Below are 224,714 nucleotides of genomic sequence, written 5' to 3' on the forward strand. Positions count from 1 at the left end.
GTCGGCAAGAAAGAGCAGAAGATCAAGGACGAAGAACTGGTTGAAGCCTTTGCTGCCCTGCAAAAGCGCGCTGAAGAGCGCCTGGCCAAGATGAGCGAAGAGTCGGCTGCCGCCGGCAAGAAGTTCCTAGAAGAAAACGGCAAGAAAGCCGGTGTCGTTACCACCGCTTCCGGTCTGCAGTATGAAGTGATCAAGAAGGCCGATGGCGCTCAGCCAAAGCCGACTGACGTGGTCACCGTTCACTACGAAGGCAAGCTGATCGATGGCAAGGTCTTCGACAGCTCGGTTGAGCGTGGCAGCCCGATCGACCTGCCGGTCAGCGGCGTGATTCCAGGTTGGGTTGAAGGCCTGCAACTGATGCACGTTGGCGAGAAGTACAAGCTGTTCATCCCGTCTGACCTGGCGTACGGCGCTCAAAGCCCAAGCCCGATGATTCCGGCCAACTCGGTCCTGGTTTTCGAACTGGAACTGCTGGGTATCAAGGATCAGGGCAAGCCTGAAGCCGATAGCGCTGCCGAGTAATCTGCGCGCTGTTCAGACAACGCCCCGTCTCGACGGGGCGTTGTCGTTTCTGTAACCGCCTCGAACCCATGGGGGCAACAGCGGTCAGAACTGCTGCAAGTGCCACGGAAAAGGTGCAGGATGGGTAAAACGTTTGCGCCATTGAAACAGGTGTGTAAAAAACGCCCGATTTAAGCCCAGCCCTTGCCCGGCGGGCGCCCTGAGCTGCAAAAGTGGCTCTGTTCACAAGGTTATCCACAAATAATGTGGATAACATTTCCCCCGTGTCGGCCCAGGAGGCTGTATGAAAGCACCGTGGAACTTCGCCCGTTTTCTACCGCTGGCTGAGCGACTGCTTAGCCGGGGTCGTCTGCCGGCACTGATTTTTGCCGTGGCGCGTAAAGGGCCCCGGCTCGGCAAGCTGCGTGAAGACGTGCGTCTGATGCAGGCGCTGTGCCTGGCTTGGTGGCGCGGCGAGTACCGCACCATCAGCCCCAAAGCATTGGTCACCGTGGTCGCCGGGCTGCTGTATTTTGTCAGCCCGATCGATGCCATCCCAGACTGGTTGCTGGGTGTCGGCCTTCTCGATGACATCGCGGTACTGGCCTGGGTCCTCAAGGCCGTGTCTGATGAATTGGCCGCTTTCAGCGCCTGGCGCAATCGTCAGGCGCCAGAAAAACTGCGGGTGGTTGAACGCCTGCCCGCCACCCCGGAAGCCCTGCGTCTGGAGCAGCCAAAAGGCTAATTACATCAGGCCCCTGCACACCTCTGTTGGCTGGTAATATAATTGGCATAAGGATTATGCCTACAGATTACATCCAGTAATCCTACAAGAGGGGTTGTAATGGGTATTCAGGTCATCAGCCGGGACGGTCAACCCGAGTATGCGGTTGTACCCTGGGAGCAGTATCAGGCATTACTGAAAGCCGCTGGCCAGCTTGAGCCAGCGGTTGTTGCACAGACACCGCCAGCCCCTCCAGAAAGCGCCAGCTTGCCGAACTTCAGCGAGCTGGCGCGTTTGCGTGAGGGCAAAGGGCTGAGCGCCGAGCAACTGGCGCGCAGCGTCGGTATCAGCCCGGTGTATCTGGCCCTGATCGAAAGCGGCGAGCGTCAGCCGGATGCCGCGATTCGCCGCAGCCTGGCCTGGGAGCTAGGCGTCGTCGGCTGGAGTGAGCCATCGTGAGTAGCGTACGGATCAGCCGCCAGCACTGGGAGGGCTTGCTGGGCGAACTGGACCTGGCCCGTCGCCAACGCCATCTTCTTACCTACCGCGCCCTGCTCGAGCGCCTGCAGTTGCCCAGCCCCGCCATGCAGACGCTCACCGCCGCGCTGGAGCATCTGGCGGCGCTGGATGCCCGTGCCGAGCAACCGCTGCGCAGCTCGTTGGTTATCAGCCAGGGGGCCAGCCGTTTGCCGCGCACCGGCTTCTTCGAGTGCGTTGAGCGCCTCGGACGTTTTTCCGGGCCCTCGGATGGTATGGCGGCGGCTTCCTGGCACGCTTCGGAAGTGGTCAGGGTGTTCGAGTACAGCTACCCGGAAAAAGAAGAGGCCTGAGCGGTTGCTGCGGTATCGATCAGGTACAGGCTGAAACCGGCATGGTCTTTGGCGTGGTGCTTGGCCTTTGACGCCAGTTCCGCCAGATGCCCGGCATCGAGGCTGGCGCAGGCTTCTGCGCGCAATTTCACGACACCAATCGACAGCGACAGCAGGGCGAACTCCTGACGCTGCCCTTGGCGGTTGAGCGCAACAAAACAGCCCGCCTGCACATGCTCGGGGCGGTAGAAGCGTCGGCACTGCTTCTGAAAGTCTTCCAGTAGCATTTGCAACCTGAGCTCCCAGTCCGCAGAGCTGAGCACCAGCATGAAGTCGTCGCCACCGATATGACCGACAAAGTCATGATTGGGGTCGACCCGTTCGTTCAAGCACTGGGCCAGGCACAGCAAGACCTCATCGCCGCGGGCGTAGCCGTAGATGTCATTGAAGGGCTTGAAGCTGTCGATATCCACATAGCAGATGGCGGCCTCGCGTTGCTGTTGCAGCAAACGGCTCAGGCATTGCTGGATCGGCACGTTGCCAGGCAGCAAGGTAAGCGGGTTGGCGTAGCGTGCTTGCTGGATCTTCTGTTCGGTAATCAGCTTGAGCACATCGATGACCCGGCCCAGGCCCAGGTAGCGACCGTTGTGGATGATGATGAAATCTTCTTCGATGCGCTGGCGTGCGCGGCTGGTGAGCAGGCGGCTGACCTGTTGCAGCGACTGCGTCAGCTCCACGGCGAGAAAGTCGTCGCTCATCAGCCGACTGATCGGCTTGCGGGCGAACAAGTCGGTAGCGAACGGCTTGAGCAGGGCATCAGACAGCGAGTGGCGATGGACGATGCCGCAGGGTTGGCGGCGTTCGTTGAGCACCGCCATGGAGTTGAGGTTGGCCTGGCGTCGAAACAGCTCCAGCACCTGTGCCGTCGGGGTGTCCTGAGTGACAGCAGGTTGTTCGTTGAGCAGCGCCGCGAGGTTGCCGGTGTCCTCGTTGAGCACCTGAACGCCACGGTCCGGGGTGCCGAGCATCTGCTGGATATCCCGCGAGGGATGCTCTTGCGGGCGACCCAGCAAGTAGCCTTGAACCAGGTCGACGCCCATCTCGGTCAGCACCTTGAGCTCTTCGGCCAGCTCGATGCCCTCGGCGATTACCTGGGCCCGTGAGGCACGGGCTATTTGCAAAATAGAGCCGACGAACTCGCGCTTGACCGCATCCAGGTGAATACCGTCGATGAAGTGGCGATCGATCTTGACGTAGTCCGGGCGCAGCTCCGACCACAAACGCAGGCTTGAATAGCCAGCACCCAGGTCATCCAGGGCAATGGAAAAACCCATGTCTCGGTAGTGGTGCAGGGCATTGAACAGTAGCTGGAAATCGTCGGTGGGGGTTTGCTCGGTCAGCTCAATGACCACCCGGCTGGGTGGCAGGCCCATGTCGTGGAGCATTTTCAGGGTGCGCCCGGATTGGTACTGGGGTTCGAGCAGCGATTCTGGCGAGACGTTGAGAAACAGCTTGCCCTCCAGCTGTTGCTGGCTGAAGCGGCGGCAGGCGCTTTCCCGGCAGGCCACTTCCAGGTCGGTCAGGCGCCCGGCCTGGCGGGCCACCGCAAACAGATTGATCGGTGAGTGCAGCGGGCTGTTGGACGGGCCGCGGCTCAAGGCTTCGTAACCGAGGATGCGCCGCTCAGACAAGCATACGATCGGCTGGAACAGGCTATGCACGCTGCTTTGAGCAAGAATGGTGCTCAACGCGCTGAGCTGTTCGGTCACGGTCATGGCGGCACTACCTTGAAAAAAAGGGACTGAGGCCAGCGGCGCTCAGTCCCTTATTTCACGACAGAATCGTGACTGTTTAATGACGCAATAGAGGCACAGTCACATTATTTTGCCATCACCTGTTTACGGGTTGTTCTTTGCTACTGCCGCGTTCAGCCCCAGGTAGTCGAGCAAGATCCGCCCCGACTCCGCCAGGTAGGCGTCGTCTTCCGGTTTGGTATCGTCCGGCTCGGCGGGCAGCGCGTCTTCGTCTTCCTTCTTCAGTTCCTTGAGCGGCTCTTCGCCCTTGGCCTTACGGCGGGTGTTTTCCAGGGCCAGTTGCTTGCTTTCGATATCCGCGTGCTGGGCACGGCGCTCGACTTCATTGAGGCTGACGGTTTTTTCATTCATCAGCTTCTGGGTCAGCGCCAGGCGATCGCGGATGTAGACGAACTCCGGATCTTTTGCGGTGCGGCTGTCATGCCGTGCCTTGAGCTGGGCCAGGAACGGCTTGAATGGATCGACCGCAGGTTTGATCGCCGGGCGGATGGTGTCCCATGGCATGGCTTCAGGCAGGGCGCTTTCGCCAATTTCCTTGGTGTCGATGATCGACGGGTAGTCGATGTCTGGCAACACGCCCTGGTGCTGGGTGCTCTGCCCGGAAACCCGGTAGAACTTGGCCAGGGTCAGCTTCAGCTCACCATGGTTGAGTGGCTGAATGGTTTGCACCGTGCCCTTGCCGAAGGTCTGGCCGCCGAGGATCAAGGCGCGATGGTAGTCCTGCATGGCACCGGCGAAAATTTCCGACGCCGAGGCCGACAGGCGGTTGACCACCAAGGCCAGCGGGCCTTTGTAGAACGCGCCAGGGTTTTCGTCTTCCAGCACGTCGACGCGGCCATCGCTGTTGCGTACCAGTACGGTTGGGCCTTTGTCGATGAACAGGCTGGTCAGTTCGGTAGCCTCCTGCAGGGAGCCGCCGCCGTTGTTGCGCAGGTCAATGACCACGCCGTCGACTTTTTCTTTCTGCAGCTCGGTAAGCAGCTTCTTCACGTCACGGGTGGTGCTCTTGTACTCAGGATCGCCGGCACGGAACGCTTTGAAGTCGAGGTAGAAGGCCGGGATCTCGATGATACCCAGCTTGTACTCGCGGCCATCCTGCTTGAGTTTCAGCACGGATTTTTTCGCCGCTTGTTCTTCCAGCTTCACCGCCTCGCGGGTGATTGGCACGATCTTGCTGGTCTGGTCGTTCGGGGCGTTGCTGGCCGGGATCACTTCCAGGCGTACCACCGACCCTTTCGGCCCGCGGATCAGCTTGACCACTTCATCCAGGCGCCAGCCAATCACGTCGACCATTTCTTTGTCGCCCTGGGCAACGCCGATGATCTTGTCAGCCGGGGCCACTTGCTTGGTCTTGGCGGCAGGGCCAGCCGGCACCAGGCGGACGATCTTGACCTGATCGTTGTCGCTTTGCAGCACGGCGCCGATACCTTCGAGCGACAAGCTCATGTTGATATCGAAGTTTTCCGCGCTGTCGGGCGACAGGTAGTTGGTGTGCGGGTCGTAAGACTGGGCAAAGGTGTTGATGTAGGTCTGGAAGATGTCTTCAGCGCGGGTCTGATCCAGGCGCGTCAGCTGGTTCTTGTAGCGCTTGGTCAGCAGTTCCTGGATCGCCTTGGGCTCTTTGCCGGCGATCTTCAGGCGCAGTACTTCGTCTTTGACACGTTTGCGCCACAGGTCGTCGAGTTCGGCCTGGGTTTTGATCCACGGCGCGTCTTTGCGGTCGACCAGCAGTGTTTCTTTGGTGGTGAAGTCGAAGTTATCGACACCTTTGTTCAGCTCGGCCAGGGCGAAGTCCAGACGCGATTTGACCCGGTCCAGGTAGCGCTTGTAGATGGTGAATCCGGGGTCGAGATTGCCGCTTTTGAGGAAATCGTCGAACTGGGTTTTCCACTTGTCGAACTCGGCGATGTCACTGGCCAGGAAGTAGCTGCGGGCCGGGTCGAGCAGCTTGATGTAGCTGTCGTAGATGATCACCGAGCGCGCATCGTTGAGCGGCGGCTTGCTGTAGTGGTGGCGCTTGAGCAGCTCAACGACGTTGAGGCTGGCGACGACTTCGTCGCGATCGGGCTGGAGTTTATCCCAGCTGTTGCTGGCCCATGCAGTGCCTGCCAATGGCAGGGTGCCCAGTCCGATCAACAGTGCGAGGGTGGTGCTTGGCAAAAAATGCTTCATGCTGATTCGACGTAGGGACAATTGATCACGCATATTAGGCCGTCTTTGAATTCGCCAGTTCCAGAAGAACTGGACGCATAATGCAAAAAGCCCGGGGCTACAGCTTCGGGCTCAGTCATGACTCAACTATGGAGGCACTGTGAAGGCATTGCAAGGCGTTGACGGACATGTGGAGTGGGTTGCGACGACAAGTCCAGCTTGCGATATCGGTCAAGTACGAATTCGAGTGGCTGCCGCAGGCCTCAATCGTGCCGATCTGCTGCAGCGGGCCGGGCTCTATCCACCACCGCCAGGGGCCAGCGAGTTTCTTGGCCTGGAGTGTTCCGGGGTGATCACCGAAGTCGGGGCGGGTTCGTCCTGGCAGGTGGGTGATCGGGTCTGTGCGCTGCTGGCGGGTGGCGGCATGGCTGAAGAAGTGGTGGTGGATGGCCGTCATGTGCTGCCGGTGCCTGAAGGCCTGAGCCTGCAGGAAGCGGCGGCGATCCCGGAGGTGTACGCCACGGCCTGGCTCAATGTGTTCCAGCTGGCCGCGCTGAAGCCTGGCGAGAAAGTGTTGCTGCATGCCGGTGCCAGTGGCGTAGGGTCGGCGGCGATCCAGCTGTGCAAGGCCTTTGGCAGCCCGTGCTGGGTCAGTGTCGGCTCGGCTGAGCGCTTGGCCTACTGCGAAGGGTTGGGCGCCACTGCTGGCGTGGTGCGGGGTGAAGACCTGAACAGCCTGAGCGATTTCGGGCCATTCGATGTCATTCTCGACCCGGTCGGTGCCAACTACGCCGAGCTCAACCTCAAACTGCTGGCGCGCGATGGCCGTTGGGTGATCATTGGTCTGATGGGCGGGCGCAAGGCTGAACTGGACCTGGCGCAACTGCTGAGCAAGCGCGTGCAGGTGGTGGGCTCGACGCTGCGTACTCGTGATGATCAGTTCAAGGCTGACTTGCTCAGCGACCTGGGTCAGCAGGTGTGGCCGTTGTTCGCTGAAGGCCGGCTCAAGCCGCAACTGGCCAAAGCGTTCCCGATCAAGGATGCCGAAGCGGCGTTTGCCGAGCTTGCGAGCAATCAGGTGTCGGGCAAGCTGGTGTTGGTGATCGACGACAGCCTGGTGTAGTTGGTAGGAGCGGGCTTGCCCCGCGATTGCGGTGTGTCAGGTATACCGCAATCGCGGGGCAAGCCCGCACAACAAGCCCGCTCTGTAATGCTGTTCACTTAGGTGGAACAACTGTACGGGTGGCCTATTGTTGTGTGGGCTTATCCATTGGTACCACTGGCCCTTCCGCCTTTACGGCGGGTCCCTTTTGTCTTGGCAAAAGGAACCAAAACCGCCGGCTCCTGCATCCGGCCCTACGCTTCGCTCCGGGTCCCCTCGGCTCCGGTGCCTTCCAGGCCCGCGCGGCCTACGACTTGCTTCGCAAGTCTACATCTCGCGCCTTCGGCTAAGCCGAAGGGTGCTGCGCACCTGGCCCTCCAGTCACCTCCACCCGGCCTCCTGAAGTCGCTAAGTTACGGGCGGCGCCTGGGTTGACGTTAGCTTCGCTAGTGACGGCTGGGGGACTTGTAGGTTTGTCGCTTGTCGCTTTGCTTTTGCTTTGCGTGCGCGTTAGTTCAGGCGCCGCGATTTGCGACTTCAGGAGGCTGAGTGGAGGTATTGCGTAGTGAGGTGACGGGCAGGAACCCGTCAAGCGCTTCGGGCCATGGATGGCCCGTTAGCGCGGTCCTCACGGGAGCAATGCCGGAGCGAAGGAACCCGAAGCGCAGCGTAGGGCCGGATGCAGGAGCGAGCGGTTTTGCCTCCTTTTTCCAAGAAAAAAGGAGGTCGCCGTAAAGGCGGAAGGGGCCAGCACAGTCACCACAGCAAATGGATAAGCTCAAAGATCCAGCACCAACCTCGGCCGTAAATGCTTAAGTGAACAGCATTAAGCTCCCATCGGGAGGCAATCAGCTCCAGTTATGGATCGGCCAGCCATTTTTCTCGGCTTCTTCGCGCAATGCCGGGTCCGGGTTGACCACATGCGGGAAGTCCACCTTACGCAACAGCGGCAGGTCGTTGCGTGAGTCCGAATAGAAACTCGCGCCTTCGAGGTTCTCTTCTTCCTGATCCAGCCATTCCAACAAGCGCGTGATCTTGCCTTCACGGTAGGTCAGTACGCCCTCGGTCTTGCCGGTGTAAACGCCGCCCTCAACCTGCAATTCGATGCCAAGGATTTCATCGATGCCCAGACGCGCGGCAATCGGCCGTACCAGGTGTGTGCCGGATGCCGAAATCACCAGAATGCGATCACCGTCATGGCGGTGCTTGGCGATGGCTTGGGTCGCGTCACTGAAGATGATCGGTTCGATGAAGTCTTCCACCCACGGTTCTACCAGGTGTTCAACTTCTTCCGGGGTACGCCCGATCAGGGGTTCCAGGCTGAAGGTCATATAGTCCTCCATGGCCAGCAGCCCTTTGCTGTAGGCGTCCATCAGCTCTTTGTCTTGGCGCAGGAACGCTTCGCCATCGACCCAGCCCAGGCGGGCCATCTGCGCGCTCCATAGCGAAGCGCAGTCACCGTGAATCAGCGTTTCATCCAGATCGAAAATCGCGAGTGCCATGTTCTGAAAAACTCCTGTGCAACCCTCAGGCGACTTCGCGGAGGGCGGTGGGATCGATCGACAAGGATACCCGCTGGCCGTCCGGGTGCAGATCGGCGGACGAGCGGTTGAGTACATCGACCAACAATTCTACGCCACGGGCTTCGACCCGGTAGCGGATGACGTTGCCAAGCAGGCTGTGGCTGCGCACCAGGCCGTCCAGCTCGCCGCTGAGGCTCAGGGCGATAGCTTCCGGACGAATCGCCAGGCGGCCGCTTACCGGGCGTTGCAGCAAGCGGCTGGCGCTGTCGGCATCGAGCAGGTTGTAGTTGCCGATAAAGCCGGCGGCGAACGCGTCTACCGGTGCGGTGTAGAGGGTTTCGGCATCGCCGCTCTGGACGATGCGGCCCTGGTTCATCAGGAAAATGCGGTCTGACAGGGTCAGCGCTTCTTCCTGGTCATGGGTCACGAAGATGGTGGTCAGGCCCAGCTCACGCTGGATCTGGCGGATCTGATCGCGCAGGTGCTTGCGAATCCTCGCATCCAGTGCCGACAGCGGCTCGTCGAGCAGCAGCAGGCGTGGCCGGGTCACCAGTGAGCGGGCCAGGGCCACGCGCTGGCATTGGCCGCCGGACAACTGATGCGGGTAGCGGCTGGCGAAGTCTTGCAGTTCCACCATGTGCAAGGCTTCGCGCACACGGCTGCGGCTGTCATCGGCGTTGACCTTCTGCATGCGCAGGCCAAAGGCGACGTTCTGTTCCACGGTCATGTTGGGGAACAGGGCATAGCTCTGGAACACCATGCCGATCCCGCGTTTTTGCGGGCTCAGTGGCACCAGGTCGTTGCCGTCGAGGAGGATCTTGCCGCTGTCGACCGATGTCAGGCCGGCGATGCAGCGTAGCAGGGTGGACTTGCCGCAACCGGAAGGGCCGAGCAGGGTGACGAACTCGCCGCGCTGGATCTGGCAGTTGATGTCGTTGAACACCGGGCTGCCGCCATAGCTTTTCTGCAGATTCTGTACGCTGACAAAACTCATATCAGGACTTGTCCTTGTTCAGGCGGTTGGCGGCCCAGGTCAGCACCAGCACAAAAAGGAAATAGGAAATCACCAGGGCGCTGTTGAAGTGGCCGCTGCTGTTGCGCATGTTGTTCAGGTACACCTGCAGGGTTTCGTAGCGGGTGCCGACCAGCAGGTTGGCGAACACGAACTCGCCGAACAGGAACGAGAACGACAACAGCAAGGCGACCAGCAGGCCCTTGCGCAGGTTGGGCAGCACCACCAGGAACGCCGCCTGGAAGGTGCTGGCGCCGAGGAGCTGGGCGGCGTCCATCAGGTCGCGCAGGTTGATCGCTTGCAGGTTGTTGGTAATGGCGCGGTACATGAACGGCAGGGCGACGGTGAAGTAGCAGCCGATCAGGATCCACGGCGTGCCGACCATGGCCATCGGGCCAGAGCCATACAGCTGCAGCAGGCCCACCGAAGACACCACCGGCGGCACCGCAAAGGGCAGCAGGATGAGGATGTTCATCAGCGCATCCAGGCGCGGGAAGTGGTAATGCACCACGAACAGCAGCGGCAGGATCAGTACAACCGACAGTACCAAGGCGCCAACGCAGACCAGCAGCGATTGACCGAAGGCGGCCAGAAAGCGCGGATCACTCCACAGCGCCAGGTACCATTTGAAGGTCAGGCCACTGGGTAACAGGCTCGCCGACCAACTGGTGGCCAATGAATACAGAAGGGTGCCAGCCAGCGGTAACAACAGGATGATGAACAGCAGGTACACCACCAGGTGATGGTAGAGGCGGCTGCTGCCGGGTTCAGCGCGCGACATGGTAGCTCCTCTTCAACAGCCATTGATGGACGACGGTCACCAGGGTCATCAAGCCCACCAGAATCATCGCCAGGGCGCTGGCCAGGTTAGGGTCCAGGGAAATATCGCCGGCCACCAGCGCGGCAATGCGGATCGGCAGCACGTTGAAGTTGCCGGTGGTCAAGGCGTATACCGTGGCGTAGGCGCCCAGGGCATTGGCCAACAGGATCACGAAGGTACCCAGTAGAGCGGGTGTCAGCACCGGCAGGCCGATGTGCCGCCAGTATTCCCAGGCGTTGGCGCCGAGCAGTGCGGCCGACTCGCGCCAGTCTTCGCGCAAGGCGTCAAATGCCGGGTAGAGCAGCAGTACGCCGAGCGGAATCTGGAAGTAGGTATAGAGAATGATCAGCCCGGTTTTCGAATAGAGGTTGAAGTCCTCGATGATGCCGGCCTGCTTCAGCAGCAGGGTCAAGGCGCCGTTGAAACCAAGCAGGATGATGAAGGCAAAGGCCAGCGGCACTCCGGAAAAGTTGCTGGTCATGTTGGCAAAGGCGTTGACGAAATCACGCAGGCGCGAATCGACCTTGCGCAACGAATAGCTGCCGAGAATGGCGATGAGGATGCCGAACAGGCTCGACCAGAAGCTGATCTCCAGGCTGTGCTGGATGGCCTGGCGATAGAACCTGGATTCGAACACCTTGGTGAAGTTGGCCAAGCCCCAGCCACTCTCAGCCTGCAGGCTGTGGATCGCCACCCAGGCCAGTGGCGCGATCTGGAAAATGATGAAGAACAGCGCAAACGGCAGCAGGCACAGCGCCGCCAGCCACTTGGCGCGTTTGATTGAATTCACTTGAGCAGCTCCCGGCACACCGGTTTGTCGTGGGGCACACCGAGCAGTTCGCAGACGGTGCCGCACAGTTCGGTTTGCAGCGGTTTGGCCGCAGGGTCCAGGCTGAAGGCATCACCGAAGACGAACAGCGGAACCTCGCGCTCTTCGGCCAGCAGGCCGTTGTGCGAGCGGTCGTTGTTCATGCCGTGGTCGGCGGTGACCAGTACTTGATAGCCGTCTTGCAACCAGGTGTGCAGGTAGTCGGCCAGAAGAATGTCGGCGCTGCGCGCGCTGTTACGGTACTGGCTGCTGTCCAGACCGTGGCGGTGACCGGCGTCGTCAATGTTCATCGGGTGCACCAGCAGGAAATTCGGCGCATGACGACGGCGCAGGTATTCGGCATCGGCGAACAAGTGCGAGTCCGGGTAATGGTCGGCGTAGTAGAACAGGCCGTGCTGGATCGGCAACTTGGGTGCATGGGTGTGGCGGTCGCGCACGGGGTCGAAGGGCGAGCGGTTGTACAGCTCGCTCATCCAGTGATAGGCCGCCGCCGCAGTGCCCAGCCCCGCTTCACGGGCGTAGTGGAAGATGCTGCGCTGGTTGGACAGGCGGTTGACGTTGTTATGCACGATGCCGCTGTCGATAGGCGTTACGCCCGTGAGGATGCATTCGTACAGCGGGCGCGACAGTGCCGGTAGTTCGCATTCCAGGCGGTACAAGGCCGCACGGTCGGCCTCGACATAGGCGTGCAGATGACCCATGGCGTGGTGGGCGACCTGATGGTTGAGACCATCGAGCAGGACCAGGATGACGTTGTGGTTCATGGCTTCTCCGCAATGCTGTGGTGGCCTTGTCGCGGGGCAAGCCCGCTCCCACATATCTTCTCGAGTGGGAGCGGGCTTGCCCCGCGATCAAGAATCACTCCATCTCGATAATCACTTGCTCCTGCCACATTTGTGGCAGCTTCTTGGAGGTCGCTTCCCAGGCCGCGGCGTCTTTGATCGGCTGCACTGCTTTGTATTGCTCATTCGGCAGCAGTTTGGCCTGTACATCGGCTGGCAGGGTCAGGTGCTCGGCGCGTATTGGGCGGGCATGCCCCTTGGCCAGGTTGATTTGCCCGGCATCGCTGAAGATGTACTCGCGGGTCAGTTTGGCGGCGTTCGGGTGCTTGGCGTATTTGTTGATGATGGTGGTGTAGCCGGAAATCACCGAGCCGTCAGAGGGGATCAGCACCTCAAAGCGCTTGGGGTCGATCTGCTGGCGATAGCTCAGACCGTTGAAGTCCCAGACCACACCCACTTCGATTTCACCCTTTTCCAGGGTCTGGATGGTCGGGTTGGCCAGCGACAGGCGCTTTTGTTGCGCCAATTTGGTGAACAACTGCAAGCCCGGCTCGATGTTCTTTTCGTCGCCCTTGTAGGCAATGGCCGCTGCCAGCACGCCGTTGGCTGCCTGGGCGGCGGTGCTGACGTCACCAATGGCGACCTTGTATTTGCCTTTCTCCAGGTCGTGCCAGGTTTTAGGCATGTCGGCTTCCTTCACCAACTGCTTGTTGATGATGAAAGCGATGGAACCGGTATAGGCCAGGGCCCAGTGACCGTCTTTATCCTTGGCCCACTCCGGGATCTGCTCCCAGGTGCTGGGTTTGTACGCCTGGGTCACGCCTTTGGCCACGGCAATCGGCCCGAAGGCGGCGCCGACGTCACCGATGTCGGCGCTGGCGTTGTCTTTTTCAGCATCGAACTTGGCCACTTCCTGGGCCGAGCTCATGTCGGTGTCCATGTGCTTGAGGCCGTACTTTTTCGCCAGGTCTTCCCAAGTGCCTTTCCAGTTGGCCCAGGCATCGGGCATGCCCACGCTGTTGACGGTGCCTTCTTTACGGGCGGCGTCTTCCAGGGCTTTGAGGTCGGTGTCGGCGGCCATGGCCGAAGTGCACAGGGCGATGGTTGAACCTAACAGTGATGCCAGAAAAAGCTGTTTCATCCGAAGCTCCTTGGTGGGTGCCTTGCAAAACGCGAATGGTTGTTGGACGTCGTTGCGATTCGGTTGGTCTAGGTCAGCAATACCCGAGCCAAGGTAGGCGTGTTGCATGACAGTTTGATGTCGAAGGTTCGTTTTCAGGCTCGTCTGTCAACCCTGGAAATAGAGCTTAGACCAGTTTCAAGTGCTTGATCCGCAAGGTCTTGGCATGCTTGTTGTAAGAAATTTCATCACTGATATCAGCGGTCCTGTCATCGGACGTTCATCTGCGCAACCTAGGCTTGCACTATTCTCAGAGCCCTGGTGTCGCGCGTTTGTGCGCTTTGTTGGGGCTGGACTAGTCCAGATAGGTAACCTTTGATGCAATCACTGCCACCGCGAGCAGTAACAGCTATCTGCCATGCCCTGCAGGAACAGATTGAGCATGGCCTGTTGGCGCCTGGCTGCAAGTTGCCTGCTGAGCGCAAATTGAGCGAGGTGTTCGACACCACGCGCATCACCCTGCGCGAGGCCTTGGTGCAACTGGAGGCGCGTGGCTTGATTTACCGCGAAGAGCGGCGCGGCTGGTTCGTGGCCCCCGAGCGATTGACCTACGATTTGATTGAGCGCAGTCATTTTCATGCCATGGTGCGCGCCCAGGGCCGAGAGGCGGCGACCGAACTGCTGTCGGCTCGCCTGCAACCGGCGACTGCAGCGGTGTGCGCGCGCTTGCAGTTGCCGCCGTTGTCCAGCGTGATCCAGATTTGCCGCTTGCGGCGCATAGACGGGCGGGCCGTGTTGTATGCCGAGCATTACCTGAACCCTGAGTTTTTCCCCGGGATTCTGGCGTGTGATCTGAGCCAGTCACTGACCGAACTGTATGAGCGGCACTACGCGATTCGCTATGGCCAGGTGCGCTTCGAAATCCTGCCCACCGCGTTGCCGGTGGCTGCGGCCCAGGCTTTGAAGGTATCAGCGGGTAGTCCGGGGTTGCACATCACCCGGGTCAACAGCGACCAGCATGGGCGCCTGATCGACTGTGACCTGGAGTATTGGCGCCACGACGCCATTCGCATCCGCGCCGAGGCGGGCTGACATCTCAGTGGGAGCGAGCTTGCCCCGCGATTGTGGTTTGCCTAACACATTGCATCGCGGGGCAAGCTCGCTCCTACCCGGCCGCATCCCCCGTGCTTCCTCCGCCCGCCGTAATCACTTGCACCGACAACCGCGGCGTCGCCAGATCCAGCCCGGCCTCATCAAGCTGGCGCTTGAGCGCCAGGTTGAACGCCCGTGACACCTCCCACTGCTTGATCGGCGCAGTCTTGAAGCGCGCCCGCAGAATCGCCGACCCGGATTCGAAGCTTTCCACCCCTTGCAGCTCCAGCGGCGACCAGATGTTGCGGCGCATCAACGGATCGTTGCGCAGCTTCTGACCAACATCGCGAATCAGGCTGATGGCCTGGTCGATGTTCATGCTGTGCGGGATCGCCACGCGGAAGATCGCGTAGCCGAACTCGCGGGAGTAGTTCTTGATGCTTTTGATTTCGCTGAACGGGATGGTGTGGACGATGCCGTCAATATCGCGCAGGCGCACGGTACGGATGGTCAGGCCCTCGACCGTGCCGAGGTGGCCGCCGACATCGACATAGTCGTCAATGGCCAGGGAGTCTTCGATGATGATGAAAAGGCCGGTGATCAGGTCGGCGACCAGCGATTGGGCGCCGAAGCCGATGGCCAGACCGATCACGCCGGCACCGGCCAGCAGCGGGGTGACGTTCATGCCCATGTTGGCCAGGGCAACGATCACCGCAATGATGAAGATGGCCACGAACAGCACGTTGCGGATCAGCGGCATCATGGTTTGCGCGCGGGTATTGGCCAGGCCTTTGCGCGAGCGGGTCAAGGCATGGTGAACGGCGGTGTCGGCGAGAATCCACACCAACCAGGCGGCGATCAGGGTGCCGGCCAGACCGAGCAGGCGGACGGCGACTTCATGGCCTTCGCCTTCGGTGAAGCCGATCAGAGAGAAGCCCCAAACGCGCAGGCCCAGCTCGATGAACACCAGCCAGATGGCCATGTGCACCAGGGTATAGCCGAAGTTGCGCAGGCGTTCGCCATACACTGCATGGCGGCGGTTGGCGCGCTGTGGTTTGAGCCCATGGCGGCGCACCAGGCCGTTGATGACCATGCACAGAATCAGCAACACGGTGCACATCAGCGACTGGCGCAGCGCGGTGCTGGTATCACCTGCGGAGATGAAGGTGGCAAACAGCGAGATCGCTACCAGCACCAGGGCCGGCAGGTACCAGAAGGTGCCGAGGATTTCGATGGTATCGCTCAGGGCGCGCCGGGTCAGGCGCCGGGACAGTGGCTGATTGCGGATCAGGTGGGCAATGGGGCGGCGGAAACGCAGGATGAACAGCCCGGTAGACAGCGCGGCGAGGATATTGGCCAGCGTTGCCAGGGTATGTGCCAGGTGATCGCCCAGCGCGCCAGCCATGCGTGGATCATTCATCGCTTCGCCAAAGGCGGCGAAGCTGCCGATCAGCCACAGCGGGCGGAAGGCCTGATGGCGGAGGATATGCAAGGCGCGATGGCGATGCGGGCCATCGAGTAATGAAAAGGCGATCACGCAGATGGCTGAGAAGCATGTACCCACGACCAGGGCGTAGGCCAGCACCATGGCCATTGACTTACCCAGCGAGGAGGGCAGGGCGAAGCTCAGGTATACGGTGATGACCAGGGCGACCAGCCAGGGCCCGAGTTTACGCAAGGCAAAGCGCACCAGGTCCCAGGTACTGGGGTGTTGCGGCAATTCTTCGGTCAGGCCAAAACGCAGGCGTACCTGATGGCCGATCCAGTTCAAGGCATAGGCCAGCAGGCTCCACAGGGCAATGATTGCCGCAAAGCCGAACAGGATCGGCGGTAACTCCTTGATCGGTACCAGGCGTGCGTCGAATTCGATCTTGGCCAGTTCAAGTTCCCGGCCCCAGCGGGTGAGCGGGCTGGCGTCGCCACTGAATTGTTTTTCCAGCTCAGAGAAGGTGGTGCCGATCAGCCCCAGCACACCTTGTTCGGCAGCCGGCTGCGCCTGTTTGGTGCTGTCGCGCAGCTTTTTCAGGTCGGCCAGCAGCTTGCTGCGTTGCTGGTCGTTCTCCAGGTTCTTGATGACTTCGTCCAGCGACTGGGCCAGAGGCTCAGTCGCTTCGGGCTGAGTTTTACTCCCGCCGAGCAGGCTCGGCAGGCCTGCGGCGTGGGCCGGGGCCAGGATCAATAACGCCAGGCAAACAGTCAGAACACGGAAAAAAGCGGACACCGGACAATCAACCTCACAACGATCAATCGCCCGAGTGTAGTGTATTTGTCAGTTGAGTTTCTCGAGGATCTTCCAGCACATGATGCCAATCATGCCAAGGGTACCGATCCACATCATGAACACGCCGATGTTGCGGTCGCGCATGCTGAAACCAACGGTCAGCAGAATCAGGCCGGCGATGACCGGAAGGAACAGGGATTGAAAAGCTGACATGCGGCAAGGTCCTTGGGTACGGATTTATGCTGCAAGCATAGCGGGTATCGGTGTGGGGGAGGCTGACTGAGGTCAGTAGAGGTCTCTATCGCGGGGCAAGCCCGCTCCTACATTGCGGTAGGAGCGGGCTTGCCCCGCGATAACTTCAAGGCAAATCGCGACTACGGTAGAACGCCGTCAACACCTTGACCAGGTGCGCCAGGTCATGGCTGCCGCACAGCTCGCGGATCGAGTGCATGGCGAAGGTCGGCAGGCCGATATCCACAGTACGCACACCCAGGTGGCTGGCGGTGATCGGGCCGATGGTCGAGCCGCAACCCATGTCGCTGCGCACCACGAAACTCTGTACTGGCACTTCTTCGGCCATGCACAGATGACGGAAGAAGCCCGCCGTCTCGCTGTTGGTGGCGTAGCGCTGGTTGTTGTTGACCTTGATCACCGGCCCGGCATTGAGCTTGGGCCCATGGTTGCCGTCGTGCTTGTCGGCATAGTTGGGGTGCACGCCGTGGGCGTTGTCGGCCGAAACCAGCAGCGAGCGCTGGATGGCGCGGACGAAGTCGTCACCATCGGGCATCAGGCGGCGCAGGGTTTGCTCCAGCATCGGGCCATCGGCGCCACAGGCAGAGCAGGAACCGACTTCTTCGTGGTCGTTGCACACCAGTACGCAGGTTTCGTCGCTGTCGGCGTTGAGCAGGGCCTGCAGGCCGGCGTAGCACGACAGCAGGTTATCGAGACGGGCGCCAGCGATGAACTCACCGTTCAGGCCGATCACGGCGGCGCTTTGGGTGTCGTAGAAGCTCAGCTCGTAGTCCAGCACCACGTCGGCGTTCAGATCATGCTCGCGCGCCAGTTGGTCGGTCAGCAGAGCACGGAAGTCGACGCGCTCGTCACCGGCAACCTGGGCCAGGATTGGCGGCAGCTCGGTCTGCGGATTGATCGGCCAGCCTTCGTTGGCGGTGCGGTTGAGGTGAATCGCCAGGTTGGGGATCACCGCAATCGGTAGTTTGAAGTCGACCAGCTGGCTTTCAACCTTACCGTCGCGGCGGAAGGTAACGCGCCCGGCCAGCGACAGGTCGCGGTCGAACCACGGCGCCAGCAAGGCACCGCCGTAGACTTCCACGCCCAGCTGCCAGAAACCCTGGCGCTGCAGCTCTGGCTGCGGCTTGACCCGCAGGCACGGGCTGTCGGTGTGGGCACCAACCAGACGAATACCATCGAGCAGCGGCGAATGGCGACCGAGCTTGAAGGCGATGATCGATGAGTCGTTGCGGGTCAGGTAATAACGACCGCCGGCCACCGTGGCCCAGCTGTCGCGCTCGTCCAGGCGCTGGTAACCGGCGGCTTCCAGGCGCTGGGCCAGGGCCGCGGTGGCATGAAACGGCGTAGGGGAGGCTTTGAGAAAGTCGATCAGGCCTTGGTTCAGTGCATCACGCATAGGTCACTCCAGACAGCAGTGGCGCGAGTTTAACGTACTTGGGCGCTCTGCCGGTAGGAGCGGGCTTGCCCCGCGATTGCGGTCTGTCTGTCGCAGCGCATCGCGGGGCAAGCCCGCTTCCACCGGGTTGTGAATCAGAACGGCGCCGGGCACTCGAAGCGCAGGCGCTCACCGGACACCGGGTGGGTGAAGCTGAGCATGCTTGCATGCAAGCACAAGCGCTCATGGGCGGCGAGGGCTTCGGGGTATGCGTACAGCCGGTCGCCAAGCAGCGGGTGACCAATCGAAAGCATGTGCACGCGCAACTGGTGCGAGCGGCCGGTGATCGGCGTCAGTTCGACGCGGCAGTGATCGCCGCAGCGTTCGACGATGCGCCAGAAGGTCAGGGCATGCTTGCCGTGTTCATGGTCGACCACATGGCGGGGTTTGGTCGGCGGATCGTAGCGCAAGGGCAGGTCGATGCTGCCGCTGTCGAGCGACGGCTGGCCCCAGCACAAAGCGGTATAGGCCTTCTCGGTTTCGCGGTCATGGAACTGTCGTGACAGTTCACGGTGACTGTCAGCGTTGCGAGCGAGCAGGATGATCCCTGAGGTTTCCCAGTCCAGGCGATGGACGATCAGGGCATCGGGATAGCCGTTTTCCTGCAGGCGAGTGATCAGGCAATCCTTGTTGTCTTCGGCCCGCCCGGGCACCGACAACAGCAGGGTCGGTTTATTGATCACCAGGATGGCGTCATCCTCATAGAGGACGTGAACATTGGACAGCGGCATTGCGAGTTCTCTGCAAACGCCAACGGCGACGGATGACACCAATGTGGGAGCGGGCTTGCCCCGCGATGACGATTGTTCAAAGACATCGTCATCGCGGGGCAAGCCCGCTCCTACACCAGCCCCAACCGTCGCCGTGGCAGGTTACCCGTGTGCGCCGATCAACGATCGGGCAGGGTGATGTTGAGTTCCAGGATCGAGCAGCTGCCCTGGTTTTCCAGAGCGACCTGCACATCATCGGAGCCGATGTTGACGTACTTGCGGATTACCTCCACCAGTTCCTTCTGCAGGGCTGGCAGGTAGTCCGGAGTACTGCGCTGACCGCGCTCATGCGCCACGATGATCTGTAGACGCTCTTTCGCGACCGAGGCGGTGCTTACTTTTTTGCTGGCACGAAAGAAGTCAAAAAGGTTCATTGGTTAGTTGCCTCCAAACAGGCGCTCGAAGAATCCCTTCTTCTTCACATCAAGGAACCGATGTTCCACATTTTTGCCCAGCAGGCGATCTACGGTGTCGCTGTAGGCCTGGCCGGCGTCGCTCTGATCGTCGAGGATCACCGGCACACCCTGGTTGGATGCCTTGAGCACCGCCTGGGATTCCGGAATCACACCCAGCAGGGCAACCGAGAGGATTTCCTTGACGTCTTCGACGCCCAGCATTTCGCCCTGGCTGACGCGCTCTGGATGGTAGCGGGTAATCAGCAGGTGTTCTTTGATCGGGTCTTCGTTGCGTTCGGCGCGGCGCGATTTGCTCGCCAGCAGGCCGAGCATGCGGTCCGAGTCACGTACCGAGGAGACTTCCGGGTTGGTCACGACAATCGCTTCGTCAGCGAAGTACATGGCCAGGTGAGCACCTTTCTCGATACCGGCCGGGGAGTCGCAGACCACGTATTCGAATTGCTCCTTGAGCTCCATCAGGACTTTTTCCACGCCTTCCTGGGTCAGCGCGTCTTTGTCACGGGTCTGGCTGGCGGCCAGCACGTAGAGGTTCTCAAGGCGCTTGTCCTTGATCAGGGCCTGCTGCAGGTTGGCTTCGCCGTTGACCACGTTGACGAAGTCGTACACCACGCGGCGTTCGCAGCCCATGATCAGGTCGAGGTTACGCAGGCCGACGTCGAAGTCGACGATGACTGTCTTGTGACCGCGCAGCGCGAGGCCGGTACCAATAGCGGCGCTGGTGGTGGTCTTACCCACACCACCCTTGCCGGATGTAACCACGAGAATCTTGGCCAAGGTGTTTCACCCCTAATGAAAAAGGACGTCGAGTCCCAAAAAATACAAAAAACGGCAACATATAGAAAAGTTGCGCTAAAAATGGTGGCAAGTATCCGTTAAAGACGAGTGATGTTCAACACGTCACCAGACAGGCTGATCTGCACACCCATCCCCCACAAAGGATCACGGCGCAGGTCTTCGGAGACCTTGTATTGCCCGGCGATCGAGACCATCTCGGCAGTCAGCTGCTGGCAGAAGATCCGTGCCCGGGTATTGCCCTTGATGCCGGCCAGCGCTCGTCCACGCATTGCACCGTACACATGGATGTTGCCATCGGCGAGAAGTTCCGCGCCCGGGCTGACCGACGACACCACCACCAGGTCGCCACCTTGGGCATAGATCTGCTGGCCGCCGCGCACTGGCGTGGTAATGATTTTGGTCGGTTTGATCGCAGGTTCCGGTGCGGGTGCAGGCACTGGCGCCGGTGCCGGTTCGACCTTCTTGACCTCGGGCTCAGGCTCGACCGGCCGCTCGCGCGCACCCGACGGTGGCAGTACGGGCAGGTCGATGGCGATCGCCGCGGCAATGTCTTCGATGCGGCTGGCGCGAATGGCCAAGGTGCGCAGGCCATGATGGCGGCAGACGCGCATCAGCCCTGGCAGGTCAATCGGGCCTTCGCCTGCGGGAAGCTTGTCGAGGGCCAGCACCAGCGGTGTGTTGCTGAAGAAATTCGGCGCCTGGGCAACTTTGGCCGCCAACTGCCGGTCGAGGCCTTCAAGGTTGTTCCGGGCAAGCTCGAGCACGGTAATGGCGAGCATGCTGCCCTTGAGCTGGAACACGGGGTCTTGGTCTGGCGTTTGGGTTTGGCTCATGGTCTGCATAGGGCGACTTGTTGCGAAAAAGTGCACAGACTTATAACGAGAACGCCGGTTAGCCGCAACCCGTGCCGAACCGTTGTAGAATGCCCGGCCAATGTCTTTCCGGAATCTTTAATGGATCGCCCGCGTTTTCGTCTCTATTTTCTGCACCCACGCTTCTGGCCGCTGTGGCTGGGCCTTGGGCTGCTGTGGCTGATCGTACAGCTGCCGTACCGGGTATTGCTGGTGATCGGCCGCATCCTCGGTGCTTTGATGTACCGGGTTGCCGGGGAGCGCCGCTATATTGCGGGGCGCAACCTGGAACTGTGCTTCCCGCAGCTACCGTCCGTCGAACGTAAGCGTTTGCTGAAAGAAAATTTCGCTTCCACCGGCATCGCCTTCTTCGAAATGGCCATGAGTTGGTGGTGGCCAAAGGCCCGCTTGGCGCGCCTGGCGCACATCGAAGGCCTGGAGCACCTGCAGGCTGCCCAGCGCGATGGCCAAGGGGCGATTCTCATGGCCCTGCACTTCACCACCCTGGAAATCGGTGCGGCCCTGCTTGGCCAGGAGCACACCATCGACGGCATGTACCGTGAGCACGGTAACCCGCTGTTCGACTACGTCCAGCGCCGTGGGCGTGAGCGGCATAACCTCGATTCGCTGGCTGTCGAGCGTGAGGACGTGCGCGGCATGCTCAAATTACTGCGCGCCGGGCGAGCGATCTGGTACGCACCAGACCAGGACTACGGCGCCAAGCAAAGCCTGTTCGTGCCGTTGTTCGGCATCCAGGCGGCCACGGTTACCGCCACCACCAAGTTTGCCCGCCTGGGCAAGGCGCGGGTGATTCCCTTCACCCAGCAGCGCCTGGCCGATGGCAGCGGTTACAAGCTGGTGATTCATCCGCCGCTGGCCGATTTCCCCGGTGAGACCGAAGAAGCAGACTGCCTGCGCATCAACCAATGGATTGAACAGGCCTTGCGCGAGTGCCCCGAGCAGTACCTGTGGGCGCACCGGCGCTTCAAATCGCGTCCGCCGGGAGAGCCCAAGCTCTACGAAAAGCGGCGTTGAGCCCATCGTGGGGCAGTGAGAGCGGGCTTGCCCCGCGATCCATTCACCACACATGTCCAGGATGATTTGATGTCAGCACCGATCACAGGATTGATCCTCTCCGGCGGTGGCGCTCGCGCCGCCTACCAGGTCGGCGTGCTGGCGGGTATTGCCGACCTGCTGCCACCCGGTGCGGCCAATCCTTTTCCGGTGATCGTTGGTACTTCGGCCGGGGCGATCAACGCCGTGACTCTGGCCAGTGGCGCGATGCACTTTGCCGATGCCGTCCGCCGCCTGACCGCCTTCTGGCAAGGTTTTCGCAGCCATCAGGTGTTGCGCAGCGACTGGCCCGGGGTGATTCGCCAGGCCAGTCGCTTTGTCGGTCATAGCTTGCTCGGCCTGGGGGCACCGGTGCCGGTAGCGCTGCTCGACAGTTCACCACTGCGCCACCTGCTCAATATGCATCTGGACCTAAATGGCATAGCCTGTGCGCTGGAACAGCAGCACCTGCATGCCGTGGCGGTGACGGCGTTCGGTTACGAGTCCGGTCAGGCGGTGACCTTCTATCAAGGCAGGGGGGCGATCGATCCCTGGCTGCGTCACCGGCGAATCGGCCTGCCGACCCGTTTGAGTGTCGAGCACTTGCTGGCCAGCTCGGCAATTCCGCTGTTGTTTGCGCCGGTCAAACTGGGCGAGGAGTACTTTGGCGATGGCGCGGTGCGCCAGTCGGCGCCGATTAGCCCGGCCCTGCACCTGGGGGCCAGTCGCGTGCTGGTGGTCGGGGTCAGCGGCAACCCGCAGCGCCCGGTCGAAGGCGAGCCACGGGCGCGGATCTTCAGTGGCCAGCAGCCGAGCCTGGCGCAAATCGGTGGGCACATGCTCAACAGCACGTTCATTGACAGCCTGGAAGACGACATCGAGCTGTTGCAGCGCCTCAACCACCTCAGCCACCTGATGCCCGAGCACCTGGAACGGCGGCGCCTGGGACTGGCGCCGGTGGAGGTATTGGTGGTTGCGCCGAGCCAGCCCTTGGATGAGATCGCCGCACGTCACCGTCGCGAACTGCCTGCCGCCTTGCGCTTGTTCTTGCGCGGCCCGGGCGCGACCAAAACCAGCGGTGCCGGGGTGCTCAGCTATTTGCTGTTCGAGGCCGGCTACTGCAGTGAACTGATCGAACTGGGGCGGCGCGACGCCCTGGCCAAACGCCGCGAGCTGTGCAACTTCCTCGGCCTGTAGGAGCGGGCTTGCCCCGCGATTGCAATCCATCTGACAAATCGCTATCGCGGGGCAAGCCCGCTCCTACAGGGATTACTCGGCTATCTGCAGTTTGCGCGCTTCGGTGTAGACGTAGCGGACTTTCTCGTACTCGAACGGTGAGTTCAGCTGGCCGTAGCGGAAGCGGGTGGTGTAGCGCTTGTCCACCGCCCGCAGTACCACCACTTCCGGGTGATTGCTGCTGACTTCGGCAACATTGAGGAAGTTGATCGCGTTTTCGGCGCTGAAGTCCACCGCCAGTCCGCCGGTATCGCGGATGTTCGACGGGCCGAGGATCGGCAGCATCAGGTAAGGGCCGTCGGGTACGCCATAAAAGCCCAAGGTCTGGCCGAAGTCTTCACTCTGGTGGGGCAAGCCCATTTTGCTCGCCGGGTCCCAGAGGCCGGCAACGCCAATGGTGGTGTTGAGGATCAGGCGCGCGGTGATCTCCATCGAGCGCTTGCCTTTGAACTGCAGCAGACTGTTGAGCAGGTTGGGCACATCGCCCAGGTTGCTGAAAAAGTTGCTCACACCGCTGCGAACAAAGCCTGGCGTGATGTAGCGGTAGCCATCGACCACCGGCAGGAACACCCATTGGTCGAAGCGGTAGTTGAAGTGGTAGATCCGCCGGTTCATTGATTCCCAGGGGTCGTAGACGTTCAGTGCCGCTAAGGTCGAGCGTTCGAACTCACGCTGGTCCAGGCCCGGGTTGAACTTCAGCTCGTTGAGTGGCTCGGTGAAACCATCGGCGTCAACCACGCTGGCACGCGGAGCGGTTTCTTCAGCCTGGGCCAGTCCGCTGGCCAGTAATGCAGTGACAATCAATAGGCGTTTAACCACGGAAAAACTCCAGCATGGCGTCGCTGTTGACGCGATAGTTGATGTTGCCGCAATGGCCGCCATGGGGGTAAAGGGTCAAGCGATCACCAAAGGTCTTGCGCAGAAAACCAATATCGCCAGGGCCGAGGATGACGTCGTCGGCGTTGTGCATCACGGCAATCTTGCTGCTTTGCTTCAGGTAATCCTGCAGGGCGTAGAGGCTGACCTGATCGATCAACTGCAGCAGGCTGCCGCCATCGGTGCGGGCGCGCCACATCGGGATGACCTGTTCGGTCATGTAGCAATCGAAGTCGCACTGCAAGGCCCGTTTGAAGAACGGGGTCAGGCTGCTGCTTTCAGTGATCGGGTATTTGGGCGGGATGATCAGCCCGCGACGGTTGATCAAGTCGGAGGTGAAGGCGATGTCGGCTGCCGAGAAGCGGAACGAGGTGCCGATGATCATGGCCATCTGTTCATTGGACAGGTGCTGACGTGACTGCTGGAAGTCGTAGAGCAGGGCGTCGTTGAGGTCGATGTAACCTTTTTGCTGGAAGTAGCGGGTCAGCTTGTTCAGCACCAGTTCGTAAAAGGTCGTGCTGCTGGTGACGCCTTTGACTTCGGTCTGCACCAGTTTGTCGAGGTTGGTGACCGAGGTGTAGAGGTTGACCGGTGGGTTGAGCAACAGCACCCGCTTGAAGTTGAAACTGCGCCGGGTTTCGTCCAGATGGCTGACAAACGCTGCATCCAGGGCGCCCAGGCTGTAACCGCTGAGGTAATACTCAGTGACCGGCAAGCGCGGGTGTTGGGCACGCACCGCTTGCATCACCCGGTACAGGTCTTCGGCGTCGTCACGGGTAACCCCGGGGGTGGCATAGCGCGAGGCGGAAGTGATGAAGTCGAAGCTGGTCGGTGAAGACAGCTGCACAACGTGGTAGCCGGCCTTGTAGAACAACTTCTTGAGGTATTCGTTGAGGCTACTGGTATAGGGCGCTCCGGTGCCGGCGATGAGGAAGATCAGCGGTGCCGGATGGTCTTGGCGGGCAATCCGGTATTTGAGTTTTTTCACCGCCCAGAAATTGTCGGGCAGGGTGAAGGCGCGCTCCGGGCGCATGTTCAGGCTGTAGTCGGACTGGTTGATCTCATCGTCGCTGGGCAACTGCGGGCGCAAGTCGGGCGGCGTGGAGGCGATCGTCGCCTCGAAAGGGTTGGTCAGCGGGTAGCCGTAACTGGCGGCATCGATATCTTGTGCCCAAGTGCACGCACTCAGGATGAGGCCGCCAGACAAGGCGGCTAGGCGTAGTAATCGAAGCATGACGGGTCCCCAAAAAAAGCAGCAGCAAAGTGCGTTACGCAGGCTAGGACCATAGTGTCCCTGGCAAAGTTGCCTGGCGCTCCAGCATTTATGACCCAAGATGTTGCCGTTTCCCCACATATCACAGCAACAATTGGTTCCATTTATCTTCTGTTCAAAGTAGCCGAGACTGGCGCTTTTGCCTTGCATAGACGGCCCGGCGCATTATGCTGGGCGCCGATTTCGAAGATTCCGGAGCCTTGCATGTCTCGCCGTTTGCCGCTGATCACTTTGTTGCTGTTTTTGCCGTTGTGGCTGGCGGCCAGTTACGGGGTGCGTTATGGCCTGATGGAAGACGCGCAGTGGGTTGGCATTTGTGCTGAGCAGGCGCAGGTGTGGCAATGCCAGGCGCGTTCGACCCTGGGTTTGCTCATTCATTTTCGGGTAATTGCCTGGACGGCGTTGGGCCTGGCATTGCTGGCCCAAGTGATTCCTGCACGGGCCGGTTGGCGTCTGGCGGTGCTGGCGCTGGTATTCGGGATTCCAGCGTTGGTGCTGTACAGCGCCAGCATCGCGGTGTTTGTCGTGGTGCTGGCGGGGTTGCGGCTGGTCCGGCGTTAACGTCTCTGCCGTCAGTGGGAGCGGGCTTGCCCCGCGATCGCGATATACCTGATACACCGCTATCGCGGGGCAAGCCCGCTCCTACCTGGTCATTCAGCGCAGGCGCAGGCTGCGCCACAGCGCACCGACCATCAGCACACTGACCGCGGCCCAGACCAGCGCCTGCTGGTTGCTCAGACCTTCACGGTACAGTTGCGGGGCGATGCCGGCGCCAACGATGAAGGCCAGCAGGCCAATTTCGGCGCGCCGTCCACGTACCGGACGCAATAGGTAAACCACCGCCGGCAACACCAGGGCAGCGCTCGGGAAACTGCGGTAGCGCGGGTCGAATACCAGCGCCAGCATGCTCACTGCTGCGGCAAAACCTGCTGCCAGCAACCACCAGCCCGCCCGTGCTTCAAGCCAGGCGAAGGCCCGCTCGCGCCAGCCTTGGCGTTGCGCCAGGGCCAAGGCCGCGTGGGCCAATACGATGAAGTTCAACGCCGCCAGCAGGCCTGCCCAGATCCACTCACCGGCAAAGCGGCTGTTGATGCGCACCAGCTCACCCCACAACCCCAGGCTAGTGGCGCCCAGAGCAGCCAGCAGCGGCAACAGCAGGGCTGCACGCGTACCTTGAACGCGACCGGCCAGCAGCAAGGTTGCACCGAACAGCACGCTGCAGGCGATCAACCACTGTGGCCAGAACACCAGGTTGCTCACCGGTCCTTCGAGAATGCCCTTGTCCTGGCGGTCGGCGTCGTACAAGCCCCAATAGCCACCCACCGCACCTTCACTGGCACGCTTCCATGGCTGGTCAAAGGCTTCAATCAGGTTGTAGTGCCAGCCGTGTTGTTCAGCCATGGTCACAAAGCCACGAATGAAGCGCGCTTCGTTGACCCGGCTGGGCAGGGCGGTTTCGCGCTGGCGGCCTTCACTGGGCCAGCCCGTTTCGCCAATGACAATGTCTTTGGGCGCAAAGCGGTTGCCGAACACCTGTCGAATCTCGCCGACATGCACCAGGGCGTCGTCGATGCCTCGTGGATCATCTTCCCAGTAAGGCAGCAGGTGAATGGTCAGGAAGTCCACCGCCGGGGCGATTTCCGGGTGCTGCAGCCAGAACTCCCAGACATCGGCGTAGGTGACCGGCACGCTGACCTGGCTCTTCACCTGATTGATCAAGGCTGCCAGTTGCGGGCCGGTGACTTCTTTGCGCAGCAGGGTTTCATTACCGACAATCACCGCCTTGACCACATCCGGGTTGGCGTTGGCCGACGCGATCAGCGCCTTGACCTCTTTCTGGGTGTCCACCGGGTTGGCGTTGATCCAGGCACCGAGCATGACCTTCAAGCCGTGTTTGCGCGCCAGTTCCGGGATGGCTTCAAGCCCGGTCATCGAGTAGGTACGGATACATTCGAAGCGCTGGGCGAGCAGTTCCAGGTCGGCATCCATGCGTGCCGGGCGCAATTGAAAGGGCTGGTCGAAGGGCGACTGGTCTTTGTCGAATGGCGTGTAGGACGCGCACTGCAGCTTGTGCGAGGCACTGGCGGCATCAGGCAGCACGACTGGCTTGCCCAGCCCATACCAGAGCCCCCCCAGCGCAAACAGGCCAAGCAGGCAGGCAAATAGATAAGGCAGCAGGGGGAAGCGGGCAGTCGGGTGCATGGATCAGACCGTCAGGGAGCAAAGCCGCCAATAGTACCTGCAAATGGCACGGTCTAAAGCCTTGGCTGGTAAAGTTAGCGGCGGTGGATGTTGCTTGATGTAACGGCACAGGTGGCTGGCGATGTGATGTCGCTTCTCGCGTTGCTGGAGGTCGCTGTCAGAGCAGGTCAGGGCGGGGCAGCGGTTAATGATGCAGCTTCCGTGACGTGACGAGGGGAAGCTTTGATGAAAATGCGACGACTCCTGGGGGTAGGCACCGCGCTGGCGTTGGCCGTGGCTGCTGCGCAAGCGACGGCCAAGGAAGTGAGCATCGGCTATGTCGATGGCTGGTCCGACAGTGTGGCGACCACCCATGTGGCTGCTGAAGTGATCAAGCAAAAGCTCGGCTACGACGTCAAACTGATGCCGGTGGCCACCGGCATCATGTGGCAGGGCGTGGCGACCGGCAAGCTGGATGCCATGCTGTCGGCCTGGTTGCCAGTGACCCACGGTGACTACTGGGCCAAGAACAAGGACAACGTGGTCGATTATGGCCCGAATTTCAAAGACGCCAGAATCGGCTTGATTGTCCCCGAGTACGTCAAGGCGCAATCGCTGGCTGATCTGAAGACAGACGACAGCTTCAAGAAAAAAATCGTCGGGATCGATGCCGGTTCCGGGGTAATGCTCAAAACCGATCAGGTCATCAAAGACTACGACCTCAGTGGTTACAAGCTGCAAGCCAGCTCTGGCGCAGCCATGACCTCGGAGCTCGGCCGCGCCTATGCCAAGCATCAATCGATTGCCGTTACCGGCTGGGTGCCGCACTGGATGTTCGCCAAGTGGAAGCTCAAATTCCTTGAAGACCCTAAAGGCGTGTACGGCGCTGCAGAAACCGTCAACAGCATCGGCAGCAAGGAACTGGCGAGCAAGGCGCCCGAGGTGGCGGGCTTCCTGAAAAAATTCAACTGGCAGTCCAAGGACGAGATCGGTGAGGTCATGTTGGCCATTCAAGAGGGCGCAAAACCCGAAGCTGCGGCCAAGGACTGGGTCGCCAAACACCCCGAGCGTGTCGCCGAATGGACTGCTCAATAAACGCTTGAAGCTTCTAGCGCGCGTCTTTCAGGGCCATCGCTCCGAGCAGGGGGCGATGGCCCTGTGTTTTTTGGCTGTTACCGAATCGGTAAAACAGTTTTGCATCTAAGACTAAGGTCGTCTGGAGTGCGTCCAAAGGCAGCATAAAGTGGAGCGGGTACTACCTAATCTGTGCTGCGAGGACAAAAACAATGAACGACAGCATTTATCTCTCGATACAAAACAGCTCGCGGTTCAAAGAGCTGGTGTCAAAACGTGAACGTTTCGCCTGGATTCTCTCGGCGATCATGCTCGGCCTCTACTCCGCTTTCATTTTGTTGATCGCCTATGGCCCGCAGGTATTGGGTGCCAAGCTTAGCCCTGAGTCTTCGGTTACCTGGGGGATTCCTCTGGGGGTTGGCTTGATTCTCTCGGCATTCGTACTGACCGGCATTTATGTGCGTCGCGCCAACGGTGAGTTCGATGAGATGAACAAAGCGATCCTCAAGGAGGTTCAGCAATGATCCGGCGTCTACTGGCAACTCTGGCCTTCGGCATTTTCGCACCCGCCGTGTGGGCCGCCGACGCCCTCACCGGCGAGGTGCATAAACAACCCTTGAACCTGTCGGCGATCCTCATGTTCGTCGCCTTCGTCGGTGGCACGCTGTGCATCACCTATTGGGCTTCCAAGCGCAATAACTCGGCATCCGACTACTATGCTGCTGGCGGCAAAATCACCGGTTTCCAGAATGGCCTGGCGATCGCCGGTGACTACATGTCGGCGGCCTCGTTCCTGGGTATTTCCGCGCTGGTGTTCACTTCCGGCTACGACGGCCTGATCTACTCGATCGGCTTTCTGGTGGGCTGGCCAATCATCCTGTTCCTGATCGCTGAGCGCCTGCGTAACCTCGGTAAATACACCTTTGCCGACGTTGCCTCGTATCGCCTGGGGCAGAAGGAAATCCGCACCCTGTCGGCCTCTGGCTCGCTGGTGGTGGTGGCGTTCTACCTGATTGCGCAGATGGTCGGTGCGGGCAAGCTGATTCAGCTTCTGTTCGGCCTGGACTATCAGGTTGCAGTCATCCTGGTGGGTATCCTGATGTGCCTGTACGTGCTGTTCGGCGGCATGCTGGCTACCACCTGGGTACAGATCATCAAGGCAGTGCTGCTGCTCTCCGGTGCCAGCTTCATGGCGCTGATGGTGATGAAACACGTCAACTTCGACTTCAACGCGCTGTTCTCCGAGGCCATCAAGGTTCACCCCAAAGGTGAGGCGATCATGAGCCCTGGCGGTCTGGTCAAAGACCCGATCTCGGCCTTCTCCCTGGGCCTGGCGCTGATGTTCGGTACCGCTGGCCTGCCGCACATCCTGATGCGCTTCTTCACCGTTAGCGATGCTAAAGAAGCACGTAAGAGCGTGTTCTATGCAACCGGCTTCATTGGTTACTTCTACATCCTGACCTTCATCATTGGCTTCGGCGCAATCCTGCTGGTCAGCACCAACCCCGATTTCAAAGACGCCGCTGGCGCTCTGATCGGTGGTAACAACATGGCAGCGGTACACCTGGCCAACGCCGTTGGCGGCAGTGTGTTCCTCGGCTTCATCTCGGCAGTAGCGTTCGCGACTATCCTGGCGGTGGTGGCCGGCCTGACCCTGGCCGGTGCTTCGGCGGTATCGCATGACCTGTACGCCAGTGTGATCAAGAAAGGTAAAGCCAACGAGAAGGACGAGATTCGCGTCTCGAAAATCACCACCATCGCTTTGGCTGTGCTGGCTATCGCACTGGGTATTCTGTTTGAAAGCCAGAACATTGCCTTCATGGTTGGCCTGGCGTTCTCGATTGCTGCCAGCTGCAACTTCCCGGTTCTGCTGCTCTCGATGTACTGGAAGAAACTCACCACCCGTGGCGCCATGATCGGCGGCTGGATGGGGCTGGTCAGTGCGGTGGCGTTGATGGTTCTCGGCCCAACCATCTGGGTACAGATCCTTGGCCACGAGAAAGCGATCTACCCGTACGAGTACCCGGCGCTGTTCTCGATGCTCATCGCGTTTGCAGGGATCTGGTTCTTCTCGATCACTGACAAGTCCAAGGCGGCTGATGAAGAACGTGCGCTGTTCTTCCCGCAGTTCGTTCGCTCGCAAACTGGCCTGGGTGCCAGCGGGGCGGTGTCGCACTAAGGCGCAAGGCAGCCTTTGGCTGCCTTGCTAGCGGCAAGCTTTAAGCTCAAAGCCGCAAGTTGGAGCAGTATGCGTACTGCTTTGGCTTGCGGCTTTTTGCTGCTTCTAGATTTTTCCCAGTAACAACAAGATCAACAGGATGATCAGCACGGTACCGATAATGCCGGAGGGGCCATAACCCCAACTTCTGGAGTGTGGGAACACAGGTAAGCCACCGATCAACAGCAGTATCAGAATGATGATGAGAATGGTGCCCATGGCAGTATCCTTGTTTGACTTGGGGGAGTAGGCCGGTCAGTACGATCCTGTTGTCCGGTCATGCTTTTCACGACCGCCTGTTAATTCCGACTGCTGCCCGCAGCGAAAAGTTTAATCCCCGTTTCACCAGCGTTTGCCCGAGCCATTCAGCATCCTGATACAGCGTGGGTGGCCGGCTTGGCTTCGCTACACTGGCGATACCTTGGAAAACGGATAAGGCATCGGTCTATGCAAAATCGCATGATGATTACTGGCGCAGGCTCGGGGCTGGGCCGTGAGATGGCGCTGCGCTGGGCCCGTGAGGGGTGGCAACTGGCGTTGGCGGATGTCAATGAAGTGGGCCTGAAGGAAACCCTGGCGCTGGTCCGGGAAGCCGGTGGTCAGGGCTTTGTGCAACGCTGTGATGTACGTGACTACAGCCAGTTGACCGCCTTGGCCCAAGCCTGTGAAGAGAAGTTCGGCGGCATCGATGTGATCGTCAACAACGCCGGGGTCGCTGCTGGCGGCTTCTTCGCCGAGCTGTCGCTGGAAGACTGGGAGTGGCAGCTGTCGATCAACCTGATGGGCGTGGTCAAAGGGTGTAAGGCCTTCCTGCCGCTGCTTGAACGCAGCAAGGGCCGGATCATCAACATCGCTTCGATGGCCGCCTTGATGCAGGGGCCGGCGATGAGCAACTACAACGTGGCCAAAGCTGGTGTGCTGGCACTGTCCGAGAGTCTGCTGATCGAGCTGCGACAGCAGCAGGTGGCGGTGCATGTGGTGTGCCCCTCGTTCTTCCAGACCAACCTGCTCGACTCGTTCCGCGGGCCGACGCCAGCGATGAAAGCGCAAGTGGGCAAGCTCCTGGAAAACTCGCCAATCAGCGCTGCCGATATCGCCGACTATATCTACCGGCAGGTTGCCGATGAGCAGTTCCTGATTCTGCCCCATGAGCTGGGACGCGAAGCCTGGCAGGTCAAGCAGCGTGACCCGCAGCGGATCTACGATGAGATGGCCAGCATGGCCGAGAAAATGCGCGCCAAGGCAAAGCCCGCGTCGTAAACACTTTCTGGTGGGAGCCTTGCACCACCTGTAGGAGCGGGCTTGCCCCGCGATTGTGATTTGCCTGGCACACCACAATCGCGGGGCAAGCCCGCTCCTACCGAGCTATCCTAGGCGCCTTTTTTGCGGACCTGGATGCCTGGCGTGATCAATTACTTGTGGTTCTTCCTCGCGGCGGTCTTCGAGATCGCCGGCTGTTACGCCTTTTACATGTGGTTGCGCTTGGGCAAGAGCGGCTGGTGGATTGCCCCAGCGTTGCTGAGCCTGACCCTGTTCGCCCTGATCCTCACCCGCGTCGAGGCCGCCTACGCCGGGCGTGCGTATGCCGCTTACGGTGGCATCTATATCGTTACTTCGTTGCTCTGGCTGGCACTGGTCGAACGGGTGCGGCCGCTGGGCAGTGACTGGATCGGTGCGCTGCTGTGTGTGCTGGGGGCCAGCATCATTGTGTTCGGGCCGCGCCTTCAGAGTGCTTGAACGAGCGGAGGTGGCGAAAAGCTGTAGGCAAATTCGTCAGCTTTAGTAGGACTGGTCTATTTGAAAGGCCGCGCATTGAAGCCGCCTGACACCGCGTGCAGTCTCTAAGTCCTCAGCAGAGCGGAGGATTTGAACATGCTGGTTATAGGACGCGAAGTCGGCGAAGTCATCGCCATCGATGAGCACATCAAGATCAAGGTGATTTCGGTGGAGGGCAACGTGGTGCGTTTCGGCATCAGCGCACCCCGTGAAGTTGAAGTGCACCGCGCCGAAATCTACCGGCGTATTACCGAGCAGGCCGCCAAGGATCTGAGCTGATCAGTCGAACAGTTCCTTGGGGATATCGTGCTTGGCCAGTAGTTGGCACTGCTGGCTTTCCAGGTCGAACAGAATGAACGCCTGCTTTTTCGCCAGGGCCTGGCGCACACGCAGCACACGGGTTTCCAGTGGCGTATCGTCGCCGTTGTCGGTGCCGTCGCGGGTGACGAAATCCTCGATCAGGCGGGTGAGGGTTTCGGCTTCCAGTTGGTCGTAGGGAATCAGCATAAACAGGACAGGTTTGGCGAAGTGTGTCGCTATGCTACGCGAAACCTGTCCAGGCTGTGTAGGCGCTAGTGCTTGTTACCGACCAGGCTGTCCACTGCGGGCACCCGCGTGTCGCTGGCCATTTGTGTTTCATGTTCCAGTTGATGGCTGAAGCTTTCCAACGAGCTGCCAGTGGCCTGCGAGTCGCTGGCAAACACCGGCGGGCTGAGCAGGTAGGCGGTCAGCAGGCGGCTCAACGCTGCCAGGCTGTCGATGTGGGTGCGTTCGTAGCCGTGGGTGGCGTCGCAACCAAAGGCCAGCAGGGCGGTGCGAATGTCATGGCCGGCAGTGATGGCTGAGTGAGCATCGCTGAAGTAATAGCGAAACACATCGCGCCGTGCTGGCAGTTCATGCTCGCGGGCCAGTTTGAGCAAATGCCGCGTCAGGTGATAGTCGTAGGGTCCGGCCGAGTCCTGCATGGCCACGCTGACGGCATGCTCGCTGGAATGCTGGCCAGGGGCGACCGGGGCAATATCAATACCGACAAATTCGCTGACATCCCACGGCAAGGCGGCGGCTGCGCCCGAGCCGGTCTCTTCGGTGATGGTGAACAGCGGGTGACAGTCGATCAAGGGCTGCGCGCCACTGTCGATTACCGCTTTGAGTGAGGCCAGTAGTGCGGCAACCCCGGCTTTGTCATCCAGGTGACGCGCACTGATATGGCCGCTCTCGGTGAACTCCGGCAGCGGATCGAAGGCGACGAAGTCACCGATATCCACGCCCAAAGTCTGGCAGTCGGCGCGGGTGGCGCAGTAGGCGTCCAGGCGCAACTCGATGTGCTCCCAACTGACCGGCATCTGATCGATGGCGGTGTTGAACGCATGCCCGCTGGCCATCAGCGGCAAGACGCTGCCGCGCAGCACACCGCTATCGGTAAACACGCTGACCCGGCTGCCCTCGGCAAAGCGGCTGGACCAACAGCCCACCGGCGCCAGCGACAACCGGCCATTGTCCTGAATAGCGCGGACACTGGCGCCGATGGTATCCAGATGCGCTGAAACGGCGCGGTCAGGCGAGCTTTTGCGGCCTTTGAGGGTGGCGCGGATGGTGCCACGACGGGTCAGCTCAAAGGGGATGCCGAGCTCTTCCAGGCGTTCGGCAACATAGCGCACGATGGTGTCGGTAAAGCCGGTAGGGCTGGGGATGGCGAGCATCTCCAGCAAGACTTTCTGCAGGTAGTTGAGGTCTGGCTCCGGGAGTTGTTCAGTCATGCGGCCTCCTGTGTTCAGGCGAGCGACCGGCTGTGTGGAAACAGCAGGTCGACAAAGCGTTCGGCGGTGGGCTGTGGGTCGTGGTTGGCCAGGCCGACGCGTTCATTGGCTTCGATAAACACGTGTTCTGGTTGGTCGGCGGCGGTCACTATCAGGTCCAGGCCGACCACCGGGATATCCAGCGCGCGGGCGGCGCGAATGGCCGCCTCGGCCAGGGCCGGATGCAAACGCGCGGTGACATCTTCCAGGCAACCGCCGGTGTGCAGGTTGGCGGTACGGCGCACGGCCAGGCGCTGGCTGGCAGGCAGGACGCTGTCGTAATCGACGCCAGCCGCGTGCAGGGTGCGTTGGGTTTCGTCATCCAGCGGAATACGGCTCTCGCCGCCGGTGGCCGCCTGACGCCGGCGGCTATGGGCTTCGATCAGGGCGCCGATGCTGTGCTGGCCGTCACCGACAATCTCGGCCGGGTGGCGGATGGCGGCGGCCACTACTTCAAAGCCGATGACCACGATGCGCAGGTCAAGGCCCTGGTGGTAGCTCTCCAGCAACACGCGGCTGTCAACACGGCGGGCGCTGTCGATGGCCCGATTGATGTCTTCAAGGCTGGTGAGGTTCACCGCCACGCCCTGACCTTGCTCACCGTCCAGCGGTTTGACCACCACGGCACCGTGGTCTTCCAGAAAGGCCAGGTTGTCATCGGCATTGCCTGCCAGTTGCTGGGCTGGCAGTTGCAGGCCGGCGCTTTTCAAGACCTTGTGGGTCAGGCTTTTGTCCTGGCACAGGGTCATGCTCACAGCGCTGGTGAGGTCGCTCAATGACTCGCGACAGCGCACCCGCCGCCCGCCGAAACTGAGGCTGAACAGCCCGGCTTCAGCGTCATCGACCTGGACCTCGATGCCCCGCCGATAGGCTTCGTCGACGATGATCCGGGCATAGGGATTAAGCCCGGTTTTGGGGCTGGGTCCGAGGAACAGCGGTTGGTTGATGCCATTTTTGCGTTTGATCGCGAAGGTCGGCAGGGTGCGAAAGCCCAGCTTGGCATACAGGCGCTTGGCCTGACGGTTGTCGTGCAGCACCGAGAGGTCCAGGCAACTCAGGCCACGGCTCTTGAAGTGCTCGATCAGGTGCCGTACCAGTACTTCACCGACACCGGGGCGGGTGCACTGTGGGTCGACTGCCAGGCACCAGAGGCTGCTGCCATGTTCGGGGTCGGCAAAGGCCTTGTGATGGTTCAGGCCCATGACGCTGCCGATCACCGCGCCGCTGTCGTCGTCTTCGGCCAGCCAGTACACCGGGCCGCCGAGGTGGCGTGGCGTCAACAGCGCCGGGTCGACCGGCAGCATGCCGCGGGCCAGGTACAGGGCGTTGATCGCCTGCCAGTCGCTACTGCTCTGCGCGCGACGAATGCGAAAACCGCGAAACACCCGCTGCGCCGGGCGGTAGTCACTGAACCACAAGCGCAGGGTATCGGAAGGGTCGAGGAACAACTGTTGCGGGGCCTGGGCCAGCACCTGCTGCGGTGCGGCAACGTACAAGGCGATGTCACGCTCTCCAGGCTGTTCGTCTTGCAAGGCCGTGGCCAGGCTTGTCGCGTCGGGGTAAGTGTGGCCGATCAGCAGGCGGCCCCAACCGCAGTGCAGTGCGCGCGGTTGGTCGTGGGGGTCGTTGCCATCGCCGGCCAGTTGCGCCTGCAAGCGCTCATAGGACGGCACCTGGCCGCGCAGCAGGCGCTGGCCATAAGGTGAGGTGTGGGCTTTCATCGGTCAGATTCCTTGTTCGCTGAGCCACAGGTTCAAGGCTGCCAGTTGCCACAGCTTTGAACCGCGCAGCGGCGTGAGCTGGCCGTGCGGGTCGCTGAGCAGGCGATCCAGCGCTGCGGGTTCGAACAGGCCGCGGTCCTGGCTCGGGTCCAGCAGCAGTTCACGCACCCAGTCCAGGGTCGCGCCTTGCAGGTGCTTGAGGCCCGGCACCGGGAAGTACCCTTTTTTGCGATCGATCACCTCGGCGGGGATGACCAGGCGCGCCGCCTCCTTGAGCACCTGTTTGCCGCCGTCCGGCAGTTTGAAGCGTGCTGGAATACGCGCCGACAGCTCCACCAGGCGGTAGTCGAGAAACGGCGTGCGGGCTTCCAGGCCCCAGGCCATGGTCATGTTGTCGACGCGTTTGACCGGGTCATCGACCAGCATCACCGTGCTGTCCAGGCGCAGGGCTTTGTCCACCGCCGCAGCGGCGCCGGGTTGGGCGAAATGCGCGCGGACAAAATCGCCCGCAGCGTCATGATTCACCTGCCAGGGGTGCTGGACGGTCGCGCGGTAGTCTTCAACACTGCGATCGAAGAACGCCTCGCGGTAAGCGCCAAACGGGTTTTGCGCGCCTTCAACGTGCGGGTACCAGTGATAACCAGCAAACAGCTCATCGGCGCCCTGGCCGCTTTGCACCACCTTGCAGTGTTTGGCGACCTCGCGCGACAGCAGGTAGAAGGCGATGCAGTCATGGCTGACCATCGGCTCGCTCATGGCGCGGAACGCGGCGGGCAATTGCTCGATGATCTCGCGCTCGTCGATGCGCAACTGATGATGGCGGGTACCGTAGTGGCGGGCGATCAGGTCGGAGTACTGGAACTCGTCACCGCGTTCGCCACCGGCATCTTCGAAGCCGATCGAGAAGGTCGACAGTTCCTCGACACCCACCTCACGCAACAGGCCGACCAGCAAGCTGGAATCGACCCCGCCAGACAACAGCACACCCACATCCACCGCAGCACGTTGACGAATCGCCACCGCTTCCCGGGTACTGTCCAACACCTGGTCGCGCCAGTCTTCCAGGCTCAGGTGCTGCTCGTCGCTGCGCGGGCCGTAGTGCAGTTGCCACCACACCTGCTGCTCAACGCGGCCTTGGGCATCCACGCGCATCCAGGTCGCAGGCGGCAGTTTCTCGATATTGGCCAGCAGGGTGCGTGGCGCTGGCACTACCGCATGAAAGTTGAGGTAGTGGTTCAGCGCGACCGGGTCGAGCACCGGGTTGATGTCGCCGCCTTGCAGCAGCGCCGGCAGGCTCGAGGCGAAGCGCAGGCGCTCGCCGTTGCGCGACAGGTACAGCGGTTTGACGCCCAGACGGTCACGGGCGAGAAACAGCTGTTGGCTGTCGCGTTCCCAGATCGCCAGGGCAAACATGCCATTCAGACGCGGCAACAAGTCGGCGCCCCAGGCGTGGTAGCCCTTGAGCAGCACTTCGGTGTCGCCGCCGGAATAGAAGGCATAGCCCAGGCTTTCCAGCTCACTGCGCAGTTCCGGGAAGTTGTAGATAGCGCCATTGAAGGCCAGCGACAGGCCCAGCTGATTATCGACCATCGGCTGCGCCGAGCCGTCAGACAAGTCCATGATTTTCAGGCGGCGATGGCCCAGGGCAATCGGCCCCTGGCTATGAAAACCCCAAGCGTCGGGGCCGCGAGGTGCCAGGTGGTGGGTTATTCGCTCGACGGCAGCGAGGTCTGCCGGGCGTGGTGGGTGGGCAATCGGGGTGAAACGAAACTCTCCAGCTAATCCGCACATAAGTCCTTACCGGTTTTGCCGTTGGGGAAGGTGCCCGAGTGTGGGCACCTAGGTAGTGACCGGTGCGGTTGGTGAGAGTTTTAGATCGATCAGTTATAAGGGCTTAGCTGCGTTTGCCCTTGCCGCGTATCAGCTCACGCAGCATGAAGCGGTTCGGGTGGCAGGCTTCGGCGACATCGCGCGGCACGGGAAGCGGGGCGTTATCGATCCAGGCGGCAATCAACTCGCCCGCCAACGGCGCCGTGATCAGCCCGCGCGAACCATGACCGCTGTTGATGTACAAGCCTTCAAACCAGGGGCAGGGCGTGTCGGGCAACTGGCGCGCGTCCTTGGCCAACACCGCGTAGTGCTGGTTGAACGTTGCCTGGTCTGCCAAGGGGCCGACGATGGGCAGGTAGTCGGGACTGGTGCAGCGAAACGCTGCCCGCCCTTGCAGGGTGTGTGGGTCAATCTGGTGGGCATCGAGGCGTTCGGCCAGGTCGCTGGAAATTTCTTCCAACAGGCGTAGGTTGCCGATGTGCTCACCGGCAGTGGGGGTAAGGTCGGTGCTATGGAAATCGAAACTGGCGCCCAGGGTGTGTTCGCCAGCGCGTGGAGGCGCCACGTAGCCGTCGGCACACACCACCGCTTTCAGCGTTTGGCTGTCTGCCGTGGCGGGCAGGCGAGTGATCTGCCCGCGTATGCGCTTGAGTGGCAGCGCTGCACAGGGGGCAAAGCGCTGAATCTCGGCAGCGGTGGCCAGCACCACCACAGGCGCACTGGCCAGGCACTTTTCACTTTCCCAGGCTTGCCACAGGCCGTCGACCTTGCGCAGTTCCATCACCTGGTGGTGAGTCAGCACGGTGATGTTCGGGTGCTGCAGTTGTGCCTGGCACAAGGCCGGTGGATGGACCCAGCCCGCCTCGGGATAAAACAGCCCACCGCTGGCCAGCGCCACCCCGGCCACGGATTCGGCCTGCTGACGATCCAGCAGGTGCAGCAGTTGTGGGTCGAAGGCGTTGGCCAGCAGCGCTTGGCGTTGTGCTTCCTTGGCGTCGAAAGCCAGTTGCAGCACGCCGCAGCTGTCCCAGTCCTGTCCGCGCTGCAGGGTTTCGAGCAGGCGTCGGGTGTAGCCGAAGCCACAGAGGATCAAGCGTGACAAGGCCGTGCCGTGGGCCGAGAGCTTCAGGTAAAGCACCCCTTGCGGATTACCCGAGGCTTCGGCCGCCACGCTGGCGTGGCGCTCCAGCACGGTGACCTGCCAGCCTCGGGTCGCCAGGCTCAAGGCGCTGGCGCAACCGGCCAGGCCGGCGCCGATCACCAGTGCCTGGCGCGGGCCGGGCAGGGGCGTGGGGCGGGCGAACCAGGGGGCGACCGCCGGGGCTGCAAGCGCTTCCGGCGGGGTGCCACGGAATATGCCGCGCAACACTTCCCACTTCTTGCCAATACCGGGAATGCGCTTCATCTCAAAGCCCACGGCGATCAGGCCGCGACGCACCCAGCCGGTGCTGGTGAAGGTGCCCAAGGTGGCGTTGGCGGCAGACAGGCGGCCAATCTGGGTGAACAGCTCAGGGGTCCACATTTGCGGGTTTTTCGCCGGGGCAAAACCGTCAAGAAACCAGGCGTCGACCTGTGCATCGAGCTGTGGCAATTGCTCCAGGGCGTCACCGATCATCAAGGTCAGGCGTACTCGGCCCTGATCGAAGACGAAGGTCTGGAAACCGTCATGTACCGCCACGTACTGCTTTAACAGTTGCGTGCTGAAGGGCGCCAGTTCCGGCCACAGCGCCAGGGCGCGGGACAGGTCGGCGTGGCTGAGCGGGTATTTTTCAACGCTGACGAAATGCAGGCGCGCCTGAGCATTGGCGCACTCGTTGAACAGTTGCCAGGCACAGAAGAAGTTCAGCCCGGTGCCGAAACCGGTTTCACCAATCACCAGGCACTGGCCGGACGGCAGCGCGCTCATGCGTTGGCGCAGGTCATTCTGGTCGATGAAGACGTGACGGGTTTCTTCCAGGCTCTGGTCCTTGGAGAAGTAGATGTCATCGAACTGGCGTGAATGGGGGCGGCCCTGGTCGTCCCAGTCGATCTGGGCGTAGCGGGTTTCTTCGGTCATGGTCGGCTCAGGTCAGGCTAGAGCGGCATTTTAGCTTACCCGGACAAACTCTACCCGGATCCGCTAGTCTTGCTTATCCATGTAGGGAGCCTGGTATGTTCGAATCCGCTGAAATTGGTCACGCCATCGACAAAGAAACCTACGATGCTGAAGTTCCGGCATTACGTGAAGCCTTGCTCGAGGCGCAGTTCGAGCTCAAGCAACAGGCGCGTTTTCCGGTCATTGTGCTGATCAACGGCATCGAAGGCGCTGGCAAGGGCGAGACCGTCAAGCTGCTCAACGAATGGATGGACCCGCGCCTGATCGAAGTGCGCACCTTTGACCAGCAGACCGACGAAGAGCTGGCCCGCCCTCCCGCCTGGCGCTATTGGCGCGCATTGCCGGCCAAGGGCCGAATCGGCGTGTTTTTCGGTAACTGGTACAGCCAGATGCTTCAGGGCCGAGTCCACGGCGTGTTCAAGGATGCGGTGCTCGACCAGGCCATTCGCGGTGCTGAGCGTCTGGAAGAGATGCTCTGCGACGAAGGCGCTCTGATTTTCAAATTCTGGTTTCACCTGTCGAAAAAACAGATGAAAGCCCGGCTCAAGGCGCTCAAGGACGACCCGCTGCACAGCTGGCGTATCAGCCCGCTGGACTGGCAGCAATCGGAAACCTACGACCGTTTCGTCCGCTTCGGTGAGCGGGTATTGCGCCAGACCAGCCGTGACTACGCGCCCTGGCATGTAATCGAAGGTGCTGATCCGCACTACCGCAGCCTGGCGGTCGGGCGCATTTTGCTTGAAGGCCTGCAAACCGCGCTCAAAGCGCAGCATGCGCCGATCCATCAGGCCAACATTGCGCCATTGGGGCAGAGTATCGACCAGCGCACCTTGCTCGGCAGCCTGGATTTGACCCTGCGCCTGGACAAGAACGACTACCAGGAGCAATTGATCACCGAACAAGCGCGTCTGGCCGGTTTGTTACGCGACAAGCGTATGCGCCGTCATGCCCTGGTGGCGGTGTTTGAAGGCAACGACGCCGCCGGCAAGGGCGGCGCCATCCGCCGCGTGGCTGCGGCACTCGACCCGCGTCAGTACCGCATCGTGCCGATTGCCGCGCCTACCGAGGAAGAGCGTGCGCAACCCTACCTGTGGCGTTTCTGGCGGCATGTCCCGGCGCGTGGCAAGTTCACCGTGTTCGACCGTTCCTGGTACGGCCGGGTGCTGGTTGAGCGGGTCGAGGGCTTCTGCACCCAGGCCGACTGGATGCGCGCCTATGGCGAGATCAACGACTTCGAAGAGCAACTGACCAACGCCGGTGTGGTGCTGGTCAAGTTCTGGTTGTCGATCGATGAGCAAACTCAGCTGGAGCGTTTCAAAGAGCGAGAGCAAATCCCGTTCAAGCGCTTCAAGATTACCGAGGAAGACTGGCGCAATCGCGACAAGTGGGGGCAGTACGCTGCCGCAGTGGAAGACATGGTCGACCGCACCAGTACCGAGATCGCACCCTGGACGCTGGTGGAAGCCAATGACAAGCGTTGGGCGCGGGTCAAAGTGTTGCGCACCATCAACGATGCGTTGGAAGCTGCATTCAAACGTGACAGCAAGAAGTAGCTGCTGATCGCGGGGCAAGCCCGCTCCTACACCGGTAGGAGCGGGCTTGCCCCGCGATCATCGCTCTACCACAGGACTTCTGGGAATGATGTGCTGAAATCTTTTCCACAATTGTACCTGTCGGCCCCCCGCACCCAACCCGTAGAATTCAGCTTCCCCCCACCACAGGGCTATTGAGGCTGGTATGCACATTTCTTCCGGACGCTGGGTCTATGGCCTTTGCCTTTCGCTATTGACCGCTTTGCTCTGGGGCATCCTGCCGATCAAGCTCAAGCAAGTACTGCAGGTAATGGACCCGATCACCGTTACCTGGTTTCGCCTGTCGGTGTCTGGCGGCCTGCTGCTGGCCTGGCTGGCGGCAAGCAAACAACTGCCGTCGTTCGGCCGCCTCGGGCGCAAGGGCTGGGGGTTGGTGGCGCTGGCCACCGGAGGCCTGGTCGGCAACTACGTGCTGTACCTGATGGGCTTGAACCTGCTCAGCCCCGGCACTGCGCAACTGGTTGTGCAGCTTGGCCCGGTCATGTTGCTGGTAGCCAGTGTGTTCCTGTTCAAGGAGCGCTTCAGCGTCGGTCAGGGAATCGGCCTGGCAATCCTGCTGTTGGGTTTTGGGCTGTTCTTCAATCAGCGTCTGGAAGAACTGCTGACGTCGCTGAGCGTTTACACCACCGGTGTCTTGACCATAATCCTGGCCACCACCATCTGGGTGTTCTATGCCCTGAGCCAGAAGCAGTTGCTGACGGTATGGAATTCGATGCAGGTGATGATGGTGATCTACCTGTGTTGCGCGGTGCTGCTGACGCCCTGGGTGCATCCACTTGAAGCGCTGCAGTTAACCCCTGTGCAAGGCTGGTTGCTGCTGGCGTGCTGCTTGAACACCTTGGTGGCCTATGGTGCATTCGCTGAAGCACTGGCGCACTGGGAGGCGTCGAAAGTCAGTGCGACGCTGGCGCTGACCCCGTTGGTGACTTTCGTTGCCGTTGCGCTGGCGGCCTGGTTCTGGCCTGACTTCGTGCATGCCGAACAGATCAATTCACTGGGCTACCTTGGCGCGATGGTGGTGGTGCTGGGTTCCATCCTGACTGCGTTGGGCCCTTCACTGGTGGCCGGCTGGCGGGCCAGACGCGTGCGCCTGGCCCGTTGATTCAGCCTTTCTTGCCGGGTTCGAGCATGTCTTGCGGGCGCACCCACTGATCGAATTGCTGGTTGGTGAGGTAGCCCAGGGTCAGCGCCGCCTCGCGTAAGGTGGTGCCTTCGCTGTAGGCCTTTTTGGCAATCTCCGCGGCTTTGTCATAGCCGATGTGCGGGTTCAGGGCGGTGACCAGCATCAGCCCGCGCTCCAGGTGCGCGGCCATCTGCTCGGCGTCGGGTTCGATGCCAGCGACGCAATGCTGCTGGAAGTTGCTGCAGCCGTCGGCCAATAGCTCGATCGACTGCAGCAGGTTGTGGATGATCACCGGCTTGAACACGTTCAACTGCAGGTGCCCCTGGCTGGCGGCAAAGCCGATCGCGGTGTCGTTGCCCAGCACCTGGCAGGCCAGCATCGACAGTGCTTCACACTGGGTCGGGTTGACCTTGCCGGGCATGATCGAGCTGCCCGGTTCGTTGGCCGGCAAACGCACTTCAGCCAGGCCAGCACGCGGACCGGAGCCGAGCAGGCGCAGGTCGTTGGCCAGCTTCATCAGCGCCACAGCGAGGGTTTTCAGGCCACCGGCGAGGGTGGTCAGCGGCTCATGCCCGGCGAGGGCGGCGAACTTGTTCGGCGCGGTGACGAACGGCAGCCCGGAGAGTGCCGCCAGCTCAGCGGCAACGGCTTCGGCGAACCCGTGCGGGGCATTGAGCCCGGTACCCACGGCCGTGCCGCCCTGGGCCAGTTCGCACACCGCAGGCAAGGCGGAGCGGATTGCCCGTTGGGCGTAGTCGAGCTGGGCAACATAAGCCGAGAGTTCCTGGCCAAAGGTGATCGGTGTGGCATCCATCATATGGGTGCGACCGGTCTTGACCAGGTGCTGATGACGGGCCGACAGCTCCGCCAGCCCCGCCGACAACTCTGCAATCGCCGGCAGCAAGTGATGCTGCACCGCCTGGGCGGCGGCAATGTGCATGGCGGTGGGGAAGCAATCGTTGGAGCTTTGCGAGCGGTTGACGTGGTCATTGGGGTGTACCGGGACCTTGCCGCCACGGCCCTTGCCGGCCAACTCATTGGCGCGCCCGGCAATCACTTCATTGACGTTCATGTTGCTCTGGGTGCCGCTGCCGGTTTGCCAGACGACGAGTGGAAACTGATCGTCGAGCTGGCCGTCGAGCACTTCGTCGGCAGCCTGTTCAATCAGCCGGGCAATTTCCGCGGGAAGGTCTCCGTTGCGGTTATTGACCCGGGCAGCGGCTTTTTTGATCAGCGCCAGGGCATGCAGGACGGCAAGCGGCATGCGCTCTTTGCCAATGGCGAAGTTGATCAGCGAGCGTTGCGTCTGGGCACCCCAGTAGGCCTGTTCAGGAACTTCGACCGGCCCCAGGCTGTCAGTTTCGATGCGGCTCATGCTGCGCTCACTCCCTTGTGGTCTGAATTCGCAGTTTAGGTCCCTTTTTGTCGCAGCGGTTCCATCGCTCGTCGACCCACTTGAGTGCCGTACCCTGGTCGGCGCAGAATGCTCTACTCTGGGGTACTACCTCCTCTGTCTAATGAAGGAATTACGATGACCCGTCTTCGCGCCCTTTGCACTGCTGTTGCGCTGGTCTGCGCCAGCGGCCAGGTGCTTGCCGATACCGCTAGCCACAATGCCAGTGCCGAAAAATTCCTCATGATGGCGCACGCTGACAAGCTGGGCACCCCTGTGTACATGCAGGTGCAACAGATGTTTGCCCAGCGTTTCGAGCAAACCAAGGCCCCGGCTTCGAAGAAGTCCGTGCTCGACAGCTACCAGGCCAAGGCGAATGCCGCCCTGGACCAGGCGATCGGCTGGAACAAGCTCAAGCCGGACATGGTCAAGCTCTACACCACCACCTTCACCGAGCAAGAACTGAAGGACCTGGTTGCCTTCTATCAATCGCCACTGGGCAAGAAAGTCCTGGAAAAAATGCCGCAGGTGACCCAGCAATCGGCCCAGCTGACTCAGCAGAAGCTGGAAAGCGCCGTGCCTGTGGTCAACAAGCTGTTGGCTGATATGACCAAGGAACTTGACCCTAACGCCGGCAAAGCCGCGCCAGCGAAGAAGTAATCGCGGAGTTGTCCATGTCGATGCAGCAAAAAATTGAACAGAGCCTGGCCGCGCTGGCGCCGCAGCACCTGTCGGTGCTCGACGAAAGCCACATGCACAGCCGTGGGCAAGAGACCCACTACAAGGCGGTGCTGGTCAGTGAGCTGTTCGAGGGCCTCAATAGCGTTAAACGCCATCAGAAGGTCTACGCCACCCTGGGTGACTTGATGGGGCAGTTCCATGCCCTGGCCCTGCACACCTACACCCCCGAAGAATGGCAGAAGATCGGCGCAGCGCCTGCTTCGCCGACCTGTGCCGGTGGTAGCAAACACTGATTTCATCATCAGGTATTTGCTAGAATGTGCAACGCGCCGCTCGTCGGCGCGTTTTTTTTGCTATCCGGTCCGCCCTTTGCGAGGGTGACCACCTGGAGATTTACTGCATGAGTCACCCTATCGTCGTTGCGGCGCTGTACAAATTCGTCACCCTTAAAGATTACGTCGAGCTGCGCGAGCCGCTGCTTGAAACCATGCTGGCCAATGACGTCAAGGGCACCTTGCTGCTTGCCGAAGAAGGCATCAACGGCACCGTTTCCGCCAGCCGTGAAGGCATCGATGGCCTGCTGGCCTGGCTGCGCAGCGATGCCCGCCTGGTGGATATCGACCACAAGGAATCGTACTGCGACGAACAACCGTTCTATCGCACCAAGGTCAAGCTCAAGAAAGAGATCGTTACCCTGGGCGTGCCGGGCGTAGACCCGAACCACACGGTGGGTACCTACGTCGAGCCGCAGGACTGGAACGCGCTGATCAGCGATCCTGAAGTGCTGCTGATCGATACCCGCAATGACTACGAAGTGGCGATTGGTACTTTCGAAGGTGCGATCGACCCGAAAACCACCACGTTCCGTGAGTTCCCCGAGTACATCAAGGCCAACTTCGACCCGGCACGCCACAAAAAGGTGGCGATGTTCTGCACTGGTGGTATTCGCTGCGAGAAAGCTTCCAGCTACATGCTCGGTGAAGGTTTCGAAGAGGTCTATCATCTTAAGGGCGGGATCCTGAAATACCTCGAAGAGGTGCCTCAGGATGAAAGCCGCTGGCAGGGCGACTGCTTCGTGTTCGACAACCGGGTCACCGTGCGTCATGACCTCAGCGAAGGCGACTACGACCAGTGCCATGCCTGCCGTACCCCGATCAGCGTCGAGGAGCGCGCGTCCGAACACTACTCGCCAGGCATCAGTTGCCCACATTGCTGGGACAGCCTGAGCGAAAAGACCCGACGCAGCGCCATCGACCGGCAGAAGCAGATTGAGCTGGCCAAGGCCCGCAACATGCCGCACCCGATCGGCCACAACTACCGCAAAGCAGCCGAGGCCTGATAGATGTCTGCACGCCTGCTCTATGTGATGGACCCGATGTGCTCGTGGTGCTGGGGGTTTGCGCCAGTGGCCCAGGCCTTGATCGCCCAGGCCCGCGACGCCGGGATCGACACCCAGTTGGTGCCCGGCGGCCTGCGCACCGGCAGCAGCGCGCTGGACGCATCGACCCGTGGTTACATCCTTGAGCATTGGCAAGCGGTCAACCAGGCCACTGGCCAGCCTTTCACCCTGGAAGGGGCGATGCCGGACGGTTTTGTCTATGACACTGAACCTGCCTGCCGGGCGCTGGTGGCAGCCCGCGGGCTCGACCGGCAGCGCACTTGGGCGTTGCTGGCGGCGATTCAGCAGGCGTTCTATCAGGGCGGCGAAGACGTCACCCGTGCGCCCGCGTTGGTAGAGCTGGCCGAGCAGGTCGGCTTTGAGCGGGCGCTGTTTGCCGAACGCTTTGCCAGTGCCGAAGTACGTTCGGCCACCGCGTCTGATTTCACTTGGGTTCAGGACCTGGGCATTGCCGGCTTCCCCACCTTGTTGGCCGAGCGTAACGGCCAACTGGCGTTGCTGACCAATGGCTATCAGTCGCTCGACGCCTTGAGTCCGCTGCTCGGCCGTTGGCTGCAGCAGGCTGCCTGTGCTTGATCTTCCCGGGTCACCCGACCCTGTGCCGGGGCCTGCCCCGGTTGCTGCCGATCGGTTGAGCTGGGCGGAAATTCGCCGCTTGGCCCTGCACCATAAAAAAGCCTTGTGGATTGCCAACGGTGTCGCGGTATTGGCGGCGCTGTGCAGTGTGCCGATTCCTTTGCTGCTGCCATTGCTGGTTGATGAAGTCTTGCTCGGGCATGGCGATGCGGCACTCAAATGGATGAATCAGCTGCTGCCCGACAGTTGGCAGGTGGCAGCGGGCTACATCGGTCTGATGCTGGTGGTGACGCTCTGCCTGCGCTGCGCGGCGCTGGCTTTCAACGTGATTCAGGCCAAGCTGTTCGCCGGCCTTGCCAAAGACATTGTCTATCGCCTGCGCATCCGCCTGATCGAACGGCTCAAGCGAATTTCCCTGAAGGAATACGAAAGCCTGGGCAGTGGCACGGTCACCACGCACCTGGTCACCGACCTGGACACGTTGGACAAGTTCGTCGGTGAAACCCTCAGCCGTTTCCTCGTCGCCATGCTGACCCTGACCGGCACAGCGGCCATTCTCATGTGGATGCACTGGAAGCTGGCGCTGTTGATCTTGCTGTTCAACCCCTTGGTGATTTTTGCCACGGTGCAGTTGGGCAAACGGGTCAAACACCTGAAAAAGCTCGAGAACGACAGCACCTCGCGCTTTACCCAGGCGCTGAGCGAAACCCTGGACGCCATTCAGGAAATTCGTGCCAGCAATCGCCAGGGCTATTTCCTCGGGCGCCTGGGCTTGCGCGCGCAGGAAGTGCGTAACTATGCAGTAGCCTCGCAGTGGAAAAGCGATGCCAGTGGCCGGGCCAGCGGCCTGCTGTTCCAGTTCGGCATTGATATCTTCCGCGCCGCAGCGATGTTGACCGTGTTGTTCTCCGACCTGTCGATTGGCCAGATGCTGGCGGTGTTCAGCTACCTGTGGTTCATGATCGGTCCGGTGGAGCAGTTGTTGAACCTGCAATATGCCTACTACGCCGCTGGCGGTGCGCTGACCCGGCTCAATGAGTTGCTGGCGCGTGCCGACGAGCCGCAGTACCCCGGTGGTATCGATCCGTTCAAGGGGCGTGACACCGTCGGTATCGAAGTGCAGGGACTGCGCTTTGCCTATGCCGATGAGCCGGTGCTCGACCAGTTGAACCTGTCTATCGCGCCGGGCGAGAAGGTTGCGATTGTGGGCGCCAGTGGTGGCGGCAAGAGCACCCTGGTGCAATTGCTGCTTGGGCTTTACAGCGCTCAGGCCGGCAGCATCCGCTTCGGTGGCTCGACCTTGCAGGAGATCGGTCTGGAAACCCTGCGTGAACATGTTGCGGTGGTGCTCCAGCACCCGTCGCTGTTCAACGACACCGTGCGCGCCAACCTGACCATGGGCCGTGACTGCAGCGACGAGGCGTGTTGGCAGGCGTTGGGCGTTGCCCAGCTCGAGAGCACCGTCGCGGCCATGCCACGCGGGCTTGATACCGTGGTCGGGCGCTCGGGTGTTCGCTTGTCAGGTGGTCAGCGCCAGCGTCTGGCGATTGCGCGCATGGTGCTGGCGGAGCCGAAAGTGGTGATTCTCGATGAGGCCACCTCAGCGCTCGATGCAGCCACTGAATACAACCTGCATCAGGCCCTGGCGCGCTTCCTCAGTGCACGTACTACGTTGATCATTGCCCACCGCTTGTCTGCCGTTAAGCAGGCCGACCGTGTGCTGGTTTTCGATGGTGGGCATGTGGCCGAGGATGGCGATCATCAGCAGTTGATTGCCGACGGTGGGTTGTACGCCAAACTGTACGGACATTTGCAACAGAGCTGAGAGTAATACACCGGGGAAATGAGAAAAGCGCTCTAGTCGGGCGCAAATAGCCTAGGCTGTGCATTTATAAAATAAAGAATCATTCGGCTCTTTGTGAAAGGGACCTCATGAAGCACACACGGACTTCCGAAGCCCCGAATCTGTTGGGCATCATCTGGCCATTTGTTGCCGTGGTGCTGTTCCAGGCGCTGTTGGGGGGCATTAGCTTGTACGCCTTGTCTGCCGTGCGCGGTTACGTGGCGGGCGAGAGCCTTTGGTCCAAGGGCCAGAAAGACGCCATCTATTACCTCAACCTGTACGCCGACAGCCACGATGAAGCGGTGTTTCGCAAGTATCAAAAGGCCTTCGCGGTGCCGCAGGGTGGGCATGAATTGCGCGCCGCCCTGGATTTGCCTTCACCGGATCTTGAGGCTGCACGCCGCGGTATCCTGCAGGGCGGCAACCACCCTGATGACGTTTCCAGCCTGATCTGGCTCTATCTGAATTTTCGTCACGTCAGCTACATGGGCAAAGCCATTGAGCTGTGGGCCGTGGGCGATAGTTTTCTCGTTCAACTGGACCAGCTTGCCCAGCAGATGCATGAAGGCTTTCGCTCCGGGACGGCAACGGCTCAGAACGTGGCCGAGTGGAAGTCACGCATTGCCACCATCAACGACGGCGTAACGCCCGCCGCCAGGGCTTTCAGTGATGCGTTGGGCGAGGGCTCGCGGGTACTGTTGCGGGTACTGTTGCTGACCAACCTTGCCACAGCCCTGTTCTTGATTGCCCTGGCCTGGAGGCGCTCAAGCAAGTTGCTGGCGCAACGTCAGGCGTTTGCCAATGCGTTGCAGGTAGAAAAAGAACGGGCGCAGATCACCCTTGAGTCGATTGGCGACGGCGTGATCACCACCGACGTCGAAGGCTGCATCGCCTATATGAACCCGGCAGCCGAACAGCTGACCCATTGGCATGCCGCTCAGGCTCAGGGGTTGCCGTTGGCGTCGTTGTTCAGTCTGCTGGATGACAATGCCGAGAAAGACAGCCAGACACTGGTCGAGCGCATCCTCAGTGGCGGTCTCAAGAGCGGCAGCGACCACACCCAATTGATCCAGCGCCTTGATGGCAGCACGGTGTCGGTCACCTTGGTCGGTGCGCCGATCATGGCTGAAGGGCAGATCAGCGGCATCGTGCTGGTGCTCCACGACATGACCCAGGAGCGCCAATACATCGCCAACCTGTCCTGGCAGGCAACGCATGATGCCCTGACCGGGCTGGCCAACCGCCGGGAGTTCGAGTATCGCCTGGAACAGGCCCTCAATGCCCTGGCGCGCAAACCCTCACAACATGCCTTGATGTTTCTCGACCTCGATCAGTTCAAGTTGGTCAACGATACCTGCGGGCATGCGGCCGGTGACGAACTGCTTCGGCACATCTGTGCCGTGCTACAGGCCGGTTTGCGCGACGGCGATACCTTGGCACGGCTCGGTGGCGATGAATTCGGCATCCTGCTGGAGAACTGTCCACAGGAGCAGGCTGAACGCATTGCCGAGGGACTGCGCCAGGCGGTGCAAAGCCTGCACTTCGTCTGGAAGGGAAGGCCGTTCATGACCACGGTGAGCCTCGGCCTGGTACACATTGCGCAGGCACCTACCACCCTGGAAGCCTCCCTGCGGGCGGCTGATATGGCCTGCTACATGGCCAAAGAGAAGGGTCGCAACCGGGTGCAGGTGTACCATACTGACGACAGTGAGTTGTCCATCCGCTTCGGTGAAATGGCCTGGATTCAACGCCTTCACGTGGCGCTGGAAGAAAACCGCTTTTGTCTGTACGCCCAGGAAATCGCCGCCCTGGGCACTGATAACGGGGCTGGGCACATTGAGATCCTGCTGCGTCTGCAAGATGAAAACGGACGCATCATTCTGCCTGACAGTTTCATTCCTGCCGCTGAGCGTTACGGGCTGATGACGGCCCTGGACCGCTGGGTGGTGCGCAGTGTGTTCAAGGTTATCCGTCAATGTCTGGATGAGCGGCACGAGGGGCCGCTGGCGATGTGCGCGATCAACTTGTCCGGCAGCAGTATTGGTGATGACAAGTTCCTGGAGTACCTGAAGCGTCTGTTTGGTGAGTATGCGATCCCACCCCACATGATTTGTTTCGAAATCACCGAAACTAGCGCCATCGCGAACCTGGGGAGTGCGATACGCTTCATCAACGAACTCAAAAGCCTGGGGTGCCGGTTCTCCCTGGATGACTTCTGTGCCGGGATGTCGTCGTTCGCGTATTTGAAGCATTTACCCGTAGACTTCCTGAAAATCGACGGAAGTTTTGTCAAAGACATGCTCGACGACCCGGTTAACCGCGCTATGGTAGAGGTCATCAATCACATTGGTCATGTCATGGGCAAGCGCACCATTGCCGAGTTCGTTGAAACGCCGATGATCGAACAGGCGCTGCAGGACATAGGCGTCGACTACGCCCAGGGGTACCTGATCGAGCGACCGCAGGTGTTTACCTGTGAAAGCCTGCAGCGCCAACGGATTGTTGCGAGACCCTTGCTGTTCAAGGCACCCGGGACCTTTCGCTGAACATCCGCACAATAATCACAAGGAATTAAGGAGCAGACAGTGATTGACGCGTTTATCCGTACGGGCCCGTTGATGGACCCGACCAGCTACCCGCTGTGGGCTCAACAGTTGATCAAGGACTGTTTCGAGAGCAAGCGCCGGGTGGTGGAGCACGAACTCTATCAACGCATGCGCGATGGCCGGCTCAGTGCCCGCACCATGCGCCAGTACCTGGTGGGCGGCTGGCCAGTGGTCGAGCAGTTCTCCTTGTACATGGCCACCAACCTGACCAAAACCCGCTATGCCCGCCACCCCGGCGAAGACATGGCGCGTCGCTGGCTGATGCGCAACATCCGCGTTGAACTCAATCATGCCGACTACTGGCTGTACTGGAGCCAGGCCCATGGTGTGAGCCTGGAAGACCTGCAGGCCCAGGATGTGCCGACCGAGCTCAACGGCCTGAGTGACTGGTGCTGGCATACCTGTGCAGCCGACTCGCTGGTTGTTGCTGTCGCGGCTACTAACTATGCGATTGAAGGGGCGACGGGGGAGTGGTCGGCGGTGGTCTGTTCAACCGGCGTGTATGCCCAGGGCTTTCCGGAGGAAGGGCGCAAGCGTGCGATGAAGTGGCTGAAGATGCATGCCCAGTACGACGATGCCCACCCTTGGGAGGCATTGGAAATTGTCTGCACGCTGGCGGGCAATAACCCGACGCAGGCGCTGCAGGCCGAATTGCGCCGGGCTATTTGCAAGAGCTACGACTACATGTATCTGTTCCTGGAGCGCTGCATGCAGCTGGAACAGCGCCAGCCCACCCGTGCTCAGGCGGAGCTGGTCGAAGGCTGAACTTACTGGGCGTTGAAGGCCTGGCCGTTGACGCCAGTGCTGTCGGGGCCCATCAAGTACAGGTACACCGGCATGATCTGCTCGGGCAGCGGGTTGTTCTCCGGGTTCTCGCCCGGATAGGCCTGCGCACGCATGCTGGTGCGGGTCGCGCCAGGGTTGATGCTGTTGGCACGTACCGGCGCGACACCTTCCAGCTCGTCAGCGAGGGTTTGCATCAGGCCCTCGGTGGCGAATTTGGAGACGCCATAAGCGCCCCAGTAGGCCCGGCCTTTGCGCCCGACGCTGCTGGAGGTGAAGATCACCGACGCATCCTGAGACAGCTTGAGCAGTGGCAGCAGGGTGCTGGTGAGCATGAACATGGCATTCACGTTGATTTGCATGACGCGCATGAAGTTGTCGCCCGACAGCTGCTCCAGCGGCGTACGCGGGCCGATGATCGAGGCGTTGTGCAGCAGGCCGTCGATATGGCCGAACTCGCTTTCGATCATGGCCGCCAGTTCGTCGTACTGATGCGGCAGGGCGGTTTCCAGGTTGAACGGGATGACCGCAGGCTTCGGATGGCCGGCCGCTTCGATCTCGTCGTAGACCTGGCTCAGGTTGGCTTCGGTTTTGCCCAGCAGCAGTACGGTAGCGCCGTGGGCGGCGTAGGCTTTGGCAGCCGCTGCGCCGATTCCGCGACCAGCGCCGGTGACCATGATGGTCCGGCCTTTGAGCAGGTCGGGGCGGGCGGAGTAATCGAACATGGGGTTACCTTGGGGGAATGGGGTGATTTTTATCGCGGGGCAAGCCCGCTCCCACCGTGACCTTGTGGGAGCGGGTTTGCCCCGCGATGCCTGTCAAATCAGCAGCCGCAAAGCGCGCTATCAAGCACCTTGCGCAGCTCCAGCGGATGATCGACCACCACATCCGCACCCCAGTTGTTGGGGTTGTCGTCTGGATGAATATAGCCGTAGCGAACTGCCGCCGTACGGGTGCCGGCATCGCGGCCAGACTCGATATCGCGCAGGTCGTCACCGACGAACAGCACGCTGGCAGGGTCCAGGTTCAGGGTCTTGCAGGCGAGGATCAGCGGCTCGGGATCCGGTTTGCTGTTTTTCACGTGATCCGGGCAAATCAGCAGTGCCGAGCGTTCGGCCAGGCCGAGTTGCTGCATGATTGGCTCAGCGAAGCGCACTGGCTTGTTGGTCACCACGCCCCACAGCAGGTTGCCTTTCTCGATATCGGCCAGCAGTTCGGCCATACCGTCGTAGAGCTTGCTGTGAATCGCGCAGCCTTGCTGGTAGCGCTCAAGGAACTCCAGGCGCAAGGCTTCAAATTCCGCAGCCTCCGGATCGAGGTTGAAGGTGACCGAAACCATCGCTTTGGCGCCCCCGGAAACCACATCGCGAATGCGCTGGTCGTCGATGGCCGGCAAGCCGCGCTCGGCAAGCATCGCCTGGCAAATGGCAATGAAATCCGGCGCCGTGTCGAGCAGGGTGCCGTCCATGTCAAAAAGTACTGCTCTAAGGCGCATGCTTATTCCTCGCGCAAGGTCTGGATCATGTAGTTGACGTCAACGTCGTTGGCCAGCTTGTAGTGCTTGGTCAGCGGGTTGTAGGTCAGGCCGATGATGTCCTTGACGTTCAGACCGGCTTCACGGCTCCAGGCACCCAGCTCGGAAGGGCGGATGAATTTCTTGAAGTCATGGGTGCCGCGCGGCAGCAGCTTCATGATGTATTCGGCGCCGATGATCGCGAACAGGTAGGCCTTGGGATTACGGTTGATGGTCGAGAAAAACACCTGGCCGCCCGGTTTGACCATGCGGTAGCAGGCGCGGATCACCGACGACGGGTCGGGTACGTGCTCAAGCATTTCCAGGCAGGTGACTACGTCGAATTGCTCGGGCATTTCTTCGGCCAGGGCTTCGGCAGTGATCTGCCGGTATTCGACTTGCACGCCGGATTCGAGCTGGTGCAACTGAGCTACCGCCAGTGGCGCTTCGCCCATGTCGATGCCGGTGACCGTGGCGCCGCGCTGGGCCATGGCTTCGCTGAGGATGCCGCCACCGCAGCCAACGTCGAGGACTTTTTTGCCGGCCAGCTTGACCCGCTCATCGATCCAGTTGACCCGCAGCGGGTTGATGTCGTGCAGCGGCTTGAACTCGCTTTCGCGGTCCCACCAGCGGTGGGCCAGGGCTTCGAACTTGGCGATTTCGGCGTGGTCGACGTTGCTCATGGAACGGTCCTCTGAAACTTTGATTAAAGGTGTTACGGGCGGACAGCCAACGCTGCCCGCCGGTTATTCGGTGTGCTCGCCAATGCGCTGGCCCCAGTTGCTGGCAGTGGCGTGCAGTGCCTGTTCGTCCATACGGGTCAGGCGGCGCTCGTCGAGCAATTGCTTGCCTGCGACCCAGACGTGCTTCACGCAGTCGCGGCCGCAGGTGTAAATCAGTTGTGAAACCGGCTCGTAGATCGGTTGCTGAGCCAGGCCGGACAGGTCGAATGCCACCAGGTCGGCGGCCTTGCCTATTTCCAGCGATCCAGTCAGTGCTTCCAGCCCCAGCGCTCGGGCGCCATTGAGCGTCGCCATGCGCAATGCCCGATGGGCATCCAGCGCCGCTGCCGAACCGGCCACGGCCTTGGCCAACAAGGCCGCCGTGCGGGTTTCGCCGAGCAGATCAAGGTCGTTGTTGCTGGCTGCGCCATCGGTGCCGACGGCCACATTGACACCCGCCTGCCACAGGCGTTCGACCGGGCAGAAGCCGCTGGCCAGCTTGAGGTTGGATTCCGGGCAATGCACCACACTGGTGTTGCTTTCTACCAGCAGGGCCAGGTCGTCGTCGCTGACCTGGGTCATGTGTACCGCCTGCAGGCGCGGTCCGAGCAGGCCGAGACGGGCCAGGCGCTCCAGAGGGCGCTCGTTGCGGGTTGCCAGCGATTGCTCAACCTCGTAGGCGGTTTCATGGATGTGCATGTGAATCGGCGCATCCAACTCCTCGGCAATCACCCGGATTTTTTCCAGGTTCTCGTCACTGACGGTATAGGGCGCATGCGGGCCCATGGCGACGGTGATGCGCGGGTGGTGGCGCAAGTCGCCGAACAGCTCGACCGCCTGGTGCAGGCCTTCCTCGGTGCTGCGGGCGCCCGGGATCGGGAAATCCAGTAGCGGCACGGCGATCTGGGCACGGATACCACTGTTGTGCACCCGTTCAGTGGCGATCCTGGGGAAAAAGTACATGTCGGCAAAACAGGTGATACCACCTTTGATTTGCTCGGCAATCGCCAGGTCCGTGCCGTCGCGCACGAAGTCTTCATCGACCCAGCGGCCTTCGGCGGGCCAGATATGTTGCTCAAGCCAGGTCATCAGCGGTAGATCGTCAGCCAGGCCGCGAAATAGTGTCATGGCCGCGTGGCCGTGAGCGTTGATCAGGCCGGGGCTGAGCAGGCAGCCTGGCAGCTCCCGGGTTTCGGCCGCTACGTAGCGTTCGGCTTCGGCCCGAGGGCCGATGAACACAATCTGGCCATCGCGAATGCCCAGGCCATGATCCTTCAATACCACCCCGGCAGGTTCGACAGGCACCAGCCAGCTAGGCAGGAGCAGCAAGTCGAGCGGCGTAGCGGGTTTGGGCATGGCAGGATTTCCCTGGGCACTTGGACTGAGGGCGAAGTATACCCGAGCGTCTGCGCCCGGGGCTCGCTATAATCGTACGCTTTTGATGTCCGGATGATGGAGTGAGGCATGCGCGATCGGTTACTGGCGGCAGACACGGTGAAAGCCATCGATTGGCGCGACGGTGTCCTGTACCTGCTCGACCAGCGCGCGCTGCCGTCGCAACACCTCTGGCACGCCTGCGCCGATGCTGCGCAAGTGGCCCAGGCTATTCGCGCCATGGTGGTGCGCGGGGCGTCCGCCATTGGCATCAGTGCGGCCTACGGCCTGGCCATGGCGGTACGCCAGCGCCTGGCGCAGGGTGACGATTGGGAAATGGCTCTGGAGGAAGATTTTGACCTGCTGGTGCATGCACGCCCCACCGGTGCCAACTTGTTCTGGGCGCTCAACCGCATGCGTGAGCGCTTGCTGCGGGTCAAGGAAGGCGAGGATGTGGCGGCAATCATGCTTGCCGAGGCAGTGGCCATCCACGACAGCGACCGCGAAGCCAATCTGACCATGGCGCAGTTGGGGGTCGAGCTGATGCGCAAGCATCAGGGCAATGAACAGGCGATCCTGACGCACGGCAATACCGGTGCGCTGGCGACCGGGGGCGTGGGGACCGCGCTGGGCGTGATCCGCGCAGCGCACCTGGAGGGCATGGTCGAGCGGGTGTATGTCGATGAAACCCGACCCTGGCTGCAGGGCTCGCGCCTGACGGCCTGGGAATTGGAGGGGGCGGGCATTGCGGTAACGGTCAATGCGGATTCCGCCGCTGCGCACCTGATGAAAACCAAGGGTATTACCTGGGTTATCGTTGGTGCCGACCGCATTACCGCCAATGGCGATGTGGCCAGCAAAATCGGCACTTATCAGTTGGCGGTCAACGCCATGCACCACGGCGTGCGTTTCATGGTCGTGGCCTCCAGTTCCAGCATTGATATGAATCTGGAGAACGGCGAAGACATTTTGCTCGAAGAGCGCAGCGCCAGTGAGTTGCTGGACTTCGGCGACAAGTGCCTGGGGGCAGCAGTCGAAGCCTTTAACCCGGTGTTTGACGTCACGCCGGCTGACCTGATCGATGTCATAGTGACCGAGAAAGGTATCGTCGAGCGGCCCGACACCGTCAAGCTGGCTCAATTGATGTGTCGCAAGCGTTTGCATTGACTGTTTACACCCGTCTGGCGCCTGTTGTGGCGATTAGCGGGCGTTACTGACGAGCAGTAGGGTAGTAGTGCCGCAGGCTACTCCCACCGTCTGGGCGATTGTGGTAACATCCGACGGTTTCCAAGGCAGCCCAAGAAGGCTGTCTTTACTGCGCAGATCCATGGCTTAACTCGTTGATTTGTCGTAAGTCGCTGCAAGGAGTCGCTTTGCAGCGGCGAGCTTCGTTCGTCCCATATGGATGTGACGAGGTTTCACCAGAAAAAGGAATCAGGCTTCTCATGGGCGAACTGGCCAAAGAAATCCTCCCGGTCAATATCGAAGACGAACTGAGACAGTCCTACCTCGACTACGCGATGAGCGTCATTGTCGGGCGTGCACTGCCCGATGCGCGTGATGGCTTGAAGCCCGTGCATCGCCGCGTTCTGTATGCGATGAGCGAACTGGGTAACGACTGGAACAAACCGTACAAGAAATCCGCCCGTGTGGTCGGTGACGTGATCGGTAAGTACCACCCGCATGGTGATATCGCCGTTTACGACACCATCGTACGTATGGCTCAGCCGTTCTCGCTGCGTTACCTGCTGGTCGACGGCCAGGGTAACTTCGGTTCGGTGGATGGCGACAACGCCGCTGCCATGCGATACACCGAAGTGCGCATGACCAAGCTGGCTCATGAACTGCTGGCGGACCTGCACAAAGAAACCGTCGACTGGGTGCCCAACTACGACGGCACCGAGCAGATCCCGGCGGTCATGCCGACCAAGATCCCCAACCTGCTGGTCAACGGTTCCAGCGGTATCGCCGTGGGCATGGCGACCAACATTCCGCCACATAACCTCGGTGAAGTCATCGACGGCTGCCTGGCGCTGATCGATAACGCCGATATCACGGTTGATGAGCTCATGGAGTTCATCCCGGGGCCGGATTTCCCGACGGCTGCCATCATCAACGGCCGCCAGGGCATCATCGAGGCTTACCGTACCGGCCGCGGGCGCATTTACATGCGTGCGCGCTCCACGATCGAAGACATCGACAAGGTTGGTGGCCGCCAGCAGATCGTCGTTACCGAGCTGCCTTACCAGCTGAACAAAGCGCGCCTGATCGAAAAGATCGCCGAGCTGGTCAAGGAAAAGAAACTCGAAGGCATCACTGAACTGCGCGACGAGTCCGACAAAGACGGTATGCGTATCGTCATTGAGCTGCGTCGTGGCGAAGTGCCAGAGGTGATTCTCAACAACCTCTACGCCCAGACTCAGCTGCAGGCAGTGTTCGGCATCAACATCGTTGCGCTGATCGACGGCCGCCCGCGTGTCCTCAACCTCAAGGACCTGCTCGAAGCGTTCGTTCGCCATCGCCGCGAAGTGGTTACCCGTCGTACTGTGTTCGAGCTGCGCAAGGCGCGTGAACGTGGCCATATCCTTGAAGGTCAGGCGGTTGCGCTGTCCAACATCGATCCGGTCATCGCCCTGATCAAGGCCTCGCCGACCCCGTCGGAAGCCAAGGAAGCACTGATCAGCACACCGTGGGAATCCAGCGCAGTGCAGGTCATGGTCGAGCGCGCCGGTGCCGACTCCTGCCGTCCGGAAAACCTCGACGAGCAGTACGGCCTGCGTGATGGCAAGTACTTCCTCTCGCCAGAGCAGGCCCAGGCCATTCTGGACTTGCGCTTGCACCGCCTGACCGGTCTCGAGCACGAGAAGCTGCTGGCCGAATACCAGGAGATTCTCAACCAGATCGGCGAGCTGATCCGCATCCTCAACAGCGCCGAGCGCCTGATGGAAGTGATCCGCGAAGAGCTCGAGCTGATCCGCGCTGAATACGGCGACGTGCGCCGCACCGAAATTCTCGATGCGCGTCTGGACTTGACCCTGGGTGACATGATTCCGGAAGAAGACCGGGTTGTGACCATCTCCCATGGCGGCTACGCCAAGACCCAGCCGCTGGCGGCCTACCAGGCCCAGCGTCGTGGTGGTAAAGGTAAATCGGCTACCGGCGTCAAGGACGAGGACTACATCTCGCACCTGCTGGTCGCCAACAGTCACACCACGCTGCTGCTGTTCTCCAGCAAGGGCAAGGTGTACTGGCTCAAAACCTATGAAATCCCTGAAGCTTCCCGTGCCGCACGTGGTCGACCGCTGGTCAACCTGTTGCCGCTGGACGAAGGTGAGTACATCTCGACCATGTTGCCGGTCGAAGAGTACACCGAAGGTCACTTCATCTTCATGGCCACCGCTAACGGTACTGTGAAGAAGACCCCGCTGGAGTCCTTCAGCCGTCAGCGCAGCGTCGGTCTGATCGCGCTGGAACTGGACGAAGGTGACGTGCTGATTTCCGCCGCCATTACCGATGGTGAGCGCGAGGTCATGCTGTTCTCCGACGCCGGTAAGGTCACTCGCTTCAAAGAGTCCGACGTGCGCGCCATGGGCCGTACCGCTCGCGGTGTCCGCGGTATGCGACTGGGCGAAGGGCAGAAGTTGATCTCGATGATCATTCCGGAGGAGGGCAGCCAGATCCTCACCGCTTCCGAGCGTGGCTATGGCAAGCGTACCGAGATCGGCGAGTTCCCTGAGTACAAGCGTGGCGGCCAAGGTGTAATTGCCATGGTCAGCAACGAGCGTAACGGTCGTCTGGTGGGTGCTGTACAGGTGCAGGATGGCGAAGAAATCATGCTGATTTCCGACCAGGGCACCCTGGTACGTACCCGTGTCGGCGAAGTGTCCAGCCTGGGGCGTAACACCCAGGGCGTGACCCTGATCAAGCTGGCCAGCGACGAAACCCTGGTAGGTCTGGAGCGTGTCCAGGAGCCGTCCGAAGAGGAAGGTGACGAGGACTACGAAGAAGAGGCGGGCGCCATTGATGCACCAGAGGCTCAGGCCGCTGGCGATGAAGAGGCACCGCAGGAATAAACAACGCAGTAGCGTAACCCTGGTGGGGTGGTCGTCGCGGTGCATTGTGCGCCGCCGACCACCGCCACGGACATCAAGAGCAGAGCGAGAGTGGATGTGAGCAAACGAGCCTTTAACTTCTGCGCAGGCCCTGCTGCGCTCCCTGACGCTGTCCTGCAGCGCGCCCAGGCCGAAATGCTGGACTGGAACGGTAAGGGTCTGTCCGTGATGGAAATGAGCCATCGTAGCGACGACTACGTAGCCATTGCCGAGAAGGCCGAGCAAGACCTGCGCGACCTGATGTCCATTCCCGCCAATTACAAAGTGTTGTTCCTGCAGGGCGGTGCGAGCCAGCAATTCGCTGAGATCCCGCTGAACCTGCTGCCTGAAAGCGGCACTGCCGACTACATCGAAACCGGTATCTGGTCGAAGAAGGCCATCGACGAAGCGCGTCGCTATGGCAACATCAATATCGCGGCCAGCGCCAAGCCTTACGACTACCTGAGCATTCCTGGTCAGAACGAGTGGAACCTGACCCCGGGCGCCGCCTACGTGCATTACGCTACCAACGAGACTATCGGAGGTCTGCAATTTGACTGGGTGCCGCAAACCGGTGACGTACCGCTGGTCGCCGACATGTCCTCGGACATTCTGTCTCGTCCGATCGACGTCAGCGACTTTGGCCTGATCTATGCCGGCGCACAAAAGAACATCGGCCCGAGCGGCCTGGTGGTGGCGATCGTGCGTGAAGACCTGCTCGGTCGTGCCCGTAGCAGCTGCCCGACCATGCTTGACTACAAAATCGCGGCCGACAACGGCTCGATGTACAACACTCCAGCGACCTATTCCTGGTACCTCTCCGGCCTGGTGTTCGAGTGGCTGAAGGAGCAGGGTGGGGTGGCGGCCATCGAGCAGCGCAACCGCGCCAAGAAAGACCGTCTGTACGGCTTTATCGACAGCAGCGACTTCTACAGCAACCCGATCAGTGTCAACGCCCGCTCCTGGATGAACGTTCCGTTCCGTCTGGCGGACGAGCGCCTGGACAAAGCCTTCCTCGCCGGCGCTGATGCCCGTGGTCTGCTCAACCTCAAGGGTCACCGTTCGGTAGGCGGCATGCGTGCCTCGATCTACAACGCGCTGGGCCTGGACGCTGTGGAGGCACTGGTGGCCTACATGGCTGAATTCGAGAAGGAGCACGGCTGATGTCGGAGCAGGAACTCAAGGCGCTGCGGGTGCGCATTGACAGTCTCGACGAGAAGATTCTCGAGCTGATCAGTGATCGCGCGCGCTGTGCCCAGGAAGTGGCGCGGGTCAAAATGGCTGCGCTGCCTGCAGGCGAAGAGCCGATTTTCTATCGCCCGGAGCGTGAAGCCCAAGTGCTCAAGCGTGTCATGGAGCGTAACCAGGGGCCGCTCGGCAACGAGGAAATGGCCCGTTTGTTCCGTGAGATCATGTCGTCGTGCCTGGCGCTTGAGCAGCCGCTCAAGGTCGCTTACCTGGGGCCTGAGGGTACCTTTACCCAGGCGGCCGCCATGAAGCACTTCGGTCATGCGGTGATCAGCAAGCCTATGGCCGCCATCGACGAAGTGTTCCGCGAAGTGGCGGCCGGTGCGGTCAACTTTGGCGTGGTACCGGTGGAAAACTCTACCGAAGGTGCGGTCAACCACACCCTCGACAGTTTCCTCGAGCACGACATGGTGATCTGTGGTGAAGTCGAGTTGCGTATTCACCACCACTTGCTGGTGGGCGAAAACACCAAGACCGACAGCATCAGCCGTATCTACTCCCACGCCCAGTCGCTGGCGCAGTGCCGTAAGTGGCTGGATGCCCATTACCCGAACGTTGAGCGTGTTGCTGTATCGAGCAACGCCGAGGCGGCCAAGCGGGTCAAGGGTGAGTGGAACTCGGCAGCTATCGCCGGTGATATGGCCGCAGGCCTTTACGGCCTGACGCGTCTGGCCGAGAAGATCGAAGACCGTCCGGACAACTCTACGCGCTTCCTGATGATCGGTAATCAGGAAGTGCCGCCGACCGGCGACGACAAGACCTCGATCATCGTCTCCATGAGCAACAAGCCGGGCGCCTTGCACGAGTTGCTGGTGCCGTTCCATGAGAACGGTATCGACCTGACCCGTATCGAGACGCGTCCATCGCGCAGTGGCAAGTGGACCTACGTGTTCTTCATCGATTTCATGGGCCATCACCGCGACCCGTTGATCAAGGCTGTTCTGGAGAAAATCAGCCAGGAAGCCGTGGCCCTCAAAGTATTGGGTTCCTATCCCAAAGCGGTGCTGTGAAGCAATGAGTGGCATGCATGCAGATTTGAATAGGGTCCTGCTCCGTGGTTGAAGTCGTGGTGAACAAGGTCGAGCCGCTTATCGGGCGGCTGGTGGTGGTCGGTCTCGGTCTGATTGGCGGTTCGTTCGCCAAAGGCCTGCGAGAAAGCGGCCTGTGCCGTGAAGTGGTCGGTGTCGACCTCGATCCGCAGTCGCGCAAGCTGGCGGTGGAGTTGGGTGTTGTCGATCGCTGCGAAGAAGACCTGGCTGCCGCCTGCGTGGGCGCTGACGTCATTCAGTTGGCCGTGCCCATTCTGGCCATGGAAAAGCTGCTGGCGCGCCTGGCGCAACTGGACCTGGGGCATGCAGTACTGACCGATGTTGGCAGTGCCAAGGGCAATGTAGTGCGCGCGGCCCGCGAGGCGTTTGCCGAGCACCTGCCGTTCTTCGTGCCTGGGCACCCGATTGCCGGCTCCGAGCAGAGCGGGGTGGAGGCGTCCAATGCGGCGCTGTTCCGTCGCCACAAGGTCATCCTCACGCCGCTGGCTGAAACCGATCCGGCGGCGCTGGCCGTGGTTGACCGGCTTTGGCGTGCGCTCGATGCCGATGTCGAGCACATGCAGGTCGAGCGCCATGACGAAGTCCTGGCGGCAACCAGCCACCTGCCGCACCTATTGGCGTTTGGCCTGGTCGACTCGCTGGCCAAGCGCAATGAAAACCTGGATATCTTCCGTTACGCTGCCGGAGGTTTCCGCGATTTCACAAGAATCGCCGGAAGCGACCCGGTCATGTGGCACGACATATTTCTCGCCAACCGCGAAGCTGTTCTGCGCACACTCGATACATATCGCAGCGACCTCGACGCCTTGCGCGACGCGGTCGATGCAGGGGATGGGCACCAGCTGCTGGGTGTATTCACCCGCGCCCGGGTTGCCCGCGAGCATTTCAGTAAAATCCTGGCCCGCCGGGCCTATGTGGACGCTATGAACTCCAACGACCTGATTTTCCTGGCAAATCCTGGTGGCCAACTGTCTGGCCGAATTCGCGTACCAGGCGACAAATCGATTTCCCATCGCTCGATCATGCTGGGCTCCCTGGCTGAAGGCACCACTGAAGTCGAAGGCTTCCTTGAGGGTGAAGACGCGCTGGCAACCTTGCAGGCGTTCCGCGACATGGGCGTGGTCATCGAAGGCCCGCACCATGGTCGGGTGACCATTCACGGCGTGGGCCTCAATGGCCTGAAGCCGCCTCCGGGGCCGATCTACCTGGGTAACTCCGGTACCTCCATGCGCCTGCTGTCCGGTCTGCTGGCGGCACAGCCGTTCGATACCGTGCTGACCGGTGATGCCTCGCTGTCCAAGCGTCCGATGAACCGCGTTGCCAACCCGCTGCGGGAAATGGGCGCAGTCATCGAAACCGCCGCCGAAGGCCGTCCGCCGATGACCATCCGTGGTGGCCACAAGCTCAAGGCGCTGACCTACACCCTGCCAATGGCCAGTGCCCAGGTGAAGTCCTGCCTGCTGCTGGCGGGTCTGTATGCCGAAGGCAAGACGACCGTCACCGAGCCTGCGCCGACCCGTGACCACACCGAGCGTATGCTGCGCGGCTTTGGCTACAGCGTAAACGTTGATGGCCCGACAGCTTCCCTGGAGGCTGGCGGCAAGCTGACTGCGACCCATATCGAAGTGCCTGCGGATATCTCTTCGGCAGCGTTCTTCCTGGTCGCGGCGTCGATTGCCGAGGGTTCCGAGCTGGTGCTCGAGCACGTGGGCATCAACCCGACCCGTACCGGTGTCATCGATATCCTCAACCTGATGGGCGGCAACATCACCCTGGAAAACCAACGTGAAGTGGGCGGCGAGCCGGTTGCCGACCTGCGCGTGCGTGGGGCTAAACTCAAGGGTATCGAGATTCCTGAGCACCTGGTGCCGCTGGCCATCGACGAATTCCCGGTGTTGTTCGTCGCAGCTGCCTGCGCTGAAGGGCGTACCGTACTGCGTGGCGCGGAAGAGCTGCGGGTCAAGGAATCCGACCGCATCCAGGTCATGGCCGACGGCCTGCTGACCCTGGGTGTGAAGTGCGAACCGACTCCGGACGGCATCATCATCGATGGTGGTCCGATCGGTGGTGGCGAAGTTCATGGGCATGGTGATCATCGTATTGCCATGGCATTCAGCGTTGCTTCGTTGCGTGCTTCGGCGCCGATCCGTATCCATGATTGCGCCAACGTCGCGACCTCGTTCCCGAACTTCCTGGCACTGTGCGCCGAAGTCGGTATTCGTGTTGCAGAAGAGGGCAAGTCGTGAGTGTGAACGCGCCAGTCATTACCATCGACGGTCCAAGCGGCTCGGGCAAAGGCACCGTTGCCGGCCTGCTGGCGCGCGAGCTGGGCTGGAAGTTGCTGGATTCGGGTGCGCTGTATCGTTTGCTGGCTTTTGCTGCGGGCAACCATGGCGTCGATCTGACCAACGAAGAACTGCTGGTGAAGCTGGCTGCCCACCTCGACGTGCAGTTCATTGCCGCCGAGCCCGGTAAGCTGCAGCAGATCATTCTCGAGGGTGAGGATGTCAGCAATGTGATCCGCACCGAGACAGTCGGGGCTGGTGCCTCGATGGTCGCCTCACTGCCGGCGGTGCGCGATGCCTTGCTGCAGCGCCAGCGGGCCTTCCAGGAGGCGCCTGGGCTGATTGCCGATGGTCGTGACATGGGCACCGTGGTGTTCCCGGATGCACCCTTGAAGGTTTTTCTGACCGCCAGCGCCGAAGAGCGTGCTCGCCGCCGATACTTGCAGTTGAAGGCGAAAGGCGAAGATGTTAGTCTGTCGAGTCTGCTAGATGAGATTCGTGCGCGTGATGAGCGCGACACCCAGCGCGCGGTGGCCCCGCTTAAACCGGCGGCCGATGCGATACAGCTGGATTCCACGGAGTTGTCCATCGAGCAGGTGTTGGAACGCATCAAGAGCGAGCTCGCCCTGCGCGATATCGCCTGATGACCAGGAAGGCAGGCAGGGGCACCAGTCAACGTCCTGTCGGCTTTCCTTTATATGAACGAAACCCACATTGTCTGGAATGTGGCTGATGGGCGTATGTCTCGCCCTAATCTACAGGAATTAAAATGAGCGAAAGCTTTGCAGAACTCTTTGAAGAAAGCCTGAAAACCCTCAATCTTCAGCCGGGTGCAATCATCACCGGTATCGTTGTCGACATCGACGGCGACTGGGTTACCGTACACGCTGGCCTGAAGTCCGAGGGCGTCATCCCGCTCGAGCAGTTCTACAACGAAGCTGGCGAGCTGACCATCAAGGTCGGTGACGAAGTTCACGTTGCGCTGGACGCGGTCGAAGACGGCTTTGGCGAAACCAAACTGTCCCGTGAAAAAGCCAAGCGCGCCGAGTGCTGGATTGTTCTGGAAGCAGCTTTCGCCGCCGAAGAAGTGGTCAAGGGCGTTATCAACGGTAAGGTTAAAGGCGGCTTCACTGTCGACGTTAACGGTATCCGTGCGTTCCTGCCGGGCTCCCTGGTTGATGTCCGCCCAGTGCGCGACACCACCCACCTGGAAGGCAAAGAGCTGGAATTCAAGGTCATCAAGCTGGACCAGAAGCGCAACAACGTTGTCGTTTCCCGTCGCAGCGTCCTGGAAGCCGAAAACAGCGCCGAGCGCGAAGCTCTGCTGGAATCGCTGCAGGAAGGCCAGCAAGTCAAAGGTATCGTCAAGAACCTCACCGACTACGGCGCATTCGTTGACCTGGGCGGCGTTGATGGCCTGCTGCACATCACCGACATGGCCTGGAAGCGCATCAAGCACCCATCGGAAATCGTCAACGTTGGCGACGAGATCGATGTCAAGGTTCTGAAGTACGATCGCGAGCGTAACCGTGTATCCCTGGGCCTGAAGCAACTGGGTGAAGACCCATGGGTTGCTATCAAAGCTCGTTACCCAGAAAGCACTCGCGTTATGGCGCGCGTCACCAACCTGACCGACTACGGCTGCTTCGCAGAGCTGGAAGAAGGCGTGGAAGGTCTGGTACACGTTTCCGAAATGGACTGGACCAACAAAAACATCCACCCTTCGAAAGTCGTACAAGTCGGCGACGAAGTGGAAGTTATGGTTCTGGACATCGACGAAGAGCGTCGTCGTATCTCCCTGGGCATCAAACAGTGCAAGTCCAACCCATGGGAAGACTTCTCTGGCCAGTTCAACAAGGGCGACAAGATCTCCGGCACCATCAAGTCGATCACCGATTTCGGTATCTTCATTGGTCTGGACGGCGGCATCGACGGTCTGGTTCACCTGTCCGACATCTCCTGGAACGAAGTGGGCGAAGAAGCCGTACGTCGCTTCAAGAAGGGCGACGAGCTGGACACTGTGATCCTGTCCGTAGATCCAGAGCGTGAGCGTATCTCCCTGGGCATCAAGCAACTGGAAGACGATCCGTTCTCCAACTACGTTGCTGTCAACGACAAAGGCGCTATCGTCAAAGGTACCGTTAAAGAAGTTGACGCCAAGGGCGCTATCATCACCCTGGCCGACGACATCGAAGCCACTCTGAAAGCTTCTGAAATCAGCCGTGACCGCGTTGAAGACGCGCGTAACGTCCTGAAAGAAGGCGAAGAGATCGAAGCCAAGATCATCAGCGTTGACCGTAAGAGCCGTGTCATCAGCCTCTCCATCAAGTCGAAAGACGACGCTGAAGAGAAAGAAGCTATCCAGAGCCTGAAAGAAACTGCTCCGGAAGCTGCTGATACCACCATGGCCGCGCTGCTGCGTCAGGCAATGGCCAAACAGAACTAAGTTCTGCTTGGATAAAAAAAAGGGCGACTTCGGTCGCCCTTTTTTGTGCCCGTAAAAACCTCCCTCGAGGTAAAGGCATTGGTCTGTAGGAGCGGGCTTGCCCCGCGATGCAATCTGACAGCCAGACTGCAATCGCGAGGCAAGCCCGCTCCCACCTGGTTCCTCTGGCAGCAGGTCATACAAGATTCTTCGATTAAGTCAATAACCACCCTGTTCAAATCCCTCAGGTCATGCTAAAAACAATGAAGCAATGATCTAGCTGCTTGATAAAGAAGGGAAAAATATGACGAAGTCGGAGCTGATCGAACGTATTGTCACCCATCAAGGGCTGCTCTCATCCAAGGATGTCGAGCTGGCCATCAAGACTATGCTTGAACAGATGTCCCAGTGCCTGGCGACCGGAGATCGCATCGAGATCCGTGGCTTTGGCAGCTTCTCCTTGCACTACCGTGCCCCACGGGTAGGGCGCAATCCCAAGACTGGTCAATCCGTCAGTCTCGACGGCAAATTCGTACCGCACTTCAAGCCAGGCAAAGAACTGCGCGACCGCGTCAATGAAGACGAGCAGCATGAAAGCCAGTAATTCCCAGGGAGTGACTCATGCGTAATCTGAAGCGCGCCTTGGTGCTGCTGTTTGTTCTGGCATTGGCGGCATTGGTACTGTTTTTCGTGCTTGAAAATCAGCAAACCGTTGCCTTGGTCATGTTCGGCTGGTCGGCTCCGGCGATGCCGGTGGCGGTGCCTGTGCTGGTGGCCTTGCTAGTAGGGCTGGCGGTTGGTCCGTTGCTAGGCGCTTATGGTGTGCTGCGCAGTAAGCGTCGGTTGCGGCGCGCACCTTAAAAGAGCTTCTCGTTTCGCAGTGTTGAATTTTCCTACGCGCTGCGGCGGTTTGTCTGGCTTGGGTTCTTTGGGGGGTGTGGGAGCATAGCGCTTCTTTCCTCCAGCTTGGAGCATGCCTCTCATGAGGGGTTATCCTTTTCTGTCCCACCATGGTGCCACCCGAGGTGTCACCGGCTCTTGTCACCAACTTCACCTTGATGCTCACTGTAGCCTTCTTGTCGACTGCGGCCTGGAACAAGGCGCGGATGTTCAGTCACCCATTGATGGGCTGAGTCTGGGTTTTGAGATTCAGGGCATCGAAGCGCTGATCATTACCCATGTTCACCTTGATCACGTCGGCCGAATCCCGGCCCTGCTGGCCGCGGGCTTTCGTGGTCCGATTATTTGCAGTGAGCCTTCCGCTCGCCTGCTACCGCTAGTGCTCGAAGACGCTTACCGATTGAGCGTTACTAGTGAGCCGACAGAAGTGGCTCGCTACGTGGCGTTGCTTGAACGGCTCATCGTCCCGCTAGCCTTTGGTCAGTGGCATTCGCTTGTGCAGCGGGAAGCCGTCCACTGCCGAATTCGATTGCAACGTGCCGGCCACTTGCTGGGTTCTGCCTACGTCGAGTGCGACGTGCAAGATGTTGTTAACTCAAGTGACACGCGCATTGTGTTCTCCGGTGACCTCGGCGCGTCCAGCAACCCCTTATTGCGCGATGTGCAACCGCCCGAGCGCGCCGACATCCTCGTACTGGAAAGCACCTACGGCGATCGCTTGCACGCGGATCGCAGTCAGCGCCAGCAGCGGCTGGAGGCAGTCATTGATCGAGCGCTGAAGGATCAGGGGACGATCATGATCCCCGCGTTCAGCCTGGGTCGCACACAGGAGCTGCTCTACGAGATCGAAGACATCCTCCACCGCAAAGCCCTGTTGCGCCACGAAGAAGATGGCGAGCTCGATAGCGAGCTTGACCCCGTCAATGCCATTGACTGGTCGCAGCTTCCGATCATTCTCGACTCCCCCTTGGTCCAGCGAATTACCCAGGTTTACCGCGACTTGCACGCCTACTGGAACGATGAAGCACGGCAACGCCTGAGTCAGGGGCGCACGCCGCTGGGTTTTCGGCAGCTCATCAGCGTCGATAGCCACGCCAAGCACCAGCAGGTCGTCAACTACCTGAAAAGCACAGGGCGCCCGGCCATTGTCATTGCTGGCAACGGCATGTGCTCCGGCGGTCGTATCGTCAATTACCTCAAAGCCATGCTCGGTGACCCGCGGCATGAGGTGGTATTTGTCGGGCATCAGGTCAAAGGTACGCCGGGCGCCGTTATCCAGGCGAGCGAAGGGGCTGAGGGCTTTGTCATGATCGATCTGGATGCGCAGATGTATGAAGTGCGTGCAAAGGTCATCACCCTGGAAGGCTATTCCGGGCATGCGGATCAGGCGGGGTTGGTCGAATTTGCGATGGGTGTGAATGAGTCGGCCAAAGAGGTGCTGTTGGTGCATGGGGAGCGGAAGGCAAAGCGTCTTTTGGCTGAAGCGTTGCAGCAGCGTTATGCGCAGGCGGGGCAGGAGGTGAGGGTCACCATTCCCGGCCTTGGTTGACCGTTTGGCGGTGAGAAAATCGTTAGTCGGAAGTGATGGAACTTATTGTGTTTTCAGCTGCTCTATTACAAATTATTGTTCCGGGCCCGTGATGCCGGTGAACAGGAAGCGCAGCTCGTGAGCATATTGGCGAAATGCCGCTACGCTTCAGGGTTAAGCGGGTGACATCCGCTGACTCTGGGTGCAGGGAGCGGTCAGGCACGACCATGGCGCACCTTAAGTACGAATACAGTTAGACGGACCCAAGGAAAATTAGAATAAATGCGCAATGAATCTGAGCGCCGTGTTGCTGATGACGAGATTGATCTGTTTGAGTTGCTGGGGGGGTTGTGGAAGCAAAAGCTGCTGATCATTTTGACGACGGTGGTGGTGACGGGTGGTGCGGTGGCGTATGCGCTGCTGGCGACGCCGATCTATGAGGCCAAGGTGGTTGTGCAGCCGCCCTCGCAGAGCAATATTTCGCAGTTGAACTATGGGCGGGGTGGGGACACAGGGTTAGCCATGCTGTCGGTAAGAGACGTCTATGAGGTTTACCTGCGAAACCTTCAGTCTGAATCGTTAAGGCGTGAGTTTTTCCGCAAGGTGTACCTGCCGAGCTTGCCTGAAGAGGCTCGCAAGGGGTCGCAGGATGATTTGTACGGTAGATTCAACAGTGTCTTGACTGTCGCGTTGACCAGTAAAGATTCGCCAAATCGTTACTACGTCATGGCCAGCTTGCCTTTTGCGCAGCAAGCAGCTGATTGGGTGGTGCGCTTTGTGCAAATGGCAGGTGAGCAGACCAAGCGTGAAGTGATAAGGGATGTACGTGGTGATGCAATGATCAAGGCGAATAACCTTGAACAGCAAATCAACGCCGCCCGTGAGAGTGCGCGTAAGCAGCGGGAGGACCAGATCGTACAGTTGACAGAAGCATTGCGTATTGCTGATTCGATCGGTTTGGAAAAGCCTCCCATTATCTCGAATAACCTTTCGAATGAAGTCTCTGCTGGTATGGATGGTTCGCTTACCTACATGCGAGGCAGTAAGGCGTTGCGAGCTGAGATCGAGAACCTACGGAACCGAGTTTCAGATGACCCTTTCATCGTTAATTTGAGGCAGCGCCAAGAAGCGATCGCTTTCTACCGCTCTTTACAGATTGATTCCGAGGTGATCGAGGTGTATCGCCAAGATGGGGCGATCGAGTCGCCGGATAAGCCGGTGAAGCCCAAGAGGCTGATCATTGTAGTGCTGGGGGCTTTTTTGGGGGCGACATTGGGTGTTTTCGTTGCCTTGATTAGGCATGGTTGGGGTAAGCGGCATCGTAAAAGCACCTTTGCATAGTCGGTATGAAACGTTGCTAACGGTGGGGCATGGAGAAAGTTCGCAGTTGATGTCACAATGATGCTTGTTCGTTTCTTTGGACAGGGATGGTTCTGCTGGTTGTTGAGGCTCAGGATGCAGCCGTGATAACGAAGGCGCTGGCCCTGTCAAGAGTATGTTTTCTTCGACAGACAGGCACTGGTGTGACTAGCATTTCTCCTATCCCCCCCGTAGTACCTCATGATGAGATAGATGTTCTGGCGATGCTTCAATCGCTATGGCGGCAAAAGGTGTTGATTTTGGCCTCGGCATTGCTGTTTGCGGTGCTGGCACTGGTCTATGCCTATTCCATCACGCCTGAATATGAAGTCAGTACGATTCTACGACCGGTTGCTCTGAATGACTTGGACGCTTTGAATCGGTCGAAGGTCTATTCGCTTCCACCAAGCAAGGCCCTGGTTCGCGTCGGAGCAGCGCTAGATTCTTACGAGACGCGCTTGGGGTACTTTCGTTCCAACATGGAGTTGCAAGCGGCGTACAGCAAGTCTGGGCGTAGTGCGGAGCAGGCTTTCGAAGCCTTCAATCGCGATGCATTGAAGCTGGTTCAGCCGGACCCCAAAAAAACGGACTTGTTGAGCGCCTTTATTGGCTTGGAAATGCGTTACTCGCAGGGTATCAATGGGAAGGATGCACTCAACGGTTTGGTAAAGTACGCCATCGAAAGTGAGCGACAGAAGATATCTGCAGACCTCAAGGTGATGATTGATAATCGTGTCAAGGAGGTTGATGACAAGTTGGTTGCTCTGCGTGTCAAGTATAACGCGGGGAAAGAGGGGCAAATTGCTAGCTTGTTGGAAGCAGATAATCTCAAACGAGCTCAGCTCAACGACGAACTGAAAGCTTTGCGGGTACAACTCAAGTTGCGTCGTGAGGATCGAGTGGCTCAATTGAATGAGGCGATCTCCATTGCGCGATCTCTCGGTCTGAAAAAGCCTACGACCCCCTCGGCCATGGGGCGCAGCGAGGTTGAGGTCACTGGCAACGTCATTACTGAAGTCAACAATCAGCAATTCCCGCTTTACTTCATGGGGACGGATGCTCTGGAGGCCGAACAACAGGTATTGCGCAAGCGTGCCTCGGACGACTTTGTAGACCCACGGATTGCTCAAATCCGTAAGGAGCTGTTGCTTTTGAGCAACAATCGACAGATTCAGATGTTGAAGCAGCGTGAAAATGAAGACCTGTTTGTTAAGGGGATTGAAGCCCTGAGGGCGCAGCGTACTGAATTGTTGAACATACCTACGGATATGAGCGGCTTGAGCTTAGTCAGCATTGATCGCCTGGCTGTAGAGCCTGTCAGCCCTGTCAAGCCCAGAAAATCGCTTTTTGCCGCGCTGGGCGCGATTTTAGGTGGAGTCATTGGATGTATTATCGTTCTGCTACGTCTCGCATTCAAAAAGCGACGCCGTGAGCAGGCTCGTATCAGCTTATCGTCTGTGCCGAAAAAACTCGAAACCGAATTCACCTCGCCACCTGTCGTGGTGAGGTGAGGTACACATTCGGTATGTCGCTCTCTCGACTTGCGAGCCTGCCCAGAGGTGTTAAGGTCTGTTCAGGTTCAAGCCGTTAGCACACTAGGGTGTTTCGGTATGATCGAGACGACTAGGGAAGGTCGTGCAGCTCATGTAAACTCTAACGATCAGAATTGATTGTTACTGCTCTCGGGAGTCGTAAGCAGAAGGCATGAGGCCTATGGCTATCACTTTTTTAGGCTATGGGAGTCCCCTCAGTCATGCTGCCTTGCATCTCGGTCGGCTCAAGTGAGCTAAATTCAACCGCCCACCGTTCTCAGGTGAGAGGCGAATAGGGCACGTATATGCTGGGTGCAACGTCCATCTGGCCGAAGGGTCGGCCAAACTAGGACCGGGCTATCAACGCACCAGCCCTAAGTTTAAAAATCGTGATTATCTTGGAATGACTCATGCTCTCATTGAAAGACATCAAACTCGCTGTGATTGGTCTTGGCTACGTTGGCTTACCGTTGGCCGTTGAATTTGGTAAACAGCGTAACGTTGTCGGGTTTGACATCAATCAGGCGCGCATCGATGCCTTGAATGAGGGGCACGATGCAACGCTTGAAGTCAGTGATGAAGAACTGCTAGAAGCCAAAGGTCTTCAATACAGTGCAAATCTGGAAGATTTGCGAGGCTGCAATACCTTCATCGTGACCGTGCCAACGCCTATTGATGAGTACAAGCAACCTGATCTTACGCCGTTGATTAAAGCTTCCGAAACGATCGGTAAGGTACTCAAGCAGGGCGACATCGTGATTTATGAGTCGACTGTTTATCCTGGCGCTACAGAAGAGGATTGTGTACCTGTTCTGGAAAGGGTTTCTGGCTTGGCCTTCAATCGTGACTTCTTTGCGGGATACAGCCCGGAGCGCATCAACCCGGGTGACAAGGAGCACCGGGTCACTACGATCAAGAAAGTGACTTCAGGTTCTACTCCAGCGGTAGCCGATCTGGTCGACGATTTGTATCGTGAGATCATTGTTGCTGGTACGCATAAGGCCAGTAGCATCAGGGTGGCTGAAGCGGCCAAAGTGATCGAAAATACCCAGCGTGATCTTAATATTGCATTGATCAATGAGTTGGCAGTTATTTTTAACAAAATGGGTATCGACACCGAAGCAGTGTTGAAAGCTGCAGGAACGAAGTGGAACTTCCTTCCCTTTCGACCGGGCCTTGTTGGCGGACACTGCATAGGTGTCGACCCTTATTACCTGACGCATAAAGCGCAGAGTATCGGCTATCATCCGGAAATTATACTGGCTGGCCGCCGTCTGAATGACAGTATGGGAGCATACGTCGTTTCACAACTTGTCAAAGGTATGGTCAAAAAGCGTATTCATGTCGATGGTGCGCGAGTTCTGATTATGGGGTTGACGTTCAAAGAAAACTGCCCAGATCTGCGCAATACTAAGGTTGTGGATATTGTCAAGGAGCTGCAAGAGTACAATATCCAAGTGGACGTTCATGATCCATGGGTCAGTGTTGAAGAGTCGCAGCACGAGTATGGTATTACTCCGGTTCAGATGCCTCAAACAGGGGCCTATGACGCAGTGATCCTGGCTGTTGCCCATCAGCAGTTTAAAGACTTGGGCGTTGAGAGCATTCGTGCACTAGGAAAGGCTCAGCATGTACTGTACGACTTAAAGTATCTGTTGGCAGCAGAGGATTCTGATCTGCGTCTGTGATCCACACGTGGAGGCGCTACGCGCCTCCAGCCCTATCTTTCCTATGTGGTGTACCTCCATGACTGCTTACCAAGTCCTTGTCGAAGCTTTGCCTCGCGCTCCTCGAACCTGGTTGATCACCGGCGTAGCTGGCTTCATTGGCTCAAACCTGTTGGAAACCTTGTTGAAGCTCGATCAACGGGTGGTTGGGCTGGATAACTTTGCTACTGGGCATCAACGCAATTTGGATGAAGTCCAGAGTCAAGTATCGCCGGAACAATGGTCAGCTTTTAAATTTATTCAGGGTGACATCAGAAAGCTGGAAGACTGCCAGCTTGCATGTGCTGGTGTGGAATATGTTTTGCATCAAGCAGCCTTGGGGTCTGTACCGCGCTCCATTAACGACCCAATCACGACTAATGGGACCAATATTGACGGTTTTTTAAATATGTTGGTCGCTGCCCGAGACGCAGCAGTTACAAGTTTTACTTATGCTGCAAGCAGTTCTACCTACGGGGACCATCCTGGCTTGCCGAAGGTCGAAGACACTATTGGTAAGCCGCTTTCACCTTATGCCGTTACTAAGTATGTAAATGAACTATATGCTGAGGTTTTTGCGCGGACTTATGGGTTCAAAACTATTGGTCTTCGTTATTTCAACGTGTTTGGTAAGCGTCAGGACCCCAACGGAGCTTATGCGGCTGTGATACCCAAGTGGACTGCTGCAATGATCAATGGTGAGGATGTCTTCATCAATGGTGATGGCGAGACCAGTCGCGATTTTTGCTACATAGAGAACACAGTTCAAGCGAATCTGTTGGCAGCGACAACAACCTGCGAAGCAGCACGTGATCAGGTTTACAATGTGGCAGTGAGTGGTCGCACTGATTTGAACCAGCTTTTTACTGCTTTGCGTCAAACATTGAATGAAAATGGCGTCAGCTATGCCAAGGACCCGGTATACCGGGATTTCCGTGCAGGTGATGTGCGTCATTCACAGGCCGACATTGGCAAAATACGTCGATTGCTTGGTTACGACCCACAGTTTGATATCACCAGAGGTATCGTACAAGCGATGCCTTGGTATATTCGGTTTTTGAAATAATAGCCAAATCATCTGAGGGCGCATTGTTTCGATGTCTCTCTGGTTCAGTTCCCGCACTTGCTGTGGGGCTGTTGAGTAAAGTCTGGATTATCTTTAACACATGAAAATACTTGTCACTGGTGGCGCAGGTTTTATCGGATCAGCGGTGATCCGTCATATCATATGCAATACCACTGAGAGCGTAATAAATCTCGATAAGCTGACCTATGCAGGCAATCTTGAGTCATTAGTCGACGTGGCTGATAGCGAACGCTATTGCTTCGAACGGGTAGATATATGTAACCGTTCTGAGCTGGATAGAGTTCTTCAATGTCATCAACCTGATGCGGTGATGCACCTCGCCGCTGAATCTCATGTTGATCGCTCAATCGATGGCCCAGCTGCCTTTATAGAGACGAATATTGTTGGCACCTACACTCTCCTTGAGGCGGTACGAGCGTACTGGCAGAATTTGGATGAAGAGCGCAAGACACACTTTCGTTTTCATCACATATCGACCGATGAAGTGTACGGTGACCTGGAGAAGCCTGATGAGTTCTTCACAGAATCAACTCCTTATGCCCCGAGTTCACCATACTCAGCAAGTAAGGCTAGTTCCGATCACCTCGTCCGTGCTTGGCGTCGTACGTACGGTTTGCCAATACTTATTACTAACTGCTCTAATAACTACGGCCCTTACCATTTTCCAGAAAAACTTATCCCGCTGATGATCCTTAACGCACTTGAGGGTAAGCCGTTACCTGTATATGGCAAAGGAGATCAGGTGCGCGACTGGCTGTTCGTCGAAGATCATGCGCGTGCTTTATATGCAGTGCTGAGCCGTGGTGAAATTGGTGAAACGTATAATATCGGCGGCCACAACGAGCGGCGTAATATCGATGTAGTTTATACCCTATGCGATCTCTTGGATGAGATGTGCCCAACAGCACAAAACCCCTCAACTAAGCACCTGACGAGCTACTCAGCATTAATAACCTACGTGGAGGACCGCCCAGGTCATGATCTACGTTACGCCATCGATGCAAGTAAGGTTGAAAGTGCGTTGGGGTGGGTGCCTGAGGAAACTTTCGAGTCAGGCATCCGCAAGACTGTCCAGTGGTACCTGGACAATTTGACTTGGTGTGGGCGTGTTCAGGATGGCAGCTATCAGCGAGAGCGTCTTGGTGCACAGGCTCAAGGAGCAGTAGTATGAAAGGTATTGTATTAGCCGGAGGCTCTGGCACTCGTTTATACCCTATCACCAAAGGGGTATCGAAACAGCTTTTGCCAATCTATGACAAACCGATGATTTACTATCCTTTGTCTGTACTAATGTTGGCGGGTATTCGAGATATTTTGCTGATTAGTACCCCCGAAGACATGAGCGGCTACAAGCGTCTACTGGGCGACGGTAGCGATTTCGGAATCCGTCTGAGTTACGCATTGCAACCAAGCCCGGACGGACTTGCCCAAGCCTTTATAATAGGTGAGGAGTTTATTGGTCAGGACGCGGTATGTCTGGTCCTAGGGGATAATATTTTCTACGGTCAAGGTTTCACGCCTATGTTGCGTCAAGCCGCTCAGCGCCTTACTGGCGCGACTGTATTTGGCTATCAAGTAAAAGACCCAGAGCGTTTTGGAGTGGTTGAATTTGACGCGCAGAAACGGGTTGTATCCATTGAGGAAAAGCCGTTAAAACCGAAATCACATTTTGCTGTAACAGGACTCTACTTTTACGACAACGATGTAATAAGAATTGCAAAAAATGTCCGCCCTTCCGCTCGAGGCGAACTGGAAATTACCAGCATCAATCAGGCTTATCTCGAACGAGGAACTCTTAATGTGGAGTTACTTGGCCGTGGTTTCGCTTGGTTGGATACAGGGACGCACGAAAGTCTGCTGGAAGCGGGTCACTTTGTTGAAACTATTGAAAAGCGTCAAGGTTATAAAGTTGCTTGCTTGGAAGAAATTGCTTTTAACAATGGTTGGTTACAAGCAGATGACCTTCGACGTGTAGGGGCATCACTTAGCAAAAATAGTTATGGTCAGTACCTGTTGTCGCTGACTGAGGAGTTGACATGAGTGACAAGCCGGTTTTCGTAACGCAGCCATACCTACCGCCATTGGAAGAGTTTATTCCCTATCTGGAGAAGATTTGGGATACAAAGACGCTTACAAATGGAGGGCCGATGCACCAGAAACTGGAGAAAGCACTCTGTGATTACCTTGGCGTTGAACACGTCGCTTTGTTCAATAATGGCACTATTGCGCTCCTGACTGCCTTACAAGCGCTAAGAGTTACAGGGGAGGTGATTACTACACCTTACTCCTTCGTTGCTACTGCGCATTCTTTGTTGTGGAATGGCATTAAGCCAGTTTTTGTAGACATTGATCCGAAAACCTTGAACTTAGACCCGGAAAAAGTAGAGGCAGCAATCACACCTCAGACTACTGCGATCATGCCGGTACATTGCTATGGGAATCCTTGTGATGTACACGCATTGCAGCAAATAGCAGATAACTACCATTTGCGTATTATTTATGATGCCGCTCATGCGTTTGGCGTGAGGGATTCAGGTGGAAGTGTCCTTCGTCATGGTGATCTAGCGGTTCTGAGCTTTCATGCCACAAAAGTTTTTAATACTTTTGAGGGGGGGGCAATTATTTGTCCTGATGCAAAAACGAAGAAGCGGATTGATCAGCTAAAGAACTTCGGGTTTGTGGATGAGGTGACTGTTGTTGCTCCTGGTATCAACGGTAAGATGAGTGAGGTTAATGCGGCTTTTGGGTTGTTGCAACTACAACATATCGATCATGTGATCGCGCGCCGCAGAGAAATTGATCGGCTTTATAGAGAAAAGCTCAGTGCCGTAAAAGGTATTCGCTTGGTTGATCAATTAGACGGGGTTGTAAGTAATTATTCGTATTTCCCGATATTGGTTGAGCCCGGGTACTCCCTGACTAGAGATGAGCTATATGAGAAGCTAAAGTTTAACAATATCTATGCTCGCCGGTATTTTTATCCTTTGATAAGTGAGTTTCCGATGTATCGCGGAATGAAATCCGCAGAGTCTAAGAATCTACCAGTAGCAAGCAGGGTGGCCCAAGAAGTGATTTGTTTGCCCATTTATCCTGATTTGAATGAAAGGGACTTTAACGAAATAATTGAAATTATCACTGCGGGTTGACTTGAATTATGAAATTAGCAGTTATGCAGCCCTATTTGTTTCCCTATGCAGGATATTTTAAGCTGCTTGCGCAGGTGGATAGGTTTGTATTTTTTGATGATGTCAACTATATCAACAGAGGTTGGATTAATCGGAATAGGTTAATTCTCTCTGGGGAAATTCGCTATTTTACTGTTCCATTGTTAAAGGCTAGTCAGAACTTAAAGATCAATCAGATTGCCGTCCAGGATCGGACTTTGTGGGAAAGGAAGATCCTTGAAAGCGTTCGCCAGTCATACGCGAAAGCGCCAAATTTTGCAGATGTATTTGACTTGATGCGTGATGTGTTTTCGTGTGATGCGGAAAGCATTGCAGATTTAGCCAGGGTTAGTATTGAAAAGTCTTGTGAGCGCTTGGGCTTAGGCGTTGAGTTTGTGAAAACATCAGCAGTCTATGCCAACGCAGACCTTAAAGGGGCTGAGCGCATACTCGATATATGTCGAAAAGAAGGCGCTAATGAATATATGAATCTTCCTGGTGGGAGAAGCCTTTATGATGAGCGTCAGTTTTCTGATAATGGTATCCGCTTGGAATTCTGCTCCTCTGATTTGCCAGTGTACACGCAATTTCAGGAAGCGTTTGTACCAGGTCTTTCTGTTATAGATATGATGATGTTTAATGACTTTGATGAATGTGGGAGGCTTTTGATTAAGTCATGATCTGAATTTAACTCTATTGGGCTGGAGGTGGTAATGGAAGATTTGTTTGCAATGATCGAGTCAGAGCAGGCGCGCCAAAGCGATCGATTGATTCAAGGGGTGTCGCTTGAGCAGTACTTTCAAAAGATTGAGTCCAATGCAGAATTCCTAGTTCATAGAATTTCAGGGGAGACTGCGGGGTTTGTTGCGTTTTATTGCAATCAGCCGGATGCGGGCGTTTGTTTTATTACCATGGTGTTAACAGCTCAAGAGTTTAGAGGTAAAAAAGTTGCAGGTGCTCTTTTAGATGGAGTTATTTCGCTTGCTCGTGCAAGAGGGTTTTCCAAGTGCGAGCTAGAGGTTAGGAGAGATAATTACCCAGCGATTGCCCTATATTCAAAGCATGGGTTCACTTTTGTCGATACCGATAGTGATCAAAGGAAGATGATGTTCTTGCTCTAGGTAGCGTCTGTTGGGTTTGGCTGGTTAATAAATTAAGGCGTCTGGCTGTGTCTTTGAAAAAGAATATTCTCGCCAATTACATAAGTCAGCTGTATGTAGCTGTTATTGGCATTGTAGTTCTACCTCTTTATATTAAGTATATGGGGGCAGAGGCTTACGGTCTCGTGGGCTTTTTTACGATGCTACAAGCCTGGTTCGCGTTACTAGACCTGGGGTTGACACCGACGATCGGACGCGAAACGGCGAGGTTGCGAGGGGGGGTAACAACCGCTTTGGCATTTCGTCAATTGCTTCGAGCTTTGAATGTTTTGTTTGTTTCCATGGCTGTAATTGGCGGTGGGATTTTATGGATGCTTTCTCATACTATTGCCAGCAAGTGGCTGCATGTTGGATCACTGGAAGTAGAGGATGTGGTTCAGGCTGTGCATATAATGATATTTTGTATAGCACTGAAGTGGTTGGGGGGGATTTATAGAGGGGTGATCAGTGGTTCTGAACGCCTGGTTTGGCTCAGCAATTTCAATATAGTCATAGCGACCTTTAGATTTGTCGCAGTTTTTGGGACTATGTCAGTTTTCGGTTTTACACCTAAGGTTTTTTTCTATCATCAATTGATTGTGGCAGTTTTTGAGTTGGCTGGATTGTTTGTAATGAGTCGGTATTTACTACCTGCTCTTGATCAGCACAGTCATCCGGTAGGCTGGAGTTTCCGTCCTATTCTACCAGTGCTAAAGTTCTCATTAAGTATTGCATTTACCTCTTCAGTTTGGATACTGGTGACACAGACAGATAAACTTATTCTATCTGGTATTTTGCCTCTAGCAGAGTACGGCTATTTTTCACTAGCTGTTTTGGTGGCTGGAGGAATCATGATTATAAGTGGACCTATCAGCAATGCATTGCTACCACGGATGGCGAGGATGCATGCAGAGGGTTCGAATACTGATTTGATAAATCTTTACCGAAAATCTACCCAACTGGTGGCGGTATTAGCCGGTGCCGCATCTGTCACAATTGCATACTGCGCTGAGCCGCTTTTATTTGTATGGACAGCAGATCAGAAGCTCTCTGAAAGCACGGCTCCGATACTTAGGCTTTATGCAATTGGTAATGGTATTTTAACACTTGGTGCGTTTCCCTATTATCTCCAATATGCAAGGGGAAACCTCAAGTATCACCTGATTGGTAGCGGCTTGATGGTTTCTTTGCTGATTCCAATTATTGTATTGGCGGTTAATAATTTTGGCGCCGTTGGTGCAGGGTATACTTGGCTTGGTTTGAATTTGTTTTTTTTGCTTTTTTGGGTCGGGTATGTGCACCAAAAATTAGAGCCGGGATTGCATTTACAATGGCTTTTTAAAGACTGCTTAGGAATAGTTGTCGGGCCGATACTAATACTTTCCCCATTGATATGGATTAATGTCAGTTTTCAAGAGCGCTGGCAGACATTGATGTTTATTGCTGGCGTCAGTACTGCTGCTCTGTTAGCCGCAGTCGTTTGTTCTGATTGCTATCGCGAAATGCTTCGCAATCGGTTAAGGAGATGGCTCTAATGCCTGGAATAAAAAAAGTTTCCGTGTGCGTGATGACTTACAATCAAGCGCAGTACATAGGGCAATGCTTGCAAAGTCTCGTCGATCAAGAAGTAAATTTTGATTACGAGATCCTTGTGAGCGATGACGCTTCCAGTGACAGCACCCCGGACATCGTTAGAGAGTTTCAGCTAAAATATCCTGAGTTGTTCAGGGTGTTTTTGCATGAAACTAATAAGGGGGTGAGTGATAACTATCATTTTGTTCACCAGCAAGCAACGGGGCAGTATATCGCACATGTGGATGGTGATGATTACTTTCTGCCAAATAAGCTTCAGAAGCAGGCCGACTTTTTAGATGAAAACTCACAGTTTAATATTGTATGGCATCGTATGCTGGTAGAGCTTCCCGATGGGACTTTACGTAAGGAGAGTGACTCCGAAGGTTTAGATAGTATTTACACGGGAAGCTATGGGCGATCAGAAATTATTCAGTTTATCGCAGTGGGTGCAAATAGTTCAAAGATGTATAGAAAGTCTGTCCGAGACTTCGAAGATCCGGGTTTTGATGCTGTAGATTATTATGCAAATGTTGAGCAAGTAGGCGATGGTTATGCTGGGTTCGCATGCACGGAGCCTTTAGGGGTCTATCGTTCAGGTATAGGTATTTCTTCAGTTGGTTCTAAAACGCGGGAAATTCTGTACAAGTGTTTTATATTTTTCTCGAAAAAATATCCTGAATACAGGCTGCAGGTCAATACCGCTGCGTTAACCTACCTAGTAGCTGATATGAAAAACAGGAGAAGTACCTGGCCGATGTTCCTCAAAGCGTACTTTAAGACCTTTCATCCATTATCAGTATTTAACTTTGTTAAGTCTTTACGGTTCATTAGCAAGCTGAAGGTTAGGAAGTAATGATGTTTGATAATATTTCTAGGGATTTGAAGCGTTTTGCTGGTGGTGGGGGTATGGCCAGTATGATTAAAACATGCCTGATAAGCCATAGCTTTCATCTTGTTGCTGTCTATCGCATGGGGGTGGTTCTATCTAAGGTTCCGCTGATAGGTTTGTTGTTTCGAGTGATGATTGAGTACTTTATAAGGGTGGTGTATGCAAGTGATATATCTCTCCGCTCTAAAATTGGGCCTGGCCTTATTATTATGCATCCGCATGATATCGTGATAGGTAGTAGTGTCGTAATTGGTGAGAATTGTAAGATTTTAAATGGTGTTACATTTGGGAATAAAGATACTGAGTCGGATATTAATCAGCAGCCTCTTATTGGAAGTGGGGTTGTCGTGGGTACTGGCGCTAAAATTCTCGGTGGGCTTGTAATTGGTGATAATGTGAGAGTTGGAGCAAATAGCGTCGTGACAAAAGATGTTCCTTCTAATGTTGTCGTTGCAGGGGTTCCGGCCAAAGTCATCCTGAAATAGTGATTTTATGAGGTAGCCGAGGGATCAGAAATTGACAATTTCGCCGTTTTTTTGCTTGTTTTCTTTGTATTTTCTAGCAAATCTAGTGTCAATGGTTTTTGCCGTCAATGATGGAGGTATGGTATTAGAGGGTTATTTTTTTGAACTGGAGTCAGAATCGCTGGTTTATGCTTTCATTTTGCAAATGTCGAGTTTGTTGTTTCTCTATTTGTTCTATAGGGTTTTTTTTAACGGATGTCACAAGGGGGATTTTTTTCTAAAAAATGGTTATGGTTTTTTTCTAGCTGTCGTTCAGGTCGCTTTTTTGATATTTAATATTTCCGCCGGGGTCAACGTGGCTGGCGTGGAGTCAAAAGGCGGACTTGTTAACTATATTTTCATATTGCTGCAGCCTGACTTATTATTTCTACTGATCGGTGTTTGCCTAATCTCAAATAAGCTATTCTGGGTAAACTGTTTAATATTTTTAATTTCGATGTTTTTGCGCGGCTGGATGGGGGGTGTATTCGTTGTTATTATTTTGCTAATGTGCAGAATGCATCCGATGCGGGTTTCCTTGAGAGTTTTTTTTGGAGGCGCATTTGCAAGTGTATTATTTTTCGCATCTATTCCAGTCATTATTGAAGCTAAATGGGCAATGCGAACAGGCATGTCTGTTGTCGATTTTTTTTCCAGTCTGCCAAGTCCAGACTCCGAGAGTTATGAGGCAGCATTGCGTTATTTGTTGAATAGATTTCAACATGTAGGGCATGTGGCATTGATCCTGGAGAACTCTGAGCGATTGCAGTATTCATATCTCAAGGGGAGCTTTATCCCTTATTGGGCAGATGGACTTCCGCAGATGTTTTTTTACAAGATTCTTGGTATTGAATATATAAAATTAAATTCATATATGGTTGGCGATTTGTTTGGATTGCCTGATGTAAGTTGGAATACTAACCCTGGTATCGCCGGTTGGTTTGGTTTGCTTGGTATGTATGGCGTAGGTCTTTTTGTTTACTTATCAGCGCTGTTATTGGTTTCATTCGGTTTCGTAAGACAATATGGAGGGGGGAGAGTTGTGCTGCTAATCTCCTGCTTTTCTCTAGTTTATCTATACCATGGTTGGATAGGAGCATTTTTCAACATGGTATTTTTTGCTATAATTTTTCTGTTTTTTGTTCGTGTCAGACTGTTTAGTGGTCATGCAGGGCATAGGAATAATTTCTGATGTGTGGATTTTCTGGGTATTTTCAGTCTTCACCTATCTCGTACGATCCGGCTGAAGTTCTGCGGAGGATGGGGGACGCTATATACCGTCGTGGTCCAGATGATGGCGGCGAATGGTTTGATATAAATCAGGGTATCGGCTTGTCTCATCGTCGATTGGCGATTGTTGACTTGTCTTCAGCCGGAGCACAACCGATGCTCTCTGCATGCGGACGGTATGTCCTAGTGTTTAACGGAGAGATCTACAACCATTTAGAGTTGCGAAAAGAGTTGCAGAGGCATGGGCAGCACTTTAGTTGGCGTGGTCACTCGGATACCGAAACGCTACTGTCCTGTTTTGTAAATTGGGGAGTAGAGCGGACGTTAAAAAGTGCTGTAGGGATGTTTGCTTTTGCTTTATGGGATCGCCAGGATCGTACCCTCATCCTTGCTCGCGACCGTTTGGGCGAAAAACCTCTCTATTGGGGGTGGCAAGGAAAAACGTTGGTATTCGGTTCTGAACTCAAAGCACTGAAAGCACATCCATCATTTTCTGCCAGCGTGGACCGGGGAGCACTGTCTTTGCTCCTTCGACATAATTATATCCCTGCCCCCTACAGCATCTATAAAGGGATCAAAAAATTACTGCCCGGCCATTTCGTTTCTATTCCTTGCGGAGAGGAAGGCCGCAAAGCTGAGACTCATGCTTACTGGGATATGAACGCTGTAGTTGAGTCTGGGTTACGTACACCCTTTATTGGTACTGATGAAGATGCGGTTCAAACGCTCGAAGGTATATTGAGTAAAAGCATTTCCGAGCAAATGCTGGCTGATGTTCCATTGGGTGCATTTCTTAGTGGTGGCGTTGATAGCAGTTTGATTGTTTCACTTATGCAGAAGCAAAGCGAGCGTCCAATTAAAACCTTTACAATTGGTTTCCGTGAGGAAGGTTTTAATGAGGCTGAGCACGCGTTAGCGGTCGCACAACATTTGCATACAGAACATACCGAACTTTATGTCGGCTCCGCTGAAGCTATGGCAGTCATTCCAAAGTTGGCTGATATTTATTGCGAACCATTTGCGGATAGTTCGCAGATTCCGACATTCCTTGTTAGTCAGATGGCCAGACAACATGTAACCGTGGCATTAAGCGGGGATGCCGGTGATGAGCTTTTTGGTGGCTACAATCCTTATTTGTTCGCACCTAAAGTTTGGAGACACCTGTCGAGAGTTCCCTATGCCTTGCGAAAATTAGCATATCGTTTGGGTGGGCAGGTTAATTTGCCAGGGAAGTTTCAAGTCCTTTCTGAGATCGTTGACTCTCCTACGCGAGAAGTTTTTTATCAGAAACTTTTGAGCCACTGGAAGAAAACAGAAGGTGTTGTAATCAATGGAGAGGTTCCAGATACATTCTTTGATGCTGCTGAACTTTGGCCAGCGACAGATAGTTTTGAAAGCTGGATGATGGCTGTTGATGCCCAGACTTATATGGTGGATGACATACTTGTTAAGGTTGATCGAGCCGCAATGGCGAATAGCCTAGAAACACGTGTGCCATTACTAGATCACCGAGTGGTTGAGTTTGCTTGGAAGCTGCCATTAGATTTGAAAATTCGAGATGGAAAGGGTAAGTGGATCTTGCGTGAGTTGCTCTATCGGCACGTGCCGAAAGAATTGATTGAGCGTCCCAAAAAAGGATTTTCAATTCCTCTTGGAGCATGGTTAAGAGGTCCGCTACGTGAATGGGCGGAGTCGCTCCTTGATCCTGTAGTGCTAGCTCAACAAGGTTACTTTCATCCGCAACCCATCAGACAGCTTTGGCAGCAACACTTGACTGGAAGGGTTGATCGATCCAGACAGCTATGGAGTATCTTGATGTTCCAGGCCTGGTTGCAGGAGCAATGACTTTGAAGGTTTTGCATGTGATTGTGGGCCTTAATGTGGGAGGCGCCGAGCTAATGCTCAAGCGCTTGATTGAATCCCAGCTCAATTGGCCAGAGTACGAACATTCGGTTATTTCGCTTACCGATATCGGGATAATTGGTCCACAGTTGCAGGCGCAAGGAGTTCTTGTCAGCAGCTTAGAAATGCGCAATCTATTGGGCGCTCCTAAAGCCTTGTGCAGCTTGTACGGAAAAATTCGCCAATTACAGCCAGATATTGTGCAGACCTGGATGTATCATGCTGATTTGTTGGGTGGCTTAGCCGCGCGTGCTGCTGGAGTGCGAAATGTAATCTGGGGGGTGCGGACTACCGATCTAAGCAAGGGTGGAAAGCGTTCAACACGGTTAATTCGTAAATTATGCGCTTTCCTTTCAAGATTGCTGCCGTCCAAGATCGTTTGTGCTGCGGAAGCTTCAAGGAATGCTCACGTTAAAATCGGTTATGACAGCAGCCGTATGGAGGTCATCCCCAATGGTTTCGATCTCAGCCGTCTCGTCGCAACTAATACACAACGTGATGCAATACGCAAAAGTTGTTCCATTACCAATGAGCAGATTGTCATTGGCAGTCTTGGACGTTTCAACCCTGTAAAAGATCAAGCGAATTTCGTGGAGGCCACAGGAATTCTTGCAAAGCGTTACCCGTCATTGCGTTTCATGATGGTGGGAAGGGGGCTTGAAAGTTCTAATCAGGTGCTGACAAACCTAATTGAAGCTACAGGTTATCCTGATCGCTATATATTATTGGGTGAGCGGCAAGACGTACCCGCTTGTTTAATATCGATGGATATCTTTTGCCTTCACTCAAAGACAGAAGGCTTTCCCAATGTATTGGGCGAAGCGATGGCTGTTGGAGTGCCTTGTGTCGCCACAGATGTTGGTGATGCTGCTCTGCTGCTTGGCGGAAATGGTATTGTTGTACCACCACAGGATGCTGATTCACTTGCCAATGGCCTAGAGAATATGATCCAGCTTCCTCAAGAGCGCCGCGAACTACTTGCGAATCAGAGCAAGGCTCGAATTTTCAATGAGTTCTCACTGGAGCGCGCTTCTCTACGCTTCCGAGACCTGTACGACTCACTAATTGAAGCTCATGGTAAATAGGTATTTAAGAAGGCCAACGCAATGGAGTGAAATTAGTATAAAGATTATTATGGTTTTGGGGTTGTATATGTTTATGAGTAAAATTCGATGTTCGTTACTTTTCTAAAGTATTCCTAGAGTTTTTGTAACTGGCTATTTAGCGGTTCATGTTTTTTTGGTCGCGCGAGAAATTTTTAGGTTTTTCAGAGGCTAAAATTTTTTAATGTAATAGACTTGCTGTGAACAGCTTCGCTGTAGGATCGCTTCAATCTTTCGTTGAGTGAGGGAGTATGGCCTGGTTTAGCTATTATTAGGGTGCTAAGTGTTCGCCATATTTTCTTTGCTGAACTTAAAGTTGCGTACGTTTTATTGCTGCCGAGTGGCTCGTTTATTTGTTGGCAGGATTAGGTTGTTCGTTGTTGTTATTTTGACTGTTCTATCTCTTGCAGTATTCTCGGCTTGTGCAGTTGGTGTCTTGGGGCGGTGTTAAAATGCGTGGCTGATAGTTTTGTTGTATTTTGGTTCGCGGTCGTTCCTTATGTATTTTAAATACAATATTTAATGCAGAGCTTGTTGTTCAAATTGTTAGCTCTGCCTCTACAGACCACCCTATAAATTTCGTATAGCTAAAGCCTAAACTCTTTGATGCTCTGTTGAGCTGGGTGCTTGTGCAGCTTTGGGACGGCTAACCTTTTTACAATCTCCGTTGGTTTGAGATCTCACAAATATTCGGTTCTTTAATGGTTTGTGTTGGATTGTCGGGATTTCGAACGTAGCTTAGGGATGTTAACCTAGCTTAGGTAAGCCTACACCGGGGAGCCATTGAGCATGGTCAGGAGAAGGCTCAGTCTTTGTGCTGGCAACTCCAGCGCTGCGCCATCCGGTTAAAATAAGGAGATTGGTTGTTGCTCGCATACAGCTGGAGTCGAGCGTTGGTTACAATGGCTGCGATTGTAGCGGTGCTTCCCTCATAAATTCTTGTTAGCCTAGTAGAGTGACAGGATTTGGTTTTTTATGGGAGGCTGTTGGCAGTTTTTGAATTTATCGCCACTGTGGAAGTCGGAAGTATTTTTACGGTGAGAGATGGCGTCCCATAAATGCAAACACCTTGAGATTGGGGCGCAGAAATAGCTTGTTTTTCTCTAATGAAATTTGCACGCAATTGGGTCTGAATTGAGTCCGTGTAGTGGAATTTTCCAGGACAAGAATCAAATTGGATCAAGCACTGACAGGATTAACATGAAACCAGTTCTACTGATAATTGGGAATGATGCCAAATATTTCCTTTCGCATCGTCTACCTATCGCTCTGGCAGCACGAGAAGAAGGGTACGAGGTTCATATTGCCACTCCAGAGGGGCCGTCTGTTAAGGAAATAAAAAGCCTGGGTTTCAGTCATCACGAACTGTTCTTCTCGCGGAGTGGTACTAATCCTTTCGGTGAGTTGAAAGCTTTACTTTCAATTTGTTCGCTTTGCTGGAGTCTTCGCCCCGAAGTTCTTCATTTGGTAACTATAAAGCCTGTTCTATACGGTGGCATCGCAGCGCGATTGTCACCAGTAAAAGGTGTGCTGGCAGCAGTTCCTGGGCTTGGTTTTATATTTATGGCTCGGGGAGTTAAGGCAAACTTGGTGCGGGGAATAATAAGCATCATGTACCGGCTTGCATTGGGTAAGCGGAATCTTTTAGCTGTTTTTCAGAATCCAGATGATCAGAAAGCATTAATGGATATAGGAGCAATTACCCTCCAAAAGAGTATGATCATTCGCGGCTCCGGTGTGAGCCTTTTGCAATATAGTATGTCTCCTGAGGTCGACGGTGTACCGGTCGTTACTTTTGCTGCCCGTCTTTTACGTGATAAGGGTGTTATTGAATTTGTGGAGGCGGTACGAATTCTTAAGTCGAGAGGTTTGAATGCACGTTTTCAATTAGTTGGTAATATTGATCGAGGTAATCCAACTAGTATTTCTGCAGAGAATGTTGACAGCTGGCTGAATGAAGGTGTGGTCCAGTCCCTTGGCTACTGTAGTAACATGGCGGAAGTTTTGAAAAATTCACATGTTGTGGTACTTCCCTCTTATCGGGAAGGGTTACCGAAAGTTTTAATAGAAGCGGCGGCTTGTGGACGTGCGGTGGTTACTACAGATGTTCCGGGCTGTAGAGATGCTATTGATCCTGATGTGTCAGGGTTGCTGGTTCCTGTTCGAAATGCATCTGCGTTGGCTGAGGCGATCCAACGCTTGCTTGAGAATCCAGAGCTCCGCCGGGAAATGGGGCTCGCTGGACGTGCTCTGGCTGAGCGCGCATTTGCTATCGAAAGTGTAGTTTCGAAGCATTTGGAAACTTATAGGCTGCTGGAGCGCAATATTTAAAAAAGCGTGAATGCATCCGGTAATCTTGGTTAAGTTTTATAAACCCTTTGCCTTTCAACCCAAACCTGGCCTGGGGTGTTGATTGACACTCGAAGGCCAGTTCTGGAGTTTTATATTCTGATTACTTTAAAGGTTTACAGTTCCAAGCGTCTCTGTTGATAAACCCAGTCGACAATCTCCCCTTCTGGGGTGTACCCGGTCACTGTCGCCCTCAAGAGCTGCCGAACACGTGTGAAATCCTCTTGAGAAGCGGCGCTCAATAGCTCGGAGAGACGGTTTTTGAGTGTATCCCAAGGAAGGTAATCCTCGTTTGCTCTCATAATCATAGGGTGCTGAGTTGGCGCAACGTTGTCGCCAATCAGTAGTTCCTCATAGAGTTTCTCACCGGGACGCAGTCCCGTAAACTCTATAGCAATATCACCATGTGGATTCTGCTCGGAGCGAACGCTCAATCCGGAAAGATGTATCATTTTTTCGGCTAAATGGGCAATGCGAACAGGGTCGCCCATATCCAGTACGAATACATCCCCCCCTTGCCCCATTGATCCTGCCTGGATCACCAATTGTGCGGCCTCTGGAATCGTCATGAAATACCGGGTGATCTTGGGGTGGGTTACTGTCAGGGGGCCGCCAGCTTTAATTTGTTTATGAAAAAGTGGAATTACTGAGCCTGAAGAGCCCAATACATTTCCAAATCGTACCATTGTGAACCGCGTCTTATTTACGCGCGCAACATTTGCTGAGTCGCCAAATAATACGGGAGCCATTTCCTTGCTCAGTGCTTGTAGTGAAAGCTCGGCCAAGCGTTTGGTGCTACCCATGACGTTTGTCGGACGTACTGCTTTATCGGTAGAAATGAGTACAAAATTTTCAACATTGGCTTGAAGTGCGGCTTGAGCTGTATTCAAAGTGCCAATGACATTGTTGAATACGCCCTCGGCTATATTGTGCTCTACCATCGGAACATGTTTATAGGCTGCCGCGTGATAGACAGTGTTTACATGCCACATGCTCATTGTGTCATACAAGTGCTTCTGGTTGCGTATAGAGCCCAGGAAGGGAAGAACTCGCACGGGGAGCGATTCACGAGTGACACGTTGTTCGAGTTCACCAAGGATGCTGTAAAGATTAAATTCACTATGCTCGAAGAGGATTAGCGCTTTAGGTTCAAGAGAAATAATTTGCCGACAGAGCTCTGAGCCAATGGAGCCTCCGGCACCAGTTACCATTACGGTCTGACCCGTAATGCATTTAGCAAGCAGATCACCCTGAGCAGGCACTGCATCGCGTCCAAGCAAGTCCGCGATATCTACTTCCTGAATGTCATCCACCTTCACGCGTCCGCTTGCAAGGTCCATTACGCTTGGAACGCTACGAACGTGCAACGAAAATTTTTCGAGAAGCCCGAGAATTTCGCTACGCCGTGCGCGTGTTGCTGAGGGTATAGCGAGCAGTACTTCGTCGGCGCCGGTCATATCTATCATTCGTTGGATGTCGGTACCCCTGAATACCTGCAAGCCCGAAATGACGCGATCCGCAATGCTTTCATCGTCATCAATGAATGCTACTGGGCGCATTGCCCGATCCAGGCGCAGTGCTGCCATGAGCTGGTTGCCAGCTGCACCTGCTCCGTAGATTGCTACCTTTGGTAGCCCGTCTTTAAAATTGGTGAAGGGGACGTGTTGCTTAGTAGCGTACCAATCTCCAAGGAAGAACTGGCGCATTACTAGGCGTAAGCCCCCGATCATGACAAGGCTAAGCCACCAGTAGTTGAAAATTATAGAGCGCGGGACAACGGTTGTGTGGTTGCTATACCAATAGACCACAAGAGCTAAGACGAGGGCTGATAGGCTAACTGCCTTGGCAATCATTATTAAGGCATCGTTTCCAAAATAACGCATTACCGCTCTGTACATACCGAAGCGGATAAAGATAGGTATCGCTACCAATGGTGCGGCTATGAATAGCCAAAAATGGCCCTTAAGCGGATTATTCAAATCCTCGAGTCCTAAGCGAACCACAAAAGCCAGCCAAAGCGCGAACCAAACTAACAGCACATCCGTAAAAACTTGTACTATGCGCTTATGCGGTCGTGGCAGCTCTAGCATGCGCTTTCTTAATTTATCCATAACCCCTCTATCTATCCTCAGTTTCTGCATTCATGCTCTGAGTAAAATACCCTTCAGCTAATAGTCGCTAACCATTGAAGCTTCTCTGTCTTCCGGCCCCGAAGCTTGAGTAGGCTACCCTGCCTTTGCTGGGTATCGCTATGCGGCTTGTCGGAAAGGACGCGAGGTAGCGATGCCTTGGCTTGGTCAGATCAGCCTGCAGATTATGACGCTTTCTGTGCGTTCAGGTGTGTTTTATTTGCCCTGTGTGCCACCCCGGGCAGGCAAACCTTATCCTGGCCAAGCGGCAGTTCGAAAATGGTCTCGACCACTACTTTCCTTGGTGGCGCCACGCCAGCCTTGCTGATTTTTGATTCGCCCTTAATTGAGGCGCTGATAGCTCAAATAGTGGAAGGTTTACAGTAAGCACTGCCATCACTTCCGGCGTAAACGGCATCACGGCCTGTACGTGAGTGACATTGCCCCATCGTCGCTCTGTCGCAGAAACCTCAATGCCTTGCCTCTAAGGCTATGTGCCCTTAAAGCAGCGCGGCTAAGCTCTCATCAGTCAATGGGCAAATATTTTGCTCGTATCGTCCTGCCATGGTACGGTCTTGGCCATCATTGAGTTCATGTGACAAGCTATAATTCCAGCCAAGCTTCGGCTTCGACCAAATCTGCGGTTGACTCAGACGACTCGACCTAACGGCTTTTCGAGCGCCCATTGGTCAATCCGTTTGGCCGCAAGCGAAGTATGGTTGTGAGGTTTTTTCCTGATTGGGTATGCGGGAAGAGCGGACGGTTTCGGATATAATGGTGCAGCGTTCTTGAGTCTAGGTACTTGGTCCTCTTCAGTAATAATCAAATACAAAGATCCCTCCTTGGTTCTCAGTCTAGGGTTGGTCTTTGATGGTGATTAATTGTTGTGAGTACAATAGATTTAGTTTAATTGGCGGGCTGATGAGGGAACTAAGTCAGTGAAAATCATGCTAACTGGTGCGACGGGGTTTGTTGGTCGCGCGCTTATAACGCACTTGCATCGTCTTGGCCACGAGTGTGTCGGTGTTTCGCGAGCGAAAGTCGAGATTGTTTCGGGGGTGGTTACACAAGCCGTCGGGGATATTAGCGATGATACCGACTGGAGAGATCTTCTGGCTAGCGTGGAGTGCGTTATCCACTTAGCGGCGAGAGCTCATCTGCTTAATGATCGCGTTATTAACCCACAGTTAGAGTTTGATCGAGTAAACTACCACTCTACTATGAACTTGGTTCGGCAAGCTGCTGAGGCTGGTGTCAAGAGGTTTGTCTATATAAGCAGCATTGGTGTTCACGGGGCTTCATCCGGAGATGTTCCTTTTACAGAAGTTTCAGCGTTAGCGCCTCACTCGTTTTATGCTAAGTCAAAGTTAAAGGCAGAGGAAGGAATTATACGCTACCTGAAAGACAAACCGATGGAATGGGTTGTAGTCCGTCCACCGTTGATTTATGCCGCCGATGCGCCTGGAAATTTCCAACTACTGCTCAAGTTAGTCAGAAAGGGTCTACCACTTCCTTTCGGTAATGTGTGTAACGCCCGCTCCATGGTTGCTCGGGAAAATGTTGTTGATTTTCTCACCTGTTGTGCCTCCCATCCGCGGGCGGCAAGGGAAGTGTTTGTAGTTGCTGATGGTCAAGATTCATCCATTGGTGAAATCGTCGAGTTGATCGGACGAGGAATGGGAGTTCGCACGCGACTTTTTAGCGCGCCAGTCAGCTTTATTAAATTTTGTGCACGTCTGATCGGACGTCAGAATATGTACGTCCAATTATTTGAGTCATTGCAAGTAGATGCTGCCAAGGCAGCAGAACTACTCGAGTGGCGGCCAGTGGTCAGATCAGATGAGGCATTAATCGATAGCGGACGGCTGTTCCAATCTGGCAAGTAAAGTGGTGATTAAATGAGTTTTCTTTTTATTGTAGTTGCGGTTCTATCAGCATGGGGGCTGACTTGGCTATTACGTCGTTATGCGCTGGCACGCAGCATCATAGATGTCCCTAATGCTCGCAGTTCTCATTGTGTACCCACCCCCCGAGGGGGGGGAGTTGCCATCGTCGTATCGTTTTTGGTAGCGCTGGTGTGGATGCGTAGCTCTGGATTGGTGGATGCTGTGACCACTTGGTCCGTGTTTGGCGCCGGTGTCGCTATCGCCATATTGGGTTTTCTAGACGACCATGGACACATCGCTGCGCGGTGGCGGTTACTCGGTCATTTTGGCGCTTCGGCCTGGGCTTTATGGTGGTTAGGCGGACTACCGCCGTTGACACTTTTCGGTAGTGAGTTACAAATGGGGTGGATAGGCCACAGCTTGGCTTTATTCTACTTGGTGTGGTTGCTCAATTTGTACAATTTCATGGACGGGATCGATGGTCTAGCCAGTGTTGAAGCAATTACTACATGTATTAGTGTTTGCCTGTTGTACATATTAGTAGAAGCTCCGGATTTGGTGTCGCTACCACTAATACTAGCCGCAACCGTGGCAGGATTTTTATTCTGGAATTTCCCACCAGCCCGGATTTTTATGGGAGATGCGGGTAGCGGTTTTCTTGGAATTACCTTGGGTATTCTTTCGTTACAGGCGGCCTGGGTTTCATCCGACTTACTCTGTGCGTGGCTAATTCTGCTCGGTGTATTCATTGTTGATGCCACAGTTACTTTACTACGTCGTTTGCTGCGCGGAGACAAGGTTTACGAAGCGCATCGAAGTCATGGATATCAGTATGCTTCTCGTCGGTTCGGTCGGCATTTGCCTGTGACCTTGGCGGTCTTACTGATCAACCTCATCTGGCTATTACCTATGGCTGCCTTGGTAGCACTCAATTACATTGATGCTGCTGTTGGAGTAATAATTGCCTGGTCTCCTCTGGTCGTTCTGGCGTTCTTGTTCAATGCAGGGGAGCTTGAGAAAGTTTAATCGAGCTTTAAGTTTGCAAGGGTTTTGCCGAGAATTACTTCATTTGCGGTGAATCAGACTCTGTACGGAAAAATATAATGCTACCTGTTTTCCGTGCAGAGCTTACATTCGATCGAAGCGTTAGCTGGCGATCAAGTGTGCGTTATGCAGTGTCGCTACACCAAATATGATGATCAATTGAGTGAACTCCGTTACAGGGTCTGATGATACCTTTGCACGCTAATCTATTGGTCTCCGATGGTAAGCTCAATGGTTGTTGTAACTTCGGACGGTCGCTTAGCAGTAACCTCGAGCGGATCAACTGTTGATAGCAAATTTGCTGGTCGACCTCGCTAAAGCAGTATCCACGTATGGATGATGTTAGCGCTGATGCTCTCTCTGATAGAGAGGCTGGAAGTGGTTACTTCGAGCGGCTGTTGTTAATGCGCGACTGGGGGGGGGCGAAGGTTTTTCAGGTAGGGGCATTGTTCGTGCGAAGAAATCTTGGTGGTAAGAGCGATTGTATTCACTTAATAATAAGCGAATACAATCGCTCTTAATTCTGCAGGCTGGCGTAGGCGTGGATAGAAGCTTATGTTTGTTTCATGAAAAGCTATTAATGAAAATCTGAAACTTCTGTAAGTTTATTTGTAATTACCGTAGACGCTTTGGTGGACCCATCAATTGATAGGTGAGTGGCGTCGGAGTAAAGGATTTTCCCACTTTCTATTGTGCTGCACATTCCGTCCGGGCATAGGGCTTCGAAAGAATCAATATAGTATGTGTTTTTGTGATTTCTCGCAAAATTCTTCAGTATCATATTGATTTTGTAAGAGTATGCCTGTTCTGCTCGATAGTGCATGCTTTCTTCGCATCGTTGGTAAACATAGCTTGGGCGCAATAGGCAAGAAGCAGCAGATTTACTTAATGAAAGATACGGTTGACTACCCACAATTATGAACGGACGGTCGCCAATGTCTGAACGAACGCCTGAAAGCAGGTTGGTAATCACTGTGGCGTAGTCTTCGTCACTTGACGAGTTTACTAGAGTCCCGGCAGAGTCCACAATTTTATTTTTGTACCCGTCCCAGCTTTGGGCGAACACGAATGGCAGATTGTTACCATTGAGGCTGGATATTATCTTTGCATAGGAATCGCGGCAGTCTTGTCGAGGTACATTATTAAGCGTTCTGGTATATTCGCCTGATAGTACACAACCGTGCTGGAATATGCCGTCTATGTACAAGCCCTTTCCCTTCAAGAGTTTATCTATGCCGGAGGCATATTGGTGGGCGAAACTATCGCCGCCAATAACTGCTATTTTTTTTCCGGAGGTGTCACCAAGGGGGGTTTCAAGTTTAAATCCAGTTCCGCCATAGTTTGATCTGTGGAATTTGACTGGGTCCGATGCCATGGCTAAATAGCTTGCGGGGACTCGGCTAGGAATTCCTTTGTTGTTCACGATAGAGGTTGAGGCAATAAATACTGCGAAAGACCCTAGCGCAGTTAGTGTGGTTCCAATTATGAGAGTTAATTGTTTTCTAGATATGAAGACTCTTTCAATTGCTTTGTATTGGAGCCATCCAAGGGCGATTGAAACGATCAGAAGTGCTAGTTTGTCTGGAGTCTCAAGCTCGCGAAATACGTAATATTTGTATAGTACCAGCAGTGGCCAGTGAACCAAATATACAGAGTAGGATATAAGGCCAATGGATACTGCAGGTTTAATTCTTAGTATCGCTCCGGCAGAAGAGTAGCCGTAAGCAATACATAGAGCCGTTCCTATGACCGGGATCACTGCATGAAGCCCAGGGAAGGGGTCAGCTGAATTAAGAAGAAATGCTGATGCAATTATAGAAACTGCGCCGATGGTGAAAAGTGATGAGCTGATTTTATCACTTACTTGTGACTGGCTTAGAAAGGCAAGTAGGCCTCCAGACGACAGTTCAAAAATTCTAAATGGAGTAAGGAAATATGCCGCGGAAGAATCAATGGATAACATGAGTTCTGACGCGATGAGAGAAGCGATAGTTATTGATAATAATGTTAGGGTTGATAGGTTTTTTGGGAGTTTTACAATGGCCCACATGATGAACGGCCAGACTAAATAGAATTGCCATTCAGCAGCAAGGGACCATGTGTGTAGCAGCGCTTGAGTCTGTGCTGATGCGTCAAAATAATCCTGATGTTGCCAAAAATATATATTTGAAATAGAAAGTATGGCGTGTTTTGCTGACTCTGCGAGAGATGAAAATGAGGCAGGGTCAAAAATTACGTAGGCTGCTGCAAGGGTAGTAGCAACTGTTGATATCAGTGCAGGGTGCAGCCGAAGCAGACGGCGAATATAAAAATCTACAAAAGAGAAAGATCCCTTTTGCATTGATCCTCGAATTATCCCAGTTATTAAAAAGCCAGAGATCACAAAGAATACATCTACGCCTATAAAACCACCGGGCACACCAAGTTCGAAGTGGAATAGTAGTACCAGGATAACTGCAATAGCCCTGAGGCCGTCTATGTCTGGCCTATAGACCAACTGTTTGCCTTGCATTTCGTAGATTTCCCTTCTGGGGCCGCTTTCGGGTCGCAGATGATACCGTTTTGCCCGCTATACGGGGCTTTTTTATGCCGAATGAAGGACCTTAACCCCTAGCAGGGCTTGTCCCAGTCCGATTTAGAAACGATTCCCTTGTCGCTCCCAATTTGACTCCCCCCCATCCCGTTCTACGGTTCAAAGGCAGCCAAGGAAAAGCTGCCTTCGAAATCACCCTAGGAGTCAAACCCCATGCGCAACACCGTCCTGACCTACCTGCTGCTCCCCCTGTTCGCCAGCGCTTCCCTTGCCCTCAACGCAGCCCCAGCCACTGAGCCCGTGACAAGCCCAGTGCCTGTCGTCGCTACACAACAAACCACCCCGCAGCTAGACCTCAACACGGCCGACGCACTCACCCTCCAAACAACCCTCAGTGGCATCGGCAAAACCAAAGCCGAAGCAATCGTCGCCTACCGTCAGGAGCACGGCGCCTTTGCTTCAGTGGACGAGTTGTTGGAAATCAAAGGCATCGGCAAAGCCTTGCTAGACCGCAACCGAGACAAGCTCACCGTCAACTAGCCTTCGTGCAAAGGCCGGTCAGTTGACCGGCCTTTTTGTTTGGAGGCGCCTTTGGTCGGGGGGGTATTGTGAAAATATTACGCTGGTAATATTTTGCTCGGGCAAAGCGAACCAATCACGGCGACCCCTCGGAGATCACCGCTATGTCAGGCTTCTCGCAATCCTTTACCGCGCTCGTCACGGGCGCTTCTTCTGGAATTGGTGCGGTCTATGCCGAGCGCCTCGCTGCCCGAGGCCACGATTTGTTGTTGGTTGCTCGAGATCGTCAGCGTCTTGAAGCCCTGGCCGCCGATCTTCAGGCCCGTCATGGCATCAATGTCGAGGTGCTACCCGCAGACCTTGCGCAATCGGCTGATGTGGCACGCGTTGAGCAGCGCCTTCGCGACGATCAGCGCATCAGCGTGCTGGTTAACAATGCTGGAATCGCCATGCATGGCACCTTGGCGCAGGCTACGGCCGAGCAGATCGACGCTTTGGTGGCGCTCAATATTGTCGCGTTGACGCGCTTGGCATCTGCGGCGGCCACGCAGTTCGGCAATGCCGGGCGCGGTACCATCATCAATCTGGCTTCTGTTGTGGCGTTGGCGCCGGAATTGTTCAATGCGGTGTACAGCGCCAGTAAGGCCTATGTGCTGAGTCTGACCCAAACGCTGCAGGGCGAGTTGAGGGACAAAGGCGTGCAGGTTCAGGCTGTGTTGCCCGGTGTTACGCGCACGGAGATCTGGGAGCGTTCAGGACTGGATGTCGCCCATATCGATCCGCAGATGGTCATGGAAGCAGGGGAGATGGTGGATGCCGCGCTCAGCGGGCTGGAAAGCGGGGAGTTGGTAACCATCCCGTCGCTGCCCGATGCGGCAGATTGGTACGCTTATATCAAGGCGCGCGATGCTTTGGGGCCAAATCTTTCGCGCAGTTCGGCAGCAGCACGTTACAAGTGATGCTGTGACTTAAATCAGGCCGCCGGGCTTAGCGGTCTTGGGCATCCTTGGCATCCATTTCTGCATTGCGTTCATGAATGCGTTTGAGCTGCTCCTCGGTCAGGGGCAGCTTTTTCGCGGTGTCGCGCAGCAGCATCAGGCCACCAACGATGGAGCCTATCGCGAGCACCAGAATCAACCAGGCATACCAGGGCATGGGGACCTCCTTTGCGCGGCGAACGTCGCTGCGTCTATAAATTGGAGCGAATCTGTTATTTGTTGGTTCAATTATAGGGGCGCCTGCTTTGCGGGGCCAATTCGCGATCATCGGCCCCCCACACGCCGCTGCTTCGTTTACAATGCGCGCCGTTCAAGACTTGCCAAGAGACCAGCCCATGTCCGCCTGCCAGACGCCCATCATTGTCGCCCTGGATTTCCCTACCCGTGACGCCGCCCTGAAACTGGCGGATCAACTCGATCCGTCCCTGTGCCGGGTCAAAGTCGGCAAAGAGCTGTTCACCAGCAGCGCGTCGGGCATTGTTGAAACGCTGGTTGGGAAGGGCTTCGAGGTGTTCCTCGATCTGAAATTCCACGATATCCCCAACACCACGGCGATGGCGGTGCAGGCTGCTGCAGAAATGGGTGTGTGGATGGTTAACGTTCACTGCTCCGGCGGTCTGCGCATGATGTCGGCGTGCCGTGAAGTGCTGGCCAAGCGCACGGGGCCGCAGCCACTGCTGATCGGTGTCACCGTGCTTACCAGCATGGAGCGCGAAGACCTTGCCGGTATTGGTTTGGATATCGAGCCGCAGGAGCAGGTGCTGCGCCTGGCAGCCTTGGCCGAGAAGGCCGGGATGGACGGTTTGGTCTGCTCGGCGCTGGAAGCTCCGGCACTGAAGGCTGCGCATCCGTCGCTGCAGTTGGTGACTCCGGGTATTCGCCCAGCCGGTAGTGCGCAGGATGACCAGCGTCGTATCCTCACTCCGCGCCAGGCGCTGGATGCCGGTTCCGATTATCTGGTGATCGGTCGCCCGATCAGCCAGGCTGCTGATCCTGCCCAGGCATTGGCAGCAGTCGTCGCAGAGATTCGCGGCTGATTTGAAATCGGCCAGTAGGGGTGGGCTTGCTCCGCGATTGCGATGTATCTGATACACCGCAATCGCGGGGCAAGCCCGCTCCTACATTGGTTAAATCTTCAGTACTAGCTTGCCGAAGTTTTCTCCGCTGAACAGCTTCAATAGCGTTTCAGGGAAGGTTTCCAGACCTTCGACTACATCTTCTTTGCTCTTCAGCTTGCCGCTCGCCAGCCAGCCGGCAATCTCCTGGGCCGCTGTGCCGTAGTTGGCGGCATGGTCCATCACCACGAAGCCTTCCATACGCGCACGGTTAACCAGCAATGACAGGTAGTTGGCCGGGCCTTTGACTGCTTGTTTGTTGTTGTACTGGCTGATGGCGCCGCAGATCACTACCCGCGCCTTGAAGTTCAGGCGACTCAACACAGCGTCGAGGATGTCCCCGCCGACGTTGTCGAAGTAGACGTCCACGCCTTTCGGGCATTCGCGCTTGAGACCTTCAAGTACGTCTTCGGCTTTGTAGTCAATGACGCCGTCAAAGCCCAGCTCGTCGATCAGGTAGCGGCATTTTTCCGCGCCACCGGCAATCCCGACGACCCGGCAACCTTTGAGTTTGGCGATTTGCCCGGCAATGCTCCCCACAGCGCCGGCGGCACCGGACAGCACAACAGTTTCACCGGCCTTCGGTGCGCCAACCTCCAGCAGGGCGAAATATGCAGTCATGCCGGTCATGCCTAAAGCTGAAAGGTAGCGGGGTAGGGGGGCCAGTTTGGGGTCGATCTTGTAGAAGCCTTGTGGCTCGCCAACAAAGTAGTCCTGCACGCCAAGTGGGCCGTTCACGTAGTCGCCTACAGCGAAAGCAGGGTGTTTCGAGGCAATCACTTCGCCCACACCCAGGGCGCGCATCACCTGGCCGATCCCCACCGGCGGGATGTATGACTTGCCTTCGTTCATCCAGCCGCGCATGGCCGGGTCCAACGACAGGTACAGGTTTTTCACTTGCACCTGACCTTCGGCAGGTTCGCTCAAGGGTGTCTGCTCGAAGTTGAAATCGTCACGGCTGACAGCGCCGATCGGGCGTTTGGCGAGTAGGAAACGGCGGTTGGTCTGTGGGGTCATGACGGCGTCTCGCGTAAAGGTCAAAGCTTGTTGATAGACCCTCATCGGCATTCCGACAAGGTTTACCCGCCTGGCGAATGCATCGTGATCCATGGGGGTGATCCAAGTGAGGTGAGATAATCACTCACAGCGATAGCCTGCCAACGGGCACCTTGATGATGCTGCCCATTGCTGATGATGACTGCATAGACTCCGGGTCGTTGACCTCACTTTGTTGCAGGAGCAAGCGATGACGATGACTTTTTCCGGCCAGGTTGCCCTGGTCACCGGCGGTGCCGCAGGTATCGGCCGCGCAACTGCCCTGGCGTTTGCTGCTGAAGGATTGAAGGTAGTAGTAGCTGATCTGGATGCCGTTGGCGGCGAAGGAACGGTGGAGTTGATCCGTGCCGCAGGCGGCGAGGCGTTGTTCGTTGCCTGCGATGTCACCCGCGAGGCCGACGTTCAGCGCTTGCTGGCCAGCACCGTTGAGGCCTATGGCCGCCTCGACTATGCCTTCAACAATGCTGGCATCGAAATTGAGCAGGGGCGGCTGGCCGAAGGTAGCGAAGCCGAGTTCGACGCGATCATGGGCGTTAACGTCAAAGGTGTGTGGTTGTGCATGAAGCATCAACTGCCGTTACTGGTGGCGCAGGGCGGCGGGGCGATTGTTAACACCGCTTCGGTGGCGGGGCTGGGGGCAGCGCCGAAGATGAGCATTTACAGCGCGTCCAAGCATGCAGTGATCGGTCTGACGAAATCCGCGGCCATCGAGTACGCCAAGAAAAAAATCCGCGTCAATGCGGTGTGTCCGGCGGTGATCGATACCGATATGTTCCGCCGTGCCTATGAAACGGACCCACGCAAGGCCGAGTTTGCTGCTGTCATGCACCCGGTGGGGCGAATTGGCAAGGTGGAGGAAATTGCCAGTGCCGTGCTGTACTTGTGCAGCGATGGTGCGGCGTTCACCACCGGGCAGGCTCTGGCGGTTGACGGCGGGGCTACCGCTATTTGATCGGGGCCAGTGTAACGGGCGCGGCTCTGTTGCGGTGCAGCAGAGCCAGGCTGGTCACCAGGCAACCAGCCAGCAGGGTCAGGCCGAATACCAGCAATGAGGCTGCGGTGCCGATGTTCTCGATCAGCAGGCCGGTGAGAATGACCGGCAGGCTGAAGCCGATATAGGCCAGCAAGAAGAAGCCTGCGCTGGCACGGCTCTTTTGCTCACCGGCCAAGTGAGTCACTGCCGACAAACCACCCAGATAAATAAAGCCATAGCACGCGCTGCTTGCGGCTATCGCCCCGATTAGTACTGCCAGTAGGTGCCCGTTGTCAGCACCCCAGGCCAGCAGTGCATAGCTGCAAGGCAATACCGCAAGGCCGAGGAGGGTGGCTGTGCCAGATGGCATGCGCCGGGCCAACGGTTGAAACAACACACCACAACTGATCACGCAGAACGTTGAAAACCCAGACCAGCGGCTCAAGCCATGTTCCTTGAGAATGGCAGGCAGCAACGCCGACACCAGACCGACACAGGCCCACGCCAAGAGTATCGCCACGCCATACGGCAGACTGCCACTGGGGTAGCAGGGCAGGCGTAACCAAGGGCTGCGGCTGTTTTGGCGCTGATCAGGCAAACGCCAGACCAGTACCAGCGCCAAGCCGGCCAGTACCACCTGAAGATAAAAGCTGTCAGGGGTCAGGGTTGGTGCGTGTAACAGGCACAGACTGGTCATCGCCGCCCCGAGGCCAAAGCCCAGTGATGTGCTGGCGGTGACCCAGTTGGTTGCGCGAGAGGTGTCGGCGTTTTGCATCAGCTCGCCCATATACGCCGTACCGGTTGCTGAGGCCAGCGCCGTGCCGATGCCCAGCAGCAAGCGCGCCAGCCCCAGGGTTTCCAGGCCGGGCGCCGCTAGCATCAGCGAAGTGGCCAGAATCGACAGGCCCAGAGCGACAAGGATTAACGGCCTGCGCCCGACCCGATCTGCCAGACCGCCGAGCAACAGCAGCACCGGTATCACGCCCAGCACATAGGCTGAGAAGGCCACTGCCGTGGCGCTTGCACCTTTGCCGGAAAGCTCGGCGTAGACGGTGTACAGCGGCGCCTGCAGATTGACGGCGAAGGTGATCATGCACAGGGCAAAGGCCAATTGGGCCGGGGCGCGTGGGGCAGGCATTGAGGTCTCCTTGTCGATAGCGCGACTATCCTGCGCCGGCTGGGGGCTCACAAGGCACACTGCCCGAGGATTTGTGATTAACTGTTTGAACAAAATCAGCAAACACTTTGCCTATGAACCTGACACTTGATCGCCAATCGTCCACACCACTGGTTCAGCAACTGGTGGATCAGTTACAGGGCTGGATTTCCAGTCAGCGTTTGCGCCCCGGCAGTCGCTTGCCGTCGATCCGGCAATTGGCGCGCGAGCTGAGCGTCAGCCAATCCTGCGTGATCGAGGCCTATGACCGGTTGGTGGCTACAGGATTGTTGGAGGCACGGCATGGCGCGGGCTTTTTTGTCGCCGAGCAGCGCCTCAGGGTGCCTGTGGTTGATCAGCCGTTTCGCGATGAAACCTTCGATAATCGCTGGCAACAGTTCAGCGACCAACCGGCCGATCTGCTTAATTTGTGTTGTGGGTGGCTACCTGCCAGCTGGCGAGATTGCGAGGCGATTGCCCAGGCGGTACGACAAGTGAGCCGCGGCCCGCTGGAAGATTTGCTCGACTACTGCCCACCCCTGGGCTTGGCCAGTTTGCGCAGCCAGTTGCACAAGCGCCTGGAGCAGATCGGTATCCAGGTCAGCCCGCAGCAGATCCTTACCACCCAAGGCGCCAGTCACGCGCTCGACTTGCTGGTGCGGACCCTGCTCAAGCCCGGTGACAAGGTCGTGGTGGAAAGCCCGGGGTATTACAACCTGTACAACTTGTTGCGCCACCATCAGGTCGACATGCTGTACGTGCCGCGCAACAGCAGCGGCCCCGACCTTCAGGTGCTGGAAAGCTTGCTCAAGCGCCATAAACCTCGGTGTCTGTATATCAACAGCCTTTATCACAATCCCACGGGCAGCAGCCTGACACCGAAGGTAGCTTATCGCCTGCTCGAGCTGGCTCGCGAGCATGACGTGCAGATCATCGAAGACGATATCTACGCCGACTTTCAGGACGGTGCGGTCACGCGTCTGGCGACGCTGGATGCGGAGCAGCGGGTGATCTACCTCGCGAGTTTTTCCAAAACCCTGAGCAGTTCGTTGCGCTCTGGCTATCTGGTGACAGAGCCGGCGCTGGTTGCGCGGCTGGCGGAGCTGAAGATGGTCGCCGGACTGGGTACCAGCCGCTTCACCGAACAGGTGGTGGCACAGATGCTTGCCAATGGCAGTTACCGCAAGAGCGTGGCCCGACTGCGTCCGCGCCTGGCCCAGCACATGGCCAAAGCCCTGAGCCAGTTGGAGGCCAACGGCTGGGAGGTGTTCACCGAGCCCTACGGCGGCATGTTCGTCTGGGCGCGACGTCCAGGTTGGGATTTTGAGGCACTCAACCGGGCGGCACTGGCATGTTCGGTGTTGTTGGCGCCGGGTAGCGCGTTCGATCCGCAGGGCGCAGCCAGTGACTGGTTACGGATCAACGTCGCCTACGTCCAGGACCAGCGCGCCCAAGCGTTCTTGCGCCTCACCCGGTAGGAGCGAGCTTGCCCCGCGATAGCGGTTTGTCAGCCACATCGCATCGCGGGGCAAGCCCGCTCCTACCGAGCAGCATCAAGCGTTCTTGCGCCAATTGAGGATCATCAGCGTCAGCACGCCTGCGACAATCCCCCAAAACGCCGAGCCAATCGAGAACAACGTAAAACCTGAGGCGGTAACCATGAAGGTGATCAACGCTGCTTCGCGCTCTTTGGCTTCATTCATGGCAACGGTCAGGCCATTCATAATCGAGCCGAACAGCGCCAGGGCGGCAATCGACAGCACCAGCTCCTTGGGCAGGGCGGCGAAGAGGGCGGCCAGGGTGGCGCCGAATACGCCAGCGATGCCATAGAAAATCCCGCACCAGACCGCCGCGGTATAGCGCTTGCTCGGGTCTTCATGGGCGTGGGGCCCGGTGCAGATAGCGGCGCTGATGGCGGCCAGGTTGATGCCGTGAGAGCCGAAAGGTGCCAGTAGTAACGAGGCCACACCGGTGACCGAAATCAGCGGCGAGGCCGGCACCTGATAGCCATCGGCACGCAGCACCGCAACACCTGGCATGTTCTGCGAAGTCATGGCGACCACGAACAACGGTATGCCGATGCTGATCGTGGCCGCCAGGGAAAAGCTCGGGGTAGTCCACACCGGGGTTGCCACTTCCAGGCTGAAACCACTGAAGTCCAGCAAACCCATCGCACCCGACAGCGCGGTGCCCACCAGCAAAGCAGCCAGCACGGCATAACGTGGCGACAGGCGCTTGATGATCAAGTAACTGAAGAACATCCCCAGCACCAGCGCAGTACGGTGCTGGGCCGCAATAAAGATTTCGCTGCCGATCTTGAACAGAATGCCGGCCAACAGCGCCGAGGCCAGTGAGGCGGGAATGCGTTTGACCAGGCGTTCGAAGCTGCCGGTCAGGCCGCAGATCACCACCAGCACGGCGCAGGTGATGTAGGCACCAATGGCTTCGCCGTAGCTGACGCCGCCCAGACTGGTAATCAGCAGCGCGGCACCCGGGGTCGACCAGGCGACAGTCACCGGTGTGCGGTAGCGCAGCGACAAGCCGATGCTGCACACCGCCATACCAATCGACAGTGCCCAGATCCAGGAAGAAATTTGCGCGCTGGTCAAACCCGCAGCTTGTCCGGCCTGAAACATCAGCACCAGGGAGCTGGTATAGCCGGTCAGCATGGCGATAAAGCCTGCGACCACGGCTGAAGGGGAGGTGTCAGCCAGCGGGCGCAGTTGTGCGGAAGTGGCATCGGACATGGGGCAATCCTTGTACTAGGTGTAAGCAGATTTTGCAGACTAACGTGCAGTTCGCTGAGCTTTGTCATACAGCAGGCATTGCATTTAGCCGTACAGTCGCCAACTATGGGCGGCGTGCAGGATCAGCTATTGAACAGGGGGAGTGATGTACAAGGTCTACGGTGATTACCAGTCGGGCAATTGCTACAAGGTCAAGCTGATGTTGCATCTGCTTGGTCTGGAGTACGAGTGGCACTCGGTGGATATCCTCAAGGGTGAAACGGAAACCCCGGAGTTTCTGAAGATGAACCCCAACGGCAAAGTGCCAGTGTTGGCGCTTGAAGATGGCACTTACTTGTGGGAATCCAACGCGATCCTCAACTTTCTCGCGCATGACACAGATTTCCTGCCGAGGGATTCGCGCTTGCGAACCCAGGTGCTGCAGTGGCAGTTTTTCGAGCAATACAGCCATGAACCCTATATTGCCGTGGCGCGCTTTATTCAGTTTTACCTTGGCCTGCCGCAAGAGCGCCTTGAAGAATACAAGTCCTTGCACAAAGGTGGTTACAAAGCCTTGCGGGTGATGGAGCAGCAGCTGCAGTTGACCCCGTATCTGGTCGAAGACAGCTACTCGATTGCCGATGTTGCTTTGTATGCCTACACCCATGTCGCCCACCAGGGTGGATTTGATCTGGATGCGTATCCGGCAATTCAGGCTTGGTTAGAGCGTGTGGCCGCCCATCCTCGCCACGTGAAGATGGTCGACTAGGTCGGTCTGGGGCGGTGGGAGCGGGCTTGCCCCGCGATGCGATGTGACTGACGCACCGCAATCGCGGGGCAAGCCCGCTCCTACCAAGGCGTCAGAGCGGTGCGAAGCGCTTGTTGAGATAGTCGATGATCACCTTGGATTCGTACATCCAGGTGGTCTTGCCATCTTCTTCGATGCGCAGGCACGGCACTTTGATTTTGCCGCCTTCCTTGAGCAGCAGCTGGCGTTCCTGCTCGTTATTCTTGGCGTCGCGCAGCGCCACCGGCACGTTCAGACGGTGCAGGGTGCGGCGGGTTTTTACGCAGAATGGGCAGGCGTGGAACTGGTACAGGCTCAAGCCCTTGGCCTGTTGCTCGACCAGCGCCTGGGCTGCCGGGTCGCGCTTGAGCTTGGCCGGACGGCTGATCCAGTCACCGAACACAATCAACTGGCCTAAGCCCACACGCAGTGCTTTGACGATCATGGCAACTCCTGAGAATAAAAAAGCCGACCACGGAGGGCCGGCTTGCAGACGTACCTGATTACTTGATCAGGCTGAGAAACTCGCTGCGAGTCGCGGCATTTTCGCGGAATTCGCCGAGCATCACCGAAGTGATCATGGTCGAGTTCTGCTTTTCCACACCGCGCATCATCATGCACATGTGCTTGGCCTCGATGACCACCGCCACGCCCAGCGCGCCGGTGACCTGCTGGATCGCCTCGGCCACCTGGCGGCTGAGGTTTTCCTGGATCTGCAGGCGACGTGCGTACATGTCGACGATCCGCGCCACCTTGGACAGGCCCAACACCTTGCCATCGGGAATGTAGGCAACGTGAGCCTTGCCGATGAATGGCAGCATGTGGTGTTCGCACAGCGAGTACAGCTCGATGTCCTTGACCAGGACCATTTCGCTGTTATCGGAGCTGAACAAAGCGCCGTTGGTCACTTCTTCCAGGGTTTGTTCATAACCGCGGCAAAGGTACTGCATGGCCTTCGCAGCCCGTTTGGGCGTGTCGAGCAGGCCCTCGCGGGAGACGTCCTCGCCAATCTGGCCGAGGATAGCGGTGTAGTTCTGTTCCAGGGACATGGATCTACCTGTGGGATTTATCGCAAACGCGAAGGGTACGGCGGCTGTGGCGGCGCTGCAAGTACGGCGTTACTCGTCACGGCCTTCGAGCATGGTTCGTTTGAGCATCACGTACACCGCACCGGTGCCGCCGTGACGCGCCTGGCACGAGGTAAAACCCAGTACCTGCGGGTGTTGGCGCAGCCAGGTGTTGACGTGACTTTTGATCATTGGCTTCTTGCCATCCAGGCGTACAGCCTTGCCATGGGTGACGCGTACGCATCGTACCTCGAAGCGGGTGGCTTCGGCGAGAAAGGCCCAGAGGGTTTCACGGGCTTTTTCCACATTCATGCCGTGCAGGTCGAGGCTGCCTTCAAAGGCGATCTGGCCGAGCTTGAGCTTGCGCATCTGGCTTTCCTGAACGCCGTCACGGCGCCAGTGCAGGTCGTCTTCAGGGCCGACGTCGATGACAAACTGGTCTGACAAGCCGTCGACTACGCTCTGGTCGCTCCGCACCGTTGCGGCCTGGCGCAGGCCGGCCAATTGCTTGCGGTCGGCTTTGGGTTTGCCGACTTCAGCGCGATCATGCTTGATCGGTTTGACACCGCGCATCTCGCTCTTGAACAGGGAAAAATCGTCGTCTTGCATGTAAGCCTCCGCCTGGGCGGCGTAGTTTACGCGACTCCCCCTCAGGTTGCAGTCAATCGTGCTTTTTCATCAGGTGCGGTGACAGGTTCAGCTCACGGCTGCGGCGCAGGCGCAAACGACTGCGCCGCCAGAACCAGACGCCCAGGTACAGCAACAACAAGCCACCGGCCAGTACCACGGCGGCACCCGCCCGGTTGGCGTTCAGCTCGGCCAATGCTTCAAGGTTACCAAGCAGGCTGGCGGTGCCGGCCATGGCCAGCAACACGCCCAAGGTAGCCAGCAGCGCTGAAAAAGCGGCAGCCAGGCGAGCCCCCCAATTACGCGGCTCACGCTGGCGCAAGCGCTTGGCATCGAAACCGTCGGACAATTTCATGCCGATTCCCTCTCTGGATATCCGGCGTATGACCGAATTACCGCAAGGTGGTTCCGCGAGCCGTCAGATCGCCGATCAGATCAGGCTGCTGGTTGGAGCCACACAAGCGAAGTTGTCGGCCATGATCGCCAATTCACTTTGCTGGATCTGTGCCGCCGGAATGACACCGCCTTTGTAAGGCAGGTCACGGGTGGCGCAGGCGTCCTCGATCAGGGTGCAACGGTAACCATAGTCCTTGGCCCGGCGTACGGTGGTGCTGACGCTGGAATGGCTCATGAAACCGCAGACAATCAGGTCCAGATGACCATACTTCTGCAGGGTTTCATGCAGGGTGGTGTTCTTGAAGGCGTTGGGCATACGTTTTTCGATGATCACTTCATCACCCTGAGGCTCAAGGCCGGGGATGAATTCGCCACGTGGACCTTGTGGGTCGAACATGCCGCCGACGGTGCCGAGGTGGCGCACGTGAATGATCGGGCGTCCGGCCTTGCGGGCGGCCTCGAGCATTTTAGCGATGTTCATGACAGCTTCGTCCATGCCCGACAGTGCCAGAGGACCGCTGAGGTACTCTTTCTGTGCGTCGATAATGATCAGGCTGGCGTTGTTCAGCTTGGCGGGTGGATAGCCACGGCCGCTGAGGTGGAACATCGTCGTTGGAACAGACATCAAGGGCTCCTTTGGATAGGGCTTTTCACCTATTGTCCCCTGCCTGAGCACTTATGTGAATCGCTTCGCGTACAAGCAGCGTCGTTAGTGGCCTGCAGCCATGTCGGCGAAACACTTACACGGCGTTTTGCCGAACCTTTTCTGTGAGCGGGCTGTTAGAATCGCAGGTCGTCTTTCAAGGAGTCTGTTGTGATCACTTCTCGCCTGCGCACCCTGCGCGATCATATCCGTTGGGCTGTCAGCCGTTTCCATGAGCATGGCCTGTTTTTCGGGCATGGCGCCGATAACGCCTGGGACGAAGCTCGGTTGTTGGTGCTGGGTTCGGTGCATTTGCCTTGGGAAGTTGCCGACAGCTACCTGGACTGCCAGCTGGAAGATGACGAGTTGGTGCATCTGCAGCGTTTGCTCAAGCGCCGTATCGAAGATCGCGTGCCAACCGCTTACCTGTTGGGAGAGGCGTGGTTCTGTGGCCTGTGCTTCATCGTGGATGAGCGCGTGCTGATTCCGCGCTCGCCCATTGGCCAACTGATTGAAAAACGCTTCGAACCGTGGCTGGCCAATGAGCCGGCGCGAATCCTCGACCTGTGTACCGGTTCCGGTTGCATTGGGATCGTCAGTGCCGAAGTGTTCCCGCAAGCCGAAGTGGTGTTGGCCGACCTGTCGTTCGAAGCGCTGGAAGTGGCCAATCAGAACATCGAGCGTCATGGCCTGGAAGAACGTGTCTTTACCGTTCAAGGCGATGGTTTCGACGGATTGCCGGGGCAGCGCTTCGATTTGATCCTGTCCAACCCGCCGTATGTCGATGCCGAAGATTTTGCCGACATGCCGGAAGAATTCCACCACGAGCCGGAGCTGGGCCTGGCCTGTGGCAACGATGGTCTGGACCTGGTGCGGCGGATGCTGGCCGAAGCGGCAGATCATCTGACCGAGAAGGGCTTGTTGATTGTCGAGGTGGGCAATAGCCAGGTGCACGTCGAGGCGCTGTACCCGGAAGTGGACTTTGCCTGGCTTGAGTTCGAGCGCGGTGGGCACGGGGTGTTCATGTTGACGGCGGAGCAGTGCCGACAGCATCAGGCGTTGTTTGCTTCGAAGGTGTAAATCAATCGCGGGGCAAGCCCGCTCCTACGGTAGGAGCGGGCTTGCTCCGCGATGCATTCATTCAGTGAGTCGCAATCCAGATCAGCAACCCCGCTTGGAACACGGCAAAGGCCACCAGGCAGGTAATGGTGAAGCGCAGGCCGCTGTCTTCACGGCGGTACTTGCTGACCCGCTCGTCACGTTCACGCAGTTGTGCTTCTTTTTCCTGCAGGCTTTGTTCAGCCTGCTGGAGCATCTGCGCCGCCTCGAGGATTTCGACGCGCTGCACTTTTTCTGTGTTCCAGCCGCCTTTGAGTTCGCCGACCTGCACATCGACGTAGCGCCCCTTGAGGTGCTGGGCATCGGCGTACTCGACTTCCAGGCCGTGGCTACGCAACAGTTGGTCGCGGCGCAGGCGGGTGTCTTCGTTGAGCGCGTCTTTACTGGCCAGGGCCGCGCCTTCGACCCGGTAATGTGACCATTTGCGCTGCGCCCAGCTAATCGCCTGGGCCAGCAAAAAGCGCCCCAGGCCGCGGTTCAACGGTTCGACTTGCAGGCCACTGTCGGGGCCGATGCGCACGTGTTTTTCCAGGTGATCAACCCAGATGTCCAGATGGTTCTGTTCCTTGCGCACTTTTTGACCCGGCAACTGGATGGTCATGCGCAACAGGCTGAGGTCTTTGCCGTGGCGCTCAGCGAAACCGTACTGGACGAAGCGCAGCGGCCGAGCGCCGCTGTTGCGGTCAGTGGGCAGGGGCGCCAGACGCAGCATCTGGAAATGTTCTGCACTCACCTCGGCCCACGGCAGCGGGGCGGGTTCCGGCGCGTCCTCTTGGATTTCGGGGGCGTCCTGGGGGGCAACTTCAGTCATCACGGCAATCCTCTTGTGCGCAGCAGGCTGGACACAATCACGATGCCAGCACTGGCTTATCGGCAGAATCGTCCGGGACTGGAGGCGAAATATCGGTGAAATGCGTTCAAGCTGCGGGCAGCCTGTGAATGAAGTCGACGATGCGCTCGCCCAGCTCGCTGGCTTGTGGCAATTGCGGGTTCAGATAGCTGTCGCGCTGCTGGCTTGCCGCTTGCGGGGCAATTCTCAGCATGTGGTTCATGCCCTGGATCAACACCAGCTCAGCATCGGGTTTGGCGGCTTTCAGGCGTTGGGCATTGCTGACATCGACCTGAATGTCGTGGGTACCCTGGAGGATCAGCGCAGGCACCTTGACCTTGGCGAAGGCGGCGGCGGGGTCCTGGCGAAACAACGAAATCAGATAAGGCTGCACGCTCGGACGCAACACATTCTGCAAGGGCCGGGGAATATCCGCCGACGTCTGGCCGGCCTTGAGGTTGTCGAGTATTTGCAGGACACGCGCGTTGTAGCGGGGCGGGATCTGCCCGGCCAATTGCGTGCGAAACACGTCATCGATCGGCCTGCCGCTACCGGCCACGCTGATCACAGCGCTGGCGCCTGCAGGCCCGGCTGCCAGGCTGGCAATCAGTGCCCCTTCACTGTGCCCCAGCAGAATCAGGGGGCCGAAACGCGGGTCGGCCTTGAGCGTGCGGCTCCAGGCCACGGCATCGGCAACATAGCCTTCAACGCTCAAGTTGCGCTCATCGGGTGTCGCGGCTTGGCTGGCGGCTACGCCGCGCTTGTCGTAGCGCACACTGGCAATGCGGTTTTTGGCCAGCACCAGCGCCAGTTGCCTGAGGTTGTCGGTGTGGGCGCCGTCCGGGCTGTTGCCGTTGCGGTCAGTGGGCCCCGAGCCCGGGATGATCAACACCACGGGCGGCGGCTGTTCGGTGCGCGGTAACAGCAAGCTGCCGTAGAGCGTGCCGTTCCCGGTATCGAGGCTGATCGGGCGTTGCAACACCGTGGGAGCAGCTGCTTGCACCAGGCTGCTGAAGAGCAGGGCGAGTACCGCAAATACGCGCAACATCATGAGGCCACTATGAAAGAGATGCGACGTTGGACCGGGTCCCGAACAGAAGGTTCGCTGTCAGGGATGAACTGAATGGTTAGCCTGCGTATACTGGCGCCCTTGTTCAAATCAGGCTGATTCGCGGAGCGTCCTGCATGTCCGGCAATACCTACGGCAAGCTGTTCACTGTCACCACCGCTGGCGAAAGCCATGGTCCGGCGTTGGTCGCCATTGTCGATGGCTGTCCGCCAGGTGTGGAAATTTCCCTGGCCGACCTGCAGCACGACCTTGACCGGCGCAAGCCCGGCACCAGCCGGCACACCACCCAGCGTCAGGAAGCCGATGAAGTCGAAATCCTCTCCGGGGTGTTCGAAGGGCGTACCACGGGCTGCTCGATCGGGCTGTTGATTCGCAACACCGACCAGAAGTCCAAGGACTACTCGGCGATCAAAGACCTGTTCCGCCCGGCCCATGCCGATTACACCTATCACCACAAGTACGGTGAGCGCGACTACCGTGGCGGCGGCCGCAGCTCCGCGCGGGAAACCGCCATGCGTGTGGCTGCCGGTGCTATTGCCAAGAAGTATCTGGCCAGCCAGGGCATCCGTATTCGTGGCTACATGAGCCAGTTGGGGCCGATCGAAATTCCCTTCAAAACCTGGGACTCGGTAGAGCAAAATGCCTTTTTCAGCCCCGACCCGGACAAAGTGCCAGAGCTTGAGGCCTACATGGATCAGCTGCGCCGTGACCAGGATTCGGTGGGTGCGAAGATCACCGTGGTTGCCGAAGGTGTCATGCCCGGCCTTGGTGAGCCGATCTTCGACCGCCTGGACGCCGAGCTGGCGCATGCGCTGATGAGCATCAACGCCGTCAAAGGCGTGGAGATCGGCGCCGGTTTCGCCAGCGTGGCGCAACGTGGCACTGAACACCGCGACGAAATGACCCCGGAAGGTTTCCTCAGCAACAATGCTGGCGGCATTCTTGGCGGGATTTCCTCCGGTCAGCCGATTGTCGCGCACCTGGCCTTGAAGCCGACCTCGAGCATCACCACGCCGGGCCGCTCCATCGACATTCATGGCAACCCGGTTGAAGTGATCACCAAAGGCCGTCATGACCCGTGCGTAGGCATTCGCGCTACACCCATCGCCGAAGCGATGATGGCCATCGTATTGATGGACCACCTGTTGCGTCATCGTGGGCAGAATGCCGACGTACGCGTTACCACACCGGTGCTGGGCCAACTGTAATGGCGCTTTCTGGCGCGCGCGCCGCGGCCTGTTGAGCCGTGGCGCCGATTCCTTACTGGCGATTGTCCAGCTTCTACCTGTTCTACTTCGCCTTGCTCGGTTCTACAGCGCCCTTTCTGGCGCTGTACTTCCATCACCTGGGCTTTTCAAGTGCGCGAATCGGCGAGCTGGTCGCCATTCCCATGCTCATGCGTTGCATCGCGCCGAATTTATGGGGCTGGCTGGGTGACCGCAGTGGTCAGCGCCTACTGATCGTGCGCCTCGGTGCGCTGTCGACCCTGGCCAGTTTCTCACTGATCTTCTTTGACAAAAGCTATGCCTGGCTGGCGCTGGTAATGGCCTTGCATGCCTTTTTCTGGCACGCCGTGCTGCCGCAATTCGAAGTCATCACCCTGGCGCACCTGCACGGCCAGACCGCGCGCTACAGTCAGATTCGCCTATGGGGCTCGATCGGCTTCATCCTCACTGTGGTCGGCCTCGGCCGCCTGTTCGATGCGTTGAGCCTGGATGTCTACCCGCTGGCGCTGGTGATCATCATGGCCGGTATCGTCGTTGCCAGTTTGTGGGTGCCTAACGCGCAGCCACCGGGGCAGCAAGAGCGCAGCCCGGGTGGCTTTCTCAAACAGTTGGCGAGCCCGGGCGTTGTTGCTTTCTATGTCTGTGTGGCGCTGATGCAGCTTAGCCACGGCCCTTATTACACCTTTCTTACCCTGCATCTGGAGCAGCTCGGCTATAGCCGGGGTGTGATCGGCATGCTCTGGGCCTTGGGGGTCGTTGCCGAGGTGCTGATGTTCCTGGCCATGAGCAGGATTCTGGCGCGGGTTTCGTTGCGTCGGGTGTTGATGGCGAGTTTCGTCCTGGCAGCCCTGCGTTGGCTGCTGCTGGGTAATTTTGCCGAACACTTGCTGGTGTTGTTGCTGGCCCAGGTGCTGCACGCCGCAACCTTCGGCAGTTTCCACGCCGCCTCCATCGCTTTTGTCCAACGCAGCTTTGCCGCGCGTCAGCAAGGCCAGGGCCAGGCGCTCTACGCAGCCCTGGCTGGCACCGGTGGCGCGTTGGGGGCGTTGTATTCCGGCTACAGCTGGAACCTGCTGGGTGCGGCTACCACCTTTAGTATTGCCAGCGTCGCAGCCCTGGCTGCAGCCGTTATCATTGCCACCCGAATGCATGAAGCCGAGAAATAGGAATCGCCGCTGATGAGCAGCCTGACCGTATACCACCATTCCACCCCGGATATTCCCAACAAGGTATTGACCCACCTGGAGGATATCGCTGCGACCCTGGCCGAGCAGGGCGTACGCTTTGAGCGCTGGCAGGCCAGTGCACCGATCCAGCCAGGTGCTGGTGACCAGGAGGTGATCAGCGCTTACCGGCAGAGCATCGATCAACTGATGGCTGAGCAGGCCTGCACGCAGGTCGATGTGGTGCGCGAGGTTGATCCGCAGTTACGCGATGAACATACCTGTGAAGAAACCCAGTTGCGCTTTTTCGCGGCCGGGCGTGGGCTGTTCAGCTTGCACATTGGCGGCTACATCTACGCGGTGTTGTGTGAGAAGGGTGACTTGATCGGAGTGCCGGCGGGTACCCGGCATTGGGTCGATATGGGCGAGGATCCACGCTTTGTGGTTGTGCGTGTGTATAACGAAGCTGCGGGGCTGGTTGCTCAGTTCAGTGGTGACAAGATCGCTGAGGGGTTCCCGCGGCTTGAGGACTGATCGATCGCGGGGCAAGCCCGCTCCTACGGCCTATAGGAGCGGGCTTGCCCCGCGATGAATTCAACTATAAGTCGGCAACGCAAACCGCTGCTGACTCTGCAGCCGGGAAATCACCGGCAATTCACTGGCCTGCTCCGCCAGGTCACGGCGAATCGCACTGATTGCCCAGGTTAATTGGTCGGCACTATGCAGTTGAGCGTAAGAAATCGAGCGCTTGATCTGTTTGCCATCTGCTGCACGCAACGTCAGCAGAATCCCGCCATCTGGTCGTGCCTGGGTGGTCACGGTGTAGGCGGAGAATACCGAGGCAAACTTTTCCTGGATGAGGTCCATATCAGCTCCTGACTGTGTGTGGCAGACATAGCGTGATAGGTGCAGTGACTGTGCCAGGTTTTATTTTTATAAAATTCTATATAAATCAATAAGTTAAATTGTTTATCAAAAATTGTTGCCATGCATTGTGCAAGGTCGGGCACGCTGCACCGTGCATTTTGCAAGGTGCCTTGGCCAATAGAATTGTTCTGTCGGTGCCATGGGTTATCCACAATGGACCCAATGGCCAGGCTGACCAATACTTGGGCTTTCCCGCATACCAGGAGGTTCCCCATGTCTGATGAACGCAACGCTACGCCGATGACTGATGAGGAAACCGCAGCGTTTGCTGAACAGGTTTTCGACCGGGCGCGCCAAGGCGATGCACAGATGCTGGCGCGTCTGCTGGAGAGCGGCTTGCCCGCCAATCTGCGCAACCATAAAGGTGACAGCTTGTTGATGCTGGCCAGTTACCACGGCCATATCGACGCCGTTAAGGTCTTGTTGCAGCATGGCGCCGATCCGCAGATTGCCAACGACAATGGTCAGCTACCGATGGCGGGGGCCGCGTTCAAGGGCGATCTGGCGATGGTCCAGTTGCTGGTCGAGCAGGGTGTAGCAGTTGACGCTGCATCGCTCGATGGGCGCACCGCACTGATGATGGCTGCCATGTTCAACCGTACGGCGATTGTCGAGTATCTGCTCAGCCAAGGCGCCGATGCCCGCCGCCAGGATGCCAAGGGCCTTACCGCGCTAGGGGCCGCCCAGGCCATGGGCGCCGCAGACACCGCGGCACAATTGCAGGCGCTGATCGGCTAACCCCCAGGGGCCATTTGCGGCTATCCTTGGCGACTTTTTTTCAGTGTCGCAGGGCCCCTTCATGAAACCCCAACTGCTCGAACTCATCGGCAAAATCAGCGCAGGTTGCATGCGCGAAGCAGACATCGAGCGCATCGCCGACGAGGCCGCCCAGGCCTACGCCGACCCGCAAGCCTTCCTGGCTGCCAACCCTGATATCAACTACGACGATAGCTTCCCGATGCCTCTGGGCGAGTGGGTCGTGGTTGGCAGTCTGCCAGATACCGTGTTGTTCCAGGCCGATAGCTATGAGGATCTGTTCGCACAGATCGTCGATTCTTTCGACAAGAGCGTGGCGTTCAACCTCAAGCCCAAGCAGCTGGCCAAGGTCGAGCCGTTGACGGCGCTTAACCGTATTCAGGTACAGATGGGCGCACTGAACAAAGAAGCCGGAGGCTATGTGCTGGTGAATTTCAGCCAGTTGCTCGATGACGAGCTGCAGATGGTCATGGTCGGCAACAACGATCTGCAGCGGGTGTTGGAGCTGAGCGCCGAGGTAGGTATTGCCGCAGCGCCGGCACTGGAGGCGCTGCGGGTAGCGGTGCACGTTTAACCGAGGGCGGTGTCGAGGAACATCATCACCGCAAAACCGCCCATCAGGCCCAGGGTGGCGGAGGTCTGGTGGCCGTTGCGGTGGGTTTCCGGAATCACCTCGTGAGACACTACGAAGATCATCGCACCCGCCGCCAGGCCCATGCTGACCGGGTAGGCGATCGCAAAGCCGGTGGAAATCCCCAGGCCGATCACCGCGCCGATGGGCTCCATCAGGCCAGAGCCGATCGCCACCAGGGCCGCCTTCACGGTTGAAAGCCCGGTAGCGCGCAACGCCAGCGCCACCGCCAGGCCTTCGGGAATGTCCTGAATGGCGATGGCGCTGGTCAGCGGCAGGCCAACATTCAAATCGCCATTGGCAAAGCTGACGCCAATGGCCATGCCTTCTGGCAAGTTGTGCAGGGTGATGGCCAGCACGAACAACCACACGCGATTGATCCGTTCGGACTGTGGCCCGCAGGGGCCGGTGCTTTCGTGTTCGTGTGGGGTGAAGCGGTCCAGGCCGAGCATCAACAACACCCCAAGCCCCATGCCTACCACTACGGTCAGTGCCGCATAAGGACCGTTGCCAGTGATCTCCCGGGCAGCGTCCAGGCCCGGCAGGATCAACGAGAATGAACTGGCGGCGAGCATCATGCCGGCAGCAAAGCCGAGCATGACATCCTGGCTACGCGCGCTGACTTCGCGCAGCACCACCGCCATCACCGCGCCCAGCGCCGTCGCCGCAAATCCGGCCAGGCCGCCAAGCATGGCCATGTGCAGGTTTTCCTGATGGTCGCCGTGCACGGCATTCCAGGCGCTGGCGCACAACAGGCCAAGCACCACCAGCAGGCTCAGGCCCAGCCCCGCGCTCAGCCACGGTGTGGTTTGTGCCTGTTGCATCCAGGCACTCCAGAGTGACGGTTGTGCAGCGCTGCTGGAGCTTTGGGCGGGGGGCATAGGAACCTCACACAATCAGATCGATGCAGCCAGTGTAACCAGTGCGCTAGCGCGCTCGCCAAGCAATAGCCTCTATGGAGGTTATAGCCAGCTATCCTGTGAACAGGCATGTGCAAGGGAGCTACAGCATGGGTTCGACATTCAATGGCTTGGTTGGCCTGATTATCCTCGTCCTGGATATCTGGGCGATTATCAATGTGCTCAAGAGCGGAGCAGGGACGGGCGCCAAAATCCTCTGGATCCTGTTGATTCTGCTGCTACCGGTGCTCGGATTGATCATCTGGGCGATCGCCGGCCCCCGCGGTGGTGGACTCACGCGATAAGTAGGAGCGGGCTTGCCCCGCGAGGCGATGTGACTGAACGCACGCAATCGCGGGGCAAGCCCGCTCCTACAGGAAGACATCAGATCAGCCAGGCGCCTTCAAGCTCCAGTAGCATCTGTTTGCGCTCCACGCCGCCAGCGTAGCCGGTCAAGGTGCCGTTGCTGCCAATCACCCGGTGGCAGGGCACGATGATTGCAATTGGATTGGCGCCGTTGGCGGTACCGACGGCGCGTACCGCGCGCGGGCGGCCGATGTGTTCGGCCAGGTCGCGGTAGCTGCAGGTGGTGCCATAAGGGATGCGCTGCAGCGCTTGCCAGACTTCCTGCTGAAACGGCGTACCCAACGGCGCCAGCCTGACGTCGAACACTTCGCGCTCGCCTGCGAAATACTCCTCCAACTGGCGGGCCACCGCATCTAATTGGTTACCCGCAGGCATCCAGCTTTGCGGCAGCTCCCAAGGCTGTGCGGCGTCCATGTGCAGCAAGTGCAAACCTTGCTGGTCGCCCGCCAGTAGCAGCGGGCCAAGTGGGCTTGGCTGATAGCGGTAATACATGGTGTAGCGCCTGGGCAGTGAACACGCGACTAAGATAGCGCAACCTGTTGCCAAGGATGTTTCTCAACGAAATTTTCACATTCGATTATGGAAAATCCGCGCGCGCAATTATCCGTTCGCCGAATGGCCGTGCATTGCTCTCGGGTTTAGTGCACATTTGCCGACTGCTTTTCGCCTTCTTGAATCTGAATCCTAGGGATCTTCCAATCCATGGCTAACACGGACGCCTTGAGTGATCAGCGGGCTGCGTCGCGCCCGCTGCAACCGACGTTAAAATCGCACCTGGTCTACACCCTGTTGTGTGGCCTGGTGATCATGCTGATGCTCAGCCTGGTTCGCCTGGCACTGCTGATCTACAACAGCGACATGATCGGCGATACGCCGATGTCGACCGTGGCCGAGGGTTTTCTCAATGGCCTGCGCTTCGACTTGCGCGTTGTGGTCTACCTGAGCATCCCACTGCTGCTGGCCACCCTCAGCGCACGCGCCATGGCGGCCCGCGGCCTGTTCCGGGTGTGGTTGACCCTGGCCTCGAGCGTTGTGATGTTCCTCGGCCTGATGGAACTGGACTTCTACCGCGAGTTTCACCAGCGCCTCAACGGCCTGGTGTTCCAGTACGTCAAAGAAGACCCTAAAACTGTTCTGAGCATGCTCTGGTACGGTTTCCCGGTGGTGCGCTACCTGTTGGCGTGGATTGTCGGTACCTGGCTGCTGAGCCTGGTGTTCAAAGGCATCGACCGCCTGACCCGCCCACGCGCAGCCTACCAGAACCAGACCGCCGGTAGCCGTGCGGTGGCGCCGTGGTACGTGCGTGGCGTGGTGTTCTTCATGATTCTGCTGGTGGCCGTCATCGCCGCTCGTGGCACCCTGCGCCAGGGCCCGCCAATGCGTTGGGGTGATGCGTTCACCACTGACTCGAACTTCGTCAACCAGTTGGGCCTCAATGGCACGCTGACCTTGATCGATGCCGCCAAGAGCCGTTTCGGTGAAGACCGCGCCAACGTCTGGAAGTCGACCATCGAGCAGACGCTGGCGACCCAGACCGTGCGTGACATGCTGTTGACCGAAAACGACAAGCTGGTCGATGCCGACACCGCCGCTGTGCGTCGCGACTTTACACCGCCGGCCAACAATACCCTGCCGGTCAAGAACGTTGTCGTGATCCTCATGGAGAGCTTCGCCGGTCACTCGGTAGGTGCACTGGGCAGCCCCAACAACATTACGCCGTACTTCGACAAGCTGGCCAAAGAAGGCCTGCTGTTCGACCGTTTCTTCTCCAACGGTACCCATACCCACCAAGGTATGTTCGCCACCATGGCCTGCTATCCGAACCTGCCAGGTTTCGAATACCTGATGCAGACTCCGGAAGGCGGTCACAAGCTGTCTGGCTTGCCGGCACTGCTCAGTGCTCGTGACTACGACGATGTCTACGTCTATAACGGCGACTTTGCCTGGGACAACCAGTCGGGCTTCTTCGGCAACCAGGGCATGACCACCTTCATTGGCCGTAATGACTTCGTCAATCCGGTGTTCTCCGACCCGACGTGGGGCGTGTCCGACCAGGACATGTTCGACCGTGGCGCTGAGGAACTGGCCAAGAACTACGGCAAAAAGCCGTTCTATGCACTGCTGCAGACCTTGTCCAACCACACGCCGTACGCCCTGCCAGCCCAGTTGCCGGTGGAGCCGGTTACCGGCCAGGGCCGTCTCGATCAGCACCTGACTGCCATGCGTTACTCCGACTGGGCGCTGGGCCAGTTCTTCGAGAAGGCGCGCAAAGAGCCTTACTTCAAGGAAACCCTGTTCGTCATCGTCGGTGACCACGGCTTCGGCAACCACCAGCAGGTGACCGAGCTGGACCTGGGCCGCTTCAACGTTCCGCTGCTGCTGATTGCCCCGGGCATTCAGGAGAAGTTCGGGGCGGTGAACCACACCGTAGGCACTCAGATCGACATCGTGCCGACCATCATGGGTCGTCTGGGCGGTGAAACCCGTCATCAGTGCTGGGGCCGCGACCTGCTCAACCTGCCGGCGGGCGATCCTGGCTTCGGCATGATCAAACCGTCGGGTAGCGAGCAGATTGTGGGCCTGGTGAAGGGTGATCGCATCCTGATCGAGTCCAAAGACATGTCGCCGCGCATGTACCGCTACGAGCTCGGTGCCAACTTCAAGGCCGAGTTGATCGAAAGCCCGGACCAGCAAGAGCTGACCCACAAGCTTGAGTCGTTCATTCAGACCGCGACCAAGAGCCTGCTGGATAACACCGCAGGGGTTGTGCATGGTGTGCCGGAGTAACCGGCCGCTGGCGTTGCGCTGAACAAAAAGAGGCCTGCGGGCCTCTTTTTTTTGGCTCTTCACAGATTGTCGGGAAAAGGTTGGATTTGGCTTTGAGGGCTGTGGGCTTATCCATTTGATGGGGGGGCTGGGCTGGCCCCTTCCGCCTTTACGGCGGCCTACTTTGCTCTTGGGCAAAGTAGGCAAAACCGCTGGCTCCTGCATCCGGCCCTACGCTGCGCTCCGGGTCCCCTCGGCTCCGGCGCCTTCCAGGCCCGCGCGGCCTACGACTTGCTACGAAAGTCTACATCTCGCGCCTTCGGCTACGCCGAAGGGTGCTAACGCACCTGGCCCTCCAGTCACCTCCACTCGGCCTCCTGAAGTCGCAAAGTTACGGGCAGCGCCTGGGCTGACGTTAGCTTCGCTAGTGACCCGCGAAGAGCCTTTTTTGAGGGAGGGCAGTGGGAGCGGGCTTGCCCCGCGAAGCGATTTGACAGGTACACCGCAATCGCGGGGCAAGCCCGCTCCCACAGGTAGTTACCCACCAAACCTTTTTTCGCTGATGGGCATTCGCCAGCAGAACAATCCATCCTGCTGTGTGGTCAACAGAGGGAACGCAGCGCTAGCTGGAATACCTGCCCAGAGGAGAATCCAATGAAAGCGTGGGTCATTACCTTTGTTGATCAAAAAGGCGAGCGCACCTCGCTGCCCTACATTGGCGAACATGAGCCCACCGTCGAGGAGGCCGCACGGCGAATACGTGCCCACCTTTTCCCCGTCATGGATGAGCTGAATCTGACCGACTACGAAGACCGTGCTTCGATGCCCACGGCAAAGTGGCTCAAAGAGCAAAATGGAGTCGAGATCACCGCCATCACCGAAGCGCCCTGAGCGCGCTAATTGGCGCGCTTGGCAACTTGGCGCTACGCTGCAATCAAGGTCGGGCCGTTTTTTTGTGATTGCCCGGGCTTGCCGATCCACGTCATGCATCAGCTCGAATTGCCCCCGCACGTTTTGTGTGGCGGGCAGGTGCGTTTTGCACTGAAAGTCTATCCATCGGTAGTTAGGAGGACGATTCATGAGCAGCCAATACGAGGACATCAGCAGCACTGTATTACGGCAGATGAAAGAGGGTGGCTTCAACTTTGCCCAGATTCATCCCATCGAGTTCTATGCGGTTTTTCCTGATGAAGCGCGGGCCAGACGGGCCGCCGGGCAGTTCCGTGGAGAATCGCTCAGTGCTCAAGTGCATGAGCGCGACGATGGTGCCTGGAACCTGGAATTGAGCAAGGTGATGTATGCCACCTATGGCGGCATTGGCGAATTCGAGCAGGATTTCGAAGCGGTTATCGCACCGTTAGGCGGTGAAATAGAGGGTTGGGGCGTGAAACAGGAGCGCCCGTTGGCTTGAAACACGCTTCGCAATGAAGCGTTAGTGCGCAAAGCAGCCGTAGCGGTTGCACACATCTGGTGCAACCGCGCGTCTTTGAAATTACAACCTATTGAAATCAAAGGAATTGTGCCGCTGGCACGGGGCTTGCGACGGCTCTGCTGCACGGGTGACAAGGAGTTCGGCATGATCCGCACTTTTTACGATGAGATGTACAGCGCAGACGGCCAGGTCCGTCCGCATTACCGGGAGTTCGCCCGCTGGTTGGCCGACACCCCACCGGAGCTGCTGGCGCAACGTCGGCGTGAAGCTGACCTGTTGTTCCATCGCGCCGGTATTACTTTCACGCTGTATGGCGACGAGCAAGGCACCGAGCGCCTGATTCCCTTCGACACCATTCCGCGTAGCATCCCGGCCAGTGAGTGGCGCGTGGTGGAGCGCGGCTGTATCCAGCGGGTCAAGGCCCTGAACCTGTTCCTGGCCGACCTTTACCATGGCCAGCGCATCATTCGCGCCGGCATCATTCCGGCCGAGCAGGTGCTGGCCAACGAGCAGTACCAGCTGGCAATGCAAGGGCTGGACCTGCACCGTGACATCTACTCGCACATCTCCGGGGTTGACCTGGTGCGTGACGGTGATGGCAGCTACTACGTGCTCGAAGACAACCTGCGCACCCCCAGCGGCGTCAGCTATATGCTGGAAGACCGCAAGATGATGATGCGCCTGTTCCCCGAGTTGTTCGCTGCGCAGCGCATCGCGCCGATCGACCATTACCCGAGTTTGCTGCTCGACACCCTGAAAAGTGCCAGCCCCCTGGATAACCCCAGTGTCGTGGTGTTGACCCCGGGGCGGTTCAACAGTGCCTTCTTCGAACATGCCTTTCTGGCCAGGGAAATGGGCGTAGAGCTGGTCGAAGGGGCTGACCTGTTCGTGCGTGATGAGCGGGTGTTCATGCGCACCACCGACGGACCCAAGGCGGTGGATGTGATCTATCGGCGTCTGGACGACGCCTTCCTCGATCCGTTGGCGTTCAATCCCGAGTCGATGCTCGGCGTGCCCGGCCTGCTTTCGGCCTACCGCTGCGGCAATGTGGTGCTGGCCAACGCCATCGGCACGGGTGTGGCCGACGACAAGTCGATCTATCCCTATGTCACCGACATGATCCGCTTCTACCTGGACGAAGAGCCGATCCTCAAGAATGTGCCGACCTGGCAGTGCCGCAAGCCTGAGGAGCTCTCCCATGTGCTGGCGCACCTGCCAGAACTCGTGGTCAAGGAAACCCAGGGCTCGGGTGGTTACGGCATGCTGGTCGGGCCCGCTGCCACTCGCGCCGAAATAGAGGCCTTTGCCGCCCGAATCAAAGCGCGCCCGGCGGCTTACATTGCCCAGCCGACGCTGTCGCTATCGACCTGCCCGACCTTTGTGGAAAACGGCATTGCCCCGCGGCATATCGATCTGCGCCCGTTCGTGCTTTCCGGCCGCGAAACCCGGGTGGTACCTGGCGGTTTGACCCGGGTGGCGCTGCGCGAAGGTTCACTGGTGGTCAACTCGTCCCAGGGCGGCGGTACCAAGGACACCTGGGTGGTCGAGGATTAAGTCATGTTGAGTAGAACTGCCTCTGATTTGTATTGGATGTCGCGCTATCTTGAGCGAGCGGAAAACCTCGCGCGGATGCTCGATGTCAGTTATTCGCTGTCATTGATGCCACAGGACGGCCGTGGCGATGGCCTGGATGAAATGGCCATGCCATTGCTGATCACCGGCACCCTCGACGACTACCTGGAGCGCCACGGGCAGTTGCATGCCGAGCGTTTGTTGCACTTCTTCGCTCTTGATCCCGACAACCCGGCGAGCATCTACAGCTGCCTCGGTGCGGCTCGCGCCTGTGCGCATGCGGTGCGCGGGCGCATCACCGCCGACATGTGGGAAAACATCAACGCCACCTGGCTGGAGATTCGCGGCATTGCCGAGCAAGGCCTGGGCCGTTATGGCATGAGCCGCTTTTGTGAGTGGATCAAGGAGCGTTCGCACCTATTCCGCGGCGCCACCTACGGCACCATCATGCGCAACGATGCGTTTCGCTTTATCCGCCTGGGAACATTCATTGAGCGCGCTGACAACACGCTGCGCCTGCTCGACGCGCGCTATGAAATGCTCGGAGAAGAAGCCGAAGCGGTCAGTGACAGCTCGGCCCGCGGCTACTACCAGTGGAGCGCGTTGCTGCGGGCGTTGTCGTCGTTCGAGGCCTACACCGAAATTTATCGAGACGCGCCCGCCGCCCGCCATGTTGCCGAACTGTTACTGCTGCGCGCTGATGTGCCGCGTTCATTGCGTGCCTGTACCGAAGAGATCGACCAGATTCTCGCCAGCCTGCCAGGCAGCAACGGCCGCGCTGCACAGCGCCTGGCCGCCGAAGTGGACGCACGGCTGCGGTACACCGGCATCGACGAAATTCTCGCCGAAGGTCTGCACCCCTGGTTAACCCACTACATCCCGCTGGTGCGCCAGTTGGGCAACGCCATCCACAGTGCCTATCTGGAGGCTATATGAGACTGACCATCAGCCACGAAACCGCCTATCACTATGAAGATCAGGTTCGTGCCAGCATTCAGTACCTGCGCCTCACTCCCCACGACAGCGAACGTCAGCAGGTGCTGGCCTGGCAACTGGACCTGCCACGGCCGGCGCGGGCGCAACTCGACCCGTTCGGCAATATCCTCCACGTCCTGAGCCTGGAGGAGCCGCATTCAGATCTGGTCATCGCGGCACGCGGCCTGGTAGACATCGACGAAACCCGTGAAGTCGAGCACGAAGCACAATCGCCGTTGCCCTTTTTGCGCTTCACCCGCCTGACCGAGGCCGACGAAGCCTTGCGCGCCTTTGCCCTGCAGCAATGCCGCAAACGTCGAGACCGTTCGGCGTTGATCGATTTGATGAACGCGCTCAATCAGCGCATGACCTACCAGCCCGGCAGCACTGCAGTGGACACCAGCGCTGCTCAGGCTTTTGCCGGTGGCGCTGGCGTCTGTCAGGACCATACGCACGCCTTCCTGGCCTGCGCCCGCAGCCTTGGCGTGCCGTCGCGCTATGTTTCGGGCTATCTGTTCGACAGCCAAAGCCAGCAGATGGCCAGTCACGCCTGGGCTGAAGCCTGGTTGGACGATGGCTGGTACAGCTTTGACGTGACCAATCAACTGGCCAGGCCTGAACGCCATTTGAAGCTGGCTGTGGGCCTCGACTACCTGGACGCCTGTCCGGTGCGTGGCATGCGCAGAGGGGGAGGATTCGAGCAAATGCATGCCAAGGTGCTGGTGCTGCCGAGCGTTACCGCCCAGCAGCAATAGCCATCAGGGCTGTTTGCGCGTGGCCATGTGCGCCAGGTAAGCGAGCAGGGCATCGAGTTCCGCATCGCTGAGTACCTCAGGTGAGAAGGCGGGCATTCTTGCCTGTGGCCACTGGCGCAAGCTCTGAGGGTCACGAATGTAGCGGCGCAGGAAGGCTGGCTGGAAGTACTCGGTGGGGTTGTGCGGCAGGTTAAGGTCCGGGCCGAACTGCGCATCACCGGCGCCATTGAGGCGATGGCAGGCCAGGCAGTTTTTCTGGAACAGGCTGAAACCGAGATTGATAGGGTCGTTGCTTGCCAGTTGAGGTGCTGGCAGCAGCCCCGGGAAGCGTGTAGCGACCGGCTCCAGGCGACGAATGCTGGCAACATGGAATGGCCACTGTTCCGGGCTGATGCGTCCGGCCTGCGGGTTGGTCCACACCAGATAGAACGGGCCGGCACTGGGTTTGCCGGTCCCCAGCGGCGGCCAGGGTTTGGCCGGGTCTTCAATCGCCAGCCAGGCCCTGGCGGGGCCGTTCTTGAGCAAGGGCGCCGCCGGCATCTCGGCAACGAAGCCATCATCCGCCACGGCCTGCAGGTGGTCACCAGTGGCGACACCTTCAAGCAGCACCGCCAGCGGTACGGCACGGTAATGCATGGTGCGTTTGTAGGAGACGTCGTTGTCGATACGGATCTCCTGCGCCTGAGGGTGGGCGAGCAGATCGGCGCTTTGCCACTGCCGACTAGTGTCACCCAGTTCCAGGGTCAACTGCGCTGCCTGTACAGGCAGGCAGAGCAGTGGCAGCAGAAGGGCGAGGCAAAAGCGCATAGGTAATCTCCAGCAAGTCAGGGCTGGCAGAGTACTTGCGCAGGGCCGCCGAGGGCTATAGGAATTCAGCCGAAAAGACGTGAGAGATTTGGCAAAATCAGCAGCAATGTCGTGGCAAAGAGAATGAGCCCGGCTTGACGTACTTTGTGTTGTTTGAACATGGCTGACCGCCTTCTTGTTGTTATTCCTGAGTGCCCAATGGCTTCCTTGTCGTTCCGGCAAACATGGGTAACGCGGTTTGACGTCCAGACGCGAACCTTTGCTGATGGGTATACAACTAACAGTAGGGTCAACGTCAGCGATATTTTAGATCGCTTTCGTATTTGTAACTTTATTTTTCATTGTTTTTGTTATGAGGCCTTATGCCATCTGGCAACTATTCCCCTTGCTAGACGCTTGCAATGGTTCTTTAACGGGAATCGCTAAATGTGACCGTTCGTCAGTGCATCGGACTTGCCTGTAAGCCTTATTCGGGGCAGGCTCTAGGGGGCAATCCCGCCTTTGTCGTTCAGGACTATTTTTATGCCGTTACGCATCTGCATCCTGGAAACCGACGTCCTGCGACCTGAGCTGGTCGAGCAGTATCAGGGCTACGGACGGATGTTCGAGCAACTGTTCGCCAGTCAACCGATCGCCGCCGAGTTTGACGTATACAACGTGATGAATGGCGACTACCCCGCCGATGATCAGGTGTTTGACGCTTACCTTGTGACCGGTAGCAAAGCCGACTCCTTCGGCAGCGATCCGTGGATCGAGCGCCTCAAGGCCTATCTGCTTGAGCGCTACAACCGTGGCGACAAACTGTTGGGCGTGTGTTTTGGTCATCAGGTGCTGGCGTTGGTGCTGGGCGGCAAGACTGAACGCGCCTCTCAGGGCTGGGGCGTGGGCGTGCATCGCTATCAATTGGCTGGCAAAGCGCCGTGGATGGACCCGACCGTGTCGGAGCTGACCTTGCTGATCAGTCATCAGGATCAAGTCACGGAGCTACCAGAAAACGCCACAGTGATTGCCTCCAGCGATTTCTGCCCCTTCGCCGCCTATCACATCGCCGATCAGGTGCTGTGTTTCCAGGGGCACCCAGAGTTCGTTCACGATTACTCGCGTGCACTGCTGGACCTGCGTCAGCAAAGCCTGGGTCAGGAGGTTTACCAGAAGGCGGTGGCCAGCCTGGTGCAAGAGCACCAGGGCGGCATGGTCGGCGAGTGGATGATGCGCTTTGTGGCGCATCAGCAGGAGGCTAAAGCCAGCCTGAGCGCTTGAAGCTGGCAAACAGCGCCGTGCAACCTACGGTGATGGCACCGAGCACGGCGAAGTAACCGTAATGCCAGCTCAACTCCGGCATGTTCTGAAAGTTCATGCCGTAGATCCCTGCCACCGCGGTAGGGAAGGCGAGAATCGCCGCCCAGGCGGCGAACTTGCGTTGCACGATACTCTGGCGTGATGACTCCAGCAGCATACCGATCTCAATGGTCTGGCTGGCGATGTCACGAATCCCGGCCAGATCTTCCATCTGCCGGGTCACATGAATCTGCACGTCGCGAAAGTACGGTCGCATGTTTTTGTCGATGAACGGAAAGGTCAGGCGCTGCAGTTCTTCGCTGATCTCGACCATCGGCGCAACGTAACGGCGCAAGCGCAGAATGTCGCGGCGCAGGCTGTGCAGGCGCTGGATGTCTTCTTCCTGTAGCGAGTTGCTCAGCACACTTTGTTCCAGCTCTTCGATTTCGCCGTGAATGGCTTCGCTGATAGGCTGGTAGTTTTCGGTGACGAAGTCGAGCAGGGCGTACAGCACAAAATCCTCACCATGCTCCAGCAGCAACGGCCGTGCCTCGCAGCGCTGGCGCACCAAGGCGTAGGATTTGGATTGGCCATTGCGACAGGTGATGAGGTAGCCAGTGCCGGCGAAGATGTGGGTTTCGATGAACTCCAGCTTGCCTTCATGGCGCACCGGCGAGTACGTCACGATAAACAGCGCGTCGCCGAAGGTTTCCAGCTTCGGCCGACTGTGTTTTTCCAGGGCATCTTCAATGGCCAGTTCATGCAGGTTGAACTGCTGTTGCAGGTTGGCCAGCTCTTCGGCGTTGGGTTCTTCCAGACCAATCCAGACGAAATGCCCGGGTTTACTGGCCCATTGGCTGCCTTCATCGATGCTGATGTTGGTAACTTTTCTGCCGGCGCTGTACACAGCCGCCGCAACGACTCGTCCCATGGTGGTTCGCTTCTTGTGATAACCGTGCCAGTAGCTTGGTCTGACACGCACAATTGAGCAACCCTTCAGGCGTGCGGCAATTCGGCCTCCATCAGGTCGATGCAACGCTGCATCTGCGCCTGGCATTGCTCCGCCAGTGCAGGCACATCCTGTTGGGTCAGTCCGGTAGTTGCGATCGGTGGCAGCGAGCGAATGATGACTTTGCTGCGACGCCAGCGGTTAAGGCCCAGGCGTTGGGTGTAGCGGCTGACACACACCGGCACAATCGGCACTCCGGCCTCGACGGCCATGTGGAACGCACCTTTCTTGAAGGGCACCAACTGCTCGCCAGCATTGCGCGTGCCTTCGGGGAATACCCAGATCGATGTGTCGTTTTCGCACAGGGTGCGTGTAGTGGTCTGCATTGCCCGGCGCGCCTGGTAGGCGTTGCCGCGATCGATCAGCACATTGCCGCTGAGCCAGAACAACTGGCCGAACAGTGGAACCCATTTCAGGCTTTTTTTGCCGATGCACACGGTCCGCGGTGGCACCACGTGGCCCAGCACGAACAGGTCGTGATTGGATTGATGGTTGGCAACGATCACGCAACCGGGGGGCTGGTCGAACAGCGGGCCGACTTCGGCTTTGACATCCATACGCATCAGCCAGGTAGCAGGCAGCCCATAAAGACGTGCGCAAATACGGCTGTTGTCCGGGTTGAAGGGCCGGCACAGGCCAACCAGTACACCGATCACACCAACCACAATGAAGTGCAGCCCCAACAGGAACATGCGGATAAGAAAAAGCATCGTACGACTCACACCAGACAAACGCGGCGCAGTGTACGGATGTGCACAGGCGCGGGCAAACGCTCTATGCACCAGTGGCAGCCTGATTGCGCAAATAAACGCAATCAGGCCTTGGTAGGAGTCAGCCCAGGTGTTGCTGGTCGCGGATGATCGCGTCATCGAGGCTGTCGAGCAGCGCCTTGCGCACCTTGAGCTTGGTGTGTTTATGCGCGTTCATGTTGATCTTCTTAAGCTGCCGCGCGGCTGCCAGTGCCGTTTCCTGCAGTTGTTCGGCGGCCACAACCTTATCGAGGAAGCCTGCGTCCACAGCGCTGACCGGGTCGAACATCTCGGCGTTGATTACCGAGCGATGGAAGGCCGAGCGGCGCAGGCGGTCACGGGCAAGTTCAATACCGGCGTGGTGCATGGTCATACCGATCTGCACTTCATTCAGGCCAATATTGAAAGGCCCTTCAACACCGATGCGGTAGTCCGCCGAGAGCAGCAGGAACGCGCCCTTGGCCACAGCATGGCCTGGGCAGGCAACAATGATCGGGAACGGGTGCGCCAGCATGCGCCGGGCCAGGGTGGAACCGGCGGTGACCAGGCTGACCGCTTCTTTAGGGCCTGCGGTCATCACTTTGAGGTCATAGCCGCCAGATAGAATGCCCGGCTGGCCGGTGATGATTACCACCGCACGATCTTGCGTGGCCTGATCCAGGGCTGCATTGAAGGCCGCAATGACATCGGGCGAGATGGCGTTGACCTTGCCGTTGTTCAGGGTCAGGGTCGCGATGCCGTCGTCGAGGTGGTAGGTAATCAGCTCACTCATGACAGAGTTCCTTACTGGGAGAGTGGGGCAGACGTTACTCAGGCTGCGCAGTCAGGTAAAGCGCTGTGACTGACTGGGCAGTCAGGCTTAGCCCGCTTTGCCTTGCAAGCCGGGGCCAGCGGCTGAACGGCTACCGAAGCACAGCAGAGATTGGCGAGTTTGCCCTGTGCACCGTCGTGTTTTCGCTCGATCGGCTTAAGCGCATGAAAATTCTGAAAAAAACCTTTGCCATCAGCAGCTCTTTCGACTACATTAGCGCGCCTCGACAGGCTGAACAGCTTGAAGAGAAACGGTGAAGTGTCCGAGTGGCTGAAGGAGCACGCCTGGAAAGTGTGTATACAGGAAACTGTATCAAGGGTTCGAATCCCTTCTTCACCGCCACATTTAGAAAAGCCCCGCAAATTACGATTTGCGGGGCTTTTTGCATTCTGGGTCAGCTGTTTTCTGATTGAACTTGCAGAATTGTCAAAGGGTGGGATTGCAGCGCGATGAAAATAAGAACCTTAGGCTGCCTGTTAATGTTGGTGTCGCTAAGCGCCGTTGCCGGCGTGAATGAAAATGCGCAAAACAAGTGCCGGGCGATGGAACGGGATGTTCCAAGCTACAACATTCCGTTTGAAAGCATGCGCACAACAGTTGTTCAGTACGTCGTTGTAAAAGGTGTAAAGGACAAGGCCAACCAAACGGATCAGCAGATACCTTCACTGTTACGCGAAAAAATCAGTGTATTGGCTCGTCCTGAATACAGTGAGTTCCTCGAAGAGGCGATTGCGCTGCGTCTTGAACAGGCGCAGGTGGCGCATAAGGCTGCATACCAGAGAGTCGGTGCGTCGGTGCAAGCGAAATACGATCGGTATGCTGAATGTTATCTGGACAGTGTCTCGGATCCGCAATCAGCAGCGTACGTTGATGCCAGCAAGGCACTGGACGAAACCTATGCGTATGTCAGCTTCAAAGCTGAGGAAAGACAAATCCAAGCCGAGGCACAGCGGCGACAGGATGAATACCTGGCCAGTGAAAATGCCAGAAAAAAACGAGAGCTCGAAGCGCATAAAGTGCTGGAGCAGCGTCGCCAGAATCCGCCTTCACGTTCTGCTGAAATTGGCCCTTTTGTTGTAACAGTGGACAGCTGTACAACCAGTCAGAACGCAGACTTTGGCCTGATACCTGTTAGTTCGCAACCCGGCTCAAAGTTTTTGATACTTCAGGCTACTTTCAAAAATACCAGCAACACTGGGCAATTGATTGTTCCTGGTGTGTTGCTGATGAACCATTCTGGCAAGACCTACACCTACAACGTCATTGAGCCGGTGCTTGGCGACCCGATCGGTGTTCCGCAGGGGCCGATCAATCCGCTGATCGCTCAAAAAGTCAGAGTGGTTTATCGGGTATCAGATGATGTCTCAGGCGCGCTACGCTGGCAGCCAGGGCAGAACCCGGACAGGCTGACGCTCAAGTGCGGTGTCATCTGATCATCGCGGGGCAAGCCCGCTCCCACAGGTGGGAGCGGGCTTGCCCCGCGATAACCCTCCTCAAAAACTCACAGAAGCCGACACCCGCGCAGTCCTTGGCGCGCCCTGGAACAGGTAGCCATCTCCCAGGTATTCGCCCGCGTCACGCCAGTAGCGTTTATCAAAAACGTTGTCGACCATCAGCCGCAGTGTTGTGTCGTAACCGCCGATTTTTGTGCTGTAGCGGCTGCCCAGGTCGAACACGGCGTAGCTGCCGACTTCCACGTTGCCCGCCTGGTTGGCGTACTTGCTGGCGCTGTAGCGTGCCCCGCCGAGCAGGGCCAGGCCGTTGATCGGCAGGCTGTAGTCGGCCTGCACCGCAGCACGCAGGTTGGGCACATTCAGCGCCTGATGGCCTTCGTAGTCAGCAGTTCCGCTGTTTTTCACCCGCGCACGAATGGCCGCAGCGCTGGCGTTGATCTGCAGGCGCTCGGTCAGCCAGCCGCTGGCGCCCAGCTCCAGGCCGATATTCTTTTGCTGGCCTTGTTGCACATAGGTGAAATGCCCCGCGCCGTCTGGCCGTGAGTATTGGTAGGCCTGGCGCAGTTGAAACAGCGCTGCACTCAGGCTCATGCGCTGCCAGTCGCGTTTGATGCCCACTTCCAATTGGTGCGACAGGGTCGGCGCGAGGATTTCGGCGCTGTTGCTGGCGAACCAGGGCGCTGTACCGCCGGAGGAGATTCCTTTGCTGTAACGGGTGTACACCGAGATGTCCGGGCGCGGTTTGTAGATCAGGGCGGCGTTGGGCAGCAGTTGATAGTCACGGGTATGGCGCCCAGGGTCGCCATTTTCGTCGAAGGTTTTTTCGTCCAGGCGCACCAGGCGCGCGCCCAGCACGGTCTGCCATTGCTCGTTGAAGCTGATCCGGTCACTGGCGAACAGGCCATATTGGCGGCTGTCCAGGCGACGGGTGCTGGGCCCAACGGCTTTCTCGGAGGGCGGTAACGCCGGAGTCGGTTGGTAAATGTTGCCGCTGCCAAGCCATTCATTGAAGTACGGGCGTTGGTCAAGGGTGCGGCGCTGGGCACTGGTACCGACCGTAAGTTCGTGGTTCAAACTCATGGCCTCAAAGTGACCATTGAGTGCGGCCTGCACTTCGTCGGTGCGGCGGGTGTCATCGGGGCTGCGGTAATCGTAGATGTCGTAGTCGCCAGCGCTGCTGAAATACGGCCCCTCGCTCGAACCCCAGGCAAATGAGCTGTAGTCATCGATCACCACTTTGCTGCGCGAGGCGCTGAGGGTGCCGGTCCAGCTATCGTTGAAGCGATATTCAAAGCGCCCGCCAAGGTTCAATGAGTCAATGCTGACTGGATTGGCCCATTGTTGGTACGCCAGGCGGTCGTGCGGGTCAATGTCGTGGGGCAGTTGGCTGCCGCCGAGCAGTTGATAGCCGGGGACCGAGCGTTGTTCACGCTGCTGGTACTCGGCATCCAATTGCAGTACGGCGTCGGGGTTGATCTGCCAGTCGAAGGCCAGCGCGGCAAAGTCACGCTTGCCATCGGCATGGTCTACGTACGAGCGGATGTCTTCATGCGCGAGGTTGGCGCGCACCCCAAACTGGCGCTCGCTGCCGAACCAGCCGCCCAGGTCGGTAGCGATGTAGCGTTCGCCCTGGTCGTTGCTCGACACCGTCACCGAACGCACGTCTTCTGGACGCTTGGTCACGTAGTTGATCAATCCGCCGGGTTCGGCAACGCCGCTCTGCAACCCGGACAAGCCTTTGAGCAGCTCGATCTGTTGCTTGTTCTCCAGCGCCACGTTCTGTTCGCCAGCGATGGTTTGGCCATTGATCTTGTAGCTGCTGGCGGCATTCAGTTCGAAACCGCGTACGTTGAAGTTTTCGTAGTAACCGATCGGCGCATAACTTTCGCCTACCGAGGCATCGCTTTGCAGTACTTCACTGAGTTTGCGCACCTGCCGATCAGCCAGCAGCTGTTCGCTGAATACCGCCACCGATGCCGGGGTGTCGAGCAAGGGCGCGGGAGCAAAGCCTGCGACGGATGCGTCCTGCACCTGATAGCCCTCGCTATAGGCCTCGGAGACTTTTACCGGCGCCAGGGTGATGCTGTCTTGCGCCAGGCTGTGACAGGCAGGCAGCGCCAGGCTCAAGCCGAGCAGGCTTGCGGGCAGGCGAGGGTGGGGCAGGGGCATGCAAAACGTTCCTTGATAGCGCGGAGTTAAAACGAGCGCGCATCTTAACAGGGGCTACTGCCTCACGGAGCCCCTGTCCAGGTGGTTCAAGCAATGCCGTGAATCGCCTAGCAGCTGATTCAGCGATTGGCTGCCGGTTGGTTGTGGCGACGCCAATGACCATTGAGTTTCGACCAGGTCTTGCTGTCGGTAACCGCCATCAGTTTGCGGCCATCTTTGAAGGTGGCCAGGAAGGTGATTTCCTCTTCCTTGCCGCCCAACCACATCCCGGCAATCAGGCCCACCGGCCCAGCCATCAAGGCGCCAGCCACGCCCCAGCCCAAGGTACTGCTCAGGCTACGGCTGGACTCCTGATTGGCAACGATCAGTTCACTGATTCGGGTAAGGGCGATTTTTTCCCCGGGGGAAGGGCTGCGGCAGGTCTTGAGAGTGAGCGATCCATTGCGGTACTCGCCTTCACCTTGCAAGAAATCGCCGGACTGAACCGTGAGTCTTGTCATCGTGGCATCCAGTAAGAAGGGGCTGTTGACCACCCGCTACTCAGCGCCACCGGCTCAAACAAGTCAATCCTCAGGCGACGGAGGGTCGCCTGAGCTGACCACATCAGGCCGTGCGCACCCGCACGCTGCGCTGGCGTTCGGCCAGGGCCCAGACCAGCAAGGCCACACTGCCAATCGCCAGGCCGGCGGCGACGATACCGTGCCAGCCATAGTGCTGGAACAGCTGGGTGCCAAGCAGCGAACCCAGCGCGCCACCAATGAAGTAGCAGGTGATGTAGCCAGCGTTCAGGCGATTGCGCGCTTCAGGACGCAGTGCAATGACGGCGTTCTGGTTGCTCACATGCACCAGTTGCACGGCCAGATCCAACAGCAGCACGCCGATCAACAGGGCAACCAGCGAAGATTGGGCAAAGCCCAGGGGAATCCAGGACAGCAGCAGGGCCAGTAAGCCGACTGTGGTGCCCAGCGAGCCTTTGCCGCGATCAGCCAGGCGGCCGGCCCAGTTGGCCGACAGCGCGCCTGCTGCACCGGCCAGGCCGAACAGGCCAATGATGGCATCGGAATAGTGGTAGGGCTCGGCGGCCAGAAGAAACGCCAGTGGAGTCCAGAACAGCGCAAACAGGCTGAAGGCCAGTAGCCCAAGCAAAGAGCGCAGGCGTAATACCGGCTCATCAACGAACAGACGAAACACCGAACCGATCAGGGCGGGGTAGCGCAGTCCCGCGTGTTGTCGGCGTTCTGGCAGGGCGCGAAACAAGGCGATGGCGCACACCGCCATCAGCCCGGCTGCCAGCAGATAGATACTGCGCCAGCCGCCCAGTTCGGCCATGAACCCAGCCGCTGTACGCGCCAGCAGAATGCCCAGGAGCAAACCGCTCATCAAGGTCCCGACCGCGCGGCCGCGCTGGCCCGGGTCGCTCAGGCCAGCAGCCATGGGTACCAGTACCTGAGCCACTACCGAAAACAGGCCGGTCAGGGTCGTACCCAGCAGCAACCACACAAGGCTCGGTGAAAAGGCACTGATCAGCAGCCCCAGGGTACTGATGGCGATCATGCTGACGATCAGTCGCCGTTGTTCGAACAAATCGCCCAGCGGTGCCAGTAGCAGAAGGCCTGCGCCATAACTCAGTTGCGCGGCAATCACGATGGCACCGGCGCTGGCAGTGCTCAGGCCGAACTGCTCAGCGATGCTGTGCAGCAGCGGTTGGGCGTAATAGTTGCTGGCGACGGCCAGGCCGGTGGCAGTGGCCATCAGCAGGATCAGGCCGCGGCTCAAGGATGTGCTGGAGGAGGTCATGGACCGTCTCGATCAGTGGCAGTAAAGGAGTGACAGTATCGGAAATGTGCTGGCGGGATGCCAATGTATCAACATCAGCTCCGGCGGCCCGGGCCTGTGTCGAGATGATCTCACACAGTCAGGGCCGTCCGGGGCGGTGTGTCAGGCGGCAAAGCCGCCGTCGATCGTCAGGCTGGCGCCGGTGATATAGGCCGCCTCGGGGCTCGCCAGGTAAGCGACGAAACCGGCAATTTCTTCGACTTCACCGTATCGCCCCACCGCCATGTAGCCCATCAGGCTCTCGGCAAATTCGCCATGAGCAGGGTTCATGTCAGTGTCAACCGGGCCGGGCTGCACGTTATTGATGGTGATGCCCAGGGGGCCGAGATCACGGGCCAGGCCGCGGGTCAGCCCCACCAGAGCCGATTTGCTCATGGCGTACGGGCCGCCACCGGCAAAGGGCATGCGCTCGGCGTTGGTGCTGCCGATGTTGATGATCCGCCCGCCTTGGCCCATGTGCCGGGCTGCGGCCTGGCTGGCGACGAACACGCTGCGCACGTTGACGGCCAGGGTACGGTCGAAGTCGTCGAGGTTGAACTCCAGCAGCGGGGCAACGGCCAGTACACCAGCGTTGTTGACCAGAATGTCCAGGCCGCCAAAGGCCTCGACCGTGTGCTCCACGGCTTGTTGCACGGCGCTGGCATCGGCGCTGTCGGCCTGGATGGCCAGGGCTTTGCCACCGGCGTCAACGATGCTCTGTTGTAACGCTTGAGCTTGCGCCGTGGCGCTGGCGTAGGTGAAGGCAACACGGGCGCCTTCGGCGGCCAGGCGTTTGACGATGGCTGCGCCGATGCCGCGTGATCCACCCTGAACCAGGGCCACTTTGCCGGTGAGGCGGGCTTGATGTGACATGCTGTGCTCCAGAAAGAACAAGGCCCGATGCCTTGGATGGAGCTCAGTATCGGCGCTGGATTACCTTCTGATAAGCCAGTAATCGCTATAGTCTGTGTAAACCAAAAGTATGGAATCACGGGTGTGGAATCGTTCAGCAGCATCGAATGCTTCGTGCGTAGCGCGGAAGTGGGCAGTTTTGCAGAAGCCGCGCGGCGCCTGAGTCTGACGCCTGCAGCGGTGGGGAAAAATGTCGCCCGCCTGGAGCAGCGTCTGGGCGTGCGCTTGTTTCAGCGCAGCACCCGGCGCCTGACCCTGACCGAAGCCGGTCAGCGCTTTCTGGGCGAGGTGGCCAGTAGCTTCCAGACCATCCAGCACGCCATGGCCAACCTCGCCAGCGCCGAAGGTCAACCCGTCGGCACTTTGAAAGTCAGCATGGGCACGGTGTTCGGGCGGTTGTACATCGTGCCGTTGCTGGCTGAATTTCTTGATCGTTACCCTGCGATCAGCCCCGATTGGCATTTTGATAATCGGCAGGTCGATTTGATTGGCCAGGGTTTCGATGCGGCGATTGGCGGCGGTTTTGACCTGCCCCAGGGCGTTGTTGCGCGCAAACTGACCCCAGCGCACCGGATTCTGGTGGCTGCCCCTGCGTTCCTTGCACAGCACCCGGCGATACTGCAGCCGGCCGACCTGCAGGCGCTGGACGGTATTCTGATCCGCTCACCGCAGACCGGGCGGGTGCGCTCCTGGCCGCTGACCAACCGCCAACAGGAGCAGAGCCCCCTGACTATTCGCCAGCGCATGACCATGAGCGATTCCGAGGCCGCCTGTGCGGTGGCACAGCAGGGCTTGGGCGTGGCCTTGGTGAGCATGCCGTTTGCGGTGCCCTACCTGCAGGCGGGCAGCCTGGTGCGGGTGCTGCCGGATTGGTATGTGGATGATGGCAACATCTGCCTGTATTACGCCGAGCACAAACTGTTGCCGGGCAAGACCCGAGCGTTTATCGATTTCATCGTCGAGCAGTTTGCCGCCCAGGGATTGGCGCAGCGTTTCAACGCCTTGGCTTCCGGATATCACTGACATGTCACCGCCGCTTCTACCGGACTTGCAGCACCAGGTAATCCTGGCGCACGCCGCCGAGCACCAGGCTGACTTCCTCATCTTCGACCTTGCCCAGCAAGCACTGCCCCAGCGGCGAGCGCGGTGTAATCACGGTCACCAACTGTTCACCCTGACCGATCTTCAGGCCTGCACCTTCAGGGCCTAGAAACAGCTGCTGACAGCTGCCATTCTCGGCTTCCAGGGTTACCAGATTGCTGAGTTGAATACCGCGGCTGGCATCGTAGTCGCGCAGCACCAGTTGCTGGTAGGCCGCGCGTGCCTGGCGAATTTCTTCCATCCGTCGGGCCTGCCCGGTGGCAAGGTACGACGCTTCCAGGCCCAGGGTGTCGTATTTGTTTTCGGCGATGTTTTCTTCGGCCGTGGCCGCTTCATAAGCGGTTTGCGCAGCGCGTTGGGCCACGTCGAGATCGAAGCTCAGGGTGTCGATGATGCGTTGCAGCAAGTCGGCTTTGTTCATGGTGCTAGTGACAGAATTCAAGGACAAGGGCGCGGCTCTTTTCGGTTGGTGCCGTGCGGTTTTGTTGCAACCAGAACTGGCATTTGGGATTGGACAGATTACGGACGCTGCTTTCAGCCTGATCCTCGGCCTGCTGCAGTTCCTGGTTGCGCAAAATTTGTTTGTACTGCTCGAACATCTGGCTCTGCTGCTCGGCGCCTGGGGCTGGTGCTGCGACAGGCGGGATCAGTACCTGGCTCAAGGGTTGCACTGTCTCCGGCACAAAGCGCCAGGCCAGCCACAGGCTCAAGGCGATCGCCAGGGCACCGAACCAAAGGCCCAGGGCAATGCACACAATCAACTGGAGTGGTTTGAGGGTGATCTTCAGTTCGCGAGGGCGGGGCATGATGGCCTCCTGGCCAGGGCACAGGATTCTATTGTGGCATGGCGTTGCAGGTTTTTTTCGCAGTGTGCTTTTGTCTGCGATGATTTCCCCGGACAATTGGCACTTTTTCCAAGAGGCCAGCTATGAAAGCTGACTGGGACATCTTCTGTTGTGTCGTTGATAACTACGGCGACATCGGCGTGACGTGGCGCCTGGCCCGGCAACTGGTGGCCGAGCAGGGAATGGCGGTGCGCCTGTGGGTGGATGATCTCAACGCCTTCGCGCGTATCTGCCCAGAGGCTGACGCCCAGGCGCCGCGTCAATGGCAGCAGGGCGTAGAGGTGTGCCACTGGCTAGCGGACTGGCAGGAAACGTCAGTAGCAGATGTAGTCATCGGCGCTTTTGCCTGTCAGTTGCCGGCCGATTATGTGCAGGCAATGCTCGATTGCCCGCGCCCGCCGCTGTGGCTGAATCTTGAGTACCTGAGCGCTGAAAACTGGGTGGAAGGCTGTCATGGTTTGCCTTCACCGCAACCCAACGGCCTGCGCAAAGTGTTTTTCTTTCCAGGTTTTACCCCCAAGACCGGTGGCTTGCTCCGCGAGGCCACACTGCTGGCGCGGCGCGAAACCTTCGAGCAAGACCCCGCCGCGCGCACGGCATTTCTTCAGCATCTGGGCGTAGTTCCGGCCGATGGCGCCCGTTTGATTTCGCTGTTTGCTTACGAAAATGCCAGCCTGGCCAGTTGGCTCGACGCGTTGGCCGCCGATTCTCGAAGCAATCACCTGCTGGTACCTGAGGGACGGATTCTGGCAGACGTGCAGGCGTGGCTGGGCGACGGCGAGATGCAGGTGGGCCGTGTGCTCACACGGGGTGCGCTGACCGTGCAGATTCTGCCTTTTGTCAGCCAGGACGAGTATGACCAGTTGCTCTGGAGCTGCGACTTCAACGCCGTGCGTGGTGAGGATTCGTTCGTCCGCGCGCAATGGGCAGGGCGGCCGTTGCTCTGGCACATCTATGTGCAGGAAGAGTATGCCCATTGGGAAAAGCTCGAAGCGTTTCTCGATCACTACGTAGTGGGGCTTTCGCCGTCAGCCCAAGCGGCGATTGTCGATTTGTGGCGCGCCTGGAACATGGATCGCGACATGGGCCAGGCCTGGCAACAGGTGCTTGAACACTGGGACGAACTCGACCGCCACGCCCGCCATTGGGCCACCGCACAGGCCGCTCAGCCGGACCTTGCCACGGCGCTGGTACAGTTTTACCGAAATTCGCTATGATACGCGGCCTCGATTTTTGTAAATCCATCCAAATTCGGATATCTCGCGATGAAAACTGGTAAAGAACTGAAACCCGGTACCGTACTGCGGATCGACAACGACCCTTGGCTGGTCCAGAAAGCTGAATTCACCAAGTCGGGCCGTAACAGCGCGATCATGAAGACCAAGCTGAAGAACCTGCTGACCGGCTACAAGACCGAAACCGTTTACGGTGCGGACGACAAGCTGGACGACGTGATCCTGGATCGCAAAGAAGCGACCCTGTCGTTCATCAGCGGTGACTCCTACACCTTCATGGACACCACCGACTACACCATGTACGAACTGAACGCTGAAGACCTCGAAGCCGTTCTGCCGTACATCGAAGAAGGCATGGAAGACGTCTGCGAAGCAGTCTTCTTCGAAGGCCGTCTGGTTTCGGTTGAACTGCCGACCACCATCAGCCGTCAGGTTGTTTACACCGAGAACGCTGCTCGCGGCGACACCTCGGGCAAGGTCATGAAACCTGCCAAGCTGAAAAACGGCACTGAAATCAGCGTTGCTGACTTCATCCAGATCGACGAGTGGATCGACATCGACACTCGCGACAACAGCTTCAAAGGCCGTTCCAAGAAGTAATTCCTGGCGCCCAGAAAAAACCCGGCCTTGGCCGGGTTTTTTTATGTCCGGGACTCAGCCTCAGACCGTCACGTGCAGGCGAACGTCAACGTTGCCGCGGGTGGCGTTGGAGTATGGGCAAACCAGGTGAGCAGCATCCACCAGCGCCTGCGCATCCGCCTGCTGCAGGCCCGGCAGGGCGATGTGCAGGTCGATATCCAGGCCGAACCCGCCCGGGATCTGGCCGATACCGACCTTGGCGGTAATCGAGCTGTCGGCAGGCAGGGCTTTTTTCTGCTGGCCGGCAACGAACTTCAGGGCGCCGATAAAGCAGGCCGAATAGCCTGCAGCAAACAGTTGTTCGGGGTTGGTGCCGTCACCGCCAGCGCCGCCCAGTTCTTTGGGCGTACTCAGTTTGACTTCGAGTTTACCGTCGCTGGAGCGCGAGCTGCCGTCGCGACCACCGGTGGACTTGGCTTCAGCAATGTACAGCGGAGTGACCTTTTGCATGTTGAGCCTCGCTTGTATGTTGCGCCGCAGCGCTGAGTGGGTACGGGGTTTAACTTAGTGCGCAATTATTTTGCGCGCAAGATAAATTTCGACCAGCTTACAAACGGTCATTCACAGCATAGCTGTCAGAGGCTTTTCTGCAGGTTGGTGCGCAGTTCCAACAGCTCCGCCTGCAAGTGTTGCAGGCGCGCCAGGCTTTCGCCGCTGGCCGCCAGAATGCACTGCGGAACGTTCTTGGCGCGGTCTTGCAGGGCGCGCCCCTGGTCGCTCAGGTGCACCTGTACAACCCGCTCGTCTTCCCGGCTGCGGGTGCGTTTGAGCAGGCCTTCTGCTTCCAGGCGTTTGAGCAGTGGGGTGAGCGAGCCCGGATCGGTCAGCAGGCGCTGGCTGATTTCACCGACAGTCAGGCCATCCTTTTCCCATAGCACCAGCATTGCCAGATACTGTGGATAAGTCAGTCCGAGTTGCTGCAGCAGCGGCTTGTAGACTTTGGTCATCAGCAGCGATGTCGAGTACAGGGCGAAGCACACTTGGTTATCCAGCAACAGCTCATCGCACAGGGCAGGGTTTTTCGCGGCGTTCATGCACATCCTTTATTTCGTTGAGTCCTTTGAATTTAGCACGCTGTTCATTAGCACGAGGATGACCAGCGCAGCTCGCTTTGCAAGGCCAGATCCCAAGGCGGTACGGGGCTGAAGCGGCTCTTGAGGAATTCGAGTAGCAAACGGCTGCGAGAGTTCGTTTCGTGTTCCAGGCGCAAGGCATAAATTCCGCTGGACTCGGCAGCGGGCAGGCCCTGTTCGCAGAACAGCGGCAGCAATTCGCCGCGCAGCAGGTAGTCGCTGATCAGCCAGGTGGGCAAGTGAGCAATGCCCAGGCCGGCCAGCGCCCCGAACAGCAACGTCTCGGCATTGTTGGCGCTCATGCGCATTCGGGTGGGGCGATACAGGCGCAACTGGCCGTCAACGGCAAAGCGCCAGGCAAACGGAGGCGCCAGGCCATCCCAGTCCAGGCCGTCGTGCTCAGGGAGTTCGGCGGGACTGCTGGGAACGCCGCGGGCGGCCAGGTAAGCAGGGCTGGCACAGGCAATACGGACCATGTAGGCCAGCGGCGTGGCCACCAGGCGGGTATCGGCCAATGGCCCGGCGCGCAACACCAGATCGACTTCTCCCAAGTGCGAGCCGTGCAGGTCGACAAAACTGTCGATCAGGCGCAACTGCACATCCAGCCCGGGGTAGGCCACCAGAAAGTCGGCAATCGCCGGGGCCAAATGCCGACGACCGAACGCTGCGGGGGCATCGATGCGGATCAGCCCTTCAGGGGCATTACTCAATGACACTGCTTCGGCGCGGGCCAGGCGTAATTCTTCCACGATGCGCCGGGCGCGTTCAGCAAATGCATTACCAGCCGGGGTAGGGCGCACCGCGTGCGTACTGCGCACGAACAGGCGGCTGCCAACGGCACTCTCCAGCGTGTCGATACGCCGGGCAACGGCAGAAGGGGTCAGCGGATGGCGCCGGGCGGTGGCGGAAAAGCTGCCGGTCTCCAGCACGTCGAGGAACAGGCTGAGTTGCTCGGTGAGGGTGTCAGGGTTCATTTCGCGTGGTCTGCTTGTGCGTAAATGGCAAAGCCATTGTGCGTTGCTATGCGTTTCCCCGCTAGCACTGGCTCGGTAGCATGCGCCCATTGGTTTTCGGTGAGAGGCAGCAATGATTGAGTGGGCAATGTACATCGCGCTGGGCGCAGCACTGGGCACCGTGGGTGGTTTGTTTGGCATCGGCGGTGGCCTGATCGCCATTCCGGCCCTTGGCGTGTTGTTCGGTCTCGACCAGCAGCTTGCCCAGGGCACTGCACTGGTGATGGTGGTGCCTAACGTGTTGCTGGCGCTGTGGCGCTACCACCAGCGCAATCGCATCGAATTGCGGCATGCGCTGCCACTGGCGGCTGCCAGCTTCATCTTTGCCTGGCTCGGTTCGATCTGGGCTGTCGGTATCGATGCGCAGTCGATGCGCATGGGGTTCGTGGTGTTTCTGGTGGCTCTGGCAGCATGGAACCTGGCGCGGATGTTCATGCGCAAGGCGCAACCGAGTAGCGAGCTACGCCATCCCTGGCCGTGGCTCGGGGTGCTGGGCGGTGGTGCCGGGGTGTTGGGCGGTTTGTTTGGCGTGGGCGGAGCGGTGGTGGCAACGCCGATCCTGACCAGTGTCTTTGGCACCACCCAAGTGGTTGCTCAAGGGCTCTCGCTGGCCTTGGCCGCGCCAAGCACAGCGGTGACGCTGATGACCTACGGCATTCACCAGCATGTGCAATGGAGCATGGGCATTCCGTTGGCCATTGGCGGTTTGCTGAGCATCAGTTGGGGCGTGAAGCTGGCGCATGCCTTGCCGGAAAAAGTCCTGCGTTCACTGTTTTGTGGATTTCTCGTAATTTGCGCGGCGATGCTGGCCTTCAAGATTTGAAGCCTTCGGCAATGTAGTCAGCCATGCAATCGGTCATCTGCGACTGATTGCTGTGGTTGCGTAGCAGCATGATGCTTGCCGTCGGCAGCTCAGGCAGGCCTTCTGCTTCACCAATAATGCGTAGGTCGTTGGTGATCAGACTCTGCAATTGAGCAGTGACTGCCAGCCCGGCGCTGACCACCGCCATGATCGCGGGTGTGCTGGCGCTGGTATAGGCAATGCGGTATTCCTTGCCGATCGTGTCCAGGGCATTGCAGGCCCAGGTGCGGCAGCAGCAATCGGTATTGAACACTGCAAGTGGCAAGGGCTGGTGTTCGTGCGGGCAAAAACCTTGTGCCTGCACCCACACCGCACGTTCCCGGCGCAGTAATTGGCCGACTTCATGGCCGGGCTCGCAGGTGACAATGGTCATGTCCAGATCCTGACGCTGCATCAATTGGCGCGAGCTTTCGCAGTGCACCTCTACCTGAATCAGCGGATAGGCCTGGGCGAAGCTGGAGAGGATGCCGGGCAGAAAGCGCATGGCATAGTCGTCGGGTGTGCCGATGCGCACCGTGCCGACCATATGGGGCATACGCAGTGTATTGATCACCTCACCATGCAGCTTGAGGATGCGCCGGGCATAACTGAGCAACACTTGGCCCTCGGCGGTCAGGCGCACTTGGCGGCCGTCACGCTCGAACAGCTGGCGTTGAATGATGTCTTCTTCCAGGCGTTTCATCTGCATGCTCACCGCCGACTGAGTGCGGTTGACCACTTCGCCGGCACGCGTAAAACCGCCATGTTCGGCAATCGCGACGAAGGTGCGCAGCACCTCGGAGTCGATACTCTGATACTGGGACAATGCATCAATCCCCTAGATGTATGACATAAGAAACATTCGTTGGATTGATTTTAGGCCCGGCCTGACACTGTCGTCATCCCACACGGAGGGCAAGACGATGAAAGGTCAGAAATCGCAGGTCCCGATGGATTTCCAGCCGCACCTGGTTCAGGAAGTTGTCCGGCAGTTTGCGCGCTGGTGGCAGTTGCATCAGCAACGTATGGAACTGGCGCGTCTGAGTGATGCCGCGCTGCACGATATCGGTATGAGCCGTGTTGATATCTTGCAGGAAGTGGAGCGGCCATTCTGGGATGACCCGCTGAAAAAATGAGTCGCGCGCTGCAGGCGTCGCGGCTACCTTGAGTGGGCTTGTTCTGAAGGAGTCGGGCATGCCCACCACACAATCCTTTTCCATGCTGCAGGCGCGTCGGCTGGTGTTGTCGGCCCAGGGTCTGGCAGGCGCCGGGCCTCGGTCAAGCGTGAACGGCACTCACCTGCAGCGTTTGATCGAGCGCCTGGGCGTGGTGCAGATCGATTCGGTCAATGCCTTGGTGCGTTCGCATTACCTGCCGCTGTTTTCCCGCCTGGGTAGTTATCCACAGGCCTTGCTTGATCAGATCGCCTGGGGCTCCAGGCGTCAGCGTAAACTCTTTGAATACTGGGGTCATGAGGCCTCGCTGTTGCCCTTGCAGCTTTATCCGCTACTGCGCTGGCGCATGCAGCGTGCGCGTGAAGGGCAGGGGATTTATCAACAGCTGGCGCGATTTGGTCGGGAACAGCAAGCGACCATCGCTCGCGTGCTGGCTGCTGTCACCGCGCAGGGCGCGTTGGGGGCAGGCAGTCTGTCGACTCGGACAGAACGTGCCGGTCCCTGGTGGGACTGGAGCGCGGAAAAGCATGCGCTGGAGTGGTTGTTCGCTGCGGGGCTGGTAACGGTGGCCGGGCGGCGTGGCTTTGAGCGTTTGTATGACTTGCCGGAGCGGGTGTTGCCGGCAGCGTTGCTGCAGCAGCCGTTGCTGGATGAGGCAGAAGCTCAGCGCGGTTTGCTACTGCAGGCGGCCAAGGCGCTGGGCGTCGCTACGGAAAAGGATCTGCGCGACTACTATCGCTTGAGCCCGGCCGACAGCCAGGCACGGCTGGCCGAGCTGGTTGAGGAGGGGCAATTGCAGACCTGCTCGGTTCAGGGGTGGGCGCAACCAGCCTATTGCCTCAACGAAGTCCGAATGCCGCGCAAAGTCGTCAGCAGTGCGTTGCTGTCGCCATTCGATTCATTGGTGTGGCAACGCGAACGCACCGAGCGGCTGTTCGATTTTCGCTACCGCCTGGAAATTTATACCCCGGCCCACAAGCGGGTGTACGGCTATTACGTCTTGCCGTTTCTGCACAACGAGCGCATTGCAGCGCGCGTGGACTTGCGCGCCGAGCGGGCCAGCGCGTGTTTGCTGATTCATGCGCTGCATGAGGAAGTGCAGGGGCTTGATGACGCCGGGATGCAGGCGTTGGCCGATAGCCTGTGGCAAATGGCGGCCTGGCTTGGTCTGAGTCGAGTACAGCTTGAGTGCCCGCGCTCCAGCGCCGCACGCTTGCGTGTGGCGCTGGCAGGCAGTGCGGTCAGCGGCGCACTTGCTTGAGCGTTTCGGCGATCAGGAAGGCCAGTTCCAGTGACTGATCGGCGTTCATCCGCGGGTCACAGTGGGTGTGGTAGCGGTCAGACAGGGCGTCTTCGGTGATCGGCCGCGCACCACCGATGCATTCGGTGACATTCTGCCCGGTCATTTCGATGTGAATACCGCCGGCATGGCTGCCTTCGGCCTGATGCACCTGGAAGAACTGTTTGACCTCGCTGAGGATCTGCGCGAAATCGCGGGTCTTGTAACCGCTGCTGGCCTTGATGGTGTTGCCATGCATCGGGTCCGAGCTCCACAGCACCTTGCGGCCTTCGCGTTCAACGCTCTGGATCAGCGCCGGCAAATGTTCGCCAACCTTGTCGGCGCCCATGCGCACAATCAGGTTCAGGCGGCCGGGGTCGTTGTCCGGGTTGAGCACATCGATCAGGCGGATGAGTTCCTCGGTGTTCATGCTCGGCCCGACTTTGACGCCAATCGGGTTGTTGACCCCGCGCAGGAACTCCACGTGGGCGCCATCAAGCTGACGAGTACGGTCGCCAATCCACAGCATGTGCGCGGAGCAGTCGTAGTAGTCGTTGGTCAGGCTGTCGCGGCGTACGAAGGCCTCTTCATAGTTCAACAGCAGCGCTTCGTGGGCGGTGAAGAAGCTGGTTTCGCGCAGTTGCGGCGAACTGTCCATGCCGCAGGCGCGCATGAAGGCCAGGGTTTCGTCGATGCGGTCAGCCAATTGGCTGTATTTTTCTGCCAGCGCCGAGTTGGCGATGAAGTCCAGGTTCCATTTGTGCACCTGGTGCAGGTCGGCAAAACCGCCCTGGGCGAAGGCGCGCAGCAGGTTCAGGCTGGCGGTGGACTGGTGATAGGCCTGCAGCAGGCGCTCTGGGTCCGGTACGCGGCTCTTTGAGTCAAAGCCGATGCCGTTGACGATGTCGCCGCGGTAGGCCGGCAGGGTCACCCCGGCAATGGTTTCATCGCCGGCTGAGCGTGGCTTGGCAAATTGCCCGGCCATGCGCCCCACCTTCACGACCGGACAACCGGCGGCAAAGGTCATGACGATGGCCATTTGCAGCAGTACTTTGAACGTGTCGCGGATTTTCGCGGCAGAAAACTCGGCGAAGCTTTCTGCGCAGTCGCCGCCTTGTAAGAGAAACGCCCGGCCCTGAGTGACTTCGGCAAACTGGCGGCGCAGCTCTCGCGCTTCGCCAGCGAAGACCAGCGGCGGATAGCTGGCCAAAGTCTGTTCGACCTTGAGCAAATGTGCCGCGTCGGGGTAGGTCGGTTGTTGCTGGATCGGCAGGGCGCGCCAGCTGTCAGGGCTCCAGGGTCGGTTCATTACAGGCTCGATCTGATCGTAAGTGGGCTGTCTGCCATGTTAACAGTTGCGGCATGCCTTGTTGCACTGGCGCCATTGACGGACAATGGCGGTTTTTGCCTGGGGCAGCGGCGCGAGCCGGGAGACAGCATGACAGTGGAACGGGTAGAGCGGGTGCTGGCCCGGGTACAGGATCAGTACGGCACCATCAGTGTGCTGGAAGTCGAGGACTACCGCTTTCTCGAATTCGGCGACGCCATCGAGCAGAGCTGTGTGTTCACTGCCGACCCCAGCTGGCTGGAATACGACTATACCCGCGCCATGTTGATTGGCGCGCTGTGCCATGAAGCGCCTGAAAGTGCGCTGTTCCTTGGCCTGGGCGCTGGCACCCTGACCCAGGCGTGCCTGAAGTTCCTGCCGCTGGAAGACGTCGAGGCCATTGAACTGCGCCCCGATGTGCCGCGCCTGGCCATCGAGTACCTGGGGCTGGATGACGACCCGCGCCTGTACATTCGCATTGGCGATGCAATGGAGCTGCTCAATAGCGCGGAACCGGCCGATCTGATCTTCGTCGATCTGTACACCGATCATGGTCCGAACGCTGCACACCTGGCATGGCAGTTCCTGGAAGACTGCCAGAAGCGCTTGAACCCTGGTGGCTGGCTGGTGATCAACCAGTGGGCCAGCGATGACGGCAAGCCGCTGGGGGCCGCGTTGTTGCGCGGTCTTTATCATCGCCACTATTGGGAACTGCCGGTCAAAGAAGGCAATGTCATCGTTTTGGTGCCGGCCGATCTCGATCAGGTCCTGGACATGGACGGCCTCAACGCGCGTGCGCAGGCCCTGGCGCCACGTCTGGGTTACTCGCTGCAGCCACTGATCGGCGCGATTCGCCCGGCCACCTGAGCCGCGTGCTAGAGCAGGCGCAAGAAAATCGATTCAGCCGCCTGCAGACTCACCCACCCAGGCCCGTAGCAACGCGGCCTGACGTAGGCGTGTTGCGATAAAAAAATCTCCCGTGATTTGCGAATTCAGGTATAGTACGCGCCGGTCTTTTACCGGACCTCGTTTAGGTAGTGCAATTCCCCGAAGCCAGCTTCGGTTGCGCGTCCGCCCCGCGGACTCTCCCTGACGTTCCTTTTTTTCTTCAATCGTTTTCGCAAATCCCCGCCGACAAAGCTGCCAGGGTGACCTTCGGGTCTTACAAGGCATGTGCAGCTTTGGAGCATGGGTCTTTGCGGATGCACTTAGAGGCAGACCCATGACCCAGGAAACCGGCGGCTTCGCCGCTCTCGATCTTCATCCGAGCATTGTTGCTGCAGTACTGGCTACCGGCTACGAAGAGCCTTCAGCCATTCAGCAGCAATCGATCCCGATTATTCTTGCTGGTCACGACATGATCGGTCAGGCACAGACAGGTACCGGTAAAACCGCTGCCTTCGCACTGCCTATCCTGAACCGTATCGACCCGAGCAAGCGCGAGCCGCAAGCCCTGATCCTGGCGCCAACCCGTGAGTTGGCGCTGCAAGTAGCCACTGCATTCGAAACCTACGCCAAGCAAATGCCAGGCGTAACCGTAGTGGCCGTATACGGTGGTGCCCCAATGGGCCCACAACTCAAAGCAATCCGCAACGGCGCGCAAATCGTCGTGGCTACCCCTGGCCGTCTGTGCGACCACCTGCGTCGCGACGAGAAGGTCCTGGCTACCGTCAATCACCTGGTGCTCGACGAAGCCGACGAAATGCTCAAACTGGGCTTCATGGACGACCTCGAAGTGATCTTCAAGGCCATGCCGGAAACCCGTCAGACCGTGCTGTTCTCGGCTACTCTGCCAGCCTCGATCCGCGCTATCGCTGAGCGTCACCTGCGTGATCCAAAGCACGTCAAGATCCAGACCAAGACCCAGACCGTAACCGCTATCGAACAAGCCCACCTGATGGTCCATGCCGACCAGAAGGTTTCCGCTGTTCTGCGTTTGCTGGAAGTCGAAGAGTTCGACGCGTTGATCGCCTTCGTGCGTACCAAGCAAGCCACTCTGGACCTGGCCAGCGCCCTGGAAGCCAAAGGCTACAAAGCCGCTGCGCTGAACGGTGACATTGCCCAGAACCAGCGTGAGCGCGTCATCGACTCGCTCAAGGATGGCCGCCTGGACATCGTCGTCGCCACCGACGTTGCTGCTCGTGGTCTTGACGTACCGCGCATCACTCACGTGTTCAACGTTGACATGCCGTACGATCCGGAATCCTACGTTCACCGTATCGGCCGTACCGGCCGTGCGGGTCGTGAAGGTCGTGCACTGCTGCTGGTCACCCCGCGTGAGCGCCGCATGCTGCAAGTGATCGAGCGTGTGACCGGTCAGAAGGTTGCCGAAGTTCGTCTGCCAAATGCCCAGGCCGTTCTTGATGCACGCATCAAGAAACTGACCAGCAGCCTGGCGCCGCTGGTTGGCGACGCTGAGTCGACCCACGGTGATCTGCTCGATCGCCTGACTGCCGACATCGGTTGCAGCCCGCGTGCCCTGGCCGCAGCCCTGCTGCGCAAGGCCACCAACGGTCAGGCCCTGACCCTGGAAGCCGTCGAGAAAGAGCAGCCGCTGGTTCCGACCTACACCCCGCGTGAGCGTACTGGCGGTGATCGTCCAGAGCGTGGCGAGCGTGAGCGTCGTGCACCAATGCCGCTGGCTGAAGGCCGTGCTCGCTGCCGTACCGCGCTGGGTGCGCGTGATGGTATCGCCGCCAAGAACCTGCTCGGCGCCATCCTCAATGAAGGCGGCCTGGCCCGCGAAGCTATCGGCCGCATCCAGGTGCGCGACAGCTTCAGCCTGGTCGAGCTGCCGGAAGAAGGTCTGGAGCGTCTGCTGGCCAAGCTCAAGGATACCCGTGTTGCCGGTAAGCAGCTGAAGCTGCGCCGCTACCGCGAAGATTGATCCGCGAGCGTTAAAAAAAAATCCCCGACCGAGTCGGGGATTTTTTTTGTCTGCCTGATGGGCCTGTAGGAGCGGCGGTGCGGCGACCCGACTTGCCCCGCGATACGATTTTTACTGACACACCGCAATCGCGGGGCAAGTCGGGTCGCCGCACCGCCGCTCCTACAGGTGAGGTTAGTCAAAGCGGTATATGTCCATCCCCAGCGCTCCCATCGTGAAGCCTTGGTGGACGATTCCGAAATGTTCGCCAGCGCCCCGTGCAAAGTACAGCGGCAGCAAATGCTCATCGCTCGGATGGCTGCGTACGGCAAAGGGTGCTTGCTGCCGGTAATCATGCAGAGCCGCTGTGTCGCCTGCCTGCAGCTTCTCGATCATCCAGTCGCGAAACGCCAGGGCCCAGGGCTCGATGCTTTCCGGGCCGGCGTGCCAGTCCAGTTCGCCGAGGTTGTGGGTGATGCTGCCGGAGCCGACCAGCAGGATGCCTTGTTCACGCAAACCGATAAGCGCTCGGCCTACCAGCTCCTGCAATTGCGGGCCAAGTTGGGTAGGCAGGGAAACCTGCACCACTGGAATATCGGCCTTGGGGTACATCAATGACAGTGGCACCCAGGTGCCGTGGTCAAACGGGCGTTGCGGGTCGAGGCGCGCAGGCAGGCCGGCAGCGCAGAGCAATTCGCTGATGCGCTGGGCCAGGGCAGGGTCACCGGGGGCCGGGTATTGCACGGCGTACAGCGCTGCCGGGAAGCCGCCGAAGTCGTGCCAGGTTTGCGGTTGCGGGCTGCTGGAGACCAGCAGCTCACGGCTTTCCCAGTGCGCCGAAACCACGATAATGGCTTTCGGCCGATCCAGCTCGGCGGCCAGACGCTTCAGGGCCGGGCCACTGGCGCCCGGCGCCAGGGCGAGCATGGGGGAGCCATGAGAAATAAACAGGCTGGGCAGCATAGGAGCATTCCTGACGTTAAGATGGGCCCATCTTCAGGCACAACATAGATCTAAATCTAATATAAGTTTTCGCAGCTTTTGATCGAATTTATTGAGGTGAAGCATGCAGGCGGATTTTTGGCATTCACGCTGGAACAGTAATCAGATCGGCTTTCATCAGTCGCAGGTCAATGCCTACTTGCAGCAGTACTGGCCAGCATTGGCGGTGGCGGCGGGAGAGCGGGTATTGGTGCCATTGTGTGGCAAAAGCCTCGACATGCTCTGGTTGGCTGGGCAAGGGCTGCAGGTAGTGGGTGTGGAGCTGTCCGAGAAGGCGGTGGAAGACTTCTTCAGCGAACATCAGTTGCAGCCGCAGGTGACGCAGAAGGGCGCCTTCAAGGTGTTTCGCTGTGAGGATATCGAAATCTATTGCGGTGATTTTTTCGCCTTGAGCGCTGAGGACGTCAGTGGTTGCAGCGCGTTGTATGACCGTGCGGCGCTGATCGCGTTGCCGGCGGATATGCGCCAGCGCTATGTCGCGCATTTGCAGGCAATACTGCCTGCCTCGGTCAAGGGGCTGTTGATTACGCTCGACTACGATCAGTCGCAGATCGACGGGCCACCTTTTGCCGTGACGGATGCGGAGGTTCAGGCATTGCTCGCCAGTTGGCATCCTGTTGAGCTAGCGGCACACGATGTGCTGGAGTCGAGCCCAAAATTTAAGCAGGCCGGTGCTACGCATCTGTTTGAGCGGGCCTACAGTCTGCAGCGCTAATTGGTCAAGGTGGGAGCGGGCTTGCCCCGCGATAGCGGTCCATCTGCCACACCGCCTCGCGAGGCAAGCCCGCTCCTACCGAGCCAGTTCGAATAACCAATAGAGCAAAAAAAGGGCGACCCTGAGGTCGCCCGTTTTCGTTGCCGTAAGACTTAGCCGCGACGGCGCAGTGCTTCGATGCGGTCTTCCAGCGGCGGGTGGCTCATCAGCAAGCCAGCCAGGCCTTGCTTGAGGCCGCCGTTGATGCCAAAGGCGTTCAGCGTGTCGGGCATGTGCACAGGCACGCCTTGTTCCGAACGCAGGCGCTGCAGGGCGCCGATCATGGCATTGGTGCCAGCCAGGCGGGCACCGGCTTCGTCAGCACGGTATTCGCGTTTACGCGAGAACCACATGACGATGATGCTGGCCAGAATACCCAGTACCAGCTCGGCGACGATGGTCGCGATGTAGTAGGCAATGCCCTGGCCTTCTTCGTTTTTGAAGATCACCTTGTCGACAAAGTTACCGATGATCCGGGCGAAGAACATCACGAAGGTGTTGACCACGCCCTGTACCAGCGCCAGGGTGACCATGTCGCCATTGGCGACGTGGCCGATTTCGTGGGCCAGTACCGCGCGCACTTCATCGGGCGAGAAACGCTCCAGCAGGCCCTGGCTTACGGCGACCAGAGCGTCGTTGCGGTTCCAGCCGGTGGCAAAGGCGTTGGCCTCGTAGGCCGGGAAGATGCCCACTTCCGGCATTTTGATGCCAGCTTCACGGGAGAGCTCTTCGACCGTTTGCAGCAGCCACTGCTCGTGGCGAGTGCGCGGCTGGCTGATGATCTGCGTACCGGTGCTCATTTTCGCCATCCACTTGGAGATGAACAGCGAAATCAGCGAGCCGGCAAAGCCGAACACGGCGCAGAAAATCAGCAACTGGTCGAGTTTGAGGTCAACCCCGTTTGCCGCCATGAACCCATTGAAGCCGAACAGGCTCAAGGTAATGCTGGCAATCAGCACAACCGCAAGGTTGGTGGCTACAAACAGTAAGATGCGCATCATGGTTGTTACGGTCTCCTGACGGATAAAAATGTCACGTATGCGGGGTATATAAGGCGCGGGCTTCAGTGATTCAACCGGGCGACTATTTCAAACTGTGTACTTCTCTGTATTACAGCCGAATTCCGTCAACTCGCACGTCAGGTAGGCGAGGTCTTACAGAGGCGGTAATTAATCTGAAGGACCTGCGCCGGAAGCGACGCAGGCTTTCTCAACCGACTGCAGGTTACTGCTGATAGGTTTTCAGGAAGTTTCCGATGCGGCCGATGGCCTGCTCGAGGTCGTCGACCCGCGGCAGGGTGACTACGCGGAAGTGATCGGGCCACGGCCAGTTGAAGGCGGTGCCTTGCACGATCAACAATTTTTCCGACAGTAGCAGGTCGAGTACGAACTTTTCGTCGTTGTGGATCGGGCAGACCTTGGGGTCGATTCGTGGGAAGGCATAAAGCGCTCCCATAGGTTTGACGCAGCTGACGCCGGGAATGCTGTTGAGCAGCTCCCAGGTGCGGTTGCGCTGTTCGAGCAGGCGGCCATTGGGCAGTACCAGGTCATTGATGCTCTGGTAGCCGCCCAGGGCGGTCTGGATGGCATGCTGGCTCGGCACGTTGGCGCACAGGCGCATGTTGGCCAGCATGTCGATGCCTTCGATATAGCTCTGGGCGTGCTGCTTGGGCCCGGAGATGATCAGCCAGCCGGAACGGAAGCCCGCGACCCGGTAGGATTTCGACAGGCCGTTGAAGGTCAGGCAGAGCAGGTCAGGGGCCAGCGATGCGGTGCTGATGTGCACGGCTTCATCGTAGAGAATCTTGTCGTAGATCTCGTCGGAGAACACCACCAGGTTGTGCTGGCGTGCCAGCTCCAGCATGCCCAGCAGCAGTTCGCGCGAGTACACCGCACCGGTCGGGTTGTTCGGGTTGATGATCACCAGCGCTTTGGTGTTCGGGGTGATCTTGGCCTTGATGTCGTCAAGGTCGGGGAACCAGTCGGCCTGTTCGTCGCACAGGTAGTGCACCGGGTTGCCGCCGGCCAGGCTGACTGCAGCCGTCCACAGCGGGTAGTCCGGCGCCGGGATCAGCACTTCGTCGCCGTTGTTGAGCAGCGCCTGCATCGACATCACGATCAGTTCGGAGACGCCGTTGCCCAGATAGATGTCTTCGATGCCGACACCTTCGATCTGCTTCTGCTGGCAGTACTGCATCACCGCTTTACGCGCGCTGAACAGGCCTTTGGAGTCGCTGTAGCCTTGCGCAGTTGGCAGGTTGCGGATCACATCCTGGAGGATTTCGTCCGGCGCTTCGAAACCAAAGGGCGCCGGGTTGCCGATGTTCAGCTTGAGGATGCGATGGCCTTCCTCTTCCAGGCGCTTGGCGTGCTTGAGCACCGGGCCGCGAATGTCGTAGCAGACATTGGCGAGCTTGTTCGATTTGCTGACCTGCATGATGTGATCCCGATTAGAAAAGATCGCCGCGCACTGCGCTGTGAAATCGTTTGAAATGCGTGTAACGCGGGTGCCAGACTGATGTCTGATGAGGCGCAATAATATACGTGCCGACCGCGTTGTGGAAAAGACGCAGCGCGGGGTTTTTAGTCTGCCGAGGCCTGCACATGCAAAAGATAGAGAAAACCCTGGAAGAATGGCGTGCCATGCTCGACCCGGAGCAGTACAACGTCTGTCGCCTCAAGGGCACCGAACGGCCGTTCAGCGGCAAGTACAACAGCAGCAAAACCGACGGCGTCTATCACTGCATCTGCTGCAATGCGCCGCTGTTCGACTCGACGGCCAAGTTTGACTCCGGTTGCGGTTGGCCGAGCTTTTACCAGCCGATCGAGGACAGCGCGATGATCGAAATTCGCGACACGTCCCACGGCATGATTCGCACGGAAGTGACCTGCGCACAATGCGACGCACACCTGGGCCACGTATTCCCTGACGGCCCGCCACCGACCGGGCTACGCTATTGCATCAACTCGGTCTGCCTGGACCTGGTCCCACGCTAACAGAGGAGAAACGGTCATGGCCGACGCACTGTTGAGCATTCCCTGCGTCACCCTGAGCGGTGAACAGAAGGCCTTGGGCGATTTCCAGGGCAAGGCACTGTTGGTAGTCAATACTGCCAGCCAGTGCGGGTTTACCCCGCAATACAAGGGGCTGGAGCAGCTCTGGCGCCACTACCGCGAGCGCGGCCTGGTGGTGGTGGGCTTTCCGTGCAATCAGTTTGGCAAGCAAGAGCCGGGTGATGCCCGGGAAATTGCGCAGTTCTGCGAAAGCAATTTCGGTGTCAGCTTTCCGCTGTTTCGCAAGATCGAGGTCAATGGTACGGGCGCCCATCCGTTGTTCGTCGAGCTGAAAAAGCGTGCCCCCGGCCTGTTTGGCTCGGAAAAGATCAAATGGAATTTCACCAAGTTCCTGCTGGATCCGGTCAGTGGCAAGGTCACCCGTTTTGCGCCAAGCACCAAACCAGAGGCGCTGACTTCATCGATCGAGAAGCTGCTCAGCTAGTGCTCAGCGGTACCCAGTGGTCGATCAGGGCCAGCAGCTCTTCGCGGCGAAAGGGCTTGGCCAGGTAATCGTTCATGCCCGCCACCCGGCAGCGCTCGCGCTCTTCGGGGAGGGCATTGGCCGTCAGGGCGACGATGGGCAAATGCGGCCAGCGCCCGCTCTGGCGAATTTTGCGACTGGCTTCATAGCCATCCATCACCGGCATGTTGCAGTCCATCAGCACCAGGTCAAAAGGCGCCTGCTCCAGGTGTTCCAGCGCTTCGGCGCCCTGGGCGGCAACGCTGACATCACAGCCGAGCTTGGCAAGCATGCCTTTGGCCACCAACTGGTTCACCGGGTTGTCTTCCACCAGCAGGATGCGCGCGCGGCTCAGGCTGCCAGGCGTGTTGTGCTGCGCATTGGGCTTGAGTGTGTGGGCGCCTTGGAGGGCGCGCCGCAAGGTTTGGTACAAGGCGTTGCGCGCCAGTGGCCGGGCCTGCTGCTGCAAGGGCGCCAGGCAGTTGGCCTGTTCGCTCGGCAGGAAGTTGCCATAAGCAGTGACCAGCAGAATCGGGGCCTGAATCTGCGGGCGAAGGCTGAACAGGTTTTCCAGGTCGTCGGTAATCAACAGGTTAGGTTGTGCACCGTGCAGTTGGTTTGCCTGGTCATAGCGTCGGTAATCCAGCCCCCAGCCTGGAAGCAGGCTTTGCAGTAGCTCGGCCAGGCCGCTGCTGGCATTGGTCAAGGCGGCGATATGACCGTGCAGGCGCTCAGCAGGTACCGCCGGGGAGTGGCAGGGCAGGGGCAGTTCGGCGCTGAACTGGCTGCCGAAACCCGCTTCAGAGCTGATACTCAGGCGGCCCTGCATGGCCTCGCAGAGGTTGTTGGTCAGTGTCAAACCCAAGCCGGTACCGCCATATTGGCGGGTGATCCCTGCGCCGGCCTGAGTGAAAGGCTGGAAAATTTTCGCCTGGGCGTCCTGGGCAATACCGATGCCGGTGTCGCAGACATCCAGGCGCACACCGCCGTTGTGAGCACTCAGGCGCAGATCGACGCGACCGAAGCGGGTGAACTTCAGCGCGTTGGACAGCAGGTTGCTGACAATCTGGCGAACGCGCGTGGGGTCGCCCAGGACCATGCTGGGAAACTGCGGATCGATCAGGCAGGTCAGCTCGACGCTGGGGGCGGTATTTTGCGATAACAGGTTGGCGGTATCTTCAACCAGCGCGCCGAGGTCGAAGGGAATGCGCTCAAGCTCCAGTTGGCCAGCGTCGAACTTGGACAGGTCGAGGATGTCGTTAAGCAGCTCCACCAGTACTTTGCCGGAGTCGTGGGCGATGGACAGCTGTTGGCGTTGTTCGGCGTTGAGCGGGCTGTCCAGCGACAGCGCGATCATGCCCAGCAGGCCGTTGAGCGGTGTGCGGATTTCGTGACTCATATTGGCCAGAAAGGCCGCCCGTGCCTGGGCCATGTCCAGTGCCCTGCGGCGTGCGGCCTCAAGCTCTTCGTTCGACTGGCTCAGGCGGATGTTGCTGGCCTTGAGTTCATTGGTGCGTGCCGAAACGATATTTTCCAGCTCGTTAAGGTACTCGGTCAGGCGATTTTCGGCACTGCGCCGCTGCTGAATTTCAGTGGCCATGCTGACGAACTGCTGATTGGCGACTTTGACCAGCACGCCGATCTCATCATGCTCGTGGCCGGGTGGAAACGACAGTTTCGACTGCTCTGGCTGGCGCGGGTCGCGGTTGGCCAAGGCGCTGATCAAGCGCACCAGCGGTTTGGTCAGCATGAAGTAGAACAGCGTCAGCAGAATTCCGGTGAGGATCAGGCTGCGGAAAAAGCCATTGAGCAAGGTAATTTCGGCACGCTTGAGAAAGCGGCTGCCAAAGGCAAAGGTGTCGACCTCCAGGTACAAGGTTCCGAGGTTTTCGTCTGGCAGATGGCTAAGGAACAGCGGGTCTTGAAACGCTCGGCTTTCACCGAAGAGAAAATCGCTGAACAGGCGGTAGTTGCTTTCAGTGCGCGGGCGCTGCACGTCGGCCAGCACGGTGTCGTTGTTATCGATCAGGCGTGCGCGGGTGATCGCTGGCGATTGCAGCAGGCCGCCGGTCAGTTCCTGGGCCAGTTCGGCGTCGATGTTGTAGGCAATGCGTGAGGCCGGGTTATGGCTGATTTGCAGCAGCGCCTGCATCTCGCGGTTGATAGAGGCGTCTTCGCTGGCATAATCGATACCGATCTGGATGAGACTGAGCAATGTACCCAGGATGAAGCCGACCAGGACCGTCAGCCGGGCTTGCTTGTAGGACAGGCGATTGGTGAACTTGATATCCATGAGTCCCGAGCCAGTTTCACTTTCCGTGCGCTGCGCAAGCATAGCCGATCAGGCCCCGCTGCTGGCACGCCCTGTCTCACATTCAGCACTGCCGTTGTCCTTGAAACTGTCTTGAGGAATCGTTGTGGACTCTCGTTTGAATGCTTTTCTGGAGCGTGCCGAAACCGTGCTCGCCCGTCTTGAACCGTTGTTGCCGGCTCCCCGTGCACCGATCGACTGGAGCCGCTGTCTGGCCGCACGTTGGCAGCGCGATGGCCGCAGCGGTTATCTGTTGCCGCTGGAAGTCAGCCTCGACATGCGCCTGTCAGACCTGATCGGCGTTGATCAGCAGCGCGAGCAACTGGGGCGCAATACCCGCCAGTTCCTCGATGGCATGCCCGCCAACCATGCGCTGCTGTGGGGCTCGCGCGGTACCGGCAAGTCGTCACTGGTGCGTGCCCTGCTGGCTGAGCACGCTGAGGCAGGCCTGCGGCTGATCGAGATAGAACGTGATCACCTGGCCGATCTGCCACGGGTAGTGGAGCAGTTGAGCAAGCTGCCGCAGCGTTTTGTGCTGTTCTGCGATGACCTGTCGTTCGAAGCGGGGGAGGGCGATTACCGGGTGCTCAAGAGCGTGCTCGATGGCTCCCTGGAGCAAGCACCGGATAACGTACTGCTATATGCCACTTCGAACCGTCGGCACTTGGTGCCGGAGAAGCAGAGCGACAACGAAAACTGGAAGATGGTTGACGGCGAACTGCACCCCAACGAAGCGGTGGAAGACAAGATTGCCTTGTCTGATCGTTTTGGCCTGTGGCTGTCGTTCTACCCATTCACCCAGGACCATTTCCTCAATGTCGTGGAGCACTGGATCGGTCAACTGGCTGAGGCTGCCGGGCTGGTCTGGCAGCGCGATGAAGCCCTGGACATCCTCGCCGTGCGTTGGGCCACTGGCCGCGGCAACCGCAATGGCCGTTGTGCCTATCAGTTCGCCCGCTATTGGGTAGGACTGCAACTGTTGGAGCAGAAAAAATGATTGACCTTAACGCTTCTGGCGCAGGCCTTGAGGGCTACGCCCTGATGGCTGCACAGCTGGAGGCATTGTTTGCCGACGAGCGCGATTTCATTGCCAATGCGGCACAGTTTTCGGCGTTTCTCTACAGTCAGGTCGACGACTTGAACTGGGCAGGCTTTTACCTGAATCGCAATGAAGAGCTGGTGCTCGGTCCGTTCCAGGGCCAGGTGGCCTGTGTGCGGATTGCCTTTGGTCGCGGTGTGTGCGGGGCGGCGGCAGCCACTCGGGAAACCCAGCGGGTTGAGGACGTGCACGCGTTCCCGGGGCATATCGCCTGCGACAGCGCCTCGAACAGCGAGCTGGTGATTCCGTTGGTCAAGGACGGGCGCCTGATTGGCGTGCTGGATCTGGACAGTCCGAAGCTGGCGCGCTTCAGTGAGGCGGATCAGGTGGGGCTGGAGCGGTTGGCGGCGATCTTCTTGCGTTTGACTGACTGCTGATGGTTGATCGCGGGGCAAGTCCGCTCCTACAGGATTTGTAATGAACCTGTAGGAGCGGGCTTGCCCCGCGATGCTTTCAGCCGGCGTCAGTCGTAAATAACCTTCTTCTTCCAGTCTTCACTGGTATCGGTCTTCAAACCTTCGGTCAGCTCGTTGACCTCGTCCTCGGCAGGCTCCAACTGGCTCAGTACTTGAGCATTGGCGCGGGCCAGCAGTTTTTCCATGTAATCAAGCTGCTCGCGGTAAACCGCCGGGTCCGGCTGTTTGCGCAGGTACTGAACGCCACGTTCGAACGCCAGGCGTGCATGCCCAGGCTGGTTTTGCTGCAGCGCTTGCTGGCCGAGGTTGTTGAAAAACTCGATGTGCAGCAGTACCAGAATGTGGCGGATCTCTTTGATCCAGTACTTGGCTTCGTTGGTGGGCAGAAAGCCTTCGTGGGCCGCACGGGTGATCTGGTTGTGCATGCCTTCCAACAGAAAGCGTACGTCCTTGGCCCGGGCTTCGGTCTGGATAGGGGCGGGCGGGTTGTTCACCGGCAGTGCTTCACCCTGGGCGATCAGGCCTTCAAGTTCGGCAATCCGCGCGCGGATGTCGCGGCTGTTTTTATCCAGAGCCAGCTGGCGCTGATTGAGGTTGAGTTCGAGGCGGGTTAACAGCAGCTTTAGGGCCGGGGTCATCAACTGGCCGGGAAAGGTTTCGGTGATCTCGCCACAACGGCGCAAGCGGTCGGCCAGTTCGATCTTCAGCCGGGCACGCTCGAGCTTGTTGTTTTCGACCACATTGTTCAGGTAGCCGATCACAATCAACAACGCGATCCCCGCCACGATAAGCAGGGTGATCATAAGTGGTGTCACCGTTAACGCCTCATACAGGATGATTTACTGTTTGAGTGTAGTGACTTCGCTTTTGGCCGGATAGAGCTGTTTGGCGGTTGTCGAGTGTGCGTTGATGGCCTTTTGCTTGTATCGCGCCGTCGCTGCTGGGGTTTCGGCACCGTTGGCGCGCCAAAAAATAAACGTCAAGGACCAGGCGCCGTTAACCGCCGTGAGCCTTGCGAAGCTCCGGGAAGTCATTGATTTAAATAAATTTATCGGCAGGGGTTGACGGAGTGTCAAAGCCTCCATAGAATGCGCGCCACTTGCAGCGTAAAGCACACAGCGGAACGCGGCAGGGAGTGAATGCAGTAGCGTGTCCCCTTCGTCTAGTGGCCTAGGACACCGCCCTTTCACGGCGGTAACAGGGGTTCGAGTCCCCTAGGGGACGCCAATGCGGGAATAGCTCAGTTGGTAGAGCACGACCTTGCCAAGGTCGGGGTCGCGAGTTCGAGTCTCGTTTCCCGCTCCAAATTCAATCGGCGCCAGCCGATCAAAAAAGAGGCCTAAGGCCTCTTTTTTTGTGCCTGAAATTCCTTCCTTCTTCTTGTTCTTGTTTACTCAGCGCAGTTCTCAACGTGCTGCACCTGCCTGTCTATTCAATTTCAACGGTTCTCGATTGAAAGGTGCTACCTTGGCGCTGCTGGCAAGCGGCGGGGTTGGGCGATTCTCACCTCATGGAAGTCATTGATTTAAATAAATTTATCGATAGGGGTTGACGGCTTGTCCAGGCATCCATAGAATGCGCGCCACTTGCAGCGTAAAGCACACAGCGAAACGCAGCAGGGAGTGAAGTTGTAGTGTGTCCCCTTCGTCTAGTGGCCTAGGACACCGCCCTTTCACGGCGGTAACAGGGGTTCGAGTCCCCTAGGGGACGCCATTGCGGGAATAGCTCAGTTGGTAGAGCACGACCTTGCCAAGGTCGGGGTCGCGAGTTCGAGTCTCGTTTCCCGCTCCAGTTTAAATACTGTGGCGTTCATGACGGTACAGGGGTAGTGAGTCGCTTCAAGGCAGTTCACACCACAGCGGTTTGCTTCACATTGCGGGAATAGCTCAGTTGGTAGAGCACGACCTTGCCAAGGTCGGGGTCGCGAGTTCGAGTCTCGTTTCCCGCTCCAATTAAAAAACGCCGTTCGATTGAACGGCGTTTTTTTTCGTCTGGACTTTTTACTGTTAACGGCGGCAGGGTATTCAACCTTGCCGCCGTTGCAGGTCAATGCTTGCTGTCGTCGTCCGACATGCTCAGCAGCTGCTTTTCCTGGTTCCAGTCGAACGGCTCATCGTTCTGCTCGGCCTCGTAGCGGCGCTCTTCCAGGGCCTGGTACATGTCCAGTTCTTCGTCTGGCATGAAGTGCAGGCAGTCACCGCCGAAGAACCACAGCAAGTCGCGTGGTACCAGGTGGGCGATTTGCGGGTAGCGCTGGATCACCTGGCACATCAGGTCCTGGCCCAGGTACTGGCTTTGCAGTGGGTCGATCGGCAACTCTGCGCGCAGTTCATCGAATCGCTCGAGAAACAAGGCATGGCTCTCTTCTGGAACCTGCTCGGCTTCGCCCAGGGCAACCAGGATGCTGCGCAGGTGATCGAGCAGAAGGAGGTGATACTCCAGATGTGGGGTGGCCATGTGGCGATCCTCTTGGGTTAAAACGGGCGCGGGAGTATACGGCTCCCAGCGCCCGATGTCCCGACCGTTAACGAATTTTGCCGGGGGTCGCCAGCAGTTCTTCCTGGCTGAAGGCATCGACATCGATGACCTTGCGCCGGGCTGCCTCGGCGGCGAGCAGGGAGTGCGCTTCAGCGGCCTCAAGCACGCCAGCCTGCAGGGCTGCCTCGATGTTTGACTCGCCTGGTGCCGGGTTGACCTTGCCCTCCTTGAGTGCTTGATGCAGTTTTTTCTGCAAGGGGGAGCAGGCGTCGAGCAAGGTGCTGGCGTGCTGCAGCGCACCTACCGGGTCATCTGCATCCTGTGGGCGATAGCAGCCGGCAAGCAGCTCCTCCAGCGCCGGATCGCCTTTGGCGCGCCCAATCAGTGCGGCAACTTCGGCGTCCAGTGCGTCGCTGGGGCCGGTGTGCTGGCGACCGAACGGGAATACCACCACACGCAATGCACAGCCAAGGAAACGATTGGGGAAGTTGTCGAGCAGGCGATCCAGCGCCTTCTCCGCCTGGCCCAGGCTTTCCTCCATGGCCCAGCGCAGCAGGGGTTGCAGATGTTCTGGCGAGTTGAGGTCGTGATAGCGCTTTAGCGCCGCCGAGCTCAAGTAGAGGTGGCTCAGGACATCACCCAGACGCGCTGACAGGCGCTCGCGGCGTTTCAGTTCACCGCCGAGCAGCATCATGCACAGGTCGGCGAGCAAGGCGAAGGCGGCTGCCTGGCGGTTGAGGGCGCGGAAGTAACCCTGGCTCAAGGCATCGCCCGGGACTTTTTCAAAGTGTCCCAGGCCCAGCCCGAGGATCAGGGTGCTGGCGGCGTTACCTACTGCGAAGCCGATGTGTTGCATCAGCAGTTGGTCAAATTCCTTTAGCGCCTGGTGATGGTCTTCGCGTGCTGCCAGGGCCATTTCCTTGAGGACGAAGGGGTGGCAGCGAATCGCGCCCTGGCCGAAGATCATCAGGTTGCGCGAAAGGATATTGGCACCCTCGACCGTGATGAAAATTGGCGCGCCTTGCCAGTTGCGGCCCAGGTAGTTGTTCGGGCCCATGATGATGCCCTTGCCGCCATGCACATCCATGGCGTGCTGAATGCACTCGCGGCCACGCTCGGTCAGGTGATACTTGAGGATGGCCGACAGCACCGACGGCTTCTCTCCCAGGTCCACGGCCTTGGCAGTCAGCAGGCGGGCGCTGTCCATCAGGAAGGCGTTGCCGCCAATGCGGGCCAGCGATTCCTGAATGCCTTCGAAGGCCGCCAGCGGGACGTTGAACTGTTCGCGAATCCGCGCGTACTGGCCGGTGACGAGGCTTGTGTACTTGGCCGCGCCGGTGCCCACCGCTGGCAGCGAGATCGAGCGGCCCACCGACAGGCAGTTCATCAGCATCATCCAGCCCTTGCCCAGCATCTGTTGGCCACCGATCAGGTAGTCCAGCGGAATGAACACGTCTTTGCCGCTGTTGGGGCCGTTCATGAAAGCGGCGCCCAGCGGCAGATGGCGCTTGCCGATGTCCACGCCGGGCGTATCGGTTGGGACTAGCGCCAGGCTGATCCCCAGTTCCACTTGTTCGCCGAGCAAGTGCTCTGGATCGTAGGCCTTGAAGGCCAGCCCCAGCAGGGTCGCCACCGGGCCGAGGGTGATGTAGCGCTTTTCCCAGTTCAGGCGCAGGCCAATGACCTCTTCACCTTGCCACTGGCCTTTGCAGATAACCCCGCTGTCGGGCATCGCGCCGGCATCAGAGCCGGCCAGTGGACCGGTCAGGGCGAAGCAGGGTATTTCCTCGCCGCGGGCCAGGCGGGGCAAGTAGTACTGGCGTTGCTCGTCGGTGCCGTAGTGCAGCAACAGCTCAGCCGGGCCCAGGGAGTTGGGGACCATGACCGTCGAGGCCAGGTCGCCGCTGCGGGTCGCCAGTTTCATCGCCACTTGCGAGTGGGCATAGGCGGAAAAGCCTTTGCCGCCGTACTCCTTGGGGATGATCAAGGCAAAGAAACCGTTGGACTTGATGTGCTCCCAGGCGGCTGGCGGCAGGTCCAGTTGCTGGCCGATCTGCCAGTCGCTGACCATCGCGCACAGTGCTTCGGTGGGGCCGTCGATGAAGGCTTGTTCTTCCTCGGTCAACTCGGCTTTGGAGTAACCCAGCAAGGTATTCCAGTTCGGGCGTCCGCTGAAAAGTTCACCATCCCACCACACGGTGCCGGCATCGATTGCCTCGCGTTCGGTCTGCGACATCGGCGGCAGGGTGCGTTTGAACCAGCCGAACAGCGGGGCGCTGAACGCCTTGCGGCGCAGTTCGGGCAGCAAGACCAGGGCAGCTTTGGCTGCCACAACCAACCAGAAAATCGTCAGTAGCCAACCCGGCGCGTGGCTGAAAATCCCCATCAGCACCAGATACAGCGCAATCAGGGCCAGTGCGGGTAGGGCGGCGATGCGTCGGTGGGCAAGGTAGGCGGCACCGATCACCAGAACGACTAACCACAACAGCAACATGTTCATTCCTCCGTGAAACCTCAGGGCATTTTGCAGTCCATCAGAGCTTAGACGGCATCCGATGTTCGGCTTGTCAGAACAGTGACAGGTTGTGGCAGCAGGAGTTCGCCATAGGCTGTGGGCGATTGTCAGGGCCGGAGTCTGGGGTAGACTGGGCGGCCGCTCATTCATCAGGACGACGTTATGCTCAAGATCTGGGGACGGAAGAATTCGACCAATGTCAGGAAAGTGCTGTGGTGCGCCGAAGAGTTGGGGCTTGAGTATGAGGCGATTGATGCTGGTGGCGCCTTCGGCCTGGTCAATGAGCCGCAATACCGGGCGCTGAACCCCAATGGCCTGGTGCCGATGATCGAAGATCAGGGGCTGGTGCTCTGGGAGTCCAACGCCATCGTGCGCTATCTGTCGGCCGAGTATGGGGCCGAGGATGGTTGGTATGCCGGCAACCCACGTCAGCGCGCCGAAGCGGACAAGTGGATGGATTGGGTCACCTCGTCGCTGGCGGCACCGTTTCGCCCGCTGTTCTGGGGTATTCTGCGCACCCCTGCCGAGCAGCAGGATTGGGTCGCGATCAATGCCGCGCACAAGACCTGCGCGCAATTGTTGTCGATTGCTGACCAGGCCCTGGCGCACCAGCCTTATCTGTCTGGTAAGTCCCTGGGCATGGGCGACATCCCCCTGGGCTGTTTCGCCTATGCCTGGTTCGAAATGCCCATCGAGCGCCCCGAAATGCGCCATTTGCGCGCCTGGTACGAGCGCTTGCAGGAGCGGCCGGCATTCCAGGCGGCGGTGATGACTGCACTGACCTGATCACTACGGTTAAGCTGATAGTTATTATCGATACACATGACTGTACTTGTATGGCCTGGGCACGCACCATGGCCATATTCACTGCGATCGGCCTGCTCGGTCGCGTCTTGAACCCCTCACACTGGTACGCGACCCGCTATGAGTTCTGCTCTGTCCATAAGGCAGCTAACCAAAACCTACGGCAACGGTTTCCAGGCCCTCAAGGGCATTGATCTGGACGTCGCCGAGGGTGACTTCTTTGCCTTGCTCGGCCCCAATGGTGCGGGTAAATCCACCACCATTGGCATTCTTTCGACGCTGGTCAACAAGACCAGTGGCACCGTGAGCATCTTCGGTCACGATCTTGACCGTCAGCCTGCAGCGCTCAAGCGCAGCATTGGCGTGGTGCCGCAGGAGTTCAACTTCAACCAGTTCGAAAAGACTTTCGACATTGTCGTGACTCAGGCCGGTTACTACGGTATTCCGGCCAAGGTGGCCAAAGAACGCGCCGAAAAATACCTGACCCAGCTCGGACTGTGGGACAAGCGCGATGTGCCGTCGCGTTCGTTGTCGGGTGGCATGAAGCGGCGCTTGATGATTGCCCGGGCGCTGATCCACGAGCCGCGTTTGCTGATTCTCGATGAGCCGACTGCCGGTGTGGATATCGAACTGCGCCGCTCGATGTGGAGCTTTCTCACCGAGCTGAACCAGCAGGGCATCACCATCATTCTCACCACCCATTACCTGGAAGAAGCCGAGCAGCTGTGCCGACACATCGGCATCATCGACCACGGCACCATCGTTGAAAACACCAGCATGCGCGCGCTGTTGAGCAAGCTGCATGTCGAGACGTTCCTGCTCGACCTCAAGCAAGACCTGCCTCAGGCGCCAACCCTGGTGGGCTATCCGTGCCGGTTGATCAGCCCGCACACCCTGGAGGTACAAGTGGACAAGGATGTGGGGATCACGGCGTTGTTCGGCCAATTGGCCCTGCAGAACATCGAAGTGCAAAGCCTGCGTAACAAGAGCAACCGTCTTGAGGAGTTGTTTGTGTCTTTGGTTGAGAAAAACCTGGCGAAGGTGGCGGTATGAGTTCTGAGCTGAGCGCCAACCTGGTTGCCCTCAATACCATTGTTTATCGCGAAGTACGTCGTTTCACTCGGATCTGGCCGCAAACCTTGCTGCCGCCGGCGATCACCATGGTCCTGTACTTCGTGATCTTCGGTAACCTGATCGGTCGGCAGATTGGCGACATGGGTGGCTTCACTTACATGGAGTACATCGTGCCGGGGCTGATCATGATGTCGGTGATCACCAACTCCTATGGCAACGTGGTGTCGAGTTTCTTCGGCAGCAAGTTTCAGCGCTCGATCGAAGAGCTGATGGTGTCGCCGGTATCGCCGCATACGATTTTGATCGGTTACACCCTCGGTGGTGTTCTGCGTGGGCTGGCAGTGGGGGTGATCGTTACCATTCTGTCGCTGTTCTTCACTCACCTGCAGGTCCATCACCTGGGTGTGACCGTTCTGGTGGTGTTGTTGACCGCAACGATCTTCTCGCTGTTGGGCTTCATCAACGCGGTGTTCGCGCGCAACTTTGACGATATCTCGATCATTCCGACCTTCGTCCTGACACCGCTGACCTACCTGGGCGGGGTGTTCTACTCGATCAACCTGTTGCCGCCGTTCTGGCAGACAGTGTCGTTGGCCAACCCGGTGCTGCACATGGTCAACTCGTTCCGCTACGGCATTCTCGGTGTGTCGGACATTCGCATCGGCGTGGCCATCACCTTCATGCTGGTGGCCACGGCGGTGCTGTACCTGGGTTGCGTACGCCTACTGGTCAGTGGGCGTGGAATGCGTAGCTGACAGCTTTTGCTTGCGCCGGTGCCATTGCCGGCCTACCCACCAGCGCCAGTAGAGCATGGTCAGGCAGTAGGCCAGGGCACCGAGCAGCAGGCCGCACACCACCGAGCCGAGCAGGAACGGCTGCCACAGGGTCGACAGCTCGCCGGTGATCCACTCGAATGTCAGTTCTTCTGGCAGGGTTCTGGGCGGCACCTGCATCAGCCAGGCGCCCATCTGGTAGGTGCAGTAGAACACCGGCGGCATGGTGAACGGGTTGGTCAGCCACACCAGACTGACGGCTATCGGCATGTTGCCACGCACCATGACGGCCAGGCTGGCGGCCAGCAACATCTGCATCGGCACCGGAATGAACGCGGCGAACAGGCCTACCGCCATGGCTCGCGCCACCGAATGCCGATTCAGGTGCCAGAGGTTGGGGTCGTGCAGCAGCCGGCCGAGAAAGCGTAAGGATTTGTGTTCCCTGATGCTGGTCGGGTCGGGCATGTAGCGTTTGAAGAGACGACGCGGCATGTAGGCTCTCGACTGGGTGAAGGGGGCAAGTATGCACCGAATCTAAAAAGCCCCCATTACAGACTTTGTGACAATTATTGAGTGAGCAGTCGCCCACGCTGATCTAAGCCTCAGGAAGGGAAATTTTTCTGGAGCTTCAAACCATGCGCACAGGGATGGTGGCGCTGGCACTGGGCTTGCTGAGCCTGCGTGTTTTACCGGCGTTGCCATCGGTCGGGATGATCGTGTTGATGGCGCTGGTCGGGGTGATTTGTTTGTTCTGGCGCACGCGTGCGCTGGGCTTGTTTCTGTTGGGCCTAAGCTGGGCGTGTCTGTCGGCGCAGCAGGCACTGGATGATCGTCTGGCGCCAGCGCTCGATGGTCGCACGCTGTGGCTGGAGGGGCGGGTGGTTGGCTTACCCCGGCAAACTGGCCGGTCGGTGCAGTTCGAAATCGACGCCGCGCAGTCACGCCGTGCCCAGTTGCCGCAACGCCTGCAACTCAGCTGGTTTGCCGGGCCTGAGATCAACAGCGGCGAACGATGGCGGCTGGCGGTTACCCTCAAACGCCCGCATGGCTTGCTCAATCCCCATGGTCCGGACCGCGAGGCGGCCTTGCTGGCGCGGCGCATCGGCGCTACCGGTAGTGTCAAAGCCGGCACGTTGCAAGCGCCTGCCCAGGGTGCCTGGCGCGACTCGGTGCGCCAGCGCTTGCTGAGTGTGGATAGTCAAGGGCGAGAGGCCGAGCTGGTCGCGCTGGTGTTGGGCGATGGCGCTGGTTTGACGCGAGACAGCTGGCAAGTGCTGCAGGCGACTGGCACCGTGCATTTGTTGGTGATCTCCGGGCAGCATATCGGGCTGCTGGCCGGCCTGGTCTATGGCTTGATTGCAGGCCTGGCCCGCCTCGGTGCCTGGCCTCGGGTTTTACCTTGGCTGCCCTGTGCGTGTGCTGCAGCCTTTCTGTCAGCCTTGGCCTACGGTTTGCTGGCCGGTTTCCAGGTGCCAGTACAGCGTGCCTGCGTGATGCTGGCGGTGGTGCTGCTGTGGCGTTTGCGCTATCGCCACCTGGGAGTGGGCGTGCCGTTGCTGCTGGCGCTCAACGCTGTGCTGTTGTGGGAGCCGCTGGCCAGTTTGCTGCCGGGCTTCTGGTTGTCGTTCGCCGCGGTTGCCGTGCTGCTGTTTACCTTCAGTGGCCGTCTGGGGGCTTGGAGTCCTTGGCGGGCGTGGGGCCGAGCGCAGTGGTTGATCGCTCTGGGCTTGCTGCCGGTGCTCATCGCCCTGGGGTTGCCTGTCAGTCTCAGCGCGCCGCTGGCCAACCTGTTTGCCGTGCCCTGGTTGAGCCTGTTGGTGTTGCCTCTGGCGTTGCTGGGCGCTGTGACGCTGCCCGTCCCTATGCTTGGAGTCGGGTTGCTCTGGCTGGCGGGTGGGTTGCTCGACGCATTGTTCAGCGTGTTGACCTATCTGGCACAGTGGCAACCCGCCTGGGTGCCGGAGCCGTTAGCCTGGCAGGTGTGGCTGTTGCTGTGTCTGGGTGCGATCCTGCTGTTGCTGCCTTCGGGGTTGCCCATGCGTGTGCTGGGCTGGCCTCTGCTACTGCTGGCCGTGTTTGCCCCTCGCGAGCGTATTGATCATGGTCAGTTGGATGTCTGGCAACTGGATGTTGGCCAGGGCCAGGCCTACGTGCTGCGTACTCGCAATCACACGCTGCTGTATGACGCCGGGCCTGCGCTAGCCGATCACGACCTGGGGGAGCGGGTGGTGTTGCCGACCTTGCACAAATTGGGGGTGAAAGAGGTTGATCTGATGCTCCTTAGTCATGCCGACGCCGATCATGCCGGTGGGGCGATGGCGCTCAAGCGTGGGCTGCCGATGCGTCGGGTTCAGGGCGGCGAAGTCGCGAAGCTGGCGCCAGCGCTGCACGCCCAACCTTGCGTGAGTGGTGAGCGTTGGCAATGGGATGGCGTCGATTTTTCGCTCTGGCAGTGGCTGGGCGCTGGCGACAGTAATCAAGGGTCCTGTGTGCTGTTGGTGGAAGCGGGAGGCGAACGCCTGTTGCTTACTGGTGACCTCGATGCCAAGGGCGAGCGGGCCTGGATCAACGACTGGCAGGCCACTCGGGTCGACTGGCTGCAGGCGCCGCATCATGGCAGCCGTACCTCATCCAGCCAGGCTTTGCTGGCGGCCACGGCACCCCGCGGTGTGCTGATTTCCAGGGGGCGTTACAACGCCTTCGGGCACCCGCATGCCGAGGTTATGACGCGTTACCGGACTAATGGTATCGAGGTGTTCGACAGTGCGGAGCAGGGCGCTGTGCGCTTGCGCCTGGGGGCTTTCGGCGAGCCGCAGGGGCAGCGTAGCCAGCGGCGCTTCTGGCGTGAGCGCAGTTGACGACCTTCGGCAGATGAGTGCCCAAGGGTCCTATGGTAGAGTGGCGGACTTTTTCAAGGGGATGCTAACTGTGTGGGAATTGGTCAAGTCCGGTGGTTGGATGATGCTGCCGATCATTCTGAGCTCCATCGCTGCCATGGCTATCGTCGCCGAGCGTCTCTGGACTTTGCGCGCCAGCCGGGTCACTCCACCGCACCTGCTGGGCCAGGTGTGGATGTGGATCAAAGACAAACAGCTGACCAACGACAAGCTCAAGGCCCTGCGCGCCGATTCGCCGCTGGGTGAGATTCTGGCAGCTGGTCTGGCCAACTCCCGTCATGGTCGCGAGATCATGAAAGAGTGCATTGAAGAGGCCGCCGCCCGGGTCATTCATGAGCTTGAGCGCTATATCAACGCCCTCGGCACCATTGCTGCGATGGCTCCTTTGCTGGGGTTGTTGGGTACGGTGCTGGGGATGATCGACATTTTCAGCGCGTTCATGGGCACCGGCATGAGCGCCAATGCCGCTGTGCTGGCCGGGGGTATCTCCAAGGCCCTGATCACCACCGCTGCAGGCCTGATGGTGGGTATTCCAGCGGTATTCTTCCACCGCTTCCTGCAGCGCCGTATCGACGAGCTGGTGGTTGGCATGGAGCAAGAGGCAATCAAACTGGTTGAAGTGGTGCAGGGCGACCGTGATGTCGATCTGGCCGGAGGCAAGGCGTGAAGTTTCGGCGCAAGCCACGGGAGACCGTGGATATCAACCTGGCGTCATTGATCGACGTCGTGTTCATCCTGCTGCTGTTTTTCGTGGTGACCACTACCTTTACCCGAGAAACCCAGTTGCGCGTTGAGCTGCCAGAGTCGGTCAGTGGTGCTCCAGCCCCTGACAGCGAGCTCAAGCAGCTGGAGATCACCATCAGCGCCGAGGGCGTCTACTCGCTGAACAACAACTTGCTGCCCAAGAGCGATCTGGCCACCTTGATCGAAGCCCTGCAGAAAGAATCTGCCGGTGATACCAAACTGCCGTTGTCGATCAGCGCCGACGGCAAGACCCCGCACCAGGCGGTGGTGACTGCCATGGATGCGGCCGGCAAGCTCGGTTTCAGCCAGTTGCGCATGACCACGGTCGAGGCTGCTCAGGGGACCCCTTGATGGCCTTGGCTGACCGTTTACTCAATGCTTGGTACAACGGGCATCCGGCGTTGGCGCTGTTGCGCCCGCTGGAGGCCCTCTATCGCCGCGTAGTGCTACGCAAACGGGAGCGTTTTCTCAGCGGGGAGAGCGCCAGTTACCGTGCGCCGGTGCCAGTGATCGTGGTCGGCAACATCACCGTCGGCGGCACGGGCAAGACGCCGATGATTCTCTGGCTGATCGAACATTGTCGCCAGCAAGGTCTGCGCGTCGGTGTGGTCAGTCGTGGTTACGGCGCCAAGCCGCCGCAGTTGCCCTGGCGGGTGCGGGCTGATCAAGCTGCGGCCGAGGCCGGCGATGAACCGCTGTTGATCGTGCAGCGTAGCGGTGTGCCGTTGATGATCGATCCGGACCGCTCACGCGCTGTACAAGCATTGCTGGCCAGCGAAACCCTTGACCTGATTCTCTGTGACGATGGCATGCAGCACTATCGCCTGGCGCGTGACTTGGAGCTGGTACTGGTTGATGCGGCCCGTGGTCTGGGCAATCGCCGTTGCCTGCCGGCCGGGCCGCTGCGCGAGCCGGTGGAGCGTTTGCAGGCGGTCGATGCGCTGCTCTACAACGGTGCCTTGGCTGATCGCGACGATGGTTTTGCCTTTGCCCTCAAGCCTACCGCGCTGATCAACCTGCGCACCGGAGAGCGTGCCGGTCTTGAGCACTTTCCGGCAGGCCAGGCGCTGCATGCGGTTGCCGGAATCGGTAATCCACAACGTTTCTTCAATACCCTGCAGGGGCTAAAATGGCGGCCTGTGCCGCATCCTTTTGCCGATCATGCCGAGTACAGTGCCCGGGCCCTGAGCTTCAGCCCGGCGCTACCGCTGGTCATGACCGAAAAGGACGCAGTCAAATGCCGTGCCTTTGCTGCCGATGACTGGTGGTATCTGGCGGTTGACGCTGTGCCTTCGCCGGCCTTTGTGGCCTGGCTGGATGGCCAGCTTGAGCGACTGTTACAGAGATCATCGAAGCCCTGATTCTTTTCTTTTTCCGGCCCCTGGCCTGAGGAATACCCATGGACACCAAATTGCTCGACATCCTCGCCTGCCCAATCACCAAAGGCCCACTCAAGCTCAGTGCCGACAAGACCGAGTTGATCAGCAAGGGCGCCGGCCTGGCCTATCCGATCCGCGATGGCATTCCGGTGATGCTCGAAAGCGAAGCGCGCACCTTGAGCGATGAAGAGCGCCTGGATAAATGAGCCTGACCTTCACTGTGGTGATTCCTGCGCGGTTGGCGTCTACCCGCCTGCCGGGCAAGCCGTTGCTGATGATTGCCGGTAAGCCGATGATCCAGCATGTCTGGGAGCAGGCGCGCAAGAGCAGCGCCAGTCGTGTGGTGATTGCCACCGACGACGCCGGTATTTACCAGGTCTGCGAGTCGTTCGGCGCGCAAGTGCTGATGACCCGTGAAGATCATGATTCAGGCACCGATCGCCTGGCCGAAGTGGCCAGCAAACTCGGCTTGGCGGCGGATGCCATTGTCGTCAATGTCCAGGGCGATGAACCGCTGATTCCACCGGTCATCATCGATCAGGTGGCGGCGAACCTGGCCGCGCATCCTGAGGCCGGGATCGCTACCTTGGCCGAGCCGATCAGCGATGTCACTGCAGTGTTCAATCCCAATGCCGTTAAGGTGGTCAGCGATTGTAACGGTCTGGCGTTGACCTTCAGTCGTGCACCGTTGCCCTGGGCGCGGGATGTATTCGCCCAGCAGCGAGACATGCTGCCGGAAGGTGTGCCCTATCGTCGTCATATCGGCATGTATGCTTACCGTGCCGGCTTTCTACAAGACTTCGTCGGTTGGGGGCCGTGCTGGTTGGAGCGCACCGAATCGTTGGAGCAGCTGCGAGCGCTCTGGCATGGCGTGCGTATCCATGTTGCCGACGCCATCGAGGCGCCACCGGTGGGAGTCGATACCCCTGAAGACCTCGAGCGCGTCCGGCGCATTCTGGAGGCCTGATGCGGGTTCTGTTTGTGTGCCTGGGTAATATCTGTCGCTCTCCGACTGCTGAAGGTGTGTTGCGCCATCAACTGCAGGCCCAAGGCCTGGAGGGTTTGGTCGAAGTGGCCTCGGCCGGAACCGGCGACTGGCATGTGGGCAAGCAGCCTGACAGCCGCACTCGTCGCGCCGCGCAATTGCGCGGTTACGACCTGTCGCAGCAGCGTGCCCAGCAGGTTGAAGCCAAACACTTCAACGACTATGACCTGATCCTGGCCATGGACAAAAGCAACCTTGGCCACCTGCGCGCCATGCAGCCTGCAGGTGCCAAGGCCGAGCTGGACTTGTTCCTGCGCCGCTATGAAGGCCCGTTGGATGAAGTGCCGGATCCTTACTACGGCGGTGAGCAGGGCTTTGAGCAGGTGCTAGACCTGATCGAGGCGGCTTGCCAGCGATTGGTCGTCGAACTCAAGGGACGCTTATGAGTGCTCAGTGGCAGGAGCAGGTATCGCTCAAGCCGTACAACACCTTCGGCATTGATGTCAGGGCACGCTACTTCACCGAGGCGCACAATGATGAAGATGTTCGTCAGGCGCTGACACAGGCGAAATCGCAGGATGTACCTGTGCTGGTCATCGGTGGTGGCAGCAATCTGTTGCTGACCGCCGACGTGCAGGCGTTGGTGATGCGCATGGCCAGCAGTGGCCTGCGTATTCTGAGTGATGACGGCCAGCGGGTGATTGTAGAAGCCGAGGCAGGGGAGCCTTGGCATCCGTTCGTGCAGTGGAGCCTGGCCCAGGGTTTGTCGGGGCTGGAGAACCTCAGCTTGATTCCCGGTACTGTCGGTGCGGCGCCGATGCAGAACATTGGCGCTTACGGCGTCGAGATCAAGGATGTGTTTGCCGGGCTGACTGCGCTGGATCGGCAGACCGGCGCGCTGCGTGACTTCGATCTGGATGAATGCCAGTTTGCCTACCGTGACAGTGTGTTCAAGCAGCATCCAGGTCGTTGGTTGATTCTGCGGGTGCGTTTTGCTTTGAGCCGCGTGATGCACGCACACCTGGACTATGGGCCGGTGCGCCAGCGTCTGAGCGAGCAGGGTATTAGCCAGCCGACGGCGCAGAATGTCAGCGATGCGATCTGTAGCATTCGCCGGGAGAAACTGCCAGACCCAGCGGACTTGGGTAATGCCGGGAGCTTCTTCAAGAACCCGGTGGTGGCAAGCGTGCTGGCGGAGCAGATTCGTGCGCAGCATCCGGGGCTGGTGGCTTATCCACAGGCTGATGGGCAAGTGAAGCTGGCCGCTGGTTGGCTGATCGAGCAGGCCGGGTGGAAGGGCTACCGTGATGGTGATGCTGGGGTACACCGCTTGCAGTCGTTGGTGTTGGTCAACTATGGCCAGGCCACGGGTGGGCAGTTGCATCAGCTGGCGCAGAAAATCCAGGCCGATATTCTTGAGCGTTTTGGCGTAAGCCTGGAAATGGAACCCAACCTTTACTGACTGCCTGTAGGAGCGGGCTTGCCCCGCGATGCGTTATCACTGATAGATCGCATCGCGGGGCAAGCCCGCTCCTACAGACACAAAAAAGCCCCGCCAGCTACCTGGCGGGGCTTTTTATTGCCTGGACCTTAGACGAGCGGCTTTTGCTCTTCTGCGGTTTCCGAGGCTTCAGCTGCGGCAGCAGCAGCGGCTGCTTCAGCTTCACGCTTGCGACGGCGCACTTCACGAGGATCGTTAGGTGCACGACCATTTGGCAGCATGACCACCGGGGCTTCTACTGCAACCGGTTCGGCAGCCTGGGCAGGCTCTGCAACCACTGGTGCTGGCTCGGCAACTACCGGTGCAACGGCTTCAGCCTCAACCACTGGAGCCTGAACAACTTCTGGCTCGCGTGGGGCTTCAACCACTGGCTCGGCAACAACCGCAACAGCAACCGGTGCTTCAGCGACGGGCTGCGGGGCAACCTCGACAATCGGCTCGATGCTCGCTTCGACCACTGCCACCGGTTCGCTGATTGGCTGCTCGACCACAGGGGCGATGGCAACTTCTTCAGCAACCACAGGCTGTTGTGCTTCAACCACGGCAGGCTCGACAGCGATCGGCTGGGTGGATTCAACGACCTCAACAGCTTCAGCGACGACCGCTTCGGCAGGTGCTGGAGCGGCTACCGGGGCAGTCTGTTCAACGGCTGCGGTGGCGCGTTCAGCTTGAACGTTGGCTTGAGCTTCGGCTTCAGCGCTGATGTTGATGGTAGCAACAGCGGCGGTTACGGCAAGACCAGCGGCCAGTTCAGCGCCCGATGGCTCGTTGCCTTCCTCGGTAGCGTCTTCGGCGCCTTCGACGACGTCACCGTTGGCATCACGCTGACGCTCGCGGCGGTTGCTGCGACGACGCTGACCGCGGGAGCGGCGACGTGGGCGTTCGCCTTCGGTGCCTTCCTGGTTGTCATCCTGCAGCAGTTCTTCGTTTGGCAGTTGCTCGTCGGTCGCTTCAGCAGTTGCTTCGGCTGGACGAGGCTGGCGCTCTTCGCGTGGCGGGCGTGGTTGACGCTCTTCACGTGGGGCGCGTTCTTCACGCGGTGCACGTTCTTCACGTGGGGCACGTTCTTCACGCGGTGCACGCTCTTCGCGTGGTGCACGTTCTTCACGCACTACACGCTCTTCACGCGGCTGACGCTCTTCACGCGGTGCGCGCTCAGGACGCTCTTCGCGTACTGCTGGAGCAGCATCCAGTGGCTCACGCAGTTCGCGGACCGGGCGCTCTTCACGCGTGCGGCGATCTTCACGCGGGGCGCGAGGCTGACGCTCTTCGCGCGGCTGGCGTGGGGCGCGCTCTTCGCGGGCCTGGGTTTCTTCGCGGGCTTCGCGTGGTTGGCGCTCTTCACGTGGTGCACGTTCTTCGCGAGGCTTGCGCTCTTCGTCGCGACGACCGTTACGGTTGCGGCTCTGCTGGCGACCGTTACGACGCTCTTCGTTGCGCTGCGGGCGCTCGGTGGCCGGCTTTTCGGCAACCACTGGAGTGGCGGCAGGTTCTTCCTTGCCGGCAAACAGGCTGACCAGCGATTTCACCAGACCTTTGAACAGGCTTGGCTCTGGAGCAACGTGTACGGGTGCTGCAGGTTGCTCCTGTGTGGTTGGCACTGGGGCGTTGGCGCGAGCTGGTGCAGTTTTGACCGCCGCTTCCTGGCGTACCAGGGTGCGGGTGGCTGCAGCCGGTTGGGCTTCTTCCGCCTCAGTGGCAGCGATTTCGTAGCTGGATTGGCTGCTCAGTGCTTCCGGGCTGTCGTCGCGCAGGCGCTGGACTTCGAAATGCGGGGTCTCCAGGTGATCGTTCGGCAGGATGACGATACGGGCCCGGGTGCGCAGTTCGATCTTGGTGATCGAGTTGCGTTTTTCGTTGAGCAGGAAGGCGGCAACCGGAATCGGCACTTGGGCGCGAACTTCAGCGGTGCGGTCTTTCAGGGCTTCTTCTTCGATCAGGCGCAGAATGGCCAGCGACAGCGATTCGACGTCACGGATGATGCCGGTGCCGCTGCAGCGTGGGCAGACGATGCCGCTGCTTTCGCCCAGGGAAGGACGCAGGCGCTGACGGGACATTTCCAGCAGGCCGAAGCGCGAGATACGACCGACCTGTACGCGAGCACGGTCAGCTTCCAGGCACTCACGGACTTTCTCTTCGACCGCGCGCTGGTTTTTAGCTGGGGTCATGTCGATGAAGTCGATGACGATCAGGCCACCGATGTCACGCAGGCGCAGCTGGCGGGCGATTTCCTCAGCCGCTTCCAGGTTGGTCTGCAGGGCGGTTTCTTCGATGTCGCTGCCTTTGGTGGCGCGCGCCGAGTTGATGTCGATAGACACCAGGGCTTCGGTTGGATCGATGACGATCGAGCCGCCGGACGGCAGGTCGACTACGCGCTGGAAGGCGGTTTCGATCTGGCTTTCGATCTGGAAGCGGTTGAACAGCGGAACGCTGTCTTCATACAGCTTGATCTTGCTGGCGTACTGCGGCATGACCTGGCGGATGAAGGTCAGGGCTTCTTCCTGGGCATCGATGCTGTCGATCAGCACTTCGCCGATGTCCTGGCGCAGGTAGTCGCGGATAGCGCGGATGATGACGTTGCTTTCCTGGTAGATCAGGAAAGGCGCAGCGCGGTCCTGGGAGGCTTCCTTGATCGCAGTCCAGAGCTGCAGCAGGTAGTCCAGGTCCCATTGCATTTCTTCGCTGCTGCGGCCAAGGCCGGCAGTGCGAACGATCAGGCCCATGTCGGCAGGGGCAACCAGGCCGTTCAGGGCTTCGCGCAGTTCATTGCGCTCTTCGCCTTCGATACGACGGGAGATGCCACCGGCACGCGGGTTGTTGGGCATCAGCACCAGGTAGCGGCCGGCCAGGCTGATGAAGGTGGTCAGGGCTGCGCCCTTGTTGCCGCGCTCTTCTTTCTCGACCTGGACGATGACTTCCTGGCCTTCGCTGAGCACTTCCTTGATGTTCACCCGGCCTTCCGGGGACTTCTTGAAGTATTCGCGGGAGATTTCTTTCAGCGGCAGAAAGCCATGACGCTCGGAGCCGAAGTCGACGAATGCGGCTTCCAGGCTAGGTTCGATCCGGGTAATCCGGCCTTTGTAGATGTTGGCCTTCTTCTGCTCACGCGCACCGGACTCGATGTCCAGGTCGTAGAGACGTTGGCCGTCCACCAGAGCTACACGCAACTCTTCGGGTTGAGTCGCGTTAATCAGCATTCTTTTCATGTAATACCGTCGGTTTCCGGGCTGCCGGAAACGGCGTTCGGCACACACGACTTCTCACGGTCGGTGTCAGGTGCGCAAGGGGTGGCGGGCCACCCCCGTGTCCAGCGACTGTCGAACCAGACTGGTAACCCAGTACTGCCGAAGTCGCGACAACGCGTCCTGCTTGCTGTGGTGTCAAATGCACTCAGTCAGGAGGAGGAATCAGCCTTCGGCCGTGGACACCCCAGGGGCATCTTGATCAAGACCGGGTCCGGTCGCCTGGCCAAAAGGCCGCTGGACTGGACGCAGTACTACACGGTCCGACGGTTGTGCATCTCCACCCTACACGTATCCCTGATAATTCGGGTGCTGCCGCGCGCTGAATCCGCAACGGGTTGCATTTATCGCCAGCTCCAATACGGGAGCCCGCGCCTTTTATGTCCAAGGCTGGTATTTCCGAAGCCTTCGCCATGGCTGCGTGAAATTGACGGCACTGACAGAGTGGCATCGAAAAAAACATCAGGGGGAGGGCAATACACCGCTCTTGTCGTTTTTATCGGTCTTCTCTGCACGGCGCTGGTGGCGATTCCAGGCAGTTCAGTAAACTGGCGAAAACCCCGTCGGACGGCCTCGCGTCCTCAAGATTTTGCGTCGGTCAGGGCCGGCTAGAAGCCGTGGGTCCGCTGGCCAGCCGCTTTTGGCGGCGTTCGCGACTATAGCAGCAATCATTAAGTGCTTCAAATCCATAAAAAATTGTTATGATTGGCAAATGACGACTAATGCCCCCCCGACCTCCGGCGTCCAGCTGATCGAGGTCGCGCCGGAACTTGCCGGCCAACGAATCGATAATTTCCTCATCACAGCACTCAAGGGTGTTCCCAAGACCTTGATTTACCGCATTTTGCGCAAAGGCGAAGTGCGCGTGAACAAGGGGCGGATCAAGCCCGAGTACAAGCTGCAGGCCGGTGACATCGTGCGCGTGCCGCCCGTTCGTCTGCCGGAACGCGACGAACCTGTGCCGGTGGCCCAGGGGTTACTTGAGCGCCTGGAGGCGGCGATTGTCTACGAAGACAAGGCCCTGATCGTGCTGAACAAACCGGCCGGCATTGCCGTGCACGGCGGCAGCGGCCTGAATTTCGGGGTGATCGAAGCCTTTCGTCAGATGCGTCCGGATGCCAAGGAGCTGGAGCTGGTCCATCGCCTGGACCGTGACACCTCTGGCCTGCTGATGATCGCCAAGAAACGCAGCATGCTGCGTCATCTGCATGCCGCGCTGCGCGGTGATGGCGTCGACAAGCGCTATATGGCGCTGGTCCGTGGTCACTGGGCGACGGCGAAAAAGCAGGTCAATGCGCCATTGCTCAAGAGTAACTTGCGCTCGGGCGAGCGCATGGTCGAGGTCAACGACGAAGGTAAGGAAGCGTTGACCATTTTCCGGGTGCTGCGTCGCTTTGGTGAATTTGCCACCATCGTCGAAGCGCGGCCGATCACTGGTCGTACCCATCAGATCCGTGTACATGCCTTGCATGCCGGGCACTGCATCGCCGGTGACAGCAAATACGGCGATGAAGATTTCACCCGTGAGATCCGTGAGCTGGGTGGCAAGCGTTTGTTCCTGCACGCCTATGCCTTGACCGTGCCGCTGCCTGATGGTGGTGAACTCAAGCTTGAGGCGCCGGTCGACGAGATGTGGAAGAAAACCGTGGAGCGCTTGAGTGCGGCGTGATTACGACCTGCTGATCTTTGATTGGGACGGTACCCTGGCAGATTCGATCGGGCGCATCGTCGAGTCCATGCATGTGGCTGCGGGTCGCGCAGGTCACCCGACCTGTGCTGACGAGGCGGTCAAAGGCATCATCGGACTGGCGCTGAACGAGGCCATCAGCACACTTTATCCACAGCTGGATGCTGAGCAGGTGGCGGTGTTCCGTCAGCACTATGCTGATGTGTACATGGCGCTAGACGCTCAGCCGTCGCCACTGTTCGATGGGGTGGTGGAGTCGCTGGAGGTGTTTCGAGCCCAGGGGTATCGTTTGGCTGTGGCAACGGGCAAGGCGCGTCGCGGTCTGGATCGCGTGTTGCGAGCCAATGGTTGGCAGGATTACTTCGACATTACTCGGGCGGCCGACGAAAGCCGCGGTAAGCCTCATCCGCAGATGCTTGAAGAAATTCTCGCCCATTGTCAGGTTGAGCCTGCGCGTGCCTTGATGGTGGGTGATTCATCTTTCGATTTGTTGATGGCCAGCCATGCTGGGATGCATTCGGTGGCGGTCAGTTATGGGGCCATGTCCTCGGAGGCGTTGGCTGCCTTTGGGCCGCAGGTCTGTATTGAGCATTTTTCACAGTTGCAGGCCTGGCTGAGCCGGGCGCCTGTGGCAGGAATTCCAGGGTAGGTGAGCATGGCTGACGAATGGAAGGCGCCTCGCGCCGAAGAAAACGAAAGCAACGAAGAGCAGAAAAGTTGGAAGTTGTTGGAAAAAACCCTCCTGGCGGGTGTGCAGGAGCAGCGTCGCGCGCGGCGCTGGGGGATTTTTTTCAAGCTGCTGACCTTCGCCTACCTGTTTGGCATTCTCGCGCTGTTCACTCCCTTGATGGGTGTGGACAAGGCCGCCTCCCGCAGTGTCAGTCACACGGCGCTGGTTGAGGTGCGTGGGATGATTGCCGATCAGGAGCCGGCCAGTGCCGACAATATCGTCAGCGGCTTGCGCGAGGCGTTCAAGGACTCGAAAACCAAGGCCGTGATCCTGCGCATCAATAGCCCAGGCGGCAGCCCGGTGCAGTCGGGCTATATCTACGACGAAATTCTTCGCCTGCGCGCCGAATATCCGCAGATCAAACTGTATGCGGTCATCAGTGATCTGGGTGCTTCTGGTGCCTATTACATCGCCAGTGCTGCTGATCAGATTTATGCCGACAAGGCCAGCCTGGTTGGCTCCATTGGGGTGACGGCTGCTGGTTACGGTTTTGTCGGCACGATGGAAAAACTCGGTGTCGAGCGGCGTACTTATACGGCTGGCGAGCACAAGGCATTTCTCGATCCGTTCCAGCCGCAAAAGCCTGAGGAAACCGAGTTCTGGCAGGGTGTGCTGGAGACCACGCATAAACAATTCATTGCCAGCGTCAAGCAAGGTCGCGGCGATCGTCTCAAGGATAAGGAGCACCCTGAGCTGTTCAGTGGTCTGATCTGGTCTGGTGAGCAGGCGTTGGCGTTGGGCCTGGTGGATGGCCTGGGTAGTGCCGGTTACGTGGCGCGTGAAGTGGTTGGGGAGAAAGAGCTGGTCGACTTTACCGTCGAAGAGTCGCCGTTCGATCGTTTCTCCAAGCGCCTGGGTGCCAGTATTGCCGAGCGTCTGGCGCTGTGGATGGGCTTTCAGGGGCCGTCGTTGCGCTGAAGTGTTGCTTGATGAAAAAGCCGGCCCTCGTGGCCGGCTTTTTGCTTTCTGTGTGGGAGCGGGCTTGCCCCGCGATAGCGTCCTTCCTGCTAAATCGCTATCGCGGGGCAAGCCCGCTCCTACAGAGAATTTCAGGGCAGGTCGACACCTTCGGTGAGCAGCATGTCTACCAGGCGAATCAGTGGCAGGCCGACCAGGCTGGTGGCATCGACGCCGTGGGTGCTCTGAAACAGGCTGACACCCAGGCCTTCGGCCTTGAAGCTGCCAGCGCAGTCATAGGGCTCCTCGGCGTGCAGGTAGCGTTCGATGCGTGCCAGCTCCAGCTCGCGCATGTAGACCGTGAACGGTACGCAATCGACTTGGCAGTGGCCGGTCTGGCTGTTCAGCAGTGCTACGCCAGTGAGAAAGGTCACATGGTTGCCGCTGGCGGCGAGCAGTTGTTCGCAGGCGCGGTCAAAGGTGTGCGGTTTGCCGAGAATTTGCTCGCCAAGCACCGCTACCTGGTCGGAACCGATGATCAGGTGGCCGGGGTGGCTGCCAGCCAGGGCCTGGGCTTTTTCCCGGGCCAGGCGTTTGACCAGGTCGGCAGCAGGCTCTTCGGGCAGGCGCTGTTCGTCAATATCAGGGGCGGCCCAGCTGAAAGGAAGGCGCAAGCGTTCAAGCAATTCGCGCCGATAGGGTGAGCTGGAAGCCAGTAATAAAGGCAGCATGGTAAACTCCTGGGCAAGTGAAACGATTCTAACATGCTGAACGGAGCCGAATTTCCTTTGACAGGGGCGGGGGTCATCCCTAGAATGCTGCGCCTATGTTGAATGACCCGATTCCACCTCACGTTGACCCGCGCAAATTGGCCGACCGTGGCGTTTCTCTCGAAGGAACACTGCAGCTCGCCGATTTGGAGAGACTCTGCGACCCGCTTTCCGACAATGTCGGTACGGTGCAGGCTAAATTCGATTTTGAGCGAGACGAGCAGAAGGCTGTGGTTATCCACACCGACCTGAGCGTCGAGGTCAAGATGGTTTGCCAGCGTTGTCTTGAGCTGGTCACCCTGCCGATCCACAGCGAATGCACTTACGCCGTGGTGAAGGAGGGTGCGAATACCCAGTCGTTGCCGAAAGGTTATGACGTGCTGGAACTGGGCGAAGATCCTTTGGATCTGCAGGCCTTGGTCGAGGAAGAGCTTTTGCTTGCCCTGCCGATCGTGCCTGCTCATCATCCGGAAGAATGCCAGCAGCCGGCGGGCGCCGATGAGCCCGAACCGAGCAAGGACGAGGTAACACGGTCCAACCCGTTCAGTGTATTGGCGCAGTTAAAGCGTGACCCAAACGTTTAGGAGTTAATCAATTATGGCTGTTCAGCAGAACAAAAAATCCCGCTCTGCCCGTGACATGCGCCGTTCGCACGACGCTCTCTCGGAAAACGCTCTGTCCGTAGAGAAAACCACTGGTGAAGTACACCTGCGTCACCACGTATCGCCAGAAGGCGTATACCGTGGTCGCAAAGTGATCGACAAGGGCGCTGACGAGTAATCCTTGTCCGCTCAGATCATCGCGATTGACGCAATGGGCGGGGACTTCGGTCCCCGCAGCATTGTTCAGGCAAGTATTGCTTGCCTTTCAGCTACTCCCTCGCTGCACCTGACCCTCGTCGGTCAACCCTCCCTTCTTGAAGAGCTTATCGCTGGCCAGTCGGCAGCGGATCGCGCGCGCCTGCAGATTGTTGCTGCCAGCGAAGTGATCGGCATGGATGAGCGACCTTCCCAGGCATTACGTGGCAAGCCGGATTCGTCTATGCGCGTGGCTCTGGAATTACTACGTGATGGCAAGGTTCAGGCTTGCGTGAGTGCTGGCAATACCGGCGCGCTAATGGCGCTGTCGCGTTACGTGCTCAAGACCCTGCCGGGCATTGATCGTCCGGCTATGGTGGCGGCCATTCCCACCCAGACCGGTTACTGTCAGTTGCTGGACCTGGGCGCCAATGTCGATTGCAGTGCGGACAACCTCTTCCAGTTTGCGGTGATGGGTTCGGTGGCGGCGCAAGCGCTGGGGATATCCCGGCCTCGGGTGGCGCTGCTCAATGTCGGTACCGAAGATATCAAGGGCAATCAGCAGGTCAAGCTGGCGGCCAGTCTGCTGCAGAACGCGCGCGGGCTTAACTACATTGGTTACGTCGAAGGCGATGGCCTGTACCGGGGTGAAGCCGATGTGGTGGTGTGCGACGGTTTTGTCGGCAACATCCTGCTCAAATCCAGTGAAGGCCTGGCGACCATGATCGGGGCGCGCATCGAGGCGCTGTTCAAGGGTGGAGTTGCTTCGCGTCTGGCGGGGGCGGTGGCCATGCCGCTGCTCAAGCGCCTGCAGGCCGACCTGGCACCCGCGCGGCATAATGGCGCAAGCTTCCTGGGGTTGCAGGGCATTGTTATCAAAAGCCACGGTTCGGCGGGCGTGCAAGGCTTCCAGAGCGCCATCCAGCGGGCGTTGATCGAGATCCAGGAGAACCTGCCGCAGCGCCTGCACGGGCGTCTGGAAGATCTGTTGCTTTAGGCATCTGCCTCAGGAAGTGGTTAAATGTGACCGCTTGGTCCTCGTTACCATCCAAGTCTTCAGTTTCTTGTGCTCAGCCTGGCGCTGAGTACTTCATTTCCGACGACAAGATCATTAGGGGCTTGTTCAATGTCTGCATCCCTCGCATTCGTCTTTCCCGGTCAAGGTTCGCAGTCCCTCGGCATGCTCGCCGAGCTGGGCGCTCAGTACCCACTGATTATTGATACCTTCCGTGAGGCCTCCGAGGCTCTGGGCTATGACCTTTGGGCGCTGACCCAGAACGGTCCGGAAGAGCAACTCAATCAAACCGACAAAACCCAGCCGGCCATTCTCACCGCCTCGATCGCCCTGTGGCGCCTATGGCTGGCTGAAGGTGGCGCGCGTCCGGCGTTTGTCTCCGGCCACAGCCTGGGTGAATACAGCGCGCTGGTTGCCGCCGGCAGCCTGACCCTGGCTGATGCAGTCAAACTGGTCAAGCGCCGTGGTGAGCTCATGCAAGAGGCCGTTCCGGCCGGGCAGGGCGCCATGGCGGCGATCCTTGGCCTGGACGACGCCGACGTCGTTGCCATCTGCGCCGAAGCGGCTCAAGGCGACGTGGTAAGCGCAGTCAATTTCAACTCGCCGGGCCAGGTGGTTATCGCCGGTGCCAAGGCCGCTGTCGAGCGCGCCATGGAAGCCTGCAAGGCCAAAGGTGCCAAGCGCGCACTGCCATTGCCGGTGAGCGTGCCATCGCACTGTGAGCTGATGCGTCCGGCTGCCGAGCGTTTCGCCGAGTCGGTCAATGCCATCGACTGGGAAGCGCCGCAAATCCCGGTGGTTCAGAACGTCAGTGCTGGCGTTGCAGCTGACCTGGACACCCTCAAGCGCGACCTGCTGGAGCAGCTGTACAAGCCTGTTCGCTGGGTCGAGTGCGTACAGACGCTGGCGGCCAATGGCGCGCTGCAACTGGTCGAGTGCGGCCCGGGCAAAGTGCTGGCCGGCCTGAACAAGCGCTGCGCCGACGGCGTCAACACCTCTAACCTCAATACCCCGGATGCTTTCGCCGCCACCCTCGCGGCGCAGGCCTGAATTAGGAGAAGCTTGCATGAGCCTGCAAGGTAAAGTTGCACTGGTAACCGGCGCCAGCCGTGGTATTGGCCAGGCTATCGCCCTGGAACTGGGCCGTCTGGGCGCTACCGTGATCGGTACTGCGACCTCCGCCTCGGGTGCCGAGCGCATCGCCGCGACCCTCAAAGAGCACGGTATCACCGGTACCGGCCTGGAACTGAACGTCACCAGCGACGAGTCGGTTACCGCCACCCTGGCCAAAATCCAGGAGCAGTTCGGTGCGCCGACCATTCTGGTCAACAACGCCGGCATCACCCGCGACAACCTCATGCTGCGCATGAAGGACGACGAGTGGTTCGACGTTATCGACACTAACCTGAACAGCCTCTACCGTCTGTCCAAGGGCGTGCTGCGTGGCATGACCAAGGCGCGTTGGGGCCGTATCATCAGTATCGGCTCGGTAGTCGGTGCCATGGGTAACGTTGGCCAGGTCAACTACGCTGCTGCCAAAGCTGGCCTGGAAGGTTTCAGCCGTGCTCTGGCGCGTGAAGTGGGCTCTCGTGCGATCACCGTCAACTCGGTAACGCCAGGTTTCATCGACACCGACATGACCCGCGAACTGCCAGAAGCCCAGCGCGAAGCGCTGCAGACCCAGATTCCTCTGGGTCGTCTGGGCCAGGCTCAGGAGATCGCCAATGTGGTGGCTTTCCTGGCCTCTGAAGGCGCAGGTTATGTGACTGGCGCGACCATTCCGGTCAACGGCGGCATGTATATGTAAAACTAATGTGACGGATTGCTTCAAAAAAATGTCATACGAGCTGTCTAAAATCCGTTATAAAGCTGCAACCAGATTCTAGTCGGTTGGCAGGTGTGGTCTGGCGAGGCGTGTTGCGCTTGAAAAGCGGACGTCTTTCTATACACTTACACACCGGCCAGCTGCCTGACATATGTCCATTAGGAGTGAAAACAAGGTATGAGCACCATCGAAGAACGCGTCAAGAAAATCGTCGCCGAGCAACTGGGCGTTAAAGAAGAAGAAGTAGTGAACACTGCTTCCTTCGTCGAAGATCTGGGTGCCGATTCCCTTGACACCGTTGAGCTGGTGATGGCTCTGGAAGAGGAATTCGAGACCGAAATCCCTGACGAAGAAGCCGAGAAGATCACTACTGTTCAAGCTGCTATCGACTACGTCACCAGCCACCAGGCTTAAGACGTTGTAGTCGTCGCTTCTTGTCATGAGAAAGCCGCACTGCCTTAACCGGCGTGCGGTTTTTTCTTTACAAGACATGTAGTCAATGTGAATAAGGAGAGTGCTGTGTCGCGTAGACGCGTCGTGGTCACCGGTATGGGTATGCTGTCGCCACTGGGCACGGATGTGCCGAGCAGTTGGCAGGGCATTCTGGCTGGCCGCAGTGGCATAGGTCTGATTGAACATACGGACCTGTCTGCCTACTCCACCCGTTTTGGCGGCTCGGTAAAGGGCTTCGAGGTTGAGCAGTATCTATCGGCCAAGGAAGCTCGCAAGCTCGATCTGTTCATTCAGTACGGCCTGGCGGCCGGTTTTCAGGCAGTGCGTAACGCCGGCCTGGAAGTCACCGACGCCAACCGCGAGCGCATTGGCGTGGCCATGGGCTCGGGTATCGGTGGCCTGACCAACATCGAAGAAACCAGTCGGACGTTGCATGAGCAAGGCCCGCGGCGCATTTCGCCGTTCTTCGTGCCGGGTTCGATCATCAACATGATTTCTGGCTTCCTGTCGATCCACCTGGGTGTACAGGGGCCTAATTACGCTATCGCCACGGCTTGCACCACAGGTACTCACTGTATCGGTATGGCTGCGCGCAACATCGCTTTCGGTGAAGCCGACGTGATGATTGCCGGTGGTGCCGAAATGGCGGCCTGCGGTCTGGGTATGGGCGGATTCGGCGCTTCGCGCGCGTTGTCCACCCGCAATGATGACCCGACCCGTGCCAGCCGTCCGTGGGACAAGGGCCGCGACGGTTTCGTCCTCGCCGACGGCGCGGGTGCGCTGGTGCTTGAAGAGCTCGAGCACGCCAAGGCGCGTGGCGCGACCATCTATGCCGAGCTGGTTGGTTTTGGCATGAGTGGCGACGCCTACCACATGACTTCGCCGCCAGAAGACGGCAGCGGTGCTGCACGCTGCATGGTCAACGCCCTGCGCGATGCGGGTCTGAACGCTGATCAGGTCAGCTACATCAACGCCCATGGCACCTCGACCCCGGCTGGTGACCTGGCTGAGGCTTCGGCCATCAAGTCGGTGTTTGGTGAGCATGCCTACAAGCTGGCGGTCAGTTCGACCAAGTCGATGACCGGCCACCTGCTGGGTGCTGCTGGTGCGGTAGAAGCGATTTTCAGCGTGCTGTCGATCAACAGCCAAGTGGCGCCGCCGACCATCAACCTCGATGAGCCGGACCAGGGCTGCGACCTGGATTTCGTGCCACACGAGGCGCGCAATATGGCAATTGATGTCGTGCTGTCCAACTCCTTCGGTTTTGGCGGTACCAACGGCTCGCTGGTGTTCCGCCGGTTTGCCGAGTGATGCACAGCTGGATTGATGGCCAGCCGGCGGATGCAGTCAACCTGCGCAGTCGAGCGCTGACCTACGGCGACGGTCTGTTCGAGACCATCGCCGTCAGGGCTGGTCGGCCATCATTGCTCGAGTATCATCTCGAGCGCCTGGCGTTGGGTTGCCAACGCCTGGCGATCAGCCTCGATGCAGTGCTGATTCGCGACGAGCTATGCCGTTACGCCAGTGCACTGGGTGACGGCGTGCTCAAACTGATTCTTGTGCGTGGTGACAGCCAGCGCGGCTATGCGCCCGCGCCTGATGCGCCCGCGCGACGTATTCTTCAGGGCAGCCCTTTGCCCGCTTATCCGCTGCAGCACGCCGAGCACGGTGTTCGTCTGTTCGCTTGTAGCACGCGCCTTGCTGAGCAGCCGTTACTGGCCGGGCTCAAACACCTCAACCGCCTCGAGCAGGTACTGGCGCGTGCCGAGTGGCAAGATGCTGAATGTGCCGAAGGCTTGATGCGCGATACTTCGGGGCGAATTGTCGAAGGCGTCTTCAGTAACCTGTTTCTGGTGCGTGGAGGCGAACTGTTGACGGCCGACCTGAGCCGTTGTGGTGTGGCCGGGGTCATGCGTGCAGCCTTGATCGAGCAGGCGGCGATTGCCGGGATCACGTTGCGCATCACCGATCTGTCCCTGCAGGACCTGGAGCAGGCTGATGAGGTTTTCGTCTGCAACAGTGTCTACGGTGTGTGGCCTGTGCGCGCATTTGCATCACTGAACTGGTCGCCGGGCCCGCTCACCCGTAAACTGCAGGCCATTGCCCGTACGTTACTGGATGCCTGATTAGTGAGACGTAAATTCTTGGTGCTGCTGGAAACTGGATTGATCCTGGCAGGCCTGATGTTGGGGTTTTCGGCCTGGAAAGTGAATTCAGCGCTTGAGCAGACCTTGCACGTTAACCAGGAGCAATTGCTCGACGTGCCCACCGGTACCAACCCCAATCGCATGTTCTACCGCATGGAAAGCCAAGGCCTGCTGGACGACGCCTTCTGGCTGCGCCTGTACTGGCGCTTCAACATGGCTGGGGTGCCATTGCACACCGGCGAGTACCGCATGACCCCCGGCATGACCGTGCGCGAGCTGTTTGAGGTGTGGCGCCGTGGCGACGTCGTGCAATACAGCCTGACCCTGGTCGAGGGCTGGAATTTCCGTCAGGTACGCTCGGCGCTGGCCAAGCACGAAAAAATCAAACAGACCCTTGATGGCCTCAGCGATGCTGAGGTGATGGACAAGCTCGGCCACCCCGGGGTTTTCCCTGAAGGGCGCTTTTTCCCGGACACCTACCGCTTTGTACGCGGCATGAGCGATGTGGAGTTCCTCCAGCAAGCCTATGCTCGACTCGACGAGGTGCTGGCCAAGGAGTGGGCTGAACGCCCGGCTGACCTGCCATATCGTGACCCGTACCAGGCGCTGATCATGGCGTCCCTGGTGGAGAAGGAGACAGGGGTGCCGCAAGAGCGCGGTCAGATCGCCGGGGTGTTCGTGCGGCGTATGCGCATCGGCATGCTGCTGCAGACCGACCCTACGGTGATCTACGGTATGGGTGAGCGTTACAACGGCAAAATCACCCGCGCCGACCTGCGCGAGCCAACGCCTTACAATACCTACACCAATGCCGGCTTGCCGCCGACGCCGATTGCCATGGTCGGCCGCGAAGCCATTCACGCTGCGTTGAACCCAACGCCGGGCACCAGCCTGTATTTTGTTGCCCGCGGTGACGGTAGCCACATCTTCTCTGACGACCTGGATGCGCATAATTCGGCGGTCCGCGAGTACCAGATCAAGCGCCGGGCCGATTACCGTTCCAGCCCGGCACCGGTAACAGAACCTGAATCCGAGGATGCACCTGAGGCCGAGCCGCAGGCGCCGCAAGCCCCTGAGGCGAGCCCTGAGCCTGAAGCGTCGGCTCCGGCCACTGAATCCTCTTCGCAATGAACCACTGTAAGGACTGCCTGTGAGCGGCTTGTTTATCACCCTGGAAGGTCCCGAAGGCGCGGGCAAGAGCACCAACCGCGAGTACCTTGCCGACTACCTGCGCGCCCACGGCGTGGATGTGGTGCTGACCCGCGAACCCGGCGGCACGCCACTGGCCGAGCGGATCCGCGAATTGCTGCTGGCGCCCAGCGATGAGCGCATGGATGCCGACACCGAGCTGTTGCTGGTGTTCGCTGCCCGTGCCCAGCACCTGGCGCAGGTCATTCGCCCGGCGTTGGCCCGCGGTGCAGTCGTGCTGTGTGATCGTTTTACCGACGCCACCTATGCCTATCAGGGCGGCGGTCGTGGGCTTTCGGTTGCGCGCATTGCCACTCTGGAGCAGTTCGTTCAGGGCGAGCTGCGCCCTGATTTGACCCTGGTTTTCGATTTGCCGGTGGAAGTCGGTTTGTCCCGCGCCGCGGCTCGTGGTCGTCTGGACCGTTTCGAGCAGGAAGGTCAGGCCTTCTTCGAAGCGGTACGCCAGGCCTACTTGGCGCGCGCCAAGGCCGCGCCGCAGCAATACACGCTGGTTGATGCCTCGCAGTCACTGGCGCAGGTGCAACAAACACTGGATGCCTTGCTGCCGCAGATCCTGGAGCGCTGCCGTGGCTGAGGCCTTCCCTTGGCAGCAGGCAGTGTGGCGACAACTGGCCGGGCGTACCCAGCATGCTCACGCCTACCTGCTGCACGGGCCGCAAGGCATCGGCAAGCGGGCCTTGGCCGAGCGCCTGATGGCCTTGCTGCTGTGCCAGCGTCCGCACGATCTGCAAGCCTGCGGGCAGTGCAAATCCTGCCTGTTGCTGGCCGCCGGCAGCCACCCGGACAACTATGTGCTGGAGCCGGAGGAGGCTGACAAGCCGATCAAGGTCGACCAGGTGCGTGATCTGGTTTCCTTCGTGGTGCAGACCGCGCAACTGGGTGGGCGCAAGGTAGTGCTTATCGAACCGGTCGAGGCGATGAACATCAACGCGGCCAACGCCTTGCTCAAAAGCCTGGAAGAACCCTCTGGCAATACAGTGCTGCTACTGGTCAGCCACCAGCCCAGCCGTCTGTTGCCGACCATCAAGAGTCGCTGCGTGCAACAGGCCTGTCCGTTGCCTGATGCCGCACAAAGCCTGGCGTGGCTGAGCAAGGCGCTGCCTGAGTGTGACGAGCAGGAACGTCTTGAGCTGCTCGCTCTGGCCGCAGGTTCGCCGCTGGCCGCCGTCAGCCTGCAAGCCCAGGGCGTGCGTGAGCAGCGGGCGTTGGTGGTCGAGGGGGTGAAAAAACTGCTCAAGCAGCAACAGTCTCCAAGTCAGCTGGCTGAAGCCTGGAATGCTATTCCTTTGCTGCTGTTGTTCGATTGGTTCTGTGACTGGTCCAACCTTGTCCTGCGCTACCAGTTGACCGAGGACGAGGAAGGTTTAGGCTTGAACGACATGCGCAAGGTCGTGCAGTACCTCGCGCAAAAAAGTGCCCAGAGCAAGGTGCTGGACATCCAGGACTGGATCCTCGCCCAGCGCCAGAAAGTGCTGGGCAAAGCCAACCTCAACCGCGTGTTATTGCTCGAAGCGTTGCTGGCCTCCTGGGCAATGTTGCCTGGCCAGCGTTGAGCTGAGCTGTCCCTATTACTTTTTTCAGCGTTGTCATGTGCCCATGCTTGTAGATTCCCATTGCCACCTCGACCGACTCGATCTCAGTGCTCACCAGGGCTCGTTGGATGCCGCCCTTGAAGCTGCCCGGGCCCGCGGTGTCGGCCACTTCCTGTGCATCGGTGTCAGTGCCGACAACGCCAAAGCGGTCAAGGACCTGAGCGAGCGTTACAGCGATGTCGACTGCTCGGTGGGTATCCATCCGCTGGACCTGACACCCGACGGCGCGCCACCTTTGGAGTGGCTGCTCAAAGAGCTTGAGCATCCCCATGTGGTGGCCATCGGTGAAACCGGGCTGGATTATCACTACGAGCCGGAAGCGGCCGAGGTGCAGCAAGACTCCTTCCGCCTGCACCTGCAGGCCGCCCAGGTGACCGGCAAGCCGGTGATCATTCACACTCGTGCGGCGCGCGCCGATACCCTGGCGCTGTTGCGCGAAGCCGACTTGAGCCAGGCAGGGGTGTTGCATTGCTTCACCGAAGACTGGGACATGGCCAAGGCAGCGCTCGATCTGGGTTATTACATTTCGTTGTCTGGCATCGTTACCTTCCGCAATGCCGATGCCTTGCGTGACGTGGCCCGGCAAGTGCCAGCCGATCGTTTGCTGGTGGAAACCGATTCGCCTTACCTGGCGCCCATTCCCCACCGTGGCAAACCCAACCTGCCGCAATATGTTCGGGAGGTTGCGGAGTTTGTCGCCATGGTGCGCGGTGAGCGCTACGAACAACTGGCCGAGCAGACCACCGCCAACTTCAAGCGCCTGTTCCCGCTGGCACGCTTGTAGGAGCGGGCTTGCCCCGCGATAGCGGTGTACCTGTCAAACAGCTTCGCAGGCCAAGTCAGGTCGCCGCACCGCCGCTCCTACAAAAATTGCAGGCAAAAAAAACCCGGGTTCTGGGGGGTGAATCCGGGTTAAGACCATTAGGAGTAAAACAAAGGTACGCGGTCCCTGGGCACCTTTATCGGCGCGCCACTTGGGGGGATGCGCCGCGCCAACACCTGAAGTATTGGTCAGGATTGGCGCGCTGCCAGCGCTTGCTGGTCGTTTTTTAAACAGATTTGGAATACGGCTGCGGCTGCTGAGCACTCATCGCTCTGCGATCCGCCGTACCAATGCCAAGGTTTCGTCGATTATCAGCTTGGGCGTGTAGAAATGCGGCGAAAATCGCACTCCAGGCCCACGGGTGATGCAAACCACCTGTTCGCCTTTCAAGCGTTGATGGACGTTGTTGTTATCCAGCCCGGCAATGCTGAACGAGACGATGCCGGAGCGGCGCTGCGGATCTTCCGGGCTATGCAGGCGAACCCCGGGAATGGCCGCCAGTCCGTCATACAGCCAGCCTACGCGCTCTGCCAGAAGCGCAGCCACCTGCGTCATGCCCACCTCTTCAAGCAGCGACAGGCTGGCGTCCAGCGCGGCGGCGCCGAGCATGTTCGGGCTGCCGCACTCAAAGCGCCGCGCGCTGTTTGCCGGTTCCCAGGTGGTGCGGGTGTAGTCGCCCATGTGTTCAAGCATGTGCCAGCCGTACTCGCTGAGCTTCAGGCGCGGGCGAACTTCGGCACGGCAATAGAACACCCCCAGGCCTTCAGGGCCGAGCATCCACTTGTGACCATCGGCCATAGCGAAGTCGCATTGGTAGGCTTGCACGTCGAAGGGCAGGGCGCCCAGTTGTTGAATGGCGTCGATGCAGAACAGCACATCGCGTTCGCGACAGCCTTGGCCAAGGCGCGCCAGATCCAGGCGCAAGCCGCTGGCAAACTGCACGGCACTGATGGCCAGCAGGCGAACGCGTGGCCCGCAAGCGGCCAGCAGGTCGGCCTCCGGATCCTGGCCCTTGAGGCTCACCTGCAGCACTTCTACGCCCTGATCGGCCAAGGCTTCCCAGACGATACGGTTGGAAGGGAATTCCTCATCACTGATGACGATCTGATCCCCGGCTTGCCAAGGCAGTCCGAAGGCGACGAACGAAAGTGCCTCGGAGGTATTTTTGACCAGGGCGATGTCATCGGTCGAAGGCGCGTTGGTCAGGCGCATCAGGCGCTCGCGCAGACGCTGCTCCATGCTCATCCAGGACGGATAGTCCCGGGCGCCGAGCCAAACGTTTTCGTCGGCAAAGCGTGCGACCGCCAGACTGGCCCGTTTCGGCCACGGTGCGACGGCAGCATGGTTCAAGTAGCGAAGGCCTGGAGCCTGTTCAAACTCATCAAGAAACATAGACATGGTCGGATGATCCGTGCATTTTGGCGCAAGTTAGGCATAATAACCGGCTTCGATTTCGATCCAGTCCTTCTTATGCAGAAAGAACCTCGTAAGGTCCGTGAGTTTCGTCGCCGTGAGCAAGAAATTCTCGATACCGCACTCAAGCTGTTTCTCGAACAGGGTGAAGACAGCGTCACCGTCGAGATGATCGCTGATGCAGTGGGTATCGGCAAAGGCACGATCTACAAGCATTTCAAATCCAAGGCGGAGATCTACCTGCGCCTGATGCTCGACTACGAGCGCGATTTGAACGAACTGTTGCACTCTGCCGATGTTGACCGCGACAAGGAAGCCCTGTCGCGTGCCTACTTCGAATTCCGCATGCGCGATCCGCAGCGCTACCGCTTGTTCGATCGCCTCGAAGAAAAGGTGGTCAAGGGCAACCAGGTACCGGAAATGGTCGAGGAGTTGCACAAGATCCGTGCCTCCAACTTCGACCGCCTGACTTTGTTGATCAAAGGCCGCATCAGCGAAGGCAAGCTTGAAGACGTGCCGCCGTACTTCCATTACTGCGCTGCCTGGGCGCTGGTACATGGCGCCGTGGCGCTGTACCACTCGCCGTTCTGGAGCAACGTGCTGGAAGACCAGGAGGGCTTCTTCCAGTTCCTGATGGACATCGGCGTGCGCATGGGCAACAAGCGCAAGCGCGACCCGGATGTGGCCGGCAACTGACCGGCTCTGTTGGGCGCCAACCCTCCTGCGATAAGGCCTGAGGCCTATACTGATGGAAGAGGCTTGCAAAAACCTGATTTTTGAGTCAGGTTTTGCAGGCCCGATTCATCTATCCTGGAGTCACCCATGATCGTCGACCGCCAAGGCAGGCGTTTTCGCAACTTGCGCGTCAGCCTTACCGCTGCGTGCAACTATGCCTGCACCTATTGCGTACCGGACGGCAAGCGCCTGGTGGCGGCCCAGGATGAGCTCAGTGCCGAGGCCATGGCGCGTGGCGTGGCCTATCTGATCGAAGCGGCGGGTATCGAGCGGTTGCGCGTGACCGGCGGTGAGCCGCTGGTCAGCCCCAAGCTTGAAACCTTTCTGACATCCGTTGCCGGGCTGGGGTTGGACGAAATCAGCCTGACCACCAATGGTCAGCTATTGGCTCGCAAGCTGCCGTTGCTGCGCGAGGCAGGCATCCGCCGACTCAATGTCTCCCTCGATACCCTCGATGCCGATGCCTTTCGCCGCATTGCCCGGGGTGGCGACCTGGCTACCGTGCTTGAAGGTATGGAGCAGGCCAGCGCTGCCGGGATGAAGATCAAGGTCAATATGGTGCCCCTGCGTGGGCAGAACTTCGATCAGGTGTTGCCGTTGCTGGAATACTGCCTGGCGCGTGGTTTTGAGCTGCGCTTCATTGAGTTGATGCGCATGGGGCATCTGGCGCGTGATAGCAATGCCTTCCTGCAGCAGTTCGTCAGTCTTGAGCACTTGCTGCAGCTGATCGGCGAGCGTTACGAGTATTTGCAGGCCAATGCTCCGGTGGATGCAACTGCGCTGCGCTATCAGATCCCTGGGCAGGGGTATTTCGGGGTGATTGCCAACGAAAGCGTACCCTTCTGCCGCACCTGTTCGCGCCTGCGCCTGTCTTCTACTGGCTGGCTGCATGGCTGTCTTTCATCGACTAACCGTCACTTTATCGGCGACCTGCTCGACAAGCCGCGCCATCAGGCGTTGCCAGCCTTGCAAGGACTGCTGGTCAAAGCCTTGGGCGACAAGCAGCCGGTGGCCTTTTCCGGTGGTGCTACGGTGATGAAGATCATCGGCGGCTAAGACTGGCGCAAAAGCTGCATCTGTCAGCCATTCGCCGGTTTTCCGTCACCGGCCATTGGAGGATAGATGCGTAGCCTGGTTTTGCTGCTGGCGCTGACGGCGCTGGGTGGCTGTATGAATGTCAGTGATATGGGCGAGGGCGTGCGCTATCACATGAGTGATGCCGGTCTGCTTGATCACAGCGATACCCGGCGTTCGCTGTCGGTACGCCTGCAACCGGATTCATTCATCTATATCGGCCAAGGTGTCTTCGTTCCGCCGGGCAAGGGCCCGTACCCGCGGCCCAATGTGGTGGCTGAAGAGGCGTTCAAAGGCTTCATCGAATATTTCCCGATGGTGCGTCGTGCACAGGGTCCGCTGGGGCTGGAGCAGGCGCTGGTGGAGGCGCGTGGGGTAGGGGCTCATTACCTGCTGTATGCCCGCTTCGCGCGCACCGATGACCGTATTGGCAATGGTGACGAATGGTATGACGAGCAGGCGGTCGATCGCTTGGGTGTCGATACCGGCGTGGTCCAGTTGATGCTGGTTGAAACCAATACGCGCTACCTGATCGACACCGCACGGATCAATACCCGCGGCGGCTTGCTGACGTTCCATGACAACAGGCCGGAAGATTTGCTTGGCCCGCCGCTTGAGGATTACGCTCGTAGCCTTTTGGGCATGAGCCGTTGAGGAGAGGGTGATGACAGATACCGGTAAGGCCATTGACCTACTGGCGCAGATTCCTAAATCTGAAAAGGGGCTGCCACCGGTGCATCTGTGGAACCCGGACTTCTGTGGCGATATCGACATGCGTATCGCCCGCGACGGCACCTGGTATTACCTGGGCACGCCAATCGGGCGCAAGCCGATGGTTCGGCTGTTTTCCACCATCATGCGCCGGGACGGTGATGATTACTTTCTGGTCACGCCTGTGGAGAAGGTGGGCATCAAGGTTGATGACGCGCCGTTCGTGGCGGTGACCCTGGAGGTGCAAGGTGCCGGTGAGCAGCAGGTGCTGCGCTTTACCACTAACGTAGACGATCAGGTCGAGGCCGGCCCCGAGCATCCGTTGCGCTTCGAGATTGATCCGCAGACCCAGGAGCCATCGCCCTACGTGCACGTGCGTGACAACCTGGAAGCGCTGATTCATCGCAACGTGTTTTATCAGTTGGTTGAACTGGCTGTGCCGCAGCACATCGATGGTGAGCAGTGGCTGGGAGTTTGGAGCGGCGGTACGTTCTACCCCATTGGCCGCAGCTGATTGGCGACCTCGCTTTTCCCTGGCCGACTGCAGGGCAGGGGAAAGTGCAGGGGCGGAAACGAAAAAACCTCCAGTGCTTAGCGCAACTGGAGGTTTTTCAGGTATTTGGCTCCGCGACCAGGACTCGAACCTGGGACCCAATGATTAACAGTCATTTGCTCTACCGACTGAGCTATCGCGGAATCTGTGGCGTATCTTACTGATTGCTAAGGGGAAGTCAAGCCTCCCCTTGGCAAAAAGTCAGTTACAGGACCGCGACGATAGCCTTGGTCACCACATGGATGTTGCTTTGATTCAAGGTAGCCACGCAGATACGACCGGTGTCCAAGGCATAAATGCCGAACTCGTTCTTCAGGCGTGCCACTTGCTCAACGCTCAGGCCCGAGTAGGAGAACATGCCGCGCTGGCGACCGACGAAGCTGAAGTCGCGCTGGGCACCGTATTCAGCCAGCAGTTCGACCATTTGCTTACGCATGCCGTGGATGCGCTGACGCATCTCGCCCAGCTCTGCTTCCCACATCGCACGCAGCTCTGGGCTGTTGAGCACGGCAGCAACAATGCTGGCACCGTGGGTTGGCGGGTTTGAGTAGTTGGTACGGATTACACGCTTGACCTGCGACAGTACGCGAGCGCTTTCTTCCTTGGACTCGGTGATGATCGACAGCGCACCCACGCGCTCGCCGTACAGCGAGAAGGATTTCGAGAACGAGCTGGAGACGAAGAAGTTCAGGCCCGATTCAGCGAACAGGCGCACAGCGAAGGCGTCTTCATAGATGCCGTCGCCAAAGCCCTGGTAAGCCATGTCGAGGAATGGCACGTGGCCTTTGGCCTTGACCACTTCCAGGACGTTTTTCCAGTCGTCCAGGCTCAGGTCGACGCCAGTCGGGTTGTGGCAGCAGGCGTGCAGCACGATGATCGAGCCGGCTGGCAGGGCGTTGAGGTCTTCGAGCATGCCGCTGCGGTTGACGTCGTTGGTGGCGGCGTCGTAGTAGCGGTAGTTCTGTACCGGGAAACCAGCAGTTTCAAACAGTGCGCGGTGGTTTTCCCAGCTTGGATCGCTGATCGCCACGACGGCGTCTGGGGAAATCTGCTTGAGGAAGTCAGCGCCGATTTTCAGGGCACCCGTGCCGCCAACGGCCTGGGTGGTGATGACCCGGCCAGCCGCCAGCAGCGGGGACTCGGCGCCGAACAGCAGCTTTTGCACGGCCTGGTCGTAGGCGGCGATGCCGTCGATCGGCAGGTAACCGCGGGAAGCGTGCTGGGCAGCGCGCTGGGTTTCGGCTTCGATCACTGCGCGCAGCAGTGGGATACGCCCTTCTTCGTTGCAGTAAACACCTACGCCCAAGTTGACTTTGTTGCTACGGGTATCGGCGTTGAAAGCTTCGTTGAGGCCCAGAATGGGATCGCGTGGTGCCAGCTCGACAGCGGAAAACAGGCTCATTATTACCTTGGCTCTGAATGGAGAGTGATAGGGGTCGCACGCTCCAGTCGGATGCACTAGAGCGGTGCACAAACGGGGAGTCAGTATAGTGATACCCATCGGTCACGGCGACAGCCTGAAGCAGCTTTTCCTGCTGTTTCACCGAATATTTTTCGACCGTTAGTCGAATTGACCGGTCGTTAGGCAAAATTGGCCACAACACTGAGTTGAAAGTGGCGCAGCAGACCACTATTTCGGTATAACTACTGTCTATAAATACAGTTGCCCGCATCAGCGACAAACGTGTCGCGATAACACAGAGGTTTGTCATGTCCGAGTTCCAGCTCGTCACCCGTTTCCAGCCGGCCGGCGATCAGCCCGAGGCCATTCGCCTGATGGTCGAAGGGATCGAGGCAGGCCTGGCGCACCAGACCCTGCTCGGGGTGACCGGCTCGGGCAAAACCTTCAGCATCGCCAATGTCATCGCCCAGGTGCAGCGCCCGACCCTGGTGCTGGCGCCGAACAAAACCCTGGCAGCGCAGTTGTACGGTGAGTTCAAGGCGTTTTTCCCCAATAACGCTGTGGAGTATTTCGTCTCTTACTACGATTATTACCAGCCCGAAGCCTATGTGCCGTCGTCCGATACCTTTATCGAGAAAGATGCCTCGATCAACGACCACATCGAGCAAATGCGCTTGTCGGCGACCAAGGCTTTGCTGGAGCGTCGGGACGCCATCATCGTTACCACGGTGTCTTGCATTTATGGCCTGGGCAGCCCGGAAACCTACCTGAAGATGGTCCTGCATGTGGACCGTGGCGATAAGCTTGATCAGCGCGCTTTGCTGCGCCGCCTGGCCGACCTGCAGTACACCCGCAATGAAATGGACTTTGCCCGTGCCACCTTTCGGGTGCGCGGCGACGTTATTGACATCTTCCCGGCCGAATCGGACCTGGAAGCCATCCGCATCGAGTTGTTCGACGATGAAGTCGAGAACATCGCCGCCTTCGACCCGCTGACCGGCGAGGTGATCCGCAAACTGCCGCGCTTCACCTTCTACCCCAAGAGCCACTATGTAACGCCGCGGGAAACCCTGCTCGAAGCGGTGGAGGGCATCAAGGAAGAACTGCAGCAGCGCCTGGAATACCTGCACAAGGCCAACAAGCTGGTCGAAGCCCAGCGTCTGGAGCAGCGCACCCGTTTCGATCTGGAGATGATCCTTGAGCTGGGTTACTGCAACGGCATCGAAAACTACTCGCGCTACCTCTCCGGGCGTCCAGCCGGTGCGCCGCCGCCGACCCTCTACGACTACCTGCCGGCTGATTCCCTGTTGGTGATCGACGAATCCCACGTCAGCGTTCCCCAGGTGGGGGCGATGTACAAAGGTGACCGTTCGCGCAAGGAAACCCTGGTTGAATACGGTTTCCGCCTGCCGTCGGCGCTGGACAACCGGCCGATGCGTTTCGATGAGTGGGAGAATGTCAGCCCGCAGACCATCTTTGTCTCCGCAACGCCCGGGCCGTATGAGGCTGAGCATGCCGGGCGGGTAGTGGAGCAGGTGGTGCGTCCAACCGGCCTGGTTGACCCTCAGGTTGAAGTGCGCCCCGCCACGACACAGGTCGATGACCTGCTGTCGGAAATCCGCAAGCGCGTGGCCGTGGAAGAGCGCGTGCTGGTCACCACCCTGACCAAGCGCATGGCCGAAGACCTCACCGATTACCTCGCCGATCACGACGTACGGGTGCGCTACCTGCACTCGGACATCGACACCGTGGAGCGCGTCGAGATCATCCGCGACCTGCGCCTGGGCACCTTTGATGTGCTGGTGGGGATCAACCTGCTGCGTGAAGGCCTGGATATGCCTGAGGTGTCGCTGGTGGCCATTCTCGATGCCGACAAGGAGGGGTTCCTGCGCTCCGAGCGCTCACTGATCCAGACCATCGGCCGTGCTGCGCGTAACCTCAATGGTCGGGCGATTCTGTATGCCGACAACATGACAGGTTCCATGCAGCGGGCGATTGGTGAAACCGAGCGCCGCCGTGACAAGCAGATTGCCTTCAACCTGGCCAACGGCATCGTGCCCAAGGGCGTGGTCAAAGACATCACCGACATCATGGAAGGCGCCAACGTGCCGGGCTCGCGTAGCAAGAAACGCAAAGGCATGGCCAAGGCGGCGGAAGAGAGTGCCCGCTACGAAGCCGAATTGCGCTCCCCGGGCGAGATCGCCAAGCGTATCAAGCTGCTGGAGGAGAAGATGTACCAGCTGGCCCGCGACCTGGAGTTCGAAGCGGCAGCGCAGATGCGCGACGAAATTGCTGCCTTGCGCGAGCGTATGCTCACCGCCTGAGCAGGTTGCACGGCGGTGGGAGCGGGCTTGCCCCGCGATTGCGGTGTGCCCGTCACATCGCTTCGCGGGACAAGCCCGCTCCCACCGCCGCTGATTTCAGTGGGCTTCGCCCGCTTTCAGGCCTTGCGGCAATTTGCGCGTCATCATCACCGCCAGCATGCTGATCGCCAAACCGATACCGACAAAATGGAAGGCGTCGTTGTAGGCCATGATCATCGCCTGCTGGTGGGTAATCTCACTGAGTTTGCCCAGCGCCGCACTTTCACTGCCCAGTCGTTCCGCCAGTTGCGCCAAGCGCTCTGCCACTTGCGGGTTGGTCGGTACCACCGATTCGCGCAGGTAATCGAAATACACCTTGGCGCGCGCATCCAGCAGGGTCGCCAGCAGGGCAATGCCGATGGCGCCGCCGAGGTTGCGCAGAATGTTGAACAGGCTCGATGCCGACCCGGCATCCTGCGGCAGGATGTAGCTGGTGGCGATCAACGAGATGGTGACCATGATCATCGGCTGCCCCAGTGCACGAATGATCTGGATATGGTTGAACTGCTCGCCCGCGAAATCCGGGTTGAGAACCCCGGAGCCGAAGCTGGCCAGGCCGAACAGGCCAAAGCCCAAGGTGCAGAGTATCTTCGGCGAAATCACCTTCATCAGTTGCGGCACCAACGGAATCAGAAACAGCTGCGGCACGCCCATCCACATGATCACTTCGCCAATCTGCAGGGCGTTGTAATTCTGGATTTGCGCCAGATACAGCGGTAGCAGGTAGATCGATCCGTATAACCCAACCCCCATTCCCAGGCTGGCGATGCTCGACAGGCCGAAGTTGCGGTTGCCGAGGATGCGCAGGTTGATCAGCGGGTTGGGTTTGGAGAACTGCACGATCACAAAGGTGATCAGGCTGAGCAGGGCGATACTGCCAAGGCTGACAATCAGCCCGGATTCCAGCCAGTCTTTGCGGTGACCTTCTTCCAGGAACACCTGCAGGCAGCCCAGGCCCACGCCGAGGGTGACGATGCCGACGTAATCGGTGCTTTTCAGCAGCTCCCAGTGCGCCTCTTTCTTTTCCAGGCCATACATCAGGCCACCGATCATGATCAGACCGGGTGGGATGTTGATGTAGAAGATGTACTCCCAACCCCAGTTTTCGGTCAGCCAGCCGCCCAATGTCGGTCCGATGGACGGCGCGAAAGTAGCCGTCATGGCAAACATGGCCATGCCTTTGGCGCGGTGGTGCTCAGGCAGCTTGATCAGCGTCAGGGTAAACGCCAGCGGAATCAGCGCACCGCCGGTAAAACCCTGCAAGGCGCGAAAGATGATCATGCTCTCCAGGTTCCAGGCCATCGAGCACAGCAGCGACGAGACCAGAAAACCCAGTGACACCCACACCGCCAGGCGCCGTGCCGACAGCAGCTGCACCAGCCAGGCGGTGAGCGGGATCATGATGATCTCAGCGACCAGGTAAGAGGTCGAGATCCACGAGCCTTCTTCCAGGGTGGCCGACAGCGCGCCCTGGATATCTTTGAGCGAGGAGTTGGTGATCTGGATGTCCAGTACCGCCATGAACGCACCGAGCATCACACTCATGACCGCGATCCAGTCGCGTCGGCTCGGTTCGCCGACGGGACGGATCAGTGCATCACCGGCCATTGTCGGCTGTATTCCGGATATCCACGGTGGCAGTGACGGACATACCCGGGCGGATTCGGCCTTGCAGTGGGTTGTCGGCCGCGAAGGTCAGCTTGACCGGAATGCGTTGCACCACCTTGGTGAAGTTGCCGGTGGCGTTGTCCGGTGGCAGCAGGCTGAACTGGGCACCTGAGGCGGCGAACAGGCTGTCGACCCGGGCGCTGATCGGTTCGTCTGGGTAACTGTCAAAAACCAGTTCGGCCTGCTGTCCCGGCAGCATGTGGCCAATCTGGGTTTCCTTGAAGTTGGCCTGGATCCAGATGTCTTGGTCCGGAACGATCGACAGCAGGTAGGCGCCGGCTTGTACCACCTGGCCATTGCGTGCCGCGCGCTGGCCAATCATGCCGCTGATCGGTGCATGGATTTCGCTGCGGGTCAGGTTCAACTCGGCCTGGGCCAGGTCGGCACGGGCATTGACGATCTGCGCGTCCAGGCGCTTGATTTCGGCGCTCAGGGCATTGACCTGCTGACGCTGGCCTTGCAGGTCGGCTTGGGCTTTGCTCACCTGGGAGCGGGCGACATTGTTTTCTGCCGACAGGGTAGTGACCCGTTCTTCGGAAACAAAGCCGGGTTTGCGCAGCGCCTGGGCGCGGTTGAGGTCAAGTTCGGCGCGGCCGAGGGTGGCCTGGTTGGCGGCGACCTGGGCCTGGCCGGCGGCAATCAGGCTGGATTGTTGGGTCAGGCGGCTTTCAGCTTGCAGGCGCTCGGCCTGGCGGGTGTCGAGGGCAGCACGCGCGCGTTCCACGGCCAGGCGGAAATCGTCCGGCTCCAGGCGGACCAGCAGGTCGCCTTTGTTGACATGCTGGTTATCCTGCACCAGCACTTCATCGATGCGTGCACTCAGTTGGCTGGAAACCCGGGTGATTTCGCCCTGGACATAGGCGTTGTCAGTACTCTCGAAAAAGCGTCCTTTGAAGTACCAGTGAGCGAGAAAGGCGAGGGCGATCAGCACAACCAGGGTCAGGAAAACCAGCAGGCGGCGTTTAAGTTGAGCGGGCATGTGTACCATCGTTCCAAAAATGTAAGCAAATTTAACCGTGTTTGGATCCAGCACCACAAGTGCCGATCGCGCCCATTGCTGGAGCCCGGTGCCCGCTCCCTGTTAACATTCAGCCTTTGATTCATCTCTAGTCCGAGACTCTCCATGACCACCGTTCGCACGCGTATCGCGCCTTCACCTACTGGCGATCCCCACGTCGGCACCGCCTATATCGCCCTGTTCAACTACTGCTTCGCCAAGCAGCACGGCGGCGAATTCATCTTGCGTATTGAAGATACCGACCAGCTGCGTTCGACTCGTGAGTCTGAACAGCAGATTTTCGACGCCCTGCGCTGGTTGGGTATCGAGTGGAGCGAAGGCCCGGATGTCGGCGGCCCGCATGGCCCTTACCGGCAGAGCGAGCGTGGTGACATCTACAAGCAATACGCTCAGCAACTGGTCGACATGGGTCACGCCTTCCCGTGCTTCTGCACCGCCGAAGAGCTCGACCAGATGCGTGCCGAGCAAATGGCGCGTGGCGAAACCCCGCGTTACGACGGCCGTGCCTTGCTGCTGTCGGCAGAAGAAGTGCAGCGTCGCCTGGCTGCCGGTGAGCCGCATGTCATCCGCATGAAAGTGCCGAGTGAAGGCGTTTGCGTGGTACCGGACCTGCTGCGCGGCGATGTCGAGATCCCGTGGGACCGCATGGACATGCAGGTACTGATGAAGACCGATGGCCTGCCGACCTACTTCCTGGCCAACGTCGTCGATGACCATTTGATGGGCATCACCCATGTGCTGCGTGGCGAAGAATGGCTGCCGTCGGCTCCCAAGCTGATCAAACTGTACGAATACTTCGGTTGGGAACAGCCAACCCTGTGCTACATGCCGCTGCTGCGTAACCCGGACAAGAGCAAGCTGTCCAAGCGCAAGAACCCGACCTCGGTGACCTTCTACGAGCGCATGGGCTTCATGCCGGAAGCCATGCTCAACTACCTGGGCCGTATGGGCTGGTCGATGCCGGACGAGCGCGAGAAGTTCTCCCTGGCCGAGATGGTCGAACACTTCGACCTGTCGCGGGTGTCCCTGGGTGGGCCGATTTTCGATATCGAGAAGCTGTCCTGGCTCAACGGCCAGTGGCTGCGCGACCTGCCGGTGGAAGAATTCGCCGCACGGGTGCAGAAGTGGGCGTTCAACAGCGACTACATGATGAAAATCGCCCCGCATGTGCAGGGCAGGGTAGAGACCTTCAGCCAGATCGCCCCACTGGGGGGCTTCTTCTTCGAAGGCGCGCTGAAGCTCGATGCCAAGCTGTTCGAACACAAAAAGCTGTCGGCCGACCAGGTGCGCCAGGTCATGCAACTGATCCTGTGGAAGCTGGAAAGCCTGCGCCAGTGGGAAAAAGAGCGCATCACCGGTTGCATCCAGGCGGTGGTCGAAGCGCTGGAACTGAAGCTGCGTGATGCCATGCCGCTGATGTTCGCTGCCATCAGTGGCCAAGCCAGCTCGGTATCGGTGCTCGACGCCATGGAAATCCTTGGCCCGGACCTGACCCGTTACCGCTTGCGCCAGGCACTTGATCTGCTCGGTGGCGTGTCGAAGAAAGAAAACAAGGAATGGGAGAAGCTGTTGGGCACCATCGCCTGATAGTTTTCGCGGGGCAAGCCCGCTCCTACCAGACGGTAGGAGCGGGCTTGCCCCGCGATGCTTTTCAGCCCGCTACCCAGCAAAACCGGGCATTCGAAGGTAAGTGTTTGTTATCTCGGAAAAAAAATTCAAAAAAAGTCGAAAATAAATTTGACAGGTGTGCAATCCGATCTTAATATGCGCCCCGTCCACAGCGATGAACGAAACGAAGCGCGAAGCACCCAGCCAAGCGATTCAGTTCAAAGCGACATTGTGGGGCTATAGCTCAGCTGGGAGAGCGCCTGCATGGCATGCAGGAGGTCAGCGGTTCGATCCCGCTTAGCTCCACCAAATTCCGATTCGTAGTCAGCTACACTGACTGCGGAGTCAACCAGGTTCCAGCAGCCGGGTTGTTAAGGTAAGAAGGTTCGTCCCCTTCGTCTAGTGGCCTAGGACACCGCCCTTTCACGGCGGTAACAGGGGTTCGAGTCCCCTAGGGGACGCCAGTTTTACACAAGCGATATCGAAAGACATCGCTGGGCCGCGAGGCTAGAAATCTGGGGCTATAGCTCAGCTGGGAGAGCGCCTGCATGGCATGCAGGAGGTCAGCGGTTCGATCCCGCTTAGCTCCACCAATTTTGCCAGGATTCGTGAAAACGGATCTGCACGAAGGTTACAAGTCCCCTTCGTCTAGTGGCCTAGGACACCGCCCTTTCACGGCGGTAACAGGGGTTCGAGTCCCCTAGGGGACGCCATTTTACCCACTTTGTGGGATTTCAAGGCTCATTCGATTATTGAATGAGCCTTTTGTTTTTGCCTCGAAAAAAGTTTCCCTCCACTGCAAGTGTTTGCCGCGCGACGAGCGGCACACGAAAGCGCTTGCAGAAAAATATTATGAGAATAATATTTCGAGCATAATATTCGGAGGCGAGTCATGAACGACAAAAAAGCAAAAACCCGTGAACGGATTCTCGATGCCGCCTGCAGTGCCTTGATCCAGCACGGCCCCGCCGAGCCCAGTGTCAATCAGGTCATGGGGGCTGCCGGGTTGACCGTCGGTGGCTTCTACGCGCACTTCGACAGCAAAGACGCGTTGATGCTGGAGGCCTTCAGCCAACTGCTCTCTGAACGTCGCGCCTTGTTGGCCGAAGTAGACCCGAACATGACAGGTGAGGAGCGCCGGGCGCTGGTTGCCGCGTTCTACCTGTCACGCAAGCACCGTGACGCCACCGAACGTGGCTGCCCATTGCCCACCGCCTTGAGCGAGATGGCGCGTCTTCCTGATGCCTTTCGCCAAGTGCTGGCCGACCACCTTGAACAGATGATGGCCAACCTCGCCGACAGCCCCGAAGACGCCGATAAAGTCCTGGCTGACATGGCCTTGATGATCGGTGGCCTGGCCCTGGCCCGCGCCTTGGGCACTGACGAGTTGTCTGACCGTATCCTGCGTGCCGCCAAGTCGGCGGTTGTCTGACTCGCACTATCCACCGGAGCGAAGCGATGAATACCTTGAGCTGGATTCGTAGCGTAAACGGTACCCTCGGACACCTGGCGCCGGAGCACATCGCCGGCAAGATGCGGCGCGCTTTCATGACCCCGCGTAATTTGCCGCCGCGTGAGTGGGAGTTGCCACTGCTGGCGAGCGCCGAGCGCATTACCCTGCGTTTCGGATTATCGGCGTTGCGCTGGGGGCAAGGGCCTACGGTGTTGTTGATGCATGGTTGGGAAGGGCGGCCGACTCAGTTCGCCCATCTGATCAATACCCTGGTGCAATCCGGCTATACAGCCGTCGCGTTGGAAGGGCCTGCCCATGGTCATTCGCCGGGCGATCAGGCACATGTCGTGCTGTTTGCGCGAGCGCTGCTGGAAGCCGCTGCCGAGTTACCCCCCTTGAAGGCGGTGATTGGCCATTCCATGGGCGGCGCCAGTGTGCTGTTGGCCTTGCAGTGGGGCCTGCGTGCAGAGGCTGTAGTGAGTATTGCTGCGCCAGCGCGATTGATTGGCGTGCTGCGTGGTTTTGCGCGGCGTCTGGGCATGCCGACCCGCTCGCGCGCAGCGTTCATTCGCCAGATTGAGCGCGATCTTGGTGTACAGGTATCGCGCCTGGATGTGAGTGGCTACCAACTGGAAATGCCCGGCCTGATCGTCCACGCTGAAGACGATCAGTTGGTACCGGCCAGTGAAGCGCAGGTTATTCACGATGCTTGGTTCGATAGCCGGTTGATGCTGTTGCCTGAAGGCGGGCATCAGCGTGTGCTGGCTGATTCGCGGGTAGTTGAAGGCATCATGGCTCTGCTTGAGCGTCGCACGTTACCTGCGGAGCAATCGGCTTGAGGGCTAAGGCGCCGCGCTAACGGAAAAGGCGGCGTCCTGAGTCAATGACTTAATGAACGCTTCATCGAGTGACGTTGCGTTGTATCTTTTCAAGTAGTCCTCGCCGCCTGTGAATGTTAAGAACTGGCCATTGCTGATCGAATGGAATACATCACAATGGTTTGCCAACTCCTCAATGTAGTGAGAAGACACCAGTATGGTGGTGCCTTGGCTCGCAGCCTGGCGCAGGCATTGCCATATGTAATAGCGGAATTCGGGATCGACACCTGCTGTAGGTTCATCGAGGATGACCAGATCGCTAGGTATCAGCAGCAGCGATAGAGTGAAAAAACATCGTATTTCCCCGTAGCTGCAAACAGCAGGCTTTTTCTTGCTGATTTCCCGGTAGCGATTGCCAATTTGGACTGGCCACTGTGCCAACTTGGCGGCGACCTGTGCAGCGGATGGCGGGTTTGCGCAGGTGAGCGCCGCCAACAGCTTGAAGACTTCACTCATGCGAAGTGAACTCGGTGTCGATAAGGTCTGCGAGAGGTAAAGCTGTGTATTGGCCGTGTTCGTCACCGTACCGGATTGCGGTCTTCGGAAACCGCAAAGCATATCGAAAAAGGTCGTCTTGCCTGATCCGTTGGGGCCTAGCAGGCCAGTGATTGTGCCTTGCTTGATCTCAAGGGACGCCTTGTTGAATAAGTTTTTGTTGCCAAAGCTATGGCTGATTTCGCGAACGCTGAGTAAGTTCATTAGTAGCGGCTCCACACAGGCTGAATGCGAAGAAACTTGTAGAGAATCCAGCTGCAGGCCAACAGCAATACTATTGCACCTATCGCTATAAAGATGAGATTGGGTGGATTATTGATAAGTGCTTGCGCCACTATCAGCGGGTTGAACGAGTTGAAGCCTTCAAGTGGACTGCCTGAGGTTGCGCCGAGGTAGCTGAGCGATAGCATCATGAAAGAAGCAATCGAGAATAGCGTACTTGCGGTCGAGAACTTCAGTGGCAAGAGTGCAATCAGCAGCCCGATAGATGAGAAAACGGTGTAGCAAATAAAAAAGCGGAGCAGCAGAGTTGCTAACTCTACTGCCGAGTAAGCTCCAAACGCTGGGCGTGTCACTAGATAGAATACAGTGCCGTAGCACAGGGCGATAAGCGAATATCCGATAATGTGTGCGCATAAATACAGCGCAATTGATGAGCGCTGATAGATGAATGAGCGAACGAATCCGCTTTCACGTCTGCCGATCAGATAAAAGCTGCAACCGAAGAGGGCAGTGCTTGACGCTATGTAGGCATAAAACCAGGATGAAGCAAGTGTGTAGTCGGTGGTGAGGGTTTCTCCGTTGCTCCGTAGAAAAGTCAGAAAATAAAAGAAGGCACAAGGTGAGGCGATCGTCCAGAGGATGGCGATGGGTTCGCTGATTTGTTCCTTGAAAAATATATGTACAAGTGTTTTGAGCCTGCGACTTGTTTTGTTTGTTGATTTTTTCATGCTTTGGATTACTCACCGTTTTTTTTTTGTGAGTGTTTAATGCATTAAATGTTCAGTGTCAAAGTGGGTGGTGTGTGGTTTTTATTTTTGTTTTTTTATCTTGGTTGGGTGTGGTGTTTTATATTCTCTCAGGTGATTCTTTTTATTTTGTAAGAGTGCTCTTTGATTTTATTTTGTGTCAGTTCTGTATTTTTCTTTTGTAGGGCTGCTCTTTGTTTCATCAAGAAGGGTCTGCTTTTTGTGTGATTTGTTCTGGCGGCGATCATTTGAGAGGTTTACTTTGTTTTACAAAAAATGCGCGTTGCGACGAGTGGTTTGGGAATAGTTTCCTGGCTATCTATGAGCATGAAGCGATTGGTTGGAACGCGAGTTAGCAGTCCGCCTCAGTCCTACGTCTTTACGACGCGGCAATCCGCCTAAGCTTCCGTTACACTCTGCCCGTTCATCACAGACCTGGAGCGGGCATGAGTTGGGATCTGGCAACACCGTTCATCATCGATCTGCGTGTCGCAGCCGACGATATCGATGGCCTCGGCCACGCCAACAATGCGGTCTACGTGACCTGGCTGGAACGCTGTGCCTGGCGCCATTCCCAGCGTCTGGGGCTGGATCTGGCTGAATATCGGCGCCTGGACCGGGCGATGGCGGTGGTCCGCCATGAGATCGATTACCTGGCGGCAGCATATGAGGATGATGAATTGCAGTTGGCAACCTGGATCGTCGATTGGGATCAGCGCCTGAAGATGACCCGACGCTTCCAGCTGGTACGCCCCAGCGATGGCACGACCTTGCTGCGTGCGCAGACCACGTTTGTCTGCATCGAGTTATCCACAGGGCGGCCGAAGCGCATGCCGGGCGAGTTCATAGACGGCTATGGCCCGGCGCTGATGGTCGGAGCGCTGTAGCTCACGGATTTTGCTAGACTGCGGGCCTTTTTCGCCCGAGATGCAAGCCATGCAAATTGCCCTGGCCCCGATGGAGGGGCTGGTCGACGATATCCTTCGCGACGTACTGACTCAGGTCGGCGGTATCGACTGGTGTGTCACTGAGTTCATTCGCGTCTGCGACCGGCTGTTGCCTGCTCCGACCTTCGACAAGCTGGCACCTGAACTGCGCCAGGGTGCGCAAACCGCTGCCGGGGTGCCGTTGCGTGTGCAGTTGCTCGGGTCTGACCCTGTTTGCCTGGCAGAAAACGCCGTGCTGGCCTGCGAGCTGGGCGCGCCGGTGATTGATCTGAACTTTGGTTGCCCGGCCAAGACTGTGAATAAGTCTCGCGGCGGGGCGGTGTTGCTCAAAGAGCCGGAACTGCTGCATGCCATTCTGCGTGAAGTGCGCCGCGCTGTCCCGGCGCATATTCCGGTGACCGCCAAGATGCGTCTGGGCTTCGACAGCCCGGATGGCGCCCTGGATTGCGCGCGGGCGCTGGCCGAGGGCGGGGCTGAGCAGTTGGTCGTGCATGCGCGCACCAAAGTCGATGGTTACAAGCCGCCTGCTCACTGGGAGTGGGTCGCCAAGGTGCAGGATGTGGTCAAGGTGCCGGTGTACGCCAACGGCGAAGTCTGGACCCTGGATGATTGGCGGCGTTGCCGCGAAGTCAGTGGGGTAGAGGACATCATGCTCGGTCGTGGTCTGGTGTCGCGCCCGGACCTGGCTCGGCAGATTGCCGCTGAGCGTGATGGCGTTGAGTTCGTGCCGATGGACTGGCAGAGCCTGTTGCCGCTGATTCAAGACTTCTGGGGTCAGGCCCGGGCGCAGATGACCCCGCGTCAGGCGCCGGGGCGACTGAAGCAATGGGTGGCAATGCTGACCCGCACCTACCCGGAAGCGGTGGCGTTATTTACCGAGCTGCGCCGTGAAACCGACTGCGATCGGGTCGGGCAGTTGATCGGAGTAGCGGTCAGCGAGGCGGCCTGAAAAATTTTTCTGGTGTCGCTTGAAAAGCAGACGAGGGTCCTTATCTAGGTAGTACGCGATGCCGAAGTCGGGTCGCGTTACTACACAAACTCGCTGATTTTCAGGAGATGTACCATGACTACTGCTTTTTCTCTGGCTCCACTGTTCCGTCATTCCGTAGGCTTCGACCGTTTCAACGACCTGTTTGAATCTGCGGCGCGTAATGAGGCGGGTAGCAGCTACCCACCCTACAACGTTGAAAAACATGGCGATGACCACTATCGAATTGTCGTTGCTGCAGCTGGTTTCCATGAGCAGGACCTGGACCTGCAAGTGGAGAAGGGCGTCTTGACCGTCACTGGCGGCAAGCGTGAAGGCAACGGCGAAAGCGTCACCTATCTGCATCAGGGCATTGCCCAGCGGGCGTTCAAGTTGTCGTTCCGCCTGGCCGACCATATCGAGGTCAAGGCTGCGGCACTGGCCAACGGTCTGCTCAGCATCGACTTGCTGCGCATTGTGCCTGAAGAGGCCAAGGCCAAACGTATCCCGATCAATGGGGATAGCAAGCCTGCACTGAACTAAGTGCTGTGGTGAAAAGAGGGCACCTTCGGGTGCCCTTTTTTATGGTTCACGGATTGTCGGGGGAAGAATTGGCTTTGAGGGCTGCGGGCTTATCCCTTCGATGTGGTGACTGTGTTGGCCCCTTCCGCCCTTACGGCGGCCTACTTTCTCGCGGGAAAGTAGGCAAACCGCTCGCTCCTGCATCCGGCCCTACGCTGCACTTCGGGTTCCTTCGCTCCGGCATTGCTCCCGTGAGGACCGCGCTAACGGGCCATCCATGGCCCGAAGCGCTTGACGGGCTCCTGCCCGTCACCTCACTACGCAATACCTCCACTCAGCCTCCTGAAGTCGCAGACCGTGGCGCCTGAACTAACGCGCACGCAAAGCAAAAGCAAAGCGACAAACCACCCCAACCGACATTAGCGAAGCTAACGCCAGCCCAGGCGCTGCCCGTAACTTAGCGACTTCAGGAGGCCGACCGGAGGACTTGTCGCGGTGGGAGCGGGCTTGCCCCGCGATCTGGCGCGATATAGCAAATCGCGGGGCAAGCCCGCTCCCACCATGTGTCCGGTCCATACACCAAGAAAAAAGGAGGCCGCCACAACAAATGGATAAGCTCACAGCTCACAAACCAAAACCAATCCTTCCCAAGGATCCATGAAGAACCTTTTTTATGGGGGTTGTGGAATGTCGGGAAGGATTGCTGGCTTGCTGCAGTAGTGGGCACTCAATGATCCGCAGGCGCCTCCAGTAGCAATTGCCGGAACTGCCCCAACGGCAGCGGCCTGCTGTGCAGATAGCCTTGATACAGGTAACACCCCTGCCGTTCGAGAAACGCCAATTGCTCGGTCAATTCCACGCCTTCAGCAATCACCGCTAGCTCCAGGCTGTGCGCCATGGCAACGATGGCTCGAACGATTTCCGCGTCGTTAGGGTCCACAGGCGCGTCGCGCACAAACGACTGGTCGATTTTCAAGGCATCAACCGGTAAGCGTTTGAGGTAAGTCAGCGACGAGTACCCGGTGCCAAAGTCATCCATGGCAAAGCTCACGCCATAGCGTTTGAGTTCGCGCATTTTGTTGATGGTGTCTTCCAGGTTCTGGATAACGATGCCTTCGGTGATTTCCAGTTTGAGCATGTGGTAAGGCAAGCCGAAGTCATCCAGGCTACGCAGTACCCGCTCAACAAAATCGTTCTGACGAAACTGGCGCGGGCTGATGTTGACGCACAGGCTGAAGTCGTCAGCTTCGATCAGGTGGTCACGCAACATGCCGGCGCAGGCATCGCAGGCCTCATCGAGTATCCAGTTGCCAACTTCCAGAATCAGGCCGCTTTCTTCCAGAACCTGGATGAATTGGGCGGGCGGTTGCTGGCCCAGTTGCGGGTGGTGCCAGCGCAACAACACCTCGGCACCGACAATATGGTTATCGCGGGCATCAACCTGCGGCTGGAAGTGCAGGGCCAATTCGCCACGGGCCAAGGCCATGCGCAGGTCGCTCTCCATGCGCAGGCGCTCGCTGGCGGCTTTCTGCATGGTGGTGTGGAACAGTTGGGTGGTGTTGCGCCCGGAGTCTTTGGCCCGGTACAGGGCGATGTCGGCTCGCTTGAGCAGGTCGGCTGGGGTCGAGCCGTGATCGGGAATCAGCGCCACGCCAATGCTTGGCGTGACTTGCAGGCGTTGACCGTCAAGGAACATCGGTTCGGCGAGCAATTCGCGCAGGGTGTCGGCCAGTTCGCGGACTTTGTCCGTGACCTCGTCGCGGCTGCCGTCCAGGCCGCTGAGCAGTACCACGAACTCGTCGCCGCCCAGGCGGGCCACGGTGTCTTCCATGCGCACGCTGGCTTCAAGGCGCGCGGTGATGATTTTCAGCACCGTGTCGCCAACCGGGTGGCCGAGGGAGTCGTTGATGTGTTTGAAGTGGTCGAGGTCAAGGAACAGCAAGGCACCGCGCAGGTTGTGGCGTTTGAGCAAGGCGATCTGCTGGCTCAGGCGGTCCATCAGCAGGGCGCGGTTGGGCAGGTTGGTCAGGGGATCGTGGTAGGCCAGGTGGCGGATCTGTGCCTGGGCGTTTTTCAATTGGCTGACATCACGGGCGGTGAGCAGCAGGCAGTGGGTCTCGTTGAGGGTGATCGGCTCGATGGATACCTCCACCGTGAGGATATCGCCGCGTTTGTTGCGACCGAGCATTTCCCGGTGGTGCACACGGCCCTTGTCCTGCAGCTCGGCGATCAGCATGGAACGCTGTTTGTCATCGGCCCAGATGCCGATCTCATACACGGTGCGACCAATCACTTCGCCGGCGTTGTAACCGGTCAGGCGACAGAAGCCGTCATTGATCTCCAGATAACGGCCACTGACCAGCTCGGTGATGGTGATCGCGTCCGGGCTGGAATGGAACGCTTTGGCGAACTTCTCTTCGCTGGCCTTGAGCGCGGCTTCGGCCCGTTGTTGCTGGGTGATATCGCGCAGGGTGGTGACGCTGCAGGCGTGGTCGTCGACTTTGATCAGGCGGCTGGAAATCACGCAGGTCAGCGTTTGACCGTCTTTATGGTTGACCACGACGGCGACGTTGTTCAGCGCTTCGTCGCGGATCACCTGCTCGATTCGGCGGGCCCGTCCGGCAGACTCGGCCCATAAACCGACTTCCTCGGCGTTGCGGCCAATGACCTGTGCCGCGTCCCAGCCGAATGTCTGGGTGAAGGCCGGATTGATTTCGATGAATTGACCGTTGTCCTGACGCGTCACGCAGATCGGGTCCGGGCTTGCCTGGAACAAGCTGGCGAATTTTTCTTCCGAGCTGGTCAGGCGTTGCTCGCGCTCAACCTGATCGGTGATGTCGAGCAGGGTGCCGGCCATGCGCAGCGGATTACCCTGTTCATCGCGATACAGCCGGGCGCGGCTTTCGATATAGCGCACCGTGCCGTTTTCCAGTTGCACCTGGTAAGTGATCTGGTAGTTATCGGCCGGGCCTTCACGCAGGCTGCGGTAGGCCTTGCGCATGCTGTTGCGTTCTTGCTCTGGCACGCCTTCGAAAAACGCGTCGAAAGACTCATGAAACGGTTCGGCTTTCATCCCGTGCAGCTCGGCGGCGCGTGCCGAGCCGTAGAGCATCCCGCTGGGAATATGCCAGTCCCAGGTGCCGAGCTGGGCGGAATCGAGGGCCAGGTCGAGTCGTTCCTGGCTGTCTCTGAGGGCCTGGTCGGCGCGCTTGCGCTCGCTGGTATCGACGAAGGTGCTAAGCAGGTAGACGGTGCCTTCGAGCTCGATGTTCTGGGTGCTGAGAATGCCGTCGTGAACCTTGCCGTTGCTGGCGCAGAACTGCACCTCCAGCGTTACCGGGCCGCTGGTGCTGCGGGTGGCCTCAAGCACCAGTTGGCGCTGGTTGGGATTGGCCCACAGGCCCAGTTCGATGGTGGTTTTGTTGATCACCTGGTGGCCGGGCCAGCCCAGAGTCTGCTCGAAGTGTTGGTTCACTTCGTAGATCAAACCGTCGGAGCGACGCGTCAGCAACACCACGTTGGGGCTCAGGTGAAACAGGGTGGCGAAGCGTTTTTCCGAGTTGATCAGCGCCGTTTCGCGCTCGCGCTGGCGGGTGATTTCGCGGATAACGCCGATCATCTGCGGGCGGCCGTGTTTATCCTTGGCCATGCTACCGTTGATTTCCAGCCAGTGCAGGCTCCCGTCGGGCCAGCGGATACGGTGACGCAGGGCCTGTTCCACCGGCTCACCGTTAAGCACCGCATGAAACGCCTGCAAGGTGCGGGCGCGGTCTTCGATGGGCAGCAGGTCGAGGTAGTCGACGTCGTTGGGTAAGGGTTGTTGCGGGTCGAAGCCGAATAACGCCTGGGTGCCCCGTGACCAACTGATGTGCCCGGTCTCGACATCCCAGAACCATGCGCCCAGGTGCGCGCCATTCAACGCCGCCAGGAGTTGCGGGGCATTCTCCCAGGTTTGCTCCAACGCCTGGGGGTCTGCCGAATGGATACGCGGCAGACGCGGAAAGCGATTTACTGATTTGGGCATCGATACCAGACCTTTGGCAGATGACACGTCCTTGAGGGTTGTACTGACCGGTTTTACCTCAGTGGCTCAGGGCTGCTTGCATGGCTGTCGAGCAGTGCCATAAAGGCCTTGGCTGCATTCGATAACGTTCGTTCGGTGTGCAGAATGTAGCCTAGCTGGCGCGACAGCTGTACGCCCGGCAATGCGATAGGCGCAACCTGCTCATCGAGCATAGTACGCGGCAGCACGCTCCAGGCCAGGCCAATGGAAACCATCATTTTTATGGTTTCCAGGTAGTTGGTGCTCATGGCGATGTTCGGGGTCAGCCCCTGGGCTTCGAACAGGCGCTGAACAATATGGTGGGTAAAGGTGTTGCCGCCGGGGAAAACTGCCGGGTGATGGGCAATGTCAGCCAGGCTCACGGCGCCGTTGCAGGCCAGTGGGTGCTCTGGGGCGGCGACGAAATCCAGCAGGTCGTCCCACACCGGCACCGCCTGAATCAGCGCATGAGGCTCCGGGGCGAGGGTGATCACGGCGATTTCGGCGCGGCCGTGGAGTACTTCGTCGTAGGCCGCTTCCGAATCCAGAAACTCAATATCCAGTGCAACGGCTGGGTACTGGCGGGTAAATGCCCGTAAAACCGGGGGCAAGCGGTGCAGGCCGATGTGGTGGCTGGTCGCCAACGTCAAACGGCCTGCCACTTCACCGGTGAGGTTGGTCAGGGCGCGGCGGGTATCGTCCAGCACGTTGATGATCTGGTAGGCGCGCGGTAACAGGGCGCGGCCGGCTTCGGTCAGGTTGACCTCGCGGCCAAGGCGGTCGAACAGGCGCACATCCAACTGCTGCTCAAGCCCGGCAATGCGTTTGCTGATGGCCGGTTGTGTGAGGTGCAGGCGCTCGCCTGCCCCGGAAAAGCTGCCGGTTTCGGCCACGGCAATAAAGGCATTGAGGTTAGCGACGTCCACCGTTCTCGTATTCCTTGGAGTTATTCAAAGCATAAAAATTATGAATTTGAGTTATTCAATCTACCGTCATAGCATCGTCCGTACAAGCCAAGTGGTTATTGGCATAGAAAGACGCTGATGAGGAACAGTCTGATGGCCGGCAAAACGCTCTACGACAAGCTCTGGGATTCGCATTTGGTCAAACAGCGCGACGATGGTTCGGCGCTGATCTATATCGATCGTCACATCATTCACGAAGTGACGTCGCCGCAAGCCTTCGAAGGCCTGCGCCTGGCCAATCGCAAACCCTGGCGCATCGATGCCAACATCGCCACGCCGGATCACAACGTGCCGACCACCCCTGAGCGCAAGGGCGGTATCGACGCCATTGTCGATCAGGTGTCGCGTTTGCAGGTGCAGACCCTCGATGAAAACTGCGACGAATACGGCATCACCGAATTCAAGATGAATGACGTGCGTCAGGGCATCGTTCACGTCATCGGCCCGGAGCAGGGCGCCACCTTGCCGGGCATGACAGTGGTGTGCGGTGACTCGCACACCTCCACCCACGGTGCCTTCGGCGCCTTGGCGCATGGCATCGGTACTTCGGAAGTCGAGCACGTGCTCGCCACCCAGTGCCTGGTGGCCAAAAAAATGAAAAACATGCTGGTGCGTGTTGAAGGCCAGTTGCCGTTTGGCGTCACCGCCAAAGACATCGTATTGGCGGTCATCGGCAAGATCGGCACCGCCGGTGGCAACGGCCATGCCATGGAATTCGCCGGTAGTGCGATTCGCGACTTGTCCGTCGAAGGCCGTATGACCATCTGCAACATGTCGATCGAAGCCGGTGCACGTGTGGGCCTGGTGGCGACCGATGAAAAGACCATCGCCTACGTCAAAGGCCGCCCCTATGCGCCGAAAGGCGAGCAATGGCAGCAAGCCGTAGAGGCCTGGAAAGACCTGGTCTCCGACGCTGATGCCGTGTTCGACACCGTGATTGAGCTGGACGCCGCGCAGATCAAGCCGCAGGTCAGCTGGGGCACTTCGCCGGAAATGGTTCTGGCGGTTGACCAGCGCGTTCCGGATCCGGCGGCTGAAGCCGATCTGGTCAAGCGTGGCTCGATTGAGCGTGCCTTGAAGTACATGGGCTTGAGCGCCAATCAGGCGATCACCGATATCCAGCTTGATCGTGTGTTCATCGGTTCCTGCACCAACTCGCGAATCGAAGACTTGCGCGCAGCTGCCGAAATCGCCAAGGGCCGCAAGGTCGCTGCGACCATCAAGCAAGCCATTGTTGTGCCGGGTTCGGGCCTGGTTAAAGCCCAGGCTGAGCAAGAAGGCCTGGACAAGATTTTCCTCGACGCCGGTTTTGAATGGCGCGAGCCGGGCTGCTCGATGTGCCTGGCAATGAACCCTGATCGCCTGGAGAGTGGCGAGCATTGCGCCTCCACCTCCAACCGTAACTTTGAGGGGCGTCAGGGTGCTGGCGGCCGTACCCACCTGGTGAGCCCGGCGATGGCCGCTGCCGCCGCTGTAACCGGTCGTTTTGTCGATGTTCGCGAGTTGATTCAAGGGAGTGCAGCATGAAAGCCTTTACCCAGCACACTGGCCTGGTCGCGCCTTTGGACCGTGCCAACGTCGACACCGACCAGATCATTCCCAAGCAGTTTCTGAAGTCGATCAAACGCACCGGCTTCGGCCCGAACTTGTTCGATGAATGGCGTTACCTGGATGTTGGCCAGCCGTACCAGGACAACAGCAAGCGCCCGAAGAACCAGGACTTCGTCTTGAATCACGAGCGTTATCAGGGCGCCAGCGTGTTGCTGGCCCGTGAGAACTTCGGTTGCGGCTCAAGCCGTGAGCATGCGCCTTGGGCGCTTGAAGAATATGGCTTTCGCAGCATCATTGCGCCGAGCTACGCCGACATTTTCTTCAACAACAGCTTCAAGAACGGCTTGCTGCCAATCATCCTCAGCGATGAGGAAGTCGACGAATTGTTCAAGCAAGTCGAAGCCGACCCGGGCTATCAGTTGACAATCGATCTGCAGGCGCAGACGGTAACCCGTCCTGATGGCAAGGTGCTGAGCTTCGAAATCGACGCCTTCCGCAAGCACTGCCTGCTCAACGGCCTGGACGACATCGGCCTGACCTTGCAGGACCGCGATGCCATCGAAGCATTCGAAGGCAAGCACCGTGCGAGCCAGCCTTGGTTGTTCCGCGATGTTTGATTGAAGTCATCGCGGGGCAAGCCCGCTCCCAACGTAGGAGCGGGCGTGCCCCGCGATCAGCCCCACAATATTTTGAAGGCAAGCCAACATGGCCTGCCGCTTGATTCGAACAAGAGGAACCCATGAGCAAGCAGATTCTGATTCTCCCAGGTGATGGTATCGGTCCGGAAATCATGGCCGAAGCGGTCAAGGTGCTGGAGCTGGCCAACGACAAGTTCCAGCTCGGTTTCAGCCTGTCCCACGACGTTATCGGTGGCGCCGCCATCGACAAGCACGGCGTGCCATTGGCAGACGAGACCCTGGAGCGTGCACGCCAGGCAGACGCAGTACTGCTGGGCGCCGTAGGCGGCCCGAAGTGGGACAAGATCGAACGTGATATCCGCCCTGAGCGCGGCCTGCTGAAAATCCGCTCGCAACTGGGGCTGTTCGCCAACCTGCGTCCGGCGATCCTCTACCCGCAACTGGCCGATGCCTCGTCGCTGAAACCGGAAATCGTTGCTGGCCTGGACATCCTCATCGTGCGTGAGCTGACTGGTGGCATTTACTTCGGCGCCCCGCGTGGCACCCGTGAGCTGGAAGGTGGCGAGCGCCAGGCCTACGACACCCTGCCGTACAGCGAAAGCGAAATCCGCCGCATCGCCCGCGTTGGCTTCGACATGGCCCGCGTGCGTGGCAAGAAGCTGTGCTCGGTGGATAAAGCCAACGTTCTGGCCTCCAGCCAGCTGTGGCGTGAAATCGTCGAGCAAGTCGCCCAAGACTACCCAGACGTCGAACTCAGCCACATGTACGTCGACAACGCCGCCATGCAACTGGTGCGTGCACCCAAGCAGTTCGATGTGATGGTCACCGACAACATGTTTGGTGACATTTTGTCGGATGAAGCTTCCATGCTCACTGGCTCCATTGGCATGCTGCCTTCAGCGTCGCTGGATGCCAACAACAAGGGCATGTACGAGCCGTGCCACGGCTCTGCGCCGGACATCGCCGGGCAGGGGATCGCCAACCCGCTGGCGACCATTCTGTCGGTGTCGATGATGTTGCGTTACAGCTTCAACCAACAGGCGGCAGCCGAAGCAATTGAAAAGGCCGTCAGCCTGGTGCTGGATCAGGGGCTGCGTACTGGCGACATCTGGTCGGCAGGCTGCAGCAAAGTAGGTACGCAGGAAATGGGCGACGCAGTAGTCGCAGCGCTGCGGAATCTGTAATCTCTCGGGCCCGCTGCTGTTTTTCCTTGTGAAGCAGCGGCCCACTTTTTAGCAAAGGTGCAGTTGCGATGAAACGTGTAGGTCTGATCGGTTGGCGCGGTATGGTCGGTTCCGTGCTCATGCAGCGGATGCTGGAAGAGCAGGATTTCGACCTGATCGAGCCGGTGTTCTTCACCACCTCCAACGTAGGTGGCCAGGGTCCTGCTGTGGGCAAAGACATTGCCCCACTCAAGGACGCATACAACATTGAAGAGCTCAAGACCCTCGATGTGATCCTGACCTGTCAGGGTGGCGACTACACCAACGAAGTATTCCCCAAGCTGCGCGAAGCCGGCTGGCAGGGCTACTGGATCGACGCCGCTTCCAGCCTGCGTATGCAGGATGACGCGGTGATCATCCTTGACCCGGTCAACCGCAAGGTGATCGACCAGCAGCTGGATGCGGGTACCAAGAACTACATCGGTGGCAACTGCACCGTCAGCCTGATGCTGATGGGCCTGGGTGGCCTGTTCGAAGCCGGCCTGGTCGAGTGGATGAGCGCCATGACCTATCAGGCGGCATCCGGTGCCGGCGCGCAGAACATGCGTGAGCTGATTCGTCAGATGGGGGCTACCCACGCCGCCGTGGCCGACGATCTGGCCAACCCGGCCAGCGCCATCCTCGACATCGACCGCAAGGTCGCCGAGGCCATGCGCAGCGAAGCCTACCCGACCGAAAACTTCGGTGTGCCGCTGGCTGGCAGCCTGATCCCGTGGATCGACAAGGAACTGCCAAACGGCCAGAGCCGCGAAGAGTGGAAGGCCCAGGCCGAAACCAACAAGATTCTCGGTCGCTTCAAGAGCCCGATCCCGGTCGATGGTATCTGCGTGCGCATCGGCGCCATGCGTTGCCACAGCCAGGCGCTGACCATCAAGCTGAACAAAGATGTGCCGATCGCTGATATCGAAGGCATGATCAGCCAGCACAACCCGTGGGTGAAGCTGGTACCGAACCAGCGCGAAATCAGCATGCAGGAGCTGAGCCCAACCAACGTCACCGGTACCCTGAACATTCCGGTGGGTCGTCTGCGCAAGCTGAACATGGGTTCGCAGTACCTGGGCGCCTTCACCGTTGGCGACCAACTGCTGTGGGGCGCGGCCGAGCCGCTGCGCCGCATGCTGCGGATTCTGCTGGAGCGTTGATCTGACGCTGGCTGCACCTCCAGGCCCGTGCTGGTAACAGCACGGGCTTTTTTGTGCCCGCACTCACTGTAGGAGCGGGCTTGCCCCGCGAAGCGATGTGATTGGTAAACCGCAATCGCGGGGCAAGCCCGCTCCCACAAGAAGACAGTTGTGCCCACTGAGTCTGTGTAATCTTGGCCGCTATTGTGGTGTAAAGTGCCGCTCCCGCCGTTGCCGCAGAGAATGTCCCCATGAGCCAGCTTATTGATATCGCCGTGATCGGCGCCACCGGAACTGTCGGTGAGACCCTTGTGCAGATTCTCGAAGAGCAGGATTTTCCGGTGGGCACCCTGCATCTGTTGGCCAGCAATGAGTCGGCCGGCAGTGGCGTGATGTTCCGCAGCAAAAGCCTGCGTGTGCGTGAGGTCGACAGTTTCGATTTCAGTAAGGTCAAACTGGCGTTTTTCGCTGCCGGTCCTGCGGTGACGCGCAGCTTTGCCGCACGCGCCCAGGCCGCTGGCTGCGCCGTGATCGATCTGTCAGGCGGCCTGACCGCCGAGCAAGCGCCCGCGCTGGTGCCCGAGGCAAACGCCGCACGCCTGCAAAACCTGAAGAAACCGCTGCAAGTAAGCAGCCCGAGCGCCGCAGCGGTAGCGTTGGCCGTGGCCCTGGCGCCGCTCAAGGGCTTGCTCGATATCGAGCGTGTCAACGTCACTGCCTGCCTGGCGGTGTCGGCTCAAGGCCGCGAAGCCGTCAATGAGCTGGCGCGCCAGACTGCTGAGCTGCTCAATGCGCGCCCGCTGGAGCCGCGTTTCTTTGACCGGCAGATGGCGTTCAACGTGCTGGCCCAGGTCGGAGCGAACGACGCCGAAGGCCATGGTGCGCTGGAGCGCCGCCTGGTCAGCGAGTTGCGCGAAGTGCTGGAGCAGCCGGCCCTGAAAATTTCCGTCACCTGTATTCAAGTCCCGGTGTTTTTCGGCGATAGCTACAGTGTATCGGTGCAAAGCCGTGAACCGATTGACCTGGCGGCAGTCAATGCTGCGCTGGACGCTGCACCGAGCATCGAGTTGGTCGAGTCGGATGACTACCCAACACCGGTCGGTGACGCAGTCGGGCAGGACGTGGTCTATGTTGGACGGGTGCGCGGCGGAATTGATGATGACCACCAGCTGAACCTCTGGTTGACCACCGACAACGTGCGTAAGGGCGCGGCGTTGAACGCCGTGCAACTGGCGCAATTGTTGATAAAACATGTTGTGTAAAAGATACTTGCAGCTAATTTTTACCGAGATATTGCTCGCTTGCCGGGGGCGGTTCTTTCAAAGGATGAGGTCATGCTTCGAATTCGCAAACTGGTCTTAGCAATAGCCGCGGCGTCGGCGCTGTCGTCCGGTATGGCGCAAGCTCTGGGCTTGGGCGAGCTGACCCTCAAGTCGGCGCAAAACCAGCCGCTGGATGCCGAAATCGAACTGCTCGATGTGCGCGATATCACGGCCGCAGAAATGGCCCCGAGCCTGGCGCCGCCTGAAGAGTTTGCCAAGGCCGGGATCGAGCGCCCGTCGTACCTCGACGATTTGACTTTCACACCGGTGATCAACCCTAACGGCAAGAGCGTGTTGCGGGTGACGTCCAGCCAGGCGCTACCGGCACCGATGGTCAAGTTCCTGGTGCAGGTGATGTGGCCAAGCGGGCGGTTGCTGCGTGATTACAGCGTGCTGGTCAATCAGGCCGCGCTGCCGGGTGCCAAGCCGGAATCAGCGATCAGCCCTGCGGTCAGTGCGCCGGCCAGCTACACCACGGTACGGCGCGACACCTTGTGGGAAATTGCCTCGAAAGCACGTCAGGGTGGCTCGGTACAGCAAGCGATGCTGGCCATTCAGGCCCTGAACCCCGACGCCTTTATCAACGGCAACATCAACCTGCTGAAAACCGGGCAGGTGTTGCGCCTTCCTGATCAGCAGCAAGTCATGAGCATCCCGCAAGGTCAGGCGGTGGCAGAAGTTGCCGAGCAATACGCCGCCTGGCGTGAGGGCCGACGCCTGGGGCCGCGTGCCCGTCAGTTGGATGCTACCCGCCGTACTGGCGCTGAAGCGGCGCCAGCGCGCATTGCCAACCAAGACAACCTGCGCCTGGTCGCGCCGGGCAGCAAAGCGGCTGCCGGTAGCAACAAGGCCGTCAGCGATAAGCTCGCGATGGCCCAGGAAAGCCTCGATACCACGCGCCGTGATAACGCCGAACTGAAAAGCCGCATGACCGATCTGCAAAGCCAGCTGGACAAGCTGGAGCGCTTGATCGCGTTGAAAAACGATCAGTTGGCCAAGCTGGAAGCGCAAGGCGCTGCCGAGCCCGATGCCGCGGCACCGACGCCTGAGTCACCGGCGATTTCCGCTGAGTTGCAACCGGCGCCAGTGGCGTCGAACGCTACGCCAGCGCCTGCAGCGGTAGATACGGCGCCGCTCGATACCGCGCCACCTGCCGTTGAGCAGGCACCTGGCAGTTCCAGCAAAGTCCTCGATGACCTGATGGGTAATCCGGTGCTGCTGGCGCTGATCGGCGCTTCTGCCTTGTTGGTACTCCTGTTGTTGCTGTTGCTGCTGGCGCGCAAGCGCAAGGCAAACCAGGAAGCGGAAAAGCACTTGCGCATGGCACGTGCCCTGGCTGAAGAGGGCGAGCGTGGTCCTGACCTGGACTTGCCACCCAGCAGTTTCGATGGTCTGGAAGTGTCTGCGCCAAGCGTGACCTTGGCGCCGGCCGTGGTTGCAGCGTCTGCTGCGGCGGCCAGTGCTGCAGTGGAAAACACTCAGACCGCGCAGAAGCCTGCCGAACCGGCCCCGGCCAAGCCGCAACCGATGGCCGCGCCATTGGTGGCGCCGGCTGCCGATGCTGCGCCGGTACCCAGTGGTGATGCGCTGCTCGACGAAGTCGAATTGAGCATTGCCCGGGGTCGCCTCAATCATGCTGCTGAGCTGCTTGAGCCGGCCGTGGCGGCTGCGCCAGGGCGTAGCGACCTGCGTTTGAAGTTGATGGAAGTCTATGCGCGCCAGGGTGACCGCGACGCTTTTGTGGGTCACGAACGGCAGTTGATCGCCACCGGCCAGAACCATGCTGATGTCGAAGCCCTCAAGAGCCGTTTCCCGGCCATGGTGGCCTTGGCGGCAGCGGGCGGTATTGGCGCGGCAGCTTTGGCCGCCGAGCTTGATGCGCAATACGTCCAGGCATTGTTGCAGGACGCGCCGGCGGAAGAACCTGCGCCAGAGCCAGCAGCGGAGCCGGAGCTAGCGCCAGAACCAGAACCAGAACCAGAGTTGGCAGTGGAGCCGGAACCCGCCCCGGTTGCCGAGCTGGAGCCAGAACTGGAGCCAGAAGTGCAGCCGGTTGTCGAAGACGATCTGGACAGCGCCTTCGACCTCAGTCTGGAAGATGACCTGCAGGGCCTGGACCTGAACGAACCGCTGCAGTTGGGTGAGTCTGCACCTGAAATTGAGGTAGAGGTTGCGCCCGAGCCCGTGCCCGAGGCGCCGGTTGCCGAGATGGAGCTGGACGCGCCAGAGTTGCCAGTCGCCGAGCAGGCCCCGGTCACCCTGGATGACCTGGCTGATTTCGATCTTGACGTGGCAGGCGACCAAACAGCAGCGCTGCCAGCGCTCGAGCCGGTGGATATCGCTGCCGAGCTGGCCGCTTTCGACGAGACGATGCCGGAGTTCGATCCGTTGAGCGAACTGGAGTTGCCGGAGGACTTCGACCTGTCGTTGTCGCTGGAAGACGATTCTGACGCGGCCAAGAGCTTTGCGTCCGAACTCGATGACGTCAACGCCGAGCTCGACAAGTTGTCGCAAAGCCTGGAGCAGCCTTCGATCGAACCTCACTTCACCGCTGAGGACGCCTTGAGCGACGACCTGGGTGATGACCTGGAGTTCGATTACCTGGGCGGTGCCGACGAGGCCGCGACCAAGCTTGATCTGGCCCGTGCCTACATCGACATGGGGGACCATGACGGTGCCCGCGACATTCTCGACGAAGTGTGCAAAGAGGGCAGCGATGCCCAGAAGCAGGAAGCTGAAGAGATGCTTTCGCGTCTGGTCTGAAGCCTGCCTTTGTACGTCCGACGGCAGCCCTGGTGGCTGCCGTTGTCGTTATAATTCCCGCCATCTGCTTAATCTACAGGCTGTATTTTCTTGGAAATCATTGATAACACGGCGGCCGAGTCGGCAGCCGACGGCTTCTTCCGCATCGCCCTTGGCGTCGAATACAAAGGTTCGCGTTATCGCGGATGGCAGCGCCAGGCCGATGGTGTGCTGAGTGTTCAGCAGACCCTTGAAGAGGCGTTGTCGAAAGTCGCCGACTCGCCTGTATCGCTGGCGTGCGCCGGACGCACCGACGCCGGGGTGCATGCCTGCGGTCAAGTGGTGCATTTCGACACCCAGGCGGTGCGCAGCATGAAGGCCTGGACCATGGGCGCCAATATCAACCTGCCGCACGACATCAGCGTAAGTTGGGCCAAGGAGATGCCGGCGCATTTTCACGCACGCTTCAAGGCCATTGCCCGGCGCTACCGCTACGTGATCTACAACGACCAGATCCGCCCGGCGCACATGGGCCAGGAGGTCACCTGGAACCATCGGCCGCTGGAGGTCGAGCGCATGGCCCTGGCGGCCGAGTATCTGGTGGGTACCCATGACTTCAGCGCCTTTCGCGCGGGGCAGTGCCAGGCCAAGTCGCCGATCAAGAACATTCACCACCTGCGGGTCACCCGTCACGGCAAGATGATTGTCCTGGATATCCGTGCCAGCGCCTTCCTGCATCACATGGTGCGCAACATTGCCGGGGTATTGATGACCATTGGCGCTGGCGAGCGACCGGTGGAGTGGGCCCGGGACGTACTGGAGAGCCGTGAGCGGCGCGCCGGTGGCGTCACCGCCCATCCTTTTGGCCTGTACCTGGTGCAAGTGGAGTACCACGACGAGTTCGCGTTGCCCGAGCGTTACATCGGCCCACACTTTCTCACCGGTTACGAGTCGCTGGCGGCTGACGGCCCAGACGTCATTTGCTAACATCCGGGACTTTCCAGATCAGCCGAGGTTCACGCTTCATGAGCGCCGTTCGCAGCAAAATCTGTGGTATTACCCGCATCGAAGATGCGCTGGCGGCGGCCGAGGCGGGCGCTGATGCCATTGGTCTGGTGTTCTATGCCAAGAGCCCGCGGGCGGTCGATGTGCAGCAGGCGCGGGCCATCATCGCGGCCTTGCCGCCGTTCGTGACCACGGTGGGGCTGTTCGTCAATGCCAGCCGCTGCGAGCTGACTGAAATCCTCGAAGCCGTGCCGCTGGACCTGCTGCAGTTTCACGGCGATGAAACCCCGGCCGATTGCGCGGGTCATAACCGGCCATGGATAAAAGCGTTGCGGGTGCGTCCCGGCGATGATCTGGAAGCCGCCTGCCAGTTGTACAGCGGGGCCAGCGGGATTCTGCTCGATACCTATGTCGCCGGCGTGCCGGGCGGCACCGGTGAGGCGTTCGACTGGTCTCTGGTGCCGGAAAAACTCAGCAAGCCGATCATTTTGGCCGGCGGTCTTTCGGCCGATAACGTTGCTGCAGCCATCGCTCAGGTGC

209 protein-coding genes, 11 tRNA genes and 1 pseudogene (2 of these 221 only partly in view) are annotated in these 224,714 nt (G+C 58.6%); 142 read left to right on the forward strand and 79 right to left on the reverse strand.

All coding sequences use genetic code 11. The features are described from left to right. The 4 genes from ACP6KB_RS07060 to ACP6KB_RS07075 all read left to right on the forward strand — a co-directional run. A protein-coding gene (locus tag ACP6KB_RS07060) for an FKBP-type peptidyl-prolyl cis-trans isomerase (RefSeq protein ID WP_442112853.1) crosses the window boundary here: on the forward strand, positions 1-522 show its 3' portion. It extends 201 nt beyond the left edge of the window; only the last 522 of its 723 coding nucleotides appear in the window; its start codon lies off the left edge, out of view; the stop codon is at positions 520-522. A 283-nt stretch (positions 523-805) separates the two neighbouring features. Further along, entirely contained in the window at positions 806-1,246 is a 441-nt protein-coding gene (locus ACP6KB_RS07065) for a YkvA family protein (protein WP_442112855.1), read from the forward strand. 99 nt (positions 1,247-1,345) lie between these two features. After that, on the forward strand, positions 1,346-1,684 hold the full coding sequence (locus ACP6KB_RS07070; RefSeq protein ID WP_442112857.1) for a helix-turn-helix domain-containing protein: 339 nt from the start codon (positions 1,346-1,348) through the stop codon (positions 1,682-1,684). Then, positions 1,681-2,055, forward strand: a complete 375-nt coding sequence (locus tag ACP6KB_RS07075) for a hypothetical protein (protein ID WP_133215943.1) — start codon at positions 1,681-1,683, stop codon at positions 2,053-2,055. The genes ACP6KB_RS07070 and ACP6KB_RS07075 overlap by 4 nt, the downstream gene beginning before the upstream one ends. Here the strand turns inward: ACP6KB_RS07075 and ACP6KB_RS07080 are convergent. Continuing rightward, positions 2,031-3,809 (reverse strand): bifunctional diguanylate cyclase/phosphodiesterase, encoded by a 1,779-nt coding sequence (locus ACP6KB_RS07080; protein ID WP_442112860.1) that lies wholly within the window; start codon positions 3,807-3,809, stop codon positions 2,031-2,033. The genes ACP6KB_RS07075 and ACP6KB_RS07080 overlap by 25 nt on opposite strands. A gap of 123 nt (positions 3,810-3,932) precedes the next feature. Further along, positions 3,933-6,020 (reverse strand): carboxy terminal-processing peptidase, encoded by a 2,088-nt coding sequence (locus ACP6KB_RS07085; RefSeq protein WP_442112862.1) that lies wholly within the window; start codon positions 6,018-6,020, stop codon positions 3,933-3,935. A gap of 139 nt (positions 6,021-6,159) precedes the next feature. Here ACP6KB_RS07085 and ACP6KB_RS07090 point away from each other — a divergent pair, with 139 nt between their 5' ends. After that, positions 6,160-7,122 carry an NAD(P)H-quinone oxidoreductase gene (locus tag ACP6KB_RS07090; protein ID WP_442112864.1) on the forward strand — a complete coding sequence of 321 codons (963 nt, stop codon included), beginning with the start codon at positions 6,160-6,162 and terminating at the stop codon, positions 7,120-7,122. 827 nt (positions 7,123-7,949) lie between these two features. Here ACP6KB_RS07090 and ACP6KB_RS07095 read toward each other — a convergent pair. From ACP6KB_RS07095 to ACP6KB_RS07120, 6 genes are all read right to left on the reverse strand, one after another. After that, positions 7,950-8,603 (reverse strand): HAD family hydrolase, encoded by a 654-nt coding sequence (locus tag ACP6KB_RS07095; protein ID WP_442112866.1) that lies wholly within the window; start codon positions 8,601-8,603, stop codon positions 7,950-7,952. Positions 8,604-8,628: 25 nt separating this feature from the next. Next, entirely contained in the window at positions 8,629-9,618 is a 990-nt protein-coding gene (locus tag ACP6KB_RS07100) for an ABC transporter ATP-binding protein (RefSeq protein WP_442112868.1), read from the reverse strand. A 1-nt stretch (position 9,619) separates the two neighbouring features. Further along, positions 9,620-10,417: an ABC transporter permease gene (locus tag ACP6KB_RS07105; RefSeq protein WP_442112870.1), complete on the reverse strand. Its 798-nt coding sequence runs from the start codon at positions 10,415-10,417 to the stop codon at positions 9,620-9,622. Then, positions 10,404-11,237 carry an ABC transporter permease gene (locus ACP6KB_RS07110; RefSeq protein ID WP_442114270.1) on the reverse strand — a complete coding sequence of 278 codons (834 nt, stop codon included), beginning with the start codon at positions 11,235-11,237 and terminating at the stop codon, positions 10,404-10,406. The genes ACP6KB_RS07105 and ACP6KB_RS07110 overlap by 14 nt, the downstream gene beginning before the upstream one ends. Positions 11,238-11,242: 5 nt before the next feature. Continuing rightward, on the reverse strand, positions 11,243-12,049 hold the full coding sequence (locus tag ACP6KB_RS07115) for an alkaline phosphatase family protein (protein ID WP_442112872.1): 807 nt from the start codon (positions 12,047-12,049) through the stop codon (positions 11,243-11,245). Positions 12,050-12,143: 94 nt separating this feature from the next. Next, entirely contained in the window at positions 12,144-13,208 is a 1,065-nt protein-coding gene (locus tag ACP6KB_RS07120) for an ABC transporter substrate-binding protein (RefSeq protein WP_442112874.1), read from the reverse strand. A gap of 357 nt (positions 13,209-13,565) precedes the next feature. Here ACP6KB_RS07120 and phnR point away from each other — a divergent pair, with 357 nt between their 5' ends. Further along, entirely contained in the window at positions 13,566-14,279 is a 714-nt protein-coding gene (gene phnR / locus ACP6KB_RS07125; protein ID WP_442112876.1) for a phosphonate utilization transcriptional regulator PhnR, read from the forward strand. Positions 14,280-14,352: 73 nt separating this feature from the next. On the opposite strand, the gene ACP6KB_RS07130 is transcribed toward phnR, so the two are convergent. From ACP6KB_RS07130 to minC, 7 genes are all read right to left on the reverse strand, one after another. After that, entirely contained in the window at positions 14,353-16,500 is a 2,148-nt protein-coding gene (locus ACP6KB_RS07130; RefSeq protein WP_442112878.1) for a mechanosensitive ion channel family protein, read from the reverse strand. 48 nt (positions 16,501-16,548) lie between these two features. Continuing rightward, complete coding sequence (locus ACP6KB_RS07135) at positions 16,549-16,713, reverse strand: hypothetical protein (RefSeq protein WP_442112880.1); 165 nt, start codon at positions 16,711-16,713, stop codon at positions 16,549-16,551. 145 nt (positions 16,714-16,858) lie between these two features. Further along, positions 16,859-18,148 (reverse strand): M18 family aminopeptidase, encoded by a 1,290-nt coding sequence (locus ACP6KB_RS07140; RefSeq protein WP_442112882.1) that lies wholly within the window; start codon positions 18,146-18,148, stop codon positions 16,859-16,861. A gap of 134 nt (positions 18,149-18,282) precedes the next feature. After that, positions 18,283-18,918, reverse strand: coding sequence for an RluA family pseudouridine synthase (locus ACP6KB_RS07145; RefSeq protein ID WP_442112884.1), 636 nt, complete (start codon positions 18,916-18,918; stop codon positions 18,283-18,285). A gap of 158 nt (positions 18,919-19,076) precedes the next feature. Then, complete coding sequence (minE, locus tag ACP6KB_RS07150) at positions 19,077-19,331, reverse strand: cell division topological specificity factor MinE (protein WP_010224188.1); 255 nt, start codon at positions 19,329-19,331, stop codon at positions 19,077-19,079. 3 nt (positions 19,332-19,334) lie between these two features. Continuing rightward, positions 19,335-20,147, reverse strand: a complete 813-nt coding sequence (minD, locus tag ACP6KB_RS07155; protein ID WP_128325848.1) for a septum site-determining protein MinD — start codon at positions 20,145-20,147, stop codon at positions 19,335-19,337. 98 nt (positions 20,148-20,245) lie between these two features. Further along, positions 20,246-21,010, reverse strand: coding sequence for a septum site-determining protein MinC (gene minC / locus ACP6KB_RS07160; RefSeq protein ID WP_442112887.1), 765 nt, complete (start codon positions 21,008-21,010; stop codon positions 20,246-20,248). Positions 21,011-21,121: 111 nt separating this feature from the next. Between minC and ACP6KB_RS07165 the strand changes: the two genes are divergently transcribed. Then, positions 21,122-22,054, forward strand: coding sequence for a lipid A biosynthesis lauroyl acyltransferase (locus ACP6KB_RS07165; protein ID WP_442112889.1), 933 nt, complete (start codon positions 21,122-21,124; stop codon positions 22,052-22,054). Positions 22,055-22,123: 69 nt separating this feature from the next. After that, positions 22,124-23,269, forward strand: a complete 1,146-nt coding sequence (locus tag ACP6KB_RS07170; RefSeq protein ID WP_442112891.1) for a patatin-like phospholipase family protein — start codon at positions 22,124-22,126, stop codon at positions 23,267-23,269. Positions 23,270-23,341: 72 nt separating this feature from the next. Here the strand turns inward: ACP6KB_RS07170 and ACP6KB_RS07175 are convergent, their stop codons facing one another. Beyond that, positions 23,342-24,127 carry an MlaA family lipoprotein gene (locus tag ACP6KB_RS07175; protein WP_442112893.1) on the reverse strand — a complete coding sequence of 262 codons (786 nt, stop codon included), beginning with the start codon at positions 24,125-24,127 and terminating at the stop codon, positions 23,342-23,344. Then, on the reverse strand, positions 24,120-25,418 hold the full coding sequence (locus ACP6KB_RS07180; RefSeq protein ID WP_442112895.1) for a serine/threonine protein kinase: 1,299 nt from the start codon (positions 25,416-25,418) through the stop codon (positions 24,120-24,122). Before ACP6KB_RS07180 ends, ACP6KB_RS07175 begins: the two co-directional genes overlap by 8 nt. A 243-nt stretch (positions 25,419-25,661) precedes the next feature. Between ACP6KB_RS07180 and ACP6KB_RS07185 the strand changes: the two genes are divergently transcribed. Then, positions 25,662-26,018 carry a hypothetical protein gene (locus ACP6KB_RS07185; RefSeq protein WP_442112897.1) on the forward strand — a complete coding sequence of 119 codons (357 nt, stop codon included), beginning with the start codon at positions 25,662-25,664 and terminating at the stop codon, positions 26,016-26,018. A 93-nt stretch (positions 26,019-26,111) separates the two neighbouring features. Here ACP6KB_RS07185 and ACP6KB_RS07190 read toward each other — a convergent pair whose 3' ends face one another. After that, positions 26,112-27,659, reverse strand: coding sequence for a glycoside hydrolase family 17 protein (locus ACP6KB_RS07190; RefSeq protein ID WP_442112899.1), 1,548 nt, complete (start codon positions 27,657-27,659; stop codon positions 26,112-26,114). Positions 27,660-27,884: 225 nt separating this feature from the next. Between ACP6KB_RS07190 and ACP6KB_RS07195 the strand changes: the two genes are divergently transcribed. The 3 genes from ACP6KB_RS07195 to ACP6KB_RS07205 all read left to right on the forward strand — a co-directional run bounded on the left by ACP6KB_RS07195 (position 27,885) and on the right by ACP6KB_RS07205 (position 30,891). Then, complete coding sequence (locus ACP6KB_RS07195; RefSeq protein WP_442112901.1) at positions 27,885-28,733, forward strand: glycine betaine ABC transporter substrate-binding protein; 849 nt, start codon at positions 27,885-27,887, stop codon at positions 28,731-28,733. A gap of 191 nt (positions 28,734-28,924) precedes the next feature. Continuing rightward, a complete protein-coding gene (locus tag ACP6KB_RS07200) occupies positions 28,925-29,236 on the forward strand; it encodes a DUF485 domain-containing protein (protein WP_442112903.1) in 312 nt (103 codons plus the stop codon). Beyond that, positions 29,233-30,891 (forward strand): cation acetate symporter, encoded by a 1,659-nt coding sequence (locus ACP6KB_RS07205; RefSeq protein WP_442112905.1) that lies wholly within the window; start codon positions 29,233-29,235, stop codon positions 30,889-30,891. The genes ACP6KB_RS07200 and ACP6KB_RS07205 overlap by 4 nt, the downstream gene beginning before the upstream one ends. A gap of 105 nt (positions 30,892-30,996) precedes the next feature. Here the strand turns inward: ACP6KB_RS07205 and ACP6KB_RS07210 are convergent, their stop codons facing one another. Next, positions 30,997-31,149: a DUF3309 family protein gene (locus tag ACP6KB_RS07210; protein WP_010224169.1), complete on the reverse strand. Its 153-nt coding sequence runs from the start codon at positions 31,147-31,149 to the stop codon at positions 30,997-30,999. A 228-nt stretch (positions 31,150-31,377) separates the two neighbouring features. Between ACP6KB_RS07210 and ACP6KB_RS07215 the strand changes: the two genes are divergently transcribed. The 3 genes from ACP6KB_RS07215 (at position 31,378) to csrA (ending at position 32,985) form a co-directional block, all read left to right on the forward strand. Beyond that, positions 31,378-32,190: an SDR family oxidoreductase gene (locus ACP6KB_RS07215; protein ID WP_442112907.1), complete on the forward strand. Its 813-nt coding sequence runs from the start codon at positions 31,378-31,380 to the stop codon at positions 32,188-32,190. Between the two features lie 144 nt (positions 32,191-32,334). After that, positions 32,335-32,667: a YnfA family protein gene (locus tag ACP6KB_RS07220; RefSeq protein ID WP_442112909.1), complete on the forward strand. Its 333-nt coding sequence runs from the start codon at positions 32,335-32,337 to the stop codon at positions 32,665-32,667. A 135-nt stretch (positions 32,668-32,802) separates the two neighbouring features. Continuing rightward, a complete protein-coding gene (gene csrA / locus ACP6KB_RS07225) occupies positions 32,803-32,985 on the forward strand; it encodes a carbon storage regulator CsrA (protein ID WP_442112911.1) in 183 nt (60 codons plus the stop codon). On the opposite strand, the gene ACP6KB_RS07230 is transcribed toward csrA, so the two are convergent. The 5 genes from ACP6KB_RS07230 to mnmC all read right to left on the reverse strand — a co-directional run bounded on the left by ACP6KB_RS07230 (position 32,986) and on the right by mnmC (position 40,109). Continuing rightward, positions 32,986-33,213 carry a YheU family protein gene (locus ACP6KB_RS07230; protein ID WP_442112913.1) on the reverse strand — a complete coding sequence of 76 codons (228 nt, stop codon included), beginning with the start codon at positions 33,211-33,213 and terminating at the stop codon, positions 32,986-32,988. Positions 33,214-33,278: 65 nt separating this feature from the next. Next, positions 33,279-34,463 carry an osmoprotectant NAGGN system M42 family peptidase gene (locus ACP6KB_RS07235; RefSeq protein ID WP_442112915.1) on the reverse strand — a complete coding sequence of 395 codons (1,185 nt, stop codon included), beginning with the start codon at positions 34,461-34,463 and terminating at the stop codon, positions 33,279-33,281. Positions 34,464-34,477: 14 nt separating this feature from the next. After that, the gene (gene ngg, locus ACP6KB_RS07240) at positions 34,478-36,223 is read right to left on the reverse strand and encodes an N-acetylglutaminylglutamine synthetase (RefSeq protein WP_442112917.1); all 1,746 of its coding nucleotides are present in this window, start codon (positions 36,221-36,223) and stop codon (positions 34,478-34,480) included. Between the two features lie 3 nt (positions 36,224-36,226). Further along, the gene (locus ACP6KB_RS07245; RefSeq protein WP_442112919.1) at positions 36,227-38,014 is read right to left on the reverse strand and encodes an N-acetylglutaminylglutamine amidotransferase; all 1,788 of its coding nucleotides are present in this window, start codon (positions 38,012-38,014) and stop codon (positions 36,227-36,229) included. Between the two features lie 103 nt (positions 38,015-38,117). Continuing rightward, complete coding sequence (gene mnmC / locus ACP6KB_RS07250) at positions 38,118-40,109, reverse strand: bifunctional tRNA (5-methylaminomethyl-2-thiouridine)(34)-methyltransferase MnmD/FAD-dependent 5-carboxymethylaminomethyl-2-thiouridine(34) oxidoreductase MnmC (RefSeq protein WP_442112921.1); 1,992 nt, start codon at positions 40,107-40,109, stop codon at positions 38,118-38,120. 95 nt (positions 40,110-40,204) lie between these two features. Here mnmC and pap point away from each other — a divergent pair, with 95 nt between their 5' ends. Both pap and ACP6KB_RS07260 read left to right on the forward strand, forming a co-directional pair. Next, on the forward strand, positions 40,205-41,701 hold the full coding sequence (gene pap, locus ACP6KB_RS07255; RefSeq protein ID WP_442112923.1) for a polyphosphate:AMP phosphotransferase: 1,497 nt from the start codon (positions 40,205-40,207) through the stop codon (positions 41,699-41,701). Between the two features lie 184 nt (positions 41,702-41,885). Beyond that, positions 41,886-42,842 (forward strand): DMT family transporter, encoded by a 957-nt coding sequence (locus ACP6KB_RS07260; RefSeq protein ID WP_442112925.1) that lies wholly within the window; start codon positions 41,886-41,888, stop codon positions 42,840-42,842. A 1-nt stretch (position 42,843) separates the two neighbouring features. Here ACP6KB_RS07260 and ACP6KB_RS07265 read toward each other — a convergent pair whose 3' ends face one another. Continuing rightward, positions 42,844-44,238 carry a class II fumarate hydratase gene (locus tag ACP6KB_RS07265; protein ID WP_442112927.1) on the reverse strand — a complete coding sequence of 465 codons (1,395 nt, stop codon included), beginning with the start codon at positions 44,236-44,238 and terminating at the stop codon, positions 42,844-42,846. A 156-nt stretch (positions 44,239-44,394) separates the two neighbouring features. Between ACP6KB_RS07265 and ACP6KB_RS07270 the strand changes: the two genes are divergently transcribed. The 7 genes from ACP6KB_RS07270 (at position 44,395) to ACP6KB_RS07300 (ending at position 52,126) form a co-directional block, all read left to right on the forward strand. Continuing rightward, a complete protein-coding gene (locus ACP6KB_RS07270; protein WP_133215979.1) occupies positions 44,395-44,916 on the forward strand; it encodes a DUF2059 domain-containing protein in 522 nt (173 codons plus the stop codon). 14 nt (positions 44,917-44,930) lie between these two features. Continuing rightward, complete coding sequence (locus ACP6KB_RS07275) at positions 44,931-45,230, forward strand: BolA family protein (protein ID WP_442112930.1); 300 nt, start codon at positions 44,931-44,933, stop codon at positions 45,228-45,230. A gap of 107 nt (positions 45,231-45,337) precedes the next feature. Next, on the forward strand, positions 45,338-46,276 hold the full coding sequence (trhO, locus tag ACP6KB_RS07280; protein ID WP_442112932.1) for an oxygen-dependent tRNA uridine(34) hydroxylase TrhO: 939 nt from the start codon (positions 45,338-45,340) through the stop codon (positions 46,274-46,276). A 3-nt stretch (positions 46,277-46,279) separates the two neighbouring features. Next, positions 46,280-46,912 carry a DsbA family protein gene (locus ACP6KB_RS07285; RefSeq protein WP_442112934.1) on the forward strand — a complete coding sequence of 211 codons (633 nt, stop codon included), beginning with the start codon at positions 46,280-46,282 and terminating at the stop codon, positions 46,910-46,912. Next, positions 46,905-48,737, forward strand: a complete 1,833-nt coding sequence (locus tag ACP6KB_RS07290; protein WP_442112938.1) for an ABC transporter ATP-binding protein — start codon at positions 46,905-46,907, stop codon at positions 48,735-48,737. Before ACP6KB_RS07285 ends, ACP6KB_RS07290 begins: the two co-directional genes overlap by 8 nt. Positions 48,738-48,844: 107 nt before the next feature. Next, complete coding sequence (locus tag ACP6KB_RS07295) at positions 48,845-51,301, forward strand: EAL domain-containing protein (RefSeq protein WP_442112940.1); 2,457 nt, start codon at positions 48,845-48,847, stop codon at positions 51,299-51,301. Positions 51,302-51,373: 72 nt separating this feature from the next. Further along, positions 51,374-52,126 (forward strand): TenA family transcriptional regulator, encoded by a 753-nt coding sequence (locus ACP6KB_RS07300; protein WP_442114271.1) that lies wholly within the window; start codon positions 51,374-51,376, stop codon positions 52,124-52,126. 2 nt (positions 52,127-52,128) lie between these two features. On the opposite strand, the gene ACP6KB_RS07305 is transcribed toward ACP6KB_RS07300, so the two are convergent. From ACP6KB_RS07305 to ACP6KB_RS07320, 4 genes are all read right to left on the reverse strand, one after another. Beyond that, positions 52,129-52,869: a YciK family oxidoreductase gene (locus tag ACP6KB_RS07305; protein ID WP_442112942.1), complete on the reverse strand. Its 741-nt coding sequence runs from the start codon at positions 52,867-52,869 to the stop codon at positions 52,129-52,131. 98 nt (positions 52,870-52,967) lie between these two features. Further along, on the reverse strand, positions 52,968-53,639 hold the full coding sequence (gene mupP, locus ACP6KB_RS07310) for an N-acetylmuramic acid 6-phosphate phosphatase MupP (protein ID WP_442112944.1): 672 nt from the start codon (positions 53,637-53,639) through the stop codon (positions 52,968-52,970). Between the two features lie 2 nt (positions 53,640-53,641). Then, positions 53,642-54,340 carry a bifunctional 2-polyprenyl-6-hydroxyphenol methylase/3-demethylubiquinol 3-O-methyltransferase UbiG gene (gene ubiG, locus ACP6KB_RS07315; RefSeq protein WP_442112946.1) on the reverse strand — a complete coding sequence of 233 codons (699 nt, stop codon included), beginning with the start codon at positions 54,338-54,340 and terminating at the stop codon, positions 53,642-53,644. A gap of 63 nt (positions 54,341-54,403) precedes the next feature. Continuing rightward, positions 54,404-55,735, reverse strand: coding sequence for a TRZ/ATZ family hydrolase (locus ACP6KB_RS07320; RefSeq protein WP_442112948.1), 1,332 nt, complete (start codon positions 55,733-55,735; stop codon positions 54,404-54,406). Positions 55,736-55,843: 108 nt separating this feature from the next. On the opposite strand from ACP6KB_RS07320, the gene mtnA reads away from it, so the two are divergent. The 26 genes from mtnA to ACP6KB_RS07450 all read left to right on the forward strand — a co-directional run bounded on the left by mtnA (position 55,844) and on the right by ACP6KB_RS07450 (position 88,799). Next, on the forward strand, positions 55,844-56,920 hold the full coding sequence (gene mtnA, locus ACP6KB_RS07325; RefSeq protein WP_442112950.1) for an S-methyl-5-thioribose-1-phosphate isomerase: 1,077 nt from the start codon (positions 55,844-55,846) through the stop codon (positions 56,918-56,920). Between the two features lie 278 nt (positions 56,921-57,198). After that, positions 57,199-59,826 carry a DNA gyrase subunit A gene (gyrA, locus tag ACP6KB_RS07330; protein ID WP_442112952.1) on the forward strand — a complete coding sequence of 876 codons (2,628 nt, stop codon included), beginning with the start codon at positions 57,199-57,201 and terminating at the stop codon, positions 59,824-59,826. A gap of 96 nt (positions 59,827-59,922) precedes the next feature. After that, positions 59,923-61,008 carry a 3-phosphoserine/phosphohydroxythreonine transaminase gene (gene serC / locus ACP6KB_RS07335; RefSeq protein ID WP_442112954.1) on the forward strand — a complete coding sequence of 362 codons (1,086 nt, stop codon included), beginning with the start codon at positions 59,923-59,925 and terminating at the stop codon, positions 61,006-61,008. Further along, on the forward strand, positions 61,008-62,102 hold the full coding sequence (gene pheA, locus ACP6KB_RS07340) for a prephenate dehydratase (protein ID WP_442112956.1): 1,095 nt from the start codon (positions 61,008-61,010) through the stop codon (positions 62,100-62,102). Before serC ends, pheA begins: the two co-directional genes overlap by 1 nt. A 44-nt stretch (positions 62,103-62,146) precedes the next feature. Then, positions 62,147-64,387 carry a bifunctional prephenate dehydrogenase/3-phosphoshikimate 1-carboxyvinyltransferase gene (locus ACP6KB_RS07345; RefSeq protein WP_442112958.1) on the forward strand — a complete coding sequence of 747 codons (2,241 nt, stop codon included), beginning with the start codon at positions 62,147-62,149 and terminating at the stop codon, positions 64,385-64,387. Next, positions 64,384-65,070: a (d)CMP kinase gene (gene cmk / locus ACP6KB_RS07350; RefSeq protein WP_442112960.1), complete on the forward strand. Its 687-nt coding sequence runs from the start codon at positions 64,384-64,386 to the stop codon at positions 65,068-65,070. Before ACP6KB_RS07345 ends, cmk begins: the two co-directional genes overlap by 4 nt. 125 nt (positions 65,071-65,195) lie before the next feature. Then, positions 65,196-66,872 carry a 30S ribosomal protein S1 gene (gene rpsA / locus ACP6KB_RS07355; RefSeq protein WP_045180061.1) on the forward strand — a complete coding sequence of 559 codons (1,677 nt, stop codon included), beginning with the start codon at positions 65,196-65,198 and terminating at the stop codon, positions 66,870-66,872. Between the two features lie 283 nt (positions 66,873-67,155). Then, complete coding sequence (gene ihfB, locus ACP6KB_RS07360) at positions 67,156-67,455, forward strand: integration host factor subunit beta (protein ID WP_442112962.1); 300 nt, start codon at positions 67,156-67,158, stop codon at positions 67,453-67,455. 17 nt (positions 67,456-67,472) lie between these two features. Then, positions 67,473-67,712 carry a LapA family protein gene (locus tag ACP6KB_RS07365; protein ID WP_442112964.1) on the forward strand — a complete coding sequence of 80 codons (240 nt, stop codon included), beginning with the start codon at positions 67,473-67,475 and terminating at the stop codon, positions 67,710-67,712. A gap of 121 nt (positions 67,713-67,833) precedes the next feature. Beyond that, on the forward strand, positions 67,834-69,300 hold the full coding sequence (locus ACP6KB_RS07370; protein ID WP_442112966.1) for an MBL fold metallo-hydrolase RNA specificity domain-containing protein: 1,467 nt from the start codon (positions 67,834-67,836) through the stop codon (positions 69,298-69,300). Positions 69,301-69,561: 261 nt separating this feature from the next. After that, the gene (locus tag ACP6KB_RS07375) at positions 69,562-70,620 is read left to right on the forward strand and encodes an LPS O-antigen chain length determinant protein WzzB (protein WP_442112968.1); all 1,059 of its coding nucleotides are present in this window, start codon (positions 69,562-69,564) and stop codon (positions 70,618-70,620) included. A gap of 86 nt (positions 70,621-70,706) precedes the next feature. Further along, the gene (locus ACP6KB_RS07380) at positions 70,707-72,149 is read left to right on the forward strand and encodes a Wzz/FepE/Etk N-terminal domain-containing protein (RefSeq protein WP_442112970.1); all 1,443 of its coding nucleotides are present in this window, start codon (positions 70,707-70,709) and stop codon (positions 72,147-72,149) included. A gap of 431 nt (positions 72,150-72,580) precedes the next feature. Next, positions 72,581-73,858 (forward strand): Vi polysaccharide biosynthesis UDP-N-acetylglucosamine C-6 dehydrogenase TviB, encoded by a 1,278-nt coding sequence (gene tviB, locus ACP6KB_RS07385; protein WP_442112972.1) that lies wholly within the window; start codon positions 72,581-72,583, stop codon positions 73,856-73,858. Between the two features lie 58 nt (positions 73,859-73,916). Beyond that, complete coding sequence (locus ACP6KB_RS07390; protein ID WP_442112974.1) at positions 73,917-74,942, forward strand: NAD-dependent epimerase/dehydratase family protein; 1,026 nt, start codon at positions 73,917-73,919, stop codon at positions 74,940-74,942. Between the two features lie 100 nt (positions 74,943-75,042). Continuing rightward, positions 75,043-76,134 (forward strand): dTDP-glucose 4,6-dehydratase, encoded by a 1,092-nt coding sequence (gene rfbB / locus ACP6KB_RS07395; RefSeq protein ID WP_442112976.1) that lies wholly within the window; start codon positions 75,043-75,045, stop codon positions 76,132-76,134. Further along, positions 76,131-77,003, forward strand: a complete 873-nt coding sequence (rfbA, locus tag ACP6KB_RS07400) for a glucose-1-phosphate thymidylyltransferase RfbA (RefSeq protein ID WP_442112978.1) — start codon at positions 76,131-76,133, stop codon at positions 77,001-77,003. Before rfbB ends, rfbA begins: the two co-directional genes overlap by 4 nt. Continuing rightward, positions 77,000-78,109: a DegT/DnrJ/EryC1/StrS family aminotransferase gene (locus ACP6KB_RS07405; protein WP_442112980.1), complete on the forward strand. Its 1,110-nt coding sequence runs from the start codon at positions 77,000-77,002 to the stop codon at positions 78,107-78,109. The genes rfbA and ACP6KB_RS07405 overlap by 4 nt, the downstream gene beginning before the upstream one ends. An 8-nt stretch (positions 78,110-78,117) precedes the next feature. Further along, the gene (locus ACP6KB_RS07410) at positions 78,118-78,807 is read left to right on the forward strand and encodes a WbqC family protein (protein WP_442112982.1); all 690 of its coding nucleotides are present in this window, start codon (positions 78,118-78,120) and stop codon (positions 78,805-78,807) included. A 33-nt stretch (positions 78,808-78,840) separates the two neighbouring features. After that, entirely contained in the window at positions 78,841-79,248 is a 408-nt protein-coding gene (locus ACP6KB_RS07415) for a GNAT family N-acetyltransferase (RefSeq protein ID WP_442112984.1), read from the forward strand. Between the two features lie 47 nt (positions 79,249-79,295). Then, positions 79,296-80,801 carry a lipopolysaccharide biosynthesis protein gene (locus tag ACP6KB_RS07420; RefSeq protein ID WP_442112986.1) on the forward strand — a complete coding sequence of 502 codons (1,506 nt, stop codon included), beginning with the start codon at positions 79,296-79,298 and terminating at the stop codon, positions 80,799-80,801. Further along, complete coding sequence (locus ACP6KB_RS07425) at positions 80,801-81,694, forward strand: glycosyltransferase family 2 protein (protein ID WP_442112988.1); 894 nt, start codon at positions 80,801-80,803, stop codon at positions 81,692-81,694. The genes ACP6KB_RS07420 and ACP6KB_RS07425 overlap by 1 nt, the downstream gene beginning before the upstream one ends. Continuing rightward, positions 81,694-82,215, forward strand: coding sequence for a serine O-acetyltransferase (locus ACP6KB_RS07430; protein ID WP_442112990.1), 522 nt, complete (start codon positions 81,694-81,696; stop codon positions 82,213-82,215). The genes ACP6KB_RS07425 and ACP6KB_RS07430 overlap by 1 nt, the downstream gene beginning before the upstream one ends. 31 nt (positions 82,216-82,246) lie before the next feature. After that, a complete protein-coding gene (gene wzy / locus ACP6KB_RS07435) occupies positions 82,247-83,425 on the forward strand; it encodes an oligosaccharide repeat unit polymerase (protein ID WP_442112992.1) in 1,179 nt (392 codons plus the stop codon). Further along, the gene (gene asnB / locus ACP6KB_RS07440) at positions 83,425-85,308 is read left to right on the forward strand and encodes an asparagine synthase (glutamine-hydrolyzing) (protein ID WP_442112994.1); all 1,884 of its coding nucleotides are present in this window, start codon (positions 83,425-83,427) and stop codon (positions 85,306-85,308) included. The genes wzy and asnB overlap by 1 nt, the downstream gene beginning before the upstream one ends. Beyond that, positions 85,305-86,450: a glycosyltransferase family 4 protein gene (locus tag ACP6KB_RS07445; protein ID WP_442114272.1), complete on the forward strand. Its 1,146-nt coding sequence runs from the start codon at positions 85,305-85,307 to the stop codon at positions 86,448-86,450. The genes asnB and ACP6KB_RS07445 overlap by 4 nt, the downstream gene beginning before the upstream one ends. Positions 86,451-87,668: 1,218 nt before the next feature. Further along, positions 87,669-88,799 carry a glycosyltransferase family 4 protein gene (locus ACP6KB_RS07450; RefSeq protein WP_442112996.1) on the forward strand — a complete coding sequence of 377 codons (1,131 nt, stop codon included), beginning with the start codon at positions 87,669-87,671 and terminating at the stop codon, positions 88,797-88,799. Positions 88,800-88,933: 134 nt separating this feature from the next. On the opposite strand, the gene ACP6KB_RS07455 is transcribed toward ACP6KB_RS07450, so the two are convergent. Beyond that, complete coding sequence (locus ACP6KB_RS07455; protein ID WP_442112998.1) at positions 88,934-90,928, reverse strand: polysaccharide biosynthesis protein; 1,995 nt, start codon at positions 90,926-90,928, stop codon at positions 88,934-88,936. A gap of 965 nt (positions 90,929-91,893) precedes the next feature. Here ACP6KB_RS07455 and ACP6KB_RS07460 point away from each other — a divergent pair. Continuing rightward, entirely contained in the window at positions 91,894-92,832 is a 939-nt protein-coding gene (locus ACP6KB_RS07460; RefSeq protein WP_442114273.1) for an NAD-dependent epimerase/dehydratase family protein, read from the forward strand. Between the two features lie 12 nt (positions 92,833-92,844). Next, positions 92,845-93,858 (forward strand): MraY family glycosyltransferase, encoded by a 1,014-nt coding sequence (locus ACP6KB_RS07465; protein WP_442113000.1) that lies wholly within the window; start codon positions 92,845-92,847, stop codon positions 93,856-93,858. 595 nt (positions 93,859-94,453) lie between these two features. Here ACP6KB_RS07465 and ACP6KB_RS07470 read toward each other — a convergent pair. Continuing rightward, a complete protein-coding gene (locus ACP6KB_RS07470; RefSeq protein ID WP_442113002.1) occupies positions 94,454-96,388 on the reverse strand; it encodes an acyltransferase family protein in 1,935 nt (644 codons plus the stop codon). 234 nt (positions 96,389-96,622) lie between these two features. Between ACP6KB_RS07470 and ACP6KB_RS07475 the strand changes: the two genes are divergently transcribed. Together ACP6KB_RS07475 and ACP6KB_RS07480 are read left to right on the forward strand one after the other, a co-directional pair. Continuing rightward, positions 96,623-96,949: a ComEA family DNA-binding protein gene (locus ACP6KB_RS07475; protein WP_442113004.1), complete on the forward strand. Its 327-nt coding sequence runs from the start codon at positions 96,623-96,625 to the stop codon at positions 96,947-96,949. A 143-nt stretch (positions 96,950-97,092) separates the two neighbouring features. Further along, positions 97,093-97,887 carry an SDR family NAD(P)-dependent oxidoreductase gene (locus ACP6KB_RS07480; RefSeq protein ID WP_442113006.1) on the forward strand — a complete coding sequence of 265 codons (795 nt, stop codon included), beginning with the start codon at positions 97,093-97,095 and terminating at the stop codon, positions 97,885-97,887. A gap of 28 nt (positions 97,888-97,915) precedes the next feature. Here the strand turns inward: ACP6KB_RS07480 and ACP6KB_RS07485 are convergent, their stop codons facing one another. Then, a complete protein-coding gene (locus tag ACP6KB_RS07485) occupies positions 97,916-98,083 on the reverse strand; it encodes a DUF2897 family protein (protein ID WP_133210748.1) in 168 nt (55 codons plus the stop codon). A gap of 178 nt (positions 98,084-98,261) precedes the next feature. Here ACP6KB_RS07485 and pyrF point away from each other — a divergent pair, with 178 nt between their 5' ends. Then, positions 98,262-98,963: an orotidine-5'-phosphate decarboxylase gene (pyrF, locus tag ACP6KB_RS07490; RefSeq protein WP_442113009.1), complete on the forward strand. Its 702-nt coding sequence runs from the start codon at positions 98,262-98,264 to the stop codon at positions 98,961-98,963. Between the two features lie 90 nt (positions 98,964-99,053). On the opposite strand, the gene ACP6KB_RS07495 is transcribed toward pyrF, so the two are convergent. Beyond that, positions 99,054-100,058 (reverse strand): NADP-dependent oxidoreductase, encoded by a 1,005-nt coding sequence (locus tag ACP6KB_RS07495; protein WP_442113011.1) that lies wholly within the window; start codon positions 100,056-100,058, stop codon positions 99,054-99,056. Between the two features lie 229 nt (positions 100,059-100,287). Here ACP6KB_RS07495 and ACP6KB_RS07500 point away from each other — a divergent pair, with 229 nt between their 5' ends. Then, positions 100,288-101,049 carry an SDR family oxidoreductase gene (locus ACP6KB_RS07500; RefSeq protein ID WP_442113013.1) on the forward strand — a complete coding sequence of 254 codons (762 nt, stop codon included), beginning with the start codon at positions 100,288-100,290 and terminating at the stop codon, positions 101,047-101,049. On the opposite strand, the gene ACP6KB_RS07505 is transcribed toward ACP6KB_RS07500, so the two are convergent. Next, complete coding sequence (locus ACP6KB_RS07505) at positions 101,042-102,208, reverse strand: MFS transporter (RefSeq protein ID WP_442113015.1); 1,167 nt, start codon at positions 102,206-102,208, stop codon at positions 101,042-101,044. The genes ACP6KB_RS07500 and ACP6KB_RS07505 overlap by 8 nt on opposite strands. Positions 102,209-102,321: 113 nt before the next feature. Here ACP6KB_RS07505 and ACP6KB_RS07510 point away from each other — a divergent pair, with 113 nt between their 5' ends. Next, positions 102,322-103,704 carry an aminotransferase-like domain-containing protein gene (locus tag ACP6KB_RS07510; protein WP_442113017.1) on the forward strand — a complete coding sequence of 461 codons (1,383 nt, stop codon included), beginning with the start codon at positions 102,322-102,324 and terminating at the stop codon, positions 103,702-103,704. Between the two features lie 75 nt (positions 103,705-103,779). Here ACP6KB_RS07510 and ACP6KB_RS07515 read toward each other — a convergent pair whose 3' ends face one another. Then, complete coding sequence (locus ACP6KB_RS07515; protein WP_442113019.1) at positions 103,780-104,973, reverse strand: benzoate/H(+) symporter BenE family transporter; 1,194 nt, start codon at positions 104,971-104,973, stop codon at positions 103,780-103,782. A gap of 145 nt (positions 104,974-105,118) precedes the next feature. Between ACP6KB_RS07515 and ACP6KB_RS07520 the strand changes: the two genes are divergently transcribed. After that, positions 105,119-105,721 carry a glutathione S-transferase family protein gene (locus ACP6KB_RS07520; RefSeq protein WP_442113021.1) on the forward strand — a complete coding sequence of 201 codons (603 nt, stop codon included), beginning with the start codon at positions 105,119-105,121 and terminating at the stop codon, positions 105,719-105,721. A 91-nt stretch (positions 105,722-105,812) separates the two neighbouring features. On the opposite strand, the gene ACP6KB_RS07525 is transcribed toward ACP6KB_RS07520, so the two are convergent. The 5 genes from ACP6KB_RS07525 to ACP6KB_RS07545 all read right to left on the reverse strand — a co-directional run bounded on the left by ACP6KB_RS07525 (position 105,813) and on the right by ACP6KB_RS07545 (position 108,454). Continuing rightward, positions 105,813-106,184 (reverse strand): glutathione S-transferase N-terminal domain-containing protein, encoded by a 372-nt coding sequence (locus ACP6KB_RS07525; protein ID WP_442113023.1) that lies wholly within the window; start codon positions 106,182-106,184, stop codon positions 105,813-105,815. Positions 106,185-106,242: 58 nt separating this feature from the next. After that, a complete protein-coding gene (gene folE, locus ACP6KB_RS07530; protein ID WP_442113025.1) occupies positions 106,243-106,788 on the reverse strand; it encodes a GTP cyclohydrolase I FolE in 546 nt (181 codons plus the stop codon). A gap of 69 nt (positions 106,789-106,857) precedes the next feature. Continuing rightward, positions 106,858-107,415 (reverse strand): Smr/MutS family protein, encoded by a 558-nt coding sequence (locus ACP6KB_RS07535; protein WP_285861675.1) that lies wholly within the window; start codon positions 107,413-107,415, stop codon positions 106,858-106,860. 52 nt (positions 107,416-107,467) lie between these two features. Further along, positions 107,468-107,788, reverse strand: coding sequence for a hypothetical protein (locus ACP6KB_RS07540; protein ID WP_442113030.1), 321 nt, complete (start codon positions 107,786-107,788; stop codon positions 107,468-107,470). Positions 107,789-107,863: 75 nt separating this feature from the next. Next, complete coding sequence (locus ACP6KB_RS07545) at positions 107,864-108,454, reverse strand: cysteine hydrolase family protein (RefSeq protein ID WP_442113032.1); 591 nt, start codon at positions 108,452-108,454, stop codon at positions 107,864-107,866. Positions 108,455-108,643: 189 nt separating this feature from the next. Here ACP6KB_RS07545 and prmB point away from each other — a divergent pair, with 189 nt between their 5' ends. After that, on the forward strand, positions 108,644-109,552 hold the full coding sequence (gene prmB / locus ACP6KB_RS07550) for a 50S ribosomal protein L3 N(5)-glutamine methyltransferase (protein ID WP_442113034.1): 909 nt from the start codon (positions 108,644-108,646) through the stop codon (positions 109,550-109,552). Between the two features lie 61 nt (positions 109,553-109,613). Here the strand turns inward: prmB and ACP6KB_RS07555 are convergent, their stop codons facing one another. Further along, positions 109,614-110,402: a hypothetical protein gene (locus ACP6KB_RS07555; protein WP_442113036.1), complete on the reverse strand. Its 789-nt coding sequence runs from the start codon at positions 110,400-110,402 to the stop codon at positions 109,614-109,616. A 106-nt stretch (positions 110,403-110,508) separates the two neighbouring features. After that, entirely contained in the window at positions 110,509-111,471 is a 963-nt protein-coding gene (locus tag ACP6KB_RS07560; RefSeq protein ID WP_442113038.1) for an alpha/beta hydrolase, read from the reverse strand. A 134-nt stretch (positions 111,472-111,605) separates the two neighbouring features. Here ACP6KB_RS07560 and aroC point away from each other — a divergent pair, with 134 nt between their 5' ends. The 3 genes from aroC to ACP6KB_RS07575 are packed head-to-tail and all read left to right on the forward strand — an operon-like array spanning position 111,606 to position 114,412. Next, positions 111,606-112,697, forward strand: coding sequence for a chorismate synthase (gene aroC, locus ACP6KB_RS07565; RefSeq protein ID WP_133210778.1), 1,092 nt, complete (start codon positions 111,606-111,608; stop codon positions 112,695-112,697). Between the two features lie 38 nt (positions 112,698-112,735). Beyond that, positions 112,736-113,881, forward strand: coding sequence for an MFS transporter (locus ACP6KB_RS07570; RefSeq protein ID WP_442113041.1), 1,146 nt, complete (start codon positions 112,736-112,738; stop codon positions 113,879-113,881). A 12-nt stretch (positions 113,882-113,893) separates the two neighbouring features. After that, complete coding sequence (locus ACP6KB_RS07575; protein ID WP_442113043.1) at positions 113,894-114,412, forward strand: 1,2-dihydroxy-3-keto-5-methylthiopentene dioxygenase; 519 nt, start codon at positions 113,894-113,896, stop codon at positions 114,410-114,412. Positions 114,413-114,472: 60 nt separating this feature from the next. Here ACP6KB_RS07575 and ACP6KB_RS07580 read toward each other — a convergent pair whose 3' ends face one another. After that, positions 114,473-114,745: a DUF3509 domain-containing protein gene (locus tag ACP6KB_RS07580; protein WP_442113045.1), complete on the reverse strand. Its 273-nt coding sequence runs from the start codon at positions 114,743-114,745 to the stop codon at positions 114,473-114,475. Positions 114,746-115,018: 273 nt separating this feature from the next. On the opposite strand from ACP6KB_RS07580, the gene ACP6KB_RS07585 reads away from it, so the two are divergent. Beyond that, positions 115,019-115,543 (forward strand): ankyrin repeat domain-containing protein, encoded by a 525-nt coding sequence (locus ACP6KB_RS07585; RefSeq protein WP_442113047.1) that lies wholly within the window; start codon positions 115,019-115,021, stop codon positions 115,541-115,543. Positions 115,544-115,604: 61 nt separating this feature from the next. Beyond that, positions 115,605-116,135 carry a hypothetical protein gene (locus ACP6KB_RS07590; protein ID WP_442113049.1) on the forward strand — a complete coding sequence of 177 codons (531 nt, stop codon included), beginning with the start codon at positions 115,605-115,607 and terminating at the stop codon, positions 116,133-116,135. Here ACP6KB_RS07590 and ACP6KB_RS07595 read toward each other — a convergent pair. Continuing rightward, on the reverse strand, positions 116,132-117,073 hold the full coding sequence (locus tag ACP6KB_RS07595; RefSeq protein ID WP_442113051.1) for a ZIP family metal transporter: 942 nt from the start codon (positions 117,071-117,073) through the stop codon (positions 116,132-116,134). The two genes, ACP6KB_RS07590 and ACP6KB_RS07595, sit on opposite strands and share 4 nt — an antisense overlap. Positions 117,074-117,201: 128 nt before the next feature. Here ACP6KB_RS07595 and ACP6KB_RS07600 point away from each other — a divergent pair, with 128 nt between their 5' ends. Further along, positions 117,202-117,396 (forward strand): PLDc N-terminal domain-containing protein, encoded by a 195-nt coding sequence (locus tag ACP6KB_RS07600; RefSeq protein WP_442113053.1) that lies wholly within the window; start codon positions 117,202-117,204, stop codon positions 117,394-117,396. 79 nt (positions 117,397-117,475) lie between these two features. On the opposite strand, the gene ACP6KB_RS07605 is transcribed toward ACP6KB_RS07600, so the two are convergent. Next, positions 117,476-117,949 carry a methylated-DNA--[protein]-cysteine S-methyltransferase gene (locus ACP6KB_RS07605; protein ID WP_442113055.1) on the reverse strand — a complete coding sequence of 158 codons (474 nt, stop codon included), beginning with the start codon at positions 117,947-117,949 and terminating at the stop codon, positions 117,476-117,478. 210 nt (positions 117,950-118,159) lie between these two features. Between ACP6KB_RS07605 and ACP6KB_RS07610 the strand changes: the two genes are divergently transcribed. The 6 genes from ACP6KB_RS07610 to ACP6KB_RS07635 all read left to right on the forward strand — a co-directional run bounded on the left by ACP6KB_RS07610 (position 118,160) and on the right by ACP6KB_RS07635 (position 124,957). Further along, on the forward strand, positions 118,160-120,244 hold the full coding sequence (locus ACP6KB_RS07610) for an LTA synthase family protein (protein ID WP_442113057.1): 2,085 nt from the start codon (positions 118,160-118,162) through the stop codon (positions 120,242-120,244). Between the two features lie 633 nt (positions 120,245-120,877). Beyond that, positions 120,878-121,114, forward strand: a complete 237-nt coding sequence (locus tag ACP6KB_RS07615; RefSeq protein ID WP_442113059.1) for a hypothetical protein — start codon at positions 120,878-120,880, stop codon at positions 121,112-121,114. A 187-nt stretch (positions 121,115-121,301) separates the two neighbouring features. Further along, positions 121,302-121,634, forward strand: a complete 333-nt coding sequence (locus ACP6KB_RS07620; RefSeq protein ID WP_442113061.1) for a ribonuclease E inhibitor RraB — start codon at positions 121,302-121,304, stop codon at positions 121,632-121,634. Positions 121,635-121,799: 165 nt separating this feature from the next. Then, on the forward strand, positions 121,800-123,209 hold the full coding sequence (locus ACP6KB_RS07625) for a circularly permuted type 2 ATP-grasp protein (RefSeq protein ID WP_442113063.1): 1,410 nt from the start codon (positions 121,800-121,802) through the stop codon (positions 123,207-123,209). Between the two features lie 3 nt (positions 123,210-123,212). Beyond that, positions 123,213-124,163 carry an alpha-E domain-containing protein gene (locus ACP6KB_RS07630; protein ID WP_442113065.1) on the forward strand — a complete coding sequence of 317 codons (951 nt, stop codon included), beginning with the start codon at positions 123,213-123,215 and terminating at the stop codon, positions 124,161-124,163. Continuing rightward, positions 124,160-124,957, forward strand: coding sequence for a transglutaminase family protein (locus ACP6KB_RS07635; RefSeq protein WP_442113067.1), 798 nt, complete (start codon positions 124,160-124,162; stop codon positions 124,955-124,957). Before ACP6KB_RS07630 ends, ACP6KB_RS07635 begins: the two co-directional genes overlap by 4 nt. 3 nt (positions 124,958-124,960) lie before the next feature. On the opposite strand, the gene ACP6KB_RS07640 is transcribed toward ACP6KB_RS07635, so the two are convergent. Then, positions 124,961-125,764, reverse strand: a complete 804-nt coding sequence (locus ACP6KB_RS07640; protein WP_442113069.1) for a c-type cytochrome — start codon at positions 125,762-125,764, stop codon at positions 124,961-124,963. Positions 125,765-126,286: 522 nt separating this feature from the next. Between ACP6KB_RS07640 and ACP6KB_RS07645 the strand changes: the two genes are divergently transcribed. Continuing rightward, entirely contained in the window at positions 126,287-127,024 is a 738-nt protein-coding gene (locus tag ACP6KB_RS07645) for an amidotransferase (RefSeq protein WP_442113071.1), read from the forward strand. Here ACP6KB_RS07645 and ACP6KB_RS07650 read toward each other — a convergent pair. From ACP6KB_RS07650 to ACP6KB_RS07660, 3 genes are all read right to left on the reverse strand, one after another. Next, complete coding sequence (locus ACP6KB_RS07650) at positions 127,002-127,973, reverse strand: magnesium and cobalt transport protein CorA (RefSeq protein WP_442113073.1); 972 nt, start codon at positions 127,971-127,973, stop codon at positions 127,002-127,004. The genes ACP6KB_RS07645 and ACP6KB_RS07650 overlap by 23 nt on opposite strands. Before the next feature lie 65 nt (positions 127,974-128,038). After that, positions 128,039-128,761 (reverse strand): lysophospholipid acyltransferase family protein, encoded by a 723-nt coding sequence (locus ACP6KB_RS07655; RefSeq protein WP_442113075.1) that lies wholly within the window; start codon positions 128,759-128,761, stop codon positions 128,039-128,041. Positions 128,762-128,882: 121 nt separating this feature from the next. After that, the gene (locus ACP6KB_RS07660) at positions 128,883-129,572 is read right to left on the reverse strand and encodes a crotonase/enoyl-CoA hydratase family protein (protein ID WP_442113077.1); all 690 of its coding nucleotides are present in this window, start codon (positions 129,570-129,572) and stop codon (positions 128,883-128,885) included. A gap of 65 nt (positions 129,573-129,637) precedes the next feature. Here ACP6KB_RS07660 and ACP6KB_RS07665 point away from each other — a divergent pair, with 65 nt between their 5' ends. The 3 genes from ACP6KB_RS07665 (at position 129,638) to ACP6KB_RS07675 (ending at position 131,044) form a co-directional block, all read left to right on the forward strand. Next, entirely contained in the window at positions 129,638-129,868 is a 231-nt protein-coding gene (locus tag ACP6KB_RS07665) for a hypothetical protein (RefSeq protein ID WP_442113079.1), read from the forward strand. Then, positions 129,864-129,953 (forward strand) — tRNA-Ser (locus tag ACP6KB_RS07670). Before ACP6KB_RS07665 ends, ACP6KB_RS07670 begins: the two co-directional genes overlap by 5 nt. Positions 129,954-130,060: 107 nt before the next feature. Then, the gene (locus ACP6KB_RS07675; RefSeq protein WP_442113081.1) at positions 130,061-131,044 is read left to right on the forward strand and encodes a hypothetical protein; all 984 of its coding nucleotides are present in this window, start codon (positions 130,061-130,063) and stop codon (positions 131,042-131,044) included. A 60-nt stretch (positions 131,045-131,104) separates the two neighbouring features. On the opposite strand, the gene ACP6KB_RS07680 is transcribed toward ACP6KB_RS07675, so the two are convergent. From ACP6KB_RS07680 to ACP6KB_RS07695, 4 genes are all read right to left on the reverse strand, one after another. Beyond that, on the reverse strand, positions 131,105-133,234 hold the full coding sequence (locus tag ACP6KB_RS07680) for a TonB-dependent siderophore receptor (protein ID WP_442113083.1): 2,130 nt from the start codon (positions 133,232-133,234) through the stop codon (positions 131,105-131,107). 119 nt (positions 133,235-133,353) lie between these two features. Further along, entirely contained in the window at positions 133,354-133,734 is a 381-nt protein-coding gene (locus ACP6KB_RS07685) for a hypothetical protein (RefSeq protein WP_442113085.1), read from the reverse strand. Between the two features lie 103 nt (positions 133,735-133,837). After that, the gene (locus tag ACP6KB_RS07690) at positions 133,838-135,031 is read right to left on the reverse strand and encodes an MFS transporter (RefSeq protein ID WP_442113087.1); all 1,194 of its coding nucleotides are present in this window, start codon (positions 135,029-135,031) and stop codon (positions 133,838-133,840) included. A gap of 141 nt (positions 135,032-135,172) precedes the next feature. Further along, complete coding sequence (locus ACP6KB_RS07695; RefSeq protein ID WP_442113089.1) at positions 135,173-135,922, reverse strand: 3-oxoacyl-ACP reductase family protein; 750 nt, start codon at positions 135,920-135,922, stop codon at positions 135,173-135,175. A 123-nt stretch (positions 135,923-136,045) separates the two neighbouring features. Here ACP6KB_RS07695 and ACP6KB_RS07700 point away from each other — a divergent pair, with 123 nt between their 5' ends. Further along, a complete protein-coding gene (locus tag ACP6KB_RS07700; protein WP_442113091.1) occupies positions 136,046-136,984 on the forward strand; it encodes a LysR family transcriptional regulator in 939 nt (312 codons plus the stop codon). Positions 136,985-137,000: 16 nt separating this feature from the next. Here the strand turns inward: ACP6KB_RS07700 and ACP6KB_RS07705 are convergent, their stop codons facing one another. Next, complete coding sequence (locus ACP6KB_RS07705) at positions 137,001-137,483, reverse strand: GreA/GreB family elongation factor (RefSeq protein WP_442114274.1); 483 nt, start codon at positions 137,481-137,483, stop codon at positions 137,001-137,003. Positions 137,484-137,487: 4 nt separating this feature from the next. Continuing rightward, entirely contained in the window at positions 137,488-137,868 is a 381-nt protein-coding gene (locus tag ACP6KB_RS07710; RefSeq protein WP_442113093.1) for a hypothetical protein, read from the reverse strand. A gap of 122 nt (positions 137,869-137,990) precedes the next feature. On the opposite strand from ACP6KB_RS07710, the gene earP reads away from it, so the two are divergent. Then, positions 137,991-139,124 carry an elongation factor P maturation arginine rhamnosyltransferase EarP gene (gene earP, locus ACP6KB_RS07715; protein ID WP_442113095.1) on the forward strand — a complete coding sequence of 378 codons (1,134 nt, stop codon included), beginning with the start codon at positions 137,991-137,993 and terminating at the stop codon, positions 139,122-139,124. Positions 139,125-139,172: 48 nt separating this feature from the next. After that, the gene (gene efp / locus ACP6KB_RS07720; RefSeq protein WP_442113097.1) at positions 139,173-139,742 is read left to right on the forward strand and encodes an elongation factor P; all 570 of its coding nucleotides are present in this window, start codon (positions 139,173-139,175) and stop codon (positions 139,740-139,742) included. A 60-nt stretch (positions 139,743-139,802) separates the two neighbouring features. On the opposite strand, the gene ACP6KB_RS07725 is transcribed toward efp, so the two are convergent. The 3 genes from ACP6KB_RS07725 to ACP6KB_RS07735 form a co-directional block, all read right to left on the reverse strand. After that, the gene (locus ACP6KB_RS07725; RefSeq protein WP_442113099.1) at positions 139,803-140,231 is read right to left on the reverse strand and encodes an organic hydroperoxide resistance protein; all 429 of its coding nucleotides are present in this window, start codon (positions 140,229-140,231) and stop codon (positions 139,803-139,805) included. A 125-nt stretch (positions 140,232-140,356) separates the two neighbouring features. Next, positions 140,357-140,815 carry a MarR family winged helix-turn-helix transcriptional regulator gene (locus ACP6KB_RS07730; RefSeq protein ID WP_442113101.1) on the reverse strand — a complete coding sequence of 153 codons (459 nt, stop codon included), beginning with the start codon at positions 140,813-140,815 and terminating at the stop codon, positions 140,357-140,359. Between the two features lie 47 nt (positions 140,816-140,862). After that, entirely contained in the window at positions 140,863-141,828 is a 966-nt protein-coding gene (locus tag ACP6KB_RS07735; protein ID WP_442113103.1) for a LysR family transcriptional regulator, read from the reverse strand. Positions 141,829-141,940: 112 nt separating this feature from the next. Here ACP6KB_RS07735 and ACP6KB_RS07740 point away from each other — a divergent pair, with 112 nt between their 5' ends. After that, a complete protein-coding gene (locus ACP6KB_RS07740; RefSeq protein WP_442113105.1) occupies positions 141,941-142,690 on the forward strand; it encodes a sulfite exporter TauE/SafE family protein in 750 nt (249 codons plus the stop codon). Here the strand turns inward: ACP6KB_RS07740 and ACP6KB_RS07745 are convergent. Further along, complete coding sequence (locus tag ACP6KB_RS07745) at positions 142,680-143,534, reverse strand: LysR substrate-binding domain-containing protein (RefSeq protein WP_442113107.1); 855 nt, start codon at positions 143,532-143,534, stop codon at positions 142,680-142,682. The genes ACP6KB_RS07740 and ACP6KB_RS07745 overlap by 11 nt on opposite strands. Positions 143,535-143,631: 97 nt before the next feature. Here ACP6KB_RS07745 and ACP6KB_RS07750 point away from each other — a divergent pair, with 97 nt between their 5' ends. Next, positions 143,632-143,844 carry a DUF1127 domain-containing protein gene (locus tag ACP6KB_RS07750; RefSeq protein ID WP_442113109.1) on the forward strand — a complete coding sequence of 71 codons (213 nt, stop codon included), beginning with the start codon at positions 143,632-143,634 and terminating at the stop codon, positions 143,842-143,844. A 58-nt stretch (positions 143,845-143,902) separates the two neighbouring features. Beyond that, positions 143,903-145,144, forward strand: coding sequence for a winged helix-turn-helix domain-containing protein (locus ACP6KB_RS07755; RefSeq protein WP_442113111.1), 1,242 nt, complete (start codon positions 143,903-143,905; stop codon positions 145,142-145,144). On the opposite strand, the gene ACP6KB_RS07760 is transcribed toward ACP6KB_RS07755, so the two are convergent. After that, positions 145,125-146,471, reverse strand: coding sequence for a class II 3-deoxy-7-phosphoheptulonate synthase (locus ACP6KB_RS07760; RefSeq protein WP_442113113.1), 1,347 nt, complete (start codon positions 146,469-146,471; stop codon positions 145,125-145,127). The genes ACP6KB_RS07755 and ACP6KB_RS07760 overlap by 20 nt on opposite strands. A 129-nt stretch (positions 146,472-146,600) precedes the next feature. Between ACP6KB_RS07760 and ACP6KB_RS07765 the strand changes: the two genes are divergently transcribed. Continuing rightward, positions 146,601-147,356 carry a spermidine synthase gene (locus ACP6KB_RS07765; RefSeq protein ID WP_442113115.1) on the forward strand — a complete coding sequence of 252 codons (756 nt, stop codon included), beginning with the start codon at positions 146,601-146,603 and terminating at the stop codon, positions 147,354-147,356. Positions 147,357-147,677: 321 nt separating this feature from the next. Then, positions 147,678-149,376: pseudogene (locus tag ACP6KB_RS07770) on the forward strand (DEAD/DEAH box helicase). A gap of 174 nt (positions 149,377-149,550) precedes the next feature. Here the strand turns inward: ACP6KB_RS07770 and ACP6KB_RS07775 are convergent. Continuing rightward, positions 149,551-150,318, reverse strand: coding sequence for a DODA-type extradiol aromatic ring-opening family dioxygenase (locus tag ACP6KB_RS07775; RefSeq protein WP_442113117.1), 768 nt, complete (start codon positions 150,316-150,318; stop codon positions 149,551-149,553). A gap of 103 nt (positions 150,319-150,421) precedes the next feature. Here ACP6KB_RS07775 and ACP6KB_RS07780 point away from each other — a divergent pair, with 103 nt between their 5' ends. Next, on the forward strand, positions 150,422-151,072 hold the full coding sequence (locus tag ACP6KB_RS07780; protein WP_442113119.1) for a thiopurine S-methyltransferase: 651 nt from the start codon (positions 150,422-150,424) through the stop codon (positions 151,070-151,072). A gap of 152 nt (positions 151,073-151,224) precedes the next feature. Here ACP6KB_RS07780 and htpX read toward each other — a convergent pair whose 3' ends face one another. Both htpX and ACP6KB_RS07790 read right to left on the reverse strand, forming a co-directional pair. Further along, positions 151,225-152,112 (reverse strand): protease HtpX, encoded by an 888-nt coding sequence (htpX, locus tag ACP6KB_RS07785; protein ID WP_130265684.1) that lies wholly within the window; start codon positions 152,110-152,112, stop codon positions 151,225-151,227. Between the two features lie 223 nt (positions 152,113-152,335). Continuing rightward, positions 152,336-153,547 carry a pyridoxal phosphate-dependent aminotransferase gene (locus ACP6KB_RS07790; RefSeq protein ID WP_133210859.1) on the reverse strand — a complete coding sequence of 404 codons (1,212 nt, stop codon included), beginning with the start codon at positions 153,545-153,547 and terminating at the stop codon, positions 152,336-152,338. Between the two features lie 167 nt (positions 153,548-153,714). Here ACP6KB_RS07790 and msrB point away from each other — a divergent pair, with 167 nt between their 5' ends. After that, positions 153,715-154,107 (forward strand): peptide-methionine (R)-S-oxide reductase MsrB, encoded by a 393-nt coding sequence (msrB, locus tag ACP6KB_RS07795; protein ID WP_442113122.1) that lies wholly within the window; start codon positions 153,715-153,717, stop codon positions 154,105-154,107. A gap of 16 nt (positions 154,108-154,123) precedes the next feature. Then, complete coding sequence (locus ACP6KB_RS07800; protein ID WP_442113124.1) at positions 154,124-154,609, forward strand: glutathione peroxidase; 486 nt, start codon at positions 154,124-154,126, stop codon at positions 154,607-154,609. Here the strand turns inward: ACP6KB_RS07800 and ACP6KB_RS07805 are convergent. Further along, on the reverse strand, positions 154,602-156,962 hold the full coding sequence (locus ACP6KB_RS07805; RefSeq protein ID WP_442113126.1) for a response regulator: 2,361 nt from the start codon (positions 156,960-156,962) through the stop codon (positions 154,602-154,604). The two genes, ACP6KB_RS07800 and ACP6KB_RS07805, sit on opposite strands and share 8 nt — an antisense overlap. 82 nt (positions 156,963-157,044) lie before the next feature. Between ACP6KB_RS07805 and ACP6KB_RS07810 the strand changes: the two genes are divergently transcribed. After that, positions 157,045-157,935, forward strand: coding sequence for an ATP-binding protein (locus ACP6KB_RS07810; RefSeq protein ID WP_442113128.1), 891 nt, complete (start codon positions 157,045-157,047; stop codon positions 157,933-157,935). Continuing rightward, on the forward strand, positions 157,932-158,414 hold the full coding sequence (locus ACP6KB_RS07815; RefSeq protein ID WP_442113130.1) for a GAF domain-containing protein: 483 nt from the start codon (positions 157,932-157,934) through the stop codon (positions 158,412-158,414). The genes ACP6KB_RS07810 and ACP6KB_RS07815 overlap by 4 nt, the downstream gene beginning before the upstream one ends. A gap of 86 nt (positions 158,415-158,500) precedes the next feature. On the opposite strand, the gene ACP6KB_RS07820 is transcribed toward ACP6KB_RS07815, so the two are convergent. Then, the gene (locus tag ACP6KB_RS07820) at positions 158,501-159,268 is read right to left on the reverse strand and encodes a hypothetical protein (protein ID WP_442113132.1); all 768 of its coding nucleotides are present in this window, start codon (positions 159,266-159,268) and stop codon (positions 158,501-158,503) included. A gap of 336 nt (positions 159,269-159,604) precedes the next feature. On the opposite strand from ACP6KB_RS07820, the gene ACP6KB_RS07825 reads away from it, so the two are divergent. From ACP6KB_RS07825 to ACP6KB_RS07845, 5 genes are all read left to right on the forward strand, one after another. Further along, a tRNA-Glu gene (locus ACP6KB_RS07825) sits at positions 159,605-159,680 on the forward strand. Positions 159,681-159,682: 2 nt separating this feature from the next. Next, positions 159,683-159,758, forward strand: a tRNA-Gly gene (locus ACP6KB_RS07830). Positions 159,759-160,090: 332 nt separating this feature from the next. Beyond that, a tRNA-Glu gene (locus tag ACP6KB_RS07835) sits at positions 160,091-160,166 on the forward strand. Between the two features lie 2 nt (positions 160,167-160,168). Further along, positions 160,169-160,244 (forward strand) — tRNA-Gly (locus ACP6KB_RS07840). 84 nt (positions 160,245-160,328) lie between these two features. After that, positions 160,329-160,404: transfer RNA gene (locus tag ACP6KB_RS07845), tRNA-Gly, on the forward strand. 95 nt (positions 160,405-160,499) lie between these two features. On the opposite strand, the gene ACP6KB_RS07850 is transcribed toward ACP6KB_RS07845, so the two are convergent. Then, a complete protein-coding gene (locus ACP6KB_RS07850; protein ID WP_133210873.1) occupies positions 160,500-160,910 on the reverse strand; it encodes a PA2817 family protein in 411 nt (136 codons plus the stop codon). A gap of 67 nt (positions 160,911-160,977) precedes the next feature. Beyond that, positions 160,978-163,425 (reverse strand): acyl-CoA dehydrogenase, encoded by a 2,448-nt coding sequence (locus ACP6KB_RS07855; RefSeq protein ID WP_442113134.1) that lies wholly within the window; start codon positions 163,423-163,425, stop codon positions 160,978-160,980. 183 nt (positions 163,426-163,608) lie between these two features. Here ACP6KB_RS07855 and ACP6KB_RS07860 point away from each other — a divergent pair, with 183 nt between their 5' ends. The 3 genes from ACP6KB_RS07860 (at position 163,609) to ACP6KB_RS07870 (ending at position 166,079) form a co-directional block, all read left to right on the forward strand. After that, positions 163,609-164,232 carry a glutathione S-transferase gene (locus ACP6KB_RS07860; RefSeq protein WP_442113136.1) on the forward strand — a complete coding sequence of 208 codons (624 nt, stop codon included), beginning with the start codon at positions 163,609-163,611 and terminating at the stop codon, positions 164,230-164,232. Positions 164,233-164,370: 138 nt separating this feature from the next. Further along, positions 164,371-165,303, forward strand: coding sequence for an ABC transporter ATP-binding protein (locus ACP6KB_RS07865; RefSeq protein WP_442113138.1), 933 nt, complete (start codon positions 164,371-164,373; stop codon positions 165,301-165,303). Further along, positions 165,300-166,079, forward strand: coding sequence for an ABC transporter permease (locus ACP6KB_RS07870; protein WP_442113140.1), 780 nt, complete (start codon positions 165,300-165,302; stop codon positions 166,077-166,079). Before ACP6KB_RS07865 ends, ACP6KB_RS07870 begins: the two co-directional genes overlap by 4 nt. Here ACP6KB_RS07870 and ACP6KB_RS07875 read toward each other — a convergent pair. Next, on the reverse strand, positions 166,047-166,589 hold the full coding sequence (locus ACP6KB_RS07875) for a DUF2062 domain-containing protein (RefSeq protein ID WP_442113142.1): 543 nt from the start codon (positions 166,587-166,589) through the stop codon (positions 166,047-166,049). The genes ACP6KB_RS07870 and ACP6KB_RS07875 overlap by 33 nt on opposite strands. A 143-nt stretch (positions 166,590-166,732) precedes the next feature. Between ACP6KB_RS07875 and ACP6KB_RS07880 the strand changes: the two genes are divergently transcribed. The 8 genes from ACP6KB_RS07880 to murB all read left to right on the forward strand — a co-directional run bounded on the left by ACP6KB_RS07880 (position 166,733) and on the right by murB (position 173,564). After that, positions 166,733-168,955, forward strand: a complete 2,223-nt coding sequence (locus ACP6KB_RS07880) for a DNA internalization-related competence protein ComEC/Rec2 (protein ID WP_442113144.1) — start codon at positions 166,733-166,735, stop codon at positions 168,953-168,955. 70 nt (positions 168,956-169,025) lie between these two features. Continuing rightward, positions 169,026-169,661, forward strand: coding sequence for a MotA/TolQ/ExbB proton channel family protein (locus tag ACP6KB_RS07885; RefSeq protein WP_442113146.1), 636 nt, complete (start codon positions 169,026-169,028; stop codon positions 169,659-169,661). Then, a complete protein-coding gene (locus tag ACP6KB_RS07890) occupies positions 169,658-170,089 on the forward strand; it encodes an ExbD/TolR family protein (RefSeq protein ID WP_442113148.1) in 432 nt (143 codons plus the stop codon). The genes ACP6KB_RS07885 and ACP6KB_RS07890 overlap by 4 nt, the downstream gene beginning before the upstream one ends. Beyond that, the gene (gene lpxK / locus ACP6KB_RS07895; RefSeq protein ID WP_442113150.1) at positions 170,089-171,099 is read left to right on the forward strand and encodes a tetraacyldisaccharide 4'-kinase; all 1,011 of its coding nucleotides are present in this window, start codon (positions 170,089-170,091) and stop codon (positions 171,097-171,099) included. The genes ACP6KB_RS07890 and lpxK overlap by 1 nt, the downstream gene beginning before the upstream one ends. Positions 171,100-171,137: 38 nt before the next feature. Next, entirely contained in the window at positions 171,138-171,323 is a 186-nt protein-coding gene (locus tag ACP6KB_RS07900) for a Trm112 family protein (protein ID WP_442113152.1), read from the forward strand. After that, positions 171,320-172,084 carry a 3-deoxy-manno-octulosonate cytidylyltransferase gene (gene kdsB / locus ACP6KB_RS07905; protein WP_442113154.1) on the forward strand — a complete coding sequence of 255 codons (765 nt, stop codon included), beginning with the start codon at positions 171,320-171,322 and terminating at the stop codon, positions 172,082-172,084. The genes ACP6KB_RS07900 and kdsB overlap by 4 nt, the downstream gene beginning before the upstream one ends. Continuing rightward, positions 172,084-172,548 (forward strand): low molecular weight protein-tyrosine-phosphatase, encoded by a 465-nt coding sequence (locus ACP6KB_RS07910; protein ID WP_442113156.1) that lies wholly within the window; start codon positions 172,084-172,086, stop codon positions 172,546-172,548. Before kdsB ends, ACP6KB_RS07910 begins: the two co-directional genes overlap by 1 nt. Next, entirely contained in the window at positions 172,545-173,564 is a 1,020-nt protein-coding gene (gene murB, locus ACP6KB_RS07915; RefSeq protein ID WP_442113158.1) for a UDP-N-acetylmuramate dehydrogenase, read from the forward strand. The genes ACP6KB_RS07910 and murB overlap by 4 nt, the downstream gene beginning before the upstream one ends. 128 nt (positions 173,565-173,692) lie before the next feature. Here murB and rne read toward each other — a convergent pair whose 3' ends face one another. Further along, on the reverse strand, positions 173,693-176,809 hold the full coding sequence (rne, locus tag ACP6KB_RS07920; protein WP_442113160.1) for a ribonuclease E: 3,117 nt from the start codon (positions 176,807-176,809) through the stop codon (positions 173,693-173,695). Positions 176,810-177,557: 748 nt separating this feature from the next. Here rne and rluC point away from each other — a divergent pair. Genes rluC through ACP6KB_RS07935 form a run of 3 tightly spaced genes read left to right on the forward strand, consistent with a single transcriptional unit; the run spans position 177,558 to position 180,180 of the window. Next, entirely contained in the window at positions 177,558-178,514 is a 957-nt protein-coding gene (gene rluC, locus ACP6KB_RS07925) for a 23S rRNA pseudouridine(955/2504/2580) synthase RluC (RefSeq protein ID WP_442113162.1), read from the forward strand. After that, entirely contained in the window at positions 178,504-179,181 is a 678-nt protein-coding gene (locus ACP6KB_RS07930) for an HAD family hydrolase (protein WP_442113164.1), read from the forward strand. Before rluC ends, ACP6KB_RS07930 begins: the two co-directional genes overlap by 11 nt. 6 nt (positions 179,182-179,187) lie before the next feature. After that, positions 179,188-180,180: a S49 family peptidase gene (locus ACP6KB_RS07935; RefSeq protein ID WP_442113166.1), complete on the forward strand. Its 993-nt coding sequence runs from the start codon at positions 179,188-179,190 to the stop codon at positions 180,178-180,180. Between the two features lie 131 nt (positions 180,181-180,311). Here the strand turns inward: ACP6KB_RS07935 and ACP6KB_RS07940 are convergent, their stop codons facing one another. Beyond that, the gene (locus ACP6KB_RS07940; protein WP_442113168.1) at positions 180,312-180,890 is read right to left on the reverse strand and encodes a Maf family protein; all 579 of its coding nucleotides are present in this window, start codon (positions 180,888-180,890) and stop codon (positions 180,312-180,314) included. A gap of 95 nt (positions 180,891-180,985) precedes the next feature. Here ACP6KB_RS07940 and ACP6KB_RS07945 point away from each other — a divergent pair, with 95 nt between their 5' ends. The 12 genes from ACP6KB_RS07945 to ACP6KB_RS08000 all read left to right on the forward strand — a co-directional run bounded on the left by ACP6KB_RS07945 (position 180,986) and on the right by ACP6KB_RS08000 (position 190,751). Then, a complete protein-coding gene (locus ACP6KB_RS07945; RefSeq protein ID WP_045187160.1) occupies positions 180,986-181,513 on the forward strand; it encodes a YceD family protein in 528 nt (175 codons plus the stop codon). 13 nt (positions 181,514-181,526) lie between these two features. Then, entirely contained in the window at positions 181,527-181,709 is a 183-nt protein-coding gene (gene rpmF, locus ACP6KB_RS07950; protein ID WP_010223221.1) for a 50S ribosomal protein L32, read from the forward strand. Positions 181,710-181,712: 3 nt separating this feature from the next. Then, positions 181,713-182,723: a phosphate acyltransferase PlsX gene (gene plsX, locus ACP6KB_RS07955; protein WP_442113171.1), complete on the forward strand. Its 1,011-nt coding sequence runs from the start codon at positions 181,713-181,715 to the stop codon at positions 182,721-182,723. Positions 182,724-182,852: 129 nt separating this feature from the next. Further along, entirely contained in the window at positions 182,853-183,791 is a 939-nt protein-coding gene (gene fabD, locus ACP6KB_RS07960; protein ID WP_442113173.1) for an ACP S-malonyltransferase, read from the forward strand. 16 nt (positions 183,792-183,807) lie between these two features. Next, positions 183,808-184,548, forward strand: a complete 741-nt coding sequence (gene fabG / locus ACP6KB_RS07965) for a 3-oxoacyl-ACP reductase FabG (protein WP_038994156.1) — start codon at positions 183,808-183,810, stop codon at positions 184,546-184,548. Between the two features lie 195 nt (positions 184,549-184,743). Continuing rightward, positions 184,744-184,980: an acyl carrier protein gene (gene acpP / locus ACP6KB_RS07970; RefSeq protein WP_003175607.1), complete on the forward strand. Its 237-nt coding sequence runs from the start codon at positions 184,744-184,746 to the stop codon at positions 184,978-184,980. A gap of 105 nt (positions 184,981-185,085) precedes the next feature. Continuing rightward, the gene (fabF, locus tag ACP6KB_RS07975) at positions 185,086-186,330 is read left to right on the forward strand and encodes a beta-ketoacyl-ACP synthase II (RefSeq protein ID WP_442113175.1); all 1,245 of its coding nucleotides are present in this window, start codon (positions 185,086-185,088) and stop codon (positions 186,328-186,330) included. Further along, positions 186,330-187,145 (forward strand): aminodeoxychorismate lyase, encoded by an 816-nt coding sequence (gene pabC / locus ACP6KB_RS07980; RefSeq protein WP_442113177.1) that lies wholly within the window; start codon positions 186,330-186,332, stop codon positions 187,143-187,145. The genes fabF and pabC overlap by 1 nt, the downstream gene beginning before the upstream one ends. Before the next feature lie 3 nt (positions 187,146-187,148). After that, complete coding sequence (gene mltG, locus ACP6KB_RS07985; RefSeq protein WP_442113179.1) at positions 187,149-188,297, forward strand: endolytic transglycosylase MltG; 1,149 nt, start codon at positions 187,149-187,151, stop codon at positions 188,295-188,297. Positions 188,298-188,316: 19 nt separating this feature from the next. Beyond that, on the forward strand, positions 188,317-188,949 hold the full coding sequence (gene tmk / locus ACP6KB_RS07990) for a dTMP kinase (RefSeq protein ID WP_442113181.1): 633 nt from the start codon (positions 188,317-188,319) through the stop codon (positions 188,947-188,949). Beyond that, positions 188,942-189,928, forward strand: a complete 987-nt coding sequence (locus tag ACP6KB_RS07995) for a DNA polymerase III subunit delta' (protein ID WP_442113183.1) — start codon at positions 188,942-188,944, stop codon at positions 189,926-189,928. The genes tmk and ACP6KB_RS07995 overlap by 8 nt, the downstream gene beginning before the upstream one ends. 43 nt (positions 189,929-189,971) lie before the next feature. Next, positions 189,972-190,751 (forward strand): TatD family hydrolase, encoded by a 780-nt coding sequence (locus ACP6KB_RS08000; protein ID WP_442113185.1) that lies wholly within the window; start codon positions 189,972-189,974, stop codon positions 190,749-190,751. A 303-nt stretch (positions 190,752-191,054) separates the two neighbouring features. Here the strand turns inward: ACP6KB_RS08000 and ACP6KB_RS08005 are convergent, their stop codons facing one another. Next, complete coding sequence (locus ACP6KB_RS08005) at positions 191,055-192,188, reverse strand: aminotransferase class V-fold PLP-dependent enzyme (protein ID WP_442113187.1); 1,134 nt, start codon at positions 192,186-192,188, stop codon at positions 191,055-191,057. 72 nt (positions 192,189-192,260) lie between these two features. Between ACP6KB_RS08005 and ACP6KB_RS08010 the strand changes: the two genes are divergently transcribed. From ACP6KB_RS08010 to ACP6KB_RS08025, 4 genes are all read left to right on the forward strand, one after another. Then, complete coding sequence (locus ACP6KB_RS08010; protein WP_133210931.1) at positions 192,261-192,899, forward strand: TetR/AcrR family transcriptional regulator; 639 nt, start codon at positions 192,261-192,263, stop codon at positions 192,897-192,899. Positions 192,900-193,025: 126 nt separating this feature from the next. Then, positions 193,026-193,994 carry a GTP 3',8-cyclase MoaA gene (locus tag ACP6KB_RS08015; protein ID WP_442113190.1) on the forward strand — a complete coding sequence of 323 codons (969 nt, stop codon included), beginning with the start codon at positions 193,026-193,028 and terminating at the stop codon, positions 193,992-193,994. A 66-nt stretch (positions 193,995-194,060) separates the two neighbouring features. Continuing rightward, positions 194,061-194,666, forward strand: coding sequence for a DUF4823 domain-containing protein (locus ACP6KB_RS08020; RefSeq protein ID WP_442113192.1), 606 nt, complete (start codon positions 194,061-194,063; stop codon positions 194,664-194,666). Between the two features lie 10 nt (positions 194,667-194,676). Continuing rightward, complete coding sequence (locus ACP6KB_RS08025) at positions 194,677-195,237, forward strand: DUF1285 domain-containing protein (protein ID WP_442113194.1); 561 nt, start codon at positions 194,677-194,679, stop codon at positions 195,235-195,237. Positions 195,238-195,343: 106 nt separating this feature from the next. On the opposite strand, the gene ACP6KB_RS08030 is transcribed toward ACP6KB_RS08025, so the two are convergent. Together ACP6KB_RS08030 and ACP6KB_RS08035 are read right to left on the reverse strand one after the other, a co-directional pair. Next, positions 195,344-195,419: transfer RNA gene (locus ACP6KB_RS08030), tRNA-Asn, on the reverse strand. A 62-nt stretch (positions 195,420-195,481) separates the two neighbouring features. Continuing rightward, positions 195,482-196,678: an amino acid aminotransferase gene (locus tag ACP6KB_RS08035; protein WP_442113196.1), complete on the reverse strand. Its 1,197-nt coding sequence runs from the start codon at positions 196,676-196,678 to the stop codon at positions 195,482-195,484. A gap of 308 nt (positions 196,679-196,986) precedes the next feature. On the opposite strand from ACP6KB_RS08035, the gene uvrB reads away from it, so the two are divergent. After that, complete coding sequence (uvrB, locus tag ACP6KB_RS08040) at positions 196,987-199,002, forward strand: excinuclease ABC subunit UvrB (protein WP_442113198.1); 2,016 nt, start codon at positions 196,987-196,989, stop codon at positions 199,000-199,002. Between the two features lie 96 nt (positions 199,003-199,098). Here uvrB and ACP6KB_RS08045 read toward each other — a convergent pair whose 3' ends face one another. Beyond that, complete coding sequence (locus ACP6KB_RS08045; RefSeq protein ID WP_442113200.1) at positions 199,099-200,649, reverse strand: DHA2 family efflux MFS transporter permease subunit; 1,551 nt, start codon at positions 200,647-200,649, stop codon at positions 199,099-199,101. Further along, positions 200,639-201,688, reverse strand: coding sequence for an HlyD family secretion protein (locus ACP6KB_RS08050; protein WP_442113202.1), 1,050 nt, complete (start codon positions 201,686-201,688; stop codon positions 200,639-200,641). Before ACP6KB_RS08050 ends, ACP6KB_RS08045 begins: the two co-directional genes overlap by 11 nt. Positions 201,689-201,832: 144 nt before the next feature. Here ACP6KB_RS08050 and gltX point away from each other — a divergent pair, with 144 nt between their 5' ends. The 7 genes from gltX to ACP6KB_RS08085 all read left to right on the forward strand — a co-directional run bounded on the left by gltX (position 201,833) and on the right by ACP6KB_RS08085 (position 205,627). Then, complete coding sequence (gene gltX, locus ACP6KB_RS08055; RefSeq protein ID WP_442113204.1) at positions 201,833-203,314, forward strand: glutamate--tRNA ligase; 1,482 nt, start codon at positions 201,833-201,835, stop codon at positions 203,312-203,314. Positions 203,315-203,568: 254 nt separating this feature from the next. Beyond that, positions 203,569-203,644, forward strand: a tRNA-Ala gene (locus ACP6KB_RS08060). A gap of 79 nt (positions 203,645-203,723) precedes the next feature. Continuing rightward, positions 203,724-203,799 (forward strand) — tRNA-Glu (locus ACP6KB_RS08065). Between the two features lie 53 nt (positions 203,800-203,852). Then, positions 203,853-203,928 (forward strand) — tRNA-Ala (locus tag ACP6KB_RS08070). A gap of 44 nt (positions 203,929-203,972) precedes the next feature. Further along, positions 203,973-204,048: transfer RNA gene (locus tag ACP6KB_RS08075), tRNA-Glu, on the forward strand. 179 nt (positions 204,049-204,227) lie between these two features. Beyond that, positions 204,228-204,767 (forward strand): TetR/AcrR family transcriptional regulator, encoded by a 540-nt coding sequence (locus ACP6KB_RS08080; protein ID WP_442113206.1) that lies wholly within the window; start codon positions 204,228-204,230, stop codon positions 204,765-204,767. A gap of 26 nt (positions 204,768-204,793) precedes the next feature. Next, the gene (locus ACP6KB_RS08085; protein WP_442113208.1) at positions 204,794-205,627 is read left to right on the forward strand and encodes an alpha/beta fold hydrolase; all 834 of its coding nucleotides are present in this window, start codon (positions 204,794-204,796) and stop codon (positions 205,625-205,627) included. A gap of 3 nt (positions 205,628-205,630) precedes the next feature. On the opposite strand, the gene ACP6KB_RS08090 is transcribed toward ACP6KB_RS08085, so the two are convergent. Further along, complete coding sequence (locus ACP6KB_RS08090) at positions 205,631-206,365, reverse strand: ATP-binding cassette domain-containing protein (protein ID WP_442113210.1); 735 nt, start codon at positions 206,363-206,365, stop codon at positions 205,631-205,633. Then, complete coding sequence (locus ACP6KB_RS08095) at positions 206,365-207,111, reverse strand: ABC transporter permease (RefSeq protein ID WP_442113212.1); 747 nt, start codon at positions 207,109-207,111, stop codon at positions 206,365-206,367. Before ACP6KB_RS08095 ends, ACP6KB_RS08090 begins: the two co-directional genes overlap by 1 nt. A 464-nt stretch (positions 207,112-207,575) precedes the next feature. Between ACP6KB_RS08095 and ACP6KB_RS08100 the strand changes: the two genes are divergently transcribed. The 3 genes from ACP6KB_RS08100 (at position 207,576) to ACP6KB_RS08110 (ending at position 209,586) form a co-directional block, all read left to right on the forward strand. Beyond that, a complete protein-coding gene (locus ACP6KB_RS08100; RefSeq protein ID WP_442113214.1) occupies positions 207,576-208,016 on the forward strand; it encodes an acyl-CoA thioesterase in 441 nt (146 codons plus the stop codon). Between the two features lie 49 nt (positions 208,017-208,065). Next, positions 208,066-209,025, forward strand: coding sequence for a tRNA dihydrouridine synthase (locus ACP6KB_RS08105; RefSeq protein WP_442113216.1), 960 nt, complete (start codon positions 208,066-208,068; stop codon positions 209,023-209,025). A 114-nt stretch (positions 209,026-209,139) separates the two neighbouring features. After that, positions 209,140-209,586 carry an Hsp20 family protein gene (locus ACP6KB_RS08110; RefSeq protein WP_442113218.1) on the forward strand — a complete coding sequence of 149 codons (447 nt, stop codon included), beginning with the start codon at positions 209,140-209,142 and terminating at the stop codon, positions 209,584-209,586. Positions 209,587-210,292: 706 nt separating this feature from the next. Here the strand turns inward: ACP6KB_RS08110 and ACP6KB_RS08115 are convergent. Both ACP6KB_RS08115 and ACP6KB_RS08120 read right to left on the reverse strand, forming a co-directional pair. Then, positions 210,293-213,589: a sensor domain-containing protein gene (locus ACP6KB_RS08115; RefSeq protein WP_442113220.1), complete on the reverse strand. Its 3,297-nt coding sequence runs from the start codon at positions 213,587-213,589 to the stop codon at positions 210,293-210,295. A 53-nt stretch (positions 213,590-213,642) separates the two neighbouring features. Further along, the gene (locus tag ACP6KB_RS08120; RefSeq protein ID WP_442113223.1) at positions 213,643-214,533 is read right to left on the reverse strand and encodes a LysR family transcriptional regulator; all 891 of its coding nucleotides are present in this window, start codon (positions 214,531-214,533) and stop codon (positions 213,643-213,645) included. Between the two features lie 132 nt (positions 214,534-214,665). Between ACP6KB_RS08120 and leuC the strand changes: the two genes are divergently transcribed. From leuC to ACP6KB_RS08160, 8 genes are all read left to right on the forward strand, one after another. Further along, positions 214,666-216,099 (forward strand): 3-isopropylmalate dehydratase large subunit, encoded by a 1,434-nt coding sequence (leuC, locus tag ACP6KB_RS08125; RefSeq protein WP_442113225.1) that lies wholly within the window; start codon positions 214,666-214,668, stop codon positions 216,097-216,099. Continuing rightward, positions 216,096-216,740 (forward strand): 3-isopropylmalate dehydratase small subunit, encoded by a 645-nt coding sequence (leuD, locus tag ACP6KB_RS08130; RefSeq protein WP_442113227.1) that lies wholly within the window; start codon positions 216,096-216,098, stop codon positions 216,738-216,740. The genes leuC and leuD overlap by 4 nt, the downstream gene beginning before the upstream one ends. Before the next feature lie 122 nt (positions 216,741-216,862). Beyond that, positions 216,863-217,945 (forward strand): 3-isopropylmalate dehydrogenase, encoded by a 1,083-nt coding sequence (leuB, locus tag ACP6KB_RS08135; RefSeq protein WP_442113229.1) that lies wholly within the window; start codon positions 216,863-216,865, stop codon positions 217,943-217,945. A gap of 68 nt (positions 217,946-218,013) precedes the next feature. Beyond that, positions 218,014-219,126 (forward strand): aspartate-semialdehyde dehydrogenase, encoded by a 1,113-nt coding sequence (gene asd / locus ACP6KB_RS08140; protein ID WP_442113231.1) that lies wholly within the window; start codon positions 218,014-218,016, stop codon positions 219,124-219,126. A gap of 230 nt (positions 219,127-219,356) precedes the next feature. Then, positions 219,357-220,367, forward strand: a complete 1,011-nt coding sequence (locus tag ACP6KB_RS08145) for an aspartate-semialdehyde dehydrogenase (RefSeq protein ID WP_442113233.1) — start codon at positions 219,357-219,359, stop codon at positions 220,365-220,367. A 72-nt stretch (positions 220,368-220,439) separates the two neighbouring features. Further along, complete coding sequence (locus ACP6KB_RS08150; protein WP_442113235.1) at positions 220,440-223,190, forward strand: FimV/HubP family polar landmark protein; 2,751 nt, start codon at positions 220,440-220,442, stop codon at positions 223,188-223,190. Positions 223,191-223,280: 90 nt separating this feature from the next. Continuing rightward, positions 223,281-224,156 (forward strand): tRNA pseudouridine(38-40) synthase TruA, encoded by an 876-nt coding sequence (gene truA, locus ACP6KB_RS08155; RefSeq protein ID WP_442113237.1) that lies wholly within the window; start codon positions 223,281-223,283, stop codon positions 224,154-224,156. 38 nt (positions 224,157-224,194) lie between these two features. Continuing rightward, a protein-coding gene (locus tag ACP6KB_RS08160) for a phosphoribosylanthranilate isomerase (RefSeq protein ID WP_442113239.1) crosses the window boundary here: on the forward strand, positions 224,195-224,714 show its 5' portion. The gene runs 101 nt beyond the window's last position; only the first 520 of its 621 coding nucleotides appear in the window; the start codon lies at positions 224,195-224,197; its stop codon lies beyond the right edge, outside the window.

Source organism: Pseudomonas sp. NUPR-001 (assembly GCF_052147955.1).
Taxonomy (GTDB): Bacteria; Pseudomonadota; Gammaproteobacteria; order Pseudomonadales; family Pseudomonadaceae; genus Aquipseudomonas.

Bases quoted from the DNA above. Each gene is read 5' to 3' on its own strand.
- mtnA (WP_442112950.1), top strand. From the start codon at position 55,844: ATGCGCGATCGGTTACTGGCGGCAGACACGGTGAAAGCCATCGATTGG.
- ACP6KB_RS07065 (WP_442112855.1), top strand. From the start codon at position 806: ATGAAAGCACCGTGGAACTTCGCCCGTTTTCTACCGCTGGCTGAGCGA.
- efp (WP_442113097.1), top strand. From the start codon at position 139,173: ATGAAAACTGGTAAAGAACTGAAACCCGGTACCGTACTGCGGATCGAC.
- ACP6KB_RS07855 (WP_442113134.1), bottom strand. From the start codon at position 163,425: ATGTTGCTGTTGTGGTTAGTCGTTCTGGTGATCGGTGCCGCCTACCTT.
- ACP6KB_RS07520 (WP_442113021.1), top strand. From the start codon at position 105,119: ATGTACAAGGTCTACGGTGATTACCAGTCGGGCAATTGCTACAAGGTC.
- mnmC (WP_442112921.1), bottom strand. From the start codon at position 40,109: ATGACCGAAGAAACCCGCTACGCCCAGATCGACTGGGACGACCAGGGC.
- ACP6KB_RS07645 (WP_442113071.1), top strand. From the start codon at position 126,287: ATGCCGTTACGCATCTGCATCCTGGAAACCGACGTCCTGCGACCTGAG.
- ACP6KB_RS07500 (WP_442113013.1), top strand. From the start codon at position 100,288: ATGACGATGACTTTTTCCGGCCAGGTTGCCCTGGTCACCGGCGGTGCC.
- ACP6KB_RS07185 (WP_442112897.1), top strand. From the start codon at position 25,662: ATGTCTCGCCGTTTGCCGCTGATCACTTTGTTGCTGTTTTTGCCGTTG.
- ACP6KB_RS07380 (WP_442112970.1), top strand. From the start codon at position 70,707: ATGGTTCTGCTGGTTGTTGAGGCTCAGGATGCAGCCGTGATAACGAAG.
- ACP6KB_RS07585 (WP_442113047.1), top strand. From the start codon at position 115,019: ATGTCTGATGAACGCAACGCTACGCCGATGACTGATGAGGAAACCGCA.
- ihfB (WP_442112962.1), top strand. From the start codon at position 67,156: ATGACGAAGTCGGAGCTGATCGAACGTATTGTCACCCATCAAGGGCTG.
- ACP6KB_RS07245 (WP_442112919.1), bottom strand. From the start codon at position 38,014: ATGTGCGGATTAGCTGGAGAGTTTCGTTTCACCCCGATTGCCCACCCA.
- ACP6KB_RS07850 (WP_133210873.1), bottom strand. From the start codon at position 160,910: ATGGCCACCCCACATCTGGAGTATCACCTCCTTCTGCTCGATCACCTG.
- ACP6KB_RS07650 (WP_442113073.1), bottom strand. From the start codon at position 127,973: ATGGGACGAGTCGTTGCGGCGGCTGTGTACAGCGCCGGCAGAAAAGTT.
- ACP6KB_RS07575 (WP_442113043.1), top strand. From the start codon at position 113,894: ATGAGCAGCCTGACCGTATACCACCATTCCACCCCGGATATTCCCAAC.
- ubiG (WP_442112946.1), bottom strand. From the start codon at position 54,340: ATGAGCAACGTCGACCACGCCGAAATCGCCAAGTTCGAAGCCCTGGCC.
- rpsA (WP_045180061.1), top strand. From the start codon at position 65,196: ATGAGCGAAAGCTTTGCAGAACTCTTTGAAGAAAGCCTGAAAACCCTC.
- ACP6KB_RS07555 (WP_442113036.1), bottom strand. From the start codon at position 110,402: ATGACTGAAGTTGCCCCCCAGGACGCCCCCGAAATCCAAGAGGACGCG.
- ACP6KB_RS07425 (WP_442112988.1), top strand. From the start codon at position 80,801: ATGCCTGGAATAAAAAAAGTTTCCGTGTGCGTGATGACTTACAATCAA.
- ACP6KB_RS08045 (WP_442113200.1), bottom strand. From the start codon at position 200,649: ATGGCCGGTGATGCACTGATCCGTCCCGTCGGCGAACCGAGCCGACGC.
- ACP6KB_RS07365 (WP_442112964.1), top strand. From the start codon at position 67,473: ATGCGTAATCTGAAGCGCGCCTTGGTGCTGCTGTTTGTTCTGGCATTG.
- trhO (WP_442112932.1), top strand. From the start codon at position 45,338: ATGAGTCACCCTATCGTCGTTGCGGCGCTGTACAAATTCGTCACCCTT.
- ACP6KB_RS07605 (WP_442113055.1), bottom strand. From the start codon at position 117,949: ATGTATTACCGCTATCAGCCAAGCCCACTTGGCCCGCTGCTACTGGCG.
- ACP6KB_RS07735 (WP_442113103.1), bottom strand. From the start codon at position 141,828: ATGAACCCTGACACCCTCACCGAGCAACTCAGCCTGTTCCTCGACGTG.
- tviB (WP_442112972.1), top strand. From the start codon at position 72,581: ATGCTCTCATTGAAAGACATCAAACTCGCTGTGATTGGTCTTGGCTAC.
- acpP (WP_003175607.1), top strand. From the start codon at position 184,744: ATGAGCACCATCGAAGAACGCGTCAAGAAAATCGTCGCCGAGCAACTG.
- asd (WP_442113231.1), top strand. From the start codon at position 218,014: ATGAAACGTGTAGGTCTGATCGGTTGGCGCGGTATGGTCGGTTCCGTG.
- ACP6KB_RS07780 (WP_442113119.1), top strand. From the start codon at position 150,422: ATGCAGGCGGATTTTTGGCATTCACGCTGGAACAGTAATCAGATCGGC.
- ACP6KB_RS07600 (WP_442113053.1), top strand. From the start codon at position 117,202: ATGGGTTCGACATTCAATGGCTTGGTTGGCCTGATTATCCTCGTCCTG.
- ACP6KB_RS07180 (WP_442112895.1), bottom strand. From the start codon at position 25,418: ATGCTTCGATTACTACGCCTAGCCGCCTTGTCTGGCGGCCTCATCCTG.
- ACP6KB_RS07610 (WP_442113057.1), top strand. From the start codon at position 118,160: ATGGCTAACACGGACGCCTTGAGTGATCAGCGGGCTGCGTCGCGCCCG.
- ACP6KB_RS08110 (WP_442113218.1), top strand. From the start codon at position 209,140: ATGACTACTGCTTTTTCTCTGGCTCCACTGTTCCGTCATTCCGTAGGC.
- ACP6KB_RS07940 (WP_442113168.1), bottom strand. From the start codon at position 180,890: ATGCTGCCTTTATTACTGGCTTCCAGCTCACCCTATCGGCGCGAATTG.
- ACP6KB_RS07265 (WP_442112927.1), bottom strand. From the start codon at position 44,238: ATGAGCCGCATCGAAACTGACAGCCTGGGGCCGGTCGAAGTTCCTGAA.
- ACP6KB_RS07615 (WP_442113059.1), top strand. From the start codon at position 120,878: ATGAAAGCGTGGGTCATTACCTTTGTTGATCAAAAAGGCGAGCGCACC.
- ACP6KB_RS07710 (WP_442113093.1), bottom strand. From the start codon at position 137,868: ATGCCCCGCCCTCGCGAACTGAAGATCACCCTCAAACCACTCCAGTTG.
- ACP6KB_RS07935 (WP_442113166.1), top strand. From the start codon at position 179,188: ATGGCTGACGAATGGAAGGCGCCTCGCGCCGAAGAAAACGAAAGCAAC.
- ACP6KB_RS07145 (WP_442112884.1), bottom strand. From the start codon at position 18,918: ATGCCGCTGTCCAATGTTCACGTCCTCTATGAGGATGACGCCATCCTG.
- ACP6KB_RS07545 (WP_442113032.1), bottom strand. From the start codon at position 108,454: ATGTCTGTTCCAACGACGATGTTCCACCTCAGCGGCCGTGGCTATCCA.
- leuC (WP_442113225.1), top strand. From the start codon at position 214,666: ATGGCCGGCAAAACGCTCTACGACAAGCTCTGGGATTCGCATTTGGTC.
- pabC (WP_442113177.1), top strand. From the start codon at position 186,330: ATGCACAGCTGGATTGATGGCCAGCCGGCGGATGCAGTCAACCTGCGC.
- ACP6KB_RS07580 (WP_442113045.1), bottom strand. From the start codon at position 114,745: ATGGACCTCATCCAGGAAAAGTTTGCCTCGGTATTCTCCGCCTACACC.
- rne (WP_442113160.1), bottom strand. From the start codon at position 176,809: ATGAAAAGAATGCTGATTAACGCGACTCAACCCGAAGAGTTGCGTGTA.
- ACP6KB_RS08005 (WP_442113187.1), bottom strand. From the start codon at position 192,188: ATGTCTATGTTTCTTGATGAGTTTGAACAGGCTCCAGGCCTTCGCTAC.
- ACP6KB_RS07660 (WP_442113077.1), bottom strand. From the start codon at position 129,572: ATGAGTGAGCTGATTACCTACCACCTCGACGACGGCATCGCGACCCTG.
- ACP6KB_RS07685 (WP_442113085.1), bottom strand. From the start codon at position 133,734: ATGACAAGACTCACGGTTCAGTCCGGCGATTTCTTGCAAGGTGAAGGC.
- ACP6KB_RS07195 (WP_442112901.1), top strand. From the start codon at position 27,885: ATGAAAATGCGACGACTCCTGGGGGTAGGCACCGCGCTGGCGTTGGCC.
- ACP6KB_RS07120 (WP_442112874.1), bottom strand. From the start codon at position 13,208: ATGAAACAGCTTTTTCTGGCATCACTGTTAGGTTCAACCATCGCCCTG.
- kdsB (WP_442113154.1), top strand. From the start codon at position 171,320: ATGAGCCTGACCTTCACTGTGGTGATTCCTGCGCGGTTGGCGTCTACC.
- murB (WP_442113158.1), top strand. From the start codon at position 172,545: ATGAGTGCTCAGTGGCAGGAGCAGGTATCGCTCAAGCCGTACAACACC.
- ACP6KB_RS07750 (WP_442113109.1), top strand. From the start codon at position 143,632: ATGAAAGGTCAGAAATCGCAGGTCCCGATGGATTTCCAGCCGCACCTG.
- msrB (WP_442113122.1), top strand. From the start codon at position 153,715: ATGCAAAAGATAGAGAAAACCCTGGAAGAATGGCGTGCCATGCTCGAC.
- ACP6KB_RS07630 (WP_442113065.1), top strand. From the start codon at position 123,213: ATGTTGAGTAGAACTGCCTCTGATTTGTATTGGATGTCGCGCTATCTT.
- ACP6KB_RS07640 (WP_442113069.1), bottom strand. From the start codon at position 125,764: ATGCGCTTTTGCCTCGCCCTTCTGCTGCCACTGCTCTGCCTGCCTGTA.
- ACP6KB_RS07870 (WP_442113140.1), top strand. From the start codon at position 165,300: ATGAGTTCTGAGCTGAGCGCCAACCTGGTTGCCCTCAATACCATTGTT.
- ACP6KB_RS07620 (WP_442113061.1), top strand. From the start codon at position 121,302: ATGAGCAGCCAATACGAGGACATCAGCAGCACTGTATTACGGCAGATG.
- ACP6KB_RS08015 (WP_442113190.1), top strand. From the start codon at position 193,026: ATGATCGTCGACCGCCAAGGCAGGCGTTTTCGCAACTTGCGCGTCAGC.
- ACP6KB_RS07590 (WP_442113049.1), top strand. From the start codon at position 115,605: ATGAAACCCCAACTGCTCGAACTCATCGGCAAAATCAGCGCAGGTTGC.
- fabG (WP_038994156.1), top strand. From the start codon at position 183,808: ATGAGCCTGCAAGGTAAAGTTGCACTGGTAACCGGCGCCAGCCGTGGT.
- ACP6KB_RS07080 (WP_442112860.1), bottom strand. From the start codon at position 3,809: ATGACCGTGACCGAACAGCTCAGCGCGTTGAGCACCATTCTTGCTCAA.
- ACP6KB_RS07805 (WP_442113126.1), bottom strand. From the start codon at position 156,962: ATGCTTGCGCAGCGCACGGAAAGTGAAACTGGCTCGGGACTCATGGAT.
- gyrA (WP_442112952.1), top strand. From the start codon at position 57,199: ATGGGCGAACTGGCCAAAGAAATCCTCCCGGTCAATATCGAAGACGAA.
- ACP6KB_RS07170 (WP_442112891.1), top strand. From the start codon at position 22,124: ATGTCAGCACCGATCACAGGATTGATCCTCTCCGGCGGTGGCGCTCGC.
- ACP6KB_RS07730 (WP_442113101.1), bottom strand. From the start codon at position 140,815: ATGAACGCCGCGAAAAACCCTGCCCTGTGCGATGAGCTGTTGCTGGAT.
- pheA (WP_442112956.1), top strand. From the start codon at position 61,008: ATGTCGGAGCAGGAACTCAAGGCGCTGCGGGTGCGCATTGACAGTCTC.
- ACP6KB_RS07320 (WP_442112948.1), bottom strand. From the start codon at position 55,735: ATGCCCAAACCCGCTACGCCGCTCGACTTGCTGCTCCTGCCTAGCTGG.
- ACP6KB_RS07900 (WP_442113152.1), top strand. From the start codon at position 171,138: ATGGACACCAAATTGCTCGACATCCTCGCCTGCCCAATCACCAAAGGC.
- gltX (WP_442113204.1), top strand. From the start codon at position 201,833: ATGACCACCGTTCGCACGCGTATCGCGCCTTCACCTACTGGCGATCCC.
- ACP6KB_RS07495 (WP_442113011.1), bottom strand. From the start codon at position 100,058: ATGACCCCACAGACCAACCGCCGTTTCCTACTCGCCAAACGCCCGATC.
- ACP6KB_RS07115 (WP_442112872.1), bottom strand. From the start codon at position 12,049: ATGAACCACAACGTCATCCTGGTCCTGCTCGATGGTCTCAACCATCAG.
- ACP6KB_RS07760 (WP_442113113.1), bottom strand. From the start codon at position 146,471: ATGAACCGACCCTGGAGCCCTGACAGCTGGCGCGCCCTGCCGATCCAG.
- ACP6KB_RS07790 (WP_133210859.1), bottom strand. From the start codon at position 153,547: ATGCAGGTCAGCAAATCGAACAAGCTCGCCAATGTCTGCTACGACATT.
- ACP6KB_RS07865 (WP_442113138.1), top strand. From the start codon at position 164,371: ATGAGTTCTGCTCTGTCCATAAGGCAGCTAACCAAAACCTACGGCAAC.
- ACP6KB_RS07085 (WP_442112862.1), bottom strand. From the start codon at position 6,020: ATGAAGCATTTTTTGCCAAGCACCACCCTCGCACTGTTGATCGGACTG.
- ACP6KB_RS07480 (WP_442113006.1), top strand. From the start codon at position 97,093: ATGTCAGGCTTCTCGCAATCCTTTACCGCGCTCGTCACGGGCGCTTCT.
- ACP6KB_RS07485 (WP_133210748.1), bottom strand. From the start codon at position 98,083: ATGCCCTGGTATGCCTGGTTGATTCTGGTGCTCGCGATAGGCTCCATC.
- minC (WP_442112887.1), bottom strand. From the start codon at position 21,010: ATGCAGACCATGAGCCAAACCCAAACGCCAGACCAAGACCCCGTGTTC.
- htpX (WP_130265684.1), bottom strand. From the start codon at position 152,112: ATGATGCGCATCTTACTGTTTGTAGCCACCAACCTTGCGGTTGTGCTG.
- ACP6KB_RS07680 (WP_442113083.1), bottom strand. From the start codon at position 133,234: ATGCCCCTGCCCCACCCTCGCCTGCCCGCAAGCCTGCTCGGCTTGAGC.
- ACP6KB_RS07235 (WP_442112915.1), bottom strand. From the start codon at position 34,463: ATGACTGAACAACTCCCGGAGCCAGACCTCAACTACCTGCAGAAAGTC.
- ACP6KB_RS07300 (WP_442114271.1), top strand. From the start codon at position 51,374: ATGGACCCGACCAGCTACCCGCTGTGGGCTCAACAGTTGATCAAGGAC.
- mupP (WP_442112944.1), bottom strand. From the start codon at position 53,639: ATGCGCCTTAGAGCAGTACTTTTTGACATGGACGGCACCCTGCTCGAC.
- ACP6KB_RS08010 (WP_133210931.1), top strand. From the start codon at position 192,261: ATGCAGAAAGAACCTCGTAAGGTCCGTGAGTTTCGTCGCCGTGAGCAA.
- aroC (WP_133210778.1), top strand. From the start codon at position 111,606: ATGTCCGGCAATACCTACGGCAAGCTGTTCACTGTCACCACCGCTGGC.
- ACP6KB_RS07260 (WP_442112925.1), top strand. From the start codon at position 41,886: ATGCACATTTCTTCCGGACGCTGGGTCTATGGCCTTTGCCTTTCGCTA.
- rfbB (WP_442112976.1), top strand. From the start codon at position 75,043: ATGAAAATACTTGTCACTGGTGGCGCAGGTTTTATCGGATCAGCGGTG.
- csrA (WP_442112911.1), top strand. From the start codon at position 32,803: ATGCTGGTTATAGGACGCGAAGTCGGCGAAGTCATCGCCATCGATGAG.
- leuB (WP_442113229.1), top strand. From the start codon at position 216,863: ATGAGCAAGCAGATTCTGATTCTCCCAGGTGATGGTATCGGTCCGGAA.
- ACP6KB_RS07370 (WP_442112966.1), top strand. From the start codon at position 67,834: ATGAGGGGTTATCCTTTTCTGTCCCACCATGGTGCCACCCGAGGTGTC.
- ACP6KB_RS07690 (WP_442113087.1), bottom strand. From the start codon at position 135,031: ATGACCTCCTCCAGCACATCCTTGAGCCGCGGCCTGATCCTGCTGATG.
- ACP6KB_RS08020 (WP_442113192.1), top strand. From the start codon at position 194,061: ATGCGTAGCCTGGTTTTGCTGCTGGCGCTGACGGCGCTGGGTGGCTGT.
- ACP6KB_RS07135 (WP_442112880.1), bottom strand. From the start codon at position 16,713: ATGTCAGCTTTTCAATCCCTGTTCCTTCCGGTCATCGCCGGCCTGATT.
- ngg (WP_442112917.1), bottom strand. From the start codon at position 36,223: ATGAAAGCCCACACCTCACCTTATGGCCAGCGCCTGCTGCGCGGCCAG.
- ACP6KB_RS07455 (WP_442112998.1), bottom strand. From the start codon at position 90,928: ATGGATAAATTAAGAAAGCGCATGCTAGAGCTGCCACGACCGCATAAG.
- ACP6KB_RS08145 (WP_442113233.1), top strand. From the start codon at position 219,357: ATGAGCCAGCTTATTGATATCGCCGTGATCGGCGCCACCGGAACTGTC.
- ACP6KB_RS07105 (WP_442112870.1), bottom strand. From the start codon at position 10,417: ATGTCGCGCGCTGAACCCGGCAGCAGCCGCCTCTACCATCACCTGGTG.
- ACP6KB_RS07100 (WP_442112868.1), bottom strand. From the start codon at position 9,618: ATGAGTTTTGTCAGCGTACAGAATCTGCAGAAAAGCTATGGCGGCAGC.
- ACP6KB_RS07460 (WP_442114273.1), top strand. From the start codon at position 91,894: ATGCTAACTGGTGCGACGGGGTTTGTTGGTCGCGCGCTTATAACGCAC.
- ACP6KB_RS08150 (WP_442113235.1), top strand. From the start codon at position 220,440: ATGCTTCGAATTCGCAAACTGGTCTTAGCAATAGCCGCGGCGTCGGCG.
- ACP6KB_RS07515 (WP_442113019.1), bottom strand. From the start codon at position 104,973: ATGTCCGATGCCACTTCCGCACAACTGCGCCCGCTGGCTGACACCTCC.
- ACP6KB_RS07095 (WP_442112866.1), bottom strand. From the start codon at position 8,603: ATGGCACTCGCGATTTTCGATCTGGATGAAACGCTGATTCACGGTGAC.
- asnB (WP_442112994.1), top strand. From the start codon at position 83,425: ATGTGTGGATTTTCTGGGTATTTTCAGTCTTCACCTATCTCGTACGAT.
- ACP6KB_RS07765 (WP_442113115.1), top strand. From the start codon at position 146,601: ATGACAGTGGAACGGGTAGAGCGGGTGCTGGCCCGGGTACAGGATCAG.
- ACP6KB_RS08080 (WP_442113206.1), top strand. From the start codon at position 204,228: ATGAACGACAAAAAAGCAAAAACCCGTGAACGGATTCTCGATGCCGCC.
- ACP6KB_RS07560 (WP_442113038.1), bottom strand. From the start codon at position 111,471: ATGATGTTGCGCGTATTTGCGGTACTCGCCCTGCTCTTCAGCAGCCTG.
- pap (WP_442112923.1), top strand. From the start codon at position 40,205: ATGTTCGAATCCGCTGAAATTGGTCACGCCATCGACAAAGAAACCTAC.
- ACP6KB_RS07140 (WP_442112882.1), bottom strand. From the start codon at position 18,148: ATGCGTGATGCACTGAACCAAGGCCTGATCGACTTTCTCAAAGCCTCC.
- ACP6KB_RS07725 (WP_442113099.1), bottom strand. From the start codon at position 140,231: ATGCAAAAGGTCACTCCGCTGTACATTGCTGAAGCCAAGTCCACCGGT.
- ACP6KB_RS07695 (WP_442113089.1), bottom strand. From the start codon at position 135,922: ATGTCACATCAAGCCCGCCTCACCGGCAAAGTGGCCCTGGTTCAGGGT.
- ACP6KB_RS07705 (WP_442114274.1), bottom strand. From the start codon at position 137,483: ATGAACAAAGCCGACTTGCTGCAACGCATCATCGACACCCTGAGCTTC.
- ACP6KB_RS07535 (WP_285861675.1), bottom strand. From the start codon at position 107,415: ATGCAAGACGACGATTTTTCCCTGTTCAAGAGCGAGATGCGCGGTGTC.
- ACP6KB_RS08000 (WP_442113185.1), top strand. From the start codon at position 189,972: ATGCTTGTAGATTCCCATTGCCACCTCGACCGACTCGATCTCAGTGCT.
- ACP6KB_RS07880 (WP_442113144.1), top strand. From the start codon at position 166,733: ATGCGCACAGGGATGGTGGCGCTGGCACTGGGCTTGCTGAGCCTGCGT.
- ACP6KB_RS07295 (WP_442112940.1), top strand. From the start codon at position 48,845: ATGAAGCACACACGGACTTCCGAAGCCCCGAATCTGTTGGGCATCATC.
- ACP6KB_RS07305 (WP_442112942.1), bottom strand. From the start codon at position 52,869: ATGTTCGATTACTCCGCCCGCCCCGACCTGCTCAAAGGCCGGACCATC.
- pyrF (WP_442113009.1), top strand. From the start codon at position 98,262: ATGTCCGCCTGCCAGACGCCCATCATTGTCGCCCTGGATTTCCCTACC.
- ACP6KB_RS07390 (WP_442112974.1), top strand. From the start codon at position 73,917: ATGACTGCTTACCAAGTCCTTGTCGAAGCTTTGCCTCGCGCTCCTCGA.
- ACP6KB_RS07675 (WP_442113081.1), top strand. From the start codon at position 130,061: ATGAAAATAAGAACCTTAGGCTGCCTGTTAATGTTGGTGTCGCTAAGC.
- rpmF (WP_010223221.1), top strand. From the start codon at position 181,527: ATGGCTGTTCAGCAGAACAAAAAATCCCGCTCTGCCCGTGACATGCGC.
- ACP6KB_RS08085 (WP_442113208.1), top strand. From the start codon at position 204,794: ATGAATACCTTGAGCTGGATTCGTAGCGTAAACGGTACCCTCGGACAC.
- ACP6KB_RS07285 (WP_442112934.1), top strand. From the start codon at position 46,280: ATGTCTGCACGCCTGCTCTATGTGATGGACCCGATGTGCTCGTGGTGC.
- ACP6KB_RS07595 (WP_442113051.1), bottom strand. From the start codon at position 117,073: ATGCCCCCCGCCCAAAGCTCCAGCAGCGCTGCACAACCGTCACTCTGG.
- ACP6KB_RS08035 (WP_442113196.1), bottom strand. From the start codon at position 196,678: ATGAGCCTGTTTTCCGCTGTCGAGCTGGCACCACGCGATCCCATTCTG.
- ACP6KB_RS07275 (WP_442112930.1), top strand. From the start codon at position 44,931: ATGTCGATGCAGCAAAAAATTGAACAGAGCCTGGCCGCGCTGGCGCCG.
- ACP6KB_RS07910 (WP_442113156.1), top strand. From the start codon at position 172,084: ATGCGGGTTCTGTTTGTGTGCCTGGGTAATATCTGTCGCTCTCCGACT.
- ACP6KB_RS07800 (WP_442113124.1), top strand. From the start codon at position 154,124: ATGGCCGACGCACTGTTGAGCATTCCCTGCGTCACCCTGAGCGGTGAA.
- ACP6KB_RS07410 (WP_442112982.1), top strand. From the start codon at position 78,118: ATGAAATTAGCAGTTATGCAGCCCTATTTGTTTCCCTATGCAGGATAT.
- ACP6KB_RS07205 (WP_442112905.1), top strand. From the start codon at position 29,233: ATGATCCGGCGTCTACTGGCAACTCTGGCCTTCGGCATTTTCGCACCC.
- folE (WP_442113025.1), bottom strand. From the start codon at position 106,788: ATGTCCCTGGAACAGAACTACACCGCTATCCTCGGCCAGATTGGCGAG.
- ACP6KB_RS07540 (WP_442113030.1), bottom strand. From the start codon at position 107,788: ATGAAATTGTCCGACGGTTTCGATGCCAAGCGCTTGCGCCAGCGTGAG.
- ACP6KB_RS07405 (WP_442112980.1), top strand. From the start codon at position 77,000: ATGAGTGACAAGCCGGTTTTCGTAACGCAGCCATACCTACCGCCATTG.
- ACP6KB_RS07375 (WP_442112968.1), top strand. From the start codon at position 69,562: ATGCGCAATGAATCTGAGCGCCGTGTTGCTGATGACGAGATTGATCTG.
- ACP6KB_RS07450 (WP_442112996.1), top strand. From the start codon at position 87,669: ATGAAACCAGTTCTACTGATAATTGGGAATGATGCCAAATATTTCCTT.
- phnR (WP_442112876.1), top strand. From the start codon at position 13,566: ATGCAATCACTGCCACCGCGAGCAGTAACAGCTATCTGCCATGCCCTG.
- ACP6KB_RS07270 (WP_133215979.1), top strand. From the start codon at position 44,395: ATGACCCGTCTTCGCGCCCTTTGCACTGCTGTTGCGCTGGTCTGCGCC.
- minE (WP_010224188.1), bottom strand. From the start codon at position 19,331: ATGAACCTTTTTGACTTCTTTCGTGCCAGCAAAAAAGTAAGCACCGCC.
- leuD (WP_442113227.1), top strand. From the start codon at position 216,096: ATGAAAGCCTTTACCCAGCACACTGGCCTGGTCGCGCCTTTGGACCGT.
- ACP6KB_RS07465 (WP_442113000.1), top strand. From the start codon at position 92,845: ATGAGTTTTCTTTTTATTGTAGTTGCGGTTCTATCAGCATGGGGGCTG.
- ACP6KB_RS07655 (WP_442113075.1), bottom strand. From the start codon at position 128,761: ATGCTTTTTCTTATCCGCATGTTCCTGTTGGGGCTGCACTTCATTGTG.
- earP (WP_442113095.1), top strand. From the start codon at position 137,991: ATGAAAGCTGACTGGGACATCTTCTGTTGTGTCGTTGATAACTACGGC.
- ACP6KB_RS07470 (WP_442113002.1), bottom strand. From the start codon at position 96,388: ATGCAAGGCAAACAGTTGGTCTATAGGCCAGACATAGACGGCCTCAGG.
- ACP6KB_RS07230 (WP_442112913.1), bottom strand. From the start codon at position 33,213: ATGCTGATTCCCTACGACCAACTGGAAGCCGAAACCCTCACCCGCCTG.
- ACP6KB_RS07475 (WP_442113004.1), top strand. From the start codon at position 96,623: ATGCGCAACACCGTCCTGACCTACCTGCTGCTCCCCCTGTTCGCCAGC.
- lpxK (WP_442113150.1), top strand. From the start codon at position 170,089: ATGGCCTTGGCTGACCGTTTACTCAATGCTTGGTACAACGGGCATCCG.
- ACP6KB_RS08100 (WP_442113214.1), top strand. From the start codon at position 207,576: ATGAGTTGGGATCTGGCAACACCGTTCATCATCGATCTGCGTGTCGCA.
- ACP6KB_RS07860 (WP_442113136.1), top strand. From the start codon at position 163,609: ATGCTCAAGATCTGGGGACGGAAGAATTCGACCAATGTCAGGAAAGTG.
- fabD (WP_442113173.1), top strand. From the start codon at position 182,853: ATGTCTGCATCCCTCGCATTCGTCTTTCCCGGTCAAGGTTCGCAGTCC.
- ACP6KB_RS07525 (WP_442113023.1), bottom strand. From the start codon at position 106,184: ATGATCGTCAAAGCACTGCGTGTGGGCTTAGGCCAGTTGATTGTGTTC.
- ACP6KB_RS07190 (WP_442112899.1), bottom strand. From the start codon at position 27,659: ATGCACCCGACTGCCCGCTTCCCCCTGCTGCCTTATCTATTTGCCTGC.
- ACP6KB_RS08090 (WP_442113210.1), bottom strand. From the start codon at position 206,365: ATGAACTTACTCAGCGTTCGCGAAATCAGCCATAGCTTTGGCAACAAA.
- ACP6KB_RS07215 (WP_442112907.1), top strand. From the start codon at position 31,378: ATGCAAAATCGCATGATGATTACTGGCGCAGGCTCGGGGCTGGGCCGT.
- ACP6KB_RS07815 (WP_442113130.1), top strand. From the start codon at position 157,932: ATGATTGACCTTAACGCTTCTGGCGCAGGCCTTGAGGGCTACGCCCTG.
- ACP6KB_RS07740 (WP_442113105.1), top strand. From the start codon at position 141,941: ATGATTGAGTGGGCAATGTACATCGCGCTGGGCGCAGCACTGGGCACC.
- ACP6KB_RS08115 (WP_442113220.1), bottom strand. From the start codon at position 213,589: ATGCCCAAATCAGTAAATCGCTTTCCGCGTCTGCCGCGTATCCATTCG.
- ACP6KB_RS08105 (WP_442113216.1), top strand. From the start codon at position 208,066: ATGCAAATTGCCCTGGCCCCGATGGAGGGGCTGGTCGACGATATCCTT.
- ACP6KB_RS08095 (WP_442113212.1), bottom strand. From the start codon at position 207,111: ATGAAAAAATCAACAAACAAAACAAGTCGCAGGCTCAAAACACTTGTA.
- ACP6KB_RS07505 (WP_442113015.1), bottom strand. From the start codon at position 102,208: ATGCCTGCCCCACGCGCCCCGGCCCAATTGGCCTTTGCCCTGTGCATG.
- ACP6KB_RS07875 (WP_442113142.1), bottom strand. From the start codon at position 166,589: ATGCCGCGTCGTCTCTTCAAACGCTACATGCCCGACCCGACCAGCATC.
- ACP6KB_RS07430 (WP_442112990.1), top strand. From the start codon at position 81,694: ATGATGTTTGATAATATTTCTAGGGATTTGAAGCGTTTTGCTGGTGGT.
- ACP6KB_RS07625 (WP_442113063.1), top strand. From the start codon at position 121,800: ATGATCCGCACTTTTTACGATGAGATGTACAGCGCAGACGGCCAGGTC.
- ACP6KB_RS07415 (WP_442112984.1), top strand. From the start codon at position 78,841: ATGGAAGATTTGTTTGCAATGATCGAGTCAGAGCAGGCGCGCCAAAGC.
- ACP6KB_RS07510 (WP_442113017.1), top strand. From the start codon at position 102,322: ATGAACCTGACACTTGATCGCCAATCGTCCACACCACTGGTTCAGCAA.
- ACP6KB_RS08050 (WP_442113202.1), bottom strand. From the start codon at position 201,688: ATGCCCGCTCAACTTAAACGCCGCCTGCTGGTTTTCCTGACCCTGGTT.
- uvrB (WP_442113198.1), top strand. From the start codon at position 196,987: ATGTCCGAGTTCCAGCTCGTCACCCGTTTCCAGCCGGCCGGCGATCAG.
- ACP6KB_RS07945 (WP_045187160.1), top strand. From the start codon at position 180,986: ATGTTGAATGACCCGATTCCACCTCACGTTGACCCGCGCAAATTGGCC.
- ACP6KB_RS07200 (WP_442112903.1), top strand. From the start codon at position 28,925: ATGAACGACAGCATTTATCTCTCGATACAAAACAGCTCGCGGTTCAAA.
- rfbA (WP_442112978.1), top strand. From the start codon at position 76,131: ATGAAAGGTATTGTATTAGCCGGAGGCTCTGGCACTCGTTTATACCCT.
- ACP6KB_RS07445 (WP_442114272.1), top strand. From the start codon at position 85,305: ATGACTTTGAAGGTTTTGCATGTGATTGTGGGCCTTAATGTGGGAGGC.
- ACP6KB_RS07775 (WP_442113117.1), bottom strand. From the start codon at position 150,318: ATGCTGCCCAGCCTGTTTATTTCTCATGGCTCCCCCATGCTCGCCCTG.
- ACP6KB_RS07165 (WP_442112889.1), top strand. From the start codon at position 21,122: ATGGATCGCCCGCGTTTTCGTCTCTATTTTCTGCACCCACGCTTCTGG.
- ACP6KB_RS07635 (WP_442113067.1), top strand. From the start codon at position 124,160: ATGAGACTGACCATCAGCCACGAAACCGCCTATCACTATGAAGATCAG.
- rluC (WP_442113162.1), top strand. From the start codon at position 177,558: ATGACGACTAATGCCCCCCCGACCTCCGGCGTCCAGCTGATCGAGGTC.
- ACP6KB_RS07755 (WP_442113111.1), top strand. From the start codon at position 143,903: ATGCCCACCACACAATCCTTTTCCATGCTGCAGGCGCGTCGGCTGGTG.
- ACP6KB_RS07070 (WP_442112857.1), top strand. From the start codon at position 1,346: ATGGGTATTCAGGTCATCAGCCGGGACGGTCAACCCGAGTATGCGGTT.
- ACP6KB_RS08025 (WP_442113194.1), top strand. From the start codon at position 194,677: ATGACAGATACCGGTAAGGCCATTGACCTACTGGCGCAGATTCCTAAA.
- ACP6KB_RS07210 (WP_010224169.1), bottom strand. From the start codon at position 31,149: ATGGGCACCATTCTCATCATCATTCTGATACTGCTGTTGATCGGTGGC.